The organism is Pseudomonas sp. NFACC05-1, from assembly GCF_900100135.1.
Taxonomy (GTDB): Bacteria; Pseudomonadota; Gammaproteobacteria; order Pseudomonadales; family Pseudomonadaceae; genus Aquipseudomonas; species Aquipseudomonas fluorescens_Q.
The window spans coordinates 168,415-392,906 of sequence record NZ_FMTR01000002.1; the positions used below are offsets into that span (position 1 = coordinate 168,415).

General features: G+C 61.5%; 212 protein-coding genes, 3 pseudogenes and 1 riboswitch (1 of these 216 running past the window's edge). Of the genes and pseudogenes, 103 read left to right on the forward strand and 112 right to left on the reverse strand.

The genetic code is table 11. The annotated features are described in order from the left end of the window. Positions 1–13: 13 nt before the first annotated feature. Together BLO97_RS04940 and BLO97_RS04945 are read right to left on the reverse strand one after the other, a co-directional pair. Complete coding sequence (locus BLO97_RS04940; RefSeq protein WP_092149144.1) at positions 14–1,798, reverse strand: type IV pilus assembly ATPase TfpB; 1,785 nt, start codon at positions 1,796–1,798, stop codon at positions 14–16. Between the two features lie 144 nt (positions 1,799–1,942). Beyond that, entirely contained in the window at positions 1,943–2,281 is a 339-nt protein-coding gene (locus BLO97_RS04945) for a hypothetical protein (RefSeq protein WP_092149141.1), read from the reverse strand. Positions 2,282–2,407: 126 nt separating this feature from the next. Here BLO97_RS04945 and BLO97_RS04950 point away from each other — a divergent pair, with 126 nt between their 5' ends. After that, entirely contained in the window at positions 2,408–2,878 is a 471-nt protein-coding gene (locus BLO97_RS04950) for an Lrp/AsnC family transcriptional regulator (RefSeq protein ID WP_063323885.1), read from the forward strand. Positions 2,879–3,003: 125 nt separating this feature from the next. Here the strand turns inward: BLO97_RS04950 and BLO97_RS04955 are convergent, their stop codons facing one another. Next, entirely contained in the window at positions 3,004–4,371 is a 1,368-nt protein-coding gene (locus tag BLO97_RS04955; protein ID WP_063325205.1) for a CYTH domain-containing protein, read from the reverse strand. A 158-nt stretch (positions 4,372–4,529) separates the two neighbouring features. On the opposite strand from BLO97_RS04955, the gene argE reads away from it, so the two are divergent. From argE to BLO97_RS04970, 3 genes are all read left to right on the forward strand, one after another. Next, complete coding sequence (argE, locus tag BLO97_RS04960; RefSeq protein WP_063323886.1) at positions 4,530–5,687, forward strand: acetylornithine deacetylase; 1,158 nt, start codon at positions 4,530–4,532, stop codon at positions 5,685–5,687. A gap of 132 nt (positions 5,688–5,819) precedes the next feature. Continuing rightward, on the forward strand, positions 5,820–7,118 hold the full coding sequence (argA, locus tag BLO97_RS04965; RefSeq protein ID WP_063323887.1) for an amino-acid N-acetyltransferase: 1,299 nt from the start codon (positions 5,820–5,822) through the stop codon (positions 7,116–7,118). Positions 7,119–7,591: 473 nt separating this feature from the next. Continuing rightward, on the forward strand, positions 7,592–8,920 hold the full coding sequence (locus BLO97_RS04970; protein ID WP_092221326.1) for an OprD family outer membrane porin: 1,329 nt from the start codon (positions 7,592–7,594) through the stop codon (positions 8,918–8,920). 97 nt (positions 8,921–9,017) lie between these two features. Here the strand turns inward: BLO97_RS04970 and BLO97_RS04975 are convergent, their stop codons facing one another. Both BLO97_RS04975 and BLO97_RS04980 read right to left on the reverse strand, forming a co-directional pair. Then, a complete protein-coding gene (locus BLO97_RS04975) occupies positions 9,018–9,446 on the reverse strand; it encodes a type VII toxin-antitoxin system HepT family RNase toxin (protein ID WP_092221331.1) in 429 nt (142 codons plus the stop codon). After that, entirely contained in the window at positions 9,436–9,831 is a 396-nt protein-coding gene (locus BLO97_RS04980) for a type VII toxin-antitoxin system MntA family adenylyltransferase antitoxin (protein WP_092221333.1), read from the reverse strand. Before BLO97_RS04980 ends, BLO97_RS04975 begins: the two co-directional genes overlap by 11 nt. Positions 9,832–10,528: 697 nt before the next feature. Between BLO97_RS04980 and BLO97_RS04985 the strand changes: the two genes are divergently transcribed. From BLO97_RS04985 to BLO97_RS05025, 9 genes are all read left to right on the forward strand, one after another. Next, positions 10,529–10,837, forward strand: coding sequence for an FAD-dependent oxidoreductase (locus BLO97_RS04985; protein WP_256571625.1), 309 nt, complete (start codon positions 10,529–10,531; stop codon positions 10,835–10,837). Then, positions 10,837–12,372, forward strand: a complete 1,536-nt coding sequence (locus BLO97_RS04990; protein ID WP_092221336.1) for an MFS transporter — start codon at positions 10,837–10,839, stop codon at positions 12,370–12,372. The genes BLO97_RS04985 and BLO97_RS04990 overlap by 1 nt, the downstream gene beginning before the upstream one ends. Before the next feature lie 335 nt (positions 12,373–12,707). Next, positions 12,708–13,346 carry a peroxiredoxin gene (locus tag BLO97_RS04995; protein ID WP_024617266.1) on the forward strand — a complete coding sequence of 213 codons (639 nt, stop codon included), beginning with the start codon at positions 12,708–12,710 and terminating at the stop codon, positions 13,344–13,346. A gap of 327 nt (positions 13,347–13,673) precedes the next feature. Beyond that, positions 13,674–14,267 carry an NADPH-dependent FMN reductase gene (gene ssuE, locus BLO97_RS05000; protein WP_063323891.1) on the forward strand — a complete coding sequence of 198 codons (594 nt, stop codon included), beginning with the start codon at positions 13,674–13,676 and terminating at the stop codon, positions 14,265–14,267. Positions 14,268–14,357: 90 nt separating this feature from the next. Then, on the forward strand, positions 14,358–15,323 hold the full coding sequence (locus BLO97_RS05005) for a sulfonate ABC transporter substrate-binding protein (protein ID WP_092345177.1): 966 nt from the start codon (positions 14,358–14,360) through the stop codon (positions 15,321–15,323). Positions 15,324–15,347: 24 nt separating this feature from the next. After that, on the forward strand, positions 15,348–16,496 hold the full coding sequence (gene ssuD, locus BLO97_RS05010; RefSeq protein WP_092345179.1) for an FMNH2-dependent alkanesulfonate monooxygenase: 1,149 nt from the start codon (positions 15,348–15,350) through the stop codon (positions 16,494–16,496). 7 nt (positions 16,497–16,503) lie between these two features. Next, entirely contained in the window at positions 16,504–17,286 is a 783-nt protein-coding gene (gene ssuC / locus BLO97_RS05015) for an aliphatic sulfonate ABC transporter permease SsuC (protein ID WP_092149124.1), read from the forward strand. Further along, entirely contained in the window at positions 17,283–18,089 is an 807-nt protein-coding gene (gene ssuB / locus BLO97_RS05020) for an aliphatic sulfonates ABC transporter ATP-binding protein (RefSeq protein WP_092345181.1), read from the forward strand. Before ssuC ends, ssuB begins: the two co-directional genes overlap by 4 nt. Before the next feature lie 25 nt (positions 18,090–18,114). Beyond that, on the forward strand, positions 18,115–18,330 hold the full coding sequence (locus tag BLO97_RS05025) for a TOBE domain-containing protein (protein ID WP_003177394.1): 216 nt from the start codon (positions 18,115–18,117) through the stop codon (positions 18,328–18,330). A gap of 210 nt (positions 18,331–18,540) precedes the next feature. Here the strand turns inward: BLO97_RS05025 and BLO97_RS05030 are convergent, their stop codons facing one another. The 3 genes from BLO97_RS05030 to BLO97_RS05040 form a co-directional block, all read right to left on the reverse strand. Then, on the reverse strand, positions 18,541–19,512 hold the full coding sequence (locus BLO97_RS05030) for a CorA family divalent cation transporter (protein WP_092345183.1): 972 nt from the start codon (positions 19,510–19,512) through the stop codon (positions 18,541–18,543). Between the two features lie 40 nt (positions 19,513–19,552). Then, the gene (locus BLO97_RS05035; RefSeq protein WP_092149114.1) at positions 19,553–19,735 is read right to left on the reverse strand and encodes a hypothetical protein; all 183 of its coding nucleotides are present in this window, start codon (positions 19,733–19,735) and stop codon (positions 19,553–19,555) included. A 110-nt stretch (positions 19,736–19,845) separates the two neighbouring features. Continuing rightward, complete coding sequence (locus BLO97_RS05040) at positions 19,846–20,559, reverse strand: MgtC/SapB family protein (RefSeq protein WP_092149111.1); 714 nt, start codon at positions 20,557–20,559, stop codon at positions 19,846–19,848. Between the two features lie 557 nt (positions 20,560–21,116). Here BLO97_RS05040 and BLO97_RS30610 point away from each other — a divergent pair. Further along, positions 21,117–21,200, forward strand: a pseudogene (locus BLO97_RS30610) (transporter); the annotation flags it as partial. Between the two features lie 28 nt (positions 21,201–21,228). On the opposite strand, the gene BLO97_RS05045 reads toward BLO97_RS30610, so the two are convergent. Continuing rightward, positions 21,229–21,861: a TetR/AcrR family transcriptional regulator gene (locus tag BLO97_RS05045; protein ID WP_063323896.1), complete on the reverse strand. Its 633-nt coding sequence runs from the start codon at positions 21,859–21,861 to the stop codon at positions 21,229–21,231. A 285-nt stretch (positions 21,862–22,146) separates the two neighbouring features. After that, complete coding sequence (locus BLO97_RS05055) at positions 22,147–23,523, reverse strand: glutamine synthetase family protein (RefSeq protein ID WP_014340747.1); 1,377 nt, start codon at positions 23,521–23,523, stop codon at positions 22,147–22,149. 278 nt (positions 23,524–23,801) lie between these two features. On the opposite strand from BLO97_RS05055, the gene BLO97_RS05060 reads away from it, so the two are divergent. From BLO97_RS05060 to BLO97_RS05095, 8 genes are all read left to right on the forward strand, one after another. Beyond that, positions 23,802–24,578 (forward strand): gamma-glutamyl-gamma-aminobutyrate hydrolase family protein, encoded by a 777-nt coding sequence (locus BLO97_RS05060; protein WP_092345185.1) that lies wholly within the window; start codon positions 23,802–23,804, stop codon positions 24,576–24,578. Between the two features lie 40 nt (positions 24,579–24,618). Next, positions 24,619–25,977 carry a glutamine synthetase family protein gene (locus BLO97_RS05065; protein WP_018610575.1) on the forward strand — a complete coding sequence of 453 codons (1,359 nt, stop codon included), beginning with the start codon at positions 24,619–24,621 and terminating at the stop codon, positions 25,975–25,977. A gap of 58 nt (positions 25,978–26,035) precedes the next feature. Then, positions 26,036–27,400: an aspartate aminotransferase family protein gene (locus BLO97_RS05070; protein ID WP_092149105.1), complete on the forward strand. Its 1,365-nt coding sequence runs from the start codon at positions 26,036–26,038 to the stop codon at positions 27,398–27,400. A 196-nt stretch (positions 27,401–27,596) separates the two neighbouring features. After that, the gene (locus tag BLO97_RS05075; protein ID WP_024617271.1) at positions 27,597–28,694 is read left to right on the forward strand and encodes a polyamine ABC transporter substrate-binding protein; all 1,098 of its coding nucleotides are present in this window, start codon (positions 27,597–27,599) and stop codon (positions 28,692–28,694) included. A 184-nt stretch (positions 28,695–28,878) separates the two neighbouring features. Further along, positions 28,879–29,976, forward strand: a complete 1,098-nt coding sequence (locus tag BLO97_RS05080) for a polyamine ABC transporter substrate-binding protein (RefSeq protein WP_092221344.1) — start codon at positions 28,879–28,881, stop codon at positions 29,974–29,976. A gap of 62 nt (positions 29,977–30,038) precedes the next feature. Then, positions 30,039–31,181, forward strand: a complete 1,143-nt coding sequence (locus tag BLO97_RS05085) for an ABC transporter ATP-binding protein (RefSeq protein ID WP_063323901.1) — start codon at positions 30,039–30,041, stop codon at positions 31,179–31,181. Next, on the forward strand, positions 31,178–32,098 hold the full coding sequence (locus BLO97_RS05090) for an ABC transporter permease subunit (RefSeq protein WP_063323902.1): 921 nt from the start codon (positions 31,178–31,180) through the stop codon (positions 32,096–32,098). The genes BLO97_RS05085 and BLO97_RS05090 overlap by 4 nt, the downstream gene beginning before the upstream one ends. Then, positions 32,095–32,982 carry an ABC transporter permease subunit gene (locus BLO97_RS05095; protein WP_063323903.1) on the forward strand — a complete coding sequence of 296 codons (888 nt, stop codon included), beginning with the start codon at positions 32,095–32,097 and terminating at the stop codon, positions 32,980–32,982. Before BLO97_RS05090 ends, BLO97_RS05095 begins: the two co-directional genes overlap by 4 nt. Positions 32,983–33,217: 235 nt before the next feature. On the opposite strand, the gene BLO97_RS05100 is transcribed toward BLO97_RS05095, so the two are convergent. After that, positions 33,218–33,559: a carboxymuconolactone decarboxylase family protein gene (locus BLO97_RS05100; RefSeq protein ID WP_003206631.1), complete on the reverse strand. Its 342-nt coding sequence runs from the start codon at positions 33,557–33,559 to the stop codon at positions 33,218–33,220. Positions 33,560–33,661: 102 nt separating this feature from the next. Continuing rightward, positions 33,662–36,070: a penicillin acylase family protein gene (locus BLO97_RS05105; RefSeq protein ID WP_092345187.1), complete on the reverse strand. Its 2,409-nt coding sequence runs from the start codon at positions 36,068–36,070 to the stop codon at positions 33,662–33,664. A 254-nt stretch (positions 36,071–36,324) separates the two neighbouring features. Here BLO97_RS05105 and BLO97_RS30620 point away from each other — a divergent pair, with 254 nt between their 5' ends. From BLO97_RS30620 to BLO97_RS05115, 3 genes are read left to right on the forward strand one after another with little or no spacing between them, the layout of a single operon-like run. Next, on the forward strand, positions 36,325–37,041 hold the full coding sequence (locus tag BLO97_RS30620; protein WP_139197650.1) for a hypothetical protein: 717 nt from the start codon (positions 36,325–36,327) through the stop codon (positions 37,039–37,041). Continuing rightward, the gene (locus tag BLO97_RS05110) at positions 37,034–38,023 is read left to right on the forward strand and encodes a KpsF/GutQ family sugar-phosphate isomerase (RefSeq protein WP_092345189.1); all 990 of its coding nucleotides are present in this window, start codon (positions 37,034–37,036) and stop codon (positions 38,021–38,023) included. Before BLO97_RS30620 ends, BLO97_RS05110 begins: the two co-directional genes overlap by 8 nt. A 12-nt stretch (positions 38,024–38,035) precedes the next feature. Continuing rightward, positions 38,036–39,070 (forward strand): AEC family transporter, encoded by a 1,035-nt coding sequence (locus BLO97_RS05115; RefSeq protein ID WP_175489832.1) that lies wholly within the window; start codon positions 38,036–38,038, stop codon positions 39,068–39,070. Between the two features lie 238 nt (positions 39,071–39,308). Here the strand turns inward: BLO97_RS05115 and BLO97_RS05120 are convergent, their stop codons facing one another. Continuing rightward, a complete protein-coding gene (locus BLO97_RS05120; protein WP_092345193.1) occupies positions 39,309–41,432 on the reverse strand; it encodes a type III effector in 2,124 nt (707 codons plus the stop codon). Between the two features lie 11 nt (positions 41,433–41,443). Beyond that, positions 41,444–41,932 (reverse strand): type III secretion system chaperone family protein, encoded by a 489-nt coding sequence (locus tag BLO97_RS05125; RefSeq protein WP_092345195.1) that lies wholly within the window; start codon positions 41,930–41,932, stop codon positions 41,444–41,446. Between the two features lie 185 nt (positions 41,933–42,117). On the opposite strand from BLO97_RS05125, the gene BLO97_RS05130 reads away from it, so the two are divergent. After that, positions 42,118–43,242 (forward strand): transglycosylase SLT domain-containing protein, encoded by a 1,125-nt coding sequence (locus BLO97_RS05130; RefSeq protein ID WP_083569205.1) that lies wholly within the window; start codon positions 42,118–42,120, stop codon positions 43,240–43,242. 126 nt (positions 43,243–43,368) lie between these two features. On the opposite strand, the gene BLO97_RS05135 is transcribed toward BLO97_RS05130, so the two are convergent. Continuing rightward, on the reverse strand, positions 43,369–44,526 hold the full coding sequence (locus tag BLO97_RS05135; RefSeq protein WP_063323908.1) for a serine hydrolase domain-containing protein: 1,158 nt from the start codon (positions 44,524–44,526) through the stop codon (positions 43,369–43,371). Positions 44,527–44,666: 140 nt separating this feature from the next. Between BLO97_RS05135 and BLO97_RS05140 the strand changes: the two genes are divergently transcribed. Next, complete coding sequence (locus BLO97_RS05140; RefSeq protein WP_092345197.1) at positions 44,667–45,884, forward strand: cytochrome P450 family protein; 1,218 nt, start codon at positions 44,667–44,669, stop codon at positions 45,882–45,884. A 187-nt stretch (positions 45,885–46,071) separates the two neighbouring features. Here the strand turns inward: BLO97_RS05140 and BLO97_RS05145 are convergent, their stop codons facing one another. Both BLO97_RS05145 and BLO97_RS05150 read right to left on the reverse strand, forming a co-directional pair. Then, positions 46,072–46,668, reverse strand: a complete 597-nt coding sequence (locus tag BLO97_RS05145) for a GNAT family N-acetyltransferase (protein WP_063323910.1) — start codon at positions 46,666–46,668, stop codon at positions 46,072–46,074. After that, entirely contained in the window at positions 46,665–47,216 is a 552-nt protein-coding gene (locus BLO97_RS05150; protein ID WP_092345199.1) for an RNA polymerase sigma factor, read from the reverse strand. The genes BLO97_RS05145 and BLO97_RS05150 overlap by 4 nt, the downstream gene beginning before the upstream one ends. Before the next feature lie 310 nt (positions 47,217–47,526). On the opposite strand from BLO97_RS05150, the gene BLO97_RS05155 reads away from it, so the two are divergent. The 12 genes from BLO97_RS05155 to BLO97_RS31560 all read left to right on the forward strand — a co-directional run bounded on the left by BLO97_RS05155 (position 47,527) and on the right by BLO97_RS31560 (position 58,677). Continuing rightward, complete coding sequence (locus BLO97_RS05155; RefSeq protein ID WP_063323912.1) at positions 47,527–48,654, forward strand: TyeA family type III secretion system gatekeeper subunit; 1,128 nt, start codon at positions 47,527–47,529, stop codon at positions 48,652–48,654. Further along, entirely contained in the window at positions 48,651–50,738 is a 2,088-nt protein-coding gene (gene sctV / locus BLO97_RS05160) for a type III secretion system export apparatus subunit SctV (RefSeq protein WP_063323913.1), read from the forward strand. The genes BLO97_RS05155 and sctV overlap by 4 nt, the downstream gene beginning before the upstream one ends. 157 nt (positions 50,739–50,895) lie before the next feature. Continuing rightward, positions 50,896–51,789, forward strand: a complete 894-nt coding sequence (locus BLO97_RS05165; RefSeq protein ID WP_092345201.1) for an FHA domain-containing protein — start codon at positions 50,896–50,898, stop codon at positions 51,787–51,789. Beyond that, positions 51,789–53,147: a FliI/YscN family ATPase gene (locus BLO97_RS05170; protein WP_092345203.1), complete on the forward strand. Its 1,359-nt coding sequence runs from the start codon at positions 51,789–51,791 to the stop codon at positions 53,145–53,147. Before BLO97_RS05165 ends, BLO97_RS05170 begins: the two co-directional genes overlap by 1 nt. Next, the gene (locus BLO97_RS05175; RefSeq protein WP_092345205.1) at positions 53,134–53,553 is read left to right on the forward strand and encodes a type III secretion protein; all 420 of its coding nucleotides are present in this window, start codon (positions 53,134–53,136) and stop codon (positions 53,551–53,553) included. Before BLO97_RS05170 ends, BLO97_RS05175 begins: the two co-directional genes overlap by 14 nt. Further along, positions 53,546–54,115: a type III secretion protein gene (locus tag BLO97_RS05180; protein ID WP_256571631.1), complete on the forward strand. Its 570-nt coding sequence runs from the start codon at positions 53,546–53,548 to the stop codon at positions 54,113–54,115. The genes BLO97_RS05175 and BLO97_RS05180 overlap by 8 nt, the downstream gene beginning before the upstream one ends. Continuing rightward, positions 54,112–55,215 (forward strand): type III secretion system cytoplasmic ring protein SctQ, encoded by a 1,104-nt coding sequence (gene sctQ / locus BLO97_RS05185; protein WP_092345207.1) that lies wholly within the window; start codon positions 54,112–54,114, stop codon positions 55,213–55,215. Before BLO97_RS05180 ends, sctQ begins: the two co-directional genes overlap by 4 nt. After that, positions 55,212–55,865 (forward strand): type III secretion system export apparatus subunit SctR, encoded by a 654-nt coding sequence (gene sctR, locus BLO97_RS05190; protein WP_063323918.1) that lies wholly within the window; start codon positions 55,212–55,214, stop codon positions 55,863–55,865. The genes sctQ and sctR overlap by 4 nt, the downstream gene beginning before the upstream one ends. Positions 55,866–55,874: 9 nt before the next feature. Beyond that, the gene (gene sctS / locus BLO97_RS05195; protein ID WP_003206603.1) at positions 55,875–56,129 is read left to right on the forward strand and encodes a type III secretion system export apparatus subunit SctS; all 255 of its coding nucleotides are present in this window, start codon (positions 55,875–55,877) and stop codon (positions 56,127–56,129) included. Continuing rightward, the gene (gene sctT / locus BLO97_RS05200) at positions 56,129–56,926 is read left to right on the forward strand and encodes a type III secretion system export apparatus subunit SctT (RefSeq protein WP_063323919.1); all 798 of its coding nucleotides are present in this window, start codon (positions 56,129–56,131) and stop codon (positions 56,924–56,926) included. Before sctS ends, sctT begins: the two co-directional genes overlap by 1 nt. Positions 56,927–56,941: 15 nt before the next feature. Next, positions 56,942–58,042, forward strand: a complete 1,101-nt coding sequence (sctU, locus tag BLO97_RS05205) for a type III secretion system export apparatus subunit SctU (RefSeq protein WP_063323920.1) — start codon at positions 56,942–56,944, stop codon at positions 58,040–58,042. Positions 58,043–58,158: 116 nt separating this feature from the next. Continuing rightward, on the forward strand, positions 58,159–58,677 hold the full coding sequence (locus BLO97_RS31560; RefSeq protein WP_170846014.1) for a type III effector: 519 nt from the start codon (positions 58,159–58,161) through the stop codon (positions 58,675–58,677). A gap of 124 nt (positions 58,678–58,801) precedes the next feature. Here the strand turns inward: BLO97_RS31560 and BLO97_RS05215 are convergent, their stop codons facing one another. The 14 genes from BLO97_RS05215 to BLO97_RS05285 form a co-directional block, all read right to left on the reverse strand. Further along, on the reverse strand, positions 58,802–59,251 hold the full coding sequence (locus BLO97_RS05215) for a type III secretion system chaperone (protein ID WP_092345209.1): 450 nt from the start codon (positions 59,249–59,251) through the stop codon (positions 58,802–58,804). Positions 59,252–59,457: 206 nt separating this feature from the next. Next, positions 59,458–59,835 carry a transcriptional regulator gene (locus BLO97_RS05220; RefSeq protein ID WP_092345211.1) on the reverse strand — a complete coding sequence of 126 codons (378 nt, stop codon included), beginning with the start codon at positions 59,833–59,835 and terminating at the stop codon, positions 59,458–59,460. A 6-nt stretch (positions 59,836–59,841) separates the two neighbouring features. Continuing rightward, positions 59,842–60,051 carry an HrpT family type III secretion system protein gene (gene hrpT / locus BLO97_RS05225; protein WP_063323923.1) on the reverse strand — a complete coding sequence of 70 codons (210 nt, stop codon included), beginning with the start codon at positions 60,049–60,051 and terminating at the stop codon, positions 59,842–59,844. Then, positions 60,048–62,198: a type III secretion system outer membrane ring subunit SctC gene (sctC, locus tag BLO97_RS05230; RefSeq protein WP_092149060.1), complete on the reverse strand. Its 2,151-nt coding sequence runs from the start codon at positions 62,196–62,198 to the stop codon at positions 60,048–60,050. Before sctC ends, hrpT begins: the two co-directional genes overlap by 4 nt. After that, positions 62,191–62,628 (reverse strand): type III secretion system chaperone, encoded by a 438-nt coding sequence (locus tag BLO97_RS05235; RefSeq protein ID WP_092149057.1) that lies wholly within the window; start codon positions 62,626–62,628, stop codon positions 62,191–62,193. The genes sctC and BLO97_RS05235 overlap by 8 nt, the downstream gene beginning before the upstream one ends. Next, positions 62,615–62,839 carry a type III secretion protein gene (locus BLO97_RS05240; RefSeq protein ID WP_014340714.1) on the reverse strand — a complete coding sequence of 75 codons (225 nt, stop codon included), beginning with the start codon at positions 62,837–62,839 and terminating at the stop codon, positions 62,615–62,617. The genes BLO97_RS05235 and BLO97_RS05240 overlap by 14 nt, the downstream gene beginning before the upstream one ends. A 598-nt stretch (positions 62,840–63,437) precedes the next feature. Continuing rightward, entirely contained in the window at positions 63,438–64,031 is a 594-nt protein-coding gene (gene sctL / locus BLO97_RS05250) for a type III secretion system stator protein SctL (RefSeq protein WP_092345213.1), read from the reverse strand. Then, positions 64,009–64,599, reverse strand: a complete 591-nt coding sequence (locus tag BLO97_RS05255) for a type III secretion protein (RefSeq protein ID WP_092221372.1) — start codon at positions 64,597–64,599, stop codon at positions 64,009–64,011. The genes sctL and BLO97_RS05255 overlap by 23 nt, the downstream gene beginning before the upstream one ends. After that, entirely contained in the window at positions 64,596–65,483 is an 888-nt protein-coding gene (sctJ, locus tag BLO97_RS05260) for a type III secretion system inner membrane ring lipoprotein SctJ (RefSeq protein ID WP_072349216.1), read from the reverse strand. Before sctJ ends, BLO97_RS05255 begins: the two co-directional genes overlap by 4 nt. 14 nt (positions 65,484–65,497) lie before the next feature. Beyond that, positions 65,498–65,872: a type III secretion system inner rod subunit SctI gene (sctI, locus tag BLO97_RS05265; protein ID WP_092150003.1), complete on the reverse strand. Its 375-nt coding sequence runs from the start codon at positions 65,870–65,872 to the stop codon at positions 65,498–65,500. A gap of 52 nt (positions 65,873–65,924) precedes the next feature. Continuing rightward, the gene (locus BLO97_RS05270; protein WP_175489833.1) at positions 65,925–66,836 is read right to left on the reverse strand and encodes a type III secretion protein; all 912 of its coding nucleotides are present in this window, start codon (positions 66,834–66,836) and stop codon (positions 65,925–65,927) included. Between the two features lie 59 nt (positions 66,837–66,895). Further along, complete coding sequence (locus BLO97_RS05275) at positions 66,896–67,105, reverse strand: type III secretion system major pilin HrpA (RefSeq protein WP_003177441.1); 210 nt, start codon at positions 67,103–67,105, stop codon at positions 66,896–66,898. Positions 67,106–67,198: 93 nt separating this feature from the next. Beyond that, on the reverse strand, positions 67,199–68,122 hold the full coding sequence (locus BLO97_RS05280) for a sigma 54-interacting transcriptional regulator (protein WP_063323931.1): 924 nt from the start codon (positions 68,120–68,122) through the stop codon (positions 67,199–67,201). 402 nt (positions 68,123–68,524) lie between these two features. Then, positions 68,525–69,100 carry a DUF6436 domain-containing protein gene (locus BLO97_RS05285; RefSeq protein WP_092345215.1) on the reverse strand — a complete coding sequence of 192 codons (576 nt, stop codon included), beginning with the start codon at positions 69,098–69,100 and terminating at the stop codon, positions 68,525–68,527. Between the two features lie 108 nt (positions 69,101–69,208). Between BLO97_RS05285 and BLO97_RS05290 the strand changes: the two genes are divergently transcribed. Beyond that, complete coding sequence (locus BLO97_RS05290; protein WP_092150009.1) at positions 69,209–70,156, forward strand: phospholipase BipL; 948 nt, start codon at positions 69,209–69,211, stop codon at positions 70,154–70,156. 94 nt (positions 70,157–70,250) lie between these two features. On the opposite strand, the gene BLO97_RS05295 is transcribed toward BLO97_RS05290, so the two are convergent. After that, a complete protein-coding gene (locus BLO97_RS05295) occupies positions 70,251–70,994 on the reverse strand; it encodes a DUF2059 domain-containing protein (protein ID WP_092221377.1) in 744 nt (247 codons plus the stop codon). Positions 70,995–71,135: 141 nt separating this feature from the next. Here BLO97_RS05295 and BLO97_RS05300 point away from each other — a divergent pair, with 141 nt between their 5' ends. Together BLO97_RS05300 and BLO97_RS05305 are read left to right on the forward strand one after the other, a co-directional pair. After that, on the forward strand, positions 71,136–71,768 hold the full coding sequence (locus tag BLO97_RS05300; RefSeq protein ID WP_072349205.1) for a 2OG-Fe(II) oxygenase: 633 nt from the start codon (positions 71,136–71,138) through the stop codon (positions 71,766–71,768). A gap of 2 nt (positions 71,769–71,770) precedes the next feature. Next, a complete protein-coding gene (locus BLO97_RS05305; protein ID WP_092345217.1) occupies positions 71,771–72,262 on the forward strand; it encodes a 2-thiouracil desulfurase family protein in 492 nt (163 codons plus the stop codon). 170 nt (positions 72,263–72,432) lie between these two features. On the opposite strand, the gene BLO97_RS05310 is transcribed toward BLO97_RS05305, so the two are convergent. Together BLO97_RS05310 and BLO97_RS05315 are read right to left on the reverse strand one after the other, a co-directional pair. Continuing rightward, complete coding sequence (locus tag BLO97_RS05310) at positions 72,433–73,806, reverse strand: GTPase/DUF3482 domain-containing protein (RefSeq protein ID WP_063323937.1); 1,374 nt, start codon at positions 73,804–73,806, stop codon at positions 72,433–72,435. After that, positions 73,799–75,166 carry a DUF2868 domain-containing protein gene (locus BLO97_RS05315; RefSeq protein ID WP_092345218.1) on the reverse strand — a complete coding sequence of 456 codons (1,368 nt, stop codon included), beginning with the start codon at positions 75,164–75,166 and terminating at the stop codon, positions 73,799–73,801. Before BLO97_RS05315 ends, BLO97_RS05310 begins: the two co-directional genes overlap by 8 nt. 86 nt (positions 75,167–75,252) lie before the next feature. Here BLO97_RS05315 and BLO97_RS05320 point away from each other — a divergent pair, with 86 nt between their 5' ends. Further along, the gene (locus BLO97_RS05320) at positions 75,253–75,765 is read left to right on the forward strand and encodes a dihydrofolate reductase (RefSeq protein WP_092150021.1); all 513 of its coding nucleotides are present in this window, start codon (positions 75,253–75,255) and stop codon (positions 75,763–75,765) included. Positions 75,766–75,795: 30 nt separating this feature from the next. Here the strand turns inward: BLO97_RS05320 and BLO97_RS05325 are convergent, their stop codons facing one another. After that, positions 75,796–77,187, reverse strand: coding sequence for an L-cystine transporter (locus tag BLO97_RS05325; RefSeq protein WP_092221383.1), 1,392 nt, complete (start codon positions 77,185–77,187; stop codon positions 75,796–75,798). Between the two features lie 242 nt (positions 77,188–77,429). Here BLO97_RS05325 and BLO97_RS05330 point away from each other — a divergent pair, with 242 nt between their 5' ends. Continuing rightward, positions 77,430–78,485: an HAD family hydrolase gene (locus BLO97_RS05330; protein WP_092150027.1), complete on the forward strand. Its 1,056-nt coding sequence runs from the start codon at positions 77,430–77,432 to the stop codon at positions 78,483–78,485. A 248-nt stretch (positions 78,486–78,733) separates the two neighbouring features. Here the strand turns inward: BLO97_RS05330 and ilvD are convergent, their stop codons facing one another. The 4 genes from ilvD to BLO97_RS05350 all read right to left on the reverse strand — a co-directional run bounded on the left by ilvD (position 78,734) and on the right by BLO97_RS05350 (position 84,133). Then, the gene (gene ilvD, locus BLO97_RS05335) at positions 78,734–80,575 is read right to left on the reverse strand and encodes a dihydroxy-acid dehydratase (RefSeq protein ID WP_057449518.1); all 1,842 of its coding nucleotides are present in this window, start codon (positions 80,573–80,575) and stop codon (positions 78,734–78,736) included. 258 nt (positions 80,576–80,833) lie between these two features. After that, a complete protein-coding gene (locus tag BLO97_RS05340; protein WP_092345220.1) occupies positions 80,834–82,039 on the reverse strand; it encodes an MFS transporter in 1,206 nt (401 codons plus the stop codon). 246 nt (positions 82,040–82,285) lie between these two features. Next, the gene (locus BLO97_RS05345; protein WP_003206543.1) at positions 82,286–83,482 is read right to left on the reverse strand and encodes a class I SAM-dependent rRNA methyltransferase; all 1,197 of its coding nucleotides are present in this window, start codon (positions 83,480–83,482) and stop codon (positions 82,286–82,288) included. A 111-nt stretch (positions 83,483–83,593) separates the two neighbouring features. Continuing rightward, on the reverse strand, positions 83,594–84,133 hold the full coding sequence (locus tag BLO97_RS05350; RefSeq protein ID WP_063323944.1) for a type 1 glutamine amidotransferase domain-containing protein: 540 nt from the start codon (positions 84,131–84,133) through the stop codon (positions 83,594–83,596). 232 nt (positions 84,134–84,365) lie between these two features. On the opposite strand from BLO97_RS05350, the gene BLO97_RS05355 reads away from it, so the two are divergent. The 3 genes from BLO97_RS05355 to BLO97_RS05365 are packed head-to-tail and all read left to right on the forward strand — an operon-like array spanning position 84,366 to position 86,397. Continuing rightward, positions 84,366–85,181, forward strand: coding sequence for an HDOD domain-containing protein (locus BLO97_RS05355; protein ID WP_170845996.1), 816 nt, complete (start codon positions 84,366–84,368; stop codon positions 85,179–85,181). 30 nt (positions 85,182–85,211) lie between these two features. Beyond that, positions 85,212–86,024: a bifunctional DNA-formamidopyrimidine glycosylase/DNA-(apurinic or apyrimidinic site) lyase gene (gene mutM / locus BLO97_RS05360; protein ID WP_003206537.1), complete on the forward strand. Its 813-nt coding sequence runs from the start codon at positions 85,212–85,214 to the stop codon at positions 86,022–86,024. Between the two features lie 52 nt (positions 86,025–86,076). Then, positions 86,077–86,397: a multidrug transporter gene (locus tag BLO97_RS05365; protein ID WP_092150036.1), complete on the forward strand. Its 321-nt coding sequence runs from the start codon at positions 86,077–86,079 to the stop codon at positions 86,395–86,397. 161 nt (positions 86,398–86,558) lie between these two features. Here BLO97_RS05365 and BLO97_RS05370 read toward each other — a convergent pair whose 3' ends face one another. From BLO97_RS05370 to BLO97_RS05390, 5 genes are all read right to left on the reverse strand, one after another. Further along, complete coding sequence (locus BLO97_RS05370; protein WP_003206534.1) at positions 86,559–86,810, reverse strand: YfhL family 4Fe-4S dicluster ferredoxin; 252 nt, start codon at positions 86,808–86,810, stop codon at positions 86,559–86,561. A 137-nt stretch (positions 86,811–86,947) separates the two neighbouring features. After that, entirely contained in the window at positions 86,948–87,427 is a 480-nt protein-coding gene (gene coaD, locus BLO97_RS05375) for a pantetheine-phosphate adenylyltransferase (RefSeq protein WP_003177462.1), read from the reverse strand. Between the two features lie 251 nt (positions 87,428–87,678). Then, positions 87,679–89,274: a GMC family oxidoreductase gene (locus tag BLO97_RS05380; RefSeq protein WP_063323947.1), complete on the reverse strand. Its 1,596-nt coding sequence runs from the start codon at positions 89,272–89,274 to the stop codon at positions 87,679–87,681. Between the two features lie 84 nt (positions 89,275–89,358). Next, entirely contained in the window at positions 89,359–89,904 is a 546-nt protein-coding gene (locus BLO97_RS05385) for a twin-arginine translocation pathway signal protein (protein ID WP_092345222.1), read from the reverse strand. 27 nt (positions 89,905–89,931) lie between these two features. After that, positions 89,932–91,362, reverse strand: coding sequence for a coniferyl aldehyde dehydrogenase (locus BLO97_RS05390; protein ID WP_092150042.1), 1,431 nt, complete (start codon positions 91,360–91,362; stop codon positions 89,932–89,934). 148 nt (positions 91,363–91,510) lie between these two features. Between BLO97_RS05390 and BLO97_RS05395 the strand changes: the two genes are divergently transcribed. After that, positions 91,511–92,182: a TetR/AcrR family transcriptional regulator gene (locus tag BLO97_RS05395; protein WP_003206524.1), complete on the forward strand. Its 672-nt coding sequence runs from the start codon at positions 91,511–91,513 to the stop codon at positions 92,180–92,182. Between the two features lie 33 nt (positions 92,183–92,215). Beyond that, a complete protein-coding gene (locus tag BLO97_RS05400; protein WP_092221393.1) occupies positions 92,216–93,070 on the forward strand; it encodes a sulfurtransferase in 855 nt (284 codons plus the stop codon). Positions 93,071–93,202: 132 nt separating this feature from the next. Here the strand turns inward: BLO97_RS05400 and BLO97_RS05405 are convergent, their stop codons facing one another. From BLO97_RS05405 to BLO97_RS05420, 4 genes are read right to left on the reverse strand one after another with little or no spacing between them, the layout of a single operon-like run. Beyond that, the gene (locus BLO97_RS05405) at positions 93,203–94,201 is read right to left on the reverse strand and encodes a hydrolase (protein WP_092150090.1); all 999 of its coding nucleotides are present in this window, start codon (positions 94,199–94,201) and stop codon (positions 93,203–93,205) included. Positions 94,202–94,232: 31 nt separating this feature from the next. Next, positions 94,233–94,844: a 16S rRNA (guanine(966)-N(2))-methyltransferase RsmD gene (gene rsmD, locus BLO97_RS05410; RefSeq protein ID WP_092150048.1), complete on the reverse strand. Its 612-nt coding sequence runs from the start codon at positions 94,842–94,844 to the stop codon at positions 94,233–94,235. Then, positions 94,844–96,334 (reverse strand): M16 family metallopeptidase, encoded by a 1,491-nt coding sequence (locus BLO97_RS05415; protein WP_092345224.1) that lies wholly within the window; start codon positions 96,332–96,334, stop codon positions 94,844–94,846. The genes rsmD and BLO97_RS05415 overlap by 1 nt, the downstream gene beginning before the upstream one ends. Next, positions 96,327–97,682, reverse strand: a complete 1,356-nt coding sequence (locus BLO97_RS05420; protein WP_092345226.1) for a M16 family metallopeptidase — start codon at positions 97,680–97,682, stop codon at positions 96,327–96,329. Before BLO97_RS05420 ends, BLO97_RS05415 begins: the two co-directional genes overlap by 8 nt. Before the next feature lie 344 nt (positions 97,683–98,026). On the opposite strand from BLO97_RS05420, the gene ftsY reads away from it, so the two are divergent. The 4 genes from ftsY to rpoH all read left to right on the forward strand — a co-directional run bounded on the left by ftsY (position 98,027) and on the right by rpoH (position 102,115). Next, positions 98,027–99,460 carry a signal recognition particle-docking protein FtsY gene (ftsY, locus tag BLO97_RS05425; protein ID WP_092345228.1) on the forward strand — a complete coding sequence of 478 codons (1,434 nt, stop codon included), beginning with the start codon at positions 98,027–98,029 and terminating at the stop codon, positions 99,458–99,460. Beyond that, positions 99,457–100,128, forward strand: coding sequence for a cell division ATP-binding protein FtsE (gene ftsE / locus BLO97_RS05430; RefSeq protein WP_003177474.1), 672 nt, complete (start codon positions 99,457–99,459; stop codon positions 100,126–100,128). Before ftsY ends, ftsE begins: the two co-directional genes overlap by 4 nt. Continuing rightward, complete coding sequence (gene ftsX, locus BLO97_RS05435) at positions 100,125–101,147, forward strand: permease-like cell division protein FtsX (RefSeq protein ID WP_092345230.1); 1,023 nt, start codon at positions 100,125–100,127, stop codon at positions 101,145–101,147. Before ftsE ends, ftsX begins: the two co-directional genes overlap by 4 nt. A 113-nt stretch (positions 101,148–101,260) precedes the next feature. Then, entirely contained in the window at positions 101,261–102,115 is an 855-nt protein-coding gene (rpoH, locus tag BLO97_RS05440) for an RNA polymerase sigma factor RpoH (RefSeq protein WP_003177476.1), read from the forward strand. 180 nt (positions 102,116–102,295) lie between these two features. Here the strand turns inward: rpoH and mtgA are convergent, their stop codons facing one another. After that, entirely contained in the window at positions 102,296–103,018 is a 723-nt protein-coding gene (gene mtgA / locus BLO97_RS05445) for a monofunctional biosynthetic peptidoglycan transglycosylase (protein ID WP_063323956.1), read from the reverse strand. A gap of 73 nt (positions 103,019–103,091) precedes the next feature. Here mtgA and BLO97_RS05450 point away from each other — a divergent pair, with 73 nt between their 5' ends. After that, positions 103,092–103,463, forward strand: a complete 372-nt coding sequence (locus BLO97_RS05450) for a DUF423 domain-containing protein (protein ID WP_092150057.1) — start codon at positions 103,092–103,094, stop codon at positions 103,461–103,463. Between the two features lie 23 nt (positions 103,464–103,486). On the opposite strand, the gene BLO97_RS05455 is transcribed toward BLO97_RS05450, so the two are convergent. Further along, complete coding sequence (locus BLO97_RS05455) at positions 103,487–105,454, reverse strand: acyltransferase family protein (RefSeq protein WP_092345232.1); 1,968 nt, start codon at positions 105,452–105,454, stop codon at positions 103,487–103,489. 262 nt (positions 105,455–105,716) lie between these two features. Here BLO97_RS05455 and thiS point away from each other — a divergent pair, with 262 nt between their 5' ends. From thiS to trmB, 3 genes are read left to right on the forward strand one after another with little or no spacing between them, the layout of a single operon-like run. Further along, complete coding sequence (gene thiS, locus BLO97_RS05460) at positions 105,717–105,917, forward strand: sulfur carrier protein ThiS (protein ID WP_018609493.1); 201 nt, start codon at positions 105,717–105,719, stop codon at positions 105,915–105,917. A 54-nt stretch (positions 105,918–105,971) separates the two neighbouring features. After that, positions 105,972–106,766 carry a thiazole synthase gene (locus tag BLO97_RS05465; protein WP_003177480.1) on the forward strand — a complete coding sequence of 265 codons (795 nt, stop codon included), beginning with the start codon at positions 105,972–105,974 and terminating at the stop codon, positions 106,764–106,766. A 9-nt stretch (positions 106,767–106,775) separates the two neighbouring features. Further along, entirely contained in the window at positions 106,776–107,501 is a 726-nt protein-coding gene (trmB, locus tag BLO97_RS05470; protein ID WP_018609495.1) for a tRNA (guanosine(46)-N7)-methyltransferase TrmB, read from the forward strand. Positions 107,502–107,645: 144 nt separating this feature from the next. Here the strand turns inward: trmB and BLO97_RS05475 are convergent, their stop codons facing one another. The 10 genes from BLO97_RS05475 to BLO97_RS05520 form a co-directional block, all read right to left on the reverse strand. Beyond that, entirely contained in the window at positions 107,646–107,969 is a 324-nt protein-coding gene (locus BLO97_RS05475) for a DUF3392 domain-containing protein (RefSeq protein ID WP_003177482.1), read from the reverse strand. Positions 107,970–107,990: 21 nt separating this feature from the next. Continuing rightward, on the reverse strand, positions 107,991–109,190 hold the full coding sequence (gene hemW, locus BLO97_RS05480) for a radical SAM family heme chaperone HemW (RefSeq protein ID WP_092345234.1): 1,200 nt from the start codon (positions 109,188–109,190) through the stop codon (positions 107,991–107,993). Beyond that, a complete protein-coding gene (gene rdgB / locus BLO97_RS05485) occupies positions 109,187–109,783 on the reverse strand; it encodes an RdgB/HAM1 family non-canonical purine NTP pyrophosphatase (RefSeq protein WP_092150066.1) in 597 nt (198 codons plus the stop codon). The genes hemW and rdgB overlap by 4 nt, the downstream gene beginning before the upstream one ends. Beyond that, positions 109,780–110,214, reverse strand: coding sequence for a DUF4426 domain-containing protein (locus BLO97_RS05490; protein WP_092150069.1), 435 nt, complete (start codon positions 110,212–110,214; stop codon positions 109,780–109,782). Before BLO97_RS05490 ends, rdgB begins: the two co-directional genes overlap by 4 nt. Positions 110,215–110,239: 25 nt before the next feature. Then, complete coding sequence (metW, locus tag BLO97_RS05495) at positions 110,240–110,860, reverse strand: methionine biosynthesis protein MetW (protein WP_003206492.1); 621 nt, start codon at positions 110,858–110,860, stop codon at positions 110,240–110,242. 7 nt (positions 110,861–110,867) lie between these two features. After that, positions 110,868–112,007 (reverse strand): homoserine O-succinyltransferase MetX, encoded by a 1,140-nt coding sequence (locus tag BLO97_RS05500; RefSeq protein ID WP_063323960.1) that lies wholly within the window; start codon positions 112,005–112,007, stop codon positions 110,868–110,870. 262 nt (positions 112,008–112,269) lie between these two features. Then, the gene (locus BLO97_RS05505; RefSeq protein ID WP_092150072.1) at positions 112,270–112,563 is read right to left on the reverse strand and encodes a DUF167 domain-containing protein; all 294 of its coding nucleotides are present in this window, start codon (positions 112,561–112,563) and stop codon (positions 112,270–112,272) included. Positions 112,564–112,568: 5 nt separating this feature from the next. After that, complete coding sequence (locus tag BLO97_RS05510; RefSeq protein WP_063323962.1) at positions 112,569–113,159, reverse strand: YggT family protein; 591 nt, start codon at positions 113,157–113,159, stop codon at positions 112,569–112,571. Positions 113,160–113,169: 10 nt separating this feature from the next. Next, positions 113,170–113,988, reverse strand: a complete 819-nt coding sequence (gene proC, locus BLO97_RS05515; RefSeq protein WP_072346212.1) for a pyrroline-5-carboxylate reductase — start codon at positions 113,986–113,988, stop codon at positions 113,170–113,172. Positions 113,989–114,023: 35 nt separating this feature from the next. Next, complete coding sequence (locus BLO97_RS05520; protein WP_077508447.1) at positions 114,024–114,710, reverse strand: YggS family pyridoxal phosphate-dependent enzyme; 687 nt, start codon at positions 114,708–114,710, stop codon at positions 114,024–114,026. Positions 114,711–114,763: 53 nt separating this feature from the next. Between BLO97_RS05520 and BLO97_RS05525 the strand changes: the two genes are divergently transcribed. Beyond that, on the forward strand, positions 114,764–115,798 hold the full coding sequence (locus BLO97_RS05525; RefSeq protein ID WP_072346214.1) for a type IV pilus twitching motility protein PilT: 1,035 nt from the start codon (positions 114,764–114,766) through the stop codon (positions 115,796–115,798). Between the two features lie 183 nt (positions 115,799–115,981). Here BLO97_RS05525 and BLO97_RS05530 read toward each other — a convergent pair whose 3' ends face one another. Further along, a complete protein-coding gene (locus tag BLO97_RS05530) occupies positions 115,982–116,593 on the reverse strand; it encodes a C40 family peptidase (RefSeq protein WP_072346216.1) in 612 nt (203 codons plus the stop codon). A 249-nt stretch (positions 116,594–116,842) separates the two neighbouring features. Here BLO97_RS05530 and BLO97_RS05535 point away from each other — a divergent pair, with 249 nt between their 5' ends. Then, entirely contained in the window at positions 116,843–117,271 is a 429-nt protein-coding gene (locus BLO97_RS05535; protein WP_003206477.1) for an NINE protein, read from the forward strand. A 123-nt stretch (positions 117,272–117,394) separates the two neighbouring features. Here the strand turns inward: BLO97_RS05535 and BLO97_RS05540 are convergent, their stop codons facing one another. From BLO97_RS05540 to gshB, 8 genes are all read right to left on the reverse strand, one after another. After that, positions 117,395–118,666 carry a dihydroorotase gene (locus tag BLO97_RS05540; RefSeq protein WP_072346220.1) on the reverse strand — a complete coding sequence of 424 codons (1,272 nt, stop codon included), beginning with the start codon at positions 118,664–118,666 and terminating at the stop codon, positions 117,395–117,397. Further along, positions 118,663–119,667, reverse strand: a complete 1,005-nt coding sequence (locus tag BLO97_RS05545; protein ID WP_003177495.1) for an aspartate carbamoyltransferase catalytic subunit — start codon at positions 119,665–119,667, stop codon at positions 118,663–118,665. The genes BLO97_RS05540 and BLO97_RS05545 overlap by 4 nt, the downstream gene beginning before the upstream one ends. A gap of 24 nt (positions 119,668–119,691) precedes the next feature. Next, the gene (pyrR, locus tag BLO97_RS05550; protein ID WP_003206474.1) at positions 119,692–120,198 is read right to left on the reverse strand and encodes a bifunctional pyr operon transcriptional regulator/uracil phosphoribosyltransferase PyrR; all 507 of its coding nucleotides are present in this window, start codon (positions 120,196–120,198) and stop codon (positions 119,692–119,694) included. An 85-nt stretch (positions 120,199–120,283) separates the two neighbouring features. Next, positions 120,284–120,721, reverse strand: a complete 438-nt coding sequence (gene ruvX, locus BLO97_RS05555) for a Holliday junction resolvase RuvX (RefSeq protein WP_003177497.1) — start codon at positions 120,719–120,721, stop codon at positions 120,284–120,286. Then, entirely contained in the window at positions 120,721–121,290 is a 570-nt protein-coding gene (locus tag BLO97_RS05560; protein WP_003206472.1) for a YqgE/AlgH family protein, read from the reverse strand. The genes ruvX and BLO97_RS05560 overlap by 1 nt, the downstream gene beginning before the upstream one ends. A 138-nt stretch (positions 121,291–121,428) precedes the next feature. Then, positions 121,429–122,568, reverse strand: a complete 1,140-nt coding sequence (locus BLO97_RS05565) for an RHS repeat-associated core domain-containing protein (protein WP_092345236.1) — start codon at positions 122,566–122,568, stop codon at positions 121,429–121,431. Between the two features lie 198 nt (positions 122,569–122,766). Next, positions 122,767–123,663 carry an energy transducer TonB gene (locus tag BLO97_RS05570; protein ID WP_057449546.1) on the reverse strand — a complete coding sequence of 299 codons (897 nt, stop codon included), beginning with the start codon at positions 123,661–123,663 and terminating at the stop codon, positions 122,767–122,769. A 77-nt stretch (positions 123,664–123,740) separates the two neighbouring features. Then, on the reverse strand, positions 123,741–124,694 hold the full coding sequence (gene gshB, locus BLO97_RS05575) for a glutathione synthase (protein WP_063323969.1): 954 nt from the start codon (positions 124,692–124,694) through the stop codon (positions 123,741–123,743). A 223-nt stretch (positions 124,695–124,917) separates the two neighbouring features. Between gshB and BLO97_RS05580 the strand changes: the two genes are divergently transcribed. The 16 genes from BLO97_RS05580 (at position 124,918) to madM (ending at position 143,996) form a co-directional block, all read left to right on the forward strand. Then, positions 124,918–125,346 (forward strand): response regulator, encoded by a 429-nt coding sequence (locus BLO97_RS05580; protein WP_003206467.1) that lies wholly within the window; start codon positions 124,918–124,920, stop codon positions 125,344–125,346. Between the two features lie 48 nt (positions 125,347–125,394). Then, on the forward strand, positions 125,395–125,760 hold the full coding sequence (pilH, locus tag BLO97_RS05585) for a twitching motility response regulator PilH (protein ID WP_063325209.1): 366 nt from the start codon (positions 125,395–125,397) through the stop codon (positions 125,758–125,760). A gap of 10 nt (positions 125,761–125,770) precedes the next feature. Continuing rightward, on the forward strand, positions 125,771–126,310 hold the full coding sequence (locus BLO97_RS05590) for a chemotaxis protein CheW (protein ID WP_072346228.1): 540 nt from the start codon (positions 125,771–125,773) through the stop codon (positions 126,308–126,310). 93 nt (positions 126,311–126,403) lie between these two features. Continuing rightward, positions 126,404–128,467 (forward strand): methyl-accepting chemotaxis protein, encoded by a 2,064-nt coding sequence (locus BLO97_RS05595; RefSeq protein WP_063323971.1) that lies wholly within the window; start codon positions 126,404–126,406, stop codon positions 128,465–128,467. 177 nt (positions 128,468–128,644) lie between these two features. Beyond that, complete coding sequence (locus BLO97_RS05600) at positions 128,645–134,578, forward strand: Hpt domain-containing protein (RefSeq protein ID WP_092345238.1); 5,934 nt, start codon at positions 128,645–128,647, stop codon at positions 134,576–134,578. Beyond that, positions 134,571–135,050 carry a chemotaxis protein CheW gene (locus tag BLO97_RS05605; RefSeq protein ID WP_072346234.1) on the forward strand — a complete coding sequence of 160 codons (480 nt, stop codon included), beginning with the start codon at positions 134,571–134,573 and terminating at the stop codon, positions 135,048–135,050. The genes BLO97_RS05600 and BLO97_RS05605 overlap by 8 nt, the downstream gene beginning before the upstream one ends. A 968-nt stretch (positions 135,051–136,018) precedes the next feature. After that, entirely contained in the window at positions 136,019–136,396 is a 378-nt protein-coding gene (locus BLO97_RS31855; protein WP_092345240.1) for a hypothetical protein, read from the forward strand. A gap of 346 nt (positions 136,397–136,742) precedes the next feature. Next, positions 136,743–138,413, forward strand: a complete 1,671-nt coding sequence (gene mdcA, locus BLO97_RS05615) for a malonate decarboxylase subunit alpha (RefSeq protein WP_092150706.1) — start codon at positions 136,743–136,745, stop codon at positions 138,411–138,413. Further along, positions 138,414–139,289 (forward strand): triphosphoribosyl-dephospho-CoA synthase, encoded by an 876-nt coding sequence (locus tag BLO97_RS05620; protein ID WP_092345242.1) that lies wholly within the window; start codon positions 138,414–138,416, stop codon positions 139,287–139,289. Beyond that, a complete protein-coding gene (locus BLO97_RS05625) occupies positions 139,289–139,588 on the forward strand; it encodes a malonate decarboxylase subunit delta (protein ID WP_092345244.1) in 300 nt (99 codons plus the stop codon). Before BLO97_RS05620 ends, BLO97_RS05625 begins: the two co-directional genes overlap by 1 nt. Beyond that, a complete protein-coding gene (locus tag BLO97_RS05630; protein ID WP_092221409.1) occupies positions 139,581–140,432 on the forward strand; it encodes a biotin-independent malonate decarboxylase subunit beta in 852 nt (283 codons plus the stop codon). The genes BLO97_RS05625 and BLO97_RS05630 overlap by 8 nt, the downstream gene beginning before the upstream one ends. After that, positions 140,429–141,232: a biotin-independent malonate decarboxylase subunit gamma gene (mdcE, locus tag BLO97_RS05635; protein WP_092345246.1), complete on the forward strand. Its 804-nt coding sequence runs from the start codon at positions 140,429–140,431 to the stop codon at positions 141,230–141,232. The genes BLO97_RS05630 and mdcE overlap by 4 nt, the downstream gene beginning before the upstream one ends. Continuing rightward, complete coding sequence (locus tag BLO97_RS05640) at positions 141,226–141,849, forward strand: malonate decarboxylase holo-ACP synthase (RefSeq protein ID WP_175456265.1); 624 nt, start codon at positions 141,226–141,228, stop codon at positions 141,847–141,849. Before mdcE ends, BLO97_RS05640 begins: the two co-directional genes overlap by 7 nt. Beyond that, the gene (mdcH, locus tag BLO97_RS05645; protein ID WP_092345248.1) at positions 141,846–142,766 is read left to right on the forward strand and encodes a malonate decarboxylase subunit epsilon; all 921 of its coding nucleotides are present in this window, start codon (positions 141,846–141,848) and stop codon (positions 142,764–142,766) included. Before BLO97_RS05640 ends, mdcH begins: the two co-directional genes overlap by 4 nt. 67 nt (positions 142,767–142,833) lie before the next feature. Next, complete coding sequence (madL, locus tag BLO97_RS05650; protein ID WP_072346252.1) at positions 142,834–143,226, forward strand: malonate transporter subunit MadL; 393 nt, start codon at positions 142,834–142,836, stop codon at positions 143,224–143,226. A gap of 5 nt (positions 143,227–143,231) precedes the next feature. Next, entirely contained in the window at positions 143,232–143,996 is a 765-nt protein-coding gene (gene madM, locus BLO97_RS05655) for a malonate transporter subunit MadM (RefSeq protein WP_072346254.1), read from the forward strand. 110 nt (positions 143,997–144,106) lie between these two features. Here madM and BLO97_RS05660 read toward each other — a convergent pair whose 3' ends face one another. Next, positions 144,107–145,021 (reverse strand): LysR family transcriptional regulator, encoded by a 915-nt coding sequence (locus tag BLO97_RS05660; RefSeq protein WP_092150724.1) that lies wholly within the window; start codon positions 145,019–145,021, stop codon positions 144,107–144,109. Between the two features lie 292 nt (positions 145,022–145,313). Between BLO97_RS05660 and BLO97_RS05665 the strand changes: the two genes are divergently transcribed. Beyond that, positions 145,314–145,931 (forward strand): PAQR family membrane homeostasis protein TrhA, encoded by a 618-nt coding sequence (locus BLO97_RS05665; RefSeq protein ID WP_018609564.1) that lies wholly within the window; start codon positions 145,314–145,316, stop codon positions 145,929–145,931. A gap of 40 nt (positions 145,932–145,971) precedes the next feature. Here BLO97_RS05665 and BLO97_RS05670 read toward each other — a convergent pair whose 3' ends face one another. Both BLO97_RS05670 and BLO97_RS05675 read right to left on the reverse strand, forming a co-directional pair. After that, a complete protein-coding gene (locus BLO97_RS05670; protein WP_092150727.1) occupies positions 145,972–146,691 on the reverse strand; it encodes a 16S rRNA (uracil(1498)-N(3))-methyltransferase in 720 nt (239 codons plus the stop codon). A 206-nt stretch (positions 146,692–146,897) separates the two neighbouring features. After that, the gene (locus tag BLO97_RS05675; protein ID WP_092150730.1) at positions 146,898–148,304 is read right to left on the reverse strand and encodes an adenosylmethionine--8-amino-7-oxononanoate transaminase; all 1,407 of its coding nucleotides are present in this window, start codon (positions 148,302–148,304) and stop codon (positions 146,898–146,900) included. 224 nt (positions 148,305–148,528) lie between these two features. On the opposite strand from BLO97_RS05675, the gene BLO97_RS05680 reads away from it, so the two are divergent. From BLO97_RS05680 to BLO97_RS05690, 3 genes are all read left to right on the forward strand, one after another. After that, a complete protein-coding gene (locus tag BLO97_RS05680) occupies positions 148,529–150,292 on the forward strand; it encodes a flavin monoamine oxidase family protein (protein WP_092221422.1) in 1,764 nt (587 codons plus the stop codon). A gap of 818 nt (positions 150,293–151,110) precedes the next feature. Next, the gene (locus tag BLO97_RS05685; RefSeq protein WP_092150736.1) at positions 151,111–151,662 is read left to right on the forward strand and encodes a cytochrome b; all 552 of its coding nucleotides are present in this window, start codon (positions 151,111–151,113) and stop codon (positions 151,660–151,662) included. 32 nt (positions 151,663–151,694) lie between these two features. Then, positions 151,695–152,291: a YceI family protein gene (locus BLO97_RS05690; protein WP_063323987.1), complete on the forward strand. Its 597-nt coding sequence runs from the start codon at positions 151,695–151,697 to the stop codon at positions 152,289–152,291. A 243-nt stretch (positions 152,292–152,534) separates the two neighbouring features. Here the strand turns inward: BLO97_RS05690 and BLO97_RS05695 are convergent, their stop codons facing one another. The 4 genes and pseudogenes from BLO97_RS05695 to ahcY form a co-directional block, all read right to left on the reverse strand. Beyond that, positions 152,535–154,403 carry an RNA helicase RhlE2 gene (locus BLO97_RS05695; RefSeq protein WP_170862076.1) on the reverse strand — a complete coding sequence of 623 codons (1,869 nt, stop codon included), beginning with the start codon at positions 154,401–154,403 and terminating at the stop codon, positions 152,535–152,537. A gap of 261 nt (positions 154,404–154,664) precedes the next feature. Further along, positions 154,665–155,446 (reverse strand): annotated as a pseudogene (locus tag BLO97_RS05700) (substrate-binding periplasmic protein). A 209-nt stretch (positions 155,447–155,655) separates the two neighbouring features. After that, the gene (gene metF / locus BLO97_RS05705; protein WP_092345252.1) at positions 155,656–156,501 is read right to left on the reverse strand and encodes a methylenetetrahydrofolate reductase [NAD(P)H]; all 846 of its coding nucleotides are present in this window, start codon (positions 156,499–156,501) and stop codon (positions 155,656–155,658) included. A gap of 167 nt (positions 156,502–156,668) precedes the next feature. Next, on the reverse strand, positions 156,669–158,078 hold the full coding sequence (gene ahcY / locus BLO97_RS05710; protein WP_063323991.1) for an adenosylhomocysteinase: 1,410 nt from the start codon (positions 158,076–158,078) through the stop codon (positions 156,669–156,671). Positions 158,079–158,101: 23 nt separating this feature from the next. Then, positions 158,102–158,209: riboswitch (S-adenosyl-L-homocysteine riboswitch) on the reverse strand. 191 nt (positions 158,210–158,400) lie between these two features. Here ahcY and BLO97_RS05715 point away from each other — a divergent pair. Both BLO97_RS05715 and BLO97_RS05720 read left to right on the forward strand, forming a co-directional pair. Then, positions 158,401–158,802: an acyl-CoA thioesterase gene (locus BLO97_RS05715; RefSeq protein WP_003206420.1), complete on the forward strand. Its 402-nt coding sequence runs from the start codon at positions 158,401–158,403 to the stop codon at positions 158,800–158,802. A gap of 87 nt (positions 158,803–158,889) precedes the next feature. Beyond that, positions 158,890–159,771 (forward strand): formate/nitrite transporter family protein, encoded by an 882-nt coding sequence (locus BLO97_RS05720; protein WP_092345254.1) that lies wholly within the window; start codon positions 158,890–158,892, stop codon positions 159,769–159,771. A 39-nt stretch (positions 159,772–159,810) separates the two neighbouring features. Here the strand turns inward: BLO97_RS05720 and BLO97_RS05725 are convergent, their stop codons facing one another. Together BLO97_RS05725 and BLO97_RS05730 are read right to left on the reverse strand one after the other, a co-directional pair. Beyond that, positions 159,811–161,877: a patatin-like phospholipase family protein gene (locus tag BLO97_RS05725; protein WP_256571635.1), complete on the reverse strand. Its 2,067-nt coding sequence runs from the start codon at positions 161,875–161,877 to the stop codon at positions 159,811–159,813. Positions 161,878–162,121: 244 nt separating this feature from the next. Further along, positions 162,122–163,282, reverse strand: a complete 1,161-nt coding sequence (locus tag BLO97_RS05730; RefSeq protein WP_092221426.1) for an MFS transporter — start codon at positions 163,280–163,282, stop codon at positions 162,122–162,124. A 194-nt stretch (positions 163,283–163,476) separates the two neighbouring features. On the opposite strand from BLO97_RS05730, the gene BLO97_RS05735 reads away from it, so the two are divergent. Together BLO97_RS05735 and BLO97_RS05740 are read left to right on the forward strand one after the other, a co-directional pair. Then, positions 163,477–164,310, forward strand: a complete 834-nt coding sequence (locus BLO97_RS05735; protein WP_063325210.1) for an EamA family transporter — start codon at positions 163,477–163,479, stop codon at positions 164,308–164,310. Positions 164,311–164,362: 52 nt separating this feature from the next. Further along, a complete protein-coding gene (locus tag BLO97_RS05740; protein WP_063323995.1) occupies positions 164,363–164,746 on the forward strand; it encodes an MAPEG family protein in 384 nt (127 codons plus the stop codon). 81 nt (positions 164,747–164,827) lie between these two features. Here the strand turns inward: BLO97_RS05740 and BLO97_RS05745 are convergent, their stop codons facing one another. Continuing rightward, positions 164,828–166,015 (reverse strand): murein transglycosylase A, encoded by a 1,188-nt coding sequence (locus tag BLO97_RS05745; protein ID WP_092345256.1) that lies wholly within the window; start codon positions 166,013–166,015, stop codon positions 164,828–164,830. Between the two features lie 125 nt (positions 166,016–166,140). Between BLO97_RS05745 and BLO97_RS05750 the strand changes: the two genes are divergently transcribed. Continuing rightward, a complete protein-coding gene (locus tag BLO97_RS05750; protein ID WP_063323997.1) occupies positions 166,141–166,590 on the forward strand; it encodes a c-type cytochrome in 450 nt (149 codons plus the stop codon). A 62-nt stretch (positions 166,591–166,652) separates the two neighbouring features. Here the strand turns inward: BLO97_RS05750 and BLO97_RS05755 are convergent, their stop codons facing one another. Together BLO97_RS05755 and ligB are read right to left on the reverse strand one after the other, a co-directional pair. Beyond that, positions 166,653–167,048: a DUF1090 domain-containing protein gene (locus tag BLO97_RS05755; RefSeq protein WP_063323998.1), complete on the reverse strand. Its 396-nt coding sequence runs from the start codon at positions 167,046–167,048 to the stop codon at positions 166,653–166,655. 90 nt (positions 167,049–167,138) lie between these two features. Next, a complete protein-coding gene (gene ligB, locus BLO97_RS05760) occupies positions 167,139–168,812 on the reverse strand; it encodes an NAD-dependent DNA ligase LigB (RefSeq protein WP_092345258.1) in 1,674 nt (557 codons plus the stop codon). A 206-nt stretch (positions 168,813–169,018) separates the two neighbouring features. On the opposite strand from ligB, the gene BLO97_RS05765 reads away from it, so the two are divergent. After that, positions 169,019–169,639: a LysE family translocator gene (locus BLO97_RS05765; RefSeq protein WP_092221432.1), complete on the forward strand. Its 621-nt coding sequence runs from the start codon at positions 169,019–169,021 to the stop codon at positions 169,637–169,639. Positions 169,640–169,854: 215 nt separating this feature from the next. On the opposite strand, the gene metK is transcribed toward BLO97_RS05765, so the two are convergent. The 3 genes from metK to BLO97_RS30645 are packed head-to-tail and all read right to left on the reverse strand — an operon-like array spanning position 169,855 to position 172,322. After that, positions 169,855–171,045 (reverse strand): methionine adenosyltransferase, encoded by a 1,191-nt coding sequence (metK, locus tag BLO97_RS05770; RefSeq protein WP_003177547.1) that lies wholly within the window; start codon positions 171,043–171,045, stop codon positions 169,855–169,857. Between the two features lie 19 nt (positions 171,046–171,064). Beyond that, complete coding sequence (locus BLO97_RS05775; RefSeq protein WP_092150763.1) at positions 171,065–172,060, reverse strand: ArsR/SmtB family transcription factor; 996 nt, start codon at positions 172,058–172,060, stop codon at positions 171,065–171,067. 31 nt (positions 172,061–172,091) lie between these two features. Further along, positions 172,092–172,322, reverse strand: coding sequence for a hypothetical protein (locus tag BLO97_RS30645; protein ID WP_139197653.1), 231 nt, complete (start codon positions 172,320–172,322; stop codon positions 172,092–172,094). Positions 172,323–172,352: 30 nt separating this feature from the next. Here BLO97_RS30645 and tkt point away from each other — a divergent pair, with 30 nt between their 5' ends. The 6 genes from tkt to fba all read left to right on the forward strand — a co-directional run bounded on the left by tkt (position 172,353) and on the right by fba (position 178,612). Next, on the forward strand, positions 172,353–174,350 hold the full coding sequence (gene tkt, locus BLO97_RS05780; protein ID WP_092221434.1) for a transketolase: 1,998 nt from the start codon (positions 172,353–172,355) through the stop codon (positions 174,348–174,350). Between the two features lie 147 nt (positions 174,351–174,497). Next, entirely contained in the window at positions 174,498–175,553 is a 1,056-nt protein-coding gene (epd, locus tag BLO97_RS05785; protein ID WP_092345260.1) for an erythrose-4-phosphate dehydrogenase, read from the forward strand. 24 nt (positions 175,554–175,577) lie between these two features. Then, complete coding sequence (locus BLO97_RS05790) at positions 175,578–176,741, forward strand: phosphoglycerate kinase (RefSeq protein WP_063324004.1); 1,164 nt, start codon at positions 175,578–175,580, stop codon at positions 176,739–176,741. Between the two features lie 31 nt (positions 176,742–176,772). Continuing rightward, positions 176,773–176,997 (forward strand): YajG family lipoprotein, encoded by a 225-nt coding sequence (locus BLO97_RS05795; protein ID WP_092150766.1) that lies wholly within the window; start codon positions 176,773–176,775, stop codon positions 176,995–176,997. Between the two features lie 56 nt (positions 176,998–177,053). Beyond that, positions 177,054–177,386, forward strand: coding sequence for an MliC family protein (locus BLO97_RS05800; RefSeq protein ID WP_063324006.1), 333 nt, complete (start codon positions 177,054–177,056; stop codon positions 177,384–177,386). Between the two features lie 161 nt (positions 177,387–177,547). Next, positions 177,548–178,612, forward strand: coding sequence for a class II fructose-bisphosphate aldolase (gene fba, locus BLO97_RS05805; RefSeq protein WP_003177554.1), 1,065 nt, complete (start codon positions 177,548–177,550; stop codon positions 178,610–178,612). Between the two features lie 96 nt (positions 178,613–178,708). Here fba and BLO97_RS05810 read toward each other — a convergent pair whose 3' ends face one another. The 6 genes from BLO97_RS05810 to BLO97_RS05835 form a co-directional block, all read right to left on the reverse strand. After that, positions 178,709–179,023 carry a type II toxin-antitoxin system RelE/ParE family toxin gene (locus BLO97_RS05810; RefSeq protein WP_092150769.1) on the reverse strand — a complete coding sequence of 105 codons (315 nt, stop codon included), beginning with the start codon at positions 179,021–179,023 and terminating at the stop codon, positions 178,709–178,711. Further along, positions 179,023–179,301 (reverse strand): ribbon-helix-helix domain-containing protein, encoded by a 279-nt coding sequence (locus BLO97_RS05815; protein WP_092345262.1) that lies wholly within the window; start codon positions 179,299–179,301, stop codon positions 179,023–179,025. Before BLO97_RS05815 ends, BLO97_RS05810 begins: the two co-directional genes overlap by 1 nt. Before the next feature lie 179 nt (positions 179,302–179,480). Then, positions 179,481–179,765 carry a fructose-bisphosphate aldolase gene (locus BLO97_RS05820; RefSeq protein WP_092345264.1) on the reverse strand — a complete coding sequence of 95 codons (285 nt, stop codon included), beginning with the start codon at positions 179,763–179,765 and terminating at the stop codon, positions 179,481–179,483. Positions 179,766–180,504: 739 nt separating this feature from the next. After that, positions 180,505–181,173 carry a polysaccharide lyase family 7 protein gene (locus BLO97_RS05825; protein ID WP_092345266.1) on the reverse strand — a complete coding sequence of 223 codons (669 nt, stop codon included), beginning with the start codon at positions 181,171–181,173 and terminating at the stop codon, positions 180,505–180,507. A gap of 329 nt (positions 181,174–181,502) precedes the next feature. Further along, positions 181,503–182,171, reverse strand: coding sequence for a polysaccharide lyase family 7 protein (locus BLO97_RS05830; RefSeq protein WP_092345268.1), 669 nt, complete (start codon positions 182,169–182,171; stop codon positions 181,503–181,505). 280 nt (positions 182,172–182,451) lie between these two features. Continuing rightward, positions 182,452–183,117 carry a polysaccharide lyase family 7 protein gene (locus tag BLO97_RS05835; RefSeq protein ID WP_063324011.1) on the reverse strand — a complete coding sequence of 222 codons (666 nt, stop codon included), beginning with the start codon at positions 183,115–183,117 and terminating at the stop codon, positions 182,452–182,454. Between the two features lie 323 nt (positions 183,118–183,440). On the opposite strand from BLO97_RS05835, the gene BLO97_RS05840 reads away from it, so the two are divergent. Genes BLO97_RS05840 through BLO97_RS05850 form a run of 3 tightly spaced genes read left to right on the forward strand, consistent with a single transcriptional unit; the run spans position 183,441 to position 186,411 of the window. Then, complete coding sequence (locus BLO97_RS05840; protein WP_092345270.1) at positions 183,441–185,564, forward strand: putative bifunctional diguanylate cyclase/phosphodiesterase; 2,124 nt, start codon at positions 183,441–183,443, stop codon at positions 185,562–185,564. A 42-nt stretch (positions 185,565–185,606) separates the two neighbouring features. Next, positions 185,607–186,110, forward strand: coding sequence for a M48 metallopeptidase family protein (locus BLO97_RS05845; RefSeq protein ID WP_092151170.1), 504 nt, complete (start codon positions 185,607–185,609; stop codon positions 186,108–186,110). 4 nt (positions 186,111–186,114) lie between these two features. Continuing rightward, entirely contained in the window at positions 186,115–186,411 is a 297-nt protein-coding gene (locus BLO97_RS05850) for a winged helix-turn-helix domain-containing protein (RefSeq protein WP_092151167.1), read from the forward strand. A gap of 80 nt (positions 186,412–186,491) precedes the next feature. Here the strand turns inward: BLO97_RS05850 and BLO97_RS05855 are convergent, their stop codons facing one another. After that, positions 186,492–186,944, reverse strand: a complete 453-nt coding sequence (locus BLO97_RS05855) for a GNAT family N-acetyltransferase (protein WP_092151164.1) — start codon at positions 186,942–186,944, stop codon at positions 186,492–186,494. A 259-nt stretch (positions 186,945–187,203) separates the two neighbouring features. On the opposite strand from BLO97_RS05855, the gene BLO97_RS05860 reads away from it, so the two are divergent. Continuing rightward, positions 187,204–187,941 carry a substrate-binding periplasmic protein gene (locus tag BLO97_RS05860; RefSeq protein WP_063324015.1) on the forward strand — a complete coding sequence of 246 codons (738 nt, stop codon included), beginning with the start codon at positions 187,204–187,206 and terminating at the stop codon, positions 187,939–187,941. Positions 187,942–188,034: 93 nt separating this feature from the next. Here BLO97_RS05860 and yccS read toward each other — a convergent pair whose 3' ends face one another. The 12 genes from yccS to BLO97_RS05920 all read right to left on the reverse strand — a co-directional run bounded on the left by yccS (position 188,035) and on the right by BLO97_RS05920 (position 206,079). After that, positions 188,035–190,206, reverse strand: a complete 2,172-nt coding sequence (gene yccS, locus BLO97_RS05865; protein WP_063324016.1) for a YccS family putative transporter — start codon at positions 190,204–190,206, stop codon at positions 188,035–188,037. 581 nt (positions 190,207–190,787) lie between these two features. Continuing rightward, on the reverse strand, positions 190,788–191,966 hold the full coding sequence (locus tag BLO97_RS05870; RefSeq protein ID WP_092345272.1) for a BaiN/RdsA family NAD(P)/FAD-dependent oxidoreductase: 1,179 nt from the start codon (positions 191,964–191,966) through the stop codon (positions 190,788–190,790). A gap of 188 nt (positions 191,967–192,154) precedes the next feature. After that, positions 192,155–193,492, reverse strand: coding sequence for an ATP-dependent RNA helicase DbpA (dbpA, locus tag BLO97_RS05875; protein ID WP_233459556.1), 1,338 nt, complete (start codon positions 193,490–193,492; stop codon positions 192,155–192,157). A gap of 315 nt (positions 193,493–193,807) precedes the next feature. Beyond that, positions 193,808–195,235: a multidrug transporter subunit MdtD gene (mdtD, locus tag BLO97_RS05880; RefSeq protein ID WP_092221445.1), complete on the reverse strand. Its 1,428-nt coding sequence runs from the start codon at positions 195,233–195,235 to the stop codon at positions 193,808–193,810. A 196-nt stretch (positions 195,236–195,431) separates the two neighbouring features. Then, entirely contained in the window at positions 195,432–196,769 is a 1,338-nt protein-coding gene (locus tag BLO97_RS05885; RefSeq protein ID WP_092345274.1) for a TldD/PmbA family protein, read from the reverse strand. Beyond that, a complete protein-coding gene (locus BLO97_RS05890) occupies positions 196,769–198,211 on the reverse strand; it encodes a TldD/PmbA family protein (RefSeq protein ID WP_092345276.1) in 1,443 nt (480 codons plus the stop codon). Before BLO97_RS05890 ends, BLO97_RS05885 begins: the two co-directional genes overlap by 1 nt. A 212-nt stretch (positions 198,212–198,423) precedes the next feature. Continuing rightward, the gene (gene betA / locus BLO97_RS05895) at positions 198,424–200,127 is read right to left on the reverse strand and encodes a choline dehydrogenase (protein ID WP_063324021.1); all 1,704 of its coding nucleotides are present in this window, start codon (positions 200,125–200,127) and stop codon (positions 198,424–198,426) included. A 218-nt stretch (positions 200,128–200,345) separates the two neighbouring features. After that, positions 200,346–201,818: a betaine-aldehyde dehydrogenase gene (gene betB / locus BLO97_RS05900; RefSeq protein WP_092146278.1), complete on the reverse strand. Its 1,473-nt coding sequence runs from the start codon at positions 201,816–201,818 to the stop codon at positions 200,346–200,348. Positions 201,819–201,898: 80 nt separating this feature from the next. Further along, positions 201,899–202,519: a transcriptional regulator BetI gene (betI, locus tag BLO97_RS05905; protein WP_063324023.1), complete on the reverse strand. Its 621-nt coding sequence runs from the start codon at positions 202,517–202,519 to the stop codon at positions 201,899–201,901. Positions 202,520–203,039: 520 nt separating this feature from the next. Further along, positions 203,040–204,218, reverse strand: a complete 1,179-nt coding sequence (gene choV / locus BLO97_RS05910) for a choline ABC transporter ATP-binding protein (RefSeq protein ID WP_063324024.1) — start codon at positions 204,216–204,218, stop codon at positions 203,040–203,042. Continuing rightward, positions 204,215–205,060, reverse strand: a complete 846-nt coding sequence (gene choW, locus BLO97_RS05915; RefSeq protein ID WP_014340605.1) for a choline ABC transporter permease subunit — start codon at positions 205,058–205,060, stop codon at positions 204,215–204,217. Before choW ends, choV begins: the two co-directional genes overlap by 4 nt. Before the next feature lie 71 nt (positions 205,061–205,131). Further along, on the reverse strand, positions 205,132–206,079 hold the full coding sequence (locus BLO97_RS05920; protein ID WP_063324026.1) for a choline ABC transporter substrate-binding protein: 948 nt from the start codon (positions 206,077–206,079) through the stop codon (positions 205,132–205,134). A gap of 424 nt (positions 206,080–206,503) precedes the next feature. Between BLO97_RS05920 and BLO97_RS05925 the strand changes: the two genes are divergently transcribed. Then, positions 206,504–207,880, forward strand: a complete 1,377-nt coding sequence (locus BLO97_RS05925) for an L-serine ammonia-lyase (protein ID WP_092345278.1) — start codon at positions 206,504–206,506, stop codon at positions 207,878–207,880. Positions 207,881–208,508: 628 nt separating this feature from the next. After that, entirely contained in the window at positions 208,509–209,612 is a 1,104-nt protein-coding gene (locus BLO97_RS05930; protein ID WP_003177576.1) for a choline metabolism transcriptional regulator GbdR, read from the forward strand. A 143-nt stretch (positions 209,613–209,755) separates the two neighbouring features. Here the strand turns inward: BLO97_RS05930 and BLO97_RS05935 are convergent, their stop codons facing one another. The 6 genes from BLO97_RS05935 to BLO97_RS05965 all read right to left on the reverse strand — a co-directional run bounded on the left by BLO97_RS05935 (position 209,756) and on the right by BLO97_RS05965 (position 215,207). Beyond that, on the reverse strand, positions 209,756–210,019 hold the full coding sequence (locus tag BLO97_RS05935) for a hypothetical protein (RefSeq protein ID WP_018612353.1): 264 nt from the start codon (positions 210,017–210,019) through the stop codon (positions 209,756–209,758). A 300-nt stretch (positions 210,020–210,319) separates the two neighbouring features. After that, on the reverse strand, positions 210,320–211,483 hold the full coding sequence (locus BLO97_RS05945) for a gamma-butyrobetaine dioxygenase (protein WP_092221451.1): 1,164 nt from the start codon (positions 211,481–211,483) through the stop codon (positions 210,320–210,322). A gap of 20 nt (positions 211,484–211,503) precedes the next feature. Next, positions 211,504–211,980 (reverse strand): thioesterase family protein, encoded by a 477-nt coding sequence (locus BLO97_RS05950; protein WP_092146282.1) that lies wholly within the window; start codon positions 211,978–211,980, stop codon positions 211,504–211,506. Between the two features lie 179 nt (positions 211,981–212,159). Then, on the reverse strand, positions 212,160–213,125 hold the full coding sequence (locus tag BLO97_RS05955) for an L-carnitine dehydrogenase (protein WP_092345280.1): 966 nt from the start codon (positions 213,123–213,125) through the stop codon (positions 212,160–212,162). 178 nt (positions 213,126–213,303) lie between these two features. Beyond that, positions 213,304–214,191 carry a 3-dehydrocarnitine:acetyl-CoA trimethylamine transferase CdhC gene (locus BLO97_RS05960; RefSeq protein WP_072342220.1) on the reverse strand — a complete coding sequence of 296 codons (888 nt, stop codon included), beginning with the start codon at positions 214,189–214,191 and terminating at the stop codon, positions 213,304–213,306. 71 nt (positions 214,192–214,262) lie between these two features. Beyond that, positions 214,263–215,207, reverse strand: coding sequence for a choline ABC transporter substrate-binding protein (locus BLO97_RS05965; RefSeq protein ID WP_092221453.1), 945 nt, complete (start codon positions 215,205–215,207; stop codon positions 214,263–214,265). Between the two features lie 186 nt (positions 215,208–215,393). On the opposite strand from BLO97_RS05965, the gene BLO97_RS05970 reads away from it, so the two are divergent. Both BLO97_RS05970 and BLO97_RS05975 read left to right on the forward strand, forming a co-directional pair. Then, positions 215,394–216,338 (forward strand): GlxA family transcriptional regulator, encoded by a 945-nt coding sequence (locus BLO97_RS05970; protein ID WP_092345282.1) that lies wholly within the window; start codon positions 215,394–215,396, stop codon positions 216,336–216,338. 188 nt (positions 216,339–216,526) lie between these two features. Continuing rightward, entirely contained in the window at positions 216,527–217,696 is a 1,170-nt protein-coding gene (locus tag BLO97_RS05975) for an alginate lyase family protein (RefSeq protein WP_092345284.1), read from the forward strand. A gap of 279 nt (positions 217,697–217,975) precedes the next feature. Here the strand turns inward: BLO97_RS05975 and BLO97_RS05980 are convergent, their stop codons facing one another. The 3 genes and pseudogenes from BLO97_RS05980 to BLO97_RS05990 all read right to left on the reverse strand — a co-directional run bounded on the left by BLO97_RS05980 (position 217,976) and on the right by BLO97_RS05990 (position 219,050). After that, entirely contained in the window at positions 217,976–218,392 is a 417-nt protein-coding gene (locus tag BLO97_RS05980; protein ID WP_092146293.1) for a DUF3010 family protein, read from the reverse strand. Positions 218,393–218,424: 32 nt separating this feature from the next. Then, a pseudogene (locus BLO97_RS05985) lies at positions 218,425–218,607 on the reverse strand (helix-turn-helix domain-containing protein); the annotation flags it as partial. A gap of 41 nt (positions 218,608–218,648) precedes the next feature. Beyond that, positions 218,649–219,050 (reverse strand): lysozyme inhibitor LprI family protein, encoded by a 402-nt coding sequence (locus tag BLO97_RS05990; RefSeq protein ID WP_092345286.1) that lies wholly within the window; start codon positions 219,048–219,050, stop codon positions 218,649–218,651. A 234-nt stretch (positions 219,051–219,284) separates the two neighbouring features. Here BLO97_RS05990 and BLO97_RS06000 point away from each other — a divergent pair, with 234 nt between their 5' ends. From BLO97_RS06000 to dgcB, 4 genes are all read left to right on the forward strand, one after another. Further along, a complete protein-coding gene (locus tag BLO97_RS06000) occupies positions 219,285–220,262 on the forward strand; it encodes a dipeptidase (protein WP_063324039.1) in 978 nt (325 codons plus the stop codon). Between the two features lie 80 nt (positions 220,263–220,342). Next, entirely contained in the window at positions 220,343–220,873 is a 531-nt protein-coding gene (locus tag BLO97_RS06005) for a DUF5943 domain-containing protein (protein ID WP_092345288.1), read from the forward strand. A gap of 15 nt (positions 220,874–220,888) precedes the next feature. Further along, positions 220,889–222,949, forward strand: coding sequence for a dimethylglycine demethylation protein DgcA (gene dgcA / locus BLO97_RS06010; protein WP_047230382.1), 2,061 nt, complete (start codon positions 220,889–220,891; stop codon positions 222,947–222,949). Positions 222,950–223,156: 207 nt separating this feature from the next. Continuing rightward, positions 223,157–224,492, forward strand: partial view of a dimethylglycine demethylation protein DgcB gene (dgcB, locus tag BLO97_RS06015; protein WP_092345290.1) — the 5' portion only. Its footprint extends 614 nt past the window's final position; only the first 1,336 of its 1,950 coding nucleotides appear in the window; its start codon is at positions 223,157–223,159; its stop codon lies beyond the right edge, outside the window.

Consider the following 224,492-nt stretch of genomic DNA (forward strand, 5'->3'; position numbering starts at 1 on the left):
AGCCAGACAGTTCCTACTTCTGCTCGCTTTGCGGCGTCACCCGCAGCACTTCCTCGACCGTGGTCAAGCCCGCCGCCACCTTTTGCGCCCCCGACAGGCGCAGGCTGCGCATGCCTTCCTTGAATGCCTGGCGGCGTACCGCCAGCAGGTCGGTGTCGGGGTGGATCAAGGCCTTGACGCTGTCGGTCAGTTGCATGATTTCGTAGACGCCGGCGCGGCCGCGGTAACCGGTGTCACGGCATTCCAGGCAACCGACGGCCTGTTGGGCATTGCTCGGCAGCGGCGCCTGCCAGGGCCTCGTCAGGGTTTGCCAGTCGTCTTCATCCAGGGTCAGGGGGGCCTTGCATTGAGGGCACAGGGTGCGTACCAGCCGCTGGGCCATGACCCCGAGCACGGTGGCCTTGATCAGGTAATGGGGCACACCCAGCTCCAGCAGGCGACTGATGGCGCTCGGCGCGTCGTTGGTGTGCAGCGTCGACAGCACAAGGTGCCCGGTGAGCGCCGCCTGGATCGCCATCTCGGCGGTCTCCAGGTCGCGGATCTCACCGATCATGATGATGTCCGGGTCTTGTCGCATCAGTGCCCGCACCCCGGCGGCGAAGGACAGGTCGATGTTGTGCTGGACCTGCATCTGGTTGAAGGAGGCCTCTACCATTTCAATCGGGTCCTCGATGGTGCAGAGGTTCACTTCCGGCGTCGCCAGTTTCTTGAGCGTGGTGTAGAGGGTGGTGGTCTTGCCGGAACCGGTAGGCCCGGTCACCAGGATGATGCCGTTGGGCTGGCGGGTCATGTCCTGCCAGCGACGCAGGTCGTCGGCGGAGAAGCCGAGTTGGTCGAAATCCTTGAGCAACACTTCCGGGTCGAAAATCCGCATGACCATTTTTTCGCCGAACGCCGTGGGCAAGGTCGACAAACGCAATTCCACTTCGCCGCCATCCGGGGTCTTGGTCTTGACCCGGCCGTCCTGGGGTTTGCGTTTTTCCGCGACGTTCATCCGCCCCAGGCTCTTGAGACGGCTGACGATTGCCATCGTGACCTGCGGCGGGAACTGATAGACGGTGTGCAGCACCCCGTCGATGCGAAACCGTACCGTGCCCTGCTCGCGGCGCGGTTCGATGTGGATATCGCTGGCCCGCTGTTGGAAGGCGTATTGGAACAGCCAGTCGACGATATTGACGATGTGAGCGTCGTTGGCGTCCGGTTCCTGGTCGCTGGCGCCCAGGTTGAGCAACTGTTCGAAATTGCTCAGGTTGCTCGGTTGCTGATCGACCGTGGTGGCGCCGCTGACCGATTTGGCCAGGCGATAGAACTCCACGCTCAAGCGCTGGATGTCCACAGGATTGGCGACCACCCGCTTGATCGGTAGCTTGAGCACGTGGGTCAGGTCGGCTTCCCAACTGTTGACGTAGGGCTGTGCGCTGGCGACGGTGACGGCGTCACGATCGACCGCCACCGCAAGGATCTTGTGACGCTGGGCAAAGGCATAGGACATCAAGGGGGTCACGGCCGCGACGTTGATTTTCAACGGGTCGATGCGCATGTAGGGCTGGTCGGCCTGCTGGGACAACCACAAGGTCAGGTTCTCCAGGTCCAGGCGCTTGCCGGGCCGGCTGAGGTCGTCCAGGTGCTGGTTGGCGATGAACTCCAGCGGATGCAACTGGCTATTGGCGCTGTGGCGTCGGCGGGCGTTCAGCGCGGTTTCGGCTGAATCCTGGCTGATGAGGCCCTGGGTGACCAGTTGGCGCAGCAGATCGTTGAGGTCCAGCCAGCGGTCCTGAGTGGCGTGTTTGGTGGACATGCGGGTTCCTATTGGACAATTGCAGCAAAGCCGCGATACAGACGCTTCGGCGTCCTCGCTCGGTCTGCAAAAGAATAGTCCCGACCCCGTAGACCGTTGGGCCACTACCCGACCAATGCGTTACCAATTCTTGCCCGTGGGCGTTCAGCAGACGGCTTGGGCCGGCCCAACGTGCGCAATATCAGCGTCTTGCAGGTCCACCGAACAGACGCTGATCAGGTTACGTAATTTTTCAGCGATGACCTGGGCACGGTGCCAGCTCAGCCCGTCCATGACGATGTCCAGCGATAGCACATCGCCTGGGCGTTCGACATGAACCTGCTGCGGCGTCAGGCCCTGCAAGGCAAACAGGTTCAACGCCCGACACAGTAAATCCGGCTCGGCTTCGGCCAATATCCGGTACTGCACCCGACAATGGGTATTGGCGGCGTGCCAGACGTCGGCGCGGGTCGGGGCTATGGCAACGGCTTCGAGTGGGGGCATGTTCGGTCTCCTTGATGGCGGGAGAAATATTTACATGCGAGTCGGGGTATTTCTTATCTAAGATGAGTGATTTTGGCGATATTTTGAATCGCTTGATTCTCTAAATCAGTCATTTTGGGTTTGATTATGCACAGCGAATTGGATGGCTACGACCGCAGGATACTGGCGTTGCTGCAGGAGGATGCCTCGCTGTCCAGTGCGCAGATCGCCGAACAGGTCGGCTTGTCTCAATCGCCATGCTGGCGGCGGATCCAGCGGATGAAGGACGAGGGCATCATTCGTGGCCAGGTGACCCTGCTGGATCGCAAGAAAATCGGCCTTAACACGCAAATCTTCGCCGAAATCAAACTCAACGCCCACGGCCGTTCGAACTTCACCGAGTTCACCGAGGCGATCCGCGGCTTCCCCGAAGTACTGGAGTGTTACGTGCTGATGGGGTCGGTGGATTTTCTGTTGCGCATCGTCACGGCGGACATCGAGGCGTATGAGCGATTCTTTTTCGAAAAGCTGTCGATGGTGCCGGGGATCCAGGAAGTGAACTCGATCGTGGCGCTGTCGGAGATCAAGTCGACGACGAGTTTGCCGGTGGTGCGCTGAGTTCTGTGGCGGATGTGCTGGCCCCATCGCGAGCAAGCTCGCTACCACAGTTGATCATCAGCGGCCACTAGATGTGGTTACAACGCTGACCCCCTGTGGGAGCGAGCTTGCTCGCGATGGCGGCGTCACAGGCGCAGCAAAGTCTTCCAAGCCCGATTCTGGTACACCGCAATCGCCTGTTGCTTGCGCGCATCCAGCGTTTCGTCGGTGATCGGTTGGTTGGCCAATTGCGCCAGTTTGTTCAGTTCACCATAGAGGCGATCCATTTCCGGGATCTCCAGCACATGGCGGGCGTGGTGCAGCCAGGCCTGGATGCGTTCGATGCGCGGCAGTTGCTCGGCCAGGTCTTCCGGCTGCTGCTGGTAGCGTTGCAGTTGCAGGGACGACGACTCTTCGCCGAGCAGGCGCGGCAGCCAGCTGCCCAGTTGCGCCGCGCCCTGGCGATTGCCACGGGTGTTGCGCTCGGCGGCCCAGCTGCGAGCCAGCAGCCAGCGTGAAGTGTTGAGGGAAAACAGGCCCCAACGCGGGTCTTGCAGCTCTTCAAGGAACTGCTCCGGTGCCGCTTTGCGCACGTCTTCGTCATCCAGGCCGGCCTGGACCAGTGGGCGCCAGTCTTCCAGCAACGCGTCCAGGGCCAGGCGCAAATCGTGGGTCGATTGGCGCGGCGCGGCCTGGCCGAGGCTGCTGAGCAGGGCACGCAGTTCGGCGAGGTTTTCCACCCAGTCCTGCAGCAGGCGCCAATGGCCGTTGAAACGGTATTGTTCGGCCAGGCGCTGGCTGCTGCCGAGCAGATGCCAGCTCAGCGCGGCGAAGGCGTCATCCAGCGGCGTTTCGGCGGTCAGTTGTGGCGCTGGCAGGCTCAGGGCGTAGCTGCCCGCGTCGTACAGGCGATAGCCACGCTCGGCCTTGCTGATGTCGCAGGGCATCAGGGGCAGGGTCGCGGCCAGCTCGGCGGCCAGTTCCAGCAGGGCGGCGGGTTCGCCTTCGCGCAGTTCCAGCTCCAGTTCGCAGATTTCTTCCTTCTGCTTGCCGACCACCACATGGCCCAGGTCCAGGGCGGCTTCGATGACCACCTTGCTTTTGCCACGGCCCCAGGCAATTTCAGCGCGTTCGCGAACGAAATCGGTGGTGAAGATGGCCTTGAGGGTTTTCTTGTCCAGTTCGGCCAAGGCCTCTGGCCAGCATTCGCCGTCGAGCTTCTTCAGGTCGAGCTTGGCCTTGGGCAGGTGCCAATCGTACTCGTTGCGCTCGGACAGGCCGGCGACGCTTTGGCCGCGGGTCTTGAGGGTCTGGATCACTTCTTCGCCATCGCGACGCAGGCGCAGGGCGACCTTGGCCCGGGCCAGGTCACGCTCCGGCGTGTCGAAATACTGGTTCATCAGTTCGTGGCGTTCCCAGCCACTCTTGTTGCGTTTTTTCAGCAGCGGGTGCTCGCGCAGGGCTGCCAGGGTCTCGCGGCTGACGCGGAGTTTGATTTCGGTTTCTTTCTGCATGGCCGGAAAATCCAGGGATCGGGTGTGCAGCCGGGGGAAGGTGTGGCTGCCAAGGTCGTGCAGTGTACAGGACTCGCTCATCCTACGCGCCGCGGCGGTTTATTCCTTGCGCCAGATGGTTCTATGATGGACATCAATCTGTAAGCCCGGAGTCAGCGATGCCTTTGCCGTCCATGAAAGATCAATTCGCTGCCCTGATCGCCGCCCCTTCGGTCAGTTGTACTCAGCCGGGGCTGGACCAGTCCAACAGTGCCGTGATCGAGCTGCTGGCGGGTTGGCTCGGCGACCTTGGATTCTCCTGCGACATCCAGCAGGTCAGCCCCGGCAAATTCAACCTGCTGGCCAGTTTCGGCAGCGGCCCCGGCGGCCTGGTACTGGCTGGCCACAGCGACACGGTGCCGTTCGACGGCGCGTTGTGGCAGACCGATCCGCTGAAGCTCACCGAGGTCGATGGCCGCTGGGTGGGCCTGGGCAGTTGTGACATGAAGGGTTTTTTCGCCTTGGTCATCGAAGCGGTCAAGCCGCTGCTGGACCAACCGTTCAAGCAACCGCTGCTGATCCTCGCGACCTGCGACGAAGAAAGCTCCATGGCCGGCGCCCGGGCCCTGGCCGATGCCGGGCGACCACTGGGGCGTGCGGCGGTGATCGGTGAGCCGACCGGCCTGCGGCCGATTCGCTTGCACAAAGGCGTGATGATGGAGCGCATCGACATTCTCGGGCGCAGCGGCCATTCCTCCGATCCGAGCCTGGGCCACAGCGCGCTGGAAGCCATGCACGATGCCATGGGCGAACTGCGCGGGCTGCGCCTGCGATGGCAACGTGAGTTCCGTAACCCGCAGTTCACCGTGCCACAACCGACCCTGAACTTCGGCTGCATCCATGGCGGCGACAATCCCAACCGCATCTGCGGCCAATGTTCCATGGAATTCGACCTGCGCCCCCTGCCGGGCATGGACCCGCAAGTGCTGCGGGCGGCGATCCAACAGAAGCTCGACCCCATCGCCGAACGCCATAAAGTCAAGATCGACTACGCACCGCTGTTCCCCGAAGTGCCACCATTCGAGCAGGCCGAAGACTGCGAACTGGTACGGGTGGCCGAGCGACTCACCGGCCATCGTGCCGAAGCAGTGGCGTTCGGCACCGAAGCGCCTTATCTTCAGCGCCTTGGCTGCGAAACCCTGGTGCTTGGTCCTGGCGATATCGCCTGTGCCCACCAGCCGGGTGAGTACCTTGAAATGTCACGTTTGCAACCTACCGTACAGCTGTTGCGTCAGTTGATCGGACATTACTGCCTGACGCCGGTCACCGCCGGCTAAATTGCCCGTATCCGGGCCCGTATTCATGAGGAGAACGCGCGTGTCGCCAAGCCTGTTCCGACGATAACCACCAGCCCGCTGTGCGTTCCGTTTCGTCTTTTTTCGGCTGTTATTTATTACAGGCCCAGGTTCATGCCCGAATACGTCAATTGGCTTCGTCACGCTTCGCCCTACATCAACGCCCACCGCGATTGCACCTTCATCGTCATGCTGCCCGGCGATGGGGTGGAACACCCTAATTTCGGCAACATCGTCCATGACCTGGTGTTGTTGCACAGCCTCGGCGTGCGCCTGGTGCTGGTCCATGGTTCGCGCCCGCAGATCGAAACCCGCCTCGCTGCGCGGGGCCTCACGCCGCATTATCACCACGGCATGCGCATCACCGATGCCGCGACCCTGGAGTGCGTGATCGACGCGGTCGGCCAGCTGCGCATCGCCATCGAGGCCCGCCTGTCCATGGACATGGCGTCCTCGCCCATGCAGGGCTCGCGGCTGCGGGTCGCCAGCGGCAACCTGGTCACTGCGCGTCCCATCGGTGTGCTCGAAGGCGTGGACTATCACCACACCGGTGAAGTGCGCCGGGTCGATCGCAAGGGCATCAATCGGCTGCTGGACGAGCGCTCCATCGTGTTGCTGTCGCCGTTGGGTTATTCCCCCACCGGAGAGATCTTCAACCTGGCCTGTGAAGACGTTGCCACACGGGCGGCCATCGACCTGGCGGCCGACAAGCTGCTGTTGTTCGGCAGCGAGCAGGGGTTGATCGGCGAAGATGGCAGGTTGGTGCGCGAGCTGCGTCCGCAGCAGGTGCCGGCTCATATACAGCGCCTGGGCAGTGACTACCAGGCCGAACTGCTGGATGCGGCGGCCCAGGCCTGCCGTGGCGGCGTGGCCCGTAGCCATATCGTCAGTTACGTCGAAAACGGTGCGCTGCTGGCCGAGCTGTTCACCCGCGATGGCAGCGGGACGCTGGTGGCCCAGGAGCAATTCGAGGTGGTGCGCGAAGCGGCCATCGAAGATGTCGGCGGCCTGCTGGACCTGATCAGCCCGCTGGAAGAGCAGGGAATCCTGGTGCGTCGTTCCCGCGAAGTGCTGGAACGCGAGATCGAACAATTCAGCGTGGTCGAGCGCGAAGGCATGATCATCGCCTGCGCGGCGTTGTACCAGATCGCCGATTCGGATGCCGGGGAACTGGCCTGCCTGGCGGTGAACCCGGAATACCGCCACGGTGGCCGGGGCGATGAACTGCTGGAGCGAATCGAAACCCGGGCCCGCGCCCAGGGGCTCAAGACGCTGTTCGTGCTGACGACCCGGACCGCCCACTGGTTCCGCGAACGTGGTTTCGAGCCCAGCAGCGTCGAGCGCCTGCCGGCGGCGCGGGCGTCGCTCTACAACTATCAGCGTAATTCGAAAATCTTTGAAAAGGCCTTGTAACCCCCTGGTCATTCCTACCTGCGGGGGACTGTCGCAGGTTGCGTCTTTTTGATTTCAAACAATGAATCGTCAGACGCATAGCGATCAAGATCGCAACCTTCGCAGTTCCCGGCGCGTAGCCAATGAGTATCTAGGGCAGGCCTCTACGCCGGGGATTTCCTTTCTGGGAGGTCCCGACAGAAAACCATTCAGTAATCAGCAGGCTGGCCGATACGCCGGGTCACGGTTGACGAAGCTTTGATGGCGGCTATATTTCCAAACGAGCTGAAAACTGTTGAAACAATTCTTTTTGGGATTATAAAAAATCCATTATCCTGCGGGCCGGTGTAGAGGGGTTAGACCATAGTCGTAGTCATAAATGCTTACGATTGACTTGTCAGTCACGGTCTGGCGCTAATCGCGCATCCGCGGAATCCGGGCGTTCGATCCGGAGCCAAAGACACACAAGAATTAGAAAACGAGAGGAGCGAAGCATGAACAAGTCCACCTTGGCCCTGGCAGTGGCCGTTGGGGTTCTGGCGCAGCAGGCAGGCGCCGCTGGTTTTATCGAGGACAGCAAGGCGTCTGTCAGTTCCCGTACGTTGTACTTTGATAACGATAACCGCGAAGGCGGTGCCGACCAGCGTGAAACCGCTACTGGCCTGAAGTTCGACTACAAGTCCGGCTTCACTCAAGGCGTCGTGGGTTTTGGTATTGATGCCCAGGCATTGGTGGGGATCCATCTCGATGGTGGTAAAGGCCAACACCCCAACAGCAATACCTTCGTCCCAAGCGACACCGATGGCTCCGCCGTGCACAACTGGAGCCGTCTGTCGGGCAACGTCAAGGCGCTGTTCTCCAAGACCGAAGCCCACCTGGGTGGTGCCCTGGCGCCTAACCTGCCAATCCTGGTCGCCAGCGACGGTCGTCTGCTGCCGCAAACCTTCGAAGGTGGCACCATCACCTCCAAGGACCTGGACAACGTAACGTTCAACGCCGGCCAACTGGAACATGCTGTTGGTCGTGCATCGAGCAACCGTACCGGCTTGGCAGTCTCTGGTGGTACCGAGGAAAGCAATCAATTCCGCTACGCCGGTGCTGATTGGAAGGTCACCAAAGACCTGACCCTGCAGTACTACTACGCCAACCTGCAGGATTACTACAAGCAGCACTTCCTGGGTGCTGTACATGTTTTCCCGATCAGCGAAGGCCAGTCGTTCAAGACAGACCTGCGTTACTTCGACAGCAGCTCGGATGGCCGCAACGGCGATGCGGGTTATGATTTCGATAACAACGGTGGCTATGCCAAAGAACAGGGTGTGGTCGATAACAAAACCTGGAGCGCCATGTTCACCTACTCCCTGGGTGGCAGTGCCTTCATGTTGGGGCACCAGCAAGTCGGTGATGACGGTGGTTTTGTTTACCTGAACCAGGGCAGCGTGCTTGACGGCAACGGCAACAATGAAGGTGCCGGTGGTTCGAGCTTCTACCTGTTCACCGATAGCATGATCAACGGATTCGTCCGCGCCGGTGAAAACACCACCTTCGGTCAATACTCCTATGACTTCACCGGTCTGGGCGTTCCTGGCCTGAAAGCCGCTGTCGCCTACTTGCATGGTGAAAACATCAAGTCCACGACCGGTGGAAGCGATTCGTCCGAGTGGGAACGCGACATGCGCTTGGATTACGTCGTCCAGCAAGGTGCTCTGAAAGGTTTCGGCACCACCCTGCGTCACGGTTCTTACCGCGGCACCGGTAGTGGTTCCGGCGCTGACCGGGATCAGACCCGCCTGATCTTCAACTACACTTACAACTTCATGTAAGACGTAGCGAAGTAAAAAAAGCCCCGCCCGGCAGTACGCCGGGCGGGGCTTTTGCGTTTTTGGGGCACGTAGCAGGTTTCGCCCCGTGCTCCCACCGTTATCGCGTGGATTCCGACGCGTCCTTACGCAGGATGAACGCGCTGAACGCCAGGAAATCCCCCAAGTGCTGGGTAATGATCGCAACCATGATCGGCAGTTGCAGAGCTTGATAGTCATGCACGGCGATGTTCCTGAAGCCCACCATGTTCTTCAGGTTTTTCACCAAACCTTCTTCCACCCAGCCACTTTGGAAAAGCAACTCGAACACATCCCGGGAGCTTTGCGGGACACCCAACCGCTCACGTCGAATCAAATGCTGCCCTATATCCAGCGCCGCTTTACATGCACGCTGGATATTCAGAACAGCCGAATCCTGGCGAGTGAAATCGGTGGCAAATGTAGCGGGATCCTTCTCGTATTCCTCCCGCACCCGGGCGATACAACGCTCGATACTCGCTGCCTTGTTGATCAGTACGTCATCGGCCATACACGCTGCCTTCTTCCTGAATATCCTTGAGCAAGCCTGCCCGAGCCTCGTCGAGAGCGGTCTTTTCGCTGAGAACAAAACACTCGAACAACCCCGCCTGTACGTCGCGGGCCCAGAGTCTCTGGCCTCGGGTCACGATCTGATATTGCATGACGGTGGTTGTCGCACGTAGGTCAATCAGATCCACCGGACTGCCAGCGATATCTGCCAAATCCCCTGAAAGCTGCCATAACGACACAGGGTCAACCTCGCCGGACAAGAGCACAGCCATATCGACATCACTGTCAGCTCCGGCGGTTCCCTGTGCATGGCTACCGAACAGGTATACCGCGAGTAAATCGGGCAAGTGATTTTGCAGATGGATCAACAAGGCTTGAGTGTTCATGCTGCCTATCCTGGCTTATCTTGAGATCGGATCAATAATTTACGGCTTAGGATGCAAGTAACCCGACAAAGAACGGCCTATAAAGACTGATCTGTATGGGTGGCCGCCTCAATGGGAAGTCGAGCTTGTAAAGATCGACTCTTTAAGGAGTTTCTAGCTACGATCAGAAGTTTTCACGCCATAGGCTTGTTGATTGTGATGCTTCTGTTTTACTTAATTGTGAGTTTAATTGGTTTTTTTGTTGTGGGGCCGCGCAAGGCATATTACTCAGTGGGTCTGTGGTTGGTCGTGGGAAATTTCCTGCGGGCTATTATGTTGCAAGCGTAGGATGTTTTTTTATCGTTGGAAGAGTCGAGTTTTGGTGGTAGACGATGAGGTTCTACTGGGTAAATTAATGACTTGAGAAGGATGGCTTTCTAAGGAAGTGCCGAAAAGGCTCCCGTGCTGTGACAGACGAAGTGAACGGTTAGGGCCGATAAGGCAGATATTTCCTCTGATGCCGAATATACCGGCAAACCTGAACGGAACCAAGGTGAGGTTATCCGAGTTATAAAATCTATGCGTGCGTGTGTCGCAAAGAAATGCACCTATTGCATCGTGTCTATTCCATGAAATTGCGCTTGAGCCTAGGTTTTTCTTCTGTCGGTTTCGTAAATTTGAATGTTCCTGTTCTTAGGTATGAAGTTTGGAGTTGAAAATGATCTATGACGTTGTTGTAGTCGGTAGCGGTGCTATAGGCGGTTCGATTGCTTTTGAGTTAGCGAGTCGAGGATTAAAAGTTTGTAGGGTTGGTGAGACGGATAGGACTAATGCCGCATCCAAAGCAGCGGGTGCGATGAACGGTTGTTTCGGCGAAGTCACCAGCGGGCTGCTTGCTAGTGGACACGGACGTTTGAAACTGGCTATGGATATCCAGGCCAAAGGTATGTGGCCACAATGGGCGCAGAGGCTTGCACAGGCCTCGGGGCTCTTCAACATACTGAGCTCTCCAAGGAGAAACAACTGATGCACGGAGCGGCAACCTCTCTTGCCTTCATTATCAAGGACCGCTCGAAGGGCGCAGCTTTGCTGGTGATCATGCTTCCGGTTCTGTTGGTGACTATCGATAACACGATCCTCAATTTCGCCTTGCCTCAAATCGCTGCTGCACTGAATCCGTCTGCTGCCGAGCAGCTGTGGATGATTGATGCCTACTCTTTGGTGCTAGCGGGGTTACTGGTCACCATGGGCAGTTCTGGAGATCGTTTTGGTCATCGGCGCATGCTTTGCCTAGGCTGTGCCGGGTTCGCTTTAGTGTCGGTTTGTATAGTTTTTTCACAGCAAGCTTGGCACTTGATTGCGGGACGGGCGCTGTTGGGGTGTTTCGGCGCAATGATTCTGCCAGCGACCCTTGCGCTGATTCGCACCGCATTCGAGGATCGTGAAGAACGACGCTTGGCGGTGGCTATCTGGGCAACCTGCCTGACCATCGGGTCGGCATTGGGGCCGTTGCTGGGCGGCGTGCTGTTGCAGTATTTCGATTGGCAATCGGTTTTCCTGGTTGCTCTACCGTTCCTGCTGCCGGTGCTGCTCTTGGTGCCGATGATCACCGAATCGCCACGGCAGTCCGGCAGATCGACTGATTACCTAAGTATCGTATTGAGCTTGGGAGCCATGACGGGCGTGATGCTGGGCCTCAAGCATCTGGCTACGGTTGGCTTCGATGGCCGGGTGTTATTCTGGGCGCTCTCTGGAGTCTTTCTGGGCGTGGTTTTTGTCCGTCGCCAGTTACGGTTGGAACAGCCACTGCTGGATCTTAAGCTATTCGCTTCTTCTGCCTTCAGTGTCTCCATTGTGACGAACCTTGTAAGCCTGGGCTTGTTGATCGGGTTCATTTTCTTTGCCACTCAATTGTTGCAACTGGTATTTGGACTTTCCCCGTTGCTGGCTAGCTTGATACTGGTGCCGGGGCAAATACTGGCGATCATCGCCGGCCTCGCTATCGTGCCTGTGGCGCAAAAAATCGCACCGAACAAGGTCATTACCGGGTGTTTACTAATTGCCGCGGCAGCCTTTTCGGTGATGGCGCTGTTTGCCGCCACTGCTCTGACGGTAGGGCTGGCTTTCGTGTTGCTCAATGTCAGCATTGCTGCAATCACTACAGTGTCCAATGACCTTGTGTTAGGCGCGGTTCCGGCCGACCGCGCCGGTAGTGCCTCGTCCGTCAGTGAGACGGCTTATGAGGTTGGCGTGGTGTTGGGTACCACATTGATTGGTGGGGGCGTAGCGGCTTTGTATCGGTTGTCGTTGGCGATACCCGAGGGAGTGGCCGAAGAAGTAGTGGCTGCAGCAGCAACCCTGGGAGGGGCGCACGCCGTCAGTCAAACTCAGTCTTCCCTTGTGGCAACGCGGATTCTGGAAATGGCCGATGGCGCGTTCAGGGAGGGGGTCATGATGACAAGCGCTCTTATGGCTGGTCTGATTGTGCTGTTTGCGTTGGTTACATACCGTTATCTGCAAGTGCGAAGTTCCCCGGATCCAGTTGAAAATCGACACCCATAGAATCAGACGATGGAGCCTAAGCCACTCATCGCGAGCAAACTTGCTTTCCTAGGGTAATACCTCGGCAAAAAAAGCCCCGCCCGGCAGCACGCCGGGCGGGGCTCTTGCGTTTCGGGTCTGGCCCACCCCTGTAGCCTTCCCCGAACCTTCTCCTCTTTTCAGCAACTCGAGGCCTTCTCGAACCTCGGAAATGATCTTGGGCCGCTATGCGCCAGGGCGCCAGTGAACAGTTTTTTATATTCACTAATGATCTAAATAAATGGGTATTCATTCTTTTTAAAGCAATGAAAACCGGTGCACAGTTGGTCCCACAACAACCATCCAGGAGCCCCACCATGAGCCTCAGACTCGGCGACATCGCCCCCGACTTCGAACAGGATTCCAGCGCCGGCAAGATCCGTTTCCACGAATGGCTCGGTGACAGCTGGGGCGTGCTGTTTTCCCACCCGGCGGATTTCACCCCGGTGTGCACCACCGAGTTGGGCCTGACCGCCAAGCTCAAGGATGAATTCGCCCAGCGCGGGGTCAAGGCCATTGCCCTCTCGGTTGACCCGGTGGACTCGCACCACAAATGGATCGAGGACATCAACGAGACCCAGAACGCCGTGGTCAATTTTCCGATCCTGGCCGATGCCGATCGCAAGGTGTCGGACCTGTACGACCTGATCCATCCCAACGCCAGCGACACGTTGACTGTGCGTTCCTTGTTCGTGATCGACCCGAACAAGAAGATCCGCCTGACCATTACCTACCCGGCCAGCACCGGGCGCAATTTCAATGAGATCCTGCGGGTGATCGACTCGCTCCAATTGACCGACAACTACAAAGTCGCCACTCCGGCCAACTGGCAGGATGGTGATGAAGTGGTGATCGTGCCGTCGCTCAAGGATGAAGAGGAACTCAAGCAGCGCTTCCCCAAGGGTTACCGCGCCGTGAAACCTTACCTGCGCCTGACCCCACAGCCCAATCGCTGAGGCAACACCTGAACCTGATCTGATGATCGTTCCCACGCTTGCGTGGGAACGCCTCAACGGACGCTCCGCGTTCGGCTTTGGGACGCAGAGCGTCCCTGGCTGCATTCCCACGCAGAGCGTGGTAACGATCAGTACCTGTGCACCAAGGGTTTAGCCGTTTCGACGGCCTTTTTTATTGCTTAAAAAGAGAGCGAGTTGCATATCTCTTAATTGCATAAACAAATGAATAAATATGATTTAAAGATATATAAATCCCCTGTTATGGTTTGCCCCATACAGCGAGATCGCCCACCGCGAATCGCACGTGACAGTTAAGGAATAGCAGGCATGTTGGTCGTCTCACTCGGTGGCAGTCCCAGTCAACGCTCCCGCTCCGGGGTACTGCTGGAGCGGTCGCAACGCTGGTTGCAGCAGCAAGGTGTGGAAGTGGTGAGCTATCAGGTGCGCGACTTCCCGGCCGAAGATCTGCTCCATGCCCGTTTCGACAGCCCTAAGGTCGTCGACCTGCTCCAGCAGATCGAAAATGCCGACGGCCTGTTGATTGCCACGCCGGTGTACAAGGCGTCTTTTTCCGGTGCGCTGAAGACCGTACTGGACTTGCTGCCTGAACGGGCCCTGGCCCATAAGGTGGTGTTGCCGATGGCAACCGGCGGCAGCATCGCCCATATGCTGGCGGTGGATTACGCCCTCAAGCCGGTGTTGTCGGCGCTCAAGGCCCAGGAAATGCTCCATGGGATCTTTGCCGAAGACAGCCAGATCGCTTACGGCGAAGGCAGCGCCCAGGCGCAATTGGCGCCGGCCCTGCAGCAGCGCCTGGACGAGGCGCTGGAACAGTTTTTCAGCGCCATGGCCCGCCGGCCCAGGCCGCTGGACCCCAGTGTATTGAACGAACGTTTGTTGAGTGCTCGCTGGAGCATTTGAACCCCTGACACTCTGATTCAACTCACCTTACTCAGCCGCCAACGGCCCAGCAGGTGCAGCCAAAACCCCACAGCAAAAAGGAGAGGCGCCATGCGCACTGTCATTTTGCGTCGCGGGCTGGTCGCTCTGTTTGCTGCGGCTGTGTCCCTCGGCGTCATTACTCAAGCTCAAGCCGAGACCTTGTGGATCGGTTACCAGAAATACGGCACCCTGGTGCTGCTCAAGGCCAAGGGCTCGTTGGAGAAACGTCTCGCCGCCCAAGGCGTGGACGTGCAATGGACCGAGTTCCCCGGCGGTCCGCAGTTGCTGGAAGGCTTGAACGTCGGCTCCATCGACTTTGGCGTGACCGGCGAAACCCCGCCGGTGTTTGCCCAGGCCGCGGGCGCCGATCTGCTCTATGTCGCTTATGAGCCACCGGCACCCACCAGCGAAGCCATCCTCGTGCCCAAGGGGTCGGCCATCCAGTCGGTGCAAGACCTGAAGGGCAAGAAAGTCGCGCTGAACAAAGGCTCCAACGTCCACTACCTGCTGGTGCGGGCGCTGGAAGATGCCGGCCTGGAATATTCCGACATCCAGACCGTGTTCCTGCCTCCGGCCGACGCCCGCGCCGCTTTCGAGCGTGGCAGCGTCGACGCCTGGGTGATCTGGGACCCGTACCAGGCTGCCGCCGAACAGCAATTGCAGGCACGCACCCTGCGTGACGGCAAGGGCATCGTCGATAACCACCAGTTCTACCTCGCCACCAAACCCTATGCGCAAAAGAATCCTCAGGTCATCACGACGCTGGTGGAAGAGGTGCGCGCAGTGGGGGAGTGGTCCAAGGCCAATCCTGACGACGTGACCAAGCAGGTATCGCCGCTGCTGGGCCTGCCTGCCGACATCACCCTGACATCGGTGAAACGCCAAGGCTACGGGGCGTTGTTCCTTACGCCGGAGGTGGTGGCGGCGCAGCAGAAAATCGCCGACAGCTTCTATCAGCTCAAATTGATTCCCAAGCCCTTGAGCATCAAGGACGTGATCTGGACGCCGCCGGCGGCCGTTGCGAAAGCGCAGTAATTCGATCCCTTAGGAGACCACTCCATGAGCCTCAATATTTTCTGGTTCCTGCCTACCCACGGTGACGGCCACTACCTTGGCACCGCCGAAGGCGCCCGCGCCGTCGATCACGGCTACTTGCAACAGATCGCCCAGGCAGCGGATCGACTGGGTTTCGGTGGCGTGCTGATCCCCACCGGGCGTTCCTGCGAGGACTCCTGGCTGGTGGCCGCTTCGTTGATTCCCGTGACCCAGCGCCTGAAATTCCTCGTCGCCCTGCGCCCCGGGATCATTTCCCCGACGGTGGCCGCGCGTCAGGCTGCGACCCTCGACCGGTTGTCCGGCGGGCGGGCGCTGTTCAACCTGGTGACCGGCGGCGACCCGGATGAGTTGGCCGGCGACGGCCTGTTCCTTGACCACGAGCAACGCTACCAGGCGTCGGTGGAATTCACCCGTATCTGGCGTCGGGTCTTGGAAGGCGAAACCGTGGATTACGACGGTGAGCACATCAGTGTGAAGGGCGCCAAGCTGCTCTACCCACCGATCCAGCAACCGCGTCCGCCGCTGTATTTCGGCGGCTCGTCGGAAGCCGCCCAGGACTTGGCAGCCGAGCAGGTGGAAATGGTGCTGACCTGGGGCGAGCCGCCAGCAGCCGTCGCGGAAAAAATCCAACAGGTGCGGGCCAAGGCCACGAAGCTCGGTCGCACCGTACGCTTCGGCATCCGCTTGCATGTGATCGTGCGCGAGACCAACGCCGAAGCCTGGCAAGCGGCCGACCGGCTGATCTCCCACCTGGACGACGAGACCATCGCTCGGGCCCAGGCTTCCCTGGCGCGCTTCGACTCAGTGGGCCAGCAACGCATGGCCGCCCTGCACGGTGGCCGTCGCGACAAGCTGGAAGTCAGCCCCAACCTCTGGGCCGGCGTCGGCCTGGTGCGTGGCGGCGCGGGTACGGCGCTGGTGGGCGATGGCCCGACCGTGGCGGCGCGGGTCAAGGAATACGCCGGGCTTGGCATCGACACCTTCATCTTCTCCGGTTATCCGCACCTGGAAGAGTCCTATCGCGTGGCGGAACTGCTGTTCCCCCACCTGGACGTGGAGCGCCCGGAACTGCCGAAAAGCCAAGGTTATGTGAGCCCGTTCGGTGAAATGGTCGCCAACGATATTCTTCCCAAAGCCGCGTCCCAGAGCTGAGGCGGCCATGAAGAAAATCATCCACAACCTCGCGCCCTGGGCGGTGCCGCTGCTATTGCTGGCGGTATGGCAACTGTCGGTGTCGACCGGTTGGTTATCCACGCGGATCCTGCCGGCACCCGTGGCCGTGATCGAGGCCGGGGTCAATCTGGTGCGCAGCGGCGAGATCTGGACGCACCTGGCGATCAGCGGCTGGCGGGCAGCCGTCGGATTCCTGATCGGCGGCGGCATCGGCCTGGCCCTGGGCTTCATCACTGGTTTGTCGAAATGGGGCGAGCGTCTGCTGGACAGTTCCGTGCAAATGCTCCGGAACATCCCGCACCTGGCGCTGATTCCGTTGGTGATCCTGTGGTTTGGCATTGATGAGTCGGCGAAGATTTTCCTGGTGGCGCTGGGGACGTTGTTCCCGATCTACCTCAACACCTACCACGGCATTCGCAACGTCGACCCGGCACTGGTGGAAATGTCCCGCAGCTACGGTTTGTCTGGCTTGCGCCTGTTTCGCCAAGTGATCCTGCCTGGCGCCCTGCCTTCGATCCTGGTGGGCGTGCGCTTTGCCCTGGGTTTCATGTGGCTGACGCTGATCGTGGCGGAAACCATCTCGGCCAGCGCCGGCATCGGCTATCTGGCTATGAATGCCCGGGAGTTCCTGCAGACCGATGTGGTGGTGTTGGCGATTCTTCTCTACGCCGTGCTGGGCAAATTGGCCGACCTTGCCGCCCGTGGGCTTGAGCGGGTCTGGCTGCGTTGGCACCCGGCCTACCAGGTGGACAAGGGAGGTGCCGCATGACCGCCCAACAACCTCCGCGCCTGCGGCGTGGCATCCCGCTGGCAGTGCGCAAGCTGCAAAAAACCTTCGGTACACGCCAGGTGTTGCGTGACATCGACCTGCATATCCCGGCCGGACAGTTCGTGGCCGTGGTCGGTCGCAGTGGCTGTGGCAAAAGTACCTTGCTGCGGTTGCTGGCCGGTCTCGATCAACCCACCGACGGCCAACTGTCGGCGGGCTCGGCAGCGTTGAGTGCCGCGCAACAGGACACGCGGTTGATGTTCCAGGAAGCGCGTTTGCTGCCTTGGAAAAAAGTCATCGACAACGTCGGCCTTGGACTAAAAGGCAACTGGCGCCCGCAGGCGCTGCAAGCACTGGAAGCCGTCGGTTTGGCCGACCGTGCCCATGAGTGGCCGGCGGCGCTGTCCGGCGGGCAGAAACAACGAGTGGCCCTGGCCCGCGCGCTGATTCATCAGCCACGCCTGTTGCTGCTCGATGAACCCTTGGGGGCGCTGGACGCACTGACCCGCATCGAGATGCAGCAACTGATCGAAAATCTCTGGCAGCAGCACGGCTTCACGGTGTTGCTGGTGACCCACGATGTTAGCGAGGCGGTAGCGATTGCCGATCGGGTGATCCTGATCGAGGCCGGCCAGATCGGCCTCGACTTGCCTATCGACCTGCCGCGCCCACGGGTTCGCGGCTCTCATCGCCTGGCGAGCCTGGAAACCGAAGTCCTCAACCGCGTGCTGTCCTTGCCTGGCCAACCGCCGGAACCCGAACCTGTTTCACCCTTGCCCACGCAGTTGCGTTGGGCGCAATAACTTCATCCATACAGGAATCGACACCATGACTATCAAAGCCATCAACGTACGCAACCAGTTCAAAGGCACCATCAAGGAAATCGTCGAAGGCGACGTGCTGTCGGAAATCGACGTGCAGACCGCGTCGGGCATCGTCACATCGGTCATCACCACCCGCTCGGTCAAGGAGCTGGAGCTGGCGATTGGCAGCGAAGTGATTGCCTTCGTCAAATCCACCGAGGTGTCGATCGCCAAGTTGTGAGCGATGGTTCATCCGCAGCCCCGGACGGCGTGAGCTCTTCGGGGCTTTTACTTGCAGTCAACTCTTGCTCAGCCAGCCTTTTCGTCGAGATAAGACGCGGAATGTTGTGCCATTCGCGATAAGGCGTATTCGTTCGCCAACCGTAAGTAGCAAGGCAACTGGCGCGTCGAGAAAGATCAAGTTCGTCGACGAGCCAGTAAGCACTTTCAACTAGCGCAGCCAACCCTTGCGCTTGATATAAACAAGCGGGAGAACCGCAGCCGAAAGTGTCAGCCCCATTGAATAGATGAAACCGTGCTCCCACGAAAGCTCCGGCATTACCGCGAAGTTCATGCCGTAGAACGTGCCAACCAGGGTGGGCGGCAGGAAAACGGCGGTGATGATGGTGAACACCTTGACGATTTGGTTCTGTTTTATGTTGAGAATGTTCGTCACGGCATTTTGCAGGTACCGTACTTTTTCGTGTTCGAAGTAGGCATGCTCCTTGACGCCCGCAACGTCGGCTGTGAGTTCATTCACAAGGCCCTGCAAATCAGCTTCGGTGGTGTTGTCCACCTCGCTGCTCAGGTATCGCACTGTGCGTGCAAGCGAGAGTTGTGCCTCAATACAGAGAGAGATCAGCTCTTCCTTGTCGTTGAGTGCGCGCATCGTTTCGATCAGGTCCGGTACGCCCAACTCCTTACCATTCGCGTTGTAGCCATCGGAGATTTCGGAGATATCCTCGGTACTCCTCTCCAACTCGTCGGCAATACGGTCGATGACAGCGTCAGCGCCGTCGTTGGCCATCTGTAGTAACACTCGAAGTATTGCCTTCGGACTTTGGGTATTGGCCGGCTTTCGGCGCAAGCGCTGAAGGGCGACATCAAAAGGGCGGAAGTGCGCGTCATCGCAGAGAATCGCTACCACCTGCTCACCCAAGACAAAGGTCACGCCTCCAAAATGCGGGGTCCCGCTTGCATCCAATGCAAGCAGTTTCGAGCGCATGTACAGAAAATGACCATCCTCTATGACGCTACTGTTTTTCGGGGCGGTTTCGATGCCAAAACGCTGTTGTAGATTCGCGCTTTCTTCGACCGTTGGTGCGTTTACCTCAAGCCAAACGACCTCATGATCATGCTCCGGCTGAGGTAACCCCTGAGCGATGGAAAGTGTTGCGTGATTGTTGATAATGCTGCGGATCATGTCTGATTACTCGTAGATGGGGCATTGTATGAGCAATGCCCTACTTGGACGTTGGATTGAGCTCGCTGTGGGAAGGCGAGGTTGATGATGTCGTGGTTTCCTGGTCCGGTGGCTGCATGTAGTGCACCGCCGTCATGACTATTGCGAGCACCAGATACAACACGATCACCGCAACGATCACTTCGTTCTCAAGGCTGGTGCGGTTTGGCGGCTTCTTTTTCATGGCAAGCTCCTGGGTTCGTCTTTACGGAGGGGGAATAAAACCGGAGGACGAGTTGCTGGTGTCTCCGGTGTGTGCTGACGCCGACGGTGCGGCGTATATCGGCAGGGTGTTTACTCGTCTTGCAGATTGCTGTTGAGCAGTTGCCAACGTACAGAACTCACCCCTTTTTCCAGGCTCACCCGGCTGGCCAACTGTTCCAGTTGTGCCGGGCTTGCGGGCGTGCCGATAAGTTCAGCGCGTACTTCGAGTTTGTCCGGGTTGGCCAAGTCTTCACTGTGCAGTGATTGCAAGCGCAGCGCGCTTCCGCTCAAGCCATGCAGGACGAGGGTGCGCACATGCACTTCATCCTCCGCCCGGCAGACAATGTTGAAAGTAAAGCGCTGATCAACTTCAACGGCGGCGGCTGCGCCCTGGCGATTGATGCGCTGGGCGGCCTCGCGTAGGAGGATGTTGGCGCAGAGCACCACCAGCGTTCCGATGGCGGCCTCCAGCATATGTCCCATGCCTGACAAAATGCCTATTGCAGCGGAGCACCAAAGCGTCGCGGCAGTATTGAGACCCCGCACATTCAGGCCTTCGCGCATAATCACGCCGGCACCCAGAAAGCCAATGCCTGAAACGACTTGAGCGGCTATCCGCGCGGCTCCCGAGCTGTCACCGGTGGCGGTAAGTAGTGAAACCATGACGAACAAGGCCGCGCCGGTCGAAACCAGGGCATTGGTACGCAATCCAGCCAGACGCTGGCGTAGTTGACGTTCGGCACCTACCAGGGCGCCTAGAGTGAGCGCGACGGTCACGCGCAGAAAAAAGATTGTCCAATCCATTATTCACTTCCATACCGACGATTTGTTCGCAGAGCGAACAGAGTTTTGGGAATGGATCGCGAAGGCTGGCGAAGGCCCACAGATGCGCTAAGCACTTGCGTGCTGGCACTGGGCGAGTTCATGGGGAAGGAGGCTTTGAATCCCGAGCCGGGACCGAAATACCACTATCCGCCGTAAGACGGCAAGACAGTGGCAGAGAGGGGGTCTGCTGGACTAACTTGCCGTTTTAGCCTGTCGTGATCGACTGGGGTAACTGTCCAAGACTGGACTCCTGTGTGGACTAAAAAGCGGGGGCGAAAGTAAATTCTTTAAATGCAGAAATCAAGAAACAGCCGGGGGGGATTTGTTTCAGTTCGCGTCAGACATTGTCCCCCGGTCGCTATCATCAGCCCCTCGATCAAAGCAAACCGTGCGCAAGACCGAGGCGGGGATTCTTGCACGAGGTTGTGTTCGTTCAGGCTGGTCCTATGACAATTGGCTCCATGGCCAGGGCGAACGCGTCGACGTCGTTGGGCAAGATCGAGACGGCCAGATCGGCTTCGACCTGCCCATCGACCGGTGTCAAGGAGTTGGAATTGGCCATCGGCAGCGAAGTGCTTGCCTTCGTCAAATCCACCGAGGTGTCTATCGCCAAGTTGTGAGCGATGGTTCACCCGAGCGTGGTAACGATCAATCAGAACGCTTGGGCAAATACGGCGGCAGGTACAACCCCAGGTAGGCATCGAATACCCGCATGCCTTCTTCGGCCATGCGCGGTGTGATGTGGCCGTGCTGCTGTATCGAGCGGGCGTAGACGCGGTCGCCCAGTTCCATGGCCAGGGCGAACACGTCGACGTCGCCGGGCAGGGGCGGCAGGGCGAAATGGTGGTCGAACACCTTGTGCATCAAGTCACTCAGCTCAAGGTCGTGTTGGCGGTCGGCCTGGGTGACTTCGGTCAGGCCGTGCTGGGCCAGGATCAGCTGGCGAGCGGCGGCGTCCTGGTTGTAGATGGCGAGCATGCGCTGTTCCACCAGCCGTGACAGGTCGTGCCAATGGTTCAGCGCTGCATGATCGATCGGTGCTTGCAGGCCCGCGCGAAAAGCGGCGTGGACGTCGGCGGTCAGGGCTTCGAGCAGGGCCGGGACGCTGGCGAAAAAATGGTACACGGAGGAGGGCGGGATCCCGGCGCGCTCGGCGACGCTGTAGATCGACAAGCTGGCCACGCCTTCGGCGGCAAGCAGCGTCCGGGCGGCATCGAGAATGGTGTCGATCCGGGCCTGGCTGCGTGCGCGGGGTTTGCGAGGGGTGGCGATGCGCGTCATGGCTGTCTCCTGCGGGGCTGGCGGGCATTGTACGCAGAGCGAGGGGAGGGTCCATAGCGGCGCTTGGGAAGAAAGGTATCCCTGTGGCGAGGGAGCTTGCTCCCGCTGGGCTGCGAAGCAGCCCCGAAGTCAGCCACTGCGGTGCTTCAGGTTGACCGATTAAGCCTTTTTGGGGCTGCTGCGCAGCCCAGCGGGAGCAAGCTCCCTCGCCACAATGGGTGTTGTGAACAGCCAAAAAAACGCCGCAGCCTTTAGGGCCGCGGCGTTTTTCTTTACAGCAACCCCTTACACGGTATGCAGGTACCAGTTGTACTCGAGGTCGGAGATGGAGTGTTCGAACTCTTCCAGCTCACTTTCCTTGCAGGCCACGAAGATATCGATGTATTTCGGATCGATGTACTTGGCCATGACTTCGCTGTCGTCCAGTTCGCGCAGGGCATCGCGCAAGTTGTTCGGCAGGCTTTGCTCGTTCTGCTCGTAGCTGTTGCCTTCCACCGGCGCACCGGGCTCGATTTTGTTGACCAGGCCGTGGTGCACGCCTGCCAACACGGAGGCCATCAGCAGGTACGGGTTGGCATCGGCACCGGCAACGCGGTGTTCCAGGCGCACGGCATCGGCCGAACCGGTAGGGACGCGCAAAGCCACGGTGCGGTTGTCCAGGCCCCAGGTCGGCGAGTTCGGCACGTAGAACTGTGCGCCGAAACGACGGTAGGAGTTGACGTTCGGGCAGAGGAAAGCCATCTGCGCGGGCAGGGTCTCGAGCACACCGCCGATCGCGTGACGCAGTGCGGCGTTCTGCTCGGGATCCTCGCTGGCAAAAATATTCTTGCCATCTTTATCAAGAATCGAGATGTGGACGTGCAGACCATTACCCGCCTGGCCCGGATACGGCTTGGCCATGAAGGTGGTGTCCATTTCATGGTCGTAGGCGATGTTCTTGATCAGACGCTTGAGCAGGACCGCATAGTCGCAGGCCTTGATCGGGTCGGCCACGTGGTGCAGGTTCACTTCGAACTGCGCCGGGGCACTTTCCTTGACGATGGCGTCGGCGGGAATGCCTTGCTCCTTGGCCCCTTCCAGAATGTCCTGGAGGCAATCGACGTATTCGTCGAGGTCATCGATCAGGTAGACCTGGGTCGAGTGCGGGCGTTTGCCGGAGATCGGCGAGCGGGGCGGTTGTGGGCGTCCATTCACGTTCTCCTGGTCGATCAGGTAGAACTCCAGCTCGAATGCGGCGCAGATGGTCAGGCCCAGTTCATCGAACTTGGTCACGACTTGGCGCAGGACTTCACGCGGGTCGGCGAAGAAAGGCTCGCCTTCGAGTTCGTGCATGGTCATCAACAGTTGCGCAGTAGGGCGCTTCTGCCAGGGTTCATTGCACAGGGTGTCAGGGATTGGATAACAGATCCGGTCAGCGTCGCCGATGTCCAGGCCCAGGCCGGTGCTTTCCACCGTAGAGCCGTTGATATCCAGGGCAAATAAAGAGGCCGGCAGGTTGATGCCTTTCTCGTAAACCTTGTGGAGGCTGGTGCGTTCTATGCGCTTGCCGCGCACCACACCATTCATATCCGCAATCAGAAGGTCAACGTACAGAACCTCAGGATGTTCCTTAAGGAACGCGTTCGCTTCGTTAAGCTGAACGGCACGCGGGGGTACCGACATGATGCAACACCTTTGTTGTTAAAAATATCAATCATTGATCTCTTCGAAAGCCAGTCAACCCGAACGGCATGCCGAAGTCAAGCAGGGCCTTTTTTGCCCTAAAAAAGCACCTCAAGGGCTTTTTTGAGGCAATTTGGGGCGTTTTTTTCCCTTTAGAGGGCTTGGCGCCCGCAGGCTTGAGCGGGCCGTGTTGTATTTTTTACGGGGGTGTTGTGTAAAAAAATGAACAAGGCTAAGCTCGATTCAAACCCATAACAGCAATAATACCGGGGTGCTTCATGTCTCGCCTGCCGTTAATCGGCGTCACCACCTGCTCCAGGCAGATTGGTCTGCATGCTTATCACATCAGTGGCGAAAAATATTCCCGGGCTGTCGCAACAGCCGCCAAGGGCATGCCAGTGCTGATCCCGTCCCTGGCGGATCTGTTCCCGCCGTCCGATATTCTGGACGCCCTGGACGGCATTCTTCTGACTGGCTCTCCTTCCAATGTAGAACCTTTTCATTACCAGGGCCCGGCCAGTGCGCCAGGCACTGCTCATGATCCTGCACGGGACGCCACCACCTTGCCGCTGATCCGCGCCGCTGTCGATGCGGGTATCCCGGTGCTGGGCATTTGCCGAGGTTTCCAGGAGATGAACGTAGCCTTTGGCGGCAGCCTGCATCAGAAAGTTCATGAAGTCGGAACGTTCATCGATCATCGTGAAGACGATACTCAAGCGGTGGATGTCCAATACGGTCCTGCCCATGCCGTACATATCCAGCCTGGTGGTGTACTTGCAGGGTTGGGGTTGCCCCAGCTAATAGAAGTCAACTCGATCCACAGCCAAGGCATCGAGCGCCTGGCACCTGGGTTGCGGGCCGAAGCGGTGGCCCCCGACGGCCTGATCGAGGCTGTTTCGGTGCCAGGAGGCAAGGCTTTTGCTTTAGGTGTGCAATGGCACCCCGAATGGGAGGTAAGCTCTAACCCGCACTACCTTGCGATTTTCCAGGCATTTGGCGATGCCTGCCGAGCAAGGGCAGCACAACGCGACGCCGATGCGTCAAACAACGCCTGACGACTAATAGCCGTCAGGAAACTCACGCCTAGAGGCATTTATGAGTAACAACCTCGACCAGCTCACCGATTGGTTGAAAGACCACAAGATCACAGAAGTCGAATGCATGATTGGCGACCTCACCGGCATCACCCGGGGCAAGATCTCGCCGACCAACAAGTTCATCGCCGAGAAAGGCATGCGCCTGCCCGAGAGCGTTCTGCTCCAGACCGTTACGGGCGACTATGTCGAAGACGACATCTATTACGAACTGCTCGACCCTGCCGACATCGACATGATCTGTCGCCCGGACGAGAACGCAGTATTCCTTGTGCCCTGGGCCATCGAGCCCACAGCCCAGGTCATCCACGACGCTTACGACAAGCAGGGCAACCCCATCGAGCTGTCGCCGCGCAACGTGCTCAAGAAAGTACTCAAGCTCTACGCCGATAAGGGTTGGCAGCCGATCGTCGCGCCGGAAATGGAGTTCTACCTGACCAAGCGCAGCGACGACCCGGACTTTCCGCTGCAACCGCCCGTGGGCCGCTCCGGCCGCCCGGAAACCGGCCGGCAGTCCTTTTCGATCGAAGCGGCCAACGAATTCGACCCGCTGTTCGAAGACGTCTACGACTGGTGCGAACTGCAGGAACTGGACCTCGATACCCTGATCCACGAGGATGGCACGGCGCAGATGGAAATCAATTTCCGTCATGGCGATGCCCTGTCCCTGGCCGACCAGATCCTGGTGTTCAAGCGCACCATGCGCGAAGCGGCACTCAAGCACGACGTGGCTGCCACCTTCATGGCCAAGCCCATGACCGGTGAGCCGGGCAGTGCGATGCACCTGCACCAGAGCATCATCGACAAGGAAACCGGCAAGAACGTCTTCTCCAATGAAGACGGGACCATGAGCGATCTGTTCCTGCACCACATCGGTGGCCTGCAGAAATTCATCCCCGAGCTATTGCCGCTGTTCGCCCCCAACGTCAATTCGTTCCGTCGCTTCCTTCCGGACACGTCGGCGCCGGTGAACGTGGAGTGGGGCGAAGAGAACCGCACCGTGGGCCTGCGCGTGCCGGATGCCGGGCCGCAGAACCGTCGGGTGGAAAACCGCTTGCCGGGCGCCGATGCCAACCCGTACCTGGCGATTGCCGCCAGCCTGCTGTGTGGCTTCATCGGCATGGTCGAAGGCATCAACCCGAGCGCGCCGGTGGTGGGCCGAGGCTACGAACGCCGCAACCTGCGTTTGCCGCTGACCATCGAAGACGCCCTGGAACGCATGGAAAACAGCACCACCATCGAGAAATACCTGGGCAAGAAATTCATCACAGGCTACGTCGCGGTCAAGCGGGCCGAGCATGAAAACTTCAAGCGCGTCATCAGTTCGTGGGAGCGGGAATTCCTGCTCTTCGCCGTCTGAAGCGCCGGGCGAGGCTGCTTCAGGCAGCTTCGCCCTCACCGATAAAAGGAGAATTGGCATGACCCGCAACAACCCGCAAACCCGTGAATGGCAGGCCCTGAGCAACGATCACCACCTGGCGCCGTTCAGCGACTTCAAACAGCTCAAAGAGAAAGGCCCGCGCATCATCACCCACGCCAAGGGTGTCTACCTCTGGGACAGTGAAGGCAACAAGATCCTCGACGGCATGGCCGGCCTCTGGTGCGTGGCCGTCGGTTATGGCCGCGAGGAGCTGGCCGACGCCGCCAGCCAACAGATGCGCGAGCTGCCGTACTACAACCTGTTCTTCCAGACGGCCCACCCGCCAGTGCTGGAGTTGTCCAAAGCCATCGCCGACATCGCCCCAGAAGGCATGAACCACGTGTTCTTCACCGGTTCCGGCTCCGAAGGCAACGACACCATGCTGCGGATGGTCCGCCACTATTGGGCGATCAAGGGCCAGCCGAACAAGAAAGTCATCATCAGCCGCAAGAACGGTTACCACGGTTCGACCGTGGCCGGCGCGAGCCTGGGTGGCATGACCTATATGCACGAGCAGGGCGACCTGCCGATCCCGGGCATTGTCCACATCGCCCAACCTTATTGGTTCGGCGAAGGCGGCGACATGAGCCCCGAAGAGTTCGGCGTGTGGGCGGCCAACCAGTTGGAAGAAAAGATCCTGGAGCTCGGCGTGGACAACGTCGGCGCCTTCATCGCCGAGCCGATCCAGGGCGCCGGTGGCGTGATCGTACCGCCGGACAGCTACTGGCCGCGCATGAAGGAAATCCTCGCCAAGTACGACATCCTGTTCGTGGCCGACGAGGTGATCTGTGGTTTCGGTCGTACCGGTGAGTGGTTCGGTACCGATCACTACGGGTTGAAACCGCACATGATGACCATCGCCAAGGGCCTGACCTCCGGCTACATCCCCATGGGCGGGCTGATCGTGCGTGACGACGTGGTCGCGGTGCTCAACGAAGGCGGAGACTTCAACCACGGGTTTACCTACTCCGGTCACCCGGTGGCCGCAGCGGTGGCCCTGGAAAACATCCGCATCCTGCGCGACGAAAAGATCATCGAGCGTGTCCACAGCGAAACGGCACCCTATTTGCAGAAGCGTTTGCGGGAACTGAACGATCATCCTCTGGTGGGTGAAGTGCGCGGTGTCGGTTTGCTGGGAGCGATCGAACTGGTCCAGGACAAGGCCACGCGCAAGCGCTACGAAGGCAAGGGCGTGGGCATGATCTGCCGGCAGTTCTGCTTCGATAACGGGCTGATCATGCGCGCGGTGGGCGACACCATGATCATTGCGCCGCCGCTGGTGATCAGCAAGGCCGAGATTGACGAGTTAGTGGCCAAGGCGCGGCAGTGCCTGGACCTGACGCTCAGTGCGTTGCAAGGCTAAGTGCTAGGCTCTGAGCGAGGTGCCTGCAAGGGCCTCGCCCAGCGAGAATAAAAGGCTGGGCTTGTGTTGAAAGCCTGGCCTGTAACTTGCCAGACTACCGACCGTTCAAGTTGTCCGCGAGCCGGCTACTGAACGTGGCTAAGAAGAATAACTGGAGCACTTTTTCATGAAGGCATTAGGCATGAAGACATTAGGTATGAAGATAGCTGGCAAGACCCTCCTGGCCATGTCCCTGATGGGCGTGATGGCGGGCGCGGTTCAGGCGGACGATAAAGTGCTGCACGTCTATAACTGGTCCGACTACATTGCGCCGGACACCGTCGCCAAGTTCGAGAAAGAATCGGGGATCAAAGTCGTCTACGACGTATTCGACAGCAACGAAACCCTGGAAGCCAAGTTGCTGGCCGGCAAGTCCGGTTATGACATCGTGGTGCCGTCGAACAACTTCCTGGCCAAGCAGATCAAGGCCGGGGTCTACCAGAAACTCGACAAGTCCAAGTTGCCCAACTGGAAAAACCTGAATACCGACCTGCTCAAGGCCGTTTCGGTGAGCGACCCGGGCAACGAACATGCCTTCCCGTACATGTGGGGTTCGATCGGCATCGGCTTCAACGCCGAGAAGGTCAAGGCTGCCCTCGGTGCCGACGCTCCAACCAACTCGTGGGACTTGCTGTTCAAGCCGGAAAACGCCGCCAAGCTGAAAGCCTGTGGCATCAGCTTCCTCGACTCGCCGACCGAAATGATCCCGGTGGCGCTGCATTACCTGGGCTATCCGACCGACAGCCAGGACAAGAAGCAACTGGCTGAGGCCGAGGCGCTGTTCCTCAAGATCCGTCCTTCGATCGGCTACTTCCACTCCTCCAAGTACATCTCCGACCTGGCCAACGGCAACATCTGCGTAGCGGTCGGCTACTCGGGCGACATCTACCAGGCCAAGTCCCGTGCGGCCGAAGCCGGCGGCAAGGTTAAAGTCAGCTACAACATTCCGAAGGAAGGTGCTGGCAGCTTCTTCGACATGGTCGCCATCCCCAAGGATGCCGAGAACGTCGAGGGTGCCTACAAATTCATGACCTTCCTGCAAAAGCCGGAAATCATGGCTGAAATCACCGACACCGTGAGCTTCCCGAACGGCAACGCGGCCTCTACGCCGCTGGTCAGCAAGGAAATCACCAGCGACCCGGGCATCTACCCGCCGGCAGACGTGCAAGCCAAGCTTTACGCGATTGCCGACCTGCCAGCCGCGACCCAGCGGATCATGACCCGCAGCTGGACCAAGATCAAATCCGGTAAATAAGCCGGCCTGAAGCATCTTCCTGTTGTCGCTGCCATCGCGGCGGCGGCAACAGGAGCCATTAAATAACTAAAAGTTTTGCTGGATCGGTTTATCGAAGGTAAGTTGCGCGCCGGTTTTGTTGCGGGGCCTCTCATGGTCAAGTAACGGGGGCAACTTGGGCCCAACTATTTAAGAGGACCTCCACGTGCCAGTCTTTTCTTTGTTACGCAACGCCTTGCTGGTCGGTGCCGGCCTGACGCTCGCCGTCAGCGTCCAGGCCGCCTCCACCGTGCATATTTATAATTGGTCGGACTACATCGGCGAGACCACCCTGGCGGATTTCGAAAAAGCCACGGGCATCAAGCCGGTGTATGACGTGTTCGATTCCAACGAAACCCTGGAAGGCAAGTTGCTGGCCGGGCGTACCGGTTATGACGTGGTGGTGCCGTCCAACCACTTCCTGGGCAAGCAGATCAAGGCCGGGGCGTTCCAGAAGCTCGACAAGGCGCAGTTGCCCAACTACGCCAACCTCGACCCTGTGCTGCTCAAGCGCCTGGAAAAGAACGACCCGGGCAACCAGTACGCCGTACCTTACCTGTGGGGCACCAATGGCATCGGCTACAACGTCGAGAAGATCAAGGCGGTCCTGGGCGTCGACAAGATCGACTCGTGGGCCATGCTGTTCGAACCGGAAAACATCAAGAAGCTGTCCAGTTGCGGTGTTTCGTTCCTCGACTCCGGCGACGAGATGATCCCGGCGATGCTCAATTACCTGGGCCTGAACCCCAACAGCGAAGACCCTGAAGACTACAAGAAGGCCGAGGCCCAGCTCCTCAAGATCCGGCCTTACGTGACCTACTTCAACTCCTCCAAGTACATCTCCGATCTGGCCAACGGCGAGATCTGCGTGGCCGCCGGTTTCTCCGGCGACATCTTCCAGGCCCGCGAACGTGCCAGCGAAGCCGGCAAGGGCGTCGAAATCGCCTATGTGATTCCCAAGGAAGGCGGCAACCTCTGGTTCGACATGCTGGCGATCCCGCGCGACGCCACCAACGTCAAGCAGGCACATGCCTTCATCAACTATGTGCTCAAGCCTGAAGTCATCGCCCAGGTCAGCGACACCGTCGGTTATGCCAACCCGAACCCGAAGGCTGGCGAGCTGATGGATCAGAAAGTACGTACCGACGAAGCGGTTTACCCACCGCAAGCGGTCGTCGACAAGCTCTACGTCAACTCCGAGTTGCCGCCCAAGATCCAACGACTCATGACCCGCAGCTGGACCAAGGTCAAGTCGGGTAAATAACGTCAACATTCTAAAGGTTCGTCCGCGTGGGGCGAACTGCAAATTCTGTGGGAGTTTCGTAAATGGCAGTTGCCTCCGGCGCCTATAAGAAAGCCCTCGAGGGCGACCAGACACCCAAGCAGGTGTTGGTCAAAATCGACCGGGTCACGAAGAAGTTCGACGAGACGATTGCCGTGGACGATGTGTCCCTGGAAATCAAGAAAGGCGAGATCTTCGCCTTGCTCGGCGGTTCGGGATCGGGCAAATCCACCTTGTTGCGCATGCTGGCTGGTTTCGAGCGGCCTACCGAAGGGCGGATTTACCTCGACGGTGTGGACATCACCGACATGCCGCCCTACGAGCGGCCGATCAACATGATGTTCCAGTCCTACGCCTTGTTCCCCCATATGACCGTGGCGCAGAACATCGCCTTCGGCTTGCAGCAGGACAAGATCCCGAAAGCCGAGATCGATGCCCGCGTGGCTGAAATGCTCAAGCTGGTGCAGATGAGCCAATACGCCAAGCGCAAGCCGCACCAGCTATCTGGCGGCCAGCGCCAGCGCGTGGCCCTGGCCCGTTCCCTGGCCAAGCGGCCGAAGCTGTTGTTGCTCGACGAGCCGATGGGCGCGCTGGATAAAAAACTGCGCTCGCAGATGCAGCTGGAACTGGTGGAGATCATCGAGCGGGTTGGCGTGACCTGCGTCATGGTGACCCACGACCAGGAAGAGGCCATGACCATGGCCGAGCGCATCGCGATCATGCACCTGGGCTGGATCGCCCAGATCGGCAGCCCGATCGACATCTACGAAACCCCGACCAGCCGGCTGGTCTGCGAGTTCATCGGCAACGTCAACATCTTCGAGACCGAAGTGGTGGACGACGCCGAAGGCCACGCGGTGCTGACCTGCAAGGACCTGGACCGCAACATCTACGTGGGCCACGGCATCAGCACCTCGGTGCAGGACAAGTCCGTGACCTATGCCATTCGCCCGGAAAAACTGCTGGTCACCGCCGAACAACCGACCTGCGAGAACAACTGGTCCAGCGGCAAGGTCCATGACATCGCCTACTTGGGCGGCCACTCGGTGTTCTACGTCGAGTTGCCGAGCGGCAAGCTGGTGCAGTCCTTCGTCGCCAACGCCGAACGCCGCGGCCAGCGTCCGACCTGGGGCGACCAGGTGTTCGTCTGGTGGGAAGACGACAGCGGCGTGGTACTTCGCTCATGAACATGCGCAAACTCAAACGCCGACTCGATCGAATAACGCCCGGTGGCCGCCAATTGGTCATCGGGGTGCCCTTCATCTGGCTGTTCCTGTTCTTCATGCTGCCGTTCTTCATTGTCCTGAAGATCAGCTTCGCCGAAGCCGACGTAGCCATCCCGCCGTACACCGAGATCTACAGCTACGTCGACCAGAAGCTGCAGGTGCTGCTCAACCTCGCCAACTACGCGATGCTGAGCGAGGACGAGTTGTACATCGCCGCCTACCTCGGCTCGCTGAAAATGGCCCTGATCAGCACGGTCTTGTGCCTGCTGATCGGCTACCCGATGGCCTATGGCATCGCCAATGCCCGCAAAGAGATGCAGACGGTGCTGGTGCTGCTGATCATGATGCCGACCTGGACCGCGATCCTGATCCGCGTCTACGCGTGGATGGGCATCCTCAGCAACAACGGCTTGCTCAACGGCTTTTTGCTGAGCATGGGTTTTATCAACGAACCGCTGCAGATCCTCAACACCAACCTGGCGGTGTATATCGGGGTCGTCTACTCCTACCTGCCGTTCATGATCCTGCCGCTGTACGCCAACCTGGTGAAACATGACCCCAGCCTGCTGGAAGCCGCGTCGGACCTGGGTTCGAGCACCTTCAACAGTTTCTGGAAAATCACCGTGCCGCTGTCCAAGAACGGCATCGTCGCCGGTTGCATGCTGGTGTTCATCCCCGTGGTGGGCGAGTTCGTGATCCCGGAACTGCTGGGTGGCCCGGAAACCCTGATGATCGGCAAAGTGCTGTGGCAGGAATTCTTCAACAACCGTGACTGGCCGGTGGCATCCGCCCTGGCGGTGGTGATGCTGGCGATCCTGATCGTGCCCATCATCCTCTTCAACCGCAGTCAGGCCAAAGAAATGGAGGGCAAGGAATGAAGCGCTTCAGTTTTTCAAGCCTGATGCTGGTGCTGGGTTTGCTGTTCATCTACGCACCGATGCTGATCCTGGTGATCTATTCGTTCAACGCCTCGAAACTGGTGACGGTGTGGGGTGGCTGGTCGATCAAGTGGTACGTCGGCCTGCTGGACAACAGCCAGTTGATGGGGTCGGTGGTGCGCTCGCTGGAGATCGCCTGCTACACGGCGATTGCCGCGGTGGCCCTGGGGACGCTGGCGGCCTTCGTGTTGACCCGCATCACCCACTTCAAGGGCCGCACGCTGTTCGGCGGCCTGGTCACCGCGCCGCTGGTGATGCCGGAAGTGATCACCGGCCTGTCGCTGTTGCTGCTGTTCGTAGCCATGGCCCAGATGATCGGCTGGCCCCAGGAGCGTGGCATCGTCACGATCTGGATTGCCCACACCACGTTCTGCGCGGCGTATGTGGCGGTGGTGGTCTCGGCGCGCTTGCGTGAGCTGGACCTGTCCATCGAAGAAGCGGCCATGGACCTCGGTGCGCGGCCGTGGAAGGTGTTCTTTTTGATCACCATCCCGATGATCGCACCGTCACTGGCAGCGGGGGGCATGATGTCGTTCGCGCTGTCCCTGGATGACCTGGTACTGGCGAGCTTCGTCTCCGGCCCTGGCTCGACGACCTTGCCGATGGAAGTGTTCTCGGCGGTGCGCCTGGGTGTGAAACCGGAAATCAACGCCGTGGCGAGCCTGATCCTGCTGGCGGTGTCGCTGGTGACTTTCCTAGTTTGGTTCTTCAGCCGCCGCGCCGAAGAAAGCCGTAAGCGGGCGATCCAGCAAGCCATCGAAGAAAGCGCTGCCGACTCCTGGAAACAGCCGGAAGTGCGTCGGGCCGAGACCGCTCCGGTTTAATCGGACGCTGAGTAACTGTGGGAGCGGGCTTGCTCGCGAAAGCGGTGTGACAGTCGACGAAGATGTCGATCGTTCCCACGCTCTGCGTGGGAATGCATCCGGTGACGCTCTGCGTCACCTTGCAGAAGCGGAACGCGGAGCGTCCCTGGCGGCATTCCCACGCGGAGCGTGAGGAACGATCGATACCTGTGGGAGCAAGCTTGCTCGCGATAGCGGCCGGCAGGTTATTGGCCGTTCACTTCTTCAACGCGTCATGGGCCTCCAGCGCGCGCAGGGAGTAGATATAGGCCGCGCCCGCGTTCAGGGACACCGCGGTGGCCAGGGTGGCGGCGATTTCTTCGCGGGTGGCGCCGGCCTTGATGGCGGCGTCGGTGTGTACGCCGATGCAACCGTCACAGCGCGTGGTGATGGCGACGGCGATGGAGATCAGCTCACGGGTCTTGGCATCGAGCACGTCGTTTTCAGCCGCGGCTTCGTCCAGGGCCATGTAGGCCTTGACCATCTTCGGATTGCTTTTGCCCAGGGCGCCAAAGGCGCTCTTGATGGTAGGCAGCAGCTCGGACCAGTTATTGAACATTGCATTGACTCCTGTGAGAGGGGGCGGGGTGTTGAACCCTTGTAGTCTTGACCATCAATGACGATTGAGCTTGTTGGTAATGAAAAATTACACCCGCCAGAATCAGTGCGAGCTCCTCGCCGGTAATAGTTTCAGGGTCGCGCGGGTATTGGCCACCACTTCTTCCTCGGCCAGGTGCGCCTGGTGATAGACCCCTTCGATGTACGCCTCGGCCTGATCCTCGTAATGCTTGTCGAAGGGCACGCCGCTCTGGCCGACCGGATTGATGGTGACGCTATGGGCCGGATCGGCGAAGTCGATGATCCGCCGGGTAGAAGGACCATAGGTCACCGGCCAAGGGGCCGGACCGATTTTGGCCGATTGGTTGTTGGGCACTTCATGGGTGCCGGGGGCCGCAAACGGACCGACATTGAAGATCCGGTCCAGCGGCTTTTGCAGACCCAGCGGATGACCATGGATCAGGGTATGAGCCTTGCCCCACTGCCATTGCGTGGCATCGTCACCCAGGGTGGTCCGCAGGTGGGCCAGGCTTTTCTTCCAGGCAATGTTCACCGTGTCGGCACGGGTTTCCACGCCCAGCGTCGTGCGGTCATCCCACCACGGTGAATCCTTTGAAGCCGCCAGGCGTGGCAGGGCTGCGTCGATCACCCGGGTCGACAGGGCGGTTTCGAAGAAGCCGTCACCCAGTTCATCGTGCAGGGCGGCGTCGGCCAGGTTGAACAGGAACTGGTTGAACAGCGTGGCGCTGATGGAATCCAGCGGGTAATCGCCTTGCCATTGGGCCAGTTGCTCCACCCATTTGCGCTCCTGCGGATCGCTGACCACCTCGCGCAACACCGGCAACAAAGGCGCGAGCAGGCGCGGGCCGTAGGCGGTGGTGGTGCCCAGTTGCAGTTTCTGGGTGGTTTCGATGTCCCACTTCGCCTGCTTGTCGCTGAGCTGGTGGTTGAGTTGCTGGCCACGGTCGGCGAGGTTGTAATAACCGGGGATCTCGATGCCGCTGGCCGGCACCGGCTGGAAATTGGCCGAAACGATGTAGCCCCGCGCCGGGTTCTCTTCCTGCGGGTTGCTGCTGAACGGATAGAAACCTTCCTTTTCCGCCTCCGGGCTGCTGCCATCGAGAATGAAGCCGGGCTTCACGCCGACTGGCCGCTTGGGCAGTTGCGCGGCGGCCCACCAGCCGATGTCCCCCTTGGCGTTGGCCCACACCACGTTCAGCCCCGGCGCGTGGATCTTGGCCGAAGCGCCGCGAGCCTTGGTGAGGGTGTCGGCGCGGTTGAGCTGGTAAAAGGCATCGAGGATCGGGTTGCGGCTTTCCAGGAACCCCCACCACATCGCGACCGGGGTCTTGCCGGCGTTCGCGCCGAGGGCATCGTTGACGATCGGGCCATGGGGCGACTGGCGCAGCACCAGCGTCACCGGCGCCTGGCCCTTGACCGCGATCTGCTGCTCGCTGCGGGTCATGTCCACCCATTTGTCGCGATACCAGACCTGCTCGGGATTGTCCGGGTTGACCTTCTCGGCGATCAGGTCCAGGTCGTCGTTCTGGAACATGGTGATGCTCCAGCCAAAATCCCGGTTCATACCCAGCGTCGCGAAGGGCAGCAGTGCCTGGTATTGCCCGTAGAGTTCGAACCCCGGGGCCGACAAGTGCGCCTCGTACCACACCGAAGGCGTGGAAAAACGGATGTGCGGGTCACCCGCCAGCAACGGCTTGCCGCTGTGGGTGCGGCTGCCGGAGACCGCCCAGGCATTGCTGCCCTCGAACTGCGGCAGGCCGTTATCAGCCAGGGCCTGCTCGCTCAGGCGGGCCAGGGCGTCGAGGTCTTTCCAGTCGGCGGCAGCCAGCGGCAGGCTGCCCTTGCGACCTTCGGCCAGCACGCCCTGAGGCTGCCAGTCGAGGTCGAAAATGTTCAGGTAGTTGGCACCCAGCACATCGCGCACGTAGGTCAGCAGGGGTTCGGTGCGAAAGGCGGCGGCGAAGCTGTAGGCCATGTAGCCGGTAATGCTCACGGTGTCTTCGGCGGTGAAGGGGCGCTTGGGAATGCCCAGCACGTCGAATTCCATGGGACGGGTGTGGCTGTCCTGGTAGGCGTTGATTCCATCCAGATAGGCTTGCATGGCGAGCCAGGCGGGGGATTGTGGGTCCTGCTCGGTCACGTAGGCCGCGGCACGCTCGCGAATGCGCAGGCTGCGCATCAGCTTGTCGGTGTCGAGCAGTTTCGGCCCCAGCACCTCGGCCAGCTCACCACGGGCGAGGCGGCGCATGATCTCCATCTGAAACAGCCGATCCTGGGCATGGACATAACCGAGGGCGCGGTACAGGTCGGTTTCATTCTCGGCGCGGATATGCGGCACACCGCGTTCGTCGTAGCGCACCGTCACCGAGCCATGCAGCCCTTGCAACTGCACCGTGCCTTGGCGGGTGGGCTGCTTGCTGTAGAGGTAGCCACCCGCGACGATGATCGCGGTGACGATCAATGACAGGAAAGCGATGAGGGTGCGTTTCATAAAAGTCCTTTTCCTAATACCGATGGCTATCGATAAACAGCGTAGGGCATTGATCTTGAAAAAATAATAACCCGGTCAATAGCTTGATTCCTACTAAAAGAAGTTGGGTGTAAGAGGTTTCCTTCGATTTTTTGGGAATTGAACTACAAGGATCTCATTGCTGGGGGCGTGGGCGAGGCCTATAAAAGATACGAGTGGTTACATGTATTTCATTTGTGTGAGGTGTATCTTGAGAAAGCCGTAAGGAGGTGGGTATGTTCGGACTCATGGAGTATGTTTCTCAAAAAATAACAGACGCTGAGTTGGTGAGTGAGCCGTTCAAATTTTTTGAAGTAAAGGACTTTGTTCCGGCAGGAGCTTACAGGGAATTTATTTCCAACTTGCCAGTATTAGATTTATACAAGCCTTTGATGCATAAAAGCACCTTGAGAAATGGGGATTCGACGCGATTTGAGTTGCCTTTGTCTCTTGAAGGAGTTTCGGTTGATCTTGGTAACGTTTTTTCGGGGTCTAAAGTTGCTATTGATATTGTTGAGCTTCTTTGTGGTGAACGATTCAAGTGTCTTTTGCTAGGCAAGTTTGGTTCTGATCTTGAGGTGACTCCTTATCCGCATTTGTATAAAGATTTTGCCGGATTTGATTTGCCTCCGCATACGGATATTGTTGAAAAAGCAATGACATTTGGATGGTATTTGCCAGAAAATGCAGAATGTAAAGATTCAGGGCTTGGGTTGTTTGTGAGAAGTAAAGATGGTTTTGAAGAGTTTAGGAGGATTCCTTATGAGCCAAATGTAGCGTTTGCTTTTCTGAGATCAAGCGATAGCTGGCATGGTGCTAAACATCATCCCGGTGTTTCCTATGAGAGAAATAGTTTGTTTGTGACGTTTTATCTAAAAAGTCATTACAGGGATGGAGCTCTGTTCGTAAATGATCCAAATGTCGACCGTAAGGAGATAAGAATTCATGAATGATAAATTCTTGTCAGAGATAGGGTCCGACAGGCATCTACTCACTTTGGGAAGAGAGGTGTTGATCAGCGAGGGGCAGGCATTGATAAAGCTGTCCAATGAGTTGGAGGGTAATGGGTTTGTCGATGTCGTTCGACTTATATTGGCCTGCAAGGGGCACGTAGTGATTCTAGGAGTTGGGAAAAGTGGCCATGTCGGTAAGAAAATTGCCGCAAGTCTAGCCTCTACGGGGACGCCCAGCTTTTTTATACACCCGTCCGAGGCTAAGCACGGGGACTTGGGCATGATTACGGCGCGTGACCTCGCAGTACTAATATCCTATAGCGGTAGAAGTGAAGAGATTTTGTCTCTGCTTCCCTATCTTCATGATCTGGGTGTGAATACCGTAGCATTGACAAATTTTTCAAGCTCTGAATTGGCATGTAAAACAAATGCGCATGTGGCGTTGAAAGTGGATAAGGAAGCCTGTCCATATAATCTGGCGCCAACCGTAAGCTCTAGTGCCACATTAGGCGTTGGAGATGCGATTGCTATGGCTCTGATGAGAATTAAGCGCTTCACGAAGGAAGAGTTCTCAAAAAATCATCCCGCCGGAAATCTAGGCAAGGTGTTGACGGCGAAAATTCGTGACGTAATGGTGAGAGGGGATAAAGTCCCTGCACTACCGCCTGATACATTGTTCCTGGACGCGGTTAGTTATATGGCGAATAAGCGTCTTGGGTTTGTCGTTGTGGTAGATACATTCTCCAGGCCTTTGGGGGTGTTTACGGATGGCGATATGGCTCGAGTGCTCAGGGGAAATGACGACATTGCTTATCTTAAGATTTCGGATGTTATGGAAGTCAATTTAAGATGCGTGTATGAAAGCGAACTGATTGCAGACTGTATAGGTGTTGGTGTGTCTGCAATCTTGGTTGTTGACCACAAGGGAAAACTTCTAGGCGTTTCGCACAAAAATGACCTTCTAGCTTCTGTTGCTGTGTGATTTGCAGGAAGAGTGAGTTTTTTATTGCGAGTATACGTTCGTTTGGTTACTGCTGATTGGCAGGGTGGACTGGCTATGTTGATGTTATCTTTGAATTCCACGTTGTCTATATTTATTTTGATACTGTTGGGTTGTTTGCTTTCGTTTGCAGGCCTCATGCGTCGCGGTGCTGATGAGATATTGAGCGACTATGTTTTTTATGTCGCGCTCCCCGTAGAGATTTTTTTAACGACGCTGAAGTCCGATTACACGCCGGGCGTCGATATAAATGCTTACGTTCAGGCGTATGGTTTGGGTGTTTTTATATTGTGGGTCCTGATTTTTATCATCTACAGAATTTATCTGAAGAAAAGTCTGGTGGAGGTTGGTTTGAACTTTATTGCGATAGGGCAAACAAATACTGCTTTTTTGGCAGTGCCAGTCTTCATATTGCTGTTGGGTGATTCGGCTTTGGTTGTGCCAATAATTATTTTTCAGTCTGTTGTCCTTACGAGCGTTGCGATATTTGTCATGGAAACTTCTTCCTTTTCGAAGGCTGGATCTTCGGGTGCTTTCTTAAAGAGAGCCCTGTTGGTAGTTTTCAAAAATCCATTGATAATTTCCGCGCTGACGGGGTCTCTCATTTCGCAAATTAAGCTCTCGCACATGATCGATACAGGTTTTTTTATCATCGAGAGTATGGAGATGATTGCGGATACTGCGGCGCCTATTGCTCTAATAGCATTAGGTGCTTCGTTCTATGCTGGTCGTGTAGCGTCCACCATGAAAAACGACTGTAATGAAATAGTGCTGGGTGTGTTGATAAAGAATTTTTTGCATCCCGCGATTTCTTTCGTGGTGGGACAGTATTTTTTTGGACTGTCTGGCTTGCTGTTGTTCGCACTGATACTGATATCGGCAATGCCTTCTCCAAAAAATACGTTTATCTTTGCGCAAACCTATGGTGTGTCGGTGCAGAAGTTTAATTTAATACTTTTGGCTACCACGGGGGTTTCTTTTTTTGTGGTCAATGTGGCTGGCTATTTTTTTCTTCCTGATGTGGTCTGAGGTAAAAATGCCTGAAGCGCTGAAGCGTTACCTCGACTTTGACGAAATTTCCTCAACTTCCAGCACGCGCAAAGCATCAGTCTAAGTGAAGACAAACCCATCTATTAGCGGACGTGCGTTCAGTTCGCTCTTGGCTGAAAGATGAGTTGGGTCGTAGATCAGCAGTCATGCGAGCGGGGTGAAGGGAATTCTGCAACAGGTGATCGCCGGACCAGCGAAGGATGGCCCGGCGAATTCATCAGCTTGGCCGGGTAGTGGGTGCAGGTTCGTTGGACGGCCCGCCCTGGGGTCGCGCTTCGCCTCGCTCTGCCAGTTGAATGTTATCGCCAGAGGCTTTTTTGGGCCGCGGTGCCAGGCTTTGGGCCCATTCGGTACCCAGGTTAAGCCCTGCGATAGCGGTTTGCGGAACGACCTGGGTAAGGCCGCGGGTCACGTGGTAGGTATTTTCCAGGTCGCGCCGCCAGCCTTCCGGCTGGGTGTGGGGCAGGCCGTCTCGGTTTGGATTTGTCACGTTCTGCAGCGGTACGTTTGCTCGCTTGGTCAGGTCGTCTTTGCCGCTCAGCGCCTTGTTTTCGAGCGGTGCCGCCACACTGTTGGCGAAGAACGGAAGCAGCGTCAGGCCGGAGGAGAAGAAGGTTGTGACAATCTGCTCCATTTTTTCCCGCACTTCCGGGTTTTCACCCACCGCGGCTGCGTCGCCCACGGCTGTACGCATGGCGACCCCTTCGCCTACGCCAACGATCCGGTTGGCGAGGTCGCTGACGTTGGCCATGCTGATCGGGTTGAGCTTTCCTGTCGCTTCGGAAAGCGCCTTGGGTAACAGTTCGCCCCAGTTGCGGTTTTCCTTGGTCACCCGGTAGGTGGGAATCTCCTCATCACCGTGGGTTTGCGCATATTTCGCCACTGCCTGGCCCCCCGCCATGAAGGTGCCGCCCACTGCTGAGGCCGTCGTGCGGGCGATGATGCCGCCGGCGTTTACCGAGGTGAATTGATCAATGGTATCGCGCACGGCATGGGCGGCACCGAAGGCGAGGTAGCCGGTGAAGTCACCACTCATGGTGCCAAAGTTGTTCGCGTTCTGTTTGAGCTTGAAGTCGTTGCGCTTTTGCTCCTGTGTGAGGTCGAGGGCATCGCGTCCAGCGTTCTCGACCCGACGTCCGTCCTGGGTGACGACTTGCAGGGCCTTGGGATAGACCGACATTGGATCGACTTTTTCCAGGCCGGCGCCGATGGTCTTGTCGACGACGACCTGGACGAATGGGCGGATGCCGTCGCTGATCACCTTGTGGGCGGCGCCTAGGACAGTCGAGGTCGCCGCGACATGCTTGCCGTAGGAGGCGTCCGCCATTTTTTCATCAATCGACGCTGTGATCGCGCCAAAGTGGCCCGCAGACGCCACGCCCTGCGGGATCCCCGCCCCGGCGAACACCGCCAGGCCGGTTACAAAGCCGCTCTTGGTCTTGAGGTCGGCGACATAGTCCTGGCGTGCGACGTTCTTCAGTGCGGTGTCCAGCACCTCGTTTTTCTTCGTCGCCGTTGCCAGTTCGCTTGGCGTGTTCGGCTTGTCGTCATCGGTCTTGAGCAACTCGCCAAGCTCCCCCTGGACCTCGAGCAACTGATCCAGTTGATCTTTCGCCAGGTCGCGTTCGGGTTGGGAAAGGCTCTCGTTGGTCGCGGCACTCTGCGCGTGCTCGATTCGGCTTTCCATGAAGGTATTCAAGCGCGTGGGCATGTCTTGCGTCAGGGCTTGCATGACACCCTTGGCATAACCGCGGAAGGCTTCATGGCTATTTTTCAGCAGTTGGCGATCGTTCCCTTCCGGGGTTTTATCAATAACTTCCTGGCACAACGAATGATAGGCGCCAAGGGTATTACCCATGCGCTCGCAGTGTTTGTCCCAGACTGCCTTGAAACCGCCGTCCTCTTTCCGGTCGCCCTCATTCTTGGCCAGGTACTCGTTGAAGTCCTTGACGAATGCCTCGGTTTCTTCGTGGCCCGACAGCATCGGGTGTGGCGTGCCGCCGAGTGCGGCGAGATGCTTCTGTACATCTTGATAACTTGTGCCTGGCGCGTAGCCCAATACCTTGCCTTCCAGGCTCATGTGCTCACGTGCATAGCCAATGGGGTCGCTCTCAGGGTTTTTCTTGCCGAGGCTGGTGACCAGTCCTGTCAGGCGCTGTTGCCTGGTTCGGAGTGTTTGCTGGGTCTTGTCGGTCGCCTGTCCTTCGAAGTGATAAGGCACCAGGGGATTGGTGGAGGGACGAACCTGCCCGGACAGGCTGGTTCCCACTGGCGTGATCCGATCGTCCTGCTGGTGCAACGCCGCCGAGCTGGTGCTTCGTCCTACTGATAAATCTGGCATGTCGTGTTCTCCTAGATTGACAGGGCGCTGTTGAGCCCGGTGCTACGGGGGGTGGGTTTGTGCTGGGTGGTCTTGGCGGTGTCGTTTGGGCTGGCACCGTCGAAGAAGTAGCCATCGCGCCAAATCAGCGCCATGTCGGCAGCACCGCCCATCAGCCCGAGCAGACGCTCGGCCGTGAGGGTTTCCAGGGGGACGTGGCCGATCAGGATCACCTGTTCGCTGTCGCGGTTGTAAGACAGGGAAGGGCAGAACGCGCCGCTCAGCAGGTACAGGTTGGTTTCCAGCAGCCGTTGCAGGACCGCTTCCCGATTCGCCACCGGCAATGGCCCGAAGCTGCAGTAGATAAAGACGTCTCCCTCACCCACGCCTGGGGTGTGCTTCAGGGAAAAGTCCACATCCTTGACCGACAGGTTCGCCTGCTCGTAGAACACTGCCGGGGTAGGAATCATTGTGAGTTCGCAGAGCTGATCGATCAGCTTGCAATAGATGGGTGACGCCATGAGTGACCTCGCATTGTCATCCAGGCGCCGACGAGCGCCTGCTGCCCATGGTGAGTGACAGCTGCGGCATTTCGGTTCCAACCGAGCCCCTGCCGCCCGATGACAGCGTGCCGGACGAGCCGCGTGGAACCGCTGCCTTGCGATCTGCCACCCAATGGCGCCACCTCACTCAAGGTTGACCGCCCATGCCTCGATCAATTGCACTTTTGCCGGCCCTTCGCTTCGTCCCCAAAGGGTTGTCCATGCTGGCCATGGGGACCTTGCTGTATGGCTGCCAGCACCTCGAACCGCAGTTGACCATCGGTGATCCGTTCGCCAACGAGCCTTACCGCTCGCAACTGCGCTGGCTTGAGCCGGCGCCTACGGACACGATCATCCAGATCGGCGAGTCATCCCCGCAAAGCGGCGGCAGCCTGTGGACGCGCATGCGCCAGGGGTTTTCCTTGCAGGCCAAGACCCAGGGTGTGGCGCGTATCGATGAGCAACGCCGCTGGCTGATGGATCGCCCGGCTTTTCTCACCCAGACCGGGCGTGCCGGCAGCCGTTACTTGCATTTCATCGTGGGTGAACTGAACAAGCGCAACATGCCGCTGGAACTGGCGCTGCTGCCAGCCATCGAGAGCGGGTTCAATCCGAACGCCCAATCGCCGGCCCAGGCCCTGGGCCTCTGGCAATTCATTCCCGCCACGGGGCGCCGCTATCAATTGCAGCAGCGGGGCGACTATGACGAGCGCCGGGACATTCCGTCATCGACGCGGGCCGCCCTGGATTATCTGTCCTACCTGCACGATTACTTCGACGGCGACTGGCTGCTGGCGCTGGCTGCCTACAACGCCGGGGAAGGGCGCGTACGCGACGCCATCACGCGCAATCGCGCCCGCGGCCTGGCGACCAACTATTGGAACCTGTCGTTGCCCGGCGAGACCCAGAACTATGTGCCGCGGCTGCTGGCGCTGTCGCAACTGGTGAATGCGCCCGCCGACTATGGCGTGAGCCTGGCGCCCATCGCCGACCAGCCGTATTTCCAGATGGTCGCCTTGGCGCAGCCGGTGGATCTGGCGCACCTGGCGCAGTTGTCCGGTGTTCATGAACGAGAATTGCGCATGCTCAACCCTGCCGCGCGCGGCAGGGCCAGGGGGCGCCTGCTGATGCCCCTGGACGCATCGCGCAGGTTGCTGGCCCAACCGGACATGATCGCCAAGGCCGCGCTGCCCCGCGTGGCCGGTAGCGAAGAACAAGTGGTTGCCTCACCCGATACCGGCACGGCCGAGCCGCAGGTGGCGGAGGTGGTAGTGCCGCCAGGGGTGTGAGCCGGTTGCTTCCAGAAGCGGAACGCGGAGCGTCCCTGGCGGCATTCCCACGCGGAGCGTGGGGAACGATCTTCCGCAGCCTGATCTTTCGCTTAAGTGAATAGTATTGAGCCGATCGTCCAGGGTTTACAGGCAGCCCATCGCGACATTGGCCAGGCCGCGCGCGCGTGGGTCCATCAAGACGTAGGAACCAATGGTGTTGCAGGCGAAGCCGAACGCCACGCCGCGTTCAGGGTCGGCAAACCCGATGGTGCCACCGGCGCCCATGTGGCCGAACGCCTCGTTGCCCATGCCATAACTGCCGTTCGCCACGTCCGGCTGGTTGAGCATGATGCCCAGGCCGAAACGCGTTGGGGTCTGGATGGTCGGGTCGTATTCGGCGCTGTGCTCGCGCAACATTTCGTTGAGCAGTGGTGACTCCAGCAGTTGCCCGTCGAGCAGGCCTGCGTAGAACGCCGCCAGGCTGCGGGCATTGCCGTGTCCGTTGGCCGCTGGTTGGGTCATGCGTTTCCAGCCCGTCTCGTTACTGCGTCCCAGCACCATGGGCGGGTTGGCGAAGGCCAGCGCGCTCATGGCGGTCGGCTCGTTGAGCACGTCCTTCAACACCCGGCCAAACGCTTCGTCGTCGATCTCGTCTTTGGTGCGCGCCATGTAGGCGCAGCGGGCGATGGTCGCGTCGTCCAGGCCGAGGTGAAAATCCAGCCCGAGCGGCACCGCCACGCGTTGGTGAATGCTTTGCGCCGGCGTCAGGCCATCCACCCGACGTAGCAATTCGCCGAGGATCCAGCCGAACAGCAAGGGTGAATAGGTCTGCTGTTCCCCAGCCGCGGCCCAGGGAGTTTCCTCGGCGATCAGGTCGGTCATGGTGTCCCAGTCGTAGAGGGTTTCCGGTGCCAGGGGCGTGCGCAGCGCAGGCAGCCCGGCACGGTGGCAAAGCACCTGGCGCAGGGTGATCGACGCTTTGCCGGCGTTGGCGAAGGCCGGCCAGTAGTGGCAGACCGGCGCGTCCAGGTCCAGGCGTCCTTCGCCGACCAGCTGCATGATCGCCACCGCCGTGAAGGGCTTGGTGCAGGAAAACAGATTGAGCAGCGTGTCGCGCTGCCAATGGCTGTCCGGCTCCGGCCCGGCAGTGCCGGCCCACAGGTCTATAACGGTTTCGCCGTCAATCTGGATGCAAAGGGCGGCGCCGCGTTCGAAGGGGCTTTGCATCAGCCGGATAAACGCCTCTTTGACCGGTTCGAAACGAGTGTCGCATTGGCCATGGATTGCAAGTGCACGCGTCATGTCAGCTTCTCGCAGGGGTTGGTGTTTTCCCTTGAGTGACCGTGGCCGTGCAAACGGTTCACCGGCAGGTAACCCACATGGATCTTTTTTGGCGCGCCCGGCCACTCAGGAGCAACGATTCATGCCCCTGGAGAGTGTTCATGGCTTACGAGCGTACCCTTGATTTGAATAGCGACGCCTTTCGTGGCGAGGCTTATCGGCATTATGCGGCGCTGCGCCAGGCGTCCCCGGTGTTCCTCAGCCAGGCCGAAGGGCAGTTGCCGATGTGGTACGTCACCGGTGCGCGGGAAGTCGAGGAGGTGCTGCTGGACAACGAGCGCTTCGCCCGTGACCCGTCGCGGATCGATGCGCAGTTCGCCGCGATGCTCGGCGGCGAACAATCCATCGCGTTTCTTAACGACCACATGCTCAACCGCGATGGCGACAGTCATCGCCGCTTGCGTCGCCTGGTCAACAAGGCCTTCACGTTGAAGGCGGTGAATGCCCTGCGGCCGCGTATCGAACAGATCGCCGAGACGTTGCTGGAACCCGTGTGGTCGAGCGGCCAAATGGACGTGGTGAGCCAATATGCATTCCCGTTATCGATCACTGTCATCGCCGAATTGCTTGGCGTCCCTGCACAAGATCGTGACGACTTCCGCCGCTGGTCCCACATGATCGTCCAGCAGGTGGGGCATGACCTGAGCGAGTTGCAGCGTTGCTACAAGGAATTCGCGGGCTACATGCTCGCGTTGATCGACCAGCGTCGAGCACAGCCGGGCGATGACCTGGTTTCGGCGCTGGCGCAGGTCGAGGAAGAGGGCAGCATGCTCAGCCAGAGTGAGCTGTGCAGCATGATCGCGCTGCTGATCATCGCTGGGCACGAAACGTCGGCATCGATGATCGGCAATGCGGTGCACATGCTCGTGCAGCACCCGAAGGTGCTGGCGCAATTGCGTGACGAGCCGGCGTTAATGCCTGGCGCGGTCGAGGAGCTTCTGCGCTATGACTCTTCGGTGGAGCGGGCCATGGTCCGCTTCGTTACCCGGGACACCGAACTGGCCGGACAACGCTTGCTACGCGGGCAACTGCTGATTGCGGTGGTGGGCTCGGCCAATCGTGACGAAACGCTGTGTGCAAATCCTGACACGCTCGACATCACTCGCCCGGCCTGCCCGCACATGTCGTTCGGCAAAGGCACGCACTATTGCCTGGGCGCCTCGTTGGCCCGGCAGGAATTGGAAATCGCCTTGAACACACTTCTTCGGTGCTGCCCTGGGCTGCAATTGGCGGTCGATCCCGGCGCCGTACGCTGGCGCTACGTGCCCAACTTCAGGGGGCCGGAAGCGTTGCCGGTGTGTTGGTCGGTGGATGGATGACCGAGGTCTTGATGAAAAGGGGGCTGCTGCGCAGCCCAGCGGGAGCAAGCTCCCTCGCCACGGGTTTATCGACTGAACAGCAGGGGCTGCGGGGGCTGTGCAAAAAATGGCATCGGCTCCAATGAGCGCAGGCCCATGCCTTGGAAAGAGGCGGCTCGCCCGACGTCCAGCCGGACGAGCCGTGGACTCACGCCAGGCTGGCCTCCTCGTTTTGCGCTGGCGCTGAAAGGGAGATGGATGCCGTGTCGCCTGGCGTCAGGTGCAGTCCATAGAGCACGACGTCCGCACGGTTATCAGCGAACCGGGCAATCCCTGGGAAGCGTCCCCATTGGGTCGCGCCGAGCCCTTGTACGCCGCGTTTGCTGGCCTCGTTGTGCTCGATGATCCAGGCCACCAGCGTCTCGAAACCATACTGCCTGGCCAACACCACCGCAGCTTGGCCAAGGCGAATGCCGACGCCGCTGCCGATGTGGTCGCTGCGTACGTAGATCGACACTTCACCGGTCAATCGGCAGGCCTGGGCTCCCCAACAGAAGCGGTTGACGATCAACCAGGCGACGACTTCGCCAGCGCGTTCGAGCACGTAGATCGGATCACCCTCCTTGACGAAACAGTCGACGAAAAACGTCATTTCCTTCAGGGAAAACGCTCTGAGCACGGGGGAGCTGGTACCTCCCAGAGCGCTTTCGTTGAAGATATCTGTCATCACCGGCAAGTCGTCGGGGGTGTAGCGGCGCACGCCGCGTGGCAGGTCGGGCCGGCTGTTCAAACGATTGTGGGTCATGGCCGGGCTTCTCCATAGACGCTTCGTTTGAGTTGTTCACGCGCGCGAAACAACCTTGAACGCACGGTACCAATGGGGACGCCCAGCCGCTCGGCGGCATCGCGGTAGCTGCTCTCGGTGTCCACGGCGGTCCACAGGGTATCGCGCATGTCCTTGGGCAACTCATCCATGGCTAACAGCGTGCGGTCCAACAGCCGACGGTTGTCGCACAGTTCACTCAGGTCAATGTCGTCACTAGACTCGCTGAACTCGCTCTCATCGAACGTGCTCAGCGGCGGCTGCGCATAGAAGCGGCGGAAGTGGTTGCGGATCAGGTTGAGGGCGATGCCACACAACCAAGTGTCCTGCTTTGCCAGCCCTTTGAACTTCTGCTGGTTGCGCCAGGCTTCCAGGTACGTGAGCTGGATGATGTCGTCGGCGTCGTCTTGATTGAGTACACGTTTTTGCACAAACAGACGCAGCTTGCGTTCCTCGCCGAAGCAGATGCCTGGCGCACCTGTGGGGGCCGGGGAGGTTTGCGGGGGGGCCATGAGATTCAGGCTGTTCATTAATAAATCCCTCTGAGTAGGTTCCATAGCGCCGATCAAAATGTCGACGTTTCCCCCGTCAGCAGGACCTGTGCCAAGCCGGATTAATGATTTATCTGTCTGATAATTAAGTGTTTTTTGCTAGTGCTTTTGCTCTATTTGTGCAAGGGCATGCACAGCCGTCCCAAGCGCCACTGCATGAAATTGCACCGAGCGAACGCTCGGGCAGGAAACCCTTGCGAAGCGGTCAGAAAGGGCCATGGCCGCTGATGGAACTGAATGCTGGATAGCCGCCACCCACTGAGCGTCCGAAACCACGCTCACGGCCATCATGAAAGTAGAAGCCCCGACAAATGCGCATATTGCCGCCAACCTTGCCCAGGCCGCTTCGGCCGTCGTGGGCATCGGCAAGCCTGTCGAATCGTTTCAGGCCGTGCAGTCCAATTCGATGGAGGAGGTCGGCATGACCTTCAGCCATCATGTGGAGCGCAATACCAAGGCGCTGAGCCAGCGGCGCATCCGCAATGCCCGCAGCGAGGTGGGCCAGGTGCGCGTCGAGACGCGCGAGCAGTTGGAAGAGTGGTACGACCAACTCGGCCACCCAGGCAAGCAGAGCCTGGGGGCAATGGCCGCCCAGGCGGGTTTGTTGTTATGTGGCGAGCCGGTGCTTGAAGAGGTGGTGCAGTCCACCGGTGGTGACCCGGCCCGTACCGACCTGATCCTGCAGCAAGCCTTGCGCGAGGCCGAAGTTCAAGGTCGTCTCGTCGAAGCCCAGCGCGCTCGCGACTACCTGCAGCTATTGCGCGAGCGTTATGGCGCGCAGATCCAGGCGGGCATGAACATCGCCGAGGCCTTGCGCGCTGCGGGCGGCGATCCAGAACTGCGCCAGGCGGTACGGCGGCTCTATTACGACACCGTGGTGCTCAAGCAATCGTTGCCCACCATGATGCAGGCGTTGCTTGGCTTGTTCGGCGAGGCGGCCTTCGTGCCGGGGCTGGACATGATGCGCCGGGCCCTGGCTGACGATATCGCGGCGCACACACCGTCACGTCCTACCGCCCTGTTGCGCACGTTGTTGATCGGCCTGGCCGCCTCGACGCAACTGGGCAGTGTCCTGCACAGCTGCCGCCGTTTGCTCGAGCAACTGGCCTGCAGTTGCCCGGCCAGCCAGCTCACGGCGGTGCTGTTGCTCCAACGCATGCTGGGGTTTGTCAGCAGTGGCCTGTCGGCGGCGGAAGTACGGCGTATCGGGCGTGAACTGGGTGGAGAAGAGGAGCGGGACCAACTGGTCTCCCTGAACGGCCTGTACCCTTTGCTCAAGCGTTTGCCGCTACCTCTCTGGCGGGATAGCAAAAGCCGACAGACCGCGCTGAAGAACCTGTTGGTGCTGCTCGATGAGCGTTCCCGTGGCGAGCCCCGAAGCCAGACTGCTGCCCCGGTGATTGGAGCACGCTCATGATCGCCCTGTTGAACAAAGTCGCCAACGAAGCGGTGCGGCGCATCGAGGTGGTCGGGGCGTTCGTGGTGCTGGGCATCGTGTTCATGCTGATCCTGCCCTTGCCGACCTCGGTGGTCGATGCGCTGATCGCGATCAACATCTGCATCTCCTGCCTGCTGATCGTGCTCTCGCTGTACCTGCCGCGACCGTTGGCGTTTTCCTCGTTTCCGGCGGTGCTGCTGCTGACCACGCTGTTCCGGCTGGCGTTGTCGGTGGCGACCACCCGGTTGATCCTGCTCCAGGGCGACGCCGGCCATATCGTCCAGGCGTTCGGCGATTTCGTAGTGGGGGGCAACCTGGCGGTCGGGCTGGTCATCTTCCTCATCCTGACGGTGGTCAACTTCCTGGTGATCACCAAGGGCTCGGAGCGGGTCGCCGAAGTGGCGGCGCGGTTCACCCTGGACGCGCTACCGGGCAAGCAGATGTCCATCGACAGCGACCTGCGCGCCAACCTGATCGATGTCAGCGAAGCCCGGCGGCGTCGCGAGGAATTGAACAAGGAAAGCCAGCTGTTCGGTGCGATGGACGGGGCGATGAAGTTCGTCAAGGGCGATGCCATCGCGGGTTTGGTGATCGTGGTGATCAACCTCATCGGCGGCTTTTCGGTCGGCATGATGCAGCATGACATGGGCGCATCCGAATCGATGCACTTGTACGCCGTGTTGACCATCGGTGACGGTCTGATCGCGCAGATTCCGGCCCTGCTGATTTCTCTTACTGCGGGCATGATCATCACCCGCGTGTCGCCGCAAGGGGAGCCGGCAGGCAGTAGCGTCGGCAAGGAAATCGCCCAGCAGTTGACCGCCGAACCCAAGGCCTGGGTGATCGCTTCGGTGGGAATGCTCGGCTTCGCGGCCTTGCCCGGCATGCCCACGCTGGTGTTCATCGTCATCGCCTTGATCACCGGCACCGCCGGCATCGTCCAGCTCTATTCGCGCGCCCGGCTGGCCCGCCAGGGCGACCAGCCAGCGGAGGTCGTGGCCCCGGCACAGAACGGCGCCGAAGACCTGCGCAGCTTCGACCCGACCCGTGCCTATCTTCTGCAGTTTTCCAAAGCCATGGAAGGCAACGCGGCCGCCGAGGAAGCCATCCAGGCGATCCGCAAAAAGCGTAACGCGCTGGTGGCCGGCTTTGGCCTGACCCTGCCGCCCTTCGAGATCGAATACAGCGCGCTGCTGGAAGACGACGAGTTCCGCTTCTGCGTGCACGAGGTGCCGATGTTGCGGGCAACTTTCGGAGAGCGCGTGGCCGTGGCGCGCGGGCCGCTGCCGTTGGAACCGCGCGACGGGCAGGTCGGCAGCGAGGTGCGTGACGAGCAGCAGTGGCTCTGGCTGACGCCTGACGATCCGCTGCTGGCGGACGAACGCGTGGAGGCGGTGTCGGCCGCCGAGTTGCTGGTGGAGCGGATGAGCCGCGCGATGTTTGCCACGGGCCCACAATTCTTGGGGCTTCAGGAGAGCAAGTCGATTCTCAGTTGGCTCGAAGCGGGCCAGCCAGAGCTGGTGCAGGAACTGCAGCGGACCATGCCGTTGGCCCGTTTCGCTGCCGTACTCCAGCGTTTGGCCGGCGAAGGTGTCCCGCTGCGCGCGGTGCGGCTGATCGCCGAGTCCTTGATCGAGCACGGGCAGCACGAGCGCGACGTCGGTGCGCTGACCGACTACGCGCGCATCGCCCTGAAGTCGCAGATCTATCACCAGTACCGCGACGAAGATGGACTGCACGTGTGGCTGTTGACGCCGGAAACCGAAGGCCTGTTGCGCGATGCGCTGCGCCAGACCCAGACGGAAACCTTTTTTGCCCTGGAAAGCCTGCATACCCGCGCCTTGGTCATGCAGTTGCGTGAAGGCTTCCCGTTGCGCGCCAAGCGCGTGGCCGTGCTGTTGGTGGCGCAAGACTTGCGGGCCCCGCTACGCGATTTGTTGCGCGACGAATTCAATCACGTGCCCGTGCTCGCCTTCAGCGAGTTGCACAGCAACGCCCAGGTCACCGTGCTGGGGCGCTTTGACCTCGAGCAGGAAAAACTACGGATGGAGGATGCCGCGTGACGGGCTTGTCTTGGCACGCCAGCAGCGGTGCCTCCACGTAACGATGCAAATCCAGGTGCGTTCGATGGCCTGGCTGTGACAGAGGACGGGGGCCGCCGGTGCCCCGTCGTACAACCGGATCGTGGGCGAGCGTCTGTCGCCCCTTGAGGAATTGACCATGTTCGAACTGCGAGTCTTGAGTGGTCTGCACCGAGGTGCGGCGTTGCCGCTGGTTGGCGAGCAATGGGTGGTCGGGGCGGCGGAGGAGGCCGACCTGGCGCTATACGATCCGGGCATCTGTGGGCGTCACGTGGGCCTGCGGCAGGTGCAGGGCCAGTGGCTGCTGGAACGGCTGGAGGGCCCGGTTTGCGATGGACAAGGCCAGCCTTGGGCCGCGACCGAGCCCTTGCAGAGCAATGCTCCGTTTGCCGTGGCAGGCGTCTGGCTGTGCCTGGCCCCGGCCGATCAGCCCTGGCCCGAAGAGGCGGCGCTGGATGACGCTGCGCATCTTGCGCTGGACCGGGAAACCCCGAAGCCCGCCGTGCGGCCGTCGTGGCCCAAGCGCCTGGCCATTGCCGCGGCGGTGATCACCGTCGCCTCCAGCGCCTGGGCCTTTACCAGCCAGCCGGCGCAGACTGTGGCACGCAGCCCGGCCCAGCAGCTCAAGCAGACCAAGGTGGCCTTGGACAATGTCGAGGCGGTCCGCCTGGAGCTGGATCGCATGTTGCAGGAGCGCGATTTGGACGCCGGTGTACGGGTCGAGAGCCAGGACGACCGGCTGGTCCTGGTGGGTGAGTTGCCGCGCCCGCGCCTGGCGATGGTCGAACGACTGATCGAGCGCTTCCACGACCGCTACGAAACGCCGATCGGGATCACGGCCAACGTCAAGGAACGGCTGACGAAGCTGCCGTTCCAGATCGCCCAGATCGTGGGCGGTAAGCATGGTCACGTGGTCACCGCCGATGGCCGTCGGTTGTTCCTGGGCGACCAGATCGATGGCCTGCGCTTGACTGCCATCGACAGCGGCAAAGTCACCTTCGAGGGTGACCAACGCTACGAGGTCACCTGGTGATGACGCAGGCGGCCATCGCGCGACTGGAGGTCTGGGAGGCCGGGCAATTGGCGCACTTGCGTCGCTTCGCGCCGGTCATGGTGCGCGGACGGGTGCAGCGGGTCAGCGGCATCTTGCTGCAGTGCCGGCTGCCGGGGGCGCAGATCGGCGACCTCTGCCGGGTCGAGCGCGACGCCCGCGAGCCGCTGCTCGCCGAAATTGTCGGCTTCGACCAGCACGATGCCTTGCTCAGCGCCTTGGGCGGGCTGGAGGGCGTCCGGGTCGGGGCAGCGGTGGAGCCGCTGGGCATGCCGCATCGGGTGTGCGTGGGGCCGCAGTTGTTGGGCCAGGTGCTGGATGGATTCGGCCGACCGTTGGTGGATGGCGGCGCGGGAGCCTTCGCCGGTGCGCATGTGCCGAATGCGTCGCAGGTGATTGGCGAGGCCCCGGCGCCCACCGCGCGACCGCGCATCCAACGGCCCTTGATGACCGGCGTACGGGCCATCGACGGCCCGCTGACGCTCGGCGAAGGCCAGCGTGTGGGACTGTTCGCCGGCGCCGGTTGTGGCAAGACCACACTGTTGGCGGAGATTGCCCGGAACGTTGACTGCGATGTCATCGTGTTCGGCCTGATCGGCGAGCGTGGGCGCGAACTGCGTGAATTCCTCGACCATGAGCTGGATGATGAACTGCGTGCCCGTGCGGTGCTGGTGTGCGCCACCTCCGATCGCTCCAGCATGGAACGCGCCCGCGCAGCGTTCACCGCGACGGCATTGGCCGAGGGTTTTCGTGCCCGGGGCCAACGCGTGCTGCTGCTCATCGATTCGCTGACCCGCTTCGCCCGGGCCCAGCGTGAGATCGGCCTGGCCGCCGGCGAGCCGTTGGGGCGTGGCGGCCTGCCGCCGTCGGTCTACAGCCTGCTGCCGCGGCTGGTTGAACGGGCCGGGCTGACCCACGAGGGCGCTATCACCGCGTTTTATACGGTGCTCATCGAGCAGGATTCCATGAACGATCCCGTGGCGGATGAAGTGCGTTCGCTGCTCGACGGTCACATCGTGCTGTCACGCAAGCTCGCGGAACGCGGCCACTACCCGGCAATCGATGTGCTGGCCAGCCTGTCGCGAATCTTGGCCAATGTGGCCGAGGCGGAGCACCTGCGGGCGGGCATCAATCTGCGTCGGTTGTTGTCGGCCTATGAGCAAATCGAACTGATGTTGCGCCTGGGCGAATACCAGGCCGGTGCCGACCCCTTGACCGACCTGGCGGTGGAGTCGCGTGGCGCCCTGGACGCCTTCCTGCGCCAGGACCTGCGTGAGCCGGAGCAGTTTGCTTCCACGCTCGCCCACCTGCAGCAGTTGACCGCCTATGTCCCGGGTTGATCTGGACGCCCTGGCGCCGATACGCCGCCACCGCGAAGCGCAAGCCGAACGGGCGTGGCGCCAGCAGCGTGAGCGTTTGCGTGAACGCGAAGCCGCGGTTGCCGCCGCGCGCGCGCAAATGCAGGCGACCCGTGAGCAACAGTCGGTGCAGCGCGAGGCGTTGTACGGCGAGCACCGTGGCCGAGCGTTGAGTGTGTGCGAACTGAATGCGTGGAATACCCAGGAACGTCGCTTGATTGGCGAACTGGCCGAGCAAGCGCGGGCATTGCAGGCGCTGGACGATGAACAGGCGCAGCAGGCCCGGCACACGGCCGCTGCCCAGCAGCGGCTACAAGGGCGCCGGCGAGATCTGGAAAAGCTCAGCGCAATGATGGAGTACCTGGTGGAGCCCCCCAGCGATGAATGAGCACAGCGTGCGCGGTGGGCCGACACCGCACGGCAGTCCCCCGGCGGCCCCCGTTCGGCATCCGCCTCGAGCGTACGAGCAACCGCCTGCCCAGGTGAGTCGGGCAAGCCGTCCGGTGGAGCGTGAGTCCGCCCCTGCCAGCGGACGCGACCCGGACCTGCCGGCAGGCAGCAGTGACGGTTACTGGTTCCGTCAGTGGGTCGATGCGCCACGGGGCGGTGCGCAGGATGACAGCGCCGGCACCGGTTCGCTGTCGGGCCTGGTGAACCTTTCGAGCGGCGAAGAGGAGGCGTTTGTCGACCAGCTCACGCCACGCTTGCGCGCCACCCTCGACCAGCAATTGGACCTGCTACTGCATCTGCCCAATCTGGGCCGCATCAAGGTCTCCGCCCGGCGGCCAGGCGGGGCGTGCGGGTGGGACATCGGCCTGAGCAGCGAAAGTGCAGACGTACAGACGCGGCTGTCGAGTCGATCCGGTCGTCTCGAAGAGGCGCTGACCCAAAGCCTGGGCCAGCCGGTCAGCGTGCGCGTAGCGCAGGAAGAAGAGGTTGGCGCGACATGACAGTCCATGCATTGGTGCTGCCGACGGTGGGCAGCGAGGACGCCACCGCCCGGCGGCTATTGGGAATTGGCGTCCGGTTGCCCTTCGAGGTGGCGGGCGAGACGGGCCTGCTGGAACTGACTCCGGGCGGCGTTGCGGCTGGGAGCACGCCGTGTGTGCTGGCGTGTGCCCATGGTGTCTTTACCTTGGACGAGGCCGGCGCGGTGCTCAGCCTGTTCGGTGAATGCCCGGTGGTCCTGCCTGCCGAACCAGGGCCGGATGACACGTGGTTCTGGTCGCTGTTCCAGCAAACCCTGAGCGAGCCCCTGCGCCAGGCCTTCGGTTTTATCAAACCAGCGGCCGGACCCGCGGTGCAGGGCATTGCCTGCCGGCTCGACGTGAGGGTGGGCGCGGCCCGCGTCACGAGCCATCTGGAAATGACCGGTGCGACCTTGTTGGGGCTACTTCGCACCGATCCCTGGCAACGGCGAGCCGCGCCACTGATCGAGGGCTTTGCGCTGCGTGTTCCGTTGGAACTGGGACACCTGGCGCTGGCCGCCGGGCAGGTGGCGACGTTGTGCCCCGGTGATGTGTTGGTGCCGCAAACCCCTTTGTTCGATTCATCCGGCCAAGGGCTGATTCGCCTGGGCCGGCATTGTTTGCAGGTGCGGGTACACAGCCGTGCCGCGCCGTTGCGCCTGACCTTGCTCGCTCTGGAGGAGACCGTTATGAGCACCACCGCCGACACCGACATCCTGACGCCGGACTGGGACGATAGCACCGGCTATGAACCTGACGAGCAAACTGGCGAGGCGACTGAGCACCCGCTGTCGGCCTATGCCGCTGAAACCGAGGTGGCACCGATGACGGAGCCGGTCGCTGCCGATCTCCCCGAGCGTTTCGACGACCTGCCGCTGGCGCTGACGATACGCTGCGGTCATTTGCACCTGACCTTGGGCGAGCTGCGCAATCTGGCCCCCGGCGCGGTGCTGCAAGTGCCAGGTGTGGCACCGGGGACAGCGGCGCTGTTCTATGGCGAACGGGCTCTGGCCCAGGGCGAGCTGGTCGAGGTCGATGGCCGATTGGGTCTGCAAATCGCTCGCGTGGATGTGGCTGGATGAGCTTCCAGGGGGTCGACCCCTTTCTGCTGGCGCTGTTCATTGGTGGGATTTCGTTGGTCCCCCTGCTGCTGATTATCTGCAGCGCCTTTCTCAAGATAGCCATCGTGTTGACGATCACCCGTAACGCCATCGGTGTGCAGCAGGTGCCACCCAATATGGCCCTGTATGCCATTGCCCTGGCCGCGACGCTGTTCATCATGGCGCCGGTGGGCCACAACATCGCCGAACAGCTGAAGGAACAGCCGCTGGATTTCAGCAGCACCGAGGCGTTGCAAGGTTCTGCGCTGAACGCGGTAAAACCGTTGCAGGCTTTCATGTCGCGCAACACCAACCCGGACATCCTCGCCCACCTGCTGGAAAACACCCAGCGGATGTGGCCCAAGGAACGCGCCGAGCAGGCCAGCCGCGACGATCTGATGCTGCTCATTCCGGCCTTCATGCTGTCGGAGCTCGAGGCCGGTTTCCAGATGGGATTCCTGATCTATATCCCGTTCATTGTCATCGACCTGATCGTGTCCAACCTGCTGCTGGCACTCGGCATGCAGATGGTCGCGCCCATGACCATTTCGTTGCCGCTCAAGCTGCTGATTTTTGTCCTCGTGCAGGGCTGGACGCAATTGCTCGACAGCCTCTTCTATTCCTATCTTTGAGGACGTGCGATGGACGCGCTGACGTTGTTTAAGGAAGGCATGCTGCTGGTGGTCCTGCTCTCCGCACCGCCCTTGATCGTTGCGGTGATCGTCGGTGTACTGACGTCCCTGGTGCAGGCCTTGATGCAGATCCAGGACCAGACCTTGCCCTTCGGCATCAAGCTGGTGGCGGTCGGGCTGACCTTGCTGGTGACGGGCCGCTGGATCGGTGTGGAGCTGCTGGGACTGTTGCGTCGGGCATTCGAAATGATGGCCAATACCTGATGACGGCCCAGGCTTTCGTCCCGTATTTCGACTTGCTGCTGTCGATCGCGCTCGGCATGGCGCGGATTTACCCGGTCGCTTACCTGGTCCCGGTGTTTTGCTTCCAGCACCTGCGAGGCTTGCCGCGCCATGCCGTTGTGTTTGCCCTGGGCATGTTGCCGGCGCCCGGTATTCGCCAGGCGCTGATCGATGCCCAGGTCAATTGGCTGTCGCTGGCCGGGTTGATGTTCAAGGAGCTGGTGCTGGGCTTCTTGCTCGGGGTGCTGTTGGCGATGCCGTTCTGGTTGTATGAGTCGGTGGGCGCCTTGTTGGACAACCAGCGCGGTGCGCTCATCGGTGGCCAGTTGAATCCGGCGCTCGGCACCGACACCACGCCCCTGGGCCTCTTGTTCAAGGAGATGACGATCTTGCTGCTGGTCACCACCCTGGGCATTGGCACGTTGACCCAGGTGATCTGGGACAGCTACCTGGTGTGGTCGCCCACCGTTTGGTTTCCATTGCCTGGCGCGGATGGCTTCGGCGTGTTTCTCGGGCTGCTCGCCGAAATGTTCATGCACATGATGCTCTACGCGGCGCCCTTTATCGGCTTGCTGTTGCTGGTGGAGTTCAGCCTGGCGCTGCTCAGTCTGTATAGCCCGCAATTGCAGGTGTTCGTCCTCGCCATGCCGGCCAAGAGCCTGATTGGCCTGGGCTTCCTGCTGTTCTACCTGCCCACGCTGTGGGACGCGATGACTGGCCGTCTTGGTCGCTATGGCGAAATCCGGCATCTGCTTCACCTGTTGTTGCAGGCGCCCTGAAGGAGGGCTTCGCCCATGAGCGAAGACAGTGGCGAAAAGACCAAGCGGGCGACGCCGAAGAAAATTCGCGACGCGCGCAACAAAGGCCAGGTCGGCCAAAGCCAGGACTTGAGCAGCCTGCTGGTGCTTGCGGCGATCACCGAAGTGGCATTGACCCAGGCCGACGACAGCATGCAGGCCTTGGGGGACATGGTGGCATTCCCGCTGCATCGGCTGGATGTCGACTTCGTGCGTGCCTTCGAGGAAACCTTGGCCCACGCCGGTGGCGTGCTGCTCAACTTCACCTTGATGACCGTAGGGTTGGCGATCGTCACGCGCCTGGTGGCCGGTTGGATACAGTTCGGTTTCCTGTTCGCCCCCGAGGCCCTTCAGCCGGACCCGAACCGCTTGAACCCGATGAACCAGGCCAAACAGATGTTCTCCGGCCAGGCGCTGATCAACCTGTTCATGGGGCTGGTCAAGGCCGTGTTTATCGGCACCGTGATTTATCTGGTGACCCTGCCGGCACTCGGGTCGTTGATCAGCCTGGTCAACGGCGACCTGCACAGCTATTGGCGCGGGCTGGCCAGCCTGTTTCGGCACATCATGCACATTTGCCTGGGTGTATTGCTGGTGCTGGCGATCCTCGACTTCGGCCTGCAGAAATATTTCTTCGCCAAGCGCCTGCGCATGAGCGAGGAGGAAGTGCGCAAGGAGTTCAAGGAAATGGAAGGCGACCCCCACGTAAAAATGCATCGCCGCAGCTTGGCCCGGCAATTGGTCGACCAGCCCGTCAACAAAGAGACCAAGCCGGTGGAAGACGCCGACATGCTGGTGGTCAACCCCACCCACTTTGCCGTCGCGCTGTTGTATCGTCCCGAGGAAACGCCGCTGCCGCAGTTGATCGTCAAAGGCGTCGATGCCGAGGCCCGGGCGCTGATCGAGCGGGCCAAGGCGGCCCGGGTTCCGGTCATCCAGTGCATCTGGCTGGCGCGCACGATCTACCGTGAAGACGTCGGCGGCTACATCCCCCGGGAAACGCTCCAGGCGGTCGCCCACATTTATCGGGTGTTGCGCGAACTGGATGACGAGGCCAAGGGCGAGGTCATCGAGATTCCGGAATTGAACCAGCGTTGAGGTCGATGGAACCGATGCATACGCGGTTGCCACTCAGGGAGTGAGCCAGGCTCGTCCGCAGGATCCGGCCTGCCGACAGTGCCCACCACACAGACATCGACTCGTGGAGGATTCCCATGCCCGAACCCAGTTCCCTGACGAGCCCCTTAAGGGGCACAGGTGCCCTGCACGGCACCGACAGCTTATCGCCATCGCGCTCCCCTTCGCTGAGCCAGCGACCCCGTGAGGCGCAGCAGCGCGAAGGTACCCAAAGCCTGCATGGCCGGGGACGTTCCTCCTCGACGCCACCGGCAATGCATCAGCGTGGCCGCCCCCGAGCGCGGGACGCCAATCACGCGGCGCCGTCGAATGACACGCAACCGCTGAATGACACGCAAACGTCCAGTCCCGCTTCGGAATCTCGCACGCCGGACTCTTTCATGCGCGAGATGGAAACCCGTCAAAAGCAGTTGATGGAAAAGCAGTTCGAGATGCAGATGGGGATGGAAGAGCGCCAGAGCACCATGATGCTCATTAAAAGCTCCGCCGACATGGCCAAGTTGATGAGCGATACGGTGACGGAGGTCACCAAGGGCTTCATGGACAGTGCAAGGAAAGTCATGCAGGAGGGTGGCGAGGCGATGAAGCTTCGATAAAGCGATGAGCCCACATAAAGCGGCGCAGGAGCTGTCGAGTGCAACGAGGCTGCGATCTTTTCAATGACACTTGAATCTCAAGCGAAAGATCAAGAGATCGCAGGCTTCGCCAGCTTCTACAGGGTTAGCCCAGTCGGGTGCGGTTGGTGTTGAGCGAGGCCGGACGAGGGCTGCCCGGCGGTGCAGGCACCGCCAAGCGCGCTCGAATGTCGCCGACCTGGGCGAGGAAACCGACGATCCAATGGCAGAACCGCGCCTCGTCGAGCATCGCCAGCGGACAATGGGCACACAAGCGAACGCTGCCCTTATCGTCCAGGGCCAGCCAGCTGCCGCCGAGCAGATCCAATCGAAAATTGAGTTCCAGCAGCCGCTTGTGCAAGCCGGGCGCGTGAGCAGGTACATCGATGGAGCTATGGAGGATGGCGACATCGCCGTGATCGGGCAACTCGATGACCACGGCTTCGCGGTTGCTCGCGTCATACAACGCGCACACGCCACCTTCCAACTGCAAGTGCGCATGCAAATGTTCCGCGAGGGCCGAAATCAAGCGCTGGGCAAGCGGTGCGACGGTCATGGAAAACCTCTCTCATAAAGTCTCTGGATGAATCACTGTGGCGAGGGAGCTTGCTCCCGCTGGGCTGCGCAGCGGCCCCAAAACCATTCAACGCGGTGCACCGGGAGATACCGTTTGCGGTAGTTTTTACGACTGCTGCGCAGCCGAGCGGGAGCAAGCTCCCTCGTCACGGGTTCAGTGTTGCTCCTGGGTGAACAGCATTGCCCTCAATACGTGGCCGAGTAATCATCGAGGTCTTCCAGGCCCAGCAGCGACAGCTGACGGGACTGGATTTCATCCAGCAGCTCAGTGGATAGCGGCGCGTCGGGCAGCGCCTGCCAGACCACGAGTGCCCGCTGCGGATCGAGAAATACGAACAGCTGCGCGTAGTCGGCCGGCTGGGCGAAACGCCGTTCGAGGGCATGCTGGATCTGGTTTGCACGCAGCGTCTGGCTTTGTATTTGTAAGGCGAGCCCCACGCTGTGTGGCTCGCGTCGCAGACAGAACTCGATGCCTGGGGCTATTTCCCAATACGTCGCGATGCCGGCGATGATGTTCTTCTGGAAGGCCTGGCGAGTGCTTACGCTGTGTACCGAAAAAGACATAGCGTTTCAGTTCTCCAATGGGACGACCGTATGGTCCAGTGGGTGTTCGGGGGAGCCAAGGCCGCCGCGCATGCCGGGTGACCACCAGATCACCAGCCGACCGTTGTCCGGTTCGGCGCGGCTGCAGGCATCGCCCTGGCAGCCTGAGCGGTACGCGCAGCCGGCGAACACCGGCAGGCTCAGCAATAAAACGAGCAGCAGTGGCGTGCGACTCATGGCAGGGTCCTCGCGCTGGTTTGCAGAAGAGAAGGGCGCTCGCCGCCTGGCGTGCGTGTGGGTTGTTTCATGACCACGAACACTTCCGTTTCCTCACCGGGCTCAAGCCACACCTTCGGCCAGGCGGAGGTGGCCAGGGCCCAGCGGCTACCGCAACTCGCTTCGTCGAAGCGCAACCTTTGCTGGCCATCGTTGCGTACCACGCCGACGGCGATGCCGTAATCGGGGCCGGCGAACCATTGGGCCCGGGCAGCGTCCAGCGATAGCCCGGGTTGCAACGCGCACAATGTGTCGGGCGAATAAGGAATCGACGCCGCTTGCTTGAACGTGGCCGGAATGTTGCCGTCGGCGAGTTGGGCGAGCACATCGCTGACCTCGATACGACCGACGGGGCGGGTGCCGTTGCGACGCTCTTCCAGGCGGGCCATGGCGCTGTCGACCTGTTCGCGGTCAAGGGCGGAGATGTAGCGGGCCGGGTCGACCTGGTCACCGATCAGGCGAGGCGTCAGGATGAACACCCGTTCGCGGCGGCTGGTCTCGCGCGTGGTCGAGGAAAACAGCAGCGGCCCGATCAGCGGGATGCGACCCAGCCATGGCACTCGTTCGAGGTTGTCGCCGGTCTCTTCGGTATGAAAACCGCCTACCACCAATGACCGGCTTTCCCCCATGACAGCCTGGGTGCTGACCACGCCCCGGCGCACGCTGGGCGTCTGCTGGCCGACTTCCGAGGGTTCGATGCGGCCGTCCTCGATGTCCAGGGACATCTGGATCTGATTGCGGCCCCCGGTCTCGATGGCATGGGGCACGACTTGCAAGCTGGTGCCTGCGGTGATGGGCTCGACGGTGGCTACGCGCTCGCCGATGGCCGAGATGTACTCGGTCCGGCTGAAGTCGATGACCGCCGGCTGGTTCTCCAGGGTCAGTACCGAAGGATTCGCCACCACCGAGGCCAGGCCACGGCCCTCCAGGGCCCGCAGTTGCGCGGAAAAATCGCCGTAGTCCTGAATGAACACCGTCGAGCTGGCACCAGGGCGAATCATCGAGGCGCCGCCGATCAGGTCGCCGCTCTCGACGTTCCAGTTCGAGGCCAGCTCAGCCAGTTGCGTGCGGTCGATGTCGAGGATGATCGCATCGATTTCCACCAGCTTGCGCGGCACGTCCACATCGCGAATCAGCGGCGTGTAGATTTCCCGTCGCTTGGGTGCGTCGTAGATGAGCACCGCGTTGTTGCGCACGTCGGCTTCGACGCGGATCTTGCCCCGAGCGCCTGCACCGCTGTTCGCGCCGGACGGTACACGGCTGGTGTTCGGCCGACCCATGCCGTTCAACGCCAACTGTTCGATGTTGCCCATGGTCATGGACTGCTGGGTCTGCATGTTCTGGAACGATGCTTGGGGCGAGGCCGTCTGCATGCCCCCCGACACGGCGCTGCGACTTTCCAGCAAGCCTTTCAGGATGCTGGCGACCCCGGGGATGACCAGCGTTTCACCACGGTACTTGACGTTGCGGTCGGCGGCGGTGGCATAGCGCAGCGGAAAACTGATCACTTCCTGCTTTTCCTCGGGGGTCTTGCGCGCTTCGGCAAACTGCGCCACCAAGCGCACATAGCGTTCCGGGCCGGAGACCAGGACCACGCCTTCGTCGGGTAACTCACCCCAGCCGAAGCGCGGATCCAGCAGGCCGATGTCGGTCAAGGCTTGCTTCATGTCCGGCACGGCATCGGCGGACACTTCCAGGCGCGTGGAGTCCTGGTTCTGCAAGGGGCTGACGTACAGCGTGTTGCCATACATGAACCACTGGAAGCGATTTTCCAGGCCGAGCCTGTCGAGGAACGCCTGGGGACTTTCGGCGCGCATCCGCCCGTCGACGGTGCCTTTCACCGTGCCGTCGATTACCAGTTGCACGGCGAAGGTATTGGCGAAGTCGCCGAGTACCTTGGCCAGCGGTGTGTTCTGGGCGTCGTAGGCGTAAGGCGTGTTCTTCCAGTCGGTCGGTATGGCCGCCTCTGCCGGCATGCCAGCGCCAAGCGCGCCGGCCAATACCAGTGCGATCAGCGAAGGTTTCGCCCAGCGGCGTGCGATCGACTGGCGAAGGTGTACCTTGCCTGCGGTCATCAAGCGGTACGGTGCAAGCCACCTGTTAGGCATGGCGGATTCCTGTTCCGAGCAAGTGAGAGTGCGAGAGGCGTCGCGCCACAGGCGCGGCAACGGCACGTTGGTCTTTATTGAGAATGGATTGCCAGGTGTCACGCTGGTTGAGCAGTGCTTCGAGCACCTCGATCAAGTCGTCGATGTGCCCGTCCAGCGGCACTTGCGCCAGCAGCCACAACCGACCGTCTTGCGGCGAACGAGCCAGCGCGCCGGGAAATCGCGAGAGGCTTGGGTGCGCCAGCCGAAGCAGGTCTTCCAGAACCACCTCATGGGTCACCGGGACGGTCAGTTCGACCGATGCCAGCAGGCCTTCGTCGAGCTTGCTGAACGTTGCTTCGCCATCGTCGATGACAACGGTGAACCGCTCCGGGCCATCGACGTTGGCGTTCCAGCGGGTGAGCTGTGTGCGCAGCTCATGGCATTGCATCGATGATCGCCTTGGCGAGGTTGTGATGGGCTGTGGTCTGTTGAGTCGCTGCGTTCACCGCGACGGACATGCCGTTCATGCTGGTCAGGAATGAGTGCATGTCGTCGAGCGACTGACTTTCTGCTGCGTTCATCGCAGCGTTGTTGACGTTGTCGGTCGCGCGTTGGAAGTAGGTGTCGAGGCGGCGCTGGACGGCATCGGTGGAAGACATGGGCGGTTCCTCTGGGCTTGGGCATATTCACGAGGTGAGTGGTGCCTATGCCGTTGGCGGTTCCGCGTGAATGAGGAAAAAATGGGCGTCGGGATGTGGGGCGCGTTTCTCCTGTGGGAGCGGGCTTGCTCGCGATGGCGGCCTGACAGCCGGCCATGCTCTTGTTGACTGCGTACATATCCATTGCTGCGGTAACGGCCACTTAGGGTTCCGCCCTGACGGCGGCTCACTTTTGAAAAGCGCAAAAGTAAGCAAAACGCTTTTGCCCCACCACTTGGCACCTCGCTTAGGCTCGGTGTGCCCTCACTCCGGCATTGCTCCGTGGGCCGCCGCGAAGGGCCATCCATGGCCCAGCGCGGCTAACCCGGCATCCATGCCGGGTTGCCCACTGCCAATACCTGCGTTCGGCCAGCGTGGTTAACGGGGCGCCGAGATCAACGTCCACCGCGAGGCGGCCTTATAGCCGACCTGGTTCTGGGTGATCGTGTTTCTCCTGTGGGAGCAAGCTCGCTCCCACAGTTTTTTCCCGGGGGGTGTTCACAGGCATCGCCGTCACCCCAAATCCCCTGTGTGTGAGCTTGCTCGCGAAAGCGACGGGTCAGCTTGCGGTGATGGGTTGTGGTTCGGGCAGGCGTAGGGTTTCGACGGCGGTGGGCCAGTCGAGCAGGTATGTACCGCCCGGCGTTTCCAGCTTCAGTTGATGTCGTTCCATGTCGACATCGGCCATCGGCGTCCAGGGGCGTCGGCCGTCGATGCCCAGGCTCTGGGTCAGGCTTGCCAGGTCTTCAGGATGACAGCGAAGGGTGGCGCAGACCGGGTCGTCCTGACGCGACGCCAGTTGGCGGACGAGTGCATCGATGCGTGCCTGCTCCGGGACTTCGTTCAACAGCGTCCCCAGGGCCTCGTTGACCACGTGTGCAGCACTCGTCTCGATTCGCTCCCACATGGCTTGACGCTGGGCTTCCCAGGCGGCGAGCACGGTTTCGGCCTTTTCCCAGAATTGTGCTTGAGCCTCGAGCACGGTCGCGTCCGCCTCTGCGCTGGCGCGTCCAAGCAATTGCGCGGCCTGCGCCTGGGCCTGCTCGAGGATGACCTGTGCGCGGGCACAATCGACCAGGGTTTCGCGAGCGATGTAGGGCTGCGACAGGCCTTGGCCATCGGGGCGCAGTTCAAGCGAACGCCGAGCGAGCATCGTGTCTCTCCGTTTGGATAGGTGCCGAGGGTGCCAGGCTTTGCTCAGCTTTCCAGCAGGCGGACTGCCAAAGCGTATTCAGCTTGGCGGCTGGCGGTTGAGGGGCGGGTGCCGATTCGATGGCGATGATTCTGTCGCGTGGGAACGCCAGGCGCGCCCGTTCCCAGGCCTGTTCGCCCAGCCAGGCACGCAGCAGGGCGAGCGGATCCTGGTCTTGTTCGAGCCAGTGTCCCGGGCGCAGGGCTTTGGCTGTGCGCTCGCACCAGGCCCGGTCCTGCACCGAAAGTGCCTGTGTTGCCGTTAACGGTGCGCAGGTGCTTGCCACCAATTCGCAGGCAAGGACCAAGGTCCGGGGCGTGCCGCAGAACAGCGATTGCAGCGCCGGGCTGGGTTGGGGGGGCGTGCACGGCGTCATACCGAAGTTGCGGGCAAGCGCGGCATGCTGCGCTCGGGCGAGGGCGTCGATCTGTGGCGCGGTCAGCAGGCAAAGCGCTGACGAATACCAGCCCCGGTCTGCTTCGCGCCAGGCGAGGGTCCACCAGCGAACCCATGCAATCTCCGCCGTCATGCGGCGGTCCCGCTACGGTCGGGTTTGGTCCCTGGGTTTTTCACGGCGAACAGCCCAGGTGTCATGCTGTTTTGGGGGGCGGCGGGCGTCCCGGCCGGTTTGGTGAGCGTGCGATCGAGAAATCGTGGCAGCACCAACACGCCGTTGCGCCACAGCCGATAGAGGCCATACAAGACGCCCATCAGGATGGCGAGCAAGGTGATGCTTGCCGTCACGGTCACCGCCCGCCAATAGCCGATGTCGTCGGCCTGCATGAGGAAGGGGCCGAAATACGCCATCTTGCGCCGTTCCTGATATGGCGCGGCGGGAACGAATACCACCGATAGCTTGGCCGGATTCTGGGCGGCGTCGGCCATGCCGGGAATCCCGCTGGCGACCAGGTTGCGCACGCGCGGGGTGATGCTGTCGGGGTCCAGCGCACGGGTATGCTTGATAAACACCGAGGCCGATGCGGGTTGGACCGGCTCACCCGGGGCCACCCGTTCCGGCAGGACCACATGGACCCGGGCGAGCACCACGCCATCTATTTGTGACAGCGTCGATTCGAGCTCCTGGGACAGCGCATAGATGTAGCGGGCACGCTCCTCCATCGGCGTGGAAATGACCCCTTCCTTGCGGAAGATCTCCCCCAGGCTGGAACGTGAGCGACGCGGCAGGCCGGCGGCTTCGAGTACCTGGACGGCGCTGTTCATGTCGGCAGGCTCGACCAGCACGGTCAACCCGTCTTTGTCGACTTGCTTGCTCGCCTCCACGTTCTTGTTCGCCAACTCGGCGATCACTTCGTTGGCATCCTGCTCGGAAAGATGGCTGTGCAGCGCCGTCCGTTCGTCGCAACCGGTGAGCAGCAGGCACAGCAACAGTGTCGAGAACGCGCGCTTGGACATGACCGGCCTTCCCTTTACTGAAGATTGGTGAGCTTCTCGATGGCCTGGGAGCCTTTGCTGACCACTTTCGCGGTCATCAGGCTTTCCAGGTGGAAGGACGACAGTGAGCGGTTCGACTGCAACATGTCCTGCGGGTCGGCAGTGCGGATGGCCTTGAGCATGTCCCGGTTGGCGCGGTCGTCCAGGCGCTGCAGTTCACCGGAGCGGCTCGACAGCGAGTCAATGATGCGTGCCGCGACATTGTTTTCGCTGTTCGGGGCGGGGGCTTTTTCGCGCATTTGTGCATTGAACCAACTGACATCGCTGGTCTCGGCGCTCGCTGGTGGCCTGGCGCTCGTTTTGGCGGACGTGGAGGCGAGGTTGCTGGGGTCGATGGCGTGTATGTCCACGGAATGTCTCCTGTTTCAACGGTCGGTTTGAAAACTCAAAGGTCGGGTGCCTTCAGGCGCACATCAGCCTCAAGACGTTGCGAGCGCTACCGGTGACGCTCAGGTGAAACTCGATTTCTTCCCGGTTGCGCCGGGCACGCGGACGCGGCGGGGCTTGCTGGCCGGCCAGGCGGGCGAGGGCGAAGTCCAGCTCTTCCAGGGCAAGTTGGAACAACCGGGTTTCGCGAGCATCCAGCGCTGTGCCGCGGGCAATGCGTTCGGTCCATGTCCACCGTTCTGCGTCGAGGGTCGCTGGCGGGGGATAGCGCGTCGGATGCTGGTCCATGAACGCGGCGATCTCGAACAACAGGTCCTGGTCGTCTGGTTCATACCGCGCCTGGCCGTCACCTTCGTCGATGTCCAGCAGCGTCAGCAGTTTCCTGCGGCCCAGGACCGCGATGATCTTGAGCAGCAGCGACAGGCTCGCGTCATGACGACTGCGCCGCGTGGCGTGATCGCCCTCGATCTCCCAGGCGCCGAACAGCGCGCCACAGAAGGGGTTGTTGGCATTGCCGAAATCGCTTTGGCTGTCGACATCGTTGTCACCGATGGGCTGTCGGCGATAGGCGAACATCTGGGCCAGATCGTTGAACAGGTCTTCATTGGAATAGGCGTCATCGATATCGACGTCGAGATTGGAGCCGGTGCCGCTGTTGATTTCTTCCAGGATGTCTTCCAGTACCAGGCGCAAAGGGTCTTGGGTCTCTGCGGCGAATCTGTCCTGGGGGCTCGGCCAACCCGGTCGAGACTGTCCGCCCGCCGACCCCTTTTCGTTGCCCCACTGGACGAGCGACTCTCTCAACCGGTCGCCGGCTCCGTGCAGCGCCAGGTGCAGGCTTGGCGGAGTCGGCGCAGGACGCAGCGTGGGGTCGTCATGGGACAGGTCTCTGAGAGCTCGAAGGCTGTCTGGCAAGTCGATGTGCATAGGGCCTCCTCGCATCGCGCTTGAGGTTACCCCGCCGGAGCGGGGCTGAAGCGAGAGGGTCAGAATCGTATGTTTTTCGAGGCCTCCCCCATGGCGGTGATGGCTTTGGTTGCGGTGTCCATCGACCCTGCCGCGATTGCGTTCATGGTGTCAGCGACCAGTTTCTTCTGGTCGAATTCGGATTTCATGGTTGTCATCGCAGCCGAGGTCGCGTCCATCTGCTGCATGGCAGCCGTGGAAGCCGCGAGAGAAAGTCCACCAAAACTCATAGTCGTATCTCCGGGTTGTGGAATGGCGAGACGATCGTGAGCGTCTCGCTGGTTAAGTGGCGGCCGTTGCGTAAACGGTTCCACCGATCCCACTCAACTCGTCGATATTTGCAGGCACTTCATCCGGTAATACAGCGTGCGCCGGGCGATACCCAGTTCGGCGATGACCTTGTCGATGCAATGATGGTGGCGGCGCATGCAGTCCTCGATGAGGATTTTTTCGAACTGCTGCAGGTGTTCTTTCAACTTGAGTGTCGAGCTGCTGTGTTCCAGTTGCTCGGCGCGGGGCAGTGCCGGCAAGCCGAGTACGTACCGCTTGGCGGCGGACTGCAGCTCGCGGATGTTGCCAGGCCAGGCGTAGCCGAGCAGTTGGCGCAACAGCGCTGGCGACGGCGCGACGTAGGGCCGGTCAAGTGCCTGGGCTTCCCGGCGCACCAGCGACTGGAACAGCGGCACGATGCGCTCCTTGCGGCTGCGCAGTGGCGGCAGCTTGAGGCTGATGATGTTCAGGCGAAAATAAAGGTCCCTGCGAAACTCGCCACGTTCGACCATTTCTCCCAGCGGGCACTGGGCGGAGGCGATCACTCGCATGTTCACCGGGATGTTCTGGGTCGAGCCCAGGCGCTGGACCGTCCTGGATTCCAGGACTCGCAGCAGCTTGGCTTGCAGGCCCAACGGCATGCTGTCGATTTCGTCCAGGTACAGCGTGCCGTTATGTGCGGCTTCGACGAACCCCGCGCGATTTTGGCTGGCCCCGGTAAATGCGCCGGTGTTGGCCCCGAAGAGCTGGCTCTCGGCGAGGGTTTCGGGAATGGCGGCGCAGTTGATGGCCACGAACTTGCCGGAGCAGCCGGACATGCGATGGATCTTTTCTGCCAGCGTGTCTTTACCGGTACCCGTCTCGCCGCGCAGCAACACATCGATCATGAGCGGAGCGACGCATTGGACGAACGCCTCGAGGTTGAGGGCATCTTCTTTATAGGGATTGGAAAGTGCAGCGCATAGCAGCTTTTGCATCACTGACGATTCCATTTCTTGTTTGGTTAGAAGGGTCGACAAGTTGAACGATGAAAAGGCGTGTGAAACTTCCTCGAGTTGGCGCCGCCGCGCGACTGCACAGTAATAAACATTTTGCTGGTCACGAGGTTTAGAGAAGAGATTAAAAAAAAGTTCATGCCGGCACGGCCGCTGTTAATCGATTCAGCTAAACGGTCAACCGGGCTGAAATGCCCTGAACAACCCGTCTGGCATGGGGCACAGGCCGAAAATGAGCGGTGATGGCGTCGTTTCGAAAAATTGGATCCGACAAACGGTTCAGCCCAGGCCCTTACTTTGAGCAAGAGCTCTAGAAGCGAGCACTAGTCTCAACTTTGTCGCCGCCCAAGAGGGGTAGGTGTAATACGCGTTGTAGTTAATTCGTCAGTTTGAAACCGCCCATGGGCAATAACAGCCCACCGCCAACGTGTGTGTCGCACTAACTTCCCGGCCGACACTCAACGCCTCGAGAATCGGCTCGATGAAGCTGTTGTTCGAGTTGCAGGTCAGGCCTTCGCTGTAGGGGCCGAAGTACGCCAGTTTGCCGCTGCGATCCCAGATCGCTACGGCCGGGCTTGCAGGGATCTGGCTTGAACCGGGAAGCGCCGGGAGGGTTATCAAGTGGCTCAACGTGGCCGGCAGCTGACCTTGGCTGCCGGCTTTTTGTACCGCATAAAACTCGACGCCTTGCGGTACATATTTATCGACCAACTCGGCAAGGTGTTGCTGGTTGCCGACGTTGCACGGGCACGCCGGGTCCCAGAAATGCACCAGGCGTATTGCGCCGGGGCCGGCCAGATCGGCAGGCAGGCGCAGCGGGTCGCCGGAAAACACCGCGGTGTGTTGGCTGAAAGCGCGCAGGAAACGGCCTTGGAACCAGTCGTAGGCTATCCACAATACGACGGCGCATCCGAGGGCGAGCAGGCTGGCGAGCAAGGCTGTGCGGTGGGACGGGCGCATGGAGTCGATCCTCTGAAGCCGCGTAGCTTGCCATGCCTGCCGCGACAGATGAATATCGCAGGCCTACAAAGTCTGTTTCGCGCGATGCGCCTATGCCTGGAAATCTTGATGCCTGCCACTTTCGCCCCCGATCTCCTGCGTGCCAGCCTGAAGCCGCTGGCCCAGTGGCAAGCCCTGTCCGAGCAAGCCCAGGCCTACCAGCGGTTCTATGGCCTGGACTTTCCCCAACGCAGCGTGCGCAAGGGATTGGGGCGTTTCGAGGTGGGTGGGTATGAGCTGGTCAGCCAGGTCTGGTGGCCGGAAAAAGCCGTGGCGACCTTGTTTGTGTTCCACGGTTATTACGATCACATGGGGTTGTATCGCCACTTGATCGAGTGGGCTCTGGAGCAGAAGTTCGCGGTGATCGCTTGTGATCTGCCGGGCCACGGCCTGTCCAGTGGCGAGCGCGCCAGCATCGAGGATTTTGCCGAGTACCAGGCCACCTTGCAGGGCCTGTTGGCCGAGGCCGGGACACTCGACCTGCCGCAACCCTGGCACCTGTGCGGGCAGAGCACCGGCGGGGCCATTGTCGTCGATCACGTGCTCAACCAGGGCGCACAGAGCCCGGCCCAGGGCCAGGTCATCCTGCTGTCACCCCTGGTGCGGCCGCGGGCCTGGGGCTGGTCGCGCCTGAGTTATTACCTGCTCAAACCCTTCGTAAGGGGGATTGCCCGACGTTTCAGCGAGAACTCCACCGACCCGGACTTCCTGCCGTTCCTGCAAGCCGACCCGCTGCAACCACTACGCCTGCCCACCGCCTGGGTGGGCGCGTTGGGGCAATGGATCAAGCGTATCGAAGCCGCCCCGAGCAGCCCGCGCCAGCCATTGATCGTGCAGGGACAGGCGGACATGACGGTGGATTGGGTGCACAACCTGCAAGTGCTACGCAGCAAGTTCGATCGGCCGCAGGTGTTGATGTTGCCCGAGGGACGCCATCACTTGGCGAATGAGGCGCTGGCTTTGCGGCAGGAGATGTTTGGGTTTTTGACGAAGCGGATGAGCCGGGTTCGGCGGTGACCGGGCTATTGCTATCGCGAGCAGGCTCGCTCCCACAGAGTGTTGAGCTGCGAGATCCAATGTGGGCGAGCTTGCTCGCGATGGCGGCGCTGAACTACTGCCCGAGATTCTGCCCCACCGCCAACCCCGCCCGAATCGCCGCCAGGGCCGCTTGATAATAAGCCTGGCCCTCGGTCGATTCGGCGAAGGTGGCGAACTCTTCCAGCTCGGTATCCGTCAGGTCACGGTAGACGTACAGCAGCGTGTTGTTCAGGTCCGCGCCGATCTGTTCCATTAACCGCTGGCGCTGGCTGTCGAGCATGCCCTGGGCCTGGCCGCCGCCCAGCAGCCCCGGGATCATCGAACTCAGGCTGTCGGCCGCCACGCCGGCGATCGCCAGGCTGACTTCGGCGCCGGCCTCGCGGGCGGGCAGGGCCTGGGCCAGGTGGCCGATGATCAACAAGCGGTTGTCGCTGGCTGGCATCTTCGGCAGGCCCTTGGCGTTTTTCGCCAATTGATCACGCCGGGTCGCCAGCAACTCGGCCGCCACGACCTTGCGGCCCAGAGGCGACTGGAAAAAGCTCAGGGCCGGGCTGGGGTCACGCAAATTCTTGCGCATTTGCGCCTCGGCCCGCTGGTCCATGGCCTGGGGGGAGAAACGTTGATTGCTGTTGTTCACCAGGGCCTGGAACACCGCCGGCGGCAGGCTGCTCTGATAGCGCTGCTGGGCGGCGCTCAAGGCGTCATTGAAATGCGCCCGCTGTTCCGGCCAACCGGCGACCTTGTACAACTGGTCGTAGCTGTCTGCCCAGGCGGGCAAAACGCAGAACATCAACAGTGAGAAAAGCAAACGGCGCATAGGGACTCCTGTCAGCAGCCGACTATTCTCCGTGGGGTGTGGGGTCTTGTCGAGAATTCGTATCAAGTTCGTACGACGGTGCTATCTGGCGGCAAAAAACCTGCCGAGCGTCGCTGTTGGTTTTACAGGCACAGGCATACTATGCGCGCCATGCAAATACCTTCTGATCACCCGCTGCTGTTACGTATCGTCGACGACCTGGCCGAGCGCGGCTGGTCGCAGCAGGACCTCTTCCTGCCGGAGGCGCTGACCCGCGCCCTGGCGGCCGAATGCCGCCAGCGTGCCGCCGAGGGCGAACTGGCCCCGGCAGCGGTCGGGCGCGGGCCGTTCTCGGAGATCCGCGAAGGGATCCGGGGTGATCACATTCAGTGGATCGAACCCGGCCAGGCGCAAGCCTGCGACCATTACCTGGCGCTGATGGACAGCCTGCGCGAGGCGATGAATCGCGGGTTGTTCCTGGGGCTGGAAGACTTCGAAAGCCACTTTGCCCTCTATCCGCCTGGCGCGTTCTACCTCAAGCACGTCGACCGCTTCCGCGATGACGACCGACGCACAGTGTCGGCGGTGCTTTACCTCAATGACGACTGGTTGCCGGAACACGGCGGCCAGTTGCGCATGTACCTGGACGAAAGCCTGGAACAGGACGTGGTGCCCATCGGCGGTTGCCTGGTGGTGTTCCTGTCGGGGGATATTCCCCATGAAGTACTGCCGGCCACGCGTGATCGCCTGTCCTTGACCGGTTGGTTCCGCCGTCGCGGCAACGAGTTGTTCTGAAGATGGAAAAGATCCTGGTCAGTCGCTGCCTGCTCGGGCATCGCGTGCGCTACGACGGCGGCGCCAGTGGGCCGTTCGATCAATTGCAGCAATGGCTCGACGAAGGCCGGATCGTGGCGCTGTGCCCGGAAGTCGCCGGCGGTTTGCCTACGCCCCGGGCGGCGGCGGAGATTCCCGGCGGACAGGGTGGGCAAGTGCTCGACGGCCAGGCACTGGTCATCACCACCGACGGCGAAAATGTGAGTGCGCAGTTTTTGTCCGGTGCGCATCAAGCGCTGGCGTTGGTGCGCGAACACGGCATTCGGATCGCCGTGCTCAAGGCCAATAGCCCATCGTGCGGCAACCTGTTGACCTATGACGGAACGTTCAGCGGTGTGAAGGTCAGCGGCGAAGGCGTGACGGCGGCGTTGCTCAAGCGCCATGGCGTGCAAGTGTTCAGTGAGCTGGAATTGCCTGAAGCGGCGGCGGCCCTCAAGGCCTTGAACAACGATTGATGGATTGCTTTTGTGGCGAGGGAGCTTGCTCCCGCTGGGCTGCGAAGCAGCCCTAAACCTGACACCTCGGTGCATCAGATCAATCACATTTTGGGGCTGCTGCGCAACCCAGCGGGAGCAAGCTCCCTCGCCACAGGGTTTTGTGTACTTGGCACAAGGTTTTGTGTCGTTCAGAGCTGCTCAGCCAACTGCTCAATCAGCTCCTGGCGTTCTGCCTGGCTCAATCGCGGTTGAGGGTTCAGCGACGACCACTGCGGATGCGCCCGCGCCTTGTTCAAGGCGTCGGGCAGCTTGCCCTCGCGCCAGGTCTTGTCCTGGGGTGTGGCGATGCGGATGCTGTCCATCGCCGCATGGCCGCGCTGGTCGAGGGCTTGCAGCAGTTGGCGTTGGCGCAGGGCCAACAGGCGCAGCACGCTGTCGTCCACGGTCAATTCCCGTTGCCCCTTGAGCTTGCCCATCAGCCGGTTGCCATAGCTGCGGGCGGTTTGCAGGGTGCCGCCGACAATGGCCCCGGCCAGGGCGGCGGCGCCAAGGGTCAGGCCGCCCACCAGCAAATCCACGCCAGCCCCGGCCGCCGCACCCGCCGCGATCCCACCGCCGACGCGTACGCCCAGTTGCTTGAGAGTCTCGGGGTTGAACAGGTCATCGCCCCAGCGCCCGTCGAGCAGCGGCAGATCGCTGGCAGCGGCGTCCTGGGGACGAAAAGCGTAAAGCTTGAGCAGGGCCTCGACGCAGCGCTGCTCGCGCTGACGCACCGCTTTGCGCAGTTCACTGATGGCCTCGCGTTCCAGTTCGGCGTCGCTGGCGACGCTGCGTCGGCAGGCGGCGCAGTCGATCAGCAGTTCGGCGATCAAGCGCGCCGCGCTCTGCTGGCGGGCCAGGCGTTGGACCTGTTGATCGGCGACCAGGCGTTCCAGTTGCCCACGGGCGCTTTCCAGCAACAGCGCGAGGCTCTCATACAGGCGTCGCTCGCCGTCCTCGGGCGGAGCCACACTGTCAAAACGCACCAGGGCGTGCAGCCCCAAGCGCGCCAGCGCTTCGCGCCAGTCGGGCTCGCGATGGTGGGCGCTGCTGACGAAATTCAACACCGGCAGCAGCGGCTTGCCACAACTGGCGAGGACTTCCAATTCATCGCGGTACTTGGCCAGCACCGGCTCCCGGGCGTCGATCACATAAAGCCCGGCGTCGCTGGCGAGCAGTTGTCGCAGCACTTTGGCTTCTTGTTCGAAGCGTTGCCGCGCCTCGCTGCCCTCGAGAAAGCGGGCCAGGCGCGCCGGGCCATCGAGGCGTTCGCCAGGACGCTCCAGGCGCTCGAGGTAATCGAGCAGGGCGATGGCGTCTTCCAGGCCCGGCGTGTCGTACAGTTCCAGCAGCGCTTCGCCGTCCACCGACAGGCGCGCACCTTCGACATGGCGGGTGGTGCTCGGGCGATGGGACACTTCGCCGAAGCCGACGTCGCGGGTCAAGGTGCGCAGCAGCGAGGTCTTGCCCACGTTGGTGTGGCCGACCACCGCCAGCTTCAGCGGCTTCATGGGTTCAGTCATGGCCGGTCTCCAGCCAGTTCAAGGGCATGCAGTCGGCGAAGGGCAACTGCAACTGTTGCAGTGCGGTGTGCCAGTCGCCCAGGCGCTCGGCGTCCAGCGCTTCGCCAGGCGGCGCCTGCAACAGCCAGACGCGGGTGGCGCCGGCACTGCGGGCTAGCTCGGCGATCAGCGCCAGGCTGCCGCGGTCCGGCGAACGGCGTGGGTCGCAGGCAATTGCCAGGCGCGCCGGCGCAAAGCGCGACAATTGTTCGAGAAGTTTGTGGCGCGACTCGCGGCTGTCGAGAATGCCGGCGCTTTTCACGGTTTCGGGCAGCTTGGGCGGCCAGGGCCGATCGTCCAACTCGATTGCCACCAGCAGCGCGCCGTCGCTGTTTATTGCACTGGCAGCATTTTCGATGGGATGCAATTGCGCGGGGGCGGCGTCGTTGACGCCCAGTCGCTCGCTGCTGGGCATCAGCCGTTCACGCAATTGGGCGTAGCCCGGCAGGTTCAGGTCCAGGCGCAGCGTGGCGCGGCCGCGCCGCCAGCGCCACAGGCACAGCAGTGCCAGGCACAAGCGCGGCAGCAGACCATAGACCAGCAGCACACCGACCAGCCAGGCAGCCCAGGCCTGGCGGGCACTTTCGATGTTCAGGGCGGCATCGCCACTGGCGCGGATCATTTCCACCGTCGGCACGCTGAAACCCAGTAGGGCGGGCAGCGCACCGAGGGCCTGGGTCATGGCGACGAAGGTCTCGCCGCCGAGGAGGGTGGTTTCCCAGACGAAGCCGTAGCGCCGGGTCGCCATCAACATCAGTACGATGACCAGCGCGCTGAGCATCGCCAGCAGCCACAGGCTATTGACCAACACGCCAAGAGCCCAGCGATTGAGCTTGTGCCGTTGCAGCAACAGCAGCAGGGCCGGCGCCAGTTGGGCGGCCTTGGCATCGCGGGCGAGTTTTTCGCTGAGCCACAACCACAGGCGTCCCAGCGTGGCACCTTGCTCGCCAGCGAATATCAGGCCCAGTGCCCAGCTGATGAGCAGGATCAGGTTCAGCCCTAACAGGCTGCCCAAGGCCCAGAACACATTGACCGGTGCCTGCCCGTCGCCGAGTGCGGCAAACCCCAGTCCGGCGCCGCTGATGATGGCGATCAGCGCCAATGCGATCAGCGCCAGGCGCGCCCCTTGCAACCAATGGCGCAGGGCCTCGGTGAGGCCATCGCGCTCGGCCAGCCAGCGGGCGCGGTGGTGGATGCGAGTGGCTAAGTCGCCGCCGGCCGCACGGGCCAGGCGATTGGCTTCCTGGTCCTCGAGCGGGCCGGCGTGTTCTTCACGCAGGCGTATCGTCTCGGTCAACCAGAGGTTCTGCAGTACTGTCACGAGGGTTTCCGTTGCTCGAATGAGGGTTGAGCATAACCGCTGTGAAGCCTGTCGGGGTACGCCGAGCCTCTGGTATCCTCGCCGCCATGAACAAAACTCTCCCCCTAAGCCTGATCGCAGCCCTCGGTGAAAACCGTGTGATCGGCGTCGACAACAGCATGCCCTGGCACCTGCCCGGGGATTTCAAATACTTCAAGGCCACCACCCTGGGCAAGCCGATCATCATGGGACGCAAGACCTGGGATTCCCTCGGTCGACCGCTGCCGGGACGCCTGAACATCGTGGTCAGCCGTCAGCCGGGCCTGGTGCTGGAAGGCGCGGAGGTTTTTTCCACGCTGGAGGCGGCGGTGGCGCGGGCCGAGGCGTGGGCAATGGAACAGGGCGTCGATGAGCTGATGTTGATCGGCGGCGCGCAACTGTACGCCCAGGCGCTGGCGCAGGCGGATCGGCTGTATCTGACCCGCGTGGCCTTGAGCCCGGAGGGGGATGCGTGGTTTCCGGAATTCGATTCGAGCCAGTGGACGTTGGTCTCGAACCAGCCGAACCCGGCTGAAGGGGACAAGCCGGCCTACAGCTTCGAGGTGTGGGAGAAACGTTGAGACAAGCGTAGATCGTTCCCGCGCCCCCCATCAAGCGTGTACCAACTCCCCATGCGCCTCGGCATCGAGCAACGCCTTGTCAGTCTGCTGCATCACCTGGCTGGTAATCGCCCCGGCGGTGATCGAGCCGCTGACGTTCAACGCCGTACGGCCCATGTCGATCAGCGGTTCGACGGAAATCAGCAACGCCACTAGCGCGACCGGCAACCCCATGGCCGGCAGCACGATCAGCGCGGCGAACGTCGCGCCGCCACCGACCCCGGCCACCCCGGCCGAACTCAACGTCACGATCGCCACCAGCGTCGCGATCCACACCGGATCCAGCGGGTTGATGCCCACAGTCGGCGCGACCATCACCGCCAGCATGGCCGGATAAAGGCCGGCACAACCGTTCTGGCCGATGGTGGCGCCGAACGAGGCGCTGAAGCTGGCGATCGTCCGTGGAATGCCGAGGCGGCTGGTCTGGGCTTCAATGCTCAACGGGATGGTGGCCGCGCTTGAGCGGCTGGTGAAGGCGAAGGTCAGCACCGGCCAGATCTTGCGGAAAAAGCGCAACGGGTTGATCCCGGCAGCAGACACCAGCAGGCCATGGACCACGAACATCAGGCCCAGCCCCAGGTACGACACCACGACAAAACTGCCGAGCTTGATGATGTCCTGCAGGTTGGAACCGGCCACCACCTTGGTCATCAGCGCCAGCACACCGTACGGCGTCAGCTTCATCACCAGGCGCACCAGGCGCGTCACCCAGCTTTGCAGGGTGTCGATGGTGTTGATCACTTTCTGGCCTTTCTCCACGTCGTCCTTGAGCAACTGCAGCGCCGCGACCCCGAGGAACGCGGCGAAGATCACCACGCTGATGATCGAGGTCGGCTTGGCCCGGGCCAGGTCGGCAAAGGGGTTTTGCGGAATGAACGAAAGCAGCAATTGCGGGACATTCAGGTCGGCGACCTTGCCGGCGTAGTCGCTCTGGATCACTTGCAGGCGCGCCAGTTCCTGGGGGCCGGCCACCAGGCCTTCGGCGGTCAGGCCGAACAGGTTGGTCAGGCCAATACCGATCAGCGCGGCGATGGCGGTGGTCAGCAGCAGCGCGCCGATAGTCAGGAAGCTGATCTTGCCCAGGGACGAGGCGTTATGCAGGCGGGCCACGGCGCTGAGGATCGAGGCGAAGACCAGCGGGATAACGATCATTTGCAGCAACTGCACGTAGCCGTTGCCCACCAGGTCGAACCAGCCGATCGAGGCCTTGAGCACCGGGTTGCCGGCGCCATAAATCGTGTGCAGGGCGAGACCGAACGCCACGCCCAGTACCAGTGCCAGCAGCACTTTCCTGGCCAGGCTCCAGGTGCGGTGACGGGTTTGTGCCAGGCCGAACAGCAAGGCGAGGAACACCAGAAGATTGAGGGTCAGCGGCAGATTCATCAAAAAGACTCCGACAAGGCGTGCCAGTCGCCCGAAGCCGCGACTGTGAGCCGGGAAGCCTAACAGCCTGATAACTAATGAATTAATACTAAAAACGCATGTAGATTGTCGTTTATGGAATAAGGCAGCGACGTTTACGGATATGTCGCTGGCGCAATCAAGACGCAGGCGGTCGCGGGTAGGCGAGGACTGTCACAAGCATTTGTTAGCGTCGAGTTCTTTTGAACCCGGGAGAAATGCCGATGAAACTCGCACCTCGTTTTCTCGCTGTCGCCTTGAGCCTTGGTCTCGCCGGCCAGGCATTGGCCACCGATCTCAAACACTGGCCGGCGGAACAAGCCAAGGCTCTGGAGACGATGATCGCGGCCAACGCCAACAAGGGTAACTACGCGGTGTTCGACATGGACAACACCAGTTACCGCTACGATCTGGAAGAGTCGTTGCTGCCGTTCATGGAGAACAAGGGCCTCATCACCCGGGAAAGCCTGGACCCATCCTTGAAGCTGATGCCGTTCAAGGACACCGCCGATCACAAGGAAAGCCTGTTCAGCTATTACTACCGCCTGTGCGAAGTGGATGACATGGTCTGCTACCCATGGGTGGCCCAGGTGTTCTCCGGCTTCACCCTCAAGGAACTCAAGGGCTATGTCGACGAGCTGATGGCGTCCGGTAAACCGGTGCCGACCACCTATTACGATGGCGACAAGGTGGTCCAGTACAACGTCAACCCGCCGAAAGTCTTCACCGGCCAGGCCGAGCTGTACAACAAGCTGATGGAAAACGGCATCGAGGTCTATGTCATGACCGCCGCTTCCGAAGAGTTGGTGCGCATGGTCGCCTCCGATCCGAAGTACGGCTACAACCTCAAGCCGCAGAACGTCATCGGCGTGACCACGCTGCTCAAGGACCGCAAGACTGGCGAGCTGACCACCGCGCGCAAGCAGATCACCGCCGGCAAATATGATGAGAAGGCCAACCTCGGCCTGGAGTACACGCCTTACCTGTGGACCCCGGCGACCTGGATGGCCGGCAAGCACGCGGCGATCCTGACGTACATCGACGAATGGAAAAAACCGGTGCTGGTCGCTGGCGACACGCCGAGCAGTGACGGCTACATGTTGTTCCACGATGTGGACGTAGCCAAGGGCGGCATCCACCTGTGGGTCAACCGCAAGGACAAATACATGACCCAGATTAACGGCATGATGGCCAAGCACGCTGCCGCCCAGGCCAAGGAAGGACTGCCGGTGACAGCGGACAAGAACTGGGTGATCGTCAAGCCGGAAGATATCCAGTAACACGGCATCAAAGAGGCAAGGTATTGCCTTTGTGGCGAGGGAGCTTGCTCCCGCTGGGCTGCGTAGCAGCCCCAAAACCTCCAAATGCGGAGCATCAGACACACCGCACCTGCCGGTTTACGACTGCTTCGCAGCCGAGCGGGAGCAAGCTCCCTCGCCACGGGGAATCATGTGGTTCCAGAGTCCGAACAGGCGCCCAAAAAAAGCCCCGCACTTGGCGGGGCATTTTTTATTGCGACTAACGACGCTTACAGGCCGTCAAGCATCGCCTTGTTACGCACCGCGCCCTTGTCGGCGCTGGTGGCGAGCAGGGCGTAAGCCTTGAGGGCCGTGGTGACTTTGCGTGGACGCACTTCCACCGGTTTCCAGCCTTTGTTGTCCTGTTCGACGCGGCGCCCGGCCAGCTCTTCGTCGCTGATCAACAGGTTGATCGAGCGGTTCGGAATGTCGATCAGGACCTTGTCGCCGTCGCGCACCAGACCGATGGCGCCGCCCGCCGCAGCCTCCGGCGAAGCGTGGCCGATGGACAGGCCCGAGGTGCCGCCGGAGAACCGGCCATCGGTCAGCAAGGCGCAGGCTTTGCCCAGGCCCTTGGACTTCAGGTAGGAGGTTGGGTAGAGCATTTCCTGCATGCCCGGGCCGCCTTTCGGACCTTCGTAGCGAATGATCACGATGTCACCGGCCTTCACTTCGTCAGCGAGGATGCCGCGCACCGCGCTGTCCTGGCTTTCGAAAATCTTCGCGTTGCCTTCGAACACATGGATCGACTCGTCGACACCGGCGGTTTTCACCACGCAGCCATCCAGGGCGATGTTGCCGTAGAGCACGGCCAGGCCGCCTTCCTTGGAATACGCGTGCTCGACGCTGCGGATGCAGCCGTTTTCACGGTCGTCGTCCAGGGTCTCCCAACGGGTCGACTGGCTGAACGCGGTTTGCGTCGGAATGCCCGCCGGGCCGGCCTTGAAGAAGTGGTGCACGGCCTCGTCGGTGGTCTGGGTGATGTCCCACTTGGCAATGCCTTCGGCCATGGTCTTGCTGTGCACGGTCGGCAGGTCGGTGTGCAACAGGCCACCACGGGCCAGGGAACCGAGGATGCTGAAGATCCCGCCGGCGCGGTGCACATCTTCCATGTGGTACTTCTGGATATTCGGCGCGACCTTGCACAGTTGCGGCACGTGACGGGACAGGCGGTCGATGTCGCGCAGGTCGAAATCGATCTCGGCTTCCTGGGCAGCGGCCAGCAAGTGCAGGATGGTGTTGGTGGAACCGCCCATGGCGATGTCCAGGGTCATGGCGTTTTCGAACGCCTTGAAGTTGGCGATGTTGCGCGGCAACACCGACTCGTCGTTCTCACCGTAGTAGCGCTTGCACAGCTCGACGATGGTGCGGCCGGCCTGCAGGAACAGCTGTTCGCGGTCGCTGTGGGTGGCCAGGGTGGAGCCGTTACCTGGCAAGGCCAGGCCCAAGGCTTCGGTGAGGCAGTTCATCGAGTTGGCGGTGAACATGCCGGAGCACGAACCGCAGGTCGGGCAGGCGCTGCGCTCGTACTCGGCAACCTTCTCGTCGGAGGCGCTGGAGTCGGCGGCGATCACCATGGCGTCGACCAGGTCGAGGCCGTGGCTGGCAAGCTTGGTCTTGCCGGCTTCCATCGGGCCGCCGGAGACGAAGATCACCGGGATGTTCAGGCGCAGGGCGGCCATGAGCATGCCCGGGGTGATCTTGTCGCAGTTGGAAATGCACACGATGGCGTCGGCGCAGTGGGCATTGACCATGTATTCGACGGAGTCGGCGATGATCTCGCGGCTGGGCAGCGAATAGAGCATGCCGTCATGGCCCATGGCGATGCCGTCGTCCACGGCGATGGTATTGAATTCCTTGGCAACGCCGCCCACGCGTTCGATTTCCCGGGCGACCAACTGACCCAGGTCCTTGAGATGCACGTGACCCGGTACGAACTGGGTGAAGGAGTTGGCAATGGCGATGATCGGCTTCTTGAAGTCGTCATCCTTCATCCCCGTGGCGCGCCACAAGGCACGGGCGCCGGCCATGTTGCGGCCATGGGTGGATGTTTTCGAGCGATAATCAGGCATGGAGCACTCCGGGCGGCTAATCAGATATCAAAGGGGAAGTGAGCTTCTGTTGACGTTCTGGAACACCGGGGATTGGCCGAGTGTCCGGAAGTGGCCGATGACTTTGCAGGATCGCTGCGCGCCTCAGCATGAGCTCATAAACCCGCCGGGGATGAATGGCGATGAATGTCGCGATTCTACACCGCTGGCGCCAGGATGAAATGACGCAAAGCGCTGATCGGGCGCCAATGTCGCGCTTGAGATGACGACTGGCAACGCTCAGCCGGCCAACAGCGCCCTGTGACGGTGCCGGGCCAGGCTATTGAGCCCCAGCCCCAGGGCGCTGAGCAGCATCAGGCACAGGGCCAGCGTCATCTGCCTGTCCAGCGGGGTGAGGCTGATCGCAGCACTGGTCAGGCCGCCGACGATGAAGATCAGCACGCTACCGGCCGAGGCGGACGTACCGGCTTGCTCCGGGAATCTGTTCATTGCCAGGGTATGGGCCGCCGCCCGGGCAATGGTCGTTCCGGCGGTGCACACGATCATGGGCAGCAGCAGGGTGGTGACCGACAAGCCCAATTGGCTGGAGAGCCCAAGCATCAGGATCCCCGCCGCCAGGATCAGGCCAAGGCCTGTGATGATTTGCGTCTGGGGGGCGATTCGATTGCTCAGCACGGTCGCCACCGCTCCGCCGCCGATATAAGCCAGTCCGTAGCCCAGCAGTGCCCACGAAAAGGCCTCGGGCGAGAGTTGTAACTGATCGATGAGCAGCAGCGGCGAAATGACGATAAACGAAAAGTGGCAGGAAAAGGCCAGTGCCGATGTCAACCAATAGGTCATGAAGCTGAAGTCGCCACAGACCTTTCGATAAGACGCAATGAAGTCCAGGCGCTGGCGTGGGCGACCCGCGGGGGAAGGTTTGAGTAACAGGCTGGCGCCCACAAACACGCCGACCGCCAGGGCCACGAACACCAGGAAGGCGCCGCGCCAGCCCATCCAGCTTTGTAGCCCGGTGCCGGCCAGGGGCGAAACGGAAATGAAAATGCCGCCGCAGGTGACCAGGAATATACGCAGTCGCTGCTGCTCCCTGCCTGTGAACAAGTCCTGTATCAACGCCTGGGACAGCACGAAACAACCACACCCCAAGGCCTGGACGACGCGGAAGAACAGAAAGGACCAGTAGCCATCGGTGAGCACGCAACCTGTTGCCCCGACCGCTGAAACGCTGATCCCGATCAACAGCAGGTTCTTTCGCCCCATGACGTCGGAGAGTGGGCCAACCAGCAGTTGCGAAAGGGCGATGCCCACCGCGAACAGTCTGACAGACAGGGCAATGTCCGACGATGGACGTTCGAACTGCTCGGACAGGGCGGGGAACGAAGGCAGCACGACGTCGATTGGAAAGACCCCGAGCAGTGTCAGGGTCAGCAATAGGCCGACGGTGGCGGGTTTGCGGGTGGCCAGGTGGTTTTGCGGATCAGTCATCGAACAGTTCCAGGACGTACCTGAGGGTCGCTTTCAATCCTAATGCGTCATGCCAGCCAGGCGAGGGGGAGATTGAGTAGGAAGGTTCTGGTAATGACGTGGGGGGACTCCTACAGACGTTTGCTACTTATTGATTATTGCGCCAGGGACTTATTCAGGCACGCAAAAAAAACGCAGCCAAGGTTGCGGTCAGAATGCAATTGGAGTGCGCGGGGCACAGCGCTACGGCACTGGCCCCGCCTGGCCTCAGCTGTTGGGCAACAGCCGGCAGGTGATGCTCTTGATGTAGCGGGTTTCGGCAATGGCCGGGTGTACCGGATGGTCCGGCCCCTGGCCGCCGCGTTCGAGCAGTTGAATGTTGCGGTCCAGGTGACGAGCGCTGGTCAGCAGGATGTTTTGCAGGTCGTCTTCCGGCAGGTGCATCGAGCACGATGCGCTGACCAGGATGCCGTCCTTGCTGAGCAGGCGCATGGCTTGTTCGTTGAGGCGGCGATAGGCGCCCTCACCGTTTTTCAGGTCTTTCTTGCGCTTGATGAAAGCGGGTGGGTCGGCCACGATCACGTCGAAGCGTTCTTCGCTGGCCTTGAGCTCCTTCAGGGCTTCGAACACGTCGCCTTCGATGCAGGTCAGCTTCTCGGCGAAGCCGTTCAGCGCGGCGTTGCGCTCGACACCGTCGAGGGCAAAGGCCGAAGCATCGACGCAGAACACTTCACTGGCGCCGAACGCTGCGGCTTGCACGCCCCAGCCGCCGATGTAGCTGAACAGGTCCAGGACGCGCTTGCCCTTGGCGTACGGGGCCAGGCGTGCGCGGTTCATGCGGTGGTCGTAGAACCAGCCGGTTTTCTGGCCTTCCATGACCGGCGCTTCGAACTTCACGCCGTTCTCTTCCAGGGCGACCCACTCCGGCACCAGGCCGAACACGGTCTCGACGTAGCGGTTCAGGCCTTCGGCGTCACGGGCCGCGGAGTCGTTCTTGAACAGGATGCCGCTGGGCTTGAGCACCTGGGTCAGGGCGGCGATCACGTCGTCCTTGTGGGCTTCCATGGTGGCAGAGGCGATCTGCACCACCAGGATGTCGCCGAAACGGTCGACCACCAGGCCTGGCAACAGGTCGGAATCACCGTAGACCAGGCGATAGAACGGCTTGTCGAACAGCCGCTCGCGCAGGGACAACGCCACGTTGAGGCGGTGCACCAGCAGGGATTTGTCCAGCGGCAGCTTCACGTCGCGGGACAGCAGCCGGGCGCAGATCAGGTTGTTGGGGCTCATCGCAACGATGCCCAGCGGCTTGCCGCCGGCGGCTTCGAGGATGGCCTGGTCACCGGCCTTGAAGCCGTGCAGCGGGGTGGCGGCTACATCGATTTCGTTGCTGTAGACCCACAGGTGGCCGGCGCGCAGGCGACGGTCGGCGTTGGCTTTGAGGCGCAGGCTAGGCAGGGACATGACGTCGCTCCGGAAAAAAGAGCGGGAGTATACCGTGTTGCAACCGTGGCGGGGCTGGTGGTGGACATGTGGTGAGGAAGCGGGCTCCCTCACCACGGTATCGGGCAGGTTTCAGGCGGACAACGCGCTGATCAACTCGCGGTTGAACGCCGGAATGTCATCGGGCTGACGGCTGCTGATCAACGTGCCGTCCTTGACCACTTCCTTATCGACCCAGTTCGCGCCGGCGTTGACCAGGTCATCCTTGAGGGTCTTGTAGCTGGTCATGGTCTTGCCCTTGACCAGCCCGCTCGACACCAGCAACCAGCCGCCATGGCAAATCACCGCAATGGGCTTGCCCGCCGCCTCGAAGCCCTTGACCAGTTTCTGGGCATCGGTGTCGATGCGGATGGTGTCGGAGTTCTGCACGCCACCGGGCAGCACCACGGCGTCGTACTGTTCGACATTGGCCGCCTTGAAGGTCAGGTCGATCCGAAAGTCGTCGGCCGGCTGGTCATGGTTCCAGCCTTTGACCTGGCCTTCGCGGGCCGAAACGATGTCAACTTTGACGCCGGCCTGTTCCAGCGCCTGTTGGGGGCCGGTCAGTTCGGCCTGTTCAAAACCGTCGGTCACGAGGATGGCGACACGTTTGTTGTTCAGGGAGCCAGGCATGAAAAATCTCCTCAAGCTGAGTGGCTGGGTTGCCGACTCAAGCCTTATGCAGGCTTGGCTGTCGGCCCTGTAAGGTCCGAAGCCAATGCCTGAAGGAAAGTTCCGCCGATCTACCCGGCGGTGTATCGGATCCATCTTTAAGGGTTAGAATCCCCGCCTGACACCGGAGTGTGTACTCATGTCCAAAGAACTTTCCGCCGAACAAATCCAACAGTCCTTGCAAGGCATCAGCGTGCCGCCCCAGCCGCAGATCATGGTGGATCTGCAGATGGAGCAGTACATGCCCGATCCGGACCTGGAGACCATCGCCAAGCTGATCTCCCACGATCCGGGTCTTTCCGGGGCCTTGCTCAAGATCGTCAACTCGCCGTATTACGGCCTGCGCAACAAGATCACCTCGATCCAGCGAGCGGTGAATCTGCTGGGCAGCCGTTCGATCATCAACCTGATCAATGCGCAGTCGATCAAGGGCGAGCTGCACGACGACGCCATCGTGACCCTGAACCGCTTCTGGGATACCGCCCAGGATGTGGCGATGACTTGCCTGACCCTGGCCAAGCGCGTCGGCCTGGAGAACGGTGACGAAGCCTATGCGCTGGGGTTGTTCCACGATTGCGGGGTGCCGTTGATGCTCAAGCAGTTCCCCAGCTACATGGGCGTGCTGGAAGAGGCCTACGCCAATGCCAGCGCCGAGTGCCGGGTAGTGGACACCGAGAATCGTGAGTTCAACACCAACCATGCGGTGGTCGGTTACTACACTTCCAAATCCTGGCGCCTGCCGGATCACGTCAGCCAGGCCATCGCCAACCACCACAATGCCCTGGCGATTTTCAGCGACGAGTCTTCACGCAATAACAGCCAGTTGAAGAATCTGCTGGCGATCCTGAAGATGTCCGAGAACATCTGTGCGTCCCACCGGGTGCTCGGCAATCAGGCCGAAGACCACGAGTGGGATTGCGTCGGGAGCCTTGTGCTCGATTACATCGGGTTGTCGGAATACGACTTCCAGACCCAGAAACAGGAAATTCGCGACCTCGCCACTCGTTGAGTGCGGGGCTTCGCCTGATTCGAGAGCCTCATGCCAGAACTGCCGGAAGTCGAAACCACCCGTCGCGGCATCGCGCCCCATCTTGAAGGCCAGCGGGTCAGCCGCGTGGTGGTCCGCGACCGCCGCCTGCGCTGGCCGATCCCGGAAGATCTCGACGTGCGCCTTTCGGGCCAGCGCATCGTGCAGGTGGAGCGGCGGGCCAAGTACCTGTTGATCAATGCCGAGGTCGGCACGTTGATCAGCCACCTGGGCATGTCCGGCAACCTGCGCTTGGTGGAAGTCGGCATGCCGGCCGCCAAGCACGAGCACGTCGACATCGAGCTGGAATCCGGCCTGGCCTTGCGCTACACCGACCCTCGCCGCTTTGGCGCGATGCTCTGGAGCCTCGACCCGTTCAATCACGAGTTGTTGATTCGCCTTGGTCCCGAGCCGTTGACCGACCTGTTCGATGGCGAACGATTGTTCCAGCTCTCGCGGGGGCGGTCCATGGCGGTCAAGCCGTTCATCATGGACAACGCGGTGGTGGTGGGGGTGGGCAATATCTACGCGACCGAGGCCCTGTTCGCCGCCGGCATCGACCCGCGCCGGGCCGCCGGAGGCATTTCCCGGGCGCGTTACCTGAAGCTGGCGATCGAGATCAAGCGCATCCTCGCCCATGCCATCGAGCGCGGTGGCACCACGCTGCGGGACTTTATCGGCGGGGATGGCCAACCCGGCTATTTCCAGCAGGAACTGTTCGTCTACGGCCGGGGCGGGGAGCTGTGCAAAGTCTGCGGCACGGGGCTGCGGGAAATCCGCCTGGGCCAGCGCGCCAGCGTCTGGTGTCCACGCTGTCAGAGCTGATTTGTCCTACGGTCTATAGTCAGTAGTATTGATTTAGCCGAAGGATCGCCCGATGAAACTGCTTCGACCTGTCGTTCTAGCGCTGCTGCTGAGTGTCGGTTTGCCTGCCCTGGCAAGCGAAGGCAGCGGCGATCCGCGCTACACCATCCAGAACCCGCCGGCCTTCGCCATGCTCGGCGACCTGCTGATTGCTCGTCCGCTGCTGCTCGCCGCCACGGTGATTGGCGCCGGGGCATTCGTGGTGTCGTTGCCCTTTACCGCGCTGGGCGGCGGGGTCGGCGATGCGGGGAAGGCGTTGGTGGTGGACCCGGCCAGGGCCACGTTCGTGCGATGCCTGGGGTGTGTGGGGGAGGGGTTTGAGCGGCAGGAGTGAGGCCGGCAACTGAGTCTTGGTGCTGCTGATGGCCCCTTCGCGAGCAAGCCCGCTCCCACAAGGGATTTGCTTAAGATACACATGCTGTGGACATAGCCGATCTCTGTGGGAGCGGGCTTGCTCGCGAAGAGGCCCGCACAAACGCTACAGAGGCTTCTGGCTCAAGCTTTGCCAGTAATCTTGCGATATTTCGCCATCAACTGTTCTTCAGTTTCCGGATGAGCCTCGTCCAGGGGGATGCAATCCACCGGGCAGACCTGTTGGCACTGGGGTTCGTCGTAATGGCCGACACACTGGGTGCACAAGTTCGGGTCGATGACGTAGATCTCTTCGCCTTGGGAAATGGCCTCGTTCGGGCATTCGGGTTCGCAGACGTCGCAATTGATGCAGTCGTCGGTGATGATCAGGGACATGCGGGCTCCTGCCGGGGCGTTGGGCCCGGGCATATGAAAAACGTATGGGCGCAATTGTGCCGCATTGGCGAGCGCAGTGCACGCGGGCGCGATGGACTGCGCTGTGCCGGGCTGCGAAGCGGGTCGCAGCCCGCGGGTTATTTCTTGAAGCGCAGGGTTAGCGCATCGGCCACGGCCGGGTGGACGAACTTGGTGATATCACCGCCCAACGCCGCGATTTCCCGGACCAGGGTCGAGGAAATGAAGGAATAACGCTCCGACGGCGTCAGGAACAGGCTCTCGACGTCCGGTGCCAGTTGGCGGTTCATGTTGGCCAGTTGGAACTCGTACTCGAAGTCCGAGACCGCCCGCAGGCCGCGCAGGAACACATTGGCGTTCTTTTCCTTGGCAAAGTGCGCCAAAAGCGTCGAGAAGCCGACCACTTCCACGTTGGGCAGGTGCTTGGTGACCTCGCGGGCCAGTTCCACACGTTGTTCCAGCGGGAACAGCGGGTTTTTCTTCGGGCTGGCGGCGACGGCAATGATCACGTGGTCGAACAGGCGCGCGGCGCGTTCGACCAGATCGCCATGGCCCTTGGTAATAGGGTCGAAGGTACCTGGGTACAACACTCGGTTCATCGCGTCGTCCTGGCGGGAGTCCGTTGGGGAGTCGGATGGTATCGCAGCCTTCTCGGTCGGCCAAGTCGGCTGTTGCGTAAGAAAGCACTATAGACGGTGCGAATAATCCGGATATTCAGATGTTCGGTAAGCCCGTGGCGAGGGAGCTTGCTCCCGTTTGAGCGCGAAGCGCTCACAAAATGGGTCTGCTGCGCAGCCCAGCGGGAGCAAGCTCCCTCGCCACGGGTTCGTTGTTTTTTTCAATAAATGGTTCATGGGTTTTTCAGGCGTTCGGCCAGGGCCGTCGCTAATTGCGCGGTCAGCCCGTACACCGATAATTGCGGGTTGGCGCCGATGCTGGTGGGGAACAGCGAGCCGTCATGGATCGACAGGTTGCCCAGTTGGTGATGGCGGCCAAGGCTGTCGGTGACAGCGGTTTTCGGGTCTTCCCCCATGGCGCAACCGCCCATCACGTGGGCGCTGCCCAGGCGTGTGCGGTACAACGCCAGGTCGAGTCCGTCGATCAGTGTGCGGGCTTCGGCCAGGGTCTTAACGTAGCGGGCATCGCTGTGCAAGGGCATGACCGCCTTGGCGCCGCCGGCAAACTGGATTTCGGCCATGCTGTGGAAGGCCCGGCGCAAGCCATCCCAGGCATACGGTGTAACGGGATAATCGAGCACGGGGGTGCCGTCGCTGCGCAATTCGACGCTGCCGCCGGGGCTGTCCGGATGAAAGCCGTCGCGCAACAGTGCCAACATGGCGTGGGTATGGGGCAGTCGGGACATATGCAACGCGTTCTCGGGACCGAACCCGCCCAATAGCGTCGCGGCCAGGGCCGGGTGCAAGGGCGGGACTTCAAGCTTGTAGGACATTTTGCCGGTGGTGCCGTCCTGCCATTGGAAATGATCCGAATAAATCGATTGCGGCGCGCCGTAGAACGGGTTGATGACCTCGTCGAATTGCCCGGCGGACATGTTCACCAGATGCAGGAAGGTGCGTTTGCCCAGGCGTCGATGTGGATCCGGCGCATCGGAGCGCAGCAGCAGGCCTGGGCTGTTGATGCCGCCGCCCGCCAACACATAATGCCGCGCCTTGACGGTGATGCGCCGCCCTGTCGGCGCCACGCAACGCTCGTCCATGGCTTGGCACTCGAGGCCGATGACGGCATCGTTTTTGATCGTCAGACGCTCGGCCCGCGCCAGGTAAAGCAGCGCGCCGCCCTTGTCCAGCGTGGCCGGGATGGTGGTGACCAGCATCGACTGCTTGGCGTTGGTCGGGCAGCCCATGCCGCAATAGCCCAGGTTCCAGCAGCCGCGTACGTTGCGCGGGATGACGTGCCAGGCGTAGCCCAATTGTTCACAACCTTTGCGGATCACGTCGTTGTTGGCATTGGGCGGAATCAGCCACGGCGCCACGCCCAGGCGTTGTTCCATCTGCGTAAACCAGGGCGCCATTTCAGCGCGGCCGTGGCCTTTTACGTTGTGCTCGGCAGCCCAGTGGTCGAGGGTCTGGTCGGGCGTGCGGAAGCTGGAGGTCCAATTGATCAGCGTCGTGCCACCGACGGCCCGGCCCTGGAGAATGGTGATGGCGCCGTCCTTGCTCATGCGCCCGAGGCCTTCCTGATACAGGCTGCTGTAGGCCTGGTCTTCGAGCAGCGTGAAGTCATGACTGGTCTTGAGCGGACCTTCCTCGATCAGCAACACGCGGTAGCCGGCGGCGCTGAGGATTTCGGCCGTGGTGCCGCCGCCAGCACCGCTGCCGACGATGGCCACGTCCGCTTCCAGGGTCAGGTCCTGGGTCAGTTGCGCACCGTTGTAGGTGGTCCAGCCACGGGCCAGGCCTTCGCGGAAGGGATCGGGTACGGGCATGTGCAGGGTTCTCTTATTATTATGGATGGACGATGAAGAACCCTGTGGGAGTGGGCTTGCTCCCACAGGAGTTGGGCCTGGCTTTCAAATCTTGGGCGGTCCTGGATACCCGCAGTGCGCCCAGGCTTCGGATTGGGTGTACCAGGCCATCATCACCAGTTGCAGCAACGAGCTATGGCCTTGACGCAGCAGATCCAGCGAACTGTTTTCCCACCGCCCGAGGAACTGGTGGATGTCATCGGCACTGGCGTTTTCCCACGAGCCCCAGACCCCGGTCAGCGGCCCGCGGGTAATCCCCAGCGTGAGCACGTCGAACAGTTGGCGCGTGAGTTTGAGCATGGTGGGGGACAGGTGGGCCAGGCTGCTGTCCAGGCTTCGCAGGGTCGCGTCCGTGGCGGTGCTAATCTGTCCGGCGGCCACTGCGCCGTCCAGCATCACGGGGATGACGCTGCGTAAAAATGGCAGGTCGCTGTCGCGCAGGGCCGCCAGGCCGTTGCTCGGTTGGCTGGGCGAACAACCGCTCAAGTTGGCGCCCAGGCCGACGGTGGCCAGGAAGGCGCTGGCGCCGAGGCTGAACTTCAGCAGGCCGCGCCGTGACAGCGCGGGTGTATCGGTGAGGCTTGGGTTCATTATTGTTATTACCCGGGAAGAGGCGCGTCAGCGGACAAACAGCTTCTGGATCAGTTTCTGCAAAGGCTTGCCGTAGGGCGGATAAATCAGCTTCGCGGCGTTGAATCGCTGTTTGGTCAGCACGCCCTTGGCCTTGCTGAAGGTCAGGAAACCCTCATGTCCGTGGTAATGCCCCATTCCCGAGGGCCCGATGCCGCCGAACGGCAAGTCGTCCTGGGCGACGTGCAGCAGCGTGTCGTTCAGGCAGACACCGCCGGAATGGGTTTCATGGAGTACACGGTTCTGTTCGGCCTTGTTGTAGCCAAAGTAGTAGAGCGCCAGCGGGCGGGGGCGCTGATTGATGTAGGCGAACGCCTGATCCAGATTGTCATAGGGCACGATGGGCAGCAGCGGGCCGAAGATCTCGTCCTGCATGACGGTCATCTCGTCGCTGACGTTGAGCAGCAGGCTGTGGGCCATGCGGCGGTCCTGGCCCTGGTCGAACAGTTCGATCAGCAGCGCGCCCTTGCTGGTGGCGTCGCTGATGTAGCCGTTGAGTCGCGCCAGCTGTCGTTCGTTGATGATTGCTGTGTAGTCCGGGTTGTTCGCCAGGGTCGGATAAAACCCGCGTACCGCCTCGCGATAGGCCTCAACGAACTCGCCGACGCGATTCTGCGGTACCAACACGTAGTCCGGGGCGACACAGGTTTGCCCGGCATTCAGGGTTTTGCCGAAGGCAATGCGTTCGGCGGCATCCTTGATGGGGATATCGACCGACACGATGGCTGGCGATTTCCCACCCAGCTCCAGAGTGACCGGGGTCAGGTTTTCGGCAGCGGCCCGCATGACATGCTTGCCGATGCTGGTGGCGCCGGTGAACAACAGGTGATCGAAGGGCAGCTTGGAAAACGCCATGCCGATTTCCGCCTCGCCAAGCACCACGCAGACCAGGTCCTGGGGGAAGACCCGGGCCAGCAATTGCTTGAGCAGCAAGCCGGTCGCCGGTGTCGATTCGCTGAGCTTGAGCATCACCCGGTTGCCCGCAGCCAATGCCCCTACCAGCGGCCCGATGGCCAGGAACAGTGGGTAGTTCCATGGCACGATGATGCCGACCACGCCCAACGGCTGATAGATCACTTTGGCCGATGCCGGTTGAAAGGCCATGCCCACCTTGCGCCGGGAGGGTTTCATCCAACCCTGGAGATGTCGGCTGGCGTAATGGATACCGTGCAGGCTCGGCATCAGCTCGGCCAGCAGTGTTTCGTCGGCGCTGCGGTGGCTGAAATCCTGGCTGATGGCGTCGATCACGGCTTGTCGTTCGTTGCTCAATACCTCGCGCAGTGCCTTGAGCCATTGTCGGCGCTGTTCGGCCGGTGGCATTGGATGGGCGGCGTAGGCCTGGCGCTGGGCATCGAAGAGCGACCGCAGCTCGTCCAGTTGTTGTTGAGACTCGTGCAGGTAGGCAACGTCGGCAGGCATCGTCGGGCACCGGATATTATTAGAGTGGGTGTTTTCTAGAGCTTATACTCTAGAAAGTCAATGGCATCCGTAACGGCGATGGGTTTTTCCTGTGACCGATAGGTCGTAAGATGCCGATCAATGCCTTCGTCGAATTAAAGCCCAAACCATGGCCCCACGAATGAAAACCAGCGAGCGCATCGTGCAAAACAGCCTCGAGCTGTTCAACCAGCAAGGCGAGCGCAGCGTCAGCACCAACCACATTGCCGCCCACATGGACATGTCCCCAGGCAACCTCTATTACCACTTCCCCAACAAGCAGGCGATCATCGCCGTGCTGTTCAGTGAATACGAGAACCTGGTGGACAGCTTCCTGCGCCCGCCCCAGGGCCGTGCGGCCACGGTGGAGGACAAGCGCTTCTATTTGCAGGAGCTGCTGGCGGCCATGTGGCGCTACCGTTTTCTGCACCGGGACCTGGAACATCTGCTTGACAGCGATCCGGACCTGGCGGCGCGCTATCGACGGTTTTCCCAGCGCAGCCTGATCCACGGCACCGCTATTTATGAAGGTTTCGTTGCCGCCGGCATCCTGAAGATGGACCGGGTGCAGATCGAGTCCCTGACCCTCAATGCCTGGATCATCCTCACGTCCTGGGTGCGGTTCCTGTGCACCACGCGGGAAAACTTCAGCCACCTGAGCGAGCAGGCCATCAAGCGTGGCGTGTACCAGGTACTGGTGTTGGAGGCCGGTTTCGTGACCGATCAGGCCCGCGAAGAGGTGGATGCGCTGTTCAAAGAGTATTACGTCCCCCTGGCCCAGACCCTGGAGGAAGGGCAGTAGGACCGACCCCCGACTTAGCCACAGGAGTTCACCATGCCCATTGCGCAACTCATCAGCCCTCAAGCCCTCGAAGAGCGGCGATCACAGCCGGGGCTGGTCATCCTCGATTGCCGTTTTGCCCTGGAAGACCCGGATTATGGCCAGCGCAGTTATGCCGAAGGCCACATCGCCGGTGCGTCGTTCGCAGACCTTGAACGCGACCTGAGCGGGGCGGTGACCAAAGGCGTGACCGGGCGTCATCCGCTGCCGGAGCCGGGGGCCTTGATCGAGCGCCTCAAGGCCTGGGGAATCGATAACGACAGTGATGTCGTGCTGTACGACGACGGTCCCGGCGCCTATGCCGCGCGGGCCTGGTGGTTGCTGGCCTGGCTGGGCAAGCGCGATGGCGTGCACATCCTCGACGGTGGGCTCAAAGCCTGGCATGCCGCCGGCTTGCCCTTGAGCCTGGATCCGCCGCAGAACAGTCGCGGGAACTTCAGCGGGGCACCGGATGAGAGCTTGGTGCTCAGCGCCCAAGCGCTGCAACAACGCCTCGGCCAACCGGACATGACCCTGCTGGATGCCCGGGCGTTGCCGCGTTTCAAAGGTGAAGTCGAGCCCATCGACCCGATAGCCGGGCATATCCCGGGCGCCCAGTGCGCGGCGTTTACCGATAACCTGGGCGCCGATGGGCGCTTCCTGCCGGCCGACCAGCTCAAGCAGCGCTTCGCCGAAAAACTGGGCGAGCGCTCGCCCACCGACCTGGTGGCCTATTGCGGCTCCGGCGTGACGGCGTGTCATAACCTGTTTGCCTTGTGCCTGGCCGGGTATCCCTTGGGGCGGTTGTACGCGGGCTCGTGGAGCGAGTGGATCAATGATCCCCAGCGGGGCGTGGCGAAGGGCGAGTGATGTGATTGGCCAGGGCGCTTTTGTGTGGCGAGGGAGCTTGCTCCCGCTGGGCTGCGAAGCGGCCCCCCTCAGGTGAGTGCTGCGCACTCAAGCGGGAGCAAGCTCCCTCGCCACAGAAAACCAAGCCACGGTTCAGCCCCGACCCAGATGGGCCAGCCATGTCGGAATCCGCCGCTCCAGGTAATACCCCGGGCGCCGCAGGGTTCCGTCGACAAACCCCACATGCCCGCCCCGGGCGTGCAGTTCAATCCGGGTCGAGGCGGATAATTCGTCCGGTTCTGGCAGGCTGTGAGGGAACACAAAAGGATCGTCGGCGGCCTGGATGACCAGGGTCGGCGTGCAGATGCCCGCCATGAAATAACGGCTGGAGGCACGGCGGTAGTAATCCGCGGCATCGGAGAACCCGTGCAGTGGCGCCGTCACCCGGCCGTCAAAGTCCCAGAAGGTGCGCATGTTTTCCAACGGGCCAAGCGCTGCCAGGGTCGCCAAGCCTTCGTGGCGTCCGTCGTGCTGGAACTGACGTTGCTTGTTGCGTACATAGGCCACGAGCTGGCGCATGAAATGCGCCTGGTAGAACCTGGAGAATCCTTGGCCGATGCGATCGGCACACTGGTCGAGGCGAAACGGCACCGAGACCGCCACCGCCCCTTGCAACTGGCTGTCGCGGCCGGTTTCCCCCAGATGCTTGAGCAGCACATTGCCGCCCAGTGAATAACCCACCGCAAACAGCGGTGCCAGGGGGCGGCGGGCGCGCAAATGGGTGATGGCGGCGGCGAGGTCTTCGCTGACGCCCGAGTGATAGCTGCGGGGCAGCAGGTTCGGCTCACCCGAGCAGCCACGCCAGTTCAAGGCCGCACTGGCCCAACCCTGGCGACCGAGAGCCTGTTGCAGTCCGGCCACGTAAGGTGAGTTGGAAGAGCCGGTCAGCCCGTGAAGCACCAGCACCAGTGGTGCCTCGGCGCTGTGGGGGCCGTGCCAGTCAAGGTCGAGGAAATCACCGTCTTCCAGCCACAGGCGCTCGCGTTGGCGCTCGATGTGTGTGGTCTTGCGCCATAGCGGACCCCACAAAGTCTGCAGGTGTGGGTTGCCAAGGCCCGGGGCGGGGACGAAACGCTCAGATGCGGCGGACATCATTATTGTTCTCGATGCACTGGTCAGCCGTTCAGTCAATGTCCTTTGCCAAACGCTGCCACAACGCGTAATACACCCGTCCGGATTTCTGCTCGCGATGCAAGCGCCAATTGCCCGGCAAGCCCAAGGTGGACGGGGCGGTCTCGCTTTCAGTGTAGACCCAGGCATCCTCGGCCAACCACTGACGTTCCTCGAGCAAGGTGCAGACCGTCGGCAACAGGTTTTGGTTGAAAGGTGGGTCGAGGAACACCAGGTCGAAAGGCGTTGCCGGTTGGCTGTCCAGGTAGCGCAGGGCGTCGGCGGTCTGCACCTGGCCGACGGTGCAGCGCAGGGTGCCCAAATGTTCTTTCAGGCTGGAGACAGCCAGGTTGCTGGCGTCCAGCGCCTGGCCCATGGCGGCGCCACGGGACAGGGCCTCGAGAAACAGCGCGCCGCTGCCGGCGAACGGGTCGAGCACCCGGGCACCCGCCACGTAGGGTGCGAGCCAGTTGAACAGGGTTTCGCGCACGCGGTCCGGCGTGGGGCGCAGGCCCGGGGCGTCCGGGAAGCTCAAGCGCCGGCTGCGCCATTCGCCGCCGATGATACGCAACTGGTTCACACCGTTATGCACGGGTTTCTTGCTGGAATTCGATGGGCGGGCCATTAGTGCTCCGGAACTCCGAGCGGCTGCTCGGCAGGTTTGTCAGTGGGGGGCGGCAGCGGCTTTTGCGGCACGCTCGGGCCGGCGGTGACGATGACCATTTTGTCGGTGCTCAGGTGCTTGTTCAGCGCGGCCTTGACCTGATCGACCGTCAGTTCCTGGGACTGACGCATGAAGTCCTCCAGGTAGCTCAGCGGCAAGTCATAGAAGCCCATGGCGCCAAGCTGGCCGACGATATCGGAGTTGCTGGCAGTGGACAGCGGGAAACTGCCGGCCAGCTCGCGCTTGGCGTCATCCAGCTCCTTCTGGGTCGGGCCATTGGCGAGGTAATCGGCGAAAACCTCTTGCACCAGCTTCAGCGTGCCTTCACTCATCTCGGCGCGGGTCTGCAGGTTGATCATGAACGGGCCCCGGGCCTGCATCGGCGTAAAGCCGGAATACACGCCGTAGGTCAGGCCACGTTTTTCCCGCACCTCGGTCATCAGTCGGGTACCGAAACCACCGCCGCCAAGAATCTGGTTACCCAGGGAGACGGCGGCAAAGTCCGGGTCGTCCCGGTCGATGCCCAGTTGCGCGAGCATCAGGTTGGTCTGCTTGGATGGGAACTCGATGTGCTGGACGCTTGCTTTCGGCTCCACCGGCGCCGGGGTTTTCGCCAGGGCCGGGCCCTTGGGCAACGCAGCGGACACCTGGCTGGCGACCGCTTCGGCCTCGGCGCGGGACAAATCCCCCACCAGTGCGATCACCGCGTTGCCGGCGGTGTAGGCCTTGGCGTGGAATGCCCGGGCCTGGGCCAGGGTGATCGCTGGGATGCTTTGCGCGGTGCCGTCGCTGGAATGGGCGTAGGGGTGATCGCCATATAGGCGCTTCATCAGCTCCAGGCCCGCCAGTTTGCCGGGGTTCTGTTTCTGGTACTCGAAACCGGCGAGCATCTGGTTCTTGATGCGGGCGAAGGAGTCGGCAGGAAAGGTCGGTTTGCCGACGACTTCGGCGAACAGCTTCAACGCCGGCTCACGCTTGTCGGCTGCGCTGAGGCTGCGCAGGGACGCCACGGCCATGTCGCGGTAGGCGCCGTTGCCGAAGTCTGCACCGAGGCTTTCGAAACCTTGGGCAATGGCGCTGACGTCCTTGCCGGCCACGCCTTCGTTGAGCATGGCGTTGGTCAGCAGCGCGAGGCCAGGGGCGTCTCCGTCCTGGCTACTGCCGGCGGCGAAGGTCAGGCGCAGGTCGAACATTGGCAATTCGCGGGCTTCGACGAACAGCACCTTGGCGCCGTCGGCGGTTTTCCAGGTTTGCACGTCGAGCTGGCGGTGGCTGGGGGCTTTACCGTCCAGTTCCGCCAACGATTGCAGCTTGTTGCCGGACTTGGCGTTATCCAATGCCTGGCTGGCGGTGACGTCGGTGGTCGGCGACAGATAGAACGCCAGGGAGCCGGCCAGGACGATGAGCGCCAGGCCGATCAATACCGGGCGCCGTGATTTGCGCTCACTCATGAGCTTTCTCCTCGGGCAGGACATGCGCAACGCTCAGGCGCGAGCGGGTGAAATACAGCTGGGCTGCCTTCTGGATATCTTGCGGAGTCACGCTTTGTAGTTCAGCGAGTTCGGTGTCCATCAGCTTCCAGGACAAACCGACGGTCTCCAGCTGGCCGATGGCGGTGGCCTGGCTGGTGATCGAGTCGCGCTCATACACCAGGCCAGCGATGACCTGGGCGCGCACGCGTTCCAGCTCTTCGGCAGTCGGGGCGGTGGTCTTCAGTTGATCGAGCAAGCGCCAAAGCCCTGCCTCGGCCTGGGCCATGGTTTTGTTTTTCTGGGTATTGGGCGCCGCCGACAAGGTGAACAGCGAATCCCCACGGGTGTAGGCGTCGTAGTTCGACGAGCCGCCGGACACCAGTTCTTCGCCGCGCTCCAACTGGGTCGGGATCCGACCGCTGTAACCGCCGTCCAGCAAGGCGGAGATCAGTCGCAGGGCATTGACCGAACGCTTGTCGGTCGCCGTGGCGATGCTCGGGACATTGAAGGCCAGCATCACGCTGGGCAGTTGGGTCTGCACATGCAGGGTGATCTGGCGCTCGCCGGGTTCGGCCAGCTCCAGGGGGATTTTCGCGACGGGCACCGCGCGCCGTGCAATCGGGCCGAAATAGCGCTGGGCCAGGGCCTTGACCTCATCCGGCGTCACATCGCCGACCACCACCAGGGTCGCATTGTTCGGGGCGTACCAGGATTCGTACCAGTGGCGCAGCTCGCCGACGGTCATCCGGTCCAGGTCGGCCATCCAGCCGATGGTCGGCGTGTGATAACCGCTGGCCGGGTAAGCCATGGCCTTGAAGCGCTCGTAGGCCTTGGACATGGGCTTGTCGTCGGTGCGCATGCGGCGTTCTTCCTTGATCACTTCGATCTCGCGGCTGAACTCCTCCGGCGGCAGGCGCAGGCTGGCCATGCGGTCTGCTTCCAGTTCGAAGGCCACGCCCAGGCGGTCGCGGGCCAGCACCTGGTAATAGGCGGTGAAGTCATCGCTGGTGAAGGCGTTCTCTTCGGCACCGAGGTCGCGCAGGATCAGTGACGCTTCGCCGGGCCCGACTTTTTCGCTGCCCTTGAACATCATGTGCTCAAGGGCGTGGGACAAACCGGTCTGGCCTGGCGTTTCGTAGCTGGAGCCAACCTTGTACCAGACCTGGGAGACCACCACCGGCGCACGATGGTCTTCGCGCACGACGACTTTCAGGCCGTTGTCGAGGGTAAATTCGTGGGTGGGTTGTGGATCGGCAGCCAAGGCTGAAAAGGGCAGACAAACTGTGCTGAGCAGCAGGCCTGCGGCGCGGCGGGCAAGAGCATTCATTCGTGTTTAAACCTGTTGGGTTGCCTGCTTCGCCTTAGCCTCAGCAGGCGAGGAGGTGCTAGGATACTGATCCGTTTTACTGGCGGCCACGCCTATCGGGCCTTTTATCGGCCCGGGGTTGTCTGGGTTCCCCGGAGAAATGTCGGGTTTACTCGTTGATCCCGGCGTTTTCGCCGATGATGCCGTACCAGTCCTTCGAAAAAATCGACTTTGGGGCGTCCTGGGGACGCTTCGACAAAATGTTGCGCGTGAACAAGCTGGATCAAACGCAGTCTGTTCAGCATTGAATATTTATCACCGAGGCGCCCTTGTGGCGCGTCGCTACCGTGAGATAGCCGTCCTCCATGTTTGGTTCCAACGACGACAAGAAGACCCCAGCTGCGGCTGGCGAGAAAAAAGGCCTGTTCGGATGGCTGCGCAAGAAGCCGCAGGAAACCGTCGTCGAACAGCCACAACCGCTGCCTGAATCCGCCGCCGAGGCAGTGGCCGAAGAAACCGCGCCCATCGTCCTGCCGATTGCCGAGCCGGTGCTGCAGCCGATCGAGCCTGAGCCCGTTGTCGAGCCGGTGGCCGAGCAGCCGCTGACCCCGCCCGCCGAGCAAACCCCCTGGCTGACCTTGCCGGTGGCGGAAGAACCGGTCGCGCTGGTCGAGGAAACGGCGCCGCATGTCACCCCGCCGATTCCAGCGCCGACGCAGGTTGTCGAGGCGCCAGTCATCGACGCTGTCGTTGAGCCGCCGGTCGCCGTCGTTGCGCCCGTGGTTGCGCAAGCCGCACCTGAGTCGGCACCTGCGCTGTTGGAAACCATCGCCCCCGTCGAGCCCGTCCGTAGCACCGAGGAAAACAAGGTCGGTTTCTTCGCCCGCCTCAAGCAGGGCTTGTCCAAGACCAGCGCCAGCATCGGCGAAGGCATGGCCAGCCTGTTCCTGGGCAAGAAAGTCATTGATGACGAATTACTGGAAGACATCGAGACCCGCCTGCTGACCGCCGACGTCGGTGTCGAGGCCACCTCGGTGATTATCCAGAGCCTGACCCAGAAGGTCGCGCGCAAGCAGCTGACCGACGCCGATGCACTGTACAAATCCCTGCAGGGCGAGCTGACCAGCCTGCTCAAGCCGGTGGAAAAACCGCTGGTGATCGCCTCGCAGAACAAGCCGTTCGTGATCCTGGTCGTCGGTGTCAACGGTGCTGGCAAGACCACTACCATCGGCAAGCTGGCGAAGAAGCTGCAGCTCGAAGGCAAGAAAGTCATGCTGGCCGCCGGCGACACCTTCCGCGCCGCCGCCGTCGAACAGCTGCAAGTGTGGGGCGAACGTAACAAGATCCCGGTCATCGCCCAGCACACCGGCGCGGACTCCGCTTCGGTGATCTTCGACGCCGTGCAGGCCGCCAAGGCCCGTGGCATCGATGTGTTGATTGCTGACACGGCCGGTCGCCTGCACACCAAAGACAACCTGATGGAAGAATTGAAGAAGGTGCGCCGGGTGATCGGCAAGCTCGACGCCGACGCACCCCACGAAGTGCTGCTGGTGCTGGACGCCGGTACCGGCCAGAACGCCATCAACCAGGCCAAGCAATTCAACCAGACCGTCGAACTGACCGGGCTGGCCCTGACCAAACTCGACGGCACCGCCAAGGGCGGGGTGATTTTCGCCCTGGCCAAGCAATTCGGCCTGCCCTTTCGCTACATCGGCGTGGGTGAAGGCATTGACGATTTGCGCACCTTTGAAGCCGAGCCCTTTGTCCAGGCACTGTTTGCCGAGCGGGAGCACTCATGATTCGTTTCGAACAGGTCGGTAAACGCTATCCGAACGGTCACGTCGGCTTGCATGAGCTGAGCTTTCGGGTCCGTCGGGGCGAGTTTCTGTTTGTCACCGGCCATTCTGGTGCCGGTAAAAGCACCCTGCTACGCCTGCTGCTGGCGATGGAGCGGCCCTCCACCGGCAAACTGCTGCTGGCCGGCCAGGACCTGAGCACCATCAGCAATGCCCAGATCCCCTACCTGCGACGACAGATCGGCGTGGTGTTCCAGAATCACCAGTTGCTGTTCGATCGCACGGTGTTCAACAACGTCGCGTTGCCGTTGCAGATCCTGGGCCTGTCCAAGGCCGAGATCATCAAGCGCGTGGACTCGGCCCTGGAGCGTGTGGCCCTGTCGGACAAGACCGACTTGTACCCGGGCGACTTGTCCACGGGTCAGCAACAGCGCGTCGGCATCGCCCGTGCCATCGTCCATCGCCCGGCCTTGCTGCTGGCGGACGAACCCACCGGTAACCTCGACCCGCGCCTGGCGGCGGAGATCATGGGCGTGTTCGAAGACATCAACCGCCTGGGCACCAGCGTGCTGATTGCCAGTCACGACCTGGCGCTGATCGCGCGCATGCGTCACCGCATGCTCACGTTGCAACGCGGTCGATTGATCGGTGACGGGGAGGCTGGCGTATGAGTGCGACTCGCAGCCCGAAAGTGGCCGAACGCGTGGCCCCGAAGGCCTCCGATCCGCAGCCGCAAAAGAAAAAACGCGACGATGATGACGGGCCGGACTTCGCCACGCTGCTGCGTGCCTGGATCGAAAGCCATCGCGCCAGCCTGCTGGACAGCCTGCGGCGCCTGGGCAAGCAACCCATAGGCAGCTTCTTTACCTGCATGGTGATGGCGGTTGCCCTGAGTCTGCCCATGGGGCTGTCATTATTGCTAAACAATGTCGAGCGCCTGGGCGGTTCCTGGCAGCGCGCGGCGCAGATTTCCCTGTACCTGCAGATGGACGCGAGCCCCGGTGAAGGCCAGGCGCTGCGCGAGCAGATCAAGGCCATGCCGGGCGTAGCCGATGCCGAATACATCGGGCGCGAAGAGGCGCTTGAGGAGTTCCAGCAGCAGTCCGGCCTGGGCGAAGCCCTCAAGGAGCTGCCGGAGAATCCGCTACCGGGCGTGGTGCTGGTGACGCCGAATGAGGTCGACAAGCCGACCCTTGAAGCATTAAGACAAAGACTTTCCGAGTTGCCGAAGGTACAACAGGCGCAACTTGATCTAGTCTGGGTCGAGCGTCTTGCGGCGATCCTCAAGCTCGGCGACCGGTTTGTCTTCGGTCTGACGGTGCTGCTGGTTTCTGCATTACTTTTGGTGATAGGCAATACCATTCGTCTTCATATTGAAAACCGCCGCACCGAGATAGAAGTGATTAAACTCGTCGGCGGTACGGACAGTTATGTACGCAGGCCCTTCCTTTATATGGGGGCGCTGTATGGCTTCGGTGCCGGGATTCTATCCTGGGGCGTATTGGCGTTTGGCCTGGACTGGCTGAACGATGCGGTTGTGGGGCTGGCCGGTTTGTACGGCAGTGATTTTGCGCTGGCCGGAGTGCCAGTCGCCGACGGTCTATCGCTCTTGCTTGGCGCGGTGCTGTTGGGTTATATCGGTGCATGGATTGCGGTCGCACGCCACTTGCGTGAGCTTGCGCCAAAATAGAGTTTTTTTGCGCGTATTGACCTTTCGGTTTTTGTGGGAACTTGTCCTACGGTTCCCGGTCAATTTTCGCAGTGCTGAACTGCACGAGTTATGTGAGTCGGAGGTTTTTTCGTATGACCACTTCTTTGCAACCTGCTTATGCTCTGGTCCCGGGTGCGAACCTGGAGGCCTATGTGCACACGGTGAACAGCATCCCCTTGCTGACCCCCGAGCAGGAGCGTGAACTGGCCGAGAGTCTCTATTATGAGCAGGATCTTGAGGCGGCTCGGCAGATGGTGCTCGCCCACCTGCGTTTTGTCGTACATATCGCCCGCAGCTATTCCGGCTACGGGCTGGCCCAGGCCGACCTGATCCAGGAAGGCAACGTCGGCCTGATGAAGGCGGTCAAGCGCTTCAACCCGGAAATGGGCGTGCGCCTGGTGTCGTTTGCCGTGCACTGGATCAAGGCGGAAATCCACGAGTTCATCCTGCGCAACTGGCGCATCGTGAAAGTCGCGACCACCAAGGCCCAGCGCAAGCTGTTCTTCAACCTGCGCAGCCAGAAGAAGCGCCTGGCCTGGCTGAACAACGAAGAAGTCCACCGCGTGGCTGAAAGCCTGGGCGTAGAGCCGCGGGAAGTGCGCGAGATGGAAAGCCGCCTGACCGGCCATGACATGGCTTTCGACCCGGCCGCCGAAGCGGACGACGACAGCGCTTTCCAATCGCCGGCCAACTACCTGGAAGACCACCGGTACGACCCGGCACGTCAACTGGAAGATGCCGACTGGAGCGACAACTCCAACACCAACCTGCACGAAGCCCTGGAAGTGCTGGACGAGCGCAGCCGCGACATCCTCTACCAGCGCTGGCTGGCCGAGGAAAAAGCCACGCTGCACGACCTGGCGCAGAAGTACAACGTGTCGGCCGAGCGGATTCGTCAGCTTGAGAAGAGCGCGATGAACAAGCTCAAGGTGTCGATTGCGGCTTGACCTGCGGCAATGGCCTTAAAAAACGCCCCGATCAGCGATGATCGGGGCGTTTTTGTTCGGGCTTGATAGTTTGAATTCACTGCCAATTCTGTTGGAGCGAGCCTTTGTGGCGAGGGAGCTTGCTCCCGCTGGGCTGCGTAGCAGCCCCAAGCATTTGCCTGACACACCGAGTCGTCGGGGCTACTGCGCCCAAGGTGCTCGCCGCGAATCATTGAGCCCCAGCAAATAACTGTCGCCCCCCAACTGGCTCATCTGCTGGCGAATCCAGCTCGCCCTGCGCAGCACGTAAGGGCTCGGCCGGCTGGCGCTCCATTTCCGCGGGTTAGGCAAGACCGCCGCCAACAGGCTGGCCTGCTGCCGGGACAGCGCGTCGGCGCTGACGCGAAAATGATGCCGTGCTGCGGCTTCGGCCCCGAACACACCGTCATCCCACTCGACGCTGTTGAGGTACACCTCAAGGATCCGCTGCTTGGGCCAGAACACCTCGATCAGTGCGGTGAACCAAGCCTCGAGACCCTTGCGCAGCCAGCTGCGGCCCGACCACAGGAACAGGTTCTTGGACACTTGCTGGCTGAGGGTGCTGGCGCCGCGAATCGAACCGCCACGGCCGTTGTGGGCGAACGCCGCCTGGATCGCGCCGATGTCGAAGCCCCAATGCTCGGGGAATTTCTGGTCTTCGCCAGCAATCACTGCCACTTTCAGGCTATCGGAGATCTGGTCCCAAGGCTGCCAGGTGCGCTGGAGGTCGATCGGTTCGCCGCCGAACCAGGATTCAACCTTGCGCTCGATCATCAGCGCCGTGAACGGTGGCGGCACTACGCGAAACAACAGCACCAGCACAACACTGCCGACGGCGAACCAGAGCAGGGCTTTAACGAATCGTCGAAACAGTAAACGCAGCATAGAGATGGCTTGGCCGAACCCGTCGAGCGGGCCATTATACAGACCCTGCCCACCGAGTCTGATTGGAGTTCTCATGTTGCGTAGCTTTCTGATGCTGGCTGCTTTTTTCGGCTTCACGGGCGTGGCACTGGGAGCATTTGCCGCCCACGGCCTGAAAAACCGCCTGAGCGCCGAGTACCTGGCGATTTTCCACACCGGGGTCACCTATCAACTGGTGCATACCCTGGCGTTGCTGGGCGTTGCGCTGCTGGCCACGCACATCCCCGGGCGCATCGTCACTTGGGCTGGGGTCTCTTTTGTGGTGGGCATCCTGTTGTTCTCCGGCAGCCTGTACCTGTTGACGCTTACGGGCATCAGCAAGCTGGGCATCATCACACCGTTCGGCGGCGTGGCGTTCCTGATCGGTTGGCTGTGCCTGGGTCTTGCCGCCTGGCGCCTCGGTTAACGGTGCCGACAATTTGCACGCTTTCAGCCATTGAGCAGGGCTTTCATGAAAGAAGGCGCAAGGAGGCGATTGCCATGGCCGCTGAGGTGATCACCGTCGCGAAAAATCGGTTTGTCGTCGCGATAGGCCGAACAAGTCGGGCCTGGACACAGCAGCGGCAGCGGATCCCAGATGCGTAGCATCGAATATTGACGGGCCAAGCGGTCGAGCAGCGCCATTTGAGCTGCCCGTAGCTGATCAAGTCGATCTCGCGTGATGGTGAACCCGGGGGTGCAGATCGGGTTCATCCGGTTGAACCAGTCCGAGCAGCGATAGGGCGGGGCTTTGAACAGCGGCATGGGCGCATTGATCAGCACCCGCACCTCGGCAGCCATCAAGCGCCTCAGGACCGTTTCAGCAGAAATCCGAGCCTCCACCATCTTCCCGGGCGTGAGCTCAGCAAGCACGTCATTGAACACGGTTTCCTCGCCCCGTGCCCATTCGCGCCCTGCCAGCTCCGGCATGCGTAAAGAGGCGAGAAAGACGATATCACCCGGTTTGGCCCGCGCCTCGATGTCGCGCAAGGCCTTTTCCCGGGCTGGGGCGCAGGCACCCTGTGGGTCGGGTGCGATAAGACTGGCCACCGGGCAGCCGCCGCGCTCGTATTCCACGACCCTGATGCCGAGTTGTCGTGAGGCGAGGCTCAGCATTGTGCGATAGGCCGCTGCGTGCGAATCACCGAAAACAAACAACTGGCGACCCTGCAATGGCGAGTCATTGATGGATTCGCTGGCCGGCCGTTGCGGTAGCCGCCTGGAGAACCAGGTGTAGGCATCGCGGGTCTGGCTCAGTGACACGGCTTCGGGGTTTTCGCTGACCCAGCGCGCACCTGACCATGACAGGGCGAGCGCGCAAAGCCCTGAGGTAATGGTGATCCAGGCGCGGCGTTGGAACATCGAATCGCCGGTGCGCAGCGGGGTCTCGACCCAGTGATAGGAGGCAGCAGCCAATGCCATGACGATCACCGGGTAGGCCAATTGCACGACCAGCAGCTCCAGGCCGGTGGTCCAGCGCAGGAGCACCAGAACCGGCCAATGCCAGAGATACAGGGAGTAGGACAGCCGGCCGATGTAGGTCGCGGGCGACGATTGCAGCAATCGCAACAGCCGCGATGAGGGCGCGGTTTCCTGCGCCACGGCTGCAATGATCAACAGCGTGCCCGAAACCGTGATGAGCGCCCAGGGGAAGGGGAACTGTCTTTCATCGGCGAGAAACAATCCGCTGGTCACCAATGCGAGTCCGCCGAGCAAGGCGACCTGGGATACGAAAGGCGATGTTGGAGCGAGGCGTCCTGTTGCGATCATCTGGAAGAGGATCGCTCCTGCGGCCAACTCCCAGAATCGACTGGGCAGCAGATAGAAGGCTTCAAGAGGGTGGTCCCGTGTCTCAAAGGCGCTATAGGCCAGTGATACCAGCGCCAGCAGAGGCAGCAAGGTCCAGACCAGTTTGCTGCGCTCCCGGTAGCGCAACCAGAGGAAATGGATGAGGGGAAAAACCAGGTAGAACTGCTCTTCTACCGCCAGGGTCCATGTGTGGGTGTAGGGGTTAAGCTGAGTGGAAGGTGAGAAGTAGGTGTCGGTGTTCCACGCCAGCACGAAGTTGCTCAGGCCGAAGAAGGCGGCCAGCCCGGTGCGGTCATTCTGGGCGCTGAGCCAGGCTTGCGGCACGAACATCGCCGAGAGCATCCCGCACACCAGCAGCATTGATAGCAAGGCCGGCACGATACGCAGGAATCGTCGGCGATAGAAATCCGCCAGATAGGCCACGAAGCTCAGGTTGGCGCGAGCGGACAGCGACTGGCTGATGACGTAGCCCGAGATGACGAAGAAGATATCGACGCCGGTAAATCCACCGGGCAAAGCCTTCAGAAAGTCGGCGTGGAAAATGATCACGCTCAGGACTGCAAGTGCGCGCAAGCCGTCGATGGCGGGAATATGCTGAGTGCTGGCCACAGGCGCCTCTCGTGGTTCTTCCTTTTGTGAGATTCATTTGGAGGCAAAGAATATAGGTGGGGTATGGCGCGGCTTGAACCGTGAAGTTGTTTCAGGGTTAGTCCCCGTTTACGACACGGGTGGTTGAGGTGCGTCCTGAAAGCCGAGCCTTGCCGCCGGGCGGCTGGGCTGACCGGGCGGTCCATTTCATGACGAATGGCTTGGGTCCCCCAGACTGATCGGGCTAGAATGCCAGCCCCTAAAAATGATGGCGGCATCCGGCATGCGCATTCAGTTGAACGGCGAACCCCTTGATCTGCCCGACGGTGAAACCGTTGCGGCCCTGCTGACCCGTCTGGAACTCACCGGGCGTCGGGTGGCGGTGGAACTCAATCTGGATATCGTCCCGCGCAGCCAGCACGCCGAAACCACCTTGAACGACGGCGACAGCGTCGAAGTGGTCCACGCCATCGGCGGCGGCTAGTCGCCTCGGTTTCGCAGCCTTTCGCAAGAACCTCACCCCAACAGAGGATTTCCCATGAGCATCGTTCGTAGCGACAAGCCCTTCGTCCTGGCCGGTCGTACCTACCAGTCGCGCTTGCTGGTAGGCACCGGCAAATACCGCGACATGGAAGAAACCCGCCTGGCCATCGAAGCCTCGGGCGCCGAAATCGTGACCGTCGCCGTGCGCCGGACCAACATCGGCCAGAATCCGGGCGAACCGAACCTGCTGGATATCCTGCCGCCGGATCGCTACACGATCCTGCCGAACACCGCCGGCTGCTTCGATGCCATCGAGGCCGTGCGCACCTGCCGCCTGGCCCGTGAACTGCTCGACGGCCACAACCTGGTGAAGCTGGAAGTGCTGGCGGACCAGAAAACCCTGTTCCCCAACGTGATCGAAACCCTCAAGGCCGCCGAAACCCTGGTCAAGGAAGGTTTCGACGTGATGGTCTACACCAGCGATGACCCGATCATCGCCCGCCAGTTGGCGGAAATCGGCTGCATCGCGGTCATGCCGCTGGCCGGCCTGATCGGCACGGGCCTGGGGATCTGCAACCCGTACAACCTGCAGATCATCCTGGAAGAAGCCAAGATCCCGGTGCTGGTGGATGCCGGTGTCGGTACCGCCTCCGACGCCACGATCGCCATGGAGCTGGGTTGCGAAGCGGTGTTGATGAATTCCGCCATCGCCCACGCCCAGCAGCCGATCCTGATGGCCGAAGCGATGAAACACGCGATTGTCGCCGGTCGCCTGGCGTACCTGGCTGGCCGCATGCCGAAAAAACTTTACGCCAGCGCCTCCTCGCCGCTGGATGGTCTGATCAAGTAAGAGCCATTGATGACTGAATCGAACGACACGCCGGTCCTGCCGGAAGAAGGCGAAGAGCGCCAGCACCGCCGCATCAAGAGTTTCGTGATGCGCGCCGGGCGCATGACTGAAGGCCAGCAGCGCGGCCTGGAGCAGGGTGCGCCGCTGTTTGTCCTGCCGCTTGCCGATGCGCCGGTGGATTTTGACCAGGTGTTCGGCCGCTCGGCCCCGCGCTCGCTGGAAATCGGCTTCGGCATGGGGCATTCGTTGCTGGAAATGGCCGCCGCTTCGCCGGAGCAGGATTTCATCGGTGTGGAAGTCCACCGTCCCGGTGTCGGTGCGCTGCTCAACGGCGTGCTGACCCAAGGGCTGACCAACCTGCGGGTCTACGATTGCGACGCCATCGAAGTGCTCAACCGCTGCGTGGCCGACAACAGCCTCGACCGACTGATGCTGTTCTTTCCGGACCCTTGGCATAAAAGCCGCCACCACAAGCGCCGTATCGTCCAGGCGTCGTTCGCTGAGCTGGTGCGCAGCAAGTTGAAGGTCGGTGGTGTGCTGCACATGGCCACGGACTGGGAACCCTACGCCGAATACATGCTGGAAGTGATGAACGTCGCGCCGGGCTATCGCAACCTGGCCGAAGACGGCAAGTGCGTCCCGCGCCCGGCTGAACGGCCGATCACCAAGTTCGAGCGCCGTGGCGAGCGGCTGGGGCATGGGGTTTGGGATTTGAAGTTCGAGAAGTTGGCGTAAAACCCGAAGATCCTGTTGAAATGGGATCTCCTGTGGGAGCGAGCTTGCTCGCGATGGCGGCATAGCAGTCAACATTGATGTTGGATGTTATGGCCCCATCGCGAGCAAGCTCGCTCCCACAGTTGTTTTGTGGTGTCTGAGGGATCAGCGCCGATCCGCCACCACGCCAATCAACACCAGCACCACCAACAACACCGGCGCCAGGCTGTAGTTGTTGAACTGGCTCAAGCCCCGGACGACCCACGGCGTGGCATAGATCAGTGCCGCGCCGCTGCCGATCATGCACAGCAGGGCGATCAACGGTACGCGCAAGGCGCCGGCGATGCTGCCCAGGCGTTGCTCGACCCAGCCCTTGATGTCGGCACCAAACAACACCAGCAGGCAGCCTACCAAGGCCAGGGAGATTTCCGACAGGTTGCTGCGGCTCCAGCGGGACACGGTGGCGAGCAGGTCGAGTACCAGATCCATTCGATTTCCTTGTTTGGGTAATTAGCTCAAAAATGTCTGCAGCAAGTCGTTGAGAAACAGCTGTCCGCGCTCGGTGGCCGCCAGACGTGTCGGTTCGACCTGCAACAGCCCGCTTTGTTCGGCCTCGCGCCGGCCTTCGGCCAGGCTTTGCAGGGGCAGGCCGGTGCGCTGCGGAAATAGTTGCGCGTCAACGCCTTCGGTCAGGCGCAGGGCGTTCATCAGGAACTCGAACGGCAGCTCTTCGTTGGTCAGGGTTTTCTCCCCTGCCAGGAAGCGCTTGGCCGGGTTGAGATAGTCCTTGGGCAGGCGGGTCTTCCAGGTGCGTACGATGCGCCCGTCCGGATGGCTGAGCTTGCCGTGGGCACCGGCACCGATGCCGATGAAGTCGCCGAAACTCCAATAATTGAGGTTATGCCGCGCCGCCCGACCGGGTTGGGCGTAGGCCGAGACTTCGTATTGGGCGTAGCCGTGCTCGGCCAGCAGGGCTTGCCCGGCTTCCTGGATGTCCCACAGCGTGTCGTCTTCGGGCAAGGTCGGCGGCTGGTTCCAGAACACCGTGTTCGGCTCCAGCGTCAGTTGGTACCAGGACAGGTGGGTCGGCTTCAAGGCGATGGCTTGGCGCAGGTCGCCCAGGGCGTCGTCGAGGGACTGGTCGGGCAGGCCATGCATCAGGTCCAGGTTGAAGTTATCGAACCCGGCCCGACGGGCCATGCCGGCGGCGCGCACCGCCTCGTCACCGTTGTGGATCCGTCCCAGGGCCTCGAGCTTGGCCTGCTGGAAGCTCTGGATGCCGATGGACAGGCGATTGATGCCCAAGGCCCGGTAAGCGACGAATTTTTCTTGCTCGAAGGTGCCGGGGTTGGCTTCCAGGGTGATTTCAATGTCCTGGGCGAAGGGTATCCGCGCCTCGACACCCTTGAGCAACCGCCCCAGGGCTTGGGCGCTGAACAGGCTCGGGGTGCCGCCACCAAAAAAGATCGAGCTCAACGGGCGACCATGGGCCGCATGCAGATCCTGGTCGAGGTCGGCCAGCAAGGCGTCGACATATTCCTCTTCCGGCAACTGCGGGCTGGCGGTGTGGGAGTTGAAGTCACAATACGGGCATTTGCGCACGCACCACGGGATGTGGACGTACAACGCCAGGGGCGGCAGCACTGGCAGTGGCACCCGAGGTGTTTGTGCACCGCCGTGAATCAGCGGTGCGGGAGAATCAATGGTCATTGCAGGCCCAGGCGTTGACGCAGCAGGGCCATGGCGCGGGCGCGGTGGCTCAGCTGGTTTTTTTCCACCGGGCCCAGTTCGGCGCTGGAGCAGTTGCGCTCCGGCACCCAGAACAACGGGTCATAGCCAAAACCGTGCTCGCCGCTGGCTTCGGTGAGAATGCGCCCGTGCCACAGGCCTTCGCAGAGGATCGGCAGCGGATCATCGGCATGGCGGACCAGGGCCAGCACACACACGAACTGCGCGCCGCGCTCGGCTTCGGGCACGTCCTTGAGGGCGTCGAGCAGCTTGGCGTTGTTCGCCGCGTCACCTTTGCCGTCAGCGTAACGGGCCGAGTAAATGCCTGGCGCGCCGCCCAGGAAGTCCACGGCCAGCCCGGAATCGTCGGCCAGCGCTGGCAGGCCCGAGATGCGTGCGGCATTGCGGGCCTTGAGGATGGCGTTCTCGACGAACGACAGGCCGGTCTCTTCCGGCTCCACCTGGCTGAACTCGCCAATCGAGCGCAACTGCACCGCCCCGCCGAGCATGGCCTGCAGTTCCTTGAGTTTGCCGGCGTTGTGGCTGGCCAGTACGAGTTGGGTGAAATTGATCATTGGCCCGGGAACAGTTCCTGGTTGAAGTTGATGGTGTTGATCTTGTCGCCGGTTTTCACCTTGATCTCGAAGGTGCGGGTTTCCTGTTGGTCCACTGGATACTGGGCGATGTAATATATCGCGCCTCGTTCGGTGATCTGGCGGAAGGAGAGGGGGACTGTCTTGCTGGTCAGGTCCTTCACCGTGCCGCTGACGTCGGCGATCAATGGCTTGCCGCTTTTGATCACCGAGACATTGATCACGCCTTGGTTCTTGCTGCGAATCAGCTCGGCAGCCTTGGCGATATCCGGCGTCAGGAAGGTGGAGTTGAAGGTGTTGTAGTGCACGGTGATATCACCGAACACTTCCTTGCGCTCGCCCTTGATAGCGTCGGCGGCCATGGCGCCAACGCTCAGGCAAGCGGTGATGAGAAACAACGCTAGACGGTTCATGTCGTGCTCCTGGTGAGGCCGGGGCTCACACCGCGACCTGATAATCGGTAAGGCCTGGGCTGCTGACCCGATAGATGCCTATCTCACCTAACAGATTAGGCCATAGCTTGCTGGCCCACCCGTGGCGGTGCTGCTGGTCCACGGCCAGGCGATCGATGACCTTGGCTTCACGCTCGCGGCACAGCGCTTCGAAATCCTCGAAGGTGCAAAAGTGAATGTTCGGTGTGTTGTACCAGGTGTAGGGCAGGAACTCCGAGACCGGCATGCGGCCCTTGCTCGCCAGGTACCAGCGGCAACGCCAGTGGCCGAAGTTGGGGAAGGTGATGATGCACTGGCGTCCGACCCGCAGCATTTCGTCGAGGATCTTGTCCGGGTAGTGCACCGCTTGCAGGGCTTGGGTCATGACCACGATGTCGAAGCTATTGCTGGCAAAGTTGCCCAGGCCCTTGTCCAGGTCCTGCTCGATCACGTTGATGCCCTTGGCGACGCACTCGGCAATGTTGTCCGGGTCGTTTTCCAGGCCGTAGCCGCTGACTTGCTTGTTGTCCCGCAGCCAGGTCAGCAGTTCGCCGTTGCCGCAGCCCAGGTCGAGCACGCGGCTGCCGGCGGGGATCCATTCCTGGATGATTTCCAGATCGGCTCTCATGGCGTCCTCACAGCGTTATACGGTTCATGTAGTTGCCGAACGCCTGCAGGTAGCGCGGGATCGGGATCAAAAAGGCGTCGTGACCCTGGGGCGCGTCGATTTCCAGGTAGCAGACGTCCTTGCGCGCGGCCATCAGCGCGTCCACCAGCTCCCGCGAGCGCGCCGGGGAGAAGCGCCAGTCGGTGGTGAACGACATCACGCAGAACTTGGCGGTGGCATTGGCGAAGGTTTTCGCCAGGTTATCGTCGAAGTTCGCTGCCGGATCGAAGTAATCCAGTGCCTTGGTCATCAACAGGTAGGTGTTAGCGTCGAAACGCCCGGAGAACTCTTCACCCTGATAACGCAGGTAGCTCTCGACCTGGAACTCGACGCTGTGGAAGTCGTAGTTGAGCTTTTCGCTCTTGAGGCCACGGCCGAATTTCTCGCCCATGGAGTCGTCGGACAGGTAGGTGATGTGCCCGACCATCCGCGCCAGCATCAGCCCGCGCTTGGGGATCACGCCGTGTTCCTGGAACGAGCCGCCGTGGAATTCGGGGTCGGTGAGGATCGCCTGGCGCGCCACTTCGTTGAAGGCGATGTTCTGCGCCGACAGCTTGGGCGCCGAGGCGATTGCCAGGCAGTGGCGCACGCGGTCCGGGTAGGTGATGGTCCACTGCAAAGCTTGCATGCCCCCCAGGCTGCCGCCGATCACGGCGGCCCACTGGCCGATTCCGAGGCGGTCGGCCAGGCGTGCCTGGCTGTGGACCCAGTCTTCCACGGTCAGCACCGGGAAGTCGGCACCGAAAGGTTTGCCGGTGTCCGGGTTGAGGCTGCTGGGGCCGGTGGAGCCGTTGCAGCCGCCCAGGTTGTTAAGGCTGACCACGAAGAACTTGCTGGTATCGATGGGCTTGCCCGGGCCGATGCAGCTGTCCCACCAGCCGGGCTTGCGGTCGTCGACGCTGTGGTAGCCGGCGGCGTGGTGATGCCCCGACAAGGCGTGGCAAATCAGCACGGCATTGCTCGCCGTGGCATTGAGGGTGCCGTAGGTTTCGTAGATCAGGTCATAGGCTGGCAACGAACGGCCGCAGGCCAGGGCCAGTGGCTCGCTGAAATGCGCCATTTGCGGCGTCACCAGACCAACGGAATCGGGGGGAAAGGCAGCTGGCATCGACCCTGCTCGCGTTGAAATGAGGCGTAAGTCTAAAGACCGCTGTGGCAGGCGGCAAGCAACGGGCGGCGCTGATTGTTCCTTGAGTGAAAACCCTGTGCCGGATGAGTTTCCTTGTGGCGAGGGAGCTTGCTCCCGCTGGGGCGCGAAGCGGCCCTATCAGGCCGATGTCCCGTACCATAGGTAATAGCGCGTTGCCTGGTTGGGGGCTGCTTCGCAGCCCAGCGGGAGCAAGCTCCCTCGCCACAGGGTTGGTCATTCATCAGGTGGGCCGGACGAGGCCCGGCAACTCCGGCAGCTTCTTCGGCGAATGAATCCGCACCCGCTTCTGCCGGTTCAACTCGCCACTGATCAGGCTGACCTGGCTCTTGGACACGCCAAACGCCTTGGCCAGGAACGCCATCAGGTACGCGTTGGCCTTGCCCTCGACCGGCGGGGCGGTGAGGCGGATCTTCAGGCGGTCACCGTGCAGCCCGGCGAAATCATCGCTGCGGGCTGCCGGTTGCAGGTGACACTCCAGGATCAGGTCGTCGCCATCCCAGCGAAAGTAGCTCACTGGGGTCAGATCAGCAGGCGCAGGATTTCCGGCATCATGGTGATCGCCGCCAGGTTGTTGATCACCAGCATGTCGATCAGCTTGAGCACCATGAACGCCAGGATCGGCGAGATATCCAGGCCGCCAAGGTTCGGCACGATACGACGGAACGGCGCCAGGGCCGGTTCGCAGATCTGGTTGACCAGTTCGGCACCTGGGTTATGGCTGCCCGGCGCGACCCACGACAGGATCACGCTGATGATCATGGCGAAGAAGAAAATCTTCAGGAACAGCGCGGTCACGCCAATGAGCGACCAGATCAGCAGTTGCAACGGGTTGCCGGTGGTGCCGTAGGTCAGCAGCAGGGTCAGGGCCATCAGCGCCAGTTGCACCAGGATCGCCAGTACCAGCGAGGACATGTCCAGGCCGAACACGCTTGGGATGATCCGGCGCAGTGGCTTGAGCAGCGGCTGGGTGGCCTTGACGATGAACTGGCAGAGCGGGTTGTAGAAGTTCGCGCGCACCAGTTGCAGCACGAAACGCAGCAGCACGATCAGCAGGTACAGGCTGCCGAGGGTTTGCAGCACGTAGACCGCTGCAGTGTTCAATCCAATCATGAATAACTCCTTATTGGCCCAGTTGTTCGGCCATTTCGGCCGAGCGGTGCGCGGCGGCGCCGAGTGCTTTTTCCACCAGGGCTTCGAAGCCCCCGGCCTGGAACGATTTGATGGCCGCTTCGGTGGTGCCGGCCGGCGAGGTCACGCGGCGGCGCAGCTCGGCCGCGTCGACGTCGCTGGAGACAGCCATGTGTGCGGCGCCTAGTGCGGTCTGCAAGGTCAGTTGGGCAGCGGTTTCCCGGGGCAGGCCGAGTTTCTCACCGGCGGCGGTCATGGCTTCGATCAGCAGGAAAAAGTACGCCGGGCCCGAGCCGGAGACGGCGGTGACGGCGTCCAATTGCTGTTCGGTGTCCAGCCACAGTGCCAGGCCGACAGCCGACAGCAGTTCCTCGGCCTGCTGGCGTTGTGCGGCGGACACTTGGGAAGTAGCGAACAGGCCGCTGACGCCCTGGCGCAGCAGTGCCGGGGTGTTGGGCATGCAGCGTACGATCGGCTGCTCGCCGAGCCAGTTGTTCATGCTGGCGCACGTGATGCCGGCGGCAATCGACACCACCAGTTGATGAGGCTTGAGGCTTGGGCGCAGGGCCGCGCAGACGGTTTTCATCGCTTGCGGCTTGACCGCCAGCACGATGACGTCCGCGCCGTCGATGGCCTGGGCGTTGTCGGCGAAGGTTTGGATGCCGTGTTCGCGGCTCACCCGGTTGCGGGTCTCTTCACCCGGATCGCTGGCGCGGATCAGGGAAGCGTCCAGGCCCTTGGCCCGCAGGCCGCCGATCAGGCTGGCGGCCATATTGCCGGCGCCGATGAAGGCAATACGCGTGTTGCTCATGACAGGTCCTTATAAAGAGATGAGTCGGCCATGTTTCAGGATTGACCGTAGTCGCGGGCGCCGAACAGGGCCGTTCCGATGCGCACCCAGGTGGCGCCTTGGGCAATCGCTGACTCAAGGTCGTGGCTCATGCCCATGGAAAGGGTGTCCAGCGGTAGCGCCAGGCTGGCTTGCAAGCGTTGGACCGCGGCGAAGGCAGCATCCTGGGCGGCGCGGTCTTCGGTGGGTTCGGGAATCGCCATCAATCCGCGCAGTTTCAGGCGGGGCAGGGCGCTGATAGCGCTGGCCAGGGCGGGCAGGTCCGCTGGGGTGCAGCCGGATTTGCTGGCTTCACCGCTGACATTGACCTGAATGCAGATGTTCAGCGGTGGCAAGTCGGCCGGACGCTGCTCGGACAGACGCTGTGCAATTTTCAAGCGATCCACGGAATGCACCCAGTCGAAATGTTCGGCGATAGCGCGCGTCTTGTTCGATTGAATGGGGCCGATGAAGTGCCAGATCAAGGGCAGGTCGGTCAGTTCGAGCTGTTTGCCCAAGGCTTCTTGCAGGTAGTTCTCGCCGAAGTCCCGCAGGCCGGCGGCATAGGCTTCGCGCAGGGCCTGGACGGGTTTGGTCTTGCTCACGGCCAGCAGTTTGACACTGTGTTCGGCACGCTGGGCGGCCTGCTCCGCAGCGCGGATGCGCGAACTAACCTGAGCGATGTTGTCTGCTATCGTGGACATAAAGAAGCGCCAGCGGTGAGGTTCGCGGCATTCTACTGGAATTGAGGAGCGCTATGGATATCACTGAGTTACTGGCGTTCAGCGCCAAGCAGGGCGCGTCGGACCTGCACCTGTCCGCCGGGCTGCCACCGATGATCCGCGTTGATGGCGATGTCAGGCGCATCAACCTGCCGGCATTGGACCACAAGCAGGTTCATGAACTGATCTACGACATCATGAACGACCGGCAACGAGTAGATTACGAAAAGTTTCTGGAGACCGATTTTTCCTTCGACGTGCCGGGCGTGGCGCGGTTCCGGGTCAACGCCTTCAACCAGAATCGCGGTGCGGGGGCGGTGTTTCGGACCATTCCGTCGAAAGTCCTGACCATGGAAGACCTGGGGATGGGCGAGGTATTTCGCAAAGTGACCGAGGCGCCTCGCGGACTGGTGTTGGTGACCGGGCCGACCGGTTCAGGCAAGTCCACCACATTGGCGGCCATGATCGATTACTTGAACAGCCACAAGCACCATCACATCCTCACCATCGAAGACCCTATCGAATTCGTTCACGAACCGCGCAAATGCCTGATCAACCAGCGTGAGGTGCACCGCGACACCCAGGGTTTCTCCACGGCCCTGCGTTCGGCCCTGCGGGAGGACCCGGACGTGATCCTGGTGGGGGAGATGCGCGACCTGGAGACTATTCGCCTGGCGCTGACAGCCGCGGAAACCGGGCACCTGGTGTTTGGCACCCTGCACACCACATCGGCGGCCAAGACCATTGACCGGGTGGTGGACGTGTTCCCCGGCGACGAGAAGTCCATGGTTCGTTCGATGCTGTCGGAATCACTGCAGGCGGTGATTTCCCAGACGCTGGTCAAGAAGATCGGCGGCGGCCGGATCGCGGCGCATGAAATCATGCTGGGCACCTCGGCCATTCGGAACCTGATCCGTGAAGACAAGGTGGCGCAGATGTACTCGGCCATCCAGACGGGGGGTTCGCTGGGAATGCAGACTCTGGATATGTGCCTGAAGGAACTGGTGAACAAAGGCTTGATCAGCCGCGAACATGCGCGGGAGCGGGCGCGTACGCCGGATAATTTCTGAGGCGGGGAAACGGTCAGTAAGGCCTGATACGGTCCCTGTGGCGAGGGAGCTTGCTCCCGCTGGGCCGCGAAGCGGACCCAAAATAATTGGGTCCACAGAGATCATGGGTCTGTTTTGGGGCGGCTGCGCCACCCAGCGGGAGCAAGCTCCCTCGCCACAGGGGGGGCCGGTGAGCGCTTCAGATCAGCGCTGAACCACGCGCATCGCACCCGGCTCTTTCGGCAGCACGCGCTTGGCCACCACGTAATGGGTGTTCCAGTACGGTTTGTTCAAGGTGTCGATGCTCACCGACTTGCCACGGCGCGGGGCGTGGATGAAGCGGTCGTTGCCCAGGTAGATGGCCACGTGGTTGACCCGGCGGCTCTTGAGCTTGAAGAAGATCAGGTCACCGGGCTTGAGGTCCTTGCGCTCGACTTTCTCGCCATGACCGGCGGCCATGGCGTTGGAGGTGCGCGGCAGGTCGAAGGTGGCGTCGTTGAAGGCGTATTTCACCAGTCCGCTGCAATCGAAACCTTTACTTGGGCTACTGCCGCCCCAACGATAAGGTGTGCCCAGTACATTCACGGCGCGACTCAACACATTGCTGCTCGCTTTGGTCGCCATCGGCGGGACCAGCTTGCTGTTGGTCGTGCTCACGCGCTGGGCGCTTGGCTTGTCCTTGCTCAAGGAGGCAGAGACATGGGATTTCGGGGTATAGCCGTTGACGTTGGGAAGACGTTGCTCACGATTGGTGGCGTGGGCGGCCAGTGGCAATAATAGGCAAATGGTTAGCCATGTCTTGAAAAATGGACGCATTAGGCAAGGCTCTTAAAGGTTGGCGCGCAACTTTATAACAGCTTTTTTTGCCATTCCGAGGCCGTTTGTCGATTCGAAACGCAGCGAAAAACCCGGCGAAATGCGACAAATTGACCTGATTGTCCGACAGAACCCCTATATCACGGGGCTTTCGCCGGTTCGAATCGCCCAGGACCGCTTGTCGGCTGGACACGAAAAAGTCACAAAAACTCCGAAAAAATTTATCTATCGAGGCAAAAGAGGCCATTCATGAACAGCTATCAGCAGGACGCAATCCGCGATACCCACAGCAAAGTCATTGGGTATCTGCTGTGGATTTTCGGTTTTACCGGCGCCCACCGTTTCTATTACGGCAAGCCGGTCACGGGCACGATCTGGTTCTTCACCTTCGGCCTGCTGGGCATTGGTTGGCTGATCGACCTGTTCCTGATCCCGGCCATGGATCGCGAAGCGGACCTGCGGTTTACCCCGGGGCCTATCGAGTACAGCGTGGCGTGGATTCTGCTGACGTTTCTCGGGGTGCTGGGCGTACACCGCATGTACCAGGGCAAATGGCTCAGCGGGATCCTTTACTTGCTGACTGGCGGGGTATTTTTCCTGGGGGTGCTATATGACTTCTGGACGCTGAATGATCAGGTGTCGATCCGTAATGCGCAGAAGCGTGGGGCTTTTCAGTAAGACCTGGTCGCCTGCATCGCGAGCAAGCTCGCTCCCACACTGGATTGAGGTGTTCACACATCATGTGTTCACCAAAGATCCACTTGTGGGAGCGAGCTTGCTCGCGATAGGTGCGGCGCGGTATCAGGCCTGGTGAGTAATCCGCCCATCCATCAGGGTGTAACGCACCGCACCCGGCAGGCTATGGCCGATGAACGGGCAGTTGTCACCCTTGGAGCGCCAGGCTTCACCGGCCACGGTGGACGCGGCGGGGTCGAACAGCACCAGGTCCGCCGCGGCGCCCACCGCCAGTTTCCCCGCCGGCAATTGCAGCGCCTGGGCCGGGCCGTCGCTCAGGCGTGCCAGCAGGGTCGGCAGGTCCAGCAAGCCGTCTTCCACCAGCGTCAGGGCTAGCGGTAGCAGCAGTTCGACACTGCTGATGCCCGGCTCGGTGGCGCCGAACGGTGCCAGCTTGGCATCGCGCTCATGGGGTTGGTGGTGGCTGGAGATGGCCGAGATCACCCCGGATTTCACCGCCTCGCGCAGGCCATCGCGGTCGGCGCGGGTGCGCAGTGGCGGCTGGACGTGGTAGACGCTGTTGAAATCGATCAGCGCTTCGTCAGTCAGGATCAACTGGTACAGCGCCACATCGGCGGTCACCGGCAAGCCGCGGGCCTGGGCCTGGGCGATCAGTGCCGCACCGCGAGCACTGGTCAGTTGGCTGAAGTGCGCGCGCACGCCGCTTTGCTCGACCAACAGCAGGTCCCGGGCCAGGGCCACGGTTTCGGCGGTTTCCGGGATGCCCGGCAGGCCGAGGAAACTGGCGGTCGGGCCTTCGTGGGCCAGGCCACCTTCGGCCAGGTCGTGGTCCTGGGAGTTGAAGATCACCGTCAGGCCGAAGGTCGCCGCGTATTCCAGGGCACGGCACAGGGTACGGGTGTTGCGGAAACTGTTCAGGCCGTTGCCGAACGCCACGCACCCGGCGTCGCGCAGGGCGATGAGTTCGGCCAGTTGCTCGCCGTCCAGGCCCTTGCTCAGTGCGCCAATCGGGAAGACCTTGGTGTTGCCGGCCTCGCGGGCACGGTCGAGGATCAGTTCGGCGACGGCCGAGGTGTCCAGCACCGGTTTGGTCTGTGGCGGACAGCACAGGCTGGTCACGCCACCGGCAGCGGCGGCCCGGGTTTCGCTGACGATGCTGCCTTTGCGGCTGTAGCCCGGTTCGCGCAGGGCGACGTTCAGGTCCACCAGGCCAGGGGCGGCCACCAGGCCATGGGCGTCGAGGACCTCGACGGCCACGAAGCCGACCGGAGCGGCGCCCAGGGCGACGATCTTGCAGGCATCGATATGGATATCAGTCACTTGATCCAGGCCACTGGCTGGATCGATCACGCGTGCGCCGAGAATGCTGAGCTTCACTGGGCGTTCTCCTGGTCGAATTGGCGCTGGGCCGTTTGCCCGCTCATGGCCATGGACAGCACGGCCATGCGGATGGCGATGCCGTAGGTCACCTGATTGAGAATCACCGAGTGCGGCCCGTCGGCCACCGCCGACTCGATCTCCACGCCGCGGTTGATCGGCCCTGGGTGCATGACGATAGCGTCCGGCTTGGCCCCGGCCAGGCGGGCGGTGGTCAGGCCGAACAGGCGGTAGAACTCGCCTTCGCTGGGCAACAGGCCGCCGGTCATGCGCTCGCGTTGCAGGCGCAGCATGATCACCACGTCCACATCCTTGAGGCCTTCGGTCATGTCGGTGTAGACCTTCACGCCGTATTGCTCGACGCCGATGGGCAGCAGGGTCTTCGGCGCGATCACGCGGATGTCTGGGCAGCCGAGGGTCTTGAGGGCCAGCATGTTCGAACGGGCCACCCGCGAGTGCAGGATGTCGCCGACGATGGCCACCGACAGGTTCTCGAAGCTGCCCTTGTGCCGACGGATGGTCAGCATGTCCAGCATGCCCTGGGTCGGGTGGGCGTGACGGCCGTCGCCGCCGTTGATGATCGCCACCTGTGGGCAGACGTGCTCGGCAATGAAGTGCGCTGCGCCGGAATCACCGTGGCGCACGACGAACATGTCGGCGGCCATGGCTTCGAGGTTGCGCAGGGTGTCGAGCAGGGTTTCGCCCTTGCTCGCCGAGGACGTGGACACGTTGAGGGTGATCACGTCCGCCGACAGCCGCTGGGCCGCCAGCTCGAAGGTGGTGCGGGTGCGGGTGGAGTTTTCGAAGAACACGTTGCAGACGGTCTTGCCGCGCAGCAACGGGACTTTCTTCACCGCCCGGGCGCCCACTTCGAGGAACGAGTCGGCAGTGTCGAGGATTTCCGTCAGCAGCTCGCGGCGCAGGCCGTCGAGGGACAGGAAGTGCCGCAGCTGGCCCTGATCGTTGAGCTGCAGCGGGCGCTTGGTTTCGAGAGGCGTCATCGCGATGGACTCTTACAAGGGCAGTTAAAGGGCAAGGTCTTGCAGTTCGAGTTGCAGTGGCGACGGCCCGGAGAGCTTGACCCGCTCATGGGCGGCCAGCGTCAGCGTCGCGCCGACCACGTTCGGCCGGATCGGCAGCTCGGCGGCGTCCAGGTCCAGCAGGCACACCAGCGTCACGCTGGCCGGGCGGCCGTAATCGAACAGTTCGTTCATGGCGGCGCGGATGGTCCGGCCACTCATCAGCACGTCGTCGATCAGCACCAGGTGCTGGCCTTCGATCTCGAACGGCAGGGCCGAGGGGCGCACTTGCGGGTGCAGGCCGTTCTGGCTGAAGTCGTCGCGGTAGAAGGACACGTCCAGGGTACCCAGTGGTGATTGGCTGCCCAGTGCTTCGAGCAAGGCCTGGGCGACCCAGACACCACCGGTGCGAATGCCGATGTAGCGCGGGTCACTGATGCCGCGGTGTTCCAGGTGTGCCTTGAGACGAATCGCCATCTGGCTGATCAGTTCGGCAGGATTGGGCAGGCTCATGCTGGCTCCTTCAGGTTCCCGCGCCGGTGGTGAGTGGCGCGGCTTATCGCTAAAAGAAAGCGCCTTGGCGGCGCTTTGTAAAAAATCAGGTTTCGAACAGGGCGGCGTTGGCGTCGAGCCAGCCTTGCAACAGCAGGGCGGCGGCGATGGCGTCCACCGGGTTGTCGCGGTAACTGCCTTTCTGTCCGCCGCGCACCAGGCGCTCGCCCTTGGCCTCGAAGGTGGTCAGGCGTTCGTCATGGGTATAGAAGGGCAGGTTGTAGCGACCGTTGAGCCGGCGGGCGAATTTTTCGGCGCGCAGGCACATGTCGCTGGGCGTACCGTCCATATTCAGCGGCAGGCCGACCACCACGGCGTCGGGTTTCCACTCCTTGATCAGCGCTTCGACCTGGTTCCAGTCCGGAACGCCATTCTGTGCCTTCAAGGTGCACAACTCACGGGCCTGGCCGGTAATGACCTGGCCGACCGCTACGCCGATCTGTTTGGTGCCGTAATCGAAGCCCAGCAGCAAGCGCAGCGCCATCAGGCGTGTCCTGCCTGGCTGGTGAGCAGGCTGAGGTTGACCCCCAGCCGGCTGGCCGCCGCTTCCAGGCGCAGTTCGCTGCTGGTGTTGAACAGGATGTCGGCGTCGAACGGGCAGGTCAGCCAGGCGTTGTCGGCCAGTTCGGCTTCCAGTTGCCCGGGTTCCCAACCGGCATAGCCGAGGGCGATCAGGCTTTTCTCCGGGCCGACGCCGTCGGCGATGGCGAACAGCACGTCCTGGGAGGTGGACAGTGACACCCCGTCCAGGTCCACGGTGGCCTGGTATTTGGGGCCCGACGGGTGGAGCACGAAACCGCGGTCAGTCTGCACCGGGCCGCCGATGAAAATCGGCACGTGCTGGCACAAGAGTGGCGGTTCGACCTCGGGGCGCAACTGCTCCAGGATGTCCGCCAGGTTCAATTCCTGCGGGCGATTGATTACCAGCCCCATGGCCCCATTGGCCGTGTGCTCGACGATGTAGGTCAAGGTGTGGGCAAAATTCGGATCGGCCATGTGCGGCATGGCAATCAGGAAGTGATGCTTGAGGTAGGTGGGGCTGACGTTTTTCATAGGCGCTAGTGTGGCGCTGGGCGGGGCGGCTGACAAGCGGTGTCAGCGACATGGCCGGCAAGCATTGCGCGGGCCGGTAGGCTCCGCCTTGTCGAGCTGACAAGGGCGTGCGCCTCGAAGGAATGTGTTTTATAGACGTTAACCTCGTTGTCGAGGACCGCGCACTTTATTTCTCAGCTCATGCAGCTGATTGAACCTCTTCACCGCTTCATCGTAGGGGACGCGATCTGGAGTTGATAGGTTTTGGGCTATCCACTCAATGTCTTGTGCGCTGACGTCCTTAATCATGGAACTGGTTGTTTCAGGAGAATCTAGGAGATCTTGGAGTTGCAAGGACCATGTTGTTGCAGGTTGGCGTGGCTGGTCTTTTACTAGATGTGACTGTAGACGATAGACTTTGCCTTTTACCCAGTTGTCAGAGCCCTTGTAGTTGCTGTATTTGAGTCTAGTCGCTTCAATCTGCGAAATAATTTCCTCCTGCATTGGCAAAGAAAATTTTTTAAGTTGGTCCCCATATGCCCGATGGGTTAAAAAAAATTTATTCGCGGCTAAATTCTGAAGAGATATTCCTCGGTGGGCACTCTCCAAGGCGCCGGGTATACCTTCGTTAATAAGCTTCTGTAGTTGTTCATCTGTGGATGTTTTATATGTGCGGAATGTGCGGATTGTATTTGTAGTGGCACGATTGATTTTCTTGCTTAAAAAATGAAGTTTAATTTTCCTGAAAGGAATTCTCATTATCCATTTTACTGGTAAATGACCATTATCATCCCTCCTGTTTATTGGGTCTCCCAGGCAGTAGGCATAGCTATTCAAGATACCCGGCCTGAAGGGGCTCCAGCTGTCCGGGCTGTTGAAGCGCATCAGTACTGGGTTGAAAGCCCGGTAGCCATTGCCCAGTAGATAATGGCCCGTTATGGGATCCGGGCGTTCGCCGTTGAAACCGAGCAGGCTCAATAGACCGTTTTGCGCAGGGCGATGACCATAGGCCGAATAGGCCACAGGGTTGCGTTCACCCGCGCTGTCGAGCGTGTGCAGGATCGAGCGCTGCTGGTCGGTTGCCAACAGGCGCGTCTCGCCTGGCTGGCTCTGTTGAGCCAGGAGCAAGTCTGCTTGCTGGACCAGTGAATACCGCAGGGCGCCCTGGATTTCGGTGGCCAGGCGGTGCCGACAGTAGAAGCGCTGCAGGTCGGGTTGGCCTGGCACCTGCTGGCCGACCAGTTTGTCCAAGGGGTCGTAGTGATAGCGACAAAGCAATTGCTTTTCAACAGTCGACATGACGTACACCTGGGTTGGCATTGTCAGGCATTGTGCGGGCGTCGATCGTCGGATGCTACTGACAGAACAGTTAGGTTTTCCTCCTCGCCCGGACCTGGCAAGGCCCTGCTGCCAATCGCCAATATCGGGTTTGTGCTGGCCAGCCTGGCGGCCCGACTCGCTCACTGCATGCAGTTGGGCGAGGCACGCCGCTCTCGTTCAATTGCTCGAAAGCCGATCGCCACGGGCAAACTTCCAGGTGCGGATGATTTCCAGTCGGTCGATGTCCGACAGGTCCCCGGTAAACGGCGCGAACGGCGCAGCCAGGCGCACGATCCGTTGGGCGGCCTGGTCCAGCAGCGGCTGGCCGGAGGACTCTAGTACCAGCACTTCATACAACGAGCCGTCGCGGTTGATCGAGACCATCAGCCGCAGGTTGCCGTAGATCTGTTTGCGCCGGGCTTCGTCGGGGTAGTTGAGGTTGCCGATGCGCTCGACCTTCTTGCGCCATTCGTCCTTGTACCAGGCGCCCTTGTCGCGCATGGTCGAAGCGGCGCTCAGGCGATGGATGCGCGGGCGCTTGGCGTAGAGCTGTTGCTCCTGGGCCAGTTCGGCTTCCAGGCTGGCGATGTCGCTGGACAACTGTGAGCTGTCGAAAGTGGGTTCGGGGGCCTTGGGCTTGGGATCAGGCTTGACCTCTTCCTTGACCGGGGCCTTTTTCGGTTTTGGCGCCACGGTGGTCACGGCGGCCTTGGGCGCCGTCTCCTGCACCTCGGGCTTGGCGGCTGGCGGCGGGGTGACTTTTTGTACCTTGGTATCCTGGAATGGCGCGATCTCGGTGGTCTTGGGGATCGCCTTTTTTTCCAGGGTACCGCTGCCTTGCTGGTTTTCCTGGGCGAGGAAGTCGGCCTTCTTGGGCTTGGTCTCGCTCTTGAAGGTGGCCAGGGTGATTTCCAGCGTCTGGCTGATCTGCTTGGGCTCGACCGTGGCAAACCCGACGCCCAGCAGCAGCGCCAGGTGGATCAGCGCCGCCAGGAACAGGGTAAAACCGAGGCGATCAGCCGGGCGCACGCCACGATGGGCGAGCTCTTGGGGCAGATCGGACGGGAGTGTCATGACAAGGAAACCAACATCGCGTTTTTTTCAGGCCGGGCATGATAGCGCAATGTGGGTTTCCTTCAGCAGGATCTGGATCAACGAGCCTTGAGCTTCTGATCGATGGCATCCATCAGCATCCCGCCGATGTCGGTGCCAAAGGCGTTGTCGATCTCGCGGATGCAGGTCGGGCTGGTGACGTTGATTTCCGTCAGGTGCTCGCCGATCACGTCCAGGCCCACGAACAACAGGCCTTTTTCGCGCAGGGTCGGGCCGACCTGGGCGGCGATCCAGCGATCCTTCTCGGTCAACGGACGCGCCTCGCCACGCCCGCCGGCCGCCAGGTTGCCACGGGTTTCGCCGGCGGCCGGGATGCGCGCCAGGCAATAATCCACCGGTTCGCCGTCGATCATCAGGATGCGCTTGTCGCCGTCGACGATGGCCGGCAGGTAACCCTGGATCATGATCTGCTGCTTGCCGTGCAAGGTCAGGGTTTCGAGGATCACCGACAGGTTCGGGTGGCCGGCGGTGTGGCGGAAAATCGAAGAGCCGCCCATGCCGTCCAGGGGTTTGAGGATCACGTCGCCGTGGTGGTCGGCGAACTCACGCAACACGTCCGGGCGACGGCTGACGATGGTGGGTGGCGTGCACTGCGGGAACAGCGTGGCGAACAGCTTTTCGTTGCAGTCGCGCAGGCTCTGGGGCTTGTTGACCACCAGCACGCCGGCGTTTTCAGCCTGTTCCAGCAGGTAGGTGGAGTATACGAACTCCATATCGAACGGCGGATCCTTGCGCATCAGGATCACGTCCAGGTCGCTCAGCAGCGCGTCGCTCTCGGTGCCCAGCTCAAACCACTTCTCGGGGTTGGCGAAGACTTTCAGCGGCTTCATCCGCGCCCGCGCCTGGCCTTCGGCCTGGTAGAGGTCGCGCTGTTCCATGTAGAACAGCTCCCAGCCGCGCTTCTGAGCGGCCAGCAGCATGGCCAGCGAGCTATCCTTTTTATAGGAAATACTGGCGATAGGGTCCATGACAATGCCGACGCGTACGCTCATGGCTTGGTTCCTCGAATGTGATGGGCACATATTGGTGCGAAAAAGTGGCGTCAGAGTGGCGCCCGGAAGATTGGCGGTCAAGGAAAAACCACCGCGCCGAGCGGCCGATAGATCGGCGATGGAGACTGTGCTAAAAAGGCTGCCATGTGACGTGCGGGCCTTGAACATCAAGGGTTTGCGCTGTCGATCACACTTACGCGTTAAAAACCGGTTTGCAGTGGCAATGGCAGAGCATCTCACGCAGCAGCAACCCAGCGCCTTGAAGGTCATGGTCATCGACGATTCGAAGACCATTCGCCGCACCGCCGAAACCTTGCTGCGCAACGTGGGCTGCGAGGTGATCACGGCCGTCGATGGTTTCGATGCCCTGGCCAAGATCGCCGACCATCATCCGGGCATCATTTTTGTCGACATCATGATGCCGCGCCTGGATGGCTACCAGACCTGTGCCCTGATCAAGAACAACAGCGCGTTCAAGGCCACGCCGGTGATCATGCTGTCGTCCCGCGACGGGTTGTTCGACAAGGCCAAGGGGCGCATCGTCGGTTCCGATCAGTTTTTGACCAAGCCGTTCAGCAAGGAAGAACTGCTGGGCGCGATACAGGCCCATGTCCCGGGCTTTGCCGCTGTCCAGCCGCACCAGGCACATTAATGACACTTGGCCAACGGGCCAGGGGTCAACAAGAAAATGGGGAACACCATGGCACGAGTTCTGATCGTCGATGATTCGCCGACTGAAATGTACAAACTGACCGGCATGCTGGAAAAGCACGGCCATCAGGTCCTGAAGGCCGAGAATGGCGCCGATGGCGTGGCCCTGGCCCGCCAGGAAAAACCCGATGCGGTGCTGATGGACATCGTCATGCCCGGCCTCAACGGTTTCCAGGCCACGCGCCAGTTGACCAAGGACCCGGACACCGGCCACATCCCCGTGATCATCATCACCACCAAGGACCAGGACACCGACAAGGTCTGGGGCACGCGCCAAGGTGCGAGGGACTACCTGACCAAACCGGTGGACGAAGAAACCCTGATCGCGACCCTGAACAAAGTGCTGGCGGGTTGACGGCACGGCCATGAGCCAATCCCTGACTGCATTCGAACTGCTGCTGCAGATCGACCGGCGCTGCCGGTTGCTGGGGGCGGACCTGCCCTCCCAGCCGGCCCATCGCGCCGGTTGGAGCGGCATCGGCTTTCGCTTGGGCGAGCACTGGTACGTGGCGCCGATGGGCGAAGTCAGCGAAGTGCTGCACGAACCACGTCACACGCATTTGCCCGGGGTCAAGCCGTGGGTGCGTGGAGTGGCTAACCTGCGCGGGCGCTTGTTGCCGTTGATGGACTTGTGCGGGTTCTTTGGCCACGAGCTGTCGACCGTGCGCAAGCAGCGGCGCGTGTTGGTGGTGGATCACGACGAGGTGTTCGCCGGGTTGTTGGTGGACGAGGTCCTTGGGCTGCAGCATTTTGCCCAGGAAAGCCTGGAACCGACGCTGGTGGACGACCTTGACGGCCCCGAAGCGGCCTTCGTCAAGGGGCGGTTTGGCGGCGAGCGCGAGTGGCAAGTGTTCAGCCCGTTTGCCCTGGCGCGGTCGCCGGGGTTCATGGATGTGGCGATTTAACGAGGTGCAGCGCAGGCCCCTTGTGGGAGCGAGCTCGCTCCCACATTGGTTCGGCGGTGACTGGGTTGGATTGGGCAGTACAGGCGAGAACCGATGATCAAAGCAAAAACAGGCAAGCCACTGGAAGCGTCGCGCAGTCGTTCGCAGATCATCGTGCTGTTCGTCGCGCTGATCGTCTTCATCATGCTGCTGTTCGCCAACTTCGCTTACCTCAACACCCAGTCCTCCTACGACAAGCAGTACATCGGCCATGCCGGTGAGCTGCGGGTACTGTCCCAGCGCATCGCCAAGAACGCCACCGAGGCTGCCGCCGGCAAGCCCGCGGCATTCAAGCTGCTGAGCGATGCGCGCAATGACTTCGCCCAGCGCTGGGGCTACCTCAAACAAGGCGACCCGGTGACCGGCCTGCCCCCGGCGCCCGCCACCCTGCGCCCGCAGATGCGCGCCGTGCAGTTGGATTGGGAACGCCTGCTCAAGAACACCGATGCCATCCTCTCCAGCGAACAGACCGTGCTGTCGCTGCACCAGGTGGCGGCGACCCTGGCCGAAACCGTGCCGCAGTTGCAGGTCGAGTACGAAAAAGTCGTCGAGATCCTGCTGCAACGCGGCGCGCCGGCCGCCCAGGTGGCCATGGCCCAGCGCCAGTCGTTGCTGGCCGAACGGATTCTCGGCGCGGTGAATACCGTGCTGGCGGGGGACGAAAACGCCAGCCAGGCCGCCGACACCTTTGGTCGCGACGCCGCGCGTTTTGGCCAGGTGCTCAACGGCATGTTGCAAGGTGACCCGGCCCTGAAGATATCCCAGGTCCAGGACCGCGATGCCCGGGCACGCCTGAGCGAAATCAGCGAGCTCTTCGAGTTCGTCTCCGGCTCGGTGGACGAAATCCTCGAGACCTCCCCGGAGCTGTTCAAGGTCCGCGAATCGGCCGGCAACATCTTCAACCTGTCGCAGACCCTGCTCGACGAGGCTTCGCACCTGGCCACGGCCTTCGAAAATCTCGCCGGCGGGCGGTCCATCAATACCATCGGCGGCTATGTGCTGGGTTTGCTGGCGCTGATGTCGATCATCCTGATTGGCCTGGTGATGGTCCGCGAAACCAACCGCCAGTTGCACGAAACCGCACAAAAGAACGAACGCAACCAGAACGCGATCATGCGGTTGCTGGATGAAATCGAAGACCTGGCCGATGGCGACCTGACCGTCACGGCCTCGGTCACCGAGGACTTCACCGGCACCATCGCCGATTCCATCAACTATTCGGTGGATCAACTGCGCGACCTGGTGGCGACCATCAACCTGACCGCCGGCCAGGTCGCCGCTGCGGTGCAGGAAACCCAGGCCACGGCGATGCACCTGGCCCAGGCCTCCGAGCACCAGGCCCAGCAGATTTCCGAAGCTTCGACTTCAATTAATGAAATGGCCCAGTCCATCGACCAGGTGTCGGCCAATGCCGCCGAGTCGTCGGCGGTGGCCGAGCGGTCGGTGGAAATTGCCAACAAGGGCAACGAGGTGGTGCACAACACCATTCACGGCATGGACAACATTCGCGAACAGATCCAGGACACCGCCAAGCGCATCAAGCGCCTGGGTGAGTCATCCCAGGAAATTGGCGACATTGTCAGCCTGATCGACGACATCGCCGACCAGACCAACATCCTGGCACTCAACGCCGCCATCCAGGCGTCCATGGCCGGTGATGCCGGGCGCGGGTTCGCGGTGGTGGCCGATGAAGTGCAGCGCCTGGCCGAGCGCTCTTCGGCGGCGACCCGGCAAATCGAGACCCTGGTGCGGGCGATCCAGGCCGACACCAACGAGGCGGTGATTTCCATGGAACAGACCACCACCGAAGTGGTGCGCGGTGCGCGACTGGCCCAGGACGCCGGCGTCGCCCTGGAAGAAATCGAAGGCGTGTCCAAGACCCTGGCGGCGCTGATCCAGAGCATCTCCAACGCTGCGCAGCAACAGACCACCTCGGCGGGGCAGATTTCCTTGACCATGAACGTGATCCAGCAGATCACCTCGCAGACCTCATCCGGTTCCACCGCCACTGCCGAGAGCATTGGCAACCTGGCGAAAATGGCCAGCCAGCTGCGCCGTTCGGTGTCGGGTTTTACCTTGCCGGCGGCGGCAGCGGCTGGCGATGAGGAAAAAGGGTGACTGGTTTGACCTGTCTGGTGATGAAGATCATTTGTGGCGAGGGGATTTATCCCCGCTGGACTGCGAAGCAGTCCCGAAATAGCCAGTCTGGGACATAGATGTTGGATTCAGCATTTTTGGGGGCCGCTTCGCGCCCCAGCGGGGATAAATCCCCTCGCCACAGGATTTGGAGTGGTTATGGGTGATCGGCACGACTATGTGGCCCTGGAATGGGTCAAGGGCGAGATTGCCGAAACGCTGAAGCAGGCTCATCTGGCCCTCAACCGCTTGGTGGACGATCCGCAGGCGTCGGACGCCCTCGGGCAATGCCTGGCCTGCATTCACCAGGTCCACGGCGGCCTGCAGATGGTCGAGTTCTACGGTGCGGCGCTGCTGGCCGAGGAGATGGAGCAGCTGTGCGCCGCCCTGCAGGACAACCGCGTCACCCATCGCGACGAAGCCATCAGCCTGTTGAGCCAGGCCTTGGGGCAGTTGCCGATCTACTTGGACCGCGTACAAGGTGCCCGTCGCGACCTGCCGCTGGTGGTGCTGCCCTTGATCAACGACCTGCGCAGTGCCCGGGGCGAGAGCCTGTTGTCGGAAACCAGCCTGTTCAGCCCCGAGTTGCCCGATATCGCGCCGCTCAGCGACGAGGCGTTGCAGCGCCTCGAACCCGCGGACCTGCCAAACACCTTGCGCAAACTGCGCCAGACCCTGCAAATGGCCCTGGTGGGCCTGTTGCGCGAACAGGATGACGCGACCCACCTGGGTTACCTGGCCAAGGTCTTCCACCGCCTGGAAACCTTGTGCGCTGGGGCGCCGCTCAATGCGTTATGGCAGGTGGCCTCGGCGCTGGTCGAAGGCATGCGCGACGGGCGTATCGCCAACAGCCCGGCGCTGCGCAGCCTGTTCAAGGAAGCCGACAAGGAACTCAAGCGCCTGCTGGACCAAGGCATGCCTGGCATCAATCAGCCGGCACCGCCCCACCTGCTCAAGAGCTTGTTGTTCTATATTGCCAAGGCCGAACATCCCAGCGGGCAGATGCAGATCATGAAAGAACGCTACTCACTGGACGACGCGCTGCCCGACAGCGCCATGGTCGACGAAGAACGCGCGCGCCTGGTCGGGCCCGACCGCGATGCCATGCGCTCGGTGCTTGCCGCGCTGTGCGAGGAGTTGGTACGGGTCAAGGAGCGCCTGGACCTGTTCGTGCGCAGTGACCGCCAGCATGCCTCGGAGCTGGACAGCCTGTTGGCGCCGCTGCGGCAGATCGCCGACACCCTGGCGGTGCTCGGTTTCGGCCAACCGCGCAAGGTCATCATCGATCAACTGGCGGTGGTCCTGAGCCTCGCCCAGGGCCAGCGCGAGCCGGATGACGCGACCCTCATGGACGTCGCCGGAGCCTTGCTCTACGTCGAGGCGACCCTGGCCGGCATGGTCGGCACCGTCGAGCCCGAGAGCCGCGAAGACACCCACCTGCCCACCACCGACCTGACCCAGATCCACCAGATCGTCATCAAGGAAGCCCACACCTGCCTGCAACAGGCCAAGGACATGATCGTCGACTACATCGACGCGGACTGGAACAGCGAGCAACTGCAACCCTTGCCGGCGCTGCTGACCCAGGTGCGCGGCGCGCTGGCGATGATTCCCCTGAGCCGTGCCGCCAGCCTGGTGGAGGCCTGCAACGCGTTCATCCGCGACCACCTGTTGCTGGACCAGGCCCAGCCGGGGTGGGAAGAACTCGACCACCTGGCCGACGTGATCACCGGCCTCGAATACTACCTGGAGCGCTTGAGCGAGGACCCGGAAACCTCCGGCGAGCCGTTGCTCAATGGGGTCGAGCGGAGCTTGGCTGCGCTCGGTTATTTCCCTGACGAAGCGCGGGTGCCGGTGCTCGACGATGTGTTGAGCCCCAACGAAGCCCAGGTCATGCAGGACTTGCAGGAACTGGATGACCCGCAGACGGTGCAATCCTTGGCCGAAGTGCTGGCCAGTCCGATCTCGGCGGTCAATCCGCCGGCCAGGAGCACCCCGGGCAGCCTGTTGCCGCCACCGTTGGATGAACGTCCGGTGGACGACGAGTTGCGCGAGGTCTTCCTCGAGGAAACCGGCGAGGTGTTGGACGTCCTGCGTGAATACCTGCCGCGCTGGAGTGCTCATCCCGACGACCACGGCGCCCTGAGCGAACTGCGCCGGGCCTTCCATACCCTCAAGGGCAGTGGCCGGATGGTCCGGGCGCTGGTGCTGGGTGAACTGGCCTGGGCCGTGGAAAACCTGCTCAACCGGGTCCTGGAGCGCAGCGTCGAGCCGCAGGCCTCGGTCCGCCAGTTGGTTGAAGACACGGTGCAGTTGTTGCCGGCCCTGGTGGCCGAATTCGCGGCCAATCACCAGCGCCAGCGCGACGACGTCGACCGCTTGGCCGCCCGCGCCCATGTCCTGGCCAAGGGCGGCGACGAGGAGGATGAAGACGAGCAGGACGTGGCCGCTCTCGATCCGCTGCTGTTGAAGATCTTCGACAACGAAGCCCAGGGCCACCTCGCCAGCCTCAATCGCTTTCTCGATCAGTCGGCCGACCACCTGCCCTTGCAGGCCAGTGATGAATTGCAGCGGGCCTTGCATACGCTCAAGGGCAGCGCTTCGATGGCCGGCGTGCTGCCGATCGCCGAACTGGCGGGGGCGATGGATGAGCTGGCCCGGGAATACCGGGCGCATCTGATTGCCCTCGACCTGGATGAAGTCGAATTGCTGCTGGAAGCCGAAGGGCTGCTGCGCCGTGGCTTGCGCCAGTTGCACAGCGAGCCGCTGGCGGCGATCCCCGGGGCCGAGGATCTGATCCTGCGTGCCCAGGCCCTGCTGGCCGAGCGTCTGCACGCCGCCAACAATGCGCCAGACAAAGTGCTGCGAACCAAGCGCGACCCACAACTGATCAACAACTTCCTCGCCCAGGGCATGGACATCCTGCTGGACGCCGAAAGCCTTTTGCAGCGCTGGCAGCAGCACCCCGGTGAAGGCCAGGAACTGAGTGCGCTGCTCGATGAGCTGACCACCCTCGGCGAAGGCGCGCACTTGGCCGACTTGCACCCGGTGGACGAACTCTGCGAAGCCTTGCTCGACCTCTACGGTGCGGTAGAGGAAAGCAGCCTGGCGGTCAGCAATGAATTTTTCCAGGAGGCCCAGCGCGCCCATGAAGCGCTGATCGACATGCTCGATGAGCTCGCGGCCGGGCAGCATGTGCATCCGCAGCCGGCGCGGGTACAAGCCTTGCGCCGCCTGCTCCAGGAGAGCCTCGACCCGTCGGCCACCGGTCTGATCCGCAGCGACGGCAGCCGCACCCTGAGCATCCGCGAACTGGGCCACGCAACGGCGGAAATGGAGCGTGACGCGCCCGTCGATACCTCGATGGAAGATGATCTCTCGGCGATTTTTCTCGAAGAAGCCCAAGACATCCTCGAAAGCGCCGCACAAGCCTTGCAACGCTGGTTGGCCGATCCGGATAACGGCGCGCCGCTGTCCTCGCTGCAACGTGACTTGCACACCCTCAAGGGCGGTGCGCGAATGGCCGACATCCGGCCGGTGAGCGACCTGGCCCAGGAGTTGGAAAACCTTTACGAAGGGCTGGTGGACCGGCGCTACAGCTACAGCGAGGAGCTGGCGCAACTGCTCGCCAGCAGTCATGAACGCCTCGACCTGTTGCTCGGGCAGTTGCAGCAGGGCCAGCCGTTGGGCGATCCCGTTGCGCTGATCGACGCCATTCGACGGTTCCGCCAGGACAAGCCGAACGCCATCGAGACGAGCGCAGCGGCCCAGGCCGACGGCGCCGGCCATGATCCCGAGTTGCTGGAAATCTTCCTTGAGGAAGGCTTCGACATCCTCGACAGCTCGGGCGCGGCGCTGCTGCGCTGGCAGGAAGAACCGTCGAATCGCCAGGCCGTGGAAACCTTGCTACGGGATTTGCACACCCTCAAGGGCGGTGCGCGCATGGTGGAAATCGTCCCCATCGGCGACCTGGCCCACGAGTTGGAAAACCTTTATGAAGGTCTGTCGGCGGGTCTGCTGCAGCCGACCCCGGCGCTGTTCACCTTGTTGCAAAGCAGCCATGACCGACTGGCGCAGATGCTCGACGCCGTGCGCGCCGGCCACCCGTGCCCGCTGGCGGACCGGCTGATTGCACAGATCCAGGCGGTGAATCATCCCCAGGAGAATGCCGCGCCGCAGGCTGTCTCGGCGCCGGAGCCGGTGCCTACTCCCATCGTCAGCCCACCCGCGGCGCCAGCAAGACCGGACCCCGGCGCGGCGGGCGACGGTGCGGACATGGTCAAGGTCTCCGCCGAACTGCTCGACGACCTGGTGAACCTGGCGGGCGAAACGTCGATCTTTCGTGGGCGTATCGAACAGCAGGTCAACGACGCGCGCGTGGCCCTGGGCGAAATGGAAACCACCATCGAGCGCATGCGCGATCAGCTGCGACGCCTGGATACCGAAACCCAGGGGCGGATTCTCAGCCGGCAACAGGTCGAGGCCGAGCGCCTGGGCTATGAAGAGTTCGACCCGCTGGAGATGGACCGCCATTCCCAGTTGCAGCAGTTGTCCCGGGCACTGTTCGAGTCCGCTTCGGACTTGCTTGAGCTCAAGGAAACCCTTGATCGCAGCAATCACGATGCCGAGGTCCTGCTGCAACAGCAGGGGCGTATCAACACCGAGCTCCAGGAAGGCCTGATGCGTACGCGCATGGTGCCCTTCGAGCGTATGCTGCCCCGGCTCAAGCGCATCGTCCGGCAAGTGGCGCAGGAGCTGGGCAAGGACGTGGAATTCCTGGTCGGCAACGCCGACGGCGAGATGGACCGTAACGTGTTGGAGCGCATGGCTGCCCCTCTTGAACATATGCTGCGCAACGCCGTCGACCACGGTCTGGAGCCGGCCGACGTGCGCATTGCCGCCGGCAAGCCGGCACGAGGACGTATCAGCCTCGACCTGTCCCGGGAAGGCGGCGACATCATTTTCGACATCCGCGACGACGGCGCCGGCGTGCCGCTGGAGGCGGTGCGCAGCAAGGCGATCAAGCGTGGTTTGCTGGCGCCGGACAGCGACATCAGCGATCGCGACGTGCTGCAGTTCATCTTGCAACCAGGGTTTTCCACTGCCGAGAAAATCACCCAGATCTCTGGGCGTGGCGTCGGCATGGACGTGGTCCACGAAGAGGTGCGGCAATTGGGCGGCAGCATGGTCATCGATTCCACGCCGGGGCAGGGCGTGCATTTCCGCATTCGCCTGCCGTTTACCGTGGCGGTTAACCGGGCGTTGATGGTGCACTGTCACGAAGACCAGTACGCGATCCCGCTGAACACCATCGAAAGCATTGTCCGGGTGTTGCCCGCCGAACTGGACGGCCATTACCAGCTCGATCCGCCAACCTACACCTACGCCGGGCAGCGTTACGAGTTGTGCTACCTCGGTGAGCTGCTGAAAACCGGCGCCCGGCCGAAACTGCTGGGCCAGAGCCAGCCCTTGCCGGTGCTGCTGGTGCAGTGCAACGAGCGGCATGTTGCGGTGCAGGTGGACGCTACCGCCGGGACCCGGGAGATTGTGGTCAAGAGCCTTGGTCCGCAGTTCTCGGCGGTACAGGGCCTGTCCGGGGCGACGATCCTGGGGGATGGCCGGGTGGTGTTGATTCTCGACCTGCTGGCGCCGATCCGCGCCTTGCCCCACCAGGTGCCGCGCCGCCAGGTGCCGGCGGAAGGCGAGGGCGAACCGCAACGGCCGCTGCTGGTGCTGGTGGTGGACGACTCAGTGACCGTGCGCAAGGTCACCAGTCGCCTGCTGGAGCGCCATGGCATGCACGTCCTGACTGCCAAGGATGGCGTGGATGCCATGGCGCTGCTGGCCGAGCACGCCCCGGACCTGATGCTGCTGGACATCGAGATGCCGCGCATGGACGGCTTCGAAGTGGCCACGCAAGTGCGCAACGACCCGCGCCTGGCGCACCTGCCAATCATCATGATCACCTCCCGCACCGGCCAGAAACACCGCGACCGTGCCATGGCCATCGGCGTCAACGACTACCTGGGCAAGCCGTACCAGGAATCGGTGCTGCTCGACAGCATCGCCCACTGGAGCAAGACCCATGCATGACCTGCACCACTCGCGTACCGACCACCTCACCGGCCTGCTGCTGCCACTGGCCGACCGCCACCTGATCCTGCCCAACGTGGCCGTGGCCGAGTTGATCGACTATCAGAGCAGCGCCTTCGACATGGACACCCCGCCGTGGTTTCTGGGGTGGGTGAGCTGGCGCGAACGGCAGATCCCGCTGCTGAGCTTCGAATCGGCCTGTGGCCAGAAAACCGTGATTGGCGAACGAGTGCGCATCGTCGTCCTCAACGCCCTGGGCGGGCGTCCGGAGCTGAGGTTCATCGCACTGTTGGTGCAGGGCATCCCACGCTCCTACAAGCTCGACACTCAACTGAGCTACGTCGACGTGCCGCTGTGCGGGTTGGAGCAGGCGGCGGTGCAGGTGGGGGAGCATGTAGCGAAGGTGCCGGATTTGTTGGCGTTGGAGGAGTTGGTGGTGGCTGCGGGATTGGTTCGGCAGCACAAATCCTGAGACATACGAAGTTCCAATGAGCTTGCCCGCGAGGTGGCCTGATAGTCGTTGACCGGGTGCATATCCATTTCTGCGGTAACGGCCACTTAGGGTTCCGCCCTTACGGCGTCTCACTTTTGAGAAGCGCAAAAGTAAGCAAAACGCTTTTGCCCCACCACTCGGTGCCTCGCTAGGGCTCGGCATGCCCTCACTCCGGCATTGCTCCGTGGGCCCGCCGCGAAGGGCCATCCATGGCCCAGCGCGGCTATCCCGGCATCCATGCCGGGATGCCCACTGCACAATGCCTGCGTTCGGCCATCGTGGTTAACGGGGCGCCGAGATCAACGTCCGGCGCGAGGCGGCCTTATAGCCGGCCTTGCTCTTGCGGGCGGTGTTTACCAATCAGACCTGTTTGGGCTGGATCTGTGGGAGCAAAGCTTGCTCGCGAGGCGGCCTTATAGCCGACCTGTTTCGCCCGGGTGTACTCAATTCCAATGTGGGCTTGCCCGCGAAGGCGACGGCACATTCTGCATTGATGCAAGCAGAGCCACCGCCATCGCGAGCAAGATTGGCGGTGGACACTGATCTTATAAACGACCAAAAACCTGTGTGGGAGCGAGCTTGCTCGCGATGGCGGCCTGACAGCCGACCAAGGTTGTGGGAATGGTCGGACAAACTTTCTGACTCAAGCAGATTTTTCCGACGAGCTCTGGCGGTTGCCGGGTGGGGAAGGGCTGTCGCTAACCTTTTCCTGTCGCTGCAAATTCAGCGATCGGGCTTGGAAACCCGAAGTAGACGGCGCAAAAGCGCCCTTCATAACGTATGCTGACGGTCGTTTTTTGACCTTGCTTTCGTTATGGCGGCTGTGCGCGGGAGACCTTCGGGTCTGCCGGGCTCGTTTACCCCGGTTTTCCAACCTGCGTACGGCTGCCACCCATTCGCTTGGAAACGAACGTAGCAGCTCCAACCAGTAAACGGAGTGTCACCCTATGTTCAAGGTCACCCCCAATCCCCCCGAAACCGACCCCTCATCAGCCCATGCCGGCCTTGATCCGCAAAAGCTTGATGAAGCCGCCGAACGTGCCTTGAGCTTCTATCTCGACCCCAAACCTCAAACCAAAAAGAAACAACCTCCTGGTCAACTGTTCACTGTCGTGGATGACCTCGACAGCGAATGCCTCCTGGCCAACCTCAGCGAAACCCTCGCCATGCCTCTGGAGGAGCAACTGGGCCGTCCTCTTAACCCTACGCTCTACACGCCCCAGGACTGGGCTGCAAAATTTGCGGCGGGTAACAGCTTCGTGGTGCGGGTAGCGCGGCAGGACAAGATCAGCTTGCTGGGTGAAGACGCTTTCGATCGTGTTTGATGAGTATCAGTTGAAGCCTCGTGATAGCCGCAAAATCTAATTCCTGTGGGAGCTCGCTCCCACACGGGGCATCGTTGCGCCGTGATTAACCGGCCTACCAATACCCTGTGGCGAGGGAGCTTGCTCCCGCTCGGCTGCGTAGCAGCCGCGAACCCGGCAATGCGGTCTGCCTGAAAATACACAGGGGCCTGCTTCGCAGGCCAGCGGGAGCAAGCTCCCTCGCCACAGGGCGGTGTGTCCATCCCACCATTACTCCAACCGTAACGATCCGCCGCTGAGCTTGATTGATGCCCTCGCCACAACACTCCTAAGGTAACCCCCACGACAGCGAATCCGTGGAGTGGTCATGACAACAACAATATCCCCCGACTCGCGCTGGACGCGGCGACGCAGCGAAAAGCAGCGGCGTCTCGAACTGGTGAAGGGGCTTGCCGACGGTGTGGTGTTGCCCACCGACAAGATCGTTGCAGCGCTGGAAGCGTTGATCCTGCCCGGCGACCGCGTGGTGCTGGAGGGCAATAACCAGAAGCAGGCGGACTTCCTTTCCCGCTCCCTGGCGAAAGTCGATCCTTCGAAGTTGCACGATTTACACATGATCATGCCCAGCGTCGGCCGGTCCGAGCACCTGGACCTGTTCGAACGCGGCATCGCCCGCAAGCTCGACTTCTCCTTCGCCGGCACCCAGAGCCTGCGCATCAGCCAATTGCTGGAAGACGGCCTGCTGGAAATCGGCGCGATCCACACCTACATCGAGCTCTACGCCCGGTTGGTGGTGGACCTGATTCCCAACGTGGTGCTCTCGGCCGGTTTCATGGCCGACCGCGCCGGCAATATCTACACCGGCCCCAGCACCGAAGACACGCCGGCGCTGATCGAACCGGCGGCCTTCAGTGACGGCATCGTCATTGTCCAGGTCAACCAGTTGGTGGACGACGTCAGCGACCTGCCGCGAGTCGACATCCCGGCGTCCTGGGTCGATTTCGTGGTGGTGGCCGACAAGCCGTTCTACATCGAGCCGCTGTTCACCCGTGACCCGCGCCACATCAAGCCTGTGCATGTGCTGATGGCGATGATGGCGATCCGCGGGATCTACGAAAAACACAACGTTCAATCCCTCAATCACGGCATCGGTTTCAACACCGCTGCCATCGAACTGATCCTGCCGACCTACGGTGAGTCCCTCGGTTTGAAGGGCAAGATCTGCCGTAACTGGACCCTCAATCCTCACCCGACCTTGATCCCGGCCATTGAAAGCGGCTGGGTCGAAAGCGTGCATTGTTTTGGCACTGAGTTGGGCATGGAAAACTACATCGCCGCTCGGCCGGACGTGTTCTTCACTGGTCGCGATGGCTCGCTGCGTTCCAACCGCATGGTTTGCCAATTGGCCGGACAGTACGCGGTGGACCTGTTCATCGGCGCAACGCTGCAAGTGGACGGCGACGGCCATTCCTCAACGGTGACGCGCGGTCGATTGGCCGGTTTTGGCGGTGCGCCGAACATGGGGCACGACCCGCGTGGTCGCCGCCACGGCACGCCGGCCTGGCTCGACATGCGCCACGGCGATGGCGAGGCGCCGCTGCTCGAGCGCGGCAAGAAACTGGTGGTGCAGATGGTCGAAACGTTCCAGGAGGGCGGCAAACCGACCTTCGTCGAGACGCTCGACGCGGTGGACGTGGCGAAGAAAGCCGGCATGCCCCTGGCGCCGATCATGATCTACGGCGATGACGTCACCCATTTGCTCACCGAAGAGGGCATCGCCTACCTGTACAAGGCTCGTTCCCTGGAAGAGCGCCAGGCGATGATCGCGGCTGTGGCCGGGGTCACCGCCATCGGCTTGCGCCACAACCCGAAAGACACCGCGCGCATGCGCCGCGAAGGGTTGATCGCTTTGCCGGAAGACCTCGGCATCCGCCGGACCGACGCCACCCGCGAGCTGCTTGCGGCCAAGAGCGTGGCCGACCTGGTGGAGTGGTCCGGTGGCCTCTACAACCCGCCCGCCAAGTTCAGGAGCTGGTAAATGCACGCCTTTAACCTGCAACCGAAAAAACTGTCCTTGGCCGAACGTCTGGCGGACATGGCGGTGGATGCGCTGATCGACGAGGCCGACCTGTCGCCCAAACCCGCCCTGGTGGACCGGCGCGGCAACGGCGCCCACACCGATCTGCACCTGGGCCTGATGCACGCCTCGGCGCTGTCGCTGTGGCCCGCGTTCAAGGCCATGGCCGAAACCGCCCTCGATTGTGGCGAAATCGGCCTGCCATTGCGCGAAGCCCTCGGCCGGATCGGCCGTGAAGGTGAAGCCGCGATGCTTGCCACCACGGGCGGCGTGAACACCCACCGTGGCGCGATCTGGGCCTTGGGCTTGCTCGTGGCGGCGACGGCGCTGGAGCCTGAATCCAATGCTCCAGGCGCAGTCACCCTGAGGGCTGCGCGCCTGGCCTTGCTCAACGACCGCTACGCGCCCCAGCCCTTGAGCCATGGTGCCCAGGTGGCTCAGCGCTACGGCGTACGCGGTGCCCGGGAAGAAGCGCAACTGGCGTTCCCGGCGGTGACCGGCCTCGGCCTGCCGCAACTCAAACGCAGCCGCGCGGCGGGGGCGGGCGAGCAGAACGCCCGGCTCGATGCCTTGCTGGCGATCATGACCACCCTGGCTGACACCTGCGTGCTCTACCGTGCTGGCGAACCCGGTTTGCAGGCTATGCAGTTGGGCGCCAAGGCGGTGCTCGATGCCGGTGGCAGTGCCAGCCTGGGCGGACGCCGCCAGTTGCACGCGCTGGACCAACAACTGATCGCCTTGAACGCCTCGCCCGGCGGCGCTGCCGACCTGCTCGCCGCCTGCCTGTTCCTCGATCGTATCGAACGCGGCGATGGCCTCTTCCCTGGAGTGTGCTGATGGAAACCTTATCCTTTGAATTCCCCGCCGGGCAGCCGCCACGGGGGCGGGCGCTGGTGGGCTGCGTCGGCTCGGGCGACCTGGAAGTGCTGATCGAACCCGGCCTGGCGGGCAAGTTGACCATTCAGGTGCGGACCTCGGTCAACGGCAGTGAACAACGCTGGCAGCACCTGTTCGCCCGTATGTTCGATGGCCAGACACCGCCGGCCTTGTCTATCGACATCCACGATTTCGGCGCCACCCCCGGCGTGGTGCGTTTGCGCCTGGAGCAAGGCTTCGAGGAGATCGGCCATGACTGACAGTGCAGCGTTGCTCAACAAGCACAGCTTCGTCGAACTCGGCGCCCGGCAGCGGGCCAAGGCCTTGCTCGATGACGGCACTTTTCGCGAACTGCTCGATCCCTTCCAGCGGATCATGTCGCCCTGGCTGCTGCGCCAGGGCGTGGTGCCGCAAAGCGACGACGGCGTGGTGATCGCTAAGGGCAGCCTCGATGGCTTGCCGGTGGTGATCGCCGCCATCGAAGGCGCGTTCCAGGGCGGCAGCCTCGGTGAAGTCGGCGGGGCGAAGATTGCCGGTGCGCTGGAACTGGCCGCCGAGGACAATCGCAAAGGCATCCCGACCCGCGCCGTGCTGCTGCTGGAAACCGGCGGCGTGCGTTTGCAGGAAGCCAACCTCGGGTTGGCGGCGATTGCCGAGATTCATTCGGCGATCGTCGACCTGCGCCAATACCAACCGGTGGTCGGTGTGGTGGCCGGCAGCGTCGGCTGTTTCGGAGGCATGTCCATCGCCGCCGGGCTGTGCAGTTATCTGCTGGTGACCCAGGAAGCGCGGCTGGGCCTTAACGGCCCACAAGTGATCGAACAGGAGGCCGGGATCGACGAATACGACTCCCGCGACCGGCCGTTCATTTGGAGCCTGACCGGCGGCGAGCAACGTTTCGCCAGTGGACTGGTGGACCGTTACGTCGCCGATGATGTGGCGCGGATCCGCCAGCAGGTCAGCCAATTGCTGCACTTGGGCGTTCCCGCGCAACACCGCAGCGGCCAGGCCGAGCTGTTCCTGCAACGCCTGGCCCGTTTGGACACTGAAGTGCAAATCGAGCCGGCCACGGTTCGTCAGCTGTATCAGGGAGAACGCCCATGAACTCGTATTCATTGAGAGGCTTGCGCTGGTTCGAAGCCTTGAGCGGCGGCGCCAAACCGTTGGAAGGCTTGCCTGCTTCGTTGAAGGTCGCGGACGTCACGCTGGGCGGGCAACACGTGCGCCTGCTGGCGGTGGTGGCGGATCCCGACAGTCGTTTTCCCCGTGCCCGCAACGGCGAGGTGGGTTTGCTCGAGGGTTGGGGCCTGGCCAAGGCCGTGGACGATGCCATCGACGCCGACCGTGATGCCTCCCACAAGCGTGCGTTGATCGCCGTTGTCGATGTGCCGAGCCAAGCCTATGGCCGGCGCGAAGAAGCCCTCGGTATTCATCAGGCCTTGGCCGGTGCAGCGGACAGCTATGCCCGCGCACGATTGGCCGGGCATCCGGTGATCGGTTTGTTGGTGGGCAAGGCGATGTCCGGAGCGTTTCTGGCCCACGGCTACCAGGCCAATCGGCTGATTGCACTGCGCGATCCGGGGGTGATGGTCCACGCCATGGGCAAGGCCTCGGCGGCGCGGGTGACCCTGCGCAGCGTCGAGGAGCTTGAAGCCCTGGCCGCCAGCGTGCCGCCGATGGCCTATGACATCGACAGCTTTGCCAGCCTGGGGTTGTTATGGGAAATTTTGTCGGTGGAGCAAATCGAACAGCCCTTGGCGGAGGATCTGACGCGGGTGACGGATTGTCTGCTCCAGGCGATTGAAGATGTCGAGGCGGGGCCGCGTGATCTGAGCGGCCGTCTGGGGGCGTACAACCGTATCGCGTCGAGCCGGGTTCGCCAACTGCTGAGAGAGCAGTGGTGAGTACGTATCTGGCCCATGACCTGCTCTGGGGGCTGACTCCGGAGCAGTTGGCTGCGGATGCGCCAACATGGGTAGTCGAGTCGATCACCGCCGGTCAACCGGTGGTGGTTCGGCGCGCACTGACGGCACCGGATCAAATCGCGGTCGGCGTGCGCGGGCGCTTGCGCGAGCAGCGTTATGCAACCTCGATGGCGATCGCGGCGATTGCCCGTCGCGTCATGCCAGAAGACCTTTGTCACGTTGCCTCGACTCGCGACTTGCCAGCCCTGCAAGCGCTGTCCCGCCTGCGTCCGCTGCTCGATGCCAGTGGCTGGACCTGGGGCGTCAGCGGCAGCGCCGGGTTCGAGCTTGCCACGGGTATCGAGGCGCTGCATGAACGCAGCGACCTGGATTTGATTCTGCGGGTGCCGCATTTTCTCGATCGTCTCCAGGCCGGGGAATTGCTGGCGCAACTGGATGCCTCGGTTTGTGCCGTGGATATGCAGTTGCAAACACCCTGCGGTGCCGTCGCCTTGCGCGAGTGGGCGGGTTCGTCGCGGCGGGTCTTGCTCAAGGACGACGTGCAGGCACGGCTGGTGAGCGATCCTTGGCAGCCTGCATTGGAGCAAGTCGCGTGAGCAGCCTCTTCGTCTTTCCCGGCCAGGGTGCGCAGCGCGCGGGCATGCTCCAGGGCCTGGCGCCGCAAGTCCTTGACGAGGCGGCTGACGTGCTCGGTGAGGACGTGTTGCAACTGGACAGCGCCGAGGCCTTGCAGTCGACCCGCGCCGTGCAGCTGTGTTTGTTGATCGCCGGTGTGGCGGCGGCCCGGCAACTGCTGGAGCAGGCACCTGCCCCGGACTACGTGGCGGGACTGTCCATCGGTGCTTATCCGGCGGCGGTGGTGGCCGGGGCGCTGGGGTTCGAGGATGCTTTGCGGCTGGTCAGCCTGCGGGGCGAATTGATGCAGCAGGCGTATCCGCAAGGTTATGGCATGACCGCGATCATCGGCCTCGACCTCGCGGCAGTGGAGGCATTGCTGGCGCAGGTGCACAGCGACCACACTCCGGTCTACCTGGCCAACATCAACGCGGATAACCAGGTGGTCATCGCTGGCAACGATGAGGCCATGAACAACGTTGCCAGGCAGGCGCGCAGCCTGGGCGCCGGGAAGGCCTGTCGGCTGGCGGTGAGCGTGCCGTCCCATTGCCCGTTGCTGGAAGCACCGGCCTGGGCATTGGCCCAGGCATTTGCCGACGTGTCGTTGAAGGCACCGGCCTTGGGTTATCTCAGCGGTAGCCGCGCGCGACCGCTGATCGACACCGAGGCTTTGCGCGACGACCTGGTGTTCAACATGTGCCGCGTGGTGGATTGGCGCGGCACTGTGCAAAGCGCCTACGAGCGAGGCGTGCGACTACAGATCGAACTGCCGCCCGGTGCGGTGCTGACCGCCCTGGCGCGCCGGGTATTCGAGCAGGGCACTGTCATGGCTTTCGACGGCGCCCGGCTCGACACCTTGCAGGCGCTGTTGCGTGAGGAGGGAAACCGCCAACCCTAAACCACCGACTCAAGCTGGCGAAGCACAAAAACAACAACTTCGACGATGCACTTTGAGGACTACAACAATGATTATCTACGGTGTGGCATTTTTGGCCTTTTGTACCCTGGCGGGTATTTTTATCGGTGAACTGCTGGGCAAATTGATCGGCGTGCCGGCCAACGTCGGCGGCGTCGGCATTGCGATGCTGTTGTTGATCGGCCTGGGCAGTTACCTGAGCAAGCGTGGCCTGTTCAAGGGTAAATCCGAGGCCGGCGTGGAATTCTGGAGCGCGGTCTACATTCCCATTGTGGTGGCGATGGCGGCGCAGCAAAACGTCTACGGCGCGCTCAAGGGCGGACCGATGGCGATCCTGGCCGGAACCCTGGCGGTGGTGATTGCCTTTGCGTTGGTGCCGGTGCTGGTGCGCATTGGTAACAAAGGGCCCCAGGGCAACGTCTCCGTTAAGACGGTCGGGTGATTGCCATGTACGAATCCATGATGAAAGTCATCACCGGCTACGGCCTGATCAGCGGTTTTGCGATTGTCGGCATCACCATGTGGGTGTCCTACTGGATCAGCAACACGTTCACCAAAGGTCGGCTGCATGGTTCGGCCATCGCCATTCTCCTGGGGCTGGTGCTCTCCTACATTGGCGGGGCTATGACGGGTGGGCAGAAGGGGGTGGTGGACATTCCGCTGCTGTCCGGGATTGGTTTGCTGGGCGGTGCGATGCTGCGGGACTTTGCCATCGTCGCCACGGCGTTTGGCGTGAGTATCGAAGAACTCAAGCGCGCCGGTTTCGTCGGGGTGCTGGCGCTGTTCGTCGGGGTCGCTACGTCGTTCATCGCTGGCGTGGGCGTGGCGATGGCGTTCGGTTACACCGACGCGGTGAGCCTGACCACCATTGGCGCCGGGGCGGTGACCTACATCGTCGGGCCGGTGACCGGGGCGGCGATTGGTGCCAGTTCCGAGGTGATGGCGTTGTCCATTGCCGCCGGGTTGATCAAGGCAATCCTGGTGATGGTAGCGACGCCGTTCGTGGCACCGTTGATTGGCCTCAACAATCCGCGCAGCGCGGTGATTTTCGGTGGCCTGATGGGCACCTCCAGCGGCGTGGCCGGTGGCCTGGCGGCCACCGATCCGAAACTGGTGCCATATGGCTGCCTGACGGCGGCGTTCTATACGGCGCTTGGGTGCTTGTTGGGGCCTTCGTTGTTGTTTTTGATCATGCGGGGGTTGATGGGGTAGGGCCTGGTCTCTTTGTCGACAGGACTGTCCCATCGCGAGCAGGCTCGCTACCACAGTTGACCGCGTGTCCCTGTGGGAGCGAGCTTGCTCGCGATGAAGGCAACACGGTCTCAAGCCTGGCGGTTGGCATACATCCGGCACTCAGCCAACAGCGCCAGCAGATTCGGATCACGCTCCTTGGCCTTCAGGAACACCACGCCAATGCGCTGTTGTAGCCGATACCTTTCCTGCAACGGGATCAATTTCACCCGGTTTTCATACACCGCCGCAATTCGTCCCGGCAGCAACGCGTAGCCCACCCCGGAGCTGACCATGCTCAGCAGGGTGAAGATGTCGTTGACCTGCATTGCCACCTTCGGTTCGAACCCCGCCTGCTTGAACACCCGGATACCGTCCTGGTGCGTGGCAAAACCCTGGGTCAGGGTGATGAACGTCTCGTCGCGCACCTCGGCCAGATCGACCTCGCTGCGCCGGGCAAAGGGCGAGTCGGCCGGCGTGGCGAGGAAGATGTCATCGCAAAACAGCTCGATATGCTCACAGTCCGGGTCGTTCACGCTGTCGTCCAGGGAGATCAGGATCGCGTCCACTTCCATGTTCTTGAGCTTGTAGAGCAGGTCGATGTTCGAGCCCAGGATCAGGTCGATATTGAGCTCGCTGCGACGGATTTTCAGGCCCATGATCAGTTGCGGCACGGTCTTGACCGTCAACGAATACAGCGAGCCGAGCTTGAAGCGTTCGGCGGAGAAACCGGCGGCTTCGCGGGTCAGGCGTACGCTTTCGACCACGTCCTGGATCAGCTTCTGCGCCCGCTCTTCCAGCACGTAAGCACTTTCCAGCGGCGTGAGGTTGCGGCCTTCGTGCTTGAACAACGGGCAGCGCAGGGCGCTCTCCAGCGAGTGAATGGCCCGGTGCACACTGACATTGCTGGTCTGCAACTCGGCTGCCGCCCGCGCCAGGTTGCCGGTGCGCATGAAGGCCAGGAACACCTCGAGTTTCTTCAGGGTCAATTCTTCGTCGATCAGCATGGGGTGGGCTCTTATTCGTATCGCCCGATTGTGCCCCAATCGACTCTTTTTGGAGGGGTTAATCTGTGGCGAGGGGATTTATCCCCGCCGGGCTGCGCAGCAGCCCCAATTCTGCCGCATCACCGTGTCAGGCAAATTGCATTCAACTGTATTGGGGCCGCTTCGCAGCCCAGCGGGGATAAATCCCCTCGCCACAGGGTGTCGTGTGCCCTGAGGACTACAGCAAACCATTGCACTTTGCAGCGCCAGGCCTGAGCCTTGGCGTCTGCTCTGGAATGTGAGGTGGGACTGGATGTATCACGGAGAACGACTCAATGCCTGGACGCACTTGGTCGGGGCGGTGGCGGCTTTTATCGGGGCGGTGTGGTTGCTGGTGATTGCCGGGATGGCGGGCGATCCGTGGAAGATCGTCAGTGTGGCGATCTACGGGTTCACCCTGCTGGTGCTGTACAGCGCTTCGACGGTTTACCACAGCGTGCGCGGGCGCAAAAAAGCGATCATGCAGAAGGTCGATCACTTTTCGATCTACCTGCTGATCGCCGGCAGTTACACCCCGTTCTGCCTGGTGACCCTGCGCGGGCCGTGGGGCTGGACCTTGTTCGGGATCGTCTGGGGGCTGGCGCTGATAGGGATACTGCAGGAGATCAAGCCACGCTCCGAAGCGCGGATCCTGTCGATCGTCATCTACGCGGTGATGGGCTGGATCGTGCTGGTGGCGGTCAAGCCGCTGCTGGCGGCCCTGGGCAGCGCCGGGTTTGCCTGGCTGGCCTCGGGCGGCGTGTTGTACACCGTGGGCATTATCTTCTTCGCCCTCGACCATCGGCTGCGCCACGCCCATGGCATCTGGCACCTGTTCGTGATCGCCGGCAGCCTGCTGCACTTCGTGGCGATTCTGTTTTATGTGCTCTAATCCCTGAGCAACCTGGATTCAATGTGGGACCTGCGGCGGCTTAGAAATCCCCCCACAACTGCTGCGCCACCGCCAGCGCCACCACCGGCGCGGTTTCGGTGCGCAGCACGCGAGGGCCGAGGCGGGCGGCATGGTAGCCGGCGGTCTTGGCCTGTTCGACTTCGGCGTCCGACAAACCGCCTTCAGGACCAATCAGGAACGCCAGTGTCGACGGTTTGTCATGGCTGGCCAGCGGCTCGGCCACCGGATGCAGCACCAGTTTGAGCTCGGCCTCGGTCTGCTTCAGCCAGTCGGCCAGCAGCAGGGGCGGGTGGATGATCGGCACGCTCGAGCGCCCGCATTGCTCGCAGGCACTGATTGCCACCTGGCGCCAGTGCAGCAGGCGCTTGTCGGCGCGCTCGTCCTTGAGGCGCACTTCGCAGCGTTCGCTGAAAATCGGCGTGATCTCGCTGACCCCCAGCTCCGTGGCTTTCTGGATCGCCCAATCCATGCGCTCGCCTCGGGACAAGCCCTGGCCGAGGTGGATGCGCAGCGGCGATTCAGGTTGTCCGGCGAACTGCTCGTCCAATTGCACCCGCACGCGTTTCTTGCCGACTTCGGCCAGGGTGCCGCGAAACTCCTGGCCCGAGCCGTCAAACACCTGCACCGCATCGCCTTCGGCCATGCGCAGCACACGGCCGATGTAGTGGGCCTGTGCCTCGGGCAGTTCGTGGTCGCCGAGGCTCAGGGGCGCGTCGATGAAGAAGCGGGACAGTCTCATGTCGGATCTCTGAAAAAGTTAACGGTGCTATGAGGCCCCCCACACCTGTGGCGAGGGGATTTATCCCCGTTGGGCTGCGAAGCAGCCCCAAATACATCCAACGCGATTTGCCTGAAGCACTGGGGTATCCGGTTTTAGGGCTGCTGCGCAGCCCAACGGGGATAAATCCCCTCGCCACAATGGTGTTCCAACAGTGCATCGCGATATCAGCCCGGATCGCGATAACCGGGATGAAAGTCCTTCGGCACCGCCACGCTGACCTTGTCCCGGGTGGCGATGTCGATGCCCTCGCTGGCCACTTCGGCCAGGAAATCGATCTGCTCCGGGGTGATGACATACGGCGGCAGGAAATACACCACGCTGCCCAGTGGGCGCAGCAAGGCACCACGCTCCAAGGCATGCTGGAACACACTCAGGCCGCGCCGTTCCTGCCACGGATAAGCGGTTTTGCTGGCCTTGTCCTTGACCATCTCGATGGCCAGCACCATGCCGGTCTGGCGCACTTCGGCGACGTTCGGGTGATCGGCCAGGTGCGCGGTGGCGCTCGCCATGCGCTGGGCCAGGGCCTGGTTGTTTTCGATGACGTTGTCGTCCTCGAAGATATCCAGTGTCGCCAGGGCCGCCGCGCAGGCCAGCGGGTTACCGGTGTAGCTGTGGGAATGCAGGAAGGCGCGCAGGGTCGGGTAGTCGTCGTAGAAGGCGCTGTAGACCTCGTCGGTGGTCACGCACGCGGCCAGCGGCAGGTAACCGCCGGTCAGGGCCTTGGACAGGCAGAGGAAGTCCGGTGTGATACCGGCCTGCTCACAGGCGAACATCGTCCCGGTACGGCCAAAGCCGACGGCGATTTCGTCGTGGATCAGGTGCACGCCATAGCGATCGCAAGCCTCGCGCAGCAACTTCAGGTACACCGGGTGGTACATGCGCATGCCGCCGGCGCCCTGGATCAGCGGTTCGACGATCACTGCCGCCACCGTGTCGTGGTGCTCGGCCAGGGTCTGTTCCATGGCCGCGAACAGGTTGCGCGAATGTTCTTCCCAACCCATGCCTTCAGGGCGGTGGTAGCAGTCGGGGCTCGGCACCTTGATCGTGTCCAGCAGCAACGCCTTGTAGGTTTCAGTGAACAACGGCACATCGCCCACCGACATCGCCGCGATGGTTTCGCCGTGGTAACTGTTGCTCAGGGTGACGAAGCGCTTCTTGTCCGGCCGACCGCGATTGATCCAGTAGTGGAAGCTCATCTTCATTGCCACTTCGATGCAGGACGAGCCGTTATCGGCGTAGAAGCACCGGGTCAGGCCTTCGGGCGTCATCTTCACCAGGCGCTCGGACAGCTCGATCACCGGCTGGTGGCTGAAGCCGGCGAGAATCACATGCTCCAACTGATCGACCTGGTCCTTGATGCGCTGGTTGATGCGCGGGTTGGCGTGGCCGAACACGTTGACCCACCAGGAGCTGACGGCATCGAGATAGCGCTTGCCTTCGAAATCTTCCAGCCACACGCCTTCACCGCGCTTGATGGGGATCAGCGGCAGCTGTTCGTGATCTTTCATCTGGGTGCAGGGATGCCACAGCACCGCGAGGTCGCGTTGCATCCACTGGTTATTCAGGCCCATTAACAGTCTCCTCGAGGCGGCTCGCGGCGGGCGCGGGCAAAACAATCGCGCAAGCCTATGCAATGGCGGCCCTGGGGACAACCCATTGTGTCATCGCGGCGACTTTGAGCGAGGCGATAGACGCCGCTGGCGGCGCTTTGATGGCTGACGTATTCTTCGCGGCTCTTCTGGGCTGTCTGGCTCGAAAAACTGAAATTACCTACGTTTACTCCGGAGTTCGTTGAATGTCTGCTGGTTGGCTGCGCGCCTGTGCGCTGGTGATGATAGGGCTGTTCAGCGTTTCGGCGCTGGCCAAGGACAAGCAACCGACGGCCATCGTCATCGGCGGCGGCCTGGCGGGACTCACGGCGGCCTATGAGCTGCAGAACAAAGGCTGGGTCGTGACCCTGCTGGAAGCCAAGCCGAGCTTGGGCGGTCGTTCAGGCATGGCCACCAGTGAGTGGATCGGCAACGAGAAGACCCAGCCGGTGCTGAACAAATACGTCTCCACATTCAAGCTGAGCACCACGCCGGCGCCGGAGTTCGTGCGCACCCCCAGCTACCTGATCGACGGCACCTACTTCACCGCTGCGGACCTGGCGACCAAACAGCCGGCCACGGCTGAAGCCCTCAAGCGCTACGAAACCACCCTGGACGAACTGGCGCGCTCCATCGAAGACCCGCAGAACCCGGCGGCCAACAACACATTGCACGCGCTGGACCAGATCACCGTGTCCAACTGGCTCGACCGTCTGCAACTGCCGGCCACGGCGCGGCAGTTGGTGAACCAGGAGATTCGCACCCGTTACGACGAGCCTTCGCGTCTGTCGCTGCTGTATTTCGCCCAGCAGAACCGCGTCTATCGTGGCGTGTCCGACCGCGACCTGCGGGCCTCGCGCCTGTTGGGTGGCAGCCCGACCCTGGCCCAGGCGTTCGTCAAGCAACTGAAAACCATCAAGACCAATTCGCCCGTGTCGGCCATTTCCCAGGACAAGGACGGGGTGACCGTCAAGGTTGGCGCCGTTGGCTATCAGGCTGACTACGTGGTGCTGGCGGTGCCGCTGCGGGCGCTGAACAAGATCCAGTTGACCCCGGCCCTGGATGCCCAGCATCAAGGCGCGATCAAGGGCACCAACTACGGCTGGCGCGACCAGATCATGCTCAAGTTCAAGACCCCGGTCTGGGACAGCAAGGCGCGCATGTCTGGCGAGATCTACAGCAACACTGGCCTGGGCATGATGTGGATCGAGCCGGCCATGAAGGGCGGCGCCAACGTGGTCATCAACCTGTCGGGCGACAACGCCCGGGTGATGCAGGCGTTCGGCGACAAGCAGATGGTCGACCAGGTACTGATCCGTCTGCACGCGTTTTATCCCCAGGCCCGTGGCGCGTTCACCGGCTATGAAATCCGCCGCTACAGCACCGACCCGTCCATGGGCGGCGCGTACCTGGCCTTTGGTCCGGGCCAGATCAGCAAGTACTGGCGCCTGTGGGAAAAGCCGTTGCAGCGCGTAGCCTTTGCCGGTGAACACACCGACACCCTGTATCCGGGCACCCTGGAAGGCGCGCTGCGCAGCGGCCAGCGGGCCGCCAGCCAGGTTGAAGACCTGGCGGCGGGCAAGTCGTTTGAACCGGCCAAGGTCGCGCCTGCTGCAACGGCGGCAGCTGCCGGTGCCGTGGCGGCGAAGAAGGGCAACTTCTTCAGCAACCTGTTCGGTGGCTCGGATGACGAGAAGAAGCCGGAGCCGGTCAAGGCACCGGAGCCGGTAGCGCCGCCTCCAGCGCCTGCACCGACACCCGCCCCAGCGCCTGCCCCGGTAGCGCCACCCGCGCCTGCCCCGGTGAACGTCGAACCCGCCAAGAAAGCCACGGCCAAGCCTGCGGCGAAAAAACCGGCGGCCAAGGCCCCAGCCAAAAAAGCCCCGGCCAAGGCTCCGGTAAAAAAGGCCGAGCCGGTGAAGAAGCCAGCAGTCAAACCGACGACGGCTACTGAGACGAAGGCTCAGTAACGATCAGGCGGAAAGAACGCGGCTCAAGGACCTAATGCTGTTCACTTAAGGCAATCGACAAACCCGTGGCGAGGGAGCTTGCTCCCGCTGGGCCGCGAAGCGGCCCCAAAACCTGCCAAATGCGGAGCATCAGATACACCGCACCTGCCGGTTTACGACTGCTTCGCAGCCGAGCGGGAGCAAGCTCCCTCGCCACAGGGCCATCATTTTTCTTGAGTGAACCGCATTGGGCTCAAGGGCCGTGTTTTTTATCCAGCATCGAGCGTACCGGCGCCGCCACCTAAAGCGCGGCTCAAGGGTCTAGCACTGTTCGCTCAAGGCTTGTCTGAATCATTGTGGCGAGGGAGCTTGCTCCCGCTGGGCTGCGTAGCAGCCCCTTTTTGTGAGCGCTTCGCACTCAAGCGGGAGCAAGCTCCCTCGCCACGGATTCATCGCTTTTCTTAAGTGAGCAGCACACCCAGAGCCCGGCGTTGTACAACGAGCGCCAACGTCCTATACGCCGCGGCGATATATCGGAAACTTCCCACCTATTAACAGGATGGAAGTGATAGAGCGCACCAGTCATCGGCCCTAGGCTCCTTAATACACATGCTTCATGGCACAAAACCGCCGTGAGCAGGCTGCGATAGGGCCCTTTCCATCACGCGATCACTGCTTGCGCCGGTCGCCATCACCCACCATTTCCCCCTTTAATCTTTCCTTAACCCACCTCTCCCAGACTGATCATCGTATTTCTCGATATTTCAAAGCGAAAATTTCCGCTTTAAATCGATAGATAACTCGCTAGTCTTGGACGCAGTTTTTACAGGATATGAGCAATGCAGCTACGCAACTCTTCTTCTCGTTATGGCTGGGTCAGTATCACCCTGCACTGGGGCATTGCGCTGGTGGTGTATGGGTTGTTCGCCCTGGGCCTGTGGATGGTCGGCCTGGATTACTACAGCACCTGGCGCAAAGACGCGCCAGACCTGCACAAGAGCATTGGCCTGGTGCTGCTGGCGGTCATGTTGCTGCGGGTGATCTGGCGTTTCGTCAGCCCGCCGCCACCGACCCTGCCAACCTATGGCCGCCTGACCCGCGTCGGCGCCAAGCTTGGCCATAGTGCTCTGTATCTCGGGTTGTTCGCCGTGATGATCGCCGGTTACCTGATTTCCACCGCAGACGGTGTCGGGATCCCGGTGTTTGGTTTGTTCGAAGTCCCCGCGCTGGTGTCCGGACTGCCCGATCAGGCAGACGTCGCTGGCGAGATTCACCTGTACCTGGCATGGGCGTTGGTCATTTTCTCCGGCCTCCATGCGTTGGCAGCATTGAAACACCACTTTATCGACCGTGACGCGACCCTCAAGCGCATGCTGGGACGCCAAGCCTGATGTTCAACCTCGACTCCAAAGGAATAGAAAGCATGTTGAAAAAGACGCTCGCCGCCCTGGCAATCGGTTCTGCCCTGCTGTCAGCCGGCCAGGCCATGGCTGCCGACTACGTGGTCGACAAGGAAGGCCAGCACGCCTTCGTCGACTTCAAGATCAGCCACCTGGGCTATAGCTACATCACCGGTACCTTCAAGGACATCGACGGCAAGTTCAGCTTCGACGCCGCCAAGCCAGAAGACAGCAAGATCGAGTTCAACGTACGTACCGCCAGCGTGTTCACCAACCACGCCGAGCGCGACAAGCACATCGCCAGCAAGGACTTCCTGGAGGTGTCCAAGTACGCCGATGCCAAGTTCGTGTCCACCAGCGTCAAATCCACCGGTAAGAATGCCGCTGGCAAAGAGACTGCCGACGTGACCGGCGACCTGACGCTGCACGGCGTGACCAAGCCAATCGTGGTCAAGGCCACCTTCCTGGGTGAAGGCAAGGACCCATGGGGCGGCTACCGTGCCGGCTTCGAGGGCACCACCAGCATCAAGCGTTCCGACTTCGGCAAGATGATGGACCTGGGTCCACAATCCGACGCCGTTGAGCTGTACATCTCGTTTGAAGGTGTCAAAGCGAAGTAACCTTCGCACTGACAAAAAACGTCCCTGGTCTTGCGATCAGGGGCGTTTTTTATTACGCGGATTCGGGCAGCACAGAAAACCCTGTGGGAGCGAGCTTGCTCGCGATGGCGTCTTGCCGGTCGACTTGATGCTGACTGACATACCGCTATCGCGAGCAAGCTCGCTCCCTCATTTGGATTGTGTTGGACCAAAAAAAGCCCCAGGTCGCGAGACCTGGGGCATTTTTTCAACGCTTGGAAAAACTCAGCGATTGCGCGTCAGCAATGCCGGTTTTTCGCCCCGTGGACGGCTTGGCAGTTGATCCAGCTGTTCAGGCGTCGGGAAACGATCGGCTTTCGATTCCTTGTGCATGATCTTTGGCTGGTTGCTGCGCGGGTTCTGCACGGCGGGTTCCTGACGAGGCTGGTCCTCACGGGCCGGACGGCGCGGGCGGGTGTCATCGCGGCGAGCCTGACCGTCACGCGGGGCACCGTTGCGTGGGCCGCTGCGCTTGGCCGGTGGCGTGCCGGTGGACGAGCCGTTGCTGTTGCGCGGGCCATTCTGGCGACCTTGTGGCTGGCCGCTGCGCGGCGCGCCTGCAGTTGCACCCTGTGCCGGGGCACCCGGGCGACGACCACGGCCCTGGGCCGGTTTCTGCTGGGGCACGTAGTCGACGCGGTTACCGAAGTTATCGATATCGTCGTCCAGGAACTCGTCCGGGGCACGATCAGCCGCGGCGCGCGGGGCTGGACGCTGCTGTTCACGGGCTGGCGTGCCTTCGCGGGGCTTCTGTTCGCGGGCTGGGCGTTCGCCGCGGCCATTGCTGTTGCTGGCCGATTTTTCCTTGCCCTTGTCCTTGCCTTTGTCTTTGCGGCCACCGCCACCACCGCCGCCATTCGGACCGTCGCCACGCGGGCCACGGGCATTGCGCGGATTGCGCACGTCCGGACGTTCGCGCACTTCAGGCTTCTCGGCCTCGATGGTGCTGGCATCGAAGCCCATCAGGTCGCCATCGGCGATTTTCTGCTTGGTCATGCGCTCGATGCTTTTGAGCAGCTTTTCTTCGTCCGGTGCGACCAGCGAGATCGCTTCGCCCGAGCGACCGGCCCGGCCGGTACGGCCGATACGGTGCACATAGTCTTCATCGACGTTCGGCAGTTCGAAGTTGACCACGTGAGGCAGTTGGTCGATATCCAGGCCACGGGCCGCGATGTCGGTGGCCACCAGAATGCGCACTTCGCCGGCCTTGAAGTCGGCGAGGGCTTTGGTGCGGGCGTTCTGGCTCTTGTTACCGTGGATCGCCACAGCCGGCAGGCCATGCTTGTCCAGGTACTCGGCCAGGCGGTTGGCGCCGTGCTTGGTGCGGGTGAACACCAGGACCTGTTCCCAGGCACCGGCGGTAATCAGGTGCGCCAGCAGAGCACGCTTGTGGCTGGCCGGCAGGCGGAAGACGCGTTGCTCGATGCGCTCGACCGTGGTGTTCGGTGGCGTGACTTCGATGCGCTCCGGGTTGTGCAGCAGCTTGCCAGCCAAGTCGGTGATGTCCTTGGAGAACGTCGCCGAAAACAGCAGGTTCTGACGCTTGGCGGGCAGGCGAGCGAGGACTTTCTTCACGTCATGGACAAAGCCCATGTCGAGCATGCGGTCGGCTTCGTCCAGCACGAGGATTTCCACGTGGGACAAATCGACGCTGCCCTGGCCGGCCAGGTCCAGCAGGCGACCGGGGCAGGCCACCAGTACATCGACGCCACGGGACATGGCCTGGACTTGGGGGTTCATGCCCACGCCGCCAAAAATGCAGGCGCTGACGAACTTCAGGTCGCGAGCGTAGACCTTGAAGCTCTCGTGTACCTGGGCCGCCAGTTCGCGGGTTGGGGTCAGGACCAGTACGCGCGGTTGGCGCGGGCCATGACGCTGGGACTTGTCTGGGTGACCGTTGGGGAACAACCGCTCCAGGATCGGAAGGGCGAAACCGCCGGTTTTACCAGTACCTGTCTGCGCCGCGACCATCAGGTCACGACCTTGCAACACGGCGGGAATGGCCCGCTGTTGCACGGGGGTAGGCTGGGTATAGCCGGCGGCTTCGATGGCGCCGACTAAAGCCTCGGAGAGACCGAGGGAAGCAAAGGACATGAGTAATCCTGTTTTAGTGAGGGCCTGGCCCAATGGGATAGTCTTGCCTGGCGCGAATGACGTTCAACATGGAAACGTCATCCCGTCCGGTCCTGCCGGGTCTGAAAGACGGGTCCGGACAGGGCTCGCGCGGGCTGGAAGCTGCGCTGTAGCGGTGTCGGGATGCCTTTTGCAAGACCGGGCGTCCGGGCGTGAGCCTGGCGGGAAGGCCGGAGTATAACAGAGCAAACGCCGTGCGCCGCTTTCCTGCTGCTCAACGGTTTATTTCAACGTTGACCCAGGCCGGGCGAGATGACCTTGGCCACTGGGCCGGTACCGTAGCGGGCGCTCAGTTCGGCATAGGCGGGTTCGCGCTTGAAACGCTTGAGTTCGGCACTGAAGCGTTGCACCAGCAAATCCATCCCGGCATTGCGCCGCACCGCCAGGTATTGGCTTTGGCGGCTCACGACCATCGGGTTTTCGGTAATCTGGTCGCCCAACTGCATGTGTTCGAGCACATGTCGGCCCACCCTGCGGTCGGTGATGAGCAGGTCGATGCGTCCCAACTGCAACTTGCCGAAATTGGCTTCGTGGGTTGGCGCCGTTTCCCGGGTGAACAGGGTCGACTCACTGAAGGCCTGGCTGTAGAGATAACCGGGTGAGGTGCCGACGGTCAGGCCGCGCAGGTCATCGAGCGTGCGAAACGGATGGGGCCGGGCATTGGCGTAGAACATCACGAACTCTACGTCCGACAGCGGTTCGCTGGGGTAAAGCAGCATGGCATCGCGTTCATCGCTGTGGAAAATGTCCAGCGCACCGTCCGCCAACCCCTGCTCCAGCATCACCAGGCAACGCTTCCACGGCAGGAACTGCCATTCCACGTCGATACCCAGGCGCTTGAAGACAATGGCCGTGGTTTCGTAGTCCAGGCCCAGCATCTTGCCGTTCTCTTCGTAGACATACGGGGCCCAGGGTTCGGTGACAATGCGCAACTTCTCGGCCCGGGCAGTCATGCTCAGGCACAAGAGGAGAAGGGCTGTCAGTAACCGGGCAATAACGGGCATGGCCTGAGGTTACGACGAGAACTCCTCAAATAGCTAGAGCGCTCTGGCTCGCGCCTTAGTTGCCTTTTACTTGCAGTCGGTGCAGATCGAAGGCTTCGCGGTATTTGTCCCGAGGCAAACACATCCATTCGGGGCCGAAGACCCTCACGACAACTGGATAAAAAAGGCCCTGGTTTTCACCAGGGCCTTTTGTACCACGGTATTGGCTGTTAACGCGGCAGCTTGAGGTTGTTCCATACCGCCAGGCTGGCTTCGGCCTGGTTCAGGGTATAGAAGTGCAGCCCCGGGGCTCCACCTTGCAACAATCGCTCGCACATTTGCGTGATGACTTCCTCGCCGAAGCTTTGGATGCTCGACGTGTCGTCACCATAAGCTTCCAGTTGCTTGCGGATCCAGCGTGGGATTTCTGCACCGCAGGCGTCGGAGAAGCGCGCCAGCTTGCTGTAGTTGGTGATCGGCATGATCCCCGGTACCACAGGAATGTCGACGCCCAACTTGCGTATGCGCTCGACGAAGTAGAAATAACTGTCGGCGTTGAAGAAGTACTGGGTGATCGCGCTGTTGGCGCCAGCATTGGCCTTGCGGACGAAGTTGCGCAAATCGTCTTCGAAATTGCGCGCCTGGGGGTGCATTTCCGGGTATGCCGCGACTTCGATATGGAAGTGCTCGCCAGTTTCTTCGCGAATGAACTCAACCAGGTCATTGGCGTGGCGCAGCTCGCCGCTGGCCATGCCCATGCCTGACGGCAGGTCGCCGCGCAGGGCAACGATGCGCTTGATGCCAGCGGCCTTGTACTGGGTCAGCAGCCTTCGCAGGTCGTCCTTGCTGTCACCCACGCAAGACAGGTGAGGGGCGGCCGGGACTTTGACTTCGCTTTCAAGTTGCAACACGGTGTTCAGGGTGCGGTCACGGGTCGAGCCGCCGGCGCCATAGGTGCAGGAGAAGAAGTCGGGGTTGTAGCTGGCCAACTGACGGGCAGTGGCGATCAGTTTTTCATGCCCAGCATCGGTCTTCGTCGGGAAGAACTCGAAGCTGTAGCGACGGTCTTGGGACATGGTCATATCCTTGGAAACTCGTAGGCCGGTGAAGCGCTCAGGCTTGTGTGGGAGCGAGCTTGCTCGCGATTGCCATCGCCTCGCTCCGGCAGTTGGGCCGAGGTGTCTGCATCGCGAGCAAGCTCGCTCCCACAAAGAGCCGGCTCCCCCTGGGGGAGCCGCGCCGATCAGTAGCGGTAAGCGTGCGGCTTGAACGGGCCTTCGACGGTCACGCCGATGTAGTCGGCCTGCTGCTTGGTCAGCTTGGTGACCACGCCGCCGAAACCGCGGACCATTTCCAGGGCCACTTCTTCGTCGAGTTTCTTGGGCAGTACTTCCACGGTCAGGCGCTCGGCTTTCTGGGCCGGCGACAGGTCGGCGTATTTCTGGCCGAACAGGAAGATCTGGGCCAGGACCTGGTTGGCGAACGAGCCGTCCATGATGCGGCTTGGGTGGCCGGTGGCGTTGCCCAGGTTAACCAGGCGGCCTTCAGCCAGCAGGATCAGGTAGTCGTCGTTCTGTGGGTCGAAGCTGCCGGTACCGGTGCGGTGAACCTTGTGCACCTGTGGCTTCACTTCTTCCCATGCCCAGTTCTTGCGCATGAAAGCGGTGTCGATTTCATTGTCGAAGTGACCGATGTTGCAGACCACGGCGCGCTTCTTCAGGGCCTTGAGCATGTTGGCATCGCAGACGTTGACGTTGCCGGTGGTGGTCACGATCAGGTCGATCTTGCCCAGCAGGGCCTTGTCGATGCTGGCTTCGGTGCCGTCGTTGATCCCGTCGATGAACGGCGAAACCAGCTCGAAACCGTCCATGCAGGCTTGCATGGCGCAGATCGGGTCGACTTCCGACACCTTGACGATCATGCCTTCCTGACGCAGGGACTGGGCCGAACCCTTGCCCACGTCACCGTAGCCGATCACCAGCGCCTGCTTGCCCGACAACAGGTGATCGGTGCCGCGCTTGATGGCGTCGTTGAGGCTGTGACGGCAGCCGTACTTGTTGTCGTTCTTGCTCTTGGTCACCGAGTCGTTGACGTTGATGGCCGGGATCTTCAGTTCGCCCTTGGCCAGCATGTCCAACAGGCGGTGTACGCCGGTGGTGGTCTCTTCGGTCACGCCGTGGACGTTTTCCAGCACGGCCGGGTACTTCTTGTGCAGCAGCTCGGTCAGGTCGCCGCCGTCGTCGAGGATCATGTTGGTGTCCCACGGCTGGCCATCCTTGAGGATGGTCTGCTCCAGGCACCACTCGTACTCTTGCTCGGTCTCGCCTTTCCAGGCGAATACCGGGATACCGGCGGCAGCGATGGCGGCAGCGGCCTGGTCCTGGGTCGAGAAGATGTTGCAGGACGACCAACGCACTTCGGCACCCAGGGCAACCAGGGTTTCGATCAGCACGGCGGTCTGGATGGTCATATGGATGCAGCCGAGGATTTTTGCGCCCTTCAATGGCTGTTCGCCAGAATACTTGCGGCGCAGGCCCATCAGGGCTGGCATTTCGGATTCGGCGATGATGATTTCGCGACGGCCCCAGGCAGCCAGGGACATGTCGGCGACTTTGTAGTCGGTAAAATCGGCAGGCGTGATAACAGCGCTCATGAAGAGTCTCCATTCGTAATGTATGCGAATGGGCGCCGTTGTGCGTTTAGTGTCCGTGCGGGGAGCCCCCGTACAAACAACGCCCCATCCGAGCCTGACAGGTCGAGCCTGCTGCAGCGCCCCTCGGACAGGTGGCGGGAACGGTCCAACGGGTGGACCGGGTAAAGCGGTGGCGATTATAACGGGCTAATCGGATCTTCCAAAAGGGTTTCTGTCGGCAAATCGAAATTGCCGATGATCGTCATAGGGCCCGCGACGTAGAGCCGGGCAGCCTGGTCTGCCATGATGCAGGCATTCATCGGCCAGACACTCAGGAGTGATCATGAATTTCCACACCCGCAAATGGGTCAAGCCCGAAGACCTCAACCCCAACGGCACGCTGTTCGGCGGCAGCCTGTTGCGCTGGATCGACGAGGAGGCGGCGATCTACGCCATCGTCCAGCTGGGTAACCAGCGCGTGGTCACCAAGTACATCTCGGAAATCAATTTCGTCAGCGCTTCGCGCCAGGGCGACATCATCGAGCTGGGCATCACCGCCACCGAGTTTGGCCGTACTTCCATTACCCTGACCTGCGAGGTGCGCAACAAAATCACCCGCAAGAGCATCCTGACCGTGGAGAAGATGGTCTTCGTCAACCTCGGCGAAGACGGCTTGCCGGCGCCTCACGGGCGGACCGAGATCAAGTACGTCAAGGATCAGTTCAAGGATGCTGTCGTCGAGTGAGATCGATAGCGGTTTCAGGCCCAGGTGACTGAACAGCTCCGAACGCCGCGTGTCGTAGGTACATCACGCCACCGGTTCAGGAGCTGTATGGACACCCATGAAGAAGGCAAGACCCCTGACCTCTCGGCCCAGGAGCAACACGAAGTCGACCGCAACCAACCGCCACGGGCCGCGGTGCTGCATGAAATCATCCGCACCCAGGGCAATCAGGAATTGGAGCGCAGTATCGCCGCGCTCTGGTGGTCAGCCCTGGCGGCTGGGTTGACCATGGGCCTGTCGCTGATGGCGATGGGCTTGCTCAACTCCCGGTTGCCGGACCACGAAGGCTTCAAGGTGATCGCCAGTTTCGGTTACTGCGCCGGCTTTCTCGCGGTGATCCTCGCCCGCCAGCAGCTGTTCACCGAAAACACCCTGACCGCCGTGCTGCCGATCATGAGCAAACCCACCCTGGGCAACTTCGGTCGGCTGTTGCGGCTCTGGGGCGTGGTGCTGGTGGGCAACCTGTGTGGCACCTTGCTGGTGGCCTACGTGATGCTACACCTGCCGATTTTCGACCCGCGCACCGACCAGGCCTTCCTGGAGATCGGCCGCAAGGTCATGGAGAACGACACTGGCCAGATGTTCGCCAAGGGCATCATTTCCGGCTGGATGATCGCCACCATGGTCTGGATGATCCCATCCATGGAAAGCGCCAAGATGTGGATCATCACTCTGATTACTTACCTGATGGCGCTGGGGGATTTCACCCACATCGTCGTCGGCTCGGCCGAGGTGTCGTATCTGGTCTTCGCCGGGCAGTTGTCGTGGGAGGACTTCTGGATGGTGTTCGCCGGGCCGACGTTGGCGGGGAATATCATCGGTGGCAGCTTTATTTTTGCGCTGATCAGCCATGCGCAGATTCGTAGTGAAGTAGGACCACCCAAAGGCAAGCCGTTAGATCCGGTAAAACAGCGCAACGACTCGGAATGAACGGGAGCCTGATCGCGGGCTCCCGGCGTGAATGGGCCGTCAGTGGATCAATCTTTCGCGCAGATCATTGATGGTGGTTGATTTAGGGTTGGACAATCCCGTAGAGCGCGACTTGTAGTTGTGGATGACCCGCAGGAGTACGTTGTTGAACGCGTATTTGTTTTGTACATCCTTTAGATCGTGAATGGCGCGGCTTAACAGTGTGATGTTCGAGCCAGGCTGGCCGCCGCGAAAGAGCGAGCGGTACAGCACGTGTTGCACGACGTTAGCGGCACGGGTGGCGATGTCCCGTCTATTCATTTCCTCGACGGCCTGGCGGATCACCTGGGGGGTATGAGCGGATGCACGGATTTCCCTGCGAGCCGCGGCCTGCAGGTGCTGGATGAGGTCCTGATCATTTCCGAGGTTCAGTTTCTCTACGGCTCGGCGAGCTGCGTCAGAAGCTTCGCGATCCCAACGAACAGCAGCCTGAAGCAAGTACATGAAATCCGGATCGTTGTCGTGAGTGATGCGTTTCGCCAGCCACTCCACCTTGTCGGGAGTATCCGCCACGACGTCGAGGTTCAGAATGGCGTTGCGTAGCTCCGGGGTCGGCTCAAGGCCGGAGGGCTTGATCGCGACTTTCAGTTCCGACAGTGCTGTCAGCGCAGCCTGCCTGAAGGCTTTCACCTCGGCATAGGTTTCGTTGCCTTCCAACTGCGCACCTAACTGGATGAACAGCTTGTCATTCAATGCCAGCAGGGCGGCGTCGTGCGAAGGGAAGTGATGGGTTTTTCGTGCGGCGCCACGCTTGTCCAAATGTTTCAAGGTCACCTTGCGCAACTCTTCCTGAAGATAGTCCTTGCTCTCCTCTGATATGTTGAAGGCGAGTGTTCCATCTACTATTCCGCGGCGATCGCCTTCCTCGGTGTTCAGTGGCACGGTGACGGTCTGCTCCTCGAAATCTTCCATTCGTTTGGCATCGTGGGCAGAGCTCGCCGCATGAGGGGCTCCAAGGAACCAGTCGGCAAAGGCCGATAGACCTGTGCCGTGCGTGCTTTCCTTGGCGGGTACCGACTCGAATACGAGAATCAACGACTCCTCATCCGGTATCGCGCTCATGCTGGTCACGGGGTCGCCGAGTCCGTGGATCGGTGTGTTGCGCAGGATACCGCCATCGGCAAATGCCGTGACCTCATCGATGCCTTCATCGCTGCCTTCCTCCTTCCTTTCTTGGAACGGCAGCCCTTGCTCGGTCGGTTTGCTGAATACGATCGGCAGCGCTGCGGAGATATGCGCAGCCTTGGCGATGTCCATGTCGGGGGTCAGCTCCGCACTGAAAACCACCAGTTGCGCGCCTTCCTTGAACATGGCGGTGCCGGTGATCTCCAGGGCCTTGATCTCCTTGACCTCCTTGCTCAGGATCTCCAGGTCGCGGAAGGTGACGTAATTGCGCGTCTGCACATCGGCAATAGCCTTTTGCGCTAACTCGGTAAGCCCTGTCCTGTTTTTACACAACGCCACGAACGCCGCACAGGATTCTTCCCTGATCAGCTTTTCCAGCTCCGTACCTTTGGTACCCAGGCGTGGCAATAGATTGCAAAGCAGTTGCACCATGGGGAGGGCTTTCATGTTCTCGCCCATCCGCGACCACTCTCTCTGCTCGGCTTTAACGTCAGCCTTATCACTGTCGAGCAATTGAATAAGGGAAATTTTGTCAGAGATCCGGTCGAAGCCCTTATGGTTCATTCCGCTGGCCAGCAGAGCGGCCGATAAGCCCCCTGCGGAGGATCCTGAAATCGTATGGATAGACTTCATGATACCCATGGCTTCGAGTGCCTCGATGGCGCCGGAGAAGGCGGCTCCCTTGACGCCACCCCCACTCATGGCCAATCGACCGATAGGGGGGCGACCAATAATGAGTACGACACCATCGTCATGTTCGACGATGGTTATCGACTGTTCAGTCGCGCCGCGTACCAGTACGCGTGGGTTTTTCAGGTCCGCAAGTACGTTGTCCTCGCAATCGAAGTCGCGACCGTCATATACATTGTCGACGACTTCTGGCGATGTCTGGATGGGCTTCTGACCGGTAGGGAAAGAAAGGACGATCGGGGATATGGGCATTCAGGTTCGTTCCTTGTACCTAGGGCGGAGGCGCGAACTGTAAACAAAACCTGAAGGCAGATTGCGTCATTACTCAATTGGAAAAACATCAGCCGTCCGCGAACGGCGCTCGCATGTTTTCGAAGCGAGCGCTCTGGAATGGGCTTTTTGGCGGGCAGGTAAAACAGCCCGCACGGATCTGGGTTGAGGCCCTACTGAACGTGTCGCCCATTCATCGAGGTGCTGGGGCAAATTTCCTACACGCTCAGACAGCGATTGCCGCCAAGCGTCGTTGTCGATGAATAAAGAACAAAGCCGTCAATACCGTGAGGCCGCCGACAGCGGCCCCCGTCCACGGCAAGTCCGCCAGGTCAGCCCCACTGGCCACCACCAACCCACCGATCCATGCCCCGGCCGCGTTGCCGAGGTTGAAGGCGCTCTGGTTCAAGGTCGATCCGAGGTTCGGCGCCTCAAAGGCCTGGTCGATGATCAGCAATTGCAGGATCGGGCACAGGGCGAAGGCGAAGATGCCCCACAACACCAGGGTGATCGCTGCCGGAATCACCGACTGGCTGGTCTGGCTGAACGCGGCGAGCACCAGCACCACGGCCAGGGCCATGCCTACCAGCGAGGGCAGCAGGCGGCGGTCGGCCAGGCGTCCGCCGAGGAAGCTGCCCGCCGTCAGGCCGACCCCGAACAACAGCAGCATGACGGTGATGCCATGGGGGCTGACGCCGGTAATGTCCTGCAGGATCGGCGCGATGTAGGTGAATACGCTGAACAGGCTGGTGGAGGCCAGCACGCTCATGCCCAGGGCCAGCAATACGTTGGCCTTGCCCAGGACCTTGAATTCGCTGGCCAGGTTGGCTTTGTCCATGGGGATGTCCTTGGGCAGCCAGACCCATTGGGCAATGGCGGCGATCACCCCGATCACCGACACCGCCCAGAAGGTCGAGCGCCAGCCGGCGTATTGGCCCAAGGCTGTGCCCAGCGGTACGCCCAGCACATTGGCCAGGGTCAGGCCGGTGAACATCATCGCAATCGCCTGGGCCCGTTTGTTCGGCGCCACCAACCCGGCCGCCACCACCGAACCGATGCCAAAGAAGGCGCCGTGACACAGCGCGGTGATGACCCGGGCGGCCATCAGCGTGGCGTAGTTCGGCGCCAGGGCGCAGAGCACGTTGCCGAGGATGAACATCAGGGTCATGCCCAGCAGCGTGGCCTTGCGTGGCATGTTGGCGGTGCCGATGGCCAGGATCGGCGCACCGAACACCACGCCCAGGGCGTAGCCAGTGATCAGCAGCCCGGCCTGGGGAATGCTCACGGCCAGGTCACGGGCGACATCGGGCAACAGGCCCATGATGACGAATTCAGTCGTGCCGATGCCGAAAGCGGCGACGGCCAAAGCAAGCAAGGCGAGTGGCATGCGCAGGGTCTCTGTCTGTAGTCTTGACGCTCTGATCAGGCATACGCATGCCGGCGTCCTGGTTCGAACGAACAGGACAGCAGCAGAATTATTGGAATAGGCTTATGCGCAACTGAGTGCGGCGTGGTCGCTAGCAGTATAAACGGCTGCCGATGGATGGCGAATCAATTCTCTGAATGGCTAAGGAGCGTGCCGTGCTTGCAACGGCCTTGGTGTTGGTAGCGGCGCTGTTGCATGCGGCATGGAATACGCTGATCAAGTTCAGCGGCGAGCGTTTGCTGGTGGTGGCTTGCATGGACAGCGTTGCGTTGCTGTTCGTCGCCTTGGCCCTGGGCTTCGTGGCACTGCCGCCGTTGGCGATATGGCCGTGGATCCTGGCTTCGGCGGCGTTCGAGCTGCTGTATCGCTATTTGCTGATCCAGGCGTATCGGGTCGGCGACCTGGGGTTGGTCTATCCGCTGATGCGCGGCCTGTCGCCGCTGGTGGTGCTGGCCCTGACTTTCATCTTTGCCGGTGAAGCGCTGACGACCCAGCAAATCTTCGGCATCCTGCTGATCCCGTTCGGCATGCTCTGCCTGTTATGGCAGGGCGGTGGCGGGGCGCGGTTGCCCTGGTCGATGCTGCCGGTGGTGGCGCTGATCGGCCTGTGCATCGGTTGCTACACCTTCATTGACGGCCATGCCTTGCGACGCTGGTCCCATCCGCTGGATTACCTGGTCTGGGTCACGCTGCTCAGCGCCTGGCCATTCCCGTTGCTGGCGTTGGTGGGCAAGCGGCCGGCGTTCATGCGGTTCTGGCGTGAGCAGTGGCGGCTGGGGTTGGCGGTCGGATTCTGCGTGTTATTCAGCTACGCTCTGGTGCTGTGGGCCATGCAGCTGGGGTCGATTGCCGAAGCGGCGGCCCTGCGGGAGATCAGCGTGATCCTGGTGGTGCTGTTCGGCATGCGTTACTTGAAAGAACCTTTTGGTTTGCCGCGGCTCTTAGCCTGCGGGCTGGTGTTGGTTGGCATGCTGGTGATGAAGTTCTGACCGGCGCCCGAACTCGCGATTTTCTATAAAACTCAAAGAAGGAACTGCGTCAATGACGGTTGCCCTGTGGTGTATTTTGATTGCCTTTCTCCTGCCTTACCTGTGCGTCGCCATTGCCAAGATTGGTGGAAGATACAGGCTGGCAGATAACCACGACCCTCGGGACTTTCTGGACACACTCGAAGGCGCTCCCCGGCGGGCATACGCGGCGCAACTGAACAGCTTTGAAATCAGCCCTTTTTTTGCCGCCGCCGTGATCGTCGCGCACCTGGCCGGCAATGCCGAGCTGGTGACCATCAATGTGCTGGCGGTGCTGTTCATCACCAGTCGCCTGCTCTACATCATTTGCTATCTGGCTGACTGGGCGATTCTGCGTTCGCTGGTGTGGTTCGTGGGGGTGGGGTTGGTGTTGAGTTTCTTCTTCGTTTCGGTCTGAACCTGGCGGCGGAATCCCGGGGTCGGTGCTGGCGCCATCGCGAGCAAGCTCGCGATGGGGTCGACACAGTCAGCCCATTCCCTAGGGATTGGCGGTAACCGCATTCGCCACCTGTGGCACTTGCGGCAACGCCATGCCCTTGGGCCAGAACATCCAGATCTGCCCCTGTTGCTTCATGTCCCCGGCCAGTTGTCCGGCCGCCTCGCCTGTGCCCCAGAACAAGTCCGCCCGCACTTCGCCGGCAATTGCACCGCCAGTGTCCTGGGCGGCGACGGGCCGGTTCAATGTGCTGCCGTCGGGTCGGGTGGTGGATAGCCAGAGCAGGCTGCCCAGCGGAATTACCTTGCGGTCCACCGCCACGCTGTAGCCGGCTGTCAGCGGTACATTCAGCGAGCCTCGCGGTCCTTCGTTGCTGTCGGGGTTACGGTTGAAGAACACGTAGCTGGGGTTGCTGCCCAGCAATTCGGGAATACGGTTCGGATGGGCCTTGGCCCAGGCACTGATGGCGCCCATGGTCACGTCTTCTTTCTTCAGCTCGCCCTGTTCAACCAGCCAGCGCCCGATGGGACGGTAAGGGTGGCCGTTCTGGTCGGCATAACCGATGCGCAGCTGGCGGCCATCGGCGAGTCGAATGCGTCCCGAACCCTGGATTTGCAGGAATTGCAGGTTCATGGGGTCGGTCAGCCAGGCGATGATCGGTGCCTTGACTCCGTTGGTTTCGATGGTGGCCGCGTCGTCGTATGGCTTGAGCACGCGGCCTTCGAGGCGGCCACGCAGGCGTTTGCCCTTGAGTTCAGGGTAAATGCTGTCCAGCGACACAATGATCATGTCCTCCGGCACACCGTAGACAGGGATATTCGCCGTGGCGGTCTGGGTGAGGCTGCCGGGGTAGACCGGCTCGTAGTAGCCGGTAATCAGGCCATTGGGGCTGTTGTCCCCCGAGCGCAGGCCATAGACGTCCAGTTTCTGTTTCAGGAAATTGCGTACATCCTGTGCGGTTTGCGGCACATTGGCCGCCGCCGCGCAGGTCGGCCCCCAGTTCGCATCGGCCTTGAGCCGGGTGCAAGCGCTGCGCCAGGAGCCGAACCCGGCCAGCAGGTCTTCATCGGACACCGCCGGCAAGGCCTCCCACGGTACGCTGACATAGGTGGCGAGGGCGTGGGTCTGAGGTTCTTCGACCTTTTCGCCGCGATTACAACCGGCCAACAGTGCGATCAGCGGTAGGGCCAGTGCCAGGCCTTTGTGCCAGGTCTTGATGCGGCTGTTCATGAAGATTTCCTTTGCAGTCATTCGAACGCTGCCAGGCGCTCGTACAACCCGTATTGTTGATAAGGCCATTGGTCTTTACCGATGACCCGAGGATACTAACCGCCGTTTCCTGCCCCGAGGCCAAGATGTTTGTAAAACGATTTTCCATGGCAGTGCTGGCTTGCCTGATGTTGTCCGCCTGTGGCGGCGTCGATCCCAATTCTCCCCTTGGCCAGCGCAAGGCGATCTTCAAGCAGATGCTCAAGACCAACGAAGAATTGGGCGGCATGTTGCGTGGCCGGGTCCCGTTCGATGGCCCACGATTTGCCGAAGGCGCGGCGCAACTGGATCAACTCTCCCATGAGCCGTGGAAACATTTCCCGCAAGTGCGCGAGCAAGACCACACCAGCGCCCGGGATGAAGTCTGGCAAAAGCAGGCGCGTTTCCAGGAAATGGCCCGCCACCTTGAAGCCGCCACCGGTGAATTGGTGACCGCCAGCAACGTTCAACCCTACAAGGCCAGTTACTTGGGGCCGGCGGTGCAAAAGGTCGAGGATGCGTGCAGCGCCTGCCATAAAGAGTTTCGCGATCATTGAATGAAAGCAGCTGCGAGCTTCAAGCTTCAAGCGGCAAGCTCAAAGCTCCACACTTGCAACTGCTACTGATCCAACTCATCCACCGCTTCCTGCAGTTCCTTGCGGGAGGCTGCCAGCTTGTCCTTGCGTTTGTTGATCCGCTCGGCGTCGCCTTTCTTCATGGCCTTTTCCAGGTCGGCCTGACGCCGACTGACCTCGTGCTTGGCATCGAGCACCTTGTTTTCACGCTCCTTGCGCAAGGACGCATCGGTGCAATGGCTGGTGACTTCGTCCAGCGCAGTTTCCAGGCCTGCCTGCTGGTCCTGGTTGCCACGGGACTTGGCCAGTTCGATCTGGTTGATGATGCCCTGGCGCTTGGCCGCGCAACCGGTGAGCTCCGGGGTTTGCTCGTCCGCCATCAAGGGGGCGGCCATGGCACTGCATAAGACCAGCAGGGCAACGGGGGACAGGAAATTCATAGCAACTCCGTAAAAAATCTCGAGCGGTCGGTACAGATGCGCTGTTGGAACGCATGCTTGCCCCTTGGGTTCAACCGCACAGGGCCCGGATTAAAAACCGTCGACCCCGGCAGTGCGTAATACGTCACTCAAGGCCTGTACCTGCGGGTCGCGAAAAAATGCGCTCAGTTGCGCGGCGCGTCCCGGTCCGATACCGGCCTCGGCTTGCCATTGTTCGGTGCTGCGCTCGACCAGCACCTGCCACGGCCCTTCCAGCCGGGCCTCACCAGCGGGCGGCAGGCCCAGGGCCTTGAGCCATTGCGCGAAAGGGCGTTGCCGGGCGCTGTGCAGGCTGGCGAGCAGGCGGGTGCTGCTGTGTTCGCCGAAGCCGGCAATATTAGCAAGCTCGGCGGCATCGAGGGTCATCCAATCCAGCAATCCGTCGAGTCGTCCGGCGGCCAGCAACTTTTCCCAGGTGCCCGGGCCGACGTGGGGCAGGGCAAGCCCTTGTTTGCCACTGAGCCAGCCCAGTCGTGCGAGGAACTGGCTTTCACAGCCGGCTGTCGGTTGCCAGCAACTCAAGAAGTGATAGTCGGTTTGCGCAGGGACGTTGAGGTCCTGCCGCTCGGCGCTGCGCAGCACGACGCTGTCGAGTCGTGGGATGGTCAGCCCGGCCAGGCTGATAGCGACCCGGTCGCCGGGACGAATGTCCATTTCCTTCCAGCGCTTGAGGGAACTGACGCTTACCCGGCGAATCCACCGGTCGTCGAGCCGGATACGTTCAAGCTCCAGTACGGGCGTGATGCGTCCGGTACGACCGACCTTGAAGTGCACCTTGCGCACTTCGGCCAGCGCCTGGGCATACGGGTATTTCCAGGCCACGCTCCAGAACGGCGCCCTGGCCTGCCAGCGGTCGGCGGGTGGGCGGCGGCTCTGGTGCAGGACGATCCCGTCGCTGGCGAATGGCAGCGGTGTGCGGTACCAATGGTCGCGCCAGTGCTCGGCATCGGCCAGAACCTGGATAGGCTGGTTGTAATGGAGCGTATCAGCGAAGCCCAGTTCATTCAGCGCGGCCATCCGTTCCGGCAGGGTGGCCGGCCCTTCAGGCCAGTCCCAGACAAACAGGCCAATGTCCGCCGCCTCCTGCGCCGTCATGTTCGTGCGCGCCATCAGGCCTGCCACGGTCCCCCGGGCGTTGAGGCTGCCGCTGCTGGCCTGGACGTGGGTGAGCAAGCGCCAATACAACTCGCCTTGGACGACCAGGTCCAGAGGCTGGCGCAGCCGTTGTGGGATGGCGCCGATCTTGCGCGCATTCGGGGTCCAGTCGTGCCCTTGCACGCCATCGCCGCGGCTGATTGCCTGATGCAGGCGACCCTTGCGATAGACCAGGGTTACCGCCACGCCATCGACTTTCGGTTGTGCCCAGACGTCCTTGCGACCCCGCAACCAAGCCCCCACGGCGTCGGCGTCCTTAAGCTTTTCCAGGCCGGTGTGGACCACGGGGTGCGGTATCTTCCCGCCCGCTGAGCGCAGCGGATCGTCGGGCGCTGCGAGGTTGAAGCAGTGGCGCCATTGGCCCAACTCTATGCGGGATTGATCATACAGTTCATCGGCCACCAGCGATTGGCCGAGGCGGTGATAGCTGTCGTCCCAGGTGTCGATTTGCTGCTGCCGCGCGGCGATCTCGGCCTGGGCGCGTTCAGTGGGCCAATCGGGGCAGGGCGCGGCGAGCGCAGGAATGGCAATGAAGACAAGACAGGCGAGTGCATACAAAAACGGTGGCATCGAAGCATCCTTGCTTGGTTGAGTACTGAAGGCTAGCCACCGTCCCGGAAGTTGCGAGGCCCGGAGCGTTACCGGATTTTGCGGGGCCTGGTGGCAAAATCGCGGCGGTACAGTGCGAGGCGATTTAGTCGCGCAACTGTGCCTTGTCCTCGTCAACGGCCGGCGCAGAATGGACTTTCGATTCGCCGCTGCCTGGAATGCTCCCGATGGAACTGTCGACGCTCGCTGTTTTCATCCCGGCCTGCTTTGCGCTGAACATGGCGCCGGGGCCGAACAACCTGCTGTCCATCAGCAACGCCTCGCGTTATGGCTTCGTCCGGGCGTGCAGTGGCGGCATTGGTCGATTGCTGGCATTTGCGATCATGATCGCCCTGGCAGCGGTGGGGCTTACCGCCGTGCTGCACACCTCGGAGTTGCTGTTCCTGGGGATCAAGCTCGTCGGTGCCGGTTACCTGTTCTATTTGGCGGTGCAATTGTGGCGGGCCCAGCCCGAGGCCGGCAGCGAAACCGTGGTTGCGTCGATGAGCCGGGCCGGCCTGGCGCGCCAGGAGTTCCTGGTGGCGATCGGCAATCCGAAGGCGATCCTGTTGTTTACCGCGTTCCTGCCGCAATTCGTCGACCGTGCGGGCACCGTCACCCAACAATTCGCCGTGCTGGGTGGTTTGTTCCTGGCACTGGAGTGCATCGCCATCGGCTTGTATTGCTACATGGGCATTTACGCGCGACGGCTATTCGCCCGGCCCAGTGGCAAGCGCCTGTTCAATCGGATGTGTGCGGGGCTGCTGGCCAGTGCGGCTTCGTTTTTGTTGGTGGCACGCAGGACCTAACTTCACTGAGGGTCCCCTGTGGCGAGGGAGCTTGCTCCCGCTGGGTTGCGAAGCAACCCCAACTAACCACCCAGGCAACCCAATACTCCTGAGGGTTGCAGGGGGGCGCTTCGCACCCCAGCGGGAGCAAGCTCCCTCGCCACAGGGTTATCTTTTGGCACAAAAAAAGCCCCTGGCGACCCAGTCGCCAGGGGCTTTTTCTTTACACGCCGGTATTACAGGCCGGCAGCGGCGCGCAGGGCGTCGGCGCGGTCGGTTTTTTCCCAGGTGAACGTGGTGAAGGTATCGTCACCCACGGTCTTGGTCTGCGGCGTACGACCGAAGTGGCCATAGGCGGCAGTGTCCTGGTACATCGGGTGCAGCAGGTCGAGCATGGTGGTGATGGCGTATGGACGCAGGTCGAACACTTCACGGACCAGGTTGATGATCTTGTCATCACCGATCTTGCCGGTGCCGAAGGTATTCAGCGAGATCGACGTAGGCTGGGCCACGCCAATGGCGTAGGACACCTGGATCTCGCAGCGCTCGGCCAGGCCGGCGGCGACGATGTTCTTGGCTACATAACGGCCGGCGTAGGCCGCCGAGCGGTCAACCTTCGATGGGTCCTTGCCGGAGAACGCGCCGCCGCCGTGACGGGCCATGCCGCCGTAGCTGTCGACGATGATCTTGCGACCGGTCAGGCCGCAGTCGCCCACCGGGCCGCCGATGATGAACTGGCCAGTCGGGTTGATGTGGAACTGGGTGTCCTTGGACAGCAACTCGGCAGGCAGCACGTGCTTGACGATCAGCTCCATCACGCCTTCGCGCAGGTCTTTGTAGGACACGTCAGGGTTGTGCTGGGTCGACAGGACCACGGCGTCGATACCGACCACTTTGCCGCCTTCGTAACGGCAGGTCACCTGGGACTTGGCGTCCGGGCGCAGCCAAGGCAGCAGGCCGGATTTGCGGGCCTCGGCCTGACGCTGGACCAACTGGTGTGAGAAAGTGATCGGGGCCGGCATCAGCACGTCGGTCTCGTTGCTGGCGTAGCCGAACATCAGGCCCTGGTCGCCGGCGCCCTGGTCTTCAGGCTTGGCCCGATCAACGCCTTGGTTGATGTCGGGAGACTGCTTGCCAATGATGTTCATCACGCCACAGGTCGCGCCGTCGAAGCCGACGTCGGAGCTGTTGTAGCCAATGCCGAGGATCACGTCGCGGACGATCTGTTCCAGGTCGACCCAGGCCGAAGTGGTGACTTCGCCGGCGATGATCGCCACGCCCGTTTTCACCAGAGTCTCGCACGCCACGCGGGCGAACTTGTCTTCAGCAATGATGGCGTCCAGCACCGCATCAGAAATCTGGTCGGCGATTTTGTCCGGATGCCCTTCAGACACGGACTCGGAGGTGAAAAGGGAGTATTCGCTCATCTCGATGTTTTCCTACAAGTTACCGTTGGTGAGTGTCGCCAGTCGGCCGCTGAAAGTGGCGAACCTGGATCTGGAAACCATTGCGTAAGCCTACATAGAGGCTTTCCCCGGGCACGAGGCCCGCAGCGGTGGCCCAGCGGGCCAGGTCGTCCTGTTCGAATCCGAGCCAGAGATCGCCACAGGCCTCCCTGGCCCAGCTCTGGTTGTGACTGCATAACTCCGTCACCAGCAGGCTGCCGCCCGGTTGCAGCAGGCCGGCCATGTGCCTGAGTGCATCGGCCGGCGCGGCGAAATGATGCAGCACCATGTTCAATACCACGCAATCGGCCTGCAAGCTCATGCCATCCAATGCATCGGCCAGTTGCAGGCTGACATTAGCCAGGGCCTCGCGTTCACACACCTGGCGCGCCAGTTCAAGCATGGCCGGGCTGTTGTCCAGCGCCGTCACCTGGCTGAAACGCTGCGCCAGTTCCGGCAGGAAAGCACCATCACCGGGGCCGACTTCGATCGCCGTGGCCGTGGCTTCGAAGCTTAGTTTGTCGAGCAGTGCCACGACGCTTTCGCGGTATTGCGGCAGACCGGCGATCAGGTCTTGCTGGGCGCGAAATTTCTCGGCGACCCGGGCGAAAAAGTCCTGGCTGGCGGCGGCCCGTTGCCCGTGTACCTGGGCGATGCGAGCCTGCACGTCCGTCGGCAGGTTCAGCGTGTCCACTTCGTCCAGCAGCGCGGCGTGCAGCTTGCCGCCCAGCAGGTCGGTGTGGGGCAGGGCGCGGCGATAGAAAATGGCGTTGCCTTCCCGGCGGGTCGCCACCAGGTCCGCCTGGGCCAAGACCTTGAGGTGGTGGCTCATGCCGGACTGGCCGATGCCGAAGATCTGCGCCAGTTCCAGCACGCCGAACGAGTCGTTGGCCAGGGCGCGCAATACATTGAGCCGCAACGGATCGCCGCCGGCCTTGCAAAGGGCCGCCAGCTCATCGCAGTCGTCATGGCGAATGGAAGGCGCAGGTAAGTTCATAGTGCGGCAGTCTGTTTCATAGTGGGGCAGTCTAGTGAGGGGTTTGGATCACCGCAAGTTCAATATCAAAAAGTTTTGATATTGCTGGATAAATGGCACTTCCCAGCCTGTGCTTGACTCTACAAGCCATCAGCGGAAAGGTTTCACCTGGTGAATGCGACTTTATCTGCCGGAAAAACGCCCAAGGATGACTATCTGTCATTGCCCCGGGGCGGGTGGGTGAGGGAAAATGCTCGCCTTTTTTCAGTTCCATTTTATTCATTCTCGATTCAATACCCGCAGGAGAACAGCGATGCCCAGCCGTCGTGAGCGTGCCAATGCCATTCGTGCCCTCAGCATGGATGCCGTGCAGAAAGCCAACAGCGGCCATCCCGGTGCCCCCATGGGTATGGCGGATATCGCCGAGGTGCTTTGGCGCGACTACCTCAAGCACAGCCCGAGCAACCCAGCCTTCGCCGACCGTGACCGTTTCGTACTGTCCAACGGTCACGGCTCGATGTTGATCTACTCGCTGCTGCACTTGACCGGCTACGACCTGTCGATCGATGACCTGAAAAACTTCCGTCAACTGCACAGCCGCACCCCGGGCCACCCGGAATACGGCTACACCCCAGGCGTGGAAACCACCACCGGTCCATTGGGCCAGGGCTTGGCCAACGCCGTGGGTTTTGCATTGGCAGAAAAAGTCCTGGCGGCGCAATTCAACCGTCCCGGCCATAACGTCGTCGATCACCACACCTACGTATTCCTGGGTGATGGCTGCATGATGGAAGGCATTTCCCACGAAGTCGCCTCCCTGGCCGGCACCCTGGGCCTGGACAAGCTGATTGCTTTCTACGACGACAACGGCATCTCCATCGACGGCGAAGTCGAAGGCTGGTTCACCGACGACACCCCCAAGCGCTTCGAAGCCTACAACTGGCTGGTGATCCGCAACGTCGACGGCCACGACCCGGAAGAGATCAAGACCGCCATCGAGACGGCCCGCAAAAGCGCCCAGCCGACCCTGATCTGCTGCAAGACCACCATCGGTTTCGGCTCGCCGAACAAGCAAGGCAAGGAAGACTGCCACGGCGCGCCATTGGGTGCCGAGGAAATCGCCCTGACCCGTGCCGCGTTGAAGTGGAACCATGGCCCGTTCGAAATCCCGGCCGACATTTACGCCGAATGGGATGCCAAGGAAAAAGGTCGCGCGGTCGAAGCCGAATGGGATCAGCGTTTCGCCGCGTATTCCGCCGAATTCCCTGAACTGGCCAATGAACTGGTGCGTCGCCTCAGCGGCGAGCTGCCGGCCGACTTCGCCGAAAAAGCCTCGGCGTACATCGCTGAAGTCGCCGCCAAGGGCGAAACCATCGCCAGCCGCAAGGCCAGCCAGAACACCCTGAACGCCTTCGGCCCGTTGCTGCCGGAACTGCTGGGCGGTTCGGCCGACCTGGCCGGTTCCAACCTGACCCTGTGGAAAGGCTGCAAAGGCGTCAGCGCTGAAGATGCCAGCGGCAACTACATGTACTACGGCGTTCGCGAGTTCGGCATGAGCGCGATCATGAACGGCGTGGCGCTGCACGGCGGCCTGGTGCCTTACGGCGCGACCTTCCTGATGTTCATGGAATACGCCCGCAACGCCGTGCGCATGTCGGCGCTGATGAAAAAACGCGTCCTGTATGTGTTCACTCACGACTCCATCGGCCTGGGTGAAGACGGCCCGACTCACCAGCCGATCGAGCAACTGGCGAGCCTGCGTTGCACGCCGAACCTGGATACCTGGCGCCCATGCGATGCCGTGGAATCGGCGGTGGCCTGGAAATACGCGATCGAGCGTAACGACGGCCCGTCGGCGCTGATCTTCTCCCGCCAGAACCTGCAGCACCAGAACCGTGATGCCGACCAGATCGGCGACATCGCTCGTGGCGGCTATGTGCTCAAGGACTGCATCGGCGAGCCTGAGCTGATCCTGATCGCCACCGGTTCCGAAGTCGGCCTGGCCGTCCAGGCCTACGACAAGCTGACCGGGCAGGGCCGCAACGTGCGCGTGGTGTCCATGCCTTGCACCAGTGTGTTCGATGCCCAGGATGCCGGCTACAAGCAAGCGGTGTTGCCGCTGCAGGTCAGTGCACGGATCGCCATCGAGGCTGCCCATGCCGATTACTGGTACAAATACGTGGGCCTGGAAGGTCGCGTGATTGGCATGACCACTTACGGCGAATCGGCGCCTGCGCCAGCGCTGTTCGAGGAATTCGGTTTTACCCTGGAAAACATCCTGGGTCAGGCTGAAGAGTTGCTGGAAGACTGATCCGCAAACAGGTTGTCTGTTCTGCCGCCATCGCGAGCAAGCTCGCTCCCACAAGGATTTTCACCGATCCTGTGGGAGCGAGCTTGCTCGCGATAGCGGTGGCTCAGACGAACTGCCTCAATGGATTCAACTAGGTCAGAGAACCCCATGCCCCAACCGCGTCCCTACAAAGTTGCACTCAACGGCTACGGCCGGATTGGTCGTTGCGTCTTGCGTGCGTTGTTCGAGCGAGGGGCCAAGGCCGGGTTCGAGATTGTGGCCATCAACGATCTGGCCGACATGGCCAGCATCGAATACCTGACACGCTTTGACTCCACCCACGGCCGGTTTCCCGGCGAAGTGCGGGTCGAGGGCGATTGTCTGCATATTAACGGCGACTGCGTGAAGGTCTTGCGCAGTGCCACCCCCGAAGGCATCGATTGGGCGTCCCTGGATGTCGATCTGGTGCTCGAATGCTCCGGTGCCTACCACACCCGCGAAGACGGCCAGCGTTTTCTCGCTGCCGGCGCGCCACGGGTGTTGTTCTCCCAGCCGATGGCCAGCGAAACGGACGTGGACGCGACCATTGTCTACGGCGTGAACCAGGATTGCCTGACCGGCGACGAACTGCTGGTGTCCAACGCGTCCTGCACCACCAACTGCGGCGTGCCGCTGTTGCGCCTGCTGGACCAGGCCATTGGCCTGGAATACGTGTCGATCACCACCATTCACTCGGCGATGAACGACCAGCCGGTGATCGACGCCTACCACCATGAGGACTTGCGCCGCACCCGTTCGGCATTCCAATCGGTGATTCCGGTGTCCACTGGTCTGGCGCGCGGCATTGAACGGCTGCTGCCGGAACTTGCGGGGCGAATTCAGGCCAAAGCCGTGCGGGTGCCGACGGTCAACGTGTCCTGCCTCGACATTACGATGCAGACCGTGAGCGATACCGACGCCACCGAGGTCAACCGGATCCTGCGCGAAGCCGCCACCAGCGGTCCGCTCAAAGGCCTTCTGGCCTACACCGAGTTGCCTCATGCCAGTTGTGATTTTAACCATGACCCGCATTCGGCCATCGTCGATGCCAGCCAGACCCGTGTTTCCGGGCCTCGGCTTGTGAACATCCTGGCCTGGTTCGACAACGAATGGGGGTTTGCCAACCGAATGCTGGATGTTGCCGAGCATTACCTGCAAACCGCTTCAAAAAAACCTGCTCTCTAAACAGTTACCCAGGAATTGCGACCCATGACCGTGTTGAAGATGTCCGACCTCGATCTGCAAGGTAAGCGCGTACTGATCCGCGAAGACCTCAACGTCCCCGTCAAGGACGGTGTTGTCACCAGCGACGCGCGTATCCTGGCTTCGCTGCCGACCATCAAGCTGGCCCTGGAAAAAGGCGCGGCCGTGATGGTCTGCTCCCACCTGGGCCGTCCGACCGAAGGTGAGTTCTCGGCGGAAAACAGCCTCAAGCCTGTGGCCGATTACCTGAGCCGTGCCCTGGGCCGCGATGTGCCATTGGTTGCTGACTACCTGGGCGGCGTGGACGTGAAGGCCGGCGATGTCGTGCTGTTCGAAAACGTGCGCTTCAACAAGGGCGAGAAAAAGAACGCCGACGAACTGGCCCAGCAGTACGCCGCCCTTTGCGACGTGTTCGTGATGGACGCCTTTGGCACCGCCCACCGCGCCGAGGGTTCGACCCACGGCGTGGCGAAGTTCGCCAAAGTCGCCGCAGCAGGTCCGTTGCTGGCTGCTGAACTGGACGCACTGGGCAAGGCCCTGGGCTCCCCGGCCCAGCCGATGGCCGCCATCGTTGCCGGCTCCAAGGTCTCCACCAAGCTGGACGTGCTCAACAGCCTGAGCCAGGTCTGCAACCAGTTGATCGTCGGTGGCGGCATCGCCAACACCTTCCTCGCCGCTGCGGGTCACCCGGTCGGCAAATCCCTGTACGAACCGGACCTGCTGGACACCGCTCGGGAAATCGCCGCCAAGGTCAGCGTACCGTTGCCTGTGGACGTGGTCGTGGCCAAGGAATTCGCAGAAAGCGCCACCGCCACCGTCAAGCTGATCGATGACGTAGCCGAGGACGACATGATCCTCGACATCGGCCCGCAAACCGCAGCCAACTTCGCCGAACTGCTGAAGTCTTCCAAAACCATCCTGTGGAACGGCCCGGTCGGCGTGTTCGAGTTCGACCAGTTCGGCAATGGCACCAAGGTGCTGGCCCAGGCTATCGCCGACAGCGCTGCGTTCTCCATCGCAGGTGGCGGCGACACCCTGGCGGCCATCGACAAATATGGCGTGGCCGAGCAGATCTCCTACATTTCTACGGGCGGCGGCGCATTCCTCGAGTTCGTCGAAGGCAAAGTGTTGCCAGCCGTGGAAGTCCTGGAAAGCCGGGCCAAGGCCTGAAGCTGCGTTGACCAGGCAAAGGAGTGTTCTGATGGTCAAGACGATCCCGTTGCTGTTGGCGGCGACGATGCTGGTGGCCTGCTCAAGCGGCCCGCAGGCTACGGCCCCGCAACCCGGCACGCCGGCGCCTGAAGATGGCTGTTACCAGGCCGACTGGCAGGCCGAGACCAACCCGGTGCTGAACAAGCGTTCCGGGCCGGACGGCCTGGACAAATACGAGACGCAAACCCCGACCAAGGAACATGGCTGTCCTTGACGGGTCTGACTCTTAACTCATGGCTGGCGGCGTGTGCCGTCAGTCGAGGAACACGGATGAAAGGCTTGATCGCCGTCGTGGCGTTGGTATTGCTGGGCGGTTGTGCGCAGTTGGACTTTTTACACTCGTCCGAACCTGTTGAAGGTTGGACGACCTGGACCTGTGACAGCGAGGCCAAAGTGCTCTGGCGCTACACCGATACCGCCCACAAGGAAGTCGATGTACGCCTGGGCGGCGCCGATAAGGTTTATCGCCTCAAGCTTGAACCGGGTGCTGAAGGTTCACTGTACAGCGATGACATGCTGGCGTTTCACGTCAAGGGTGAGGAAGGCCTGGTGTATTGGGTCGCCACCAATGACTTGATTGGGCGGGGTTGCAAGGCCAATTGATCCACGGAGACCCAATGTGGGAGCGGGCCTCTTAGTTTTGAGATTTTGTTTCACCGAACACGCAGGCCGGGGCCGACCCCCGATCCGCAATGACTTGAATAGCCGCCGCCGCTCCGGCAGGCTGGCACGATTAACGACCCTCGACCGGGAGAGACACACTAATGGCACTTATCAGCATGCGTCAGATGCTGGACCACGCAGCCGAGTTCGGCTACGGCGTTCCAGCCTTTAACGTCAACAACCTTGAGCAGATGCGCGCCATCATGGAAGCCGCTGACAAGACTGACTCTCCGGTGATCGTCCAGGCTTCGGCCGGCGCCCGTAAATATGCCGGTGCGCCATTCCTGCGTCACCTGATCCTGGCGGCGATCGAAGAGTTCCCGCACATCCCGGTGTGCATGCACCAGGACCACGGCACCAGCCCTGACGTCTGCCAGCGCTCCATCCAGCTGGGCTTCAGCTCGGTGATGATGGACGGCTCCCTGGGCGAAGACGGCAAGACCCCGACCGATTACGAATACAACGTGCGCGTCACCCAGCAAACCGTGGCCATGGCCCACGCTTGCGGCGTTTCCGTGGAAGGCGAACTGGGTTGCCTGGGCTCGCTGGAAACCGGCATGGCCGGTGAAGAAGACGGCATCGGTGCCGAAGGCGTGCTGGACCACAGCCAGATGCTGACCGACCCGGAAGAGGCTGCGGACTTCGTCAAGAAGACCCAGGTCGACGCCTTGGCCATCGCCATCGGCACCAGCCACGGCGCCTACAAGTTCACCAAGCCACCTACCGGCGACGTACTGGCCATCGACCGCATCAAGGAAATCCACAAGCGCATCCCCAACACTCACCTGGTGATGCACGGTTCGTCCTCGGTACCGCAGGAGTGGCTGGCGATCATCAACCAGTACGGCGGCGACATCAAAGAAACCTACGGCGTGCCGGTTGAAGAAATCGTCGAAGGCATCAAGTACGGCGTGCGCAAGGTCAACATCGACACCGACCTGCGCCTGGCCTCTACCGGTGCCATGCGTCGTTTGATGGCGACCAACCCGAGCGAGTTTGATCCACGTAAGTTCTTCGGCGCTACTGTGACGGCCATGCGTGATGTGTGCATTGCGCGTTATGAGGCGTTTGGGACGGCGGGTAATGCTTCGAAGATCAAGCCGATTTCGTTGGAAGCGATGTATCAGCGGTATTTGAAGGGTGAGTTGAACGCTAAGGTCAACTGAGTTTCAGGTGTCAGAAAAAACCCGCAGTGATGCGGGTTTTTTTGTTTTGTATTTGTGTGTAAATCCCCTTTGACCCTACACAGAATCTACTGCACGTTAATCGTCCAGTTCACATTGCAAAGCGACTTCAAAGTCCTGCCCCCCATAAAAAACGCCCAAGATGGAAACCTGCTCGGCATCAACGACAAAGGCAATCACGGTCCGCTTGCGGTAGTTTGTGATACGCAGCCCAGGGCGTATGTCGTCCCTCTGGTTGCCTCGGTGCGGGAACGTCCGTAGTTCTTCGCAATAGGTCACGATGGCGTTGGTATACCGCTGCGCGGTTTCTGGCGAAGACGCCGTGGCAATGTAGCTATATAGCGCAGCTAACTGCTCAAGGGCTTCCGGGACAAAATCAACGCTATACGCCATTACGATTTGATAGTGGCATTCTGGTGCTCCGCCGCCAATCGGGAGCGCACTTCATCGACGCTCAGCGCGCGTGAGGGGTCAGCTTTCAATGCATCATAAGCGGGGGCTACTTGGCCTACGAGCCAGTTTTCCAAAGCGCGATCACGGGCCAGCAGCGCCCGGAGGCCATCACGAATGACTTCGCTTTCAGTGGCGTATTCACCGGCAGCAACCTTGGCTTTCACCACGTCGGCCATCTGCTTAGGCAGAGTTATGCTGAGCTGTTGAGTGCTACGCATGATGGGCTTCCTGAATAAGATAGGATTTAATCCTACTCTGCTCTGGAGAATATGCACATGACTTCCTGAGTCAGCGATGACTGTAGGCGGACGATAGGCGAGCCCGCTCGCGTTAATAGTGCGTCAGCCAACAGCTCTTCCTGCTGCGCCAACAGTATCGCGACTCCTCCCGCAGGTTTTTACTGTCCTTCGAGCCCTCGCTGTTCAATCACCCCAAAAACATCCGCCACATCTTGGACCATGATCCGGGCGATGTTGGTGATGGTGTTGATGTCGGTCTCGGCTGAATCGCGCAGTGTGGTGCAGGCCATGAGTGTCAGGTAGTCGAGGGTGGCGTGCAGGCGTTCGCTGGCGCAGGCGTGGAGTTCGGTCAGTGGGGCTGTTTTATCAATGAATAGGACGGGGTGGGTGGTGGCGGTTGGGGTGAGCGGGATGAAGTTGCTGGATGATTGATTTGTCGACATAAGGTTGAAGTCCTCGAAGAAAAAGAAATGCCATGTATTCCTCGATAGGGCTGCGAAACCCTCCGCTAACCAAAGCCAGCAGGTGAACCGAACTATAGAAGAGGATTTTTGAGGCAACAACCGACCTGTAGGACGCCCACAACCTCTGTGACGAGGGAGCTTGCTCTCGCTCGGTGGCGCAGCCGCCGTAAATCCTGGGTATGGGGCTGGTCTGACGAAAAGAGGGGGCTGCTTTGCAGCCCAGCGGGGATAAATCCCCTCGTCACAAAAGGGGAGATTCCTACGAGATTTTCAGAAGGCCAGGGGAGCGATCAAAATCTCCGGCCATCCCACCAATCCTGGTCGGCTGTCAGGCCGCCATCGCGAGCAAGCTCGCTCCCACAATTGGAGCGGAGTACGACAAGGAGACAGGCCGGCTATAAGGCCGCCTCGGGCATGCTTTTGATCTGGGGCGCCCCGTTAAACCACGCTGGCCGAACGCAGGCATTGCGCAGTGGGCATCCCGGCATGGATGCCGGGATAGCTGCGCTGGGCCATGGATGGCCCTTCGCAGCGGGCCCACGGAGCAATGCCGGAGTGAGGGCACACCGAGCCTAGGCGAGGTGCCGAGTGGTGGGGCAAGAGCGTTTTGCTTACTTTTGCGCTTCTCAAAAGTGAGACGCCGTAAGGGCGGAACCATAAGCCGCCGTTACCGCAGCAATGGATATACACACGGTACCTCTCTATCGAAAGCACCCGATCAAGTGTTGTGATCGATATCCAACTTACTGAACGTCACTTTCCCACCCTCGCTGGTATACCCACTGTTGTCCTGCACATACACGCCAGCCTTGAAGTACAACGGCTTGACCCGCCACGTAGAACTGATGGTGGTGTACCAACTACGACCCGCCGCAGTAATACCCAAGTCGCCGGTTCGATCAAGGTGAAGCCGGTAACTGAAGGACTGAGAAAGCTTCACGCCGCTGGCCACGGTGATAACCCGACCCTCGTCGTCATCGGGGCGCATGCGCACTTTGGCGACGATGTTGCCGGTCTTGCTGTCGTCCTTGTACTGGTATTCCAGCTTCACCATGGGTTTGCTGCTGTCCTTGGCATGAATCTGCCCGATCACGATCTTGCCGGTGCTGGGTACCTGGTTGACCACCAGGGTCGCACTCAATTTATTGTCGGCAGCGGGATACAGCCAGTTGCGCAAGGTGCCGTCTTTATAGGTCTCTCGTAATTCGCTGCGCGGGTAGATCGCATTTTCAGTCTTGGTGCCGGTCACCGGTGACCAGAAATACACCGTGGTGCCTTCGGAATTGAAGTATTTATCTTGGAAACCATCCAACAGCCGAGGCGTTTCAATGGTTTTCGGCGGGCTGCCCTCGGGGATGCTCAAGTTCCAGGTTGCAAGATCGACCATGTTCGGATCCTTTCTGTACATAAGAAATGATTTACGCCACAGCCGAAGGCTCTAGGACGCGCTTTCACTGACGCCAGGAGGAAGCGGGAGCTCGCGTTTTTCACGGGGGCCCGGCGGAGGGTTGGCGTCAGCAGACCGTCAGAGTGACGTTTGCCGCTTTGGTGCCCGAGACAGACGACCGTTAGTCGGCTAAAGCAGATTTTTTTTGAACGATGGCGATATGGCACTGCTGCGTGCCTTGTGCTCGATTGAGCGTGAGATGGGTTGCCGAAGCGTCGAGGAGGGCTCCGCAAGCAGCATCCGTGCTGCCATGGCGCCAGGAAAAGTGATCAGATGTTGTGTTTGATTTCCAGCAGGCTGAACGTCACTTTGCCGCCTTCGGTGGTGTAGCCGGTGTTGTCCTGCACATACGCCCCTGCTTTGAAATACAGGGGCTTGACCTTCCAGCTAGGATCGACGGTGGTTCTCCAGTTGTAGCCCGCTGCGCTGATACCCAGTGCGCCCTTCGGGCTCAGGTGGATCATGTAGGAGAAGCTGCGGTCCAGCTTCACGCTGGTGGCGATGGTAATGACTTGGCCGGTTTCATCGTCGGGACGCAGGCGCACCTTGGCGACGATGTTGCCGGTGGAGCTGTAGGTTTTGTACTGGTACTCCAGTTTCACCATGGGGCTGGTGCTGTCTTTGGTGTGGATCTGGCCGATCACGATCTTGCCAGTGCTGGGCACTTGGTTGACGGTCATGGTCGCGCGCAGGATGTTGTCCGCCGCCGGGTACAACCAGTTGCGCAGGGTGCCGTCGCTGTAGGTTTCCCGCAGTTCGCTGCGTGGGTAGATCGCGTTTGCAGTCTTGGTGCCGGTCACCGGTACCCAGAAGAACAGCGTGCCGGTGTCGGAGTGGAAGTATTCATCCTTGAACCCCTGGGCCAGCCGAGGTGTTTCGATGGTGATGGCGGGGCTGCCTTCGGGAATGCTCAAGTTCCAGGTGTTGAGATCGATCATGGTCGGATCCTGCGTAACGGGCGTAAAAATGCTGAGTACCAAAGCGGGAGGCTCTACTCCGAGCATTTGGAGTGTGTTGATCACGCAGGAAGGGTTTTTTGAATGGCCATCCGGCGGATGTTTGACGTCAATTGTCCGTCAAGCATGTCAATTGCAGCATTTATGCCTGGATGGATAACCGTTAGTCGGTAGTTTCGAGCTCGCTATGAACTATTGCGCATTCATAGTGTCTGGCTGGGCTGGCAGCATTCCGTTGCTGCCCTGGCGCCACGCAAAGCGCCTAGATGTGATCGATATCCAGCAGGCTGAACGTCACGGTCCCACCTTCGGTGGGATAACCGGTATTGTCCTGCACGTACACGCCCGCCTTGAAGTACAGCGGCTTGTCGCTCCACGTGGAACTGATGGGGGAGCTCCACTGGTAACCCGCGCCATTGATGGTCAGGACGCCGGCGGGGCTGAGATGGATCAGGTAAGAGAAGGATTGATTCAGCTTGATGCCCGTGGCGATGGTGATGACTTGGCCTGTTTCGTCGTCCGGGCGCATGCGCACCTTGGCGACAATGTTGCCGGTGGAACTGTAGGTTTTATATTGGTATTCCAGCTTCAACAGGGGGCTGGTGCTGTTCTTGGTATGGATCTGACCAATCACGACCTTGCCGGTGCTGGGCACCTGGCTGACGGCCAGGGTGGCAGCCAGCTTGTTGTCCGCCGCCGGGTACAGCCAATTGCGCAAGGTGCCGTCGCTGTAGGTTTCACGAAGTTCACTGCGCGGATAAATAGCATTAGCGGTTGTGGAGCCGGTCACCGGCGCCCAGAAAAAAACCGTGCCGGAGTCGGAGTGGAAATATGGGGCCTGGAACCCTTGCACGAGCTGGGAGGTTTCGATGGTAGCCGGCGGGCTGCCTTCGGGGATGCTCAGGTTCCAGGTTGAGAGATCGATCATGGCGGGATCCTATGTCACTCGATGAAAAAGCTGCACACCACAAGGCAAGGCTCTAGGCCGGTCTTTTCGGGCGTACGAGTAAGCGACGGAAGAAACTGCCCGGCAACTTTTCGGCGGGTGGTTGACGTCAATTGTCCGTCGAAGGGGTCTTTGCAGTTTCTGTGCCCGAGGAGGGTGACCGTTAGTCGGCTATTTCGGGCTTTGTCTGGATGATGGCGCGTTGACACCTACTGCTTTTGACAATCCCGGTCTAGAGTGAGGGGACAGTATTTGTCCGCTTTGCTACGTAAAAAACGGACGTGGCGCCCGATAAGAGAAGCAGCATGGAATGCGCGCAACCACCGCTCGGCGAAGACAGCTCTGTCCTTTTGATTGTTGATGATTACCCTGAAAACCTGCTCAGCATGCGAGCCTTGTTGCAGCGTCAGGATTGGCGAGTCATGACCGCGTCCTCGGGGGTCGAGGCGCTTAACCTGTTGCTTGAACACGACATCGATCTGGTTCTGTTGGATGTGCAGATGCCCGACATGGACGGTTTCGAAGTGGCGCGCCTGATGCGCGGCAGCCAGCGTACGCGGCTCACGCCGATCATTTTCCTGACGGCCAACGAGCAATCCCAGGATGCGGTGATCAAGGGCTATGCCAGTGGCGCCGTGGATTACCTGTTCAAACCCTTCGATCCGCAAATCCTCAAGCCCAAGGTCCAGGCGCTGCTCGAGCACCAGCGCAATCGCCGGGCCTTGCAGCGCTTGAGCCAGGATCTCGAAGCGGCCAGGGCCTTCAATGCCTCGGTGCTGGACAACGCCGCCGAAGGCATCCTGGTGGTGGATGAGAATGGCTGTATCCGCTTCGCCAACCCTTCTACCTGCCGCTTGCTCAATGCCACCGCCGAGCAGTTGCAGGGCATGCCGTTCCTGGATTTCCTGCAGAAACCGCACATCCCAGAGTGGGTCGATTCCGATATACACAACGCCTATCGGCGCGGTGAAACCTGGCGACTGCATGACGCGGTGCTGCGCACGGCGCCTGGCCAGCAGGTGTCGGTGGCTTTGTCCTGTGCGCCGTTGCCGTCGGAGCAGAAGGCGATGGTGGTGACGCTCCAGGACATGTCCGTGGTTCGCCATTTGCACCAACAACTCGAATACCAGGCCGTCACGGACCCGCTGACCGGTTTGCTCAACCGCCGGGGGTTCTACCAGACCGCCGAAAACCTGTTGATGCGCAGCGAGCGCCTGGAAAGCAACTGGGTGTTGCTGTACCTGGACCTCGATGGCTTCAAGCGGGTCAATGACTCGCTGGGGCACGATGCCGGGGACCGGGTATTGCGCTGGGTGTCGGAACAGTTGAAGGCGTGCCTGCGCCCATTCGATATCCTGGCGCGCCTGGGCGGGGACGAGTTCACGGCGCTGCTGGACCTGGAGTTCCCCGAGCAAGCGGCCAAGATCGCCGAGAAACTCATCGAGCGGGTCGCGATCTGCCAGCAGATAGAAGGCATGGACGTCGCATTGGGGGCCAGTATCGGCATCGCGACGTACCCCGATTGCGGCGCCAATCTCGATGGGTTGCTGCGGGCGTCCGACATCGCCATGTACGAAGCCAAGCGTGCCGGTCGCCAGCAATACCGCTTTTACGATCATGAAATGAACGGTCGCACCCGTTCACGGCTGATGCTGGAAGAGAGCGTGCGCTCGGCCATCGAGAACCGCGACTTCAATATGGTCTACCAGCCGCAGGTAAGCATCATCGATGGGCGGATCCGTGGGTTCGAGGCGCTGTTGCGCTGGCAGCACCCCAGCGTCGGTGATGTTCCGCCGGGCCTGTTCCTGCCCTTGCTGGAAGAGGCGCGGTTGATCAGTCGCCTGGGCAGCTGGATTTATCATCGCAGCGCGGCCCAGCGCAAAGTCTGGGAGCGCTTGTTCGCTGACGACCTGGTGTTGGGGGTGAGCCTGAGTAGTACCCAGTTCGGCATGCCCAACCTGGTGACCGAGTTGCGCCAGGTCCTGGAGCGTCATGCCTTGAAGCCTCGGCAACTGGAGGTCGAGGTGACCGAGGATGCGCTGATGCGCAACCCCGATGAAACCCAAAAGCAATTGCGACTGCTGCGTCACCTCGGGGTGCGGGTGGCATTGGATGACTTTGGTTCGGGACCCTGCTCATTGACGCATCTGCGCGACCTTGAGCTCGATACCCTCAAGCTCGATCGGCATCTGATCGCCCGCGTACCGGGGTCGCCCCGGGATGCCGCGTTGGCCGCCTCGGTGATTGACCTGTGTACGCAACTGGGCTTGCGGGTGATTGCCGAAGGGGTGGAGACGCGCGAGCAATATGAGTGGCTGCAGGCCCATGGCTGCGAGTATGTGCAGGGGTTCCTCGTGGCGCGGCCCTTGATGGCCGAAGACACCGATGCCTTCGCCACACCGTTCGACTGGAGCGCGGTGCAGGCTTGAATTCGCTACACTGGCGGCCTCTTGTGACTGTGTTGCCCCTTGATGACCGCGCTCAAATACCTCCAGGCCTACCCCGCCGCCCTGCAAGCCCAAGTGCAGCAATTGATCGCCCAGGACCGACTGGGCGATTACCTGCAACAGCGCTATCCGGATCGGCATCCGATCCAGAGCGACAAGGCCCTGTACGGTTATGCGCTGGACCTCAAGCAGCAATACCTGCGTAACGCGCCAGCCATCGACAAGGTGTTGTTCGACAGTCGCCTGGACCTGACCCATCGCGCCCTCGGCCTGCATACCGCGGTGTCGCGGGTGCAGGGTGGCAAGCTCAAGGCCAAGAAGGAAATCCGCATCGCTGCGTTGTTCAAGGACGCGGCGCCCGAGTTCCTGAACATGATCGTGGTGCACGAGCTGGCGCACTTCAAGGAGTCGGACCACAACAAGGCGTTCTACCAACTCTGCGAGCACATGCTGCCGGGGTATCACCAGTTGGAATTCGACCTGCGGGTGTACCTGACCTGGCGGGATCTGCAACCCCACAAGGAATGACCGAATGGATGTCAGCAAGACCAAGAGCAGCTTCTACCGTCGCTTGTACGTGGCTTACCTGATCGACAGCGGTGTCGCCAGCAACGTCCCGGCCCTCACCGAAACCACCGGCATGCCACGGCGTACCGCCCAGGACACCATCGCCGCGCTGGCTGACCTGGATATCGTTTGTGAGTTCGAGCAAGAGGACGGCGCGCGCAACCATGCCGGGCGTTATCGGATTCGCGATTGGGGGGCGATTGATCGGGGGTGGATCGAGGGGAATTTGCAGCGGATCAAGGCCGTACTTGAATATCCCTGAATACTGGTTATGCCTGGGCTGACGCCTTCGCGAGCAAGCCCGCTCCCACAGTGGGGTCGGGCTTGCTCGCGAAGAGGATCTTAAGGCCGATGCATACCAATGTGTGGAATCCCATCCTCCATGTATTCCACACCCACCACTTCAAACCCATACCGCCCGTAGTACCCCTGCAAATGCGCCTGGGCCGACAGTGAGATCGAGGTGCCGGGCCAGTGTCTCTCGGCGTGCTTGAGGCCCTGTTCCATCAGTTGATGGCCCAACCCCTTGCCCCGTGCTTCTGGCGCAATGATCACGCGCCCGATCACCACGTCACTGTTTTGCGAATGCGGGTCGAGCAGGCGCAGATAGGCCACCAGGTGGTTGCCCTGCCAAGCCATCAAATGGCACGTGTCGCCCTCAAGGTCCAGGCCGTCAACGTCCGGGTAGGCGCAGTTCTGTTCGACAACGAACACTTCGGCACGCAATTTGAGGATGGCATACAGCTGTTCCTTGCTCAGGTCACTGTGATGTTTACAGACCCACTCGATATCCATTTTTGAATTTCCTGAAGAGCTTGATGCCGATATTAAGCGTGCTTGGCCCGGAAGTCTCTTTCTCGCTCGACTGGAAAATCTGCGATAAAGACCAAAATGCCATCATTCCTCTGTCGCGGCGTTGTCGTCTTTGTGTAATCTTCGTGACAGCGCTGCGCAGCGGTTCCAATGAGCTAATGTTAGGACCGGGTGTCTGAGGATGCCTGTTGAGTGTCGGCTAAAAACAAACCGGGCTTTGAACCCGTCAAGGACGTTTGGCATGCCGCGATTGCATCGAGCTCTTGCATTGATCGGATTGCTGTTACTGAGCTATGAGGCCTGCGCGCAAAAGCTGCGTCTGGTCGCCGATGCCTGGCCGCCCTTTACCGATTCCACATTGATCAATGGTGGCCTGGCGACCGATATCGTCAGCACGGCGCTGGCGCGGGCCGGCTATGCCACGGACTTCGAACAGGTGCCTTGGGCCCGGGCGATGCTGGGCATCGGCGAGGGCCGCTATGATGTGCTGGTCAACGCCTGGTACAGCGAGGAGCGCACTCACATTGGCCAGTTCTCGGCTGAGTATCTGCTCAACCGTGTGCGTTTCATCAAGCGCAAGGACGAAACGATCCAGTTTGACAGCCTGCAACAGCTGCGTGCCTATCCCATCGCCGTGGTTCGCGGCTACGCCTACTCCAAGGACTTCGACGAAGACCTGCAAATGCAGAAAGTCCCTGTGCATAACTTTGCGATGGCGGTGCGCATGCTGGCTGCCGATCGTGTGAAGTTGACCCTGGAAGACGAATACGTCGCCCGCTATTACCTGGCCCGCGAATCCGCCAAGGTACGCAGCGCCGTGGAGTTCCTGCCCAAGCCCTTGAGCGAAAACAGCCTGCACATCCTGGTCAGCCTGAAGAACCCGGAGCATGAGCAGATTGTGGCCGGATTTGATCGGGAGATCGCGGCGATGAAGGCGGATGGGAGTTATGCGCGGCTGTTGAAGGCGCATGGGATGTAGGGGGGAGCAGCTTCAAGCTTCAAGCCATAAGCTGCAAGCAGAGCGCACGAACTTTGCTTGCAGCTTATGGCTTGAGGCTTGAAGCTGAGGCCGTCAGGCCTTCATCAAATGCGCCGCCAAGGTCCGCAATGGGCCAAGCTGACGGCAAATCAACGCCAGTTGCGTCTGCACCAGGCGCTGTCCTTCGTCGATTTCATCGGGCATCCGCTCAAGCTCGCTGGCCAGGGCTTCTTCTTCGTCGCTCTGGATCGCGATCGGCTGTTTACTTGCCAGGCCCTGGGCGATTTCGTCGATGCTCGCTGCCAGTTTCACCCCAGCCCCGTCGATCAACTGTTCGCGCACTTCGGTCGGCAGTTCGGTGCCCCGGTGGGCGCCCAGGCCCGACAGATAGCTGAGCAGGGTGTGGGACAGCACCAGGAAACGGAACCCCACATCGGCTTCCTTACGGAAATGCCCCGGCTCCATCAGCATATTGGCCAGGGTGGTGGACAATGCGGCATCGGCATTGTGGGCGTTGCGTCGGGCCAGGCGATAGGCCAGGTCGTCGCTTTTGCCGGCGGCGTACTGCTGCATGATCTGGCGCAGGTAGATGCTGTTGCAGGTCAGCGTATTGGCCAGCACCTTGTTCAGCCGACGGCCCTGCCAGTCGGGCAGGAACAGGAAGACCGCCAGCCCGGCAATCAGGCTGCCGAGCAAGGTATCGAACAGCCGTGGCAACAGCAGCCCGTAGCCGTCGCCCACCTGGTTGAAGCAGAACAGCACCATGATGGTGATCCCCGCTGTCGCCAGGGTGTAGCGGGTCGTGCGGTTGGTAAAGAACACTACCCCGGCGGCAATGGCGAAGCTCGATTGCACCAGCGGATTGGGAAACAGATCGAACAGCGCCCAGGCCACCGTCAGGCCGATGGCGGTGCCGATGATCCGCTGGCCGAGCTTGCGCCGGGTGGCGCCGTAGTTGGGCTGGCACACGAACAGTGTGGTAAGGATGATCCAATAGCCCTGGGACGGGTGGATCAGGTGCACCATGGCGTAGCCCACGCTCAGGGCCAAGGGCAAGCGCAGGGCATGCCGGAACAGCAGCGAAGTGGGCGTGAGCTGGGTACGCAAGCGCAGCCAGACATCCTTGAGGTTGCGCGGCGAGCGGTCGAGCAGGCTGCTGTCGGTGGCGTCGGCCAGGGCGTCGGGGTTGCTCGCGTCGCTGAGCAGGCGGTCCATGGTAGCCAGGTTCACCGACAGTGCCCGCAACGAACGCAGCAAGCCGCGCCAGGCCGGGTTGCTCTGGATGCGCAGGTGTTCGAGGGACGCGTGCAGGTCGTTGAGGGCCTCGGCAAAGGTGTCGTCGTAGACGAACGGCTGGCGCAGTTGGATCGACTCGGCCAGCGCCTGGCAGGCCTTGCCTTGCTGACGCAGCAGGCGTTGGCAGCGGAACAGTACGTCGCTGTGAAAGAAGGCCTCGGCCAGGGCGTTGTAGGGATAGTGAGAAGAGCTGGCGCGTTCGTGGATGTCCTGGGCCAGGAAGTACAGTTTCAGGTACCGGCTGACTTTCGAGCCGGGGCGGCCATTGCCCACGCGGTGCAGGATGATTTCCTTGGCGCTGTTGAGCGCAGCGACCACCCGGCCATTTTGCTGGGCCAGTTCCAGGCGTCGGGCTTCGACGTCCAGTTGGCGGATCGGCTCCAGCAGCGACGATTTGAGTTTCAGGTAGCGTCCCAGCTCGCGAAACAGCCGAGCCAGGCTTTGTTGCACCGGTTGGTTGGAAAACAACGCCTGCCACAACACCGACAGCAAGCCGTACCACGCGGCCCCCGTGACCAGTAGCAGGGGTTCATGCCAGAAATCATTGACTGCGCCGCCGCGCTGGTCCACGCCGATCATGGTGTAGACCGACAGAATCAGCGTGGCCGAGGCGATGGCGCCATAGCGCTCACCCAGGGCGCCAAGCATGGTCAGGCCAAAGGCCGCCAGGGCCAGGGCGATGATGAACAGGACGGGATAGGGGAACAATAATTCAACCGACAGTGCCGCGACGGTGAAGCACACCAGGGTCACGGCCAGCGCGTTGAGGCGGCCCTGCCAACTGTCGTCCGTCTCGGCCAGGGCGCTGGCGATGATGCCCAGGAACAAGGGAATCAGCAGCCCCATCTCATCCAGGTACCAGCACAGCCCCATGCTGCCGGTCAGGGCGATGAAGACCCGCACGCTATAACTGAACTTATCCAACGCCCAAAGGCGACGCAAAGACTGGCTAAACGAGTTTGCTGACATGAAGTGCACGGGCCTGACGGGCAATGACGCTAAATTGAGGCAGTAATGACGCTGACGCAATGGCGGCGATCACATCCGACAGCAAAAAGTGTTCCGCGATGCATCTGAGGCCACTTCCCGGTGGCGAGGGAGCTTGCTCCCGCTGGGGCGCGCAGCGGCCCTAAAACCCGGCGACACGGTGGATCAGGTTGATTGAGTGAGCTTGAGAGGGGGGCTGCTGCGCAGCCCAGCGGGAGCAAGCTCCCTCGCCACAAAAGCATCCCGGTCGACCAACCGATTTGCTCTTGAAACTGACACTGATTCGAGGCATTTCCTTAACTCGCGCCTTGTCCAATTCCGCTAAAACGAGGCAGTAATCACGCAATGGCGGCGATCACATCCGACAGCAAAAAGTGTTCCGCGATGCACCTGAGGCCACTTCCCGGTGGCGAGGGAGCTTGCTCCCGCTGGGGCGCGCAGCGGCCCTAAAACCCGGCGACGCGGTGGATCAGGTTGATTGAGTGAGCTTGAGAGGGGGGCTGCTGCGCAGCCCAGCGGGAGCAAGCTCCCTCGCCACAAAAGCAGGCTCAACCCAGGTGGGATCAGACGTACTGCGCGGCGGCATACCCCGAAGCCCACGCCCATTGGAAGTTGAACCCGCCCAGGTGCCCGGTGACATCCAGCACTTCGCCGATGAAATACAGGCCGGGGCTTTTCAGCGACTCCATGGTCTTGGACGAGACTTCCCGGGTATCGACGCCGCCCAGGGTGACTTCTGCGGTGCGGTAGCCTTCGGTGCCAGCGGGGACGACGTTCCAGCTCGCCAGTTTTTCGGCGATGTCTGCCAGCTCCGCATGGGTGTATTGCTTCATGGGTTTGGAGACGAACCAGGTGTCCGCCAGCAGGTTGGCCATTTTCTTGGTGAACAACTCGCCCAGCAACGTCTTGAGCTCGCTATTGGGGCGTTCGGCCTGTTGCTGTTGCAGCCATTGCGGCACGTCGTGGTCCGGCAACAGGTTGATCTGCACCGTGTCCCCCGATTCCCAGAACGAGGAAATCTGCAGGATCGCCGGACCGCTCAGGCCGCGATGGGTGAACAGGATGTTCTCGCGAAAGCTCTGGTCGTTGCAGCTCACCAGGCAATCCACCGAGGTGCCTGACAACTCGGTGCACAGCGCCTTGAGCTGATCGGTGATGGTGAACGGCACCAGGCCGGCGCGGGTGGGCAGCAGTGCATGGCCAAACTGTTTTGCCACCTGATAACCGAAGCCGGTCGCCCCCAGGGTCGGGATCGACAGCCCGCCCGTGGCGATCACCAGGGACTGGCAGGCGATGGCGCCAAGGGTGGTTTGCAGCAGGTAGCCGCCGTCGGCTTTTTCGATCTGTGTAATCGAGGTGTCCAGATGCAGGCTGGCGCCGGCCTGGTCGCATTCATCCAAGAGCAGGCCGAGGATGTCGCTGGATTTGTTATCGCAGAACAACTGGCCGAGCTTTTTCTCGTGATAGGGCACGCCGTGCTTGGCCACCAGGGCAATGAAGTCCCATTGGGTGTAGCGGGCCAGGGCCGATTTGCAGAAGTGCGGGTTCTGCGAGAGGAAATTGCCTGGCTCGGTGTACATGTTGGTGAAATTACAGCGCCCACCGCCCGACATGAGGATTTTCTTGCCGGCCTTGTTGGCGTGGTCCAGCAACATCACCTGCCGCCCGCGCGCGGCGGCGGTCAGTGCGCACATCAACCCTGCGGCGCCAGCGCCAATGATCACGACTTCGGTAGAGCGCAAAACGGTGTCCTCTGCATATCTGGGGTCTGACAGGAGTTCGCTCTTGTGGCGAGGGAGCTTGCTCCCGCTCGAGCGCGAAGCGGTCGAAAAGCCAGCGAACTGTCTGAAGCATCGCGTTCATGGTTTTCAGGGCTGCTGCGCAGCCCAGCGGGAGCAAGCTCCCTCGCCACAGGGTGAATCAACAGCGGTCAGAGGATCCGTACCCGCAACGAGCGGCCCTTGATCTTGCCATCGTTCAGGCGTTGCAGGGCCTGTTTGGCAATGCCGCGTTCCACGGCCACGTAAGCCTGGAAATCGAAGATCGCGATTTTGCCGACCTGGGCGCCAGGGATGCCGGCCTCGCCGGTCAGGGCACCGAGGATGTCGCCGGGGCGGACCTTGTCCTTGCGCCCGGCGCCGATGCACAGAGTGCTCATGGCCGGCAACAACGGGCCGCCGCCCTGAGACTTGAGGTTGTCCAGTTGGTCCCAGCTCAGCGGTGACTTCTGCAGTTGCTCGATGGCCTGGGCGCGGTGGGCTTCGGACGGCGCCACCAGGCTGATGGCGATGCCTTTCTCCCCGGCACGGCCAGTGCGGCCGACGCGGTGGATGTGAATTTCCGAGTCCCGGGCCAGTTCGACGTTGATCACCATGTCCAGTGCATCGATGTCCAAGCCGCGGGCCGCCACGTCGGTGGCTACCAGCACCGAGGTGCTGCGGTTGGCGAACATCGCCAGTACCTGGTCGCGGTCGCGCTGTTCCAGGTCGCCGTGCAGGCCGACGGCCGAGATGCCCTTGGACGTCAGGTGATCGACGGTTTCCTGGACCTGCTGCTTGGTGAAACAGAACGCCACGCAGGAGGCCGGGCGGAAATGCGCCAGGACCTTGACCACTGCGTCCATGCGTTCCTCGGGGGCGATCTCGTAGAAGCGCTGCTCGATCTGCGCGTCGGAGTGGAACGCCTCGGCCTTCACTTGCTGCGGGTTACGCATGAACTTGGACGACAGTTGCTTGATGCCCACCGGGTAGGTGGCGGAAAACAGCAGCGTCTGGCGGCGTTCCGGGGTCTGCTGGATGATGTCTTCGATGGCGTCGTAGAAGCCCATGTCGAGCATGCGGTCGGCTTCGTCGAGGATCAGCGTGTTGAGGCCATCGAGCACCAGCGAACCTTTGCGCAGGTGCTGCTGGATGCGTCCTGGCGTGCCGACGATGATGTGGGCACCGTGTTCCAGGGAAGCGATCTGCGGGCCGAACGACACGCCACCGCACAGGGTCAGGACCTTGATGTTGTCTTCGGCTCGGGCCAGGCGACGGATTTCCTTGGCGACCTGGTCGGCCAGCTCACGGGTCGGGCACATCACCAGGGCCTGGCAGCCGAAGAAGCGCGGGTTGATCGGGTTCAGCAGGCCGATGCCAAAAGCCGCGGTCTTGCCGCTGCCGGTCTTGGCCTGGGCGATCAGGTCCATGCCCTTGAGAATCACCGGCAAGCTTTGCGCCTGGATCGGCGTCATCTGGGCATAACCGAGTGATTCGAGGTTAGCCAGCATGGCGGCGGACAGCGGCAAAGTATTAAAAGCGGTGGCAATGGTGGTCACGGGACTGGCCTGCAAAACAAAATGTCGCGCAGTGTAGCAGCCTCGTGCCACTTTCTTCGAAAGTTCTGGACGAGCTGTGGTGTGGCCCCTGTGGCGAGGGAGCTTGCTCCCGCTCGGCTGCGCAGCAGTCGTAACCCAGGCGACGCGATATTTCAGGTACACCGTGTCGACCGATTTTGGGGGCGCTTCGCACCCCAGCGGGAGCAAGCTCCCTCGCCACAAGAGCCAGCATGTCCCCCGGTTCGGACAGCGTCCCAAGCGCCTGGCTTAATGCTCGATATGCTCGTCGTGACGCTTCTGCCGCCGCCCATCCTGCTTGGACAACTGGGAAAAAATCGTCGCTGCCAGCATCGCCATGATCCCCACCGTTACGAAGGTCAGCTGGAACGCGCCCAGCACGGTATCGACCCCGTCGTTACCCACCTGGGCGGTAAAGCCGCCGAGCAGGGCGCCGGCGCAGGCCACGCCGAGGCTCAGGGACAGCTGCGCCACCACCGACAGCAGGCTGTTGCCGCTGCTGGCGCTGGCGTCGTCCAGGTCGATCAGGGTCACGGTGTTCATCGCGGTGAATTGCAGCGAGTTGATCGCCCCTAACACCGCCAGTTGCGCCAGCAATAGCCAATACGGCGTCTGTTCGCTGACCAGGCCCATGCTCGCCAGCATCAGGCCCAGGGCCAGGGTGTTGCCGGTCAGGACGATGCGATAGCCCAGGTGTTCGATCAGCGGCCGGGCCACGGACTTGGCGACCATGGCCGCCGCTGCCAGGGGCAGCATGCTCATGCCGGCCTGGGACGGTGAATAGCCCAGGGCGACTTGCAGCAGCAACGGCACCAGGAATGGCAGGGCGCCGCTGCCCAAACGCGCGAACAAGTTGCCGAGGATGCCCACGGCGAAGGTCCGGGTCTTGAACAGCGACGGCGGGAACAGCGCATTCTCGACGTGCCCGGCCCGCAGCCAATAGGCCGCCAGGCAGGCCATGCCGCCGAACAGCAACAGCATCACCCGCAGGTGCGGCAGGTGCAGTTCACCCAGGCCTTCCATGGCGATGGTGATCAGCACCATCGCCGCACCGAACAGCAGGAACCCCAGCCCGTCGAACCGGGTGCGCTCGCTGCCGCGCAGGTCGGGGATGAACTTCCACACCGCATAACAGCCGATCACGCCCACCGGCAGGTTGATGATGAAGATCCAGTGCCAGGTCAGGTACTCCACCATCCAACCGCCCATGGTCGGGCCGATCAGCGGGCCGAGCAGGCCGGGGATGGTGATGAAGCCCATGATCCGCACCAGTTCCGAGCGCGGATACGCCCGCAGCACCACCAGCCTGCCCACCGGCAGCATCAGCGCACCGCCCAGGCCCTGGATGACCCGGGCGCCGATCAGCATGCTCAACGAATTGGATAAGGCGCACAGCAACGAGCCGAAGCTGAACAGCAGGATCGCCCCGAAGAAAATCTTCTTGGTGCCGAAACGGTCGGCGATCCAGCCCGAGGCTGGGATCAGCAACGCCACGGTGAGCATGTAGGCGATGATCACGCCCTGCATGCGCAGCGGGTTTTCCGCCAGGTCGCTGGCCATGGCGGGCAGGGCGGTGTTGAGGATGGTCCCGTCCAGGGACTGCATGAAGAAGGCAATCGCCACCACCCACGGAAGCCAGCGGGCGGTGACGGCGTCGAGCGGTGCGCGGTTGGGCATGGGACCTCTTGTATGAAGTGTTGATCAGGAACAGGTATCGCTGTTGTGGCGAGGGAGCTTGCTCCCGCTGGGTTGCGAAGCAACCCTAAAACCAGGCACCGCGGTGTTTCAGATGCGTTGGTTCAGCAGGGTTTTGCGACTGCTGCGCAGTCGAGCGGGAGCAAGCTCCCTCGCCACAGGGGTACAACTCCGGTCATTACAACGTCAAGGTCAACCGCTTCACCAGCGCCCCCGGCAACAACATCGAGGCCGTGGCCCGCTGGCTGTAGGTGCTGGCCGAGAGCAGCAGTTCCCGTTCTCGGGTCAGGCCTTCGAGTCGCGAGCCGAGCAGGCTGTAGACGCTGTCGTCGAAGCGCATGGTGCTGACCGGCGCTACGATCTGGCCGTTCTCGACCCAGAACGTGGCGAAGCGGGTCATGCCGGTCAGGCGGGCGGCCGGTTGGTCCGAGTAGTTCAGGTACCAGAGGTTGCTGATGTACAGCCCGGTGCCAAGTTGTTCGAGGATGTATTTGTGCTCCAGTTGTCCGGCCTGCATGTCCAGCGCCGTGGGGTATTCGTAGCTGCTGGCGCCGTTGGCGGCGAGGCCGTATTCAGCGGCGCTGCGGGAGTTGACCAACTGCGCATTGGCTGTGCCCTTGGCGATCAGCCCCAGGTCATCGCGGGGGTAACCTTCGTCGGAAAACGCCGGGCTCAAGGAGCCGCTGACCTGCTCGCTCAGCCACACGTTGGGGCTCAAGCTTGCTTCGTTGGCGTAGAGCTTCTGCAACGGGCTCTGCTTGCTGGCAATCGCCCGGGCCGAGAACCCACCCCAACTGAGCATGCCCATGATCTCTTCCAGGGCGGCCGGCGCCAGGTAGGCGCGGTATTCGCCGGGCGGCAACGTGCGCAACGGCAGGCCGAGAAACGCCAGTTGCTCGCGGGCCTGCTCGAAGCGCCGGGAAAATCCGTCACTGCTCCATTCATGCCCGGCGTAACTGGCTTTCACGGCCTGGCCGTTTTCATGGAACAGGCTGAAATCGAAATTGAAGCTGTTGGCCTGGTGCCAGCCGAACGCCCCCGCAGAACTGGCGAAACCTCGACTGATGGGCCCGGCGGCGTAGAACCCCACCAGGTCCAGGCCTTCGGCGGCGCGGCTGATTTCGGCCACGGCCTGCTCGGTGTCCGGCAACGGATGGTCCTGCACGTTATGGCTCTGCCAGTGGGTGTGGTTGAGCAGCAGGTACGGATCGCGGGGTAGCAGCGGCAAGGTTTCGCGCAGCTGTTGCAGGCCTTCGGCCAAACGTTGCAAATCCGTCTCGGCTTCGCCGGACAAGGTGATCTGCAAGTCGGCGTGGCGTCCGTCGTCGATCAGTTTGAAACTGACATTGGCTTGCTGCACCAGGCCGGCCTGGCGGACCTTGCCATGGTTGAAACGGACGAAGGCCGAGGACTCGGCGGCGTAGCCGAGGGTGAACTGTTCAGGCTCGTGCAAGGCATCGCGCAGCCAGTCGACCAACGCCTTGAATGCCTCGGCCGGATTCTTGACAGTGCTCATCAGGCGTCTCCCCCAAACACATCAACGTTGCTGAACACGCAGGCCGGCGAGGCATGGCCGACGCGGATGACCTGGTTCGGTTCGCCCTTGCCACAGTTCGGCGTGCCCAGGACCTGGAAGGTGCTGGCATCGCCCACGGCGCGCAGGCTCTTCCAGAATTGCGCAGAAATACCCCGGTAGTTGGGGTTCTTCACCACGCCCTTGAGCTCGCCGTTCTCGATCAACTGGCCCCATTCGCAGCCGAACTGGAATTTGTTGCGGGCGTCGTCGATGGACCAGGAACGGTTGGTGCGCATCAGCACGCCGTGCTCGGTGCCTTGGATCAGTTGTTCCAGGGATTGGTCGCCGGGTTCGATGTTCAGGTTTGCCATGCGGTCGATGGGCGGGCGATTCCAGCCGCAGGCGCGGCTGTTGGCGACACCGTCCAGGCCAGCACGGAACTGTGACAGTGCGCCGCCCAATGGGCGCAGCAGCAGGCCTTCACGAATCAGGAACTGTTTGCTGGCGGCGCTGCCATCGTCGTCATGGCTGTAGCTGGCCAATTCTTCGGGAATGTTCGGGTCGAAGGTCACGTTCAAGAGGTTGGAGCCGTATTGCAGGTGTCCGAAGTCGCTGGCCTTGACGAAGCTGGTGCCGGCGTAATTGCGCTCGTCCCCGAGGATGCGGTCCAGTTCCAGCGGATGGCCGATGGATTCGTGGATCTGCAACATCATCTGGTCAGGCATCAGCAGCAGGTCGCGGGGGCCTTGCGGGGTGTTCGGTGCCAGCAGCAGTTGCAGGGCCTGGTCGGCGATTTTCAGCCCGGCGCCGAGCAGGCCGCTGCGGCTGATCACATCGAAGCTGCCTTGCTGGCCGAAATTTTCCCGGCCCAGGGTGCGGGTCTGGCTGTCGTTGCCGTCGAAGGCGGTGACTTCCAGGGCCGGGTAGATGAAACGTTGGGCCTGGCGCAATTCAGCACCGGCACTGTTGAGGTAGATCTGCTCGACCTGGGTCAGGCCGATGCTGGCTTGCCAGTTCACCAGGCGCTCGTCCTGAGGCACTGCGGCTGACTCGTCGCCGAGCAATTGGTAGCAATCGCTCAGTGGTGGGAAGGCCTGGTCGAAATTCGGCGAGAAGTAATCGGCGCGGTCGCTGGACACCGCTTGCTCGCGCAGGTCCAGCAGGGCGTGGGGCTTGAGCCGGCGGGCCTGTTGCTCGGCTCGTTCCAGCGCCGCTTGCAGGCCGGTTTGGGACAGATCGTTGGTAGCGGCATACGCCTCGACCCCGTTGACCCGCACCGTGAGCATCGCCCCTTCATCACGGCCCAGGCTGGGCGGTTCGGCGACATTCTTGCGCACCGACAGGTGCTGGCCGGACTCGCGCACGTAACGCAGGGAAAAGAATTCAGCGCCCGTGCGCAAGGCAGCAAAACGCTGCTTGAGCTGGGGGTGGAAGTCGAACATGGAACCTCCTTGTCTGGAGCGAGGGTGCGGCGCAGTGCGGTGATTTGACGCGGCGGCTCTAGATTAGGCCTGGGGTGGGGGTGGGATCAAGGTAGAAGGGAATTTGAGGGCCTGGTCGAGCGCCATCGCGAGCAGGATGCTGCTGTAAAGATCGTTGGAGATCATTCCCACGCTCTGCGTGGGAGCGATCTTTATCCAAGCGAGCTTGAGTCTTACTGGGCCATAGGCCCGACTTCCCGCAGTGGCTTGCCGCGCACCGGCGCATCGCCGGCCACGTAGTACGGGGCAGTGCTGCGTGGCAATGGCTTGCGACCACGGATCTTGTCGGCGATTTTCTCGGCGATCATGATCGTCGGCGCGTTCAGGTTGCCGGTGGTGATGATCGGCATGATCGAGGCATCCACCACGCGCAGTCCTTGCATGCCATGCACGCGACCTTCGCCATCCACCACCGCCATGTCGTCGGTGCCCATCTTGCACGAGCAGGACGGGTGGAACGCGGTTTCGGCATGCTCGCGGATGAACTGGTCCAGTTGCGCGTCCGTCTGCACCTCGATGCCCGGGCTGATCTCGCGGCCACGGAACGGATCGAGCGCCGGCTGTTGCATGATCTCGCGGGTCAGGCGGATGCCGTCGCGAAACTCCTGCCAGTCCTGCTCGGTCGCCATGTAGTTGAACAGGATGCTCGGGTGCTGGCGTGGGTCCTTGGACTTGGCCTGGATCCGGCCGCGGCTTGGCGAACGCATCGAGCCCATGTGCGCCTGGAAACCATGTTCCTTCACGCCGTTGCTGCCGTTGTAGTTAATCGCCACCGGCAGGAAGTGGTACTGGATGTTCGGCCAATCGAATTCCGGGCGGGTGCGGATGAAACCGCCGGCCTCGAACTGGTTGCTGGCGCCGATACCGGTGCCGTTGAACAGCCACTCGGCACCGATGGCCGGCTGGTTGTACCAGAGCAGCGACGGGTACAGCGAGACCGGTTGGGTGCAGGCGTATTGCAGGTACAACTCGAGGTGATCCTGGAGGTTTTCACCGACACCCGGCAGGTCGTGGACCACCGGGATGTCGAGGCTTTCCAGCAGCTTGGCCGGACCGACGCCAGAGCGTTGCAGGATCTGTGGCGAAGCGATGGCGCCGGAGCACAGCAGCACTTCCTTGCGCGCCCGGGCTTCGACGCGCTCTTCGGCGGCGCCCACCAGGTAACGCACGCCGACCGCGCGCTTGCCTTCGAACAGGATCTTGTCGGTCAGGGCGTGGGTGACGATGGTCAGGGTCGAACGCTTCTTGGCCACGTCGAGGTACCCGCGCGCGGTACTGGCACGACGGCCATTGGGGGTGACGGTACGGTCCATCGGGCCGAAGCCTTCCTGCTGGTAGCCGTTGAGGTCTTCGGTACGCGGGTAACCGGCCTGTACGCCGGCCTCGACCATGGCGTGGAACAACGGGTTGTTGCCGGCCTTGGGGGTGGTCACGCTGACCGGACCGTCGCCGCCGTGGTAATCGTTCGGGCCGATGTCCCGGGTCTCCGCTTTCCTGAAGTAGGGCAGGCAGTCCAGGTACGTCCAGTCCTCGAGGCCAGGCAGTTTTGCCCAGTTGTCATAGTCCAGGGCGTTGCCGCGGATGTAGCACATGCCGTTGATCAGCGAAGAACCGCCCAGGCCCTTGCCTCGACCGCATTCCATGCGGCGGCCGTTCATGTGCGGCTCCGGGTCGGTCTCGTAGGCCCAGTTGTAGCGCCGGCCTTGCAGCGGGAACGCCAGGGCGGCGGGCATTTGCGTACGGAAGTCGAGGCGATAGTCCGGGCCGCCGGCTTCGAGCAGCAGGACGGTGACGCCTTCGTCTTCGGTCAGGCGGGTGGCCAGGGTGTTACCGGCCGAGCCGGCGCCGATGATGATGTAGTCGAATACGTGGGACATGAAATGCACCCTCTTTTGAATTGGGTTCAGGTCGTGGTCGCCTTGACGCCGCATAACCTGTGGCGAGGGGATTTATCCCCGTTCGGCTGCGCAGCAGTCGTAAATCAGCGACTGGGTTTGTCTGAAGAATGGGGGGGCCTTGGGGAGGGGCTGCTACGCAGCCCCACGGGGATAAATCCCCTCGCCACAACAGCGTTCACTCAAGGTCACATGCCCAATCAGAACACCGACGCGTAATCGCCCAACTCGACCTGTACCGATTTGATGCGGGTGAAGTTGTTCAGCGAACTGATGCCGTTTTCCCGGCCCACGCCCGATTGTTTGTAGCCGCCCACCGGCATCTTGGCATCGGACTCACCCCAGGCATTGATCCAGCAGATACCGGCTTCGAGCTGGTGGATCACGCGGTGGGCGCGGTTCAGGTCGCGGGTGACGACGCCGGCGGCCAGGCCGAAGTCGGTGTCGTTGGCGCGGCGGATCACTTCTTCTTCGGTTTCATAAGTGAGGATGCTCATCACCGGGCCGAAGATTTCTTCACGCACGATGGTCATCTCGTCGGTGCAATCGGTGAACACGGTCGGGGCGACGAAAGCGCCCTTGGCCAATTCACCGTCGGTCAGGCGACTACCACCGCACAGCAGGCGCGCGCCTTCGGCTTTGCCTTTCTCGATGTAGCCCAGCACGCTTTCCATGTGGGCGAAGCTCACCAGCGGGCCGAAGTTGGTGTTTTCGTCCTCTGGATTACCGATGCGGATGCGCGCCACGCGCTCGGCGATCTTGGCTTCGAAGGCGGCCTTGAGGTGGCTCGGCACGAACACGCGGGTGCCGTTGGTGCAGACCTGGCCGGAGCTGTAGAAGTTGGCCATCATCGCGGTGTCGGCGGCGCGATCCAGGTCGGCGTCGTCGAAGATGATCAACGGCGACTTGCCGCCCAGTTCCATGGTCACGTCCTTGAGCGAAGAACTCGAGGCGCTGGCCATGACTTTCTTGCCAGTGTCGGTGCCGCCGGTGAAGGAGACTTTCTCGATGCGCGGGTGCTCGGTCAGCCAGGTGCCGACTTCACGGCCGCTGCCGGTCAGGACATTGAAGACGCCTGGCGGAACGCCGGCTTCGGTATAGATCTCGGCCAGTTTCAAGGTGGTCAGCGAGGTGACTTCGCTCGGCTTGAAGATCATCGCGTTACCGGCTGCCAGGGCCGGTGCGGATTTCCACAGGGCGATCTGGATCGGGTAGTTCCACGCGCCGATACCAGCCACTACGCCCAGGGGTTCGCGACGGGTGTAGACGAAAGACGTGTCGCGCAACGGGATCTGCTCGCCTTCGATAGCGGGCACCAGGCCGGCGTAGTATTCCAGCACATCGGCACCGGTGACGATGTCGACATAGCGGGTCTCGGAGTAGGCCTTGCCGGTGTCCAGGGTTTCCAGGGCGGCCAGCTCATCGTTGCGCTCGCGCAGGATGTCCACCGCGCGACGCAGGATGCGCGAACGCTGCATGGCGGTCATGGCGGCCCAGACTTTCTGGCCCTTTTCGGCGCTGACCACGGCGCGCTCGACGTCCTCGAAAGTCGCACGCTGCACTTGGGCAAGGACCTCACCGTTGGCAGGGTTGATGGCTTCGAAAGTGGCGTCGCCGCTGGCATCGCTGTACGCGCCATCGATGTAGAGTTTTTGCAGTTCGAAACGGGCCATAAAGTCCTCGCAAGTGCATAAGTGGTTGGCTGGCCACCGGAGCGTGTCGTTTATAGCTGACTACGCGGTTCGGCGGCGGTTCAGGAGTCGAGCGGTTCTGTGTGCTCTGGTGCCCCTGCTTTGGTCAGTTGGAAATCCATGTATTCGTAAGCGATCCGGTGCGCCTGGGCGGTATCGAAAGCGTCTCCCGACAGCGCTCCGCGCAGCCACAAACCGTCAATCAACGCGGCCAGGCCCCTTGCTGCGCTGCGCGCCTGATCGACGGGCAACACGCGGCGGAACTGGCTACACAGGTTGGAATACAGGCGGTGATCGTTGATCCGCTGCAACCTGTGCAAAGACGGGTGGTGCATGCTGGTGGCCCAGAAGGCCAGCCAGGTTTTCATTGCCGGGCCGTTGACCTGGCTGGCGTCGAAGTTGCCTTCGATGATCACCTTCAGGTGAGCCCGGGGGCTTGTGTCCTCCAGCGCCTGGCGGCGCGCGGTGACGTTCTCGCTCAGGACAGTCATCAGGTACTGGGCCGTGGCCGCGATCAGGCCATTCTTGTCCTGAAAGTAGTGACTGATGATGCCGTTGGAGACACCGGCCAAACGGGCGATCAACGCAATGCTGGCGTCCCCCATGCCGACTTGATCGACCGCTTGCAGCGTGGCTTCGATCAGTTGTTGGCGGCGGATGGGTTGCATACCGACCTTGGGCATCTAGCACATCTCCTTAGGCCATCCGGCGGGCGAGAGTCGTCTGCCGGAATGAAAGCCAGTCTATTTTGTTTTGATTGAACGTTCAATCAACAAAAAACAGGTTCTATGACAAGTCGTCGCTGTCTGTCGGGATTTCCATGTGTAAAGGGCGCTTGAAGGCACATGGGAAACCCGCCGTGCGGGGCGAGGACTTTTTCGGGATGTCTTTATAACACTCGTCGGCTGGTGTGGAGGCCTAACGCCCATTGATAGCTGGAATACTGTTGTGGCGAGGGGATTTATCCCCGTTGGGCTGCACAGCAGCCCAAAAAGCGGCGACCTCATGTTGTCTGACACACCGAGACACCTGGCTTTTGGGGCTGCTTCGCAGCCCAGCGGGGATAAATCCCCTCGCCACAACTGTATTTCAGGCCAAGCTTGTCAGTAGTCAGTAGTCAGTAGTCAGTAGTCAGTAGTCAGTAGTCAGCAAATGCACAAACGAAAACGCCGCGATCATCTCGCGGCGTTTTCGTGTGCAGGCTTAGCCCAGGTTCTTGCCCAGCAGTGCGTGGTACAGCTCGCTGTCGCCCAGGATGCCGACGACTTGCTGGTTATCGTGGAGCACCAGTTTGTTGCCGGTCTGGTAGCGGATCTGCAGCGCGTCGCGCATGCCGATGTTGGAATCAACCAGGGTCGGACGCCGGCCCAGGTCTTCGACGGCTTGGCCCGGTACCCAGTTCTGCAGGTCCAGCGCCGCGCCATTCTGACGGGCGCCCTTGATGGTGTTGCCTTCGGCCAGGTCGAGCCAGGAGTCGCCGCCCGGATCCAGGCACACCGAACCGTTGATGCGCTTGCAGTTGTCCAGGGTGCGCATCAGGCTGCGACCGCACAGGACGTTGAGTGGGTTGGTGTGGGCGACGAAGGTGCGCACATAGTCGTCCGCCGGGTTGAGCACGATCTCTTCCGGCTTGCTGTACTGGATGATCTTGCCGTCTTTCATGATGGCGATCCGCGTACCCAGCTTCAGGGCTTCGTCCAGGTCATGGCTGACGAACACGATGGTCTTTTGCAGTTTGCGTTGCAGTTCCAACAGTTCGTCCTGCAAACCCTGGCGGATCAGCGGGTCGAGGGCCGAAAATGGTTCGTCCATCAGCAGGATGTCGGCGTCCATCGCCAGGGCGCGGGCCAGGCCGACCCGTTGCTGCATACCGCCGGACAGCTCGTCGGGTTTCTTGTTGCGCCACTGGGTCAGGCCCACCAGCTCCAGCTTCTCATCCACCAGCTTGCGCCGTTCCTTCTCGGGACGGCCCTGCATTTCCAGCCCGAAGCTGATGTTCTCGCGCACGGTCAGCCAAGGCATCAGGGCGAACTTCTGGAACACCATGGCGATGCGCTTGGTGCGCATCATCTTCAGTTCGGCAGGGGAGCAGGAAGCGATGTCGATCTGCCGCCCTTCATGCTCGACGAACAACTTGCCACGACTGACCGTGTTCAAGCCGTTGATGCAGCGCAGCAGGCTGGATTTACCGGAGCCGGAAAGGCCCATCAGGACGCAGATCTCACCCTTCTCGATGGACAGGCTGGCTTTTTCCACACCGACGATCAGGCCGGTCTGCTGCAGGATCTCGGGTCGCGATAGGCCCTTGTCCAGCAGGTCCAGCGCGGCCTTGGGGCGGTTGGAGAAAATAACATCGACGTCTTCGAAACGAATGATGCTCATGCGTCACCCCCTACTTTAGCGTCGGGTTGTTTGCAGATTCGGTCGAGCATGATCGCCAGCAATACGATCGCCAGGCCGGCTTCGAAGCCCAGGGCGATATCGGCGGTGTTCAGTGCGTTGACCACGGGTTTGCCCAGGCCATCGGCGCCCACCAGTGCGGCGATCACCACCATCGACAACGACAGCATGATGCACTGGGTGATACCGGCCGCGATGCTGGGCATCGCATGGGGCAGTTCAATGCGCGATAGGAGCTGGCGACGGGAGCAGCCGAAGGCTTTGCCGGCGTCCATCAGTTCGTCCGGTACGTCGCGGATGCCCAGGTAGGTCAGGCGGATGGGCGCGGCAATCGCGAACACCACCGTGGAGATCAAGCCTGGGACCACACCCAGCCCGAAGAGGGTCAGGGTAGGAATGAGGTAAACGAAGGTCGGTACGGTCTGCATCAGATCGAGTACCGGACGCATCATTGTGTAGAACATCGGCTTGTGCGCGGCAACAATGCCCAGCGGCACGCCGATCAGTACGCAAACCAGGGTCGCGAACAACACCTGGGCGAGGGTTTCCATGGTTTCTTGCCAGTAACCCAGGTTGAGGATCAGCAGGAAGGACGCGATGACGAATACGGTCAGGCCCCATTTGCGCTGGATGAAGTGCGCCAATAGCGCAATGAGGCCGATCAGGGCCAGGGGGTTGAACCAGGTCAGCGCGAACGTCACGCCGTGAATCATCGTTTCCAGGAACAGCGCGATTGCGTCGAATGTGTTGGCGCCGTTTTGCGTCAACCATTCGACAAAGCCCGCGATGTACTGGCCCAAAGGTATTTTCTGATCAATAAGCATGGTAGTGAACGTCCGCATGCAAGGGAATAAACAGCCCGGGCGAGCGAACTCGCCCGGCATAACATCAGCAGTTATTGCGCAAGTTTGGCTTTCACGGCTTCCAGGCCAGGTTTACCGTCAATGGTGGTCACGCCAGCGAGCCAGGTATCGAGTACCTGTGGGTTTTTCTTCAACCAAGCCTTGGCGGCGGCCTCAGGTTTCATCTTGTCATCGAGCACGTTGCCCATCAGCTGGCTTTCCATGTCGACGGTGAACTCCAGGTTTTTCAACAGTTGGCCAACGTTGCTGCATTCCTGGCTGTAGCCCTTGCGGGTGTTGGTCGCCACGGTAGCGGCACCGAAGTCGGGGCCGAAGAAGTCGTCACCGCCGGTCAGGTACTGGATCTTGAAACGGGTGTTCATCGGATGTGGTGCCCAGCCGAGGAACACCACATCGGTGCCGCGCTTGGCGGCACGGTCGACCTGCGAGAGCATGCCCGCTTCACTCGACTCGACGACTTTGAAGCCTGCGTCCTTCAGGCCGAAGGCGTTCTTTTCGATCATGCTCTGGATCAGGCGGTTGCCGTCGTTGCCGGGTTCGATGCCGTAGATCTTGCCGTCCAGCTCTTTCTTGAATTTGGGGATATCGGCGAAGTCGTGCAGGCCTTTGTCATACAAAGCCTGAGGCACGGCGAGGGTGTACTTGGCGCCCTTGAGGTTGGTGCGCACGGTTTCCACGGTGCCGGCTTCGCGGTAGGCCTTGATGTCGTTTTCCATGGTCGGCATCCAGTTGCCGAGGAATACATCCATGTTCTTGCCATCGGCCAGGGACTTGTAGGTCACCGGCACGGAAATCATGGTGGTCTTGGTCTTGTAGCCGAGGGCGTCGAGCACCACGCTGGTGGTAGCGGTGGTCACGGTGATGTCGGTCCAGCCGACATCGGAGAAATTGACGGTGCTGCACTGTTCGGGTTCAGCAGCGTTGGCCAGCATCGGAAGACTCAGCATGGCGGCCAACAACAACGATGTGGAACCTTTCATGGGTGGACTCCTGGTGTTTTATCGGCGGTGTCCGGTCAGGACAACCGCGCTTATTGGATGTTGCGGTTGGTGGCGCGTGGGCACTCTCTGACACGCGGCCTTGCAAACGAGCCGTAACCGATCATGTACCAGTGCAAATCTGACGCCTACAGGGTGGGTCGTATCCAGTACAGGGAGGGTCGCATCCAGTGTCGGTGACGTCGTTTACAGATTTTTTCCGCCCCTGGCGGGCCTCTGATACGCAGAAAAACGGCGCAAAACCGGGGCCAGGACGGGACGGCGTTGCTGGGCATGATTGCGTCGGTGTCAGACGTCGGACCCCAAGGCAAAAACCGGATGATGCGGCCATCCCGGCGTTGAGCGTAGCAGCTCCGTCACCGGACGCTTCTGCGCCCGGATGTGCCTGTTCTGGAGGTTTTCGGCAATGGCAATCAGCGTTTTCGACTTGTTCAAAATCGGTATCGGCCCGTCCAGTTCCCACACCGTGGGCCCCATGCGTGCCGCGGCGCTGTTCGTTGAAGCGCTGAAGGCAAAGGCCCTGCTCAATGATGTGCGCCGGGTCGAGGTGCAATTGTTCGGTTCGCTGTCGGCCACCGGCATTGGCCACGGCAGCGACAACGCCGTGATCATGGGCCTGATGGGGGAGTGGCCGGACGCAATCGACCCGTCGCAGATCGGCCCGCGTATCGAGCTGCTGCGTGAAACCCAGACCCTGCTGCTCGACGGTCGCCTGCCGGTGCCGTTCGTATGGTCCCGGGACATGCGCCTGATCGACGAGAACCTGCCGTTCCATCCCAATGCGATGACGCTGGTGGCCGAGGGCGCCGACGGCGAGCTGCACCGTGACACTTATTACTCGGTCGGCGGTGGCTTTGTCGTCGATCAGGCCCAGGCCTCCAGCGGCGTGGTGGATCTGGACAGCACTGAGCTGCCTTACGATTTCTCCAGCGCCGAAGAATTGCTTGAGCTGTGCCGTACCCACAACTTGCGAGTAGCCGAGTTGATGCTGGCCAACGAAAAGGTCTGGCGGTCCGAAGAAGAGATTCGCAGTGGCCTGATGAAACTATGGCGGGCCATGCAGGATTGCGTCGAGCAGGGCCTCAAGCACGAAGGCATCCTGCCGGGCGGTTTGAATGTGCGTCGGCGGGCGGCCAAGTTGCATCGCAGCCTGCAAGAGCTGAACAAACCCAATGTCATCGGCTCGACCCTCAGCGCCATGGAGTGGGTTAACCTGTTCGCCCTGGCGGTCAATGAAGAGAATGCCGCCGGCGGACGCATGGTCACGGCGCCGACCAATGGCGCGGCGGGGATCATTCCGGCGGTGCTGCATTACTTCATGAAGTTCAGCGAAGCGGTCACCGACGCCAACGTCGTGGATTATTTCCTCGGTGCGGCGGCCATCGGGATCCTGTGCAAGAAGAACGCATCGATTTCTGGCGCCGAAGTCGGTTGCCAAGGTGAAGTGGGATCGGCCTGCGCCATGGCGGCGGCAGGCCTGGCGGAGATCCTCGGGGCCACGCCGGAGCAACTGTGCAACGCGGCGGAAATCGGCCTGGAACACAACCTCGGCCTGACCTGCGATCCGGTGGGCGGCCTGGTGCAGGTGCCGTGCATCGAGCGCAACGCGATTGCCGCGGTGAAAGCCATCAATGCCGCGCAAATGGCGCTGCGGGGTGACGGCCAGCACTTCATCTCCCTGGACCGGGTGATCCGCACCATGCGTGATACCGGTGCCGACATGCATGACAAATATAAAGAGACCTCGCGCGGCGGCTTGGCGGTCAGTGCGGTGGAGTGCTGATCCAAAGCTCCCACTGCCCTCTTTAGGCCAGCACCTGTGGCGAGGGGATTTATCCCCGTTGGGCTGCGAAGCGGCCCCCTATGGTTTTACAGATGTGTATGAGTCGAGGGCTGCTGCGCAGCCCAGCGGGGATAAATCCCCTCGCCACAAATCCACTCGCCACAAATCCACTCGCCACAAATCCACTCGCCACAAAGAACTAAAACCGCTCGTAAAATGCACACCCACCTCGAAACACGCCACCTTTTAGCGCGTCGCAAACAGACAAGAGACGAACGGTCGGCCCCACCGTCGGGTGCCACGCGACCGTCCGTCGCCGCACTTGTGGTGATACCTGTTGCGCAAGCCCCGCAGCCCAGTTCCCACAAGTGCTACCGATCTGCTCACGGTGCCGCGTGACGGGGGCCAGACACCCGCCAAAGTCCTGATAACCGTCCCTCGAAATACGCCTTGAATAGACAGGCCGCGATGTCGTTTTCAGGATTTATTGAACGCGCATTCAATTTAGGCATGACAATTGCTGTAACACTGTAAAGCCCGTCTCCCTCGTGGAGAGCAATGGCAAATAACCCAATAAAAAGAGCCTCCGCCTGAGGCCATCACCCGCTTTGTGTGAGGAGATACCGCGATGACGACGTCCAACTCCGGGGCCCAACCCCAGAACCGTGCGCCTCAATCCATCGGCTTTTTGCTGCTGGACAATTTCACGCTGATTTCCCTGGCGTCCGCGGTAGAACCGCTACGCATGGCCAACCAACTGTCCGGTCGCGAGCTATATCGCTGGACGACCCTTACAGTCGATGGCGGCCAGGTCTGGGCCAGCGACGGCTTGCAGATCACCCCCGATGCCTCGATGCACAAGGCGCCGGCCCTGGATACTGTCATCGTCTGTGGCGGCATCGGCATCCAGCGTACCGTGACCCGCGAACACGTGTCGTGGCTGCAGAGCCAGGCCCGCCAATCCCGTCGCCTCGGCGCGGTTTGTACCGGCAGTTGGGCCCTGGCCTGCGCCGGTCTGCTGGACGGCTTCGATTGCAGCGTGCACTGGGAATGCCTGGCGGCAATGCAGGAAGCTTTCCCACGGGTATCGATGAGTACCCGCTTGTTCACCCTCGACCGTAACCGCTTCACCAGCTCCGGCGGCACCGCGCCGTTGGACATGATGCTGCACCTGATCAGCCGTGATCATGGCCGTGAACTGTCGGCAGCGATCTCGGAAATGTTCGTCTACGAGCGTATCCGCAACGAACAGGATCACCAGCGTGTGCCGCTCAAGCACATGCTCGGCACCAACCAGCCGAAGTTGCAGGAAATCGTTGCGCTGATGGAAGCCAACCTCGAAGAGCCGATCGACCTGGATGAACTGGCGGTGTACGTCGCCGTGTCCCGGCGTCAGCTGGAGCGGTTGTTCCAGAAATACCTGCACTGCTCGCCGTCGCGCTATTACCTCAAGCTGCGGTTGATTCGTGCACGGCAACTGCTCAAGCAGACGCCGATGTCGATCATCGAAGTGGCCTCGGTGTGCGGCTTCGTCTCCACCCCGCACTTCTCCAAGTGCTACCGCGAATACTTCGGCATTCCGCCGCGTGACGAACGCGTCGGTTCCAACACCACGCAGCAGGTGGCGATGATGCCGTTGCCGCAGGCGTTGGTGCTGTCGCCATTGTCCGGCCCGCTGTCGGCGCTGAGCCAGGCGCGTAATGAGTCGACGTTTGCCAGTGTGAGGCTCTAGCAGCTTTCTGTGGCGAGGGAGCTTGCTCCCGCTGGACTGCGAAGCAGTCCCAAACCGGCCTATGCGGTGTATCAGTCAAATGGCATTCGCTGGTTTTACGACCGCTTTGCGGCCGAGCGGGAGCAAGCGCCCTCGCCACAGGGTCAGGCGCTATGGTTCTGCTGGTATTGCATCAACGCCGGCAACAGCTGCTTATCAATCGCCTGGCGCACGGCCGGCAGGATAGTGGCGCTGCTGGTGTACATCTCCTTGACCATCCGCCGCAAATCATTGGCCCGGACGGTGTCCAGCCCCCGCACGGCGCACTCGCACGCCTGCTCGGCGGTGGAGCCGCTGGGTATTTGCAGGCCCAGGGCCTTGAGATGGCCCAGCAGGTCTTCCTGGTCGATCAAATCGGCGTACATCATGACGCTTTTCCTTGTTCAGGGATTGGGGTCGTGTCTCGATTCTGGTAGCCACCCGAAGCGGCGGCAAGGGCAAATGGTCGCAATGTCATGAATGACTATGGAGGCGTCGTTTTCGGCTAACTTGCACGGAGCTGGACTGGGCACACTGACCTCAAGCTGAATCACGATGGTCTGGTCACCCTCGCGCGACAGCTCCTCCAGTAACGCAACCTGCCCCGATCCTGTCACGGCTTGATCGGGGATTTTTTTGCCTGTGAATCAGGGAAAGCTTGGGTGTCCGGCGATGAACGATGACGCGGCCTAGCGCTGCAACACCAGAATCCGCGACAACAACTCATCCCGATCCACATAGCATCCCTGGAAATGCCGGGCCCCGGAGGCCGGGTCGAAGGCATTGCGGGCGTGGAGGGTGCGGCGGTTGTCGAAGCACCAGAGCTGGCCGGGTTCGAGACGCTGTACCAGGCGAAATTGTGGCTCGCGGGTCAGGGCGATGAAGCGGCGGTAGGCGCGGTAAAGCTTGGGCATCTGCTCGACCGTGGTGTCGAACGGCCCACGCAGGAAGTTCGCCATGCGGATTTCCGAAACCTGGCCGAGGGCGTCCAGCGCGATGATTGGCGCCAGGCAGCGGTAGTCGCTGCGACGGTCCTTGTTGCGAAACTCCACGGGGATCCGGCACAGCGCGTCGAAGGCCTCGGGGTCTTCCTGGCGCAGTGCTTCAGCAATGGCAAACCCGTCGACAAAAATGCTCTCGCCACCGTCGGCGTCATTCACCAGGCAATGCAAGAATTGCAGCCCCGGCTGTAATTCCCGGGTCGGCAAATCACTGTGCAATGGCAGGTTGAAAGCGGTGTAGGCGTTGCTGTCGGCATCGGCTTTGGACTGCACATTGAACAGCACACCGAAGTTGCTCTCGCGAATAAAGGAAATGCGCTGGGCAATCCGTGTCAGCGAGCCGGGTTCGGTGGGTACGCCGCGCACCTGGGTCAGGCCGATGTCGCGCACCGCCAGCAACCATTGCAACAACGCATGGGCATCGTCCATCAGTGCCGGGTAGTCGAACACTGGCAATTGCAGGTCGTGCCGCCACAGTTGGCGCCGAGGCTTGTTCGCCAGGCGCTCGGCCCGGGACTGATCATCGTAGGCGTGGGCGCGCAACCAGCCCGGGTCGAAACGGCTCTGGTGACCGTCCTGCCAGTCCACGCACAGGCAGCCTTCGTCGTCGAGGTAGGTTGCGCCGGGGGCAATGTCTTCAGGGACGTCGATGATTTCCAGCACCTGCTCGCGGGTGACGCTGTAGACGCATTGAGGGCAAGGGCAGTTGTCCCGCAGCCACGGGTGATGAAAGGGGCTTGCCCGGCCATCGGCCCACATCACTTGGATCCGGTCGGCCAAGGGTGTGACGGCGGTCAATGGGAAGATCAAGGGGTAATGGCGAAAGTCGGCAAAGGCGGCGGCGGTGTTCATGGCGATCTCCTGTTCGCGGCTTATCGGGGGAGAGGCAGGGCGATGATCCGGCCGATGTACAGCGGCGGCGGCAGGTCGGATTGTTCGTCGAGCAGGGCGCCGAGCCGGTCCAGGGTCTGTTCGGTGAAAGGCGCCGAGCGCGGGCCGGCCAGGTCGACGTGCAGTAGCATCTGTTCATTGCCGGCCAGCTCTTTATCACCGCCGACCAGATGCAGGCTGTGGTAGAGGTGCAGGCGTTTGGCGTCGTGGCCGATGATGTGCGTGTGCACCTCGACCTGGGCGTCGAGCTTCACTTCGTGCAGGTAGTTCAGGTGCAGTTCGAGGGTGAACAACGAGTGGCCGCTGGCTTCGCGGTTCTGGCTGTCCATGCCGAGCCGGTCCATCAGCGCGTCGGTGGCGTAGCTGAAGATCAGCAGGTAGAAGGCATCACGCAGGTGGCCGTTGTAATCGACCCATTCGGGGAGGATGCGGGTTTGATAGGTGGTTAGGGTGGGCATGCTGGAACTCCACAAATAGTCGCTGGTGTACACCCTTGTGGCGAGGGAACTTGCTCCCGCTCGGCCGCGAAGCGGTCGTAAAACCAGCGAATACGATTTGACTGATACACCGCATTTGCCGGTTTTGGGACTGCTTCGCAGTCCAGCGGGAGCAAGCTCCCTCGCCACAAGGGAGGTGTTTATTCGCTGAACGCCATGCCATGCTTGGCCTTGGTGGCCTTCACCGCCTCCAGCACAGCCAGCAGACAATCGTCACGATAGCGCTCCAGGGCCGAGATGTTATGGCTGCCCAATTGCGCGCTCGTGCCGTCCACCACATCGTCGATCAGCTTTTCGGTCAGCTCTGGCGCTGGCAGGTAGGTCCACGGCAGTTGCAGCGCCGGGCCGAACTGGGCCATGAAGTGCCGCATCCCGGCATCGCCGCCGGCCAGGGTGTAGGTCAGGAACGTGCCCATGAACGACCAGCGCAAGCCGGCGCCAAAGCGGATCGCATCGTCGATTTCCCCGGTGGTCGCCACCCCGTCGTTGACCAGGTGCAGGGCTTCGCGCCACAGCGCTTCGAGCAGGCGGTCGGCAATGAAACCGGGCACTTCCTTGCGCACGTGCAGCGGCCGCATGCCAAGGGATTCGTACACCTGCATCGCCGCCTGTACGGCTTCGGGCGCGGTGTTTTTGCCGCCGACCACTTCCACCAGCGGCAACAGATAGACCGGGTTGAACGGGTGCCCGACCACGCAGCGCTCCGGATGGGTGGCGCCTTCGTAGAATTCGCTCGGCAGCAGCCCCGAGGTACTGGAACCGATCAGCGCGTTCGGCTTGGCAGCGGCACTGATCTGGCCGTGCAATTCGAGCTTCAATTCCAGGCGCTCGGGGGCGCTTTCCTGGATGAAATCGGCGTCGCGCACACATTCTTCGATGGTCGCGACAAAGCGCAGCCGATCCTGCGAGGCGCCAGGGGCCAGGCCCTGTTTTTCCAGCGCGCCCCAAGCGTTGGCGACGCGTTTGCGCAATGCCGCCTCGGCACCCGGCGCCGGGTCCCAGGCGACGACGTCCAGGCCATGGGCCAGGGCCCTGCTGACCCAGCCGCTGCCGATTACACCACTGCCCAGGGCGGCGAAGGTCTTGATGTCGGTGATAAAGCTCATGGTGTTTTCCTAATGATTCGCCGATTCCCTGTGGGAGCGAGCTTGCTCGCGATGACGGATTCCAGGTGCTGCAGATGCCCTGGATGTACCGCCGCTATCGCGAGCAAGCTCGCTCCCACATTTGATCTTGGTGGTCTTGAGACCTGCAGTCACTGCAGATCCAATGTGTACGTTCGGCTCAGCCGCGCTGGGTCAGCCCCATTTTCTTGCGACCTTCAGCCGGGGTGAGCACGCGGGCGCCGAGGCGGCTGAGGATTTCGCCGGCCCGCTCCACCAACTGACCGTTGGTAGCGAGTACGCCTTTGTCCAGCCAGAGGTTGTCTTCCAACCCGACCCGCACGTTGCCTCCCAGCAGCACGGCCTGGGCGGCCATCGGCATTTGCATGCGGCCGATGCCGAAACCCGCCCACACCGCGTCCGCCGGCAGGTTGTCGACCATGGCTTTCATGGTGGTGGTGTCGGCCGGTGCGCCCCACGGGATACCCAGGCAGAGTTGGAACAGTGGGTTGTCCAGCAGGCCTTCCTTGATCAGTTGCTTGGCGAACCACAGGTGACCGGTGTCGAAGATCTCCAGCTCGGCCTTGACCCCCAGTTCGGTGATGCGCTTGGCGCCGGCCCGCAGTTGCGCCGGAGTGGAGACGTAAATGGTGTCGCCGTCGCCGAAGTTCAGGGTGCCGCAATCCAGCGTGCAGATTTCCGGCAACAGCTCTTCGACATGAGCCAGGCGGGTCAGCGGGCCCACCAGGTCGGTGTTGGGGCCGAATTCCATTGGCTGTTCGCCCGCACCGATCTCCAGGTCGCCGCCCATGCCGGCGGTGAGGTTGACGATGATGTCCACGTCCGCTTCACGGATGCGCTCCATCACTTCGCGGTACAGCGCCACGTCGCGGCTGAACTTGCCGGTCTGCGGGTCGCGGACGTGGCAATGGACCACCGTGGCCCCGGCCTTCGCCGCCTCGATGGCGGCTGCGGCGATCTGTTTCGGGGTGACCGGTACGTGAGGGCTCTTGGCGGTCGTGTCGCCAGCACCGGTGAGTGCGCAGGTGATGATGACGTCGTGGTTCATGGTGCGGATTCCTTCAGGCGTGGTAAGTCACTGCGCAGCCCTTTGGTGCTGCGCAGATGGATAGCGGTTGTTCAGTTACTGGTCAGTTTCAGGTTGTCGGCGGCGGGCTTGCCGTCGAAGGTGGTGACGCCTTCGAGCCAACGCTGCTTGTCTTGCGGATGATCCTTGAGCCATTGCCGGGCCGATTCGAGCGGGTCCTTGTGATCGAGCAACGGCTGCATCATCCGGCTTTCATCTTCGGCGCTGAACGTCAGGTTGCTCAGCAGGCGACCGACGTTCGGGCATTGTTGGGCGTAGTCCGGCGCGGTGACGGTCCACACGGTGGCCATGCCTTCGTTCGGGCCGAGGGCGTCGTCGCTGCCGGTGAGGTAGGTCATTTGCACGTTGACGTTCATCGGGTGCGGCGCCCAGCCGAAGAACACCACGGCTTCCTTGCGCCGCACGGCGCGGTCCACGGCGGCGAGCATGCCGGCCTCGCTGGACTCGACCAGTTGGAATTTGCCCAGGCCGAACTGGTTCTTGGCGATCATCGCCTTGATCTGGGTATTGGCGCCGGAGCCCGGCTCGATGCCGTAGATCTTGCCGCCCAGCTCTTTTTCGAATTTGGCGATGTCGGCGAAGGTTTTCAGGCCCTTGTCGGCCAGGTAGGTCGGTACCGCCAGGGTGGCGCGGGCGTCCTTGAGGCTGGGCTGCTCTAGCACTTTGACCTGCTTGGCCTCGACGAACGGGGTGATGGTCTGGGTCATCAACGGGTTCCAGTAACCCAGGAACAAGTCCAGGCGCTGGTCGCGGATGCCGGCGAAGATGATTTGCTGGGAGGCGCTGGTTTGCTTGGTCTTGTAGCCGAGGCCGTCGAGCATCACTTGGGTCAGGGCGCTGGTGGCGATGACATCGGTCCAGTTGACCACGCCCAGGCGCACGTTCTGGCACGCGGCGGGCTCGGCAGCCATGGCGGCGCCATTGAGGAAAGTGGTGCCGCAAAGTGTAAGTACACAGGAGCTGATCAGTCGTTTCATGTCGGGTTCCTCGGCAGCTTATTGTTATGGGGTCCGGTGTCTGTGCGCCGGTGATGCCAAGTTACGCAGCCCGGCACTTGGCGAAACGCACAGCGGCGACGTGCTCTTGCACTGCAGCGACTCTTGAATGGGCCTTGCAACTGGCGTATCAAGGTCCGCACGCTACCCGCCAACCGAGTGCGCTCCATGTCCCAGGATTTCTACTTTTTGTTGATGCCGGGTTTTTCGGCCATCGGTTTCATTTCGGCCATCGAGCCGTTGCGGGTCGCCAATCGGTTTCGTGGCGAGCTGTACCGCTGGCATGTGCTGAGTATCGATGGCGGGCCGGTGCTGGCGAGCAATGGCATGTCGGTCAACGCCGATGCCGCGCTGGAGCCGCTGAAGAAGGGCGCGACCCTCTGGGTGGTGGCCGGGTTCGAACCGCTCGAATTCTCCACCCCGACGCTGGAGCGCTGGCTGCATCGGCTGGACAACGAAGGTGTGACCCTGGGCGGCATCGACACCGGCAGCGTGGTGTTGGCCGAGGCGGGGCTATTGGAAGGGCACCGCGTGACCTTGCACTGGGAAGCGATCGAGGCGTTCAAGGAGTCTTATCCGCAACTCAGCGTGACCCAGGAACTGTTCGAGATCGACCGTCGCCGCATTACTTGCGCGGGCGGCACGGCTTCCATCGACCTGATGCTGGACCTGATCGGCCAGGCCCACGGTTCGGAACTGGCGATCCAGGTCAGCGAGCAGTTCGTGCTCGGCCGCATCCGCCCGCGCAAAGATCACCAGCGCATGGAAATCGCCAACCGCTATGGCATTCGCAACAAGAAGCTGGTGCACGTCATCGGCGAGATGGAAACCCACAGCGAACCGCCCCTGAGCACCTTGGCACTGGCCGAATCCATTGGCGTCACCCGGCGCCAACTCGAACGCCTGTTCCGCCTGCACCTGAACGACACCCCGAGCAACTTCTACCTGAGGCTGCGCCTGGAGAAGGCCCGGCAGTTGCTGCGCCAGACCGACATGAGTGTGCTGGAAGTGAGCATCGCCTGCGGCTTTGAGTCGCCGTCGTACTTCACCCGCAGCTATCGGGCACGGTTCGAGCGATGCCCGCGGGAGGATCGGCGACGGCAGTTGGTTTGAAAACAAACTTCAAGAGCTCGCTCGCCGACAATAAATCTTTAAATTTTTTGATTTAAATTACTTCTGGCGATTCCCTTGGCTTTTTTAAAGACTGTTCGCTGTTAGTCCTGACGAACGGATAGGGATGTCTGTCCATTCAAAAATATATTTTAACTCGGGCTGAACAGGTGCCAAGGGAGGTACTGTGCATGAAGGGAAAGGGTTGGCTTTTTTTTGTATTGCTGTTGGTCAGTCGGTTGGCACAAGCAGATTTTTCCCATCCCGGAATTCTGGTGGACTTCAAGCAATTACGATACGTGAAGGAAAATATATACCGAGAACCCTGGAAGAGCGCCTATGAAAAGACTTTGCAAGACTCCTTGGCCGATAGAGATTACGAGCCTAGGCCTTGGGCGACTGTAGAGTGTGGTTCGTATTCCAATCCAAATAATGGCTGTTCGGACGAGACCCGGGACGCCCGGGCAGCCTACACCCAGGCTTTATTATGGCGGTTGAGTGGTGATCCGCGTTATGCGGAAAACGTACGAAAAATTCTTAATGCATGGGCCGATACGCTGACCGGTGGTCACACCAATAGTAATGGTCCCTTGCAAGCCGCATGGACGGCAGGGCTGTTTACGCGGGCCGCTGAAATTGTCAAATATTCCTACGATGGTTGGCCCCAGTCGGAAAAAGACAAGGTGAGCAGGTTATTTGCAAGGCAATACTATCCTGATGTGCTGCGTGCTTTTTCCGGAAGCTATACTTGCTATAACAAGAACTGGCATGCAAGTGCCATCGAGGCGATGTTTAATATTGCCGTGTTCAATAAGAATCAGGCATGGTTGGATGATGCTGTTTCGAAGTGGCGTGGCCTTGTTTCGTCGTATATTTATCTTGCCTCTGATGGCGCACGTCCGAAGGATGCTCCGTGGTGTCGGCGTAGCAATGCGCAAATCAATGTGCATTGGGGCAGCCCGGAAGCCTACTTGGAAGGCTTGTCGCAAGAAAGTTGTCGGGACTTCGAACACGCAGCTTATGGTTTGGCGGCAATCATCAATGTGGCGGAGAGCGCTCGTTTACAGAAGATTGATTTATATGAGGATCAAGCCAGCCAGGCAGCGTTGCGCATTGCGGCGGCGATGGAGTTGCACAGTGCCTATCAAAATGGTGATCAAGCAAAATTATGCAAGGCCTATGATGGGCTCAAGAACGATACGGTCGGTACGTTCGAGATAGGATTCAATCACTACGCGCTGCGTCAAGGCGTCTCCCTGCCGCAGACGTCGCTTTTTCTGCAAAAGCATCGCCCCGTCAAAGGAAAGTTTCATTACCTTTGGGAAACGCTGACCCACGGAGCCACGGGGACCATTCCATAGAACCAGTCGTATCTGGTTTGAGAGGACCCGGCAGCGATTGGAGGGTGGGCGGGAGCTGGTTTGACAGGCTTTTATACTCAATTATGCCCGGGACTATAAATTATACCTGTCGCCATAATTGGGTATAAAAGCTTGATACCGCCAGTCATCGGTCATTCATCTGTGGCGAGGGAGCTTGCTCCCGCTGGACTGCGTAGCAGGCCCCAAAAGCAGGGCCGCTGCGCGCCCCAGCGGGAGCAAGCTCCCTCGCCACGGGGGTGTTTCGTCTGAGAGATTGGCTTACTTCTTCACCAACGCCGAACACGCCGCCTTGTACGCCTCATGCTGATATTTGTTCAGCGTCGCCGGCAAGACGAAGTCATGTTTCTTGCTCTGCGCATTGATGGTCTGCGGCGACAGCAGCGTCACCTCGCAACCGTCCAGCAACTGGAAAACCCCTTCGATCTTGAACGTCGTCGGCCCACCGGCGAACTCGCCTTTCTTGCTGCGCTTCTTTATGGCGATGCGTTCGATGCCATGCTCAGCCACGAAAGTCCGTACCTGGGCGGCAAACGCCTTGACGTTGGCGGCTTCGTCATCGTCGTCCAGGGTGATTTTCTTGGTGTTCAGGGCGACGTGGGCCAGTGTCTGCTGTTCCAGCGAGACAACGGCGATGATCGCTTCGCTGCCTTTGATTTCGATGCCGCAGGTTTTCATGGGAATCTCTTTGCTCGGTGGTGACGTGCAGCTTACAGCTCTAACTGATCAGCATGGATACCAAAGGCAGCGGCAATTTTCTCTCGGGTAGCCCGGCGAGGCTTTGCGACCGATTCTTGCTGGGCAAATGCCGGTTGAGAAATCCCTAGGCGCCTGGCAACTTCATCCTGAGTCAGGTTCAGGTGTTCGCGCCAGGCGCGGATAGGCGTGGGGCCAACACATGAAAGGTGTCTGGATATTGCTCCGTGGATAACCTTCAATCCTGCCCAATCGACTCCAAAAACTCCGACCGATCATCGCTCACCTGGGCCATGCAGTCGTTCTCGGCGATCTTGTAGGCTTCGCTGCCGGGTTTGGCCGGGAAGGCGGCGATGGCGCAGTCGGCGTCGCGCTGCTTTTGCCACAGTTGTTGGGCGGTCTTGACCTTGGCGGTGATGTCGTTGAGTTGCGCCTTGTCGCTGGCGTAGCGGGTTTGCAGGCGCTCAAAGAGGCTTTGCAGGTTTTCATTGAGCAGCTGTTCGGCGGCGGTCTTGCCGTAGGCCGAGCAGGCCAGGGTCTGGACGTCGTTTTCAACTTCGTCGCAGGGGTTGGGTTCGGTGTCTTCGGTCGCATGTGCGACGGTGCTGATCAGTGCCAAAGCCAGGAAGAGTGATTTCATTGCGTTGCCGCTCAAGTCCAGTGAAAACCAGTGATGCGGCGGATTCTGGCGCAACCGTCGGGTAAAGAACAGACGGGTAGGATGGGCCTGTTGTAGTCCATTGTCGTGGATTGACGCTTTCGGCAATTCCCCTGTCGTTTTTGCACCGGGTCGCCACGGCCCTCAGGCATATGCTGGCCCCAAAGCGCCGGCAGACGATTCGGCGCATGAAATCCGATAAAAGGGGACTGCCTGATGAGCCCAGCCGAATTGCACGCCGACAGCATCGTTATCGACGGGCTGATCATTGCCAAATGGAACCGCGAACTGTTCGAAGACATGCGCAAGGGCGGCCTGACCGCAGCCAACTGCACCGTGTCGGTATGGGAAGGCTTCCAGGCCACCATCAACAACATCGCAGCCAGCCAGAAACTGATCCGCGAAAACAGCGATCTGGTGATCCCGGTGAAAACCACCGCCGACATCCGCCTCGCCAAGGAGCAGGGCAAGACCGGCATCATCTTCGGTTTCCAGAACGCCCATGCCTTCGAAGACCAGCTCGGCTACGTCGAGATCTTCAAGCAGCTCGGCGTCGGTGTGGTGCAGATGTGCTACAACACCCAGAACCTGGTGGGCACCGGTTGCTACGAGCGCGACGGCGGCCTGTCGGGCTTCGGTCGTGAGATCGTCGCCGAGATGAACCGTGTCGGCATCATGTGCGACCTGTCCCACGTCGGTTCCAAGACCTCCGAAGAGGTCATCCTCGAGTCGAAGAAGCCGGTCTGCTATTCCCACTGCCTGCCGTCCGGCCTGAAAGAGCACCCGCGCAACAAGTCCGATGAAGAACTGAAGTTCATTGCCGATCACGGTGGCTTTGTCGGCGTGACCATGTTCGCGCCGTTCCTGGCCAAGGGCATCGATTCGACCATCGACGACTACGCCGAGGCCATCGAATACACCATGAACCTCGTCGGTGAAGACGCCATCGGTATCGGCACCGACTTCACCCAGGGCCACGACCAGGCGTTCTTCGAGATGCTGACCCACGACAAGGGCTACGCCCGTCGTCTGACCAGCTTCGGCAAGATCATCAACCCCCTGGGCATCCGTACCGTGGGCGAGTTCCCGAACCTCACCGAGACGCTGCTCAAGCGCGGTCACCCTGAGCGGGTGGTGCGCAAGATCATGGGTGAGAACTGGGTCAACGTCCTCAAAGACGTCTGGGGCGAATAACCGCCGCCGCACCGCTGAATCCTTTACCTGCGGCCTTGTGCGCCGCAGGCAATACCACGCATTTCCGGAGTCAAGTTTTCATGGCCAAAATCGCCCCCCAACTGCCTATCGAAGTCGACAGCGAAACCGGTGTCTGGACCTCCGACGCCCTGCCGATGCTCTATGTGCCGCGTCACTTCTTCGTCAACAACCACATGGGCATCGAAGAAGTCCTGGGCGCCGACGCCTACGCCGAGATTCTCTACAAGGCCGGCTACAAATCCGCCTGGCACTGGTGTGAAAAAGAAGCCGAATGCCATGGCCTGGAAGGCGTCGAGGTGTTCGAACACTACATGAAGCGCCTGTCCCAGCGTGGCTGGGGCCTGTTCAAGATCCAGGACATCGACCTGGACAAAGGCACCGCCAGCGTCAAGCTCGAACACTCGGCGTTCGTCTATGTGTACGGCAAGGTCGGGCGCAAGGTCGACTACATGTTCACCGGCTGGTTCGCCGGCGCCATGGACCAGATCCTCGCCGCTCGTGGCAGCTCGATCCGCACCGTGGCCGAGCAGGTCTACGGCGGTTCCGAAGAAGGCCACGACGACGGCCTGTTCATCGTCAAGCCGTTGTAAGTCGAGGATCGCGCCATGGCTTTTGAAGCAATGTTCCAGCCGATCCAGATCGGCAAGCTGACCATCCGCAACCGCGTGCTCAGCACCGCGCACGCCGAGGTCTACGCCACCGACGGCGGCATGACCACCGACCGGTACGTGAAGTATTACGAAGAGAAGGCCAAGGGCGGCATCGGCCTGGCGATCTGCGGTGGCTCGTCGGTGGTTGCCATCGACAGCCCGCAGGAATGGTGGAGCTCGGTGAACCTGTCCACCGACCGCATCATCCCGCACTTCCAGAACCTGGCTGACGCCATGCACAAGCATGGCGCCAAGATCATGATCCAGATTACCCACATGGGCCGTCGCTCCCGTTGGGACGGCTTCAACTGGCCGACCCTGATGTCGCCGTCCGGTGTGCGTGAGCCGGTGCACCGCGCCACGTGCAAGACCATCGAGCCGGAAGAAATCTGGCGGGTGATCGGCAACTACGCCCAGGCGGCACGGCGGGCCAAGGCCGGTGGCCTGGACGGTGTCGAACTGTCCGCCGTGCACCAGCACATGATCGACCAGTTCTGGAGCCCGCGGGTCAACAAGCGTACCGACGAATGGGGCGGCAGCTTCGAAGGCCGCATGAAGTTCGGCCTGGAAGTGCTGAAAGCCGTACGCGCCGAGGTGGGTGACGACTTCTGCGTGGGCATGCGCATCTGCGGTGACGAATTCCACCCGGACGGCTTGTCCCACGAGGACATGAAGCAGATCGCCAAGTACTACGACGACACCGGCATGCTGGATTTCATCGGCGTGGTGGGCTCGGGTTGCGACACCCACAACACCCTGGCCAACGTCATCCCGAACATGAGCTATCCACCGGAGCCGTTCCTGCACCTGGCCGCCGGCATCAAGGAAGTGGTCAAGGTCCCGGTGCTGCATGCGCAGAACATCAAGGACCCGAACCAGGCCACGCGGATCCTGGAGGGCGGTTACGTCGACATGGTCGGCATGACCCGCGCCCACATCGCCGACCCGCACCTGATCGCCAAGATCAAGATGGGCCAGATCGACCAGATCAAGCAGTGCGTCGGTGCCAACTACTGCATCGACCGCCAGTACCAAGGCCTGGACGTGCTGTGCATCCAGAACGCCGCGACGTCCCGTGAATACATGGGTGTGCCACACATCATCGAGAAGTCCACCGGGCCGAAACGCAAGGTGGTCGTCGTGGGTGCCGGCCCAGCGGGGATGGAGGCGGCGCGTGTGGCCGCCGAACGTGGGCACGACGTGACCCTGTTCGAGAAAAAAGAATTCATCGGCGGGCAGATCACCACCGCCTCGAAAGCCCCGCAACGGGACCAGATCGCCGGTATCACCCGCTGGTTCCAACTGGAGCTGGCGCGGTTGAAAGTCGACCTGCGCCTGGGCGTGGCGGCGGATGCGGCAACCATCATGGACTTGCGTCCGGACGTGGTGGTGCTGGCCGTCGGCGGCCATCCGTTCCTGGAGCAGAACGAGCACTGGGGCGCCGCTGAAGGGTTGGTGGTCAGCAGCTGGGACGTGCTCGACGGCAAGGTCGCGCCAGGCAAGAACGTGCTGGTCTACGACACCATTTGCGAGTTCACCGGCATGTCGGTGGCCGACTTCCTCGCCGACAAGGGCAGCCAGGTGGAGATCGTCACCGACGACATCAAGCCGGGCGTCGCCATTGGCGGGACGTCGTTCCCCACCTACTACCGCAGCATGTACCCCAAGGAAGTGATCATGACCGGGGACATGATGCTGGAGAAGGTCTACCGCGAAGGCGACAAGCTGGTGGCGGTGCTGGAGAACGAATACACCGGGGCCAAGGAAGAACGCGTGGTGGACCAGGTGGTGGTGGAAAACGGCGTGCGGCCCGATGAAGAAATCTACTACGCGCTCAAGGAAGGTTCGCGCAACAAGGGCCAGATCGACGTCGAAGCCCTGTTCGCGATCAAGCCTCAGCCGTGCCTGGAGCAAAGTGGCGATGGCTACCTGCTGTTCCGCATTGGCGACTGCGTGGCCCAGCGTAATACCCACGCCGCCATCTACGACGCCCTGCGGTTGTGCAAGGATTTCTAACGGATTACCACCATTACCTGTGGCGAGGGAGCTTGCTCCCGCTGGGCTGCGAAGCAGCCCCAATCATCAGTCGAGAAGCATCAGGTTTACGCCTGGGGCTGTTTTGGGAGCGCTTCGCGCTCCAGCGGGAGCAAGCTCCCTCGCCACAAGTAGGTGCGTCGCTCTCACTGGCGCGCACATGATCCTGCGTCTTTGGGAGCAACACCTATGCTGAACACCCTTCTTCCTATCCTGCTGTTCGCAGCCCTGGGCCTCGCGGTCCTCGGCGCCTTGCGGCGGGTGAATATGTGGCGCCGGGGGCGACCGTCCAAGGTCGACCTGATCGGCGGCCTCTTCGCCATGCCCAAGCGCTACATGGTGGACTTGCACCATGTGGTGGCGCGGGACAAATACATTGCCAACACCCACGTGGCCACGGCCGGTGGTGCGGTGGCGTCGGTGGTGCTGGCGATCCTGGTCCACGGGTTTGGCCTGCATAACCGCTTCCTCGGCTATGCGTTGCTGTTGATGTCGGCCGTGATGTTCGTCGGTGCGATCTTCGTTTACCTGCGTCGGCGCAATCCGCCGGCACGTTTGTCCAAAGGGCCGTGGATGCGCCTGCCGAAGAGCCTGTTGGCGTTTTCGGCGTCGTTCTTCCTGGTGACCCTGCCGGTGGCGGGGATCCTGCCGGAGAACTTCGGCGGTTGGCTGGTGGCGGCGGTCCTGGGTGTCGGTGTGCTGTGGGGCGTCTCGGAACTGTTCTTCGGCATGACCTGGGGCGGGCCGATGAAGCACGCCTTCGCCGGTGCCTTGCACCTGGCCTGGCACCGCCGCGCCGAGCGTTTTGGCGGCGGTCGTTCCACCGGGCTCAAGCCGTTGGACCTGAACGACCCAGCGGCACCGCTGGGCGTGGAGAAACCCAAGGATTTCACCTGGAACCAACTGCTCGGCTTCGACGCCTGCGTGCAGTGTGGCAAGTGTGAAGCGGCCTGCCCGGCGTTTGCCGCGGGCCAGCCGCTGAACCCGAAAAAGCTCATCCAGGACATGGTCGTCGGCCTGGCCGGTGGCACCGATGCGAAATTCGCTGGCAGCCCATACCCGGGCAAACCCGTGGGCGAACACGGCGGCAATCCTCATCAGCCGATCGTCAATGGCCTGGTGGACGCCGAGACGCTGTGGTCCTGCACCACCTGCCGGGCGTGCGTCGAGGAATGCCCGATGATGATCGAGCACGTCGATGCGATCGTCGACATGCGTCGTCACCTGACCCTGGAAAAAGGCGCAACGCCCAACAAAGGTGCCGAGGTCCTGGAAAACCTCATCGCTACCGACAACCCAGGTGGCTTTGCCCCGGGTGGGCGGATGAACTGGGCGGCGGATTTGAACCTGAACCTGCTCAGCGAGAAGAAATCCACCGACGTGCTGTTCTGGGTCGGCGACGGTGCCTTTGACATGCGCAACCAGCGCACCCTGCGGGCGTTCGTCAAAGTGCTCAAGGCGGCGAAAGTCGACTTCGCCGTGCTCGGCCTCGAAGAACGCGACAGCGGCGACGTGGCCCGGCGCC

Bases quoted from the DNA above. Each gene is read 5' to 3' on its own strand.
- BLO97_RS05925 (WP_092345278.1), top strand. From the start codon at position 206,504: ATGGCAATCAGCGTTTTCGACTTGTTCAAAATCGGTATCGGCCCGTCC.
- argA (WP_063323887.1), top strand. From the start codon at position 5,820: ATGCCCGAATACGTCAATTGGCTTCGTCACGCTTCGCCCTACATCAAC.
- BLO97_RS05720 (WP_092345254.1), top strand. From the start codon at position 158,890: ATGGACACCCATGAAGAAGGCAAGACCCCTGACCTCTCGGCCCAGGAG.
- BLO97_RS05800 (WP_063324006.1), top strand. From the start codon at position 177,054: ATGAAAGGCTTGATCGCCGTCGTGGCGTTGGTATTGCTGGGCGGTTGT.
- choV (WP_063324024.1), bottom strand. From the start codon at position 204,218: ATGAGCATCATTCGTTTCGAAGACGTCGATGTTATTTTCTCCAACCGC.
- BLO97_RS05975 (WP_092345284.1), top strand. From the start codon at position 216,527: ATGAAGGGAAAGGGTTGGCTTTTTTTTGTATTGCTGTTGGTCAGTCGG.
- metF (WP_092345252.1), bottom strand. From the start codon at position 156,501: ATGTCCCAAGACCGTCGCTACAGCTTCGAGTTCTTCCCGACGAAGACC.
- mdcA (WP_092150706.1), top strand. From the start codon at position 136,743: ATGACAACAACAATATCCCCCGACTCGCGCTGGACGCGGCGACGCAGC.
- BLO97_RS05060 (WP_092345185.1), top strand. From the start codon at position 23,802: ATGTCTCGCCTGCCGTTAATCGGCGTCACCACCTGCTCCAGGCAGATT.
- BLO97_RS05275 (WP_003177441.1), bottom strand. From the start codon at position 67,105: ATGAGTTTTGGTGGACTTTCTCTCGCGGCTTCCACGGCTGCCATGCAG.
- sctS (WP_003206603.1), top strand. From the start codon at position 55,875: ATGGACGCGCTGACGTTGTTTAAGGAAGGCATGCTGCTGGTGGTCCTG.
- mdcE (WP_092345246.1), top strand. From the start codon at position 140,429: ATGAACTCGTATTCATTGAGAGGCTTGCGCTGGTTCGAAGCCTTGAGC.
- BLO97_RS05850 (WP_092151167.1), top strand. From the start codon at position 186,115: ATGGATGTCAGCAAGACCAAGAGCAGCTTCTACCGTCGCTTGTACGTG.
- sctU (WP_063323920.1), top strand. From the start codon at position 56,942: ATGAGCGAAGACAGTGGCGAAAAGACCAAGCGGGCGACGCCGAAGAAA.
- BLO97_RS05450 (WP_092150057.1), top strand. From the start codon at position 103,092: ATGTTGCGTAGCTTTCTGATGCTGGCTGCTTTTTTCGGCTTCACGGGC.
- BLO97_RS05035 (WP_092149114.1), bottom strand. From the start codon at position 19,735: ATGAAAAAGAAGCCGCCAAACCGCACCAGCCTTGAGAACGAAGTGATC.
- ssuD (WP_092345179.1), top strand. From the start codon at position 15,348: ATGAGCCTCAATATTTTCTGGTTCCTGCCTACCCACGGTGACGGCCAC.
- BLO97_RS05685 (WP_092150736.1), top strand. From the start codon at position 151,111: ATGCAGCTACGCAACTCTTCTTCTCGTTATGGCTGGGTCAGTATCACC.
- BLO97_RS06000 (WP_063324039.1), top strand. From the start codon at position 219,285: ATGAGCCCAGCCGAATTGCACGCCGACAGCATCGTTATCGACGGGCTG.
- BLO97_RS04990 (WP_092221336.1), top strand. From the start codon at position 10,837: ATGCACGGAGCGGCAACCTCTCTTGCCTTCATTATCAAGGACCGCTCG.
- BLO97_RS05835 (WP_063324011.1), bottom strand. From the start codon at position 183,117: ATGATCGATCTCTCAACCTGGAACCTGAGCATCCCCGAAGGCAGCCCG.
- BLO97_RS05665 (WP_018609564.1), top strand. From the start codon at position 145,314: ATGTATCACGGAGAACGACTCAATGCCTGGACGCACTTGGTCGGGGCG.
- BLO97_RS05030 (WP_092345183.1), bottom strand. From the start codon at position 19,512: ATGATCCGCAGCATTATCAACAATCACGCAACACTTTCCATCGCTCAG.
- BLO97_RS05605 (WP_072346234.1), top strand. From the start codon at position 134,571: ATGCATGACCTGCACCACTCGCGTACCGACCACCTCACCGGCCTGCTG.
- BLO97_RS05110 (WP_092345189.1), top strand. From the start codon at position 37,034: ATGAATGATAAATTCTTGTCAGAGATAGGGTCCGACAGGCATCTACTC.
- BLO97_RS05475 (WP_003177482.1), bottom strand. From the start codon at position 107,969: ATGGATCTGGTACTCGACCTGCTCGCCACCGTGTCCCGCTGGAGCCGC.
- ssuB (WP_092345181.1), top strand. From the start codon at position 17,283: ATGACCGCCCAACAACCTCCGCGCCTGCGGCGTGGCATCCCGCTGGCA.
- BLO97_RS05860 (WP_063324015.1), top strand. From the start codon at position 187,204: ATGCCGCGATTGCATCGAGCTCTTGCATTGATCGGATTGCTGTTACTG.
- ssuC (WP_092149124.1), top strand. From the start codon at position 16,504: ATGAAGAAAATCATCCACAACCTCGCGCCCTGGGCGGTGCCGCTGCTA.
- BLO97_RS05285 (WP_092345215.1), bottom strand. From the start codon at position 69,100: ATGCGCCCGTCCCACCGCACAGCCTTGCTCGCCAGCCTGCTCGCCCTC.
- ssuE (WP_063323891.1), top strand. From the start codon at position 13,674: ATGTTGGTCGTCTCACTCGGTGGCAGTCCCAGTCAACGCTCCCGCTCC.
- BLO97_RS05380 (WP_063323947.1), bottom strand. From the start codon at position 89,274: ATGCCCGTACCCGATCCCTTCCGCGAAGGCCTGGCCCGTGGCTGGACC.
- BLO97_RS05970 (WP_092345282.1), top strand. From the start codon at position 215,394: ATGTCCCAGGATTTCTACTTTTTGTTGATGCCGGGTTTTTCGGCCATC.
- BLO97_RS30645 (WP_139197653.1), bottom strand. From the start codon at position 172,322: ATGAATAAAATGGAACTGAAAAAAGGCGAGCATTTTCCCTCACCCACC.
- BLO97_RS31855 (WP_092345240.1), top strand. From the start codon at position 136,019: ATGTTCAAGGTCACCCCCAATCCCCCCGAAACCGACCCCTCATCAGCC.
- BLO97_RS05220 (WP_092345211.1), bottom strand. From the start codon at position 59,835: ATGTCTTTTTCGGTACACAGCGTAAGCACTCGCCAGGCCTTCCAGAAG.
- sctT (WP_063323919.1), top strand. From the start codon at position 56,129: ATGACGGCCCAGGCTTTCGTCCCGTATTTCGACTTGCTGCTGTCGATC.
- BLO97_RS05565 (WP_092345236.1), bottom strand. From the start codon at position 122,568: ATGTCGACTGTTGAAAAGCAATTGCTTTGTCGCTATCACTACGACCCC.
- sctL (WP_092345213.1), bottom strand. From the start codon at position 64,031: ATGCTCGCTCGGCGTTCGCTTGAACTGCGCCCCGATGGCCAAGGCCTG.
- dgcA (WP_047230382.1), top strand. From the start codon at position 220,889: ATGGCTTTTGAAGCAATGTTCCAGCCGATCCAGATCGGCAAGCTGACC.
- BLO97_RS05520 (WP_077508447.1), bottom strand. From the start codon at position 114,710: ATGTCCACGATAGCAGACAACATCGCTCAGGTTAGTTCGCGCATCCGC.
- BLO97_RS05750 (WP_063323997.1), top strand. From the start codon at position 166,141: ATGTTTGTAAAACGATTTTCCATGGCAGTGCTGGCTTGCCTGATGTTG.
- trmB (WP_018609495.1), top strand. From the start codon at position 106,776: ATGACTGAATCGAACGACACGCCGGTCCTGCCGGAAGAAGGCGAAGAG.
- BLO97_RS05400 (WP_092221393.1), top strand. From the start codon at position 92,216: ATGCCCATTGCGCAACTCATCAGCCCTCAAGCCCTCGAAGAGCGGCGA.
- BLO97_RS05330 (WP_092150027.1), top strand. From the start codon at position 77,430: ATGAAACTCGCACCTCGTTTTCTCGCTGTCGCCTTGAGCCTTGGTCTC.
- BLO97_RS05795 (WP_092150766.1), top strand. From the start codon at position 176,773: ATGGTCAAGACGATCCCGTTGCTGTTGGCGGCGACGATGCTGGTGGCC.
- BLO97_RS05235 (WP_092149057.1), bottom strand. From the start codon at position 62,628: ATGCAATGCCATGAGCTGCGCACACAGCTCACCCGCTGGAACGCCAAC.
- hemW (WP_092345234.1), bottom strand. From the start codon at position 109,190: ATGACCATTGATTCTCCCGCACCGCTGATTCACGGCGGTGCACAAACA.
- ilvD (WP_057449518.1), bottom strand. From the start codon at position 80,575: ATGCCTGATTATCGCTCGAAAACATCCACCCATGGCCGCAACATGGCC.
- betB (WP_092146278.1), bottom strand. From the start codon at position 201,818: ATGGCCCGTTTCGAACTGCAAAAACTCTACATCGATGGCGCGTACAGC.
- BLO97_RS05420 (WP_092345226.1), bottom strand. From the start codon at position 97,682: ATGAATGCTCTTGCCCGCCGCGCCGCAGGCCTGCTGCTCAGCACAGTT.
- BLO97_RS05070 (WP_092149105.1), top strand. From the start codon at position 26,036: ATGACCCGCAACAACCCGCAAACCCGTGAATGGCAGGCCCTGAGCAAC.
- BLO97_RS05120 (WP_092345193.1), bottom strand. From the start codon at position 41,432: ATGCCAGATTTATCAGTAGGACGAAGCACCAGCTCGGCGGCGTTGCAC.
- BLO97_RS05125 (WP_092345195.1), bottom strand. From the start codon at position 41,932: ATGGCGTCACCCATCTATTGCAAGCTGATCGATCAGCTCTGCGAACTC.
- BLO97_RS05175 (WP_092345205.1), top strand. From the start codon at position 53,134: ATGTCCCGGGTTGATCTGGACGCCCTGGCGCCGATACGCCGCCACCGC.
- BLO97_RS05350 (WP_063323944.1), bottom strand. From the start codon at position 84,133: ATGCCTGGCTCCCTGAACAACAAACGTGTCGCCATCCTCGTGACCGAC.
- BLO97_RS05075 (WP_024617271.1), top strand. From the start codon at position 27,597: ATGAAGATAGCTGGCAAGACCCTCCTGGCCATGTCCCTGATGGGCGTG.
- BLO97_RS04970 (WP_092221326.1), top strand. From the start codon at position 7,592: ATGAACAAGTCCACCTTGGCCCTGGCAGTGGCCGTTGGGGTTCTGGCG.
- BLO97_RS05140 (WP_092345197.1), top strand. From the start codon at position 44,667: ATGGCTTACGAGCGTACCCTTGATTTGAATAGCGACGCCTTTCGTGGC.
- argE (WP_063323886.1), top strand. From the start codon at position 4,530: ATGCCTTTGCCGTCCATGAAAGATCAATTCGCTGCCCTGATCGCCGCC.
- BLO97_RS05045 (WP_063323896.1), bottom strand. From the start codon at position 21,861: ATGACGCGCATCGCCACCCCTCGCAAACCCCGCGCACGCAGCCAGGCC.
- BLO97_RS05580 (WP_003206467.1), top strand. From the start codon at position 124,918: ATGGCAGAGCATCTCACGCAGCAGCAACCCAGCGCCTTGAAGGTCATG.
- BLO97_RS04950 (WP_063323885.1), top strand. From the start codon at position 2,408: ATGCACAGCGAATTGGATGGCTACGACCGCAGGATACTGGCGTTGCTG.
- BLO97_RS05680 (WP_092221422.1), top strand. From the start codon at position 148,529: ATGTCTGCTGGTTGGCTGCGCGCCTGTGCGCTGGTGATGATAGGGCTG.
- coaD (WP_003177462.1), bottom strand. From the start codon at position 87,427: ATGAACCGAGTGTTGTACCCAGGTACCTTCGACCCTATTACCAAGGGC.
- BLO97_RS05960 (WP_072342220.1), bottom strand. From the start codon at position 214,191: ATGAACCACGACGTCATCATCACCTGCGCACTCACCGGTGCTGGCGAC.
- pilH (WP_063325209.1), top strand. From the start codon at position 125,395: ATGGCACGAGTTCTGATCGTCGATGATTCGCCGACTGAAATGTACAAA.
- dbpA (WP_233459556.1), bottom strand. From the start codon at position 193,492: ATGCTGGCTAACCTCGAATCACTCGGTTATGCCCAGATGACGCCGATC.
- BLO97_RS05885 (WP_092345274.1), bottom strand. From the start codon at position 196,769: ATGAGCACTGTCAAGAATCCGGCCGAGGCATTCAAGGCGTTGGTCGAC.
- thiS (WP_018609493.1), top strand. From the start codon at position 105,717: ATGCGCATTCAGTTGAACGGCGAACCCCTTGATCTGCCCGACGGTGAA.
- BLO97_RS05155 (WP_063323912.1), top strand. From the start codon at position 47,527: ATGAAAGTAGAAGCCCCGACAAATGCGCATATTGCCGCCAACCTTGCC.
- pyrR (WP_003206474.1), bottom strand. From the start codon at position 120,198: ATGAGCCTGCCCAATCCTGCCGAACTGATCAGCCAGATGGCGATTCGT.
- BLO97_RS05625 (WP_092345244.1), top strand. From the start codon at position 139,289: ATGGAAACCTTATCCTTTGAATTCCCCGCCGGGCAGCCGCCACGGGGG.
- BLO97_RS05135 (WP_063323908.1), bottom strand. From the start codon at position 44,526: ATGACGCGTGCACTTGCAATCCATGGCCAATGCGACACTCGTTTCGAA.
- BLO97_RS05590 (WP_072346228.1), top strand. From the start codon at position 125,771: ATGAGCCAATCCCTGACTGCATTCGAACTGCTGCTGCAGATCGACCGG.
- BLO97_RS05215 (WP_092345209.1), bottom strand. From the start codon at position 59,251: ATGACCGTCGCACCGCTTGCCCAGCGCTTGATTTCGGCCCTCGCGGAA.
- BLO97_RS05005 (WP_092345177.1), top strand. From the start codon at position 14,358: ATGCGCACTGTCATTTTGCGTCGCGGGCTGGTCGCTCTGTTTGCTGCG.
- BLO97_RS05815 (WP_092345262.1), bottom strand. From the start codon at position 179,301: ATGCGTAGCACTCAACAGCTCAGCATAACTCTGCCTAAGCAGATGGCC.
- BLO97_RS04940 (WP_092149144.1), bottom strand. From the start codon at position 1,798: ATGTCCACCAAACACGCCACTCAGGACCGCTGGCTGGACCTCAACGAT.
- metW (WP_003206492.1), bottom strand. From the start codon at position 110,860: ATGAGAGCCGATCTGGAAATCATCCAGGAATGGATCCCCGCCGGCAGC.
- BLO97_RS05370 (WP_003206534.1), bottom strand. From the start codon at position 86,810: ATGTCCCTGATCATCACCGACGACTGCATCAATTGCGACGTCTGCGAA.
- betI (WP_063324023.1), bottom strand. From the start codon at position 202,519: ATGCCCAAGGTCGGTATGCAACCCATCCGCCGCCAACAACTGATCGAA.
- BLO97_RS05130 (WP_083569205.1), top strand. From the start codon at position 42,118: ATGCCTCGATCAATTGCACTTTTGCCGGCCCTTCGCTTCGTCCCCAAA.
- BLO97_RS05090 (WP_063323902.1), top strand. From the start codon at position 31,178: ATGAACATGCGCAAACTCAAACGCCGACTCGATCGAATAACGCCCGGT.
- BLO97_RS05570 (WP_057449546.1), bottom strand. From the start codon at position 123,663: ATGACACTCCCGTCCGATCTGCCCCAAGAGCTCGCCCATCGTGGCGTG.
- BLO97_RS05955 (WP_092345280.1), bottom strand. From the start codon at position 213,125: ATGAGCTTTATCACCGACATCAAGACCTTCGCCGCCCTGGGCAGTGGT.
- BLO97_RS05595 (WP_063323971.1), top strand. From the start codon at position 126,404: ATGATCAAAGCAAAAACAGGCAAGCCACTGGAAGCGTCGCGCAGTCGT.
- BLO97_RS05025 (WP_003177394.1), top strand. From the start codon at position 18,115: ATGACTATCAAAGCCATCAACGTACGCAACCAGTTCAAAGGCACCATC.
- BLO97_RS06005 (WP_092345288.1), top strand. From the start codon at position 220,343: ATGGCCAAAATCGCCCCCCAACTGCCTATCGAAGTCGACAGCGAAACC.
- BLO97_RS05695 (WP_170862076.1), bottom strand. From the start codon at position 154,403: ATGTCCTTTGCTTCCCTCGGTCTCTCCGAGGCTTTAGTCGGCGCCATC.
- BLO97_RS05845 (WP_092151170.1), top strand. From the start codon at position 185,607: ATGACCGCGCTCAAATACCTCCAGGCCTACCCCGCCGCCCTGCAAGCC.
- BLO97_RS05560 (WP_003206472.1), bottom strand. From the start codon at position 121,290: ATGAAAAACGTCAGCCCCACCTACCTCAAGCATCACTTCCTGATTGCC.
- rsmD (WP_092150048.1), bottom strand. From the start codon at position 94,844: ATGGCCCGCCCATCGAATTCCAGCAAGAAACCCGTGCATAACGGTGTG.
- ligB (WP_092345258.1), bottom strand. From the start codon at position 168,812: ATGCCACCGTTTTTGTATGCACTCGCCTGTCTTGTCTTCATTGCCATT.
- BLO97_RS05730 (WP_092221426.1), bottom strand. From the start codon at position 163,282: ATGCCACTCGCCTTGCTTGCTTTGGCCGTCGCCGCTTTCGGCATCGGC.
- betA (WP_063324021.1), bottom strand. From the start codon at position 200,127: ATGTCCCACGTATTCGACTACATCATCATCGGCGCCGGCTCGGCCGGT.
- gshB (WP_063323969.1), bottom strand. From the start codon at position 124,694: ATGAGCGTACGCGTCGGCATTGTCATGGACCCTATCGCCAGTATTTCC.
- BLO97_RS05280 (WP_063323931.1), bottom strand. From the start codon at position 68,122: ATGCAAAAGCTGCTATGCGCTGCACTTTCCAATCCCTATAAAGAAGAT.
- BLO97_RS05405 (WP_092150090.1), bottom strand. From the start codon at position 94,201: ATGTCCGCCGCATCTGAGCGTTTCGTCCCCGCCCCGGGCCTTGGCAAC.
- BLO97_RS05990 (WP_092345286.1), bottom strand. From the start codon at position 219,050: ATGAAATCACTCTTCCTGGCTTTGGCACTGATCAGCACCGTCGCACAT.
- ahcY (WP_063323991.1), bottom strand. From the start codon at position 158,078: ATGAGCGCTGTTATCACGCCTGCCGATTTTACCGACTACAAAGTCGCC.
- BLO97_RS05490 (WP_092150069.1), bottom strand. From the start codon at position 110,214: ATGAACCGTCTAGCGTTGTTTCTCATCACCGCTTGCCTGAGCGTTGGC.
- BLO97_RS05290 (WP_092150009.1), top strand. From the start codon at position 69,209: ATGCCTGCCACTTTCGCCCCCGATCTCCTGCGTGCCAGCCTGAAGCCG.
- BLO97_RS05980 (WP_092146293.1), bottom strand. From the start codon at position 218,392: ATGAAAACCTGCGGCATCGAAATCAAAGGCAGCGAAGCGATCATCGCC.
- madM (WP_072346254.1), top strand. From the start codon at position 143,232: ATGTACGAATCCATGATGAAAGTCATCACCGGCTACGGCCTGATCAGC.
- ruvX (WP_003177497.1), bottom strand. From the start codon at position 120,721: ATGGCGCTGCGCTTGCTGCTGGGCTTCGATTACGGCACCAAACAGATC.
- mtgA (WP_063323956.1), bottom strand. From the start codon at position 103,018: ATGCTGCGTTTACTGTTTCGACGATTCGTTAAAGCCCTGCTCTGGTTC.
- BLO97_RS05660 (WP_092150724.1), bottom strand. From the start codon at position 145,021: ATGCTGATCGACGAAGAATTGACCCTGAAGAAACTCGAGGTGTTCCTG.
- mdtD (WP_092221445.1), bottom strand. From the start codon at position 195,235: ATGCCCAACCGCGCACCGCTCGACGCCGTCACCGCCCGCTGGCTTCCG.
- rpoH (WP_003177476.1), top strand. From the start codon at position 101,261: ATGACCACTTCTTTGCAACCTGCTTATGCTCTGGTCCCGGGTGCGAAC.
- BLO97_RS05945 (WP_092221451.1), bottom strand. From the start codon at position 211,483: ATGAACACCGCCGCCGCCTTTGCCGACTTTCGCCATTACCCCTTGATC.
- BLO97_RS04995 (WP_024617266.1), top strand. From the start codon at position 12,708: ATGAGCCTCAGACTCGGCGACATCGCCCCCGACTTCGAACAGGATTCC.
- BLO97_RS05345 (WP_003206543.1), bottom strand. From the start codon at position 83,482: ATGTCCCTGCCTAGCCTGCGCCTCAAAGCCAACGCCGACCGTCGCCTG.
- BLO97_RS05305 (WP_092345217.1), top strand. From the start codon at position 71,771: ATGGAAAAGATCCTGGTCAGTCGCTGCCTGCTCGGGCATCGCGTGCGC.
- sctR (WP_063323918.1), top strand. From the start codon at position 55,212: ATGAGCTTCCAGGGGGTCGACCCCTTTCTGCTGGCGCTGTTCATTGGT.
- BLO97_RS05240 (WP_014340714.1), bottom strand. From the start codon at position 62,839: ATGTCTTCCACCGATGCCGTCCAGCGCCGCCTCGACACCTACTTCCAA.
- tkt (WP_092221434.1), top strand. From the start codon at position 172,353: ATGCCCAGCCGTCGTGAGCGTGCCAATGCCATTCGTGCCCTCAGCATG.
- BLO97_RS04945 (WP_092149141.1), bottom strand. From the start codon at position 2,281: ATGCCCCCACTCGAAGCCGTTGCCATAGCCCCGACCCGCGCCGACGTC.
- hrpT (WP_063323923.1), bottom strand. From the start codon at position 60,051: ATGAGTCGCACGCCACTGCTGCTCGTTTTATTGCTGAGCCTGCCGGTG.
- BLO97_RS05690 (WP_063323987.1), top strand. From the start codon at position 151,695: ATGTTGAAAAAGACGCTCGCCGCCCTGGCAATCGGTTCTGCCCTGCTG.
- BLO97_RS05670 (WP_092150727.1), bottom strand. From the start codon at position 146,691: ATGAGACTGTCCCGCTTCTTCATCGACGCGCCCCTGAGCCTCGGCGAC.
- BLO97_RS05530 (WP_072346216.1), bottom strand. From the start codon at position 116,593: ATGCGTCCATTTTTCAAGACATGGCTAACCATTTGCCTATTATTGCCA.
- ftsX (WP_092345230.1), top strand. From the start codon at position 100,125: ATGAGTGCGACTCGCAGCCCGAAAGTGGCCGAACGCGTGGCCCCGAAG.
- BLO97_RS05325 (WP_092221383.1), bottom strand. From the start codon at position 77,187: ATGAATCTGCCGCTGACCCTCAATCTTCTGGTGTTCCTCGCCTTGCTG.
- BLO97_RS05630 (WP_092221409.1), top strand. From the start codon at position 139,581: ATGACTGACAGTGCAGCGTTGCTCAACAAGCACAGCTTCGTCGAACTC.
- proC (WP_072346212.1), bottom strand. From the start codon at position 113,988: ATGAGCAACACGCGTATTGCCTTCATCGGCGCCGGCAATATGGCCGCC.
- fba (WP_003177554.1), top strand. From the start codon at position 177,548: ATGGCACTTATCAGCATGCGTCAGATGCTGGACCACGCAGCCGAGTTC.
- BLO97_RS05415 (WP_092345224.1), bottom strand. From the start codon at position 96,334: ATGAGTGAGCGCAAATCACGGCGCCCGGTATTGATCGGCCTGGCGCTC.
- sctJ (WP_072349216.1), bottom strand. From the start codon at position 65,483: ATGTCCAAGCGCGCGTTCTCGACACTGTTGCTGTGCCTGCTGCTCACC.
- BLO97_RS05040 (WP_092149111.1), bottom strand. From the start codon at position 20,559: ATGGATTGGACAATCTTTTTTCTGCGCGTGACCGTCGCGCTCACTCTA.
- BLO97_RS05775 (WP_092150763.1), bottom strand. From the start codon at position 172,060: ATGAACTTACCTGCGCCTTCCATTCGCCATGACGACTGCGATGAGCTG.
- BLO97_RS05820 (WP_092345264.1), bottom strand. From the start codon at position 179,765: ATGTCGACAAATCAATCATCCAGCAACTTCATCCCGCTCACCCCAACC.
- BLO97_RS05890 (WP_092345276.1), bottom strand. From the start codon at position 198,211: ATGTTCGACTTCCACCCCCAGCTCAAGCAGCGTTTTGCTGCCTTGCGC.
- BLO97_RS05390 (WP_092150042.1), bottom strand. From the start codon at position 91,362: ATGCCTGCCGACGTTGCCTACCTGCACGAGTCTCAACAACAACTGGAC.
- sctC (WP_092149060.1), bottom strand. From the start codon at position 62,198: ATGCCTAACAGGTGGCTTGCACCGTACCGCTTGATGACCGCAGGCAAG.
- BLO97_RS05150 (WP_092345199.1), bottom strand. From the start codon at position 47,216: ATGAACAGCCTGAATCTCATGGCCCCCCCGCAAACCTCCCCGGCCCCC.
- BLO97_RS04975 (WP_092221331.1), bottom strand. From the start codon at position 9,446: ATGGCCGATGACGTACTGATCAACAAGGCAGCGAGTATCGAGCGTTGT.
- BLO97_RS05365 (WP_092150036.1), top strand. From the start codon at position 86,077: ATGAAACTGCTTCGACCTGTCGTTCTAGCGCTGCTGCTGAGTGTCGGT.
- BLO97_RS05920 (WP_063324026.1), bottom strand. From the start codon at position 206,079: ATGAAAGGTTCCACATCGTTGTTGTTGGCCGCCATGCTGAGTCTTCCG.
- BLO97_RS05465 (WP_003177480.1), top strand. From the start codon at position 105,972: ATGAGCATCGTTCGTAGCGACAAGCCCTTCGTCCTGGCCGGTCGTACC.
- BLO97_RS04980 (WP_092221333.1), bottom strand. From the start codon at position 9,831: ATGAACACTCAAGCCTTGTTGATCCATCTGCAAAATCACTTGCCCGAT.
- BLO97_RS05170 (WP_092345203.1), top strand. From the start codon at position 51,789: ATGACGCAGGCGGCCATCGCGCGACTGGAGGTCTGGGAGGCCGGGCAA.
- BLO97_RS30620 (WP_139197650.1), top strand. From the start codon at position 36,325: ATGTTCGGACTCATGGAGTATGTTTCTCAAAAAATAACAGACGCTGAG.
- BLO97_RS05745 (WP_092345256.1), bottom strand. From the start codon at position 166,015: ATGAACAGCCGCATCAAGACCTGGCACAAAGGCCTGGCACTGGCCCTA.
- BLO97_RS05965 (WP_092221453.1), bottom strand. From the start codon at position 215,207: ATGAAACGACTGATCAGCTCCTGTGTACTTACACTTTGCGGCACCACT.
- BLO97_RS05300 (WP_072349205.1), top strand. From the start codon at position 71,136: ATGCGCGCCATGCAAATACCTTCTGATCACCCGCTGCTGTTACGTATC.
- BLO97_RS05295 (WP_092221377.1), bottom strand. From the start codon at position 70,994: ATGCGCCGTTTGCTTTTCTCACTGTTGATGTTCTGCGTTTTGCCCGCC.
- BLO97_RS05180 (WP_256571631.1), top strand. From the start codon at position 53,546: ATGAATGAGCACAGCGTGCGCGGTGGGCCGACACCGCACGGCAGTCCC.
- BLO97_RS05725 (WP_256571635.1), bottom strand. From the start codon at position 161,877: ATGCCCATATCCCCGATCGTCCTTTCTTTCCCTACCGGTCAGAAGCCC.
- BLO97_RS05095 (WP_063323903.1), top strand. From the start codon at position 32,095: ATGAAGCGCTTCAGTTTTTCAAGCCTGATGCTGGTGCTGGGTTTGCTG.
- sctV (WP_063323913.1), top strand. From the start codon at position 48,651: ATGATCGCCCTGTTGAACAAAGTCGCCAACGAAGCGGTGCGGCGCATC.
- ftsE (WP_003177474.1), top strand. From the start codon at position 99,457: ATGATTCGTTTCGAACAGGTCGGTAAACGCTATCCGAACGGTCACGTC.
- BLO97_RS05385 (WP_092345222.1), bottom strand. From the start codon at position 89,904: ATGAACCCAAGCCTCACCGATACACCCGCGCTGTCACGGCGCGGCCTG.
- BLO97_RS05510 (WP_063323962.1), bottom strand. From the start codon at position 113,159: ATGATTGGATTGAACACTGCAGCGGTCTACGTGCTGCAAACCCTCGGC.
- BLO97_RS05830 (WP_092345268.1), bottom strand. From the start codon at position 182,171: ATGATCGATCTCAACACCTGGAACTTGAGCATTCCCGAAGGCAGCCCC.
- BLO97_RS05600 (WP_092345238.1), top strand. From the start codon at position 128,645: ATGGGTGATCGGCACGACTATGTGGCCCTGGAATGGGTCAAGGGCGAG.
- BLO97_RS05255 (WP_092221372.1), bottom strand. From the start codon at position 64,599: ATGACGGCGGAGATTGCATGGGTTCGCTGGTGGACCCTCGCCTGGCGC.
- BLO97_RS05165 (WP_092345201.1), top strand. From the start codon at position 50,896: ATGTTCGAACTGCGAGTCTTGAGTGGTCTGCACCGAGGTGCGGCGTTG.
- BLO97_RS05935 (WP_018612353.1), bottom strand. From the start codon at position 210,019: ATGATGTACGCCGATTTGATCGACCAGGAAGACCTGCTGGGCCATCTC.
- BLO97_RS05055 (WP_014340747.1), bottom strand. From the start codon at position 23,523: ATGTCGGTACCCCCGCGTGCCGTTCAGCTTAACGAAGCGAACGCGTTC.
- mutM (WP_003206537.1), top strand. From the start codon at position 85,212: ATGCCAGAACTGCCGGAAGTCGAAACCACCCGTCGCGGCATCGCGCCC.
- BLO97_RS05535 (WP_003206477.1), top strand. From the start codon at position 116,843: ATGAACAGCTATCAGCAGGACGCAATCCGCGATACCCACAGCAAAGTC.
- BLO97_RS05930 (WP_003177576.1), top strand. From the start codon at position 208,509: ATGACGACGTCCAACTCCGGGGCCCAACCCCAGAACCGTGCGCCTCAA.
- BLO97_RS05810 (WP_092150769.1), bottom strand. From the start codon at position 179,023: ATGGCGTATAGCGTTGATTTTGTCCCGGAAGCCCTTGAGCAGTTAGCT.
- BLO97_RS05065 (WP_018610575.1), top strand. From the start codon at position 24,619: ATGAGTAACAACCTCGACCAGCTCACCGATTGGTTGAAAGACCACAAG.
- BLO97_RS04985 (WP_256571625.1), top strand. From the start codon at position 10,529: ATGATCTATGACGTTGTTGTAGTCGGTAGCGGTGCTATAGGCGGTTCG.
- BLO97_RS05715 (WP_003206420.1), top strand. From the start codon at position 158,401: ATGAATTTCCACACCCGCAAATGGGTCAAGCCCGAAGACCTCAACCCC.
- BLO97_RS05310 (WP_063323937.1), bottom strand. From the start codon at position 73,806: ATGACTGAACCCATGAAGCCGCTGAAGCTGGCGGTGGTCGGCCACACC.
- BLO97_RS05525 (WP_072346214.1), top strand. From the start codon at position 114,764: ATGGATATCACTGAGTTACTGGCGTTCAGCGCCAAGCAGGGCGCGTCG.
- yccS (WP_063324016.1), bottom strand. From the start codon at position 190,206: ATGTCAGCAAACTCGTTTAGCCAGTCTTTGCGTCGCCTTTGGGCGTTG.
- BLO97_RS05320 (WP_092150021.1), top strand. From the start codon at position 75,253: ATGAACAAAACTCTCCCCCTAAGCCTGATCGCAGCCCTCGGTGAAAAC.
- BLO97_RS05340 (WP_092345220.1), bottom strand. From the start codon at position 82,039: ATGACTGATCCGCAAAACCACCTGGCCACCCGCAAACCCGCCACCGTC.
- BLO97_RS05100 (WP_003206631.1), bottom strand. From the start codon at position 33,559: ATGTTCAATAACTGGTCCGAGCTGCTGCCTACCATCAAGAGCGCCTTT.
- BLO97_RS05500 (WP_063323960.1), bottom strand. From the start codon at position 112,007: ATGCCAGCTGCCTTTCCCCCCGATTCCGTTGGTCTGGTGACGCCGCAA.
- BLO97_RS05950 (WP_092146282.1), bottom strand. From the start codon at position 211,980: ATGCCCACCCTAACCACCTATCAAACCCGCATCCTCCCCGAATGGGTC.
- BLO97_RS04955 (WP_063325205.1), bottom strand. From the start codon at position 4,371: ATGCAGAAAGAAACCGAAATCAAACTCCGCGTCAGCCGCGAGACCCTG.
- BLO97_RS05395 (WP_003206524.1), top strand. From the start codon at position 91,511: ATGGCCCCACGAATGAAAACCAGCGAGCGCATCGTGCAAAACAGCCTC.
- BLO97_RS05145 (WP_063323910.1), bottom strand. From the start codon at position 46,668: ATGACCCACAATCGTTTGAACAGCCGGCCCGACCTGCCACGCGGCGTG.
- BLO97_RS05105 (WP_092345187.1), bottom strand. From the start codon at position 36,070: ATGAAACGCACCCTCATCGCTTTCCTGTCATTGATCGTCACCGCGATC.
- BLO97_RS05855 (WP_092151164.1), bottom strand. From the start codon at position 186,944: ATGGATATCGAGTGGGTCTGTAAACATCACAGTGACCTGAGCAAGGAA.
- BLO97_RS05085 (WP_063323901.1), top strand. From the start codon at position 30,039: ATGGCAGTTGCCTCCGGCGCCTATAAGAAAGCCCTCGAGGGCGACCAG.
- BLO97_RS05765 (WP_092221432.1), top strand. From the start codon at position 169,019: ATGGAACTGTCGACGCTCGCTGTTTTCATCCCGGCCTGCTTTGCGCTG.
- BLO97_RS05270 (WP_175489833.1), bottom strand. From the start codon at position 66,836: ATGCACATCGACTTGCCAGACAGCCTTCGAGCTCTCAGAGACCTGTCC.
- BLO97_RS05620 (WP_092345242.1), top strand. From the start codon at position 138,414: ATGCACGCCTTTAACCTGCAACCGAAAAAACTGTCCTTGGCCGAACGT.
- BLO97_RS05825 (WP_092345266.1), bottom strand. From the start codon at position 181,173: ATGGTCGATCTTGCAACCTGGAACTTGAGCATCCCCGAGGGCAGCCCG.
- BLO97_RS05675 (WP_092150730.1), bottom strand. From the start codon at position 148,304: ATGGGCCTGAATAACCAGTGGATGCAACGCGACCTCGCGGTGCTGTGG.
- madL (WP_072346252.1), top strand. From the start codon at position 142,834: ATGATTATCTACGGTGTGGCATTTTTGGCCTTTTGTACCCTGGCGGGT.
- rdgB (WP_092150066.1), bottom strand. From the start codon at position 109,783: ATGATCAATTTCACCCAACTCGTACTGGCCAGCCACAACGCCGGCAAA.
- choW (WP_014340605.1), bottom strand. From the start codon at position 205,060: ATGCTTATTGATCAGAAAATACCTTTGGGCCAGTACATCGCGGGCTTT.
- ftsY (WP_092345228.1), top strand. From the start codon at position 98,027: ATGTTTGGTTCCAACGACGACAAGAAGACCCCAGCTGCGGCTGGCGAG.
- BLO97_RS05755 (WP_063323998.1), bottom strand. From the start codon at position 167,048: ATGAATTTCCTGTCCCCCGTTGCCCTGCTGGTCTTATGCAGTGCCATG.
- BLO97_RS31560 (WP_170846014.1), top strand. From the start codon at position 58,159: ATGCCCGAACCCAGTTCCCTGACGAGCCCCTTAAGGGGCACAGGTGCC.
- metK (WP_003177547.1), bottom strand. From the start codon at position 171,045: ATGAGCGAATACTCCCTTTTCACCTCCGAGTCCGTGTCTGAAGGGCAT.
- epd (WP_092345260.1), top strand. From the start codon at position 174,498: ATGCCCCAACCGCGTCCCTACAAAGTTGCACTCAACGGCTACGGCCGG.
- BLO97_RS05840 (WP_092345270.1), top strand. From the start codon at position 183,441: ATGGAATGCGCGCAACCACCGCTCGGCGAAGACAGCTCTGTCCTTTTG.
- BLO97_RS05740 (WP_063323995.1), top strand. From the start codon at position 164,363: ATGACGGTTGCCCTGTGGTGTATTTTGATTGCCTTTCTCCTGCCTTAC.
- BLO97_RS05545 (WP_003177495.1), bottom strand. From the start codon at position 119,667: ATGACGCCTCTCGAAACCAAGCGCCCGCTGCAGCTCAACGATCAGGGC.
- sctQ (WP_092345207.1), top strand. From the start codon at position 54,112: ATGACAGTCCATGCATTGGTGCTGCCGACGGTGGGCAGCGAGGACGCC.
- BLO97_RS05790 (WP_063324004.1), top strand. From the start codon at position 175,578: ATGACCGTGTTGAAGATGTCCGACCTCGATCTGCAAGGTAAGCGCGTA.